Here is a 230,686-nt window from a genome sequence, read left to right on the forward strand (position 1 = left end):
AAACACAGATCCAAGGAATGCAAAATCAAATGGATCAAATAAAACAATTACTGCCCGTCTCTAGTGAACGTGTGCAGCATCTTAGAGAAGCAAGTGGACTGATCTCAGATTATACAAGTGCAAAACGTAAGCTGGAAAAACAGTTACAAAAACTCCTCGCTTTCCATGCCTTTTCTTCTACACTTTTTACAGAAGTCACAAGATTACAAGCTGCCGTTAATCAAGGGTTAGCCCAAGTGTCAGGAGGCAAAGGCTTCGATCCAAAGACCGGCACATTTTCTCCAAAGAACTTGAAAGATACCCGTTGGATGATTACAATAGGAAATGCATGGGATAAACGCGAGAAAGAAATCGCTGAGATCAATCGAAAAGCTAGAGTAGAAAGAGAAATTGCGGCGTTGAAAAGAGCGGCGGAAGTTGCTGGAGCCGATATAGCGATGAATTCCTTCATGATGAATGTTGGTTTGATGAATATGGGGCCTTCCATTTATGGGAATTTGAAAGATTACGGCTCGCAGAAGGCGTTGACAGCGTCGTTGAGACCGACTGGAACGATGAGTAGAAGTAATACGAAAGTTAGTGGAGTTGGTATTCCAAAGAGTTCAAAAAGTAGTTTACATTATCAAAACTATAAAAATGCTCTAATGAAAGGGGACATAATTGAAAAATCAAAACCTATCATATCTGGTTCTGATTTGAAAGATCCTAAAGTAATTTCTGAACTCACCAAAAATGGGAGCTCTATATTAGATTGGGCAAAAATGGAGTCGACATATAGTTATGAAACTTCAATGGGAAAAGGTAAGGTTCACTATTATAGAAATTTGAAAACTGGTGAAATTAGCTTTTATGATCTCAAAATGAAGGTTCCAATTCCTAAAGATTTGAAAGTTAGGGAGGGACTTACTGATGACTTTTGGATCATAGATTTAGATAATAATTTTAAACCAAAGGGGATTAGATAAAATGATTGTAAAAGCAATTTCTAATAAAGAAGCTAGAGATATTACTATTAGTAAGCTCTATCCAGTCCTTATAAAAAAAGAGAATGAAATTAGAATAGTTGATGATTTTGGAGGACTATCAATATACGAACTTAAAGATTTTCAAATTTTTACAGAAAATGTTAGTTCGTATATTAAAGATACAGATTCTTTAGTATATAAGCTAGTAGACTATTCAACTTTTTTAGAAGAATATTATAATGATGAAAAAGAAGCGAGGGAAAATGTAGTTAATAGCAAAAAAAACATATTTGATGAGGATTTAACTGCAGATGAATTGGTTGAATTGATTACATCAGAAAATTATTCAAATGATGAAAAGATTTCATTTATTGACGTTATAGGCAATGAAATGAGTGACAAGTTAGCTAGAGTGTTAAGTAAGTATTTTATGAATAGTTGCAATAGAGAATTAGAATTATTGTTACCCACATTTAAACTTTTGTCTAAATATCACAACCAAGAAGTTGATGATTTATTTTTAAAGTGGATTAGTGACGATACAATTGATAATACTTCTATGCAAAATATAATTATTGAGTATTTCAACGATTTTAATTAGAAGAAAAAGGAATGAAGCCAATTTTTGGTTTGAAAATTGTATTGTATTTAGTAAGCAGTATTTCAAAATATTTGACCATTCTTTTGTGAAAAAAACAGTCGAATATAATACGAAATGATGAAACGGTATCAGTGAGTGAATAATCACTGATACTGTTTTTGTGTATAAAATATTGAACGGTTGAAGAAAATACTTCAAACAAAAAATAACTGATCAAAGAAATCAATCATTAAGACATTTACCGTATCAAAGAGAAGTTGAGTGGTATTCTGAATCAGGATATACAGCTTTTTTCTCTCCACAAACTGTTGATTCTGCTCGAATTATGTTAAAATAAATAGACTTGTTTTAGAATAAAATCCTACTCAAGAATAAAGGTGTGAAATCATGGAGCCATCCATTACAGATAAAAAAATCAACGAAGAATTAATGAAATTACTCGCCTTGATCGGTGAAGATGAATTGATTCAACGCTACAAAAAAATAGAAGAAAAAGTTCAAAATAACGAAAAACTGACAGAGCTGGTCGAACAAATCAAAGCTGCTCAAAAAGATGCTGTCCAGTTTGCACATTATGACAAACCTGAGGCAGAAAAAGCAGCTATCCAAAGAGCAGATGAGCTGACGAAAGAATTTGATGAGCACCCATTAGTAGTGGCATATCGTGAACAACTGATGGAAGCGAATGACTTATTACAGCACGTGACGGATATGATCCAATATAGAATCAATGAAGAACTAGAGAAAGAAGGGTAACAATGCCGCAAAAGACCAAAAATACGCCAATGATGGAACAATACTTAGCAATCAAAGACCAGTATCAGGATGCATTTCTTTTTTATCGCTTAGGTGATTTTTACGAAATGTTTTATGAAGATGCGATCAATGCGTCGCAATTATTAGAGCTAACATTGACGAGCCGTAACCGTAATGCAGATGAGCCGATCCCAATGTGCGGTATTCCTCATCATGCAGCGCAAGGTTATATCGATACGCTGATCGAAAAGGGATATAAAGTAGCTATTTGTGAGCAAGTAGAAGATCCAAAGACGACCAAAGGAATGGTCAAACGTGAAGTTGTTCAACTGATCACACCTGGAACAGTCATGAACAGCAAAGGCTTAGAAGCAAAAGACAACAACTACTTGACCGCCGTAGTCGAAGCAGCTGGACAATTTGGATTAGCCTATGTTGATTTAAGTACAGGAGAACTAAAAACAGCAATCTTAAGTGATGAGGACGGATTGATCAATGAAGCATCTGCCCTGCAAACGAAAGAAATGGTTTTGGGCAGCCCTCTATCAGAAACACTTCAGGAAACTCTTAAAAGTCGGCTGAATATCATTTTTTCAGAGCAAAAAGAAGCAGAAGAAAATGCTGAATTTAATTTCCTAACAAGTGAATTGACGGAACCCTTAGAAGTAGAAGTCACAGGGAAATTACTGACTTATCTGACTACGACACAAAAACGCAGCCTAGCTCATATCCAAAAAGCAGTGGACTATCAACCAGATCATTTCTTAAAAATGGATCATTATTCAAAATTCAATTTGGAGCTGACGCAATCGATTCGAACCGGCTTGAAAAAAGGCACGTTGTTGTGGCTGCTGGATGAAACAAAAACGGCGATGGGCGGCCGTTTATTAAAACAATGGCTGGATCGTCCATTGATCCAAGAAAAACAAATTCGGACAAGGCAGGAAATGGTTCAGTCATTATTGAATGCTTATTTTGAACGTGTCGATTTACAAGCGACCTTGACCAAGGTCTATGATCTTGAACGTTTAGCTGGACGTGTCGCGTTTGGGAATGTGAATGGACGTGATTTGATTCAGCTGAAGACATCACTAGAGCAGGTACCGTTAGTCCGTGAATTGATCGTCGGCATCAATCAGGGAGAATGGAACGAATTACTTTTAGACTTGAATCCAGCAGAAGATATCGTTGAATTGATCAACAATGCGATCAATGAAGAGGCGCCATTAGCGATCACTGAAGGAAATGTCATCAAAGATCATTACAATGAAAAATTAGACGAATATCGTGATGCGATGCGACATGGAAAACAATGGCTGGCAGAATTGGAAGCAAAAGAACGTCAGGAAACAGGGATCAAAACCCTGAAAGTTGGCTTTAATCGTGTATTTGGCTACTACATTGAAGTAACCAAGTCGAACTTAGCTAATCTAGCAGAAGGCAAATACGAGCGCAAGCAAACATTGGCAAACGCTGAGCGTTTCATTACGCCGGAACTCAAAGAAATGGAGACTTTGATTTTAGAAGCAGAAGAAAAATCAGTCGATCTTGAATACCAGCTATTCTTAGAAGTTCGTGAAAAAGTCAAAGCGAATATCGAACGTCTACAAAAACTAGCCAAAACGATCAGTGCCGTGGATGTGCTGCAAGCTTTTGCCACAGTCAGTGAACGTTATCAATACGTCCGTCCAACACTAAAAAGCAATAGTAAAGAACTTCATATCGTTGAAGGGCGTCACCCCGTTGTTGAAAAGGTCTTAGGTCATCAAGAATATATCCCAAACAGTGTGCATATGGATAAAGAAAATATTATCCTTTTGATCACTGGTCCAAATATGTCCGGTAAAAGTACCTATATGCGTCAGCTTGCACTTACAGTAGTGATGGCGCAAATCGGCTGTTTTGTTCCTGCTGAATCAGCAGAATTACCGATATTCGATCAGATTTTTACTAGGATCGGTGCATCAGATGACTTGATTGCAGGACAAAGCACCTTCATGGTAGAAATGATGGAAGCCAATCAGGCACTTCGTCATGCGACACCGAATAGCTTGATTTTGTTTGATGAGCTTGGTCGTGGTACAGCTACATATGACGGTATGGCTTTGGCTCAGGCGATCATTGAGTATATCCACAGAGAAGTTAAAGCGAAAACCCTATTCTCTACCCACTATCATGAACTAACAGTGTTAGATGAAAATCTGAAGGGATTAAAAAATATTCATGTTGGTGCTGTGGAAAAAAATGGCGAAGTCGTTTTCCTTCATAAAATGATGGATGGTCCAGCTGATAAGAGCTACGGGATCCACGTAGCAAAAATTGCCGGTTTACCAAGTGATCTTTTGGAACGGGCAGCGACGATTCTATCTGCTCTGGAATCAGAAGAACAACCGGTGAAGACAGTCGAATATCAAGACGAAATCAATGAAGATACAGAACAGTTATCTTTATTTAAAGAAGTGTCGACAGATGAATTGAGCGTGATCGATACATTAAAAAAAATGAACCTATTAGAAATGACACCAATGGATGCATTAAATAAATTACATGAACTGCAAAAAAGAATCTAACGAACGTGAAGCAAGGAAAGGATGGGACAGATGGGAAAAATCCAAGAATTATCAGAACAACTTGCCAATCAGATCGCTGCTGGTGAAGTCGTTGAACGTCCTGCATCCGTTGTAAAAGAACTTGTCGAAAATGCAATTGATGCTGGCAGTTCTCAGATCGATATTTTCATCGAAGAGGCAGGGCTAAAAACGATCCAAGTGATCGATAATGGTGATGGAATCGCAAAAGATGATATCTTGAATGCCTTTAAGCGCCATGCAACAAGCAAAATCCATACGAGAGACGATTTATTCCGCATTCGTAGTTTAGGATTTCGTGGAGAAGCTCTTCCAAGTATTGCTTCTGTTTCGGAAATCATCGTAGAAACAGCTGTCTCAGAAGAAGGTGAAGGCAGTTTTATTCAAATGAAGGGCGGTAAAGTCGAAGAACATCGTCCGGCAGCCTTGAGAAAAGGTACGAAAATCACTGTTTCTAACCTGTTCTTCAATACGCCGGCACGCTTGAAATATGTCAAGACGATCCAGACTGAGCTAGCGAATATTGGGGATATCGTCAATCGTTTAGCCTTGAGCCACCCAAACATCGCTTTTCGTTTAGTCCATGATGGAAATAAAATGATGAACACGACAGGAAATGGTGATCTAAAACAGACGATCGCAGGCATTTACGGCATCAGTACCGCTAAAAAAATGTTGAAAATAGAAGCGGAAGATTTAGATTTTAAAATGACTGGGTATGTCTCTTTACCAGAAGTGACGAGAGCGAGCCGCAATTATTTATCTACGATCATCAATGGGCGCTATATCAAAAACTTTTCTTTGAATAAGGCAGTGGTTGATGGGTATGGCTCAAAACTGATGGTCGGCCGTTTTCCAATTGCTGTTTTAGAAATCGAGATGGATCCTTTGTTGGTGGATGTCAATGTTCATCCAACAAAGCAGGAAGTTCGCTTGAGTAAGGAAAAAGAATTGATGACACTCATCAGTGAAGCAATCCGTGAAGTTTTGAGTCAGGAACAGCTGATTCCAAATGCTGCAGATAATCTGCGTTTCAAAAAGAAGGTCGAGCAGCAGCCGAAAGTAGAGCAAATGGAAATCCCTTTGACAGAACAAGAGGAAACAGCAAAACCGATTCGAAAGCCGGGAAGTTTAGGTTACGATCCTACTAGCGGTAATTTCTTTGTCAAAGAAACAAAGGCAGACTTTTCAACACAACCATTACCTGAAAAGTCAAAAGCAGAAAGTTCTCCAACTGAACAAGAGAAAGAAGCATTGATGGCCCATGCATTTAGTTCGCCCTATGAAGAACGACCGATTGAAGAACCTACTGTTGAATCGATTGAGGTATCTATGGAGTCAGAAAGCGCAACAACAGTAGATGAACAAGTGTATGAAGAAGAATTGAGTCATCATCCAGAGTTTGATTTTTCAGCAAAGAATAATGAACGACAATTAGAGCAGGCACTTAATAAGTTATCATCTGAACGTCCGAAAGAACGTTTTCCAGAATTAGAATATTTTGGTCAAATGCATGGCACCTATCTTTTTGCCCAAAGTAAAGATGGACTATATATCATTGATCAACATGCTGCGCAAGAACGAATCAAATATGAGTATTTTAGAGAAAAAATCGGTGAAGTTTCTGATGATCTTCAAGAGCTTTTAGTACCAATCGTGATCGACTATCCGAACAATGATGCGTTGAAAATCAAAGAAGCGAAAGATACTCTGGCTGAAGTGGGCATCCATCTAGAAGACTTTGGTCAAAACAGCTTTATTGTGCGTGCCCATCCTACTTGGTATCCAGCAGGTGAAGAAGAGAGTATCATTCGAGAAATGATCGATATGTTTTTAACAACTGGAAAAGTCAGTGTGAAAAAATTCCGTGAAGCAACAGCGATCATGATGAGCTGTAAACGCTCGATCAAAGCAAATCATTATTTAAATGAACAACAGGCTAGAGTGTTGTTAAAAGATCTTGAAACATGCGAGAATCCGTTTAACTGTCCTCATGGCCGCCCAGTATTGATCCATTTTACAAATTCCGATATGGAGAAAATGTTTAAACGAATTCAAGACCCACACTAAAAATTGAAAAAGGTGACAGAAATGGCAGTAATTCTAGCTTCACAATCTCCGCGCAGACGGGAGTTGCTTGGACGAATCGTCTCGGATTTTGAGATCGTCCCGGCAGATATCAACGAAGAGGTAAAAAGCTATTTTACCCCAATGGACTATGTCTTAGAGATGGCTACACAAAAGGCAAAACACATTGCTAAGAAATACCCGAATGATTTAGTGATCGGTTGTGATACCATCGTTACGATCGATAATGAGATTTTAGGAAAACCGACATCACGAGAAGATGGTTTCCGCATGCTGAAGCAGCTTAGCGGTCGGACACATAAGGTTTATACAAGTATGGTTTTGATGAAAGACGATCAAGAATCCTCAGCGACTGTTCCGGCAACTGTGGAATTCTATGAATTGAGTGATGAAGAAATCAATCGCTATTTAGATACTGATGAATATAAAGACAAAGCAGGAGCATATGGGATCCAAGAACAAGGCGCTTTGTTCATAAAAAATATTCAAGGTGATTACTATTCGATCATGGGACTTCCCATAGCCACGCTGTATCGCATGCTGCCGGCGTTTGATTAAGAATAATAGAAAGAAGGACTATCGATGAAATGCTCAGAAACAAGAGCGATTCAAACTCATATTATTACGTATCCTTATCTAAATTTTCATAAGACATTATTTGGCGGTCAGTTGATGGCTTGGCTGGATGAAACCGCTGGGATCGCGGCTGTGCGTGTGTCAAGATCAGCCATTGTGACGGCTTCTGTGGATCATCTAGATTTTTTAGCGCCATTAAAAGCTAATCATTCTGTTTGTATCGATGCGTATGTATCTGGTGTTGGTACACGCTCAATGGAAATTTTTGCTAAAGTGATCGGTGAAGATTTATTTACGGGTGAACGTTATCTGGCGGGGACGTGTTTCATGACATTTGTTGTGCCTAAAGGTGCGGAGTTGCCGGAAATGATCGAACCTCAAACAGAAGAAGAACGCTTTATCTGCCAAGGGTATGAAACAAGAAAAGCAGCTCGACAAGCCAAGCGTCAAGAAAGTATCGATCTTGCAAAAAATGTCGATTTGGACATTCCTTGGAATCAATAAACGTTTAAACACTTATTTTCTAAACAGGAAATAAGTGTTTTTTTCTGAATAATGCTATTATTAAGATAATAAAACTAGTAAGGATGTGATTTGTCGTGGAAAAACCTTCAAAAGAAGAGCTGAAACAAAAATTGACCGATATTGAATATGCAGTAACCCAAGAAAACGCAACAGAACGCCCATTCTCAGGAAAGTATGATGATTTTTATCAAGATGGGATATACGTCGATATCGTCAGTGGTGAGCCACTCTTTAGTTCGACTGACAAATATGATGCGGGTTGCGGTTGGCCTTCATTTACTCACCCTATAGAAAAACGCGGTGTCAAAGAAAAAGCCGATTTTTCATTGGGAATGCATCGGGTCGAAGTGCGCAGTAAAGAAGCAGATTCACATTTAGGTCACGTGTTCACAGACGGTCCTCAAGATCAAGGCGGTCTCCGCTATTGTATCAATGCAGCGGCCTTAAGATTTGTTCCAGTAGAAAAGTTAGAAGAAGAAGGATATGGAGAGTATAAATCCTTATTTGAATGATCAATAAAGCATCTAGTGTTTACTCACACTAGATGTTTTTTTATTTTTGTATACCACTTGTTATTTTATGTGGGACTAAAACAGTTGCTATTCTGGATTCTTTTTAGTATTATAAGAATATTCAAAATATTAAAATTTGAAAAGAAAATTATTATTTATTAAGGAGAATAAAATGAAAAAATCGAAGATGACTAAATTGATCAGTGTTATGATGTTGTCGACACTTGCTTTAGCAGCATGTGGAGGCGGAGGAAAAACCGATTCGACAGGTAGCAGTACTGGAGGAAAAAAAGCTAGTGGGGAACAGCTTTTTAGAGTAGTTGTGCAACAAGAAATGCCAAGTGCTGATTTATCAGTCGCAACGAATACAATTAGCTTTTCGGCGTTAAACAACGTTTATGAAGGGTTATATCGTCTAGATGAGAACAGCAAACCTCAGCCGGCTGGTGCTATTGAAATGGCTGAAAAAAGTGAGGACGGACTGACATATAAATTCAAACTTAGAGAAGATGCTAAATGGTCTAATGGAGATCCTGTCGTGGCTGCAGACTATGTGTATGGCTGGCAACGTACAGCAGATCCTAAAACTGCAGCAGAATATGCCTACATGTTTGAATTAGTGAAGAACGGGGCAGATGTCTCAGCAGGCAAAAAAGGGCTTGATGAGCTTGGGATCAAAGCGAATGGCGATCATGAATTAGAAGTAACATTGGAGCAGACAACACCTTATTTCGATTACTTATTAGCATTTCCATCGTTCTTCCCGCAAAATAAAAAAGTAGTGGAAGAACAAGGGAAAGACTATGCAACGAAGAGTGAAGCTTCTGTTTACAATGGTCCATTCACATTGACTGATTTTGATGGTCCGGGAACAGATACAGAATGGTCATATACAAAAAATGATCAATATTGGGATAAAGACACTGTACAATTAGATAAAATCGAAGTGAAAGTGGTCAAAGAAGCACCAACTTCTCTAAACTTATTCCAAGATGGTCAGACAGATGACGTTATTTTAAGTGGTGAACTGGCTCAGCAAATGGCAGATGATCCACAATTAGTCATCCAAAAAGAAGCCCGTACTTCTTACTTGGAATTTAACCAAAGAGATGCAGATTCTCCTTACCATAATGAGAACTTAAGAAAAGCAATTTCTTACTCTATCGACCGTGATGCTGTTGTTGACCGAATTTTAGGTGATGGATCTATCGCTTCAACGGGATTAGTGCCGGAAGGAATGTCATTCTCGCCAAAAGACAATAAAGATTTCGCAGAAGAAAACAAAGGAATCTTGAAATCCGACAAAGAACAAGCGAAAAAATACTGGGAAGCAGCGAAAAAAGAACTGGGCATTGATTCATTCAAATTCGATATTGTCGGAGATGATACAGACTCGACGAAGAAAATCTTAGAATATATTCAGGGTGCTGTGAAAGAAAACCTTGACGGTGTAGATGTAACAGTGACCAATGTACCATTTACCGTTCGTTTAGATCGTGGTAAAAACGGTGATTTCGAAGTGATCATGGGCGGTTGGGGTGCTGATTATGCAGACCCAAGCAGTTTCACTGATTTATTTGTAACAGGTGGCGCGTATAATAGAGGCCGTTACTCAAATAAAGAATATGATACTTTAGTACAGGATTCTGGTAAAAAGAATGCCTCAGATCCTGAAAAACGTTGGGATGACATGGTTCAGGCTGAAAAGCTGATCCTTGATGAAATGGGTGTTGCTCCAGTTTATCAAAAAGCGGAAGCTCACCTACGGAACTCAAAAGTCAAAGGTGTCGTTGCACATGGTGCTGGCGCAACTTACGATTATAAATGGACGTATATTTCTGAATAATCATAGAAAAAATAGGCTAGCCTTAAGGTCAATCTTAAGGCTAGCCTATTTTGCTCAGAATAAGCCTGTTTTTGATGCTACTTCTTTTCTCTAACTTGTGTTAAAATGGAAACGTATGTGCGTGTCAGCACAAAAATATGCTGAATAAAATGTTGGAACAGCATCGCTCAGAAAGGTGAAATTATGTACGAATATATCCTTGGTAAAGTGACCTTTATCAGTCCTTATTATATTGTTGTAGAAACAAACGGCATCGGCTATCAAATCTCAGTAGGCAATCCTTACCGCTATTCAGGAAAGACAGAACAGGAGATCAAGATCTATGTTCATCAAGTCATTCGTGAAGATGCGCATACGTTATATGGCTTTAGTGATCTAGATGAGAAACAGCTCTTTTTGAAGTTGATCAGTGTTTCAGGGATCGGTCCTAAAAGTGCGTTGGCGATCATGGCTTCTGAAGACCATGGCGGCTTGATCAATGCGATCGAAAGTGAAGATGCGAAGTATTTGACGAAATTCCCAGGTGTAGGGAAAAAAACTGCTCAGCAAATGGTGCTGGATCTAAAAGGCAAACTCGGTGAATTAGAGACATCAGACGCAGCGGTTGAAGCGATGGCACAGACACCACAAGCATCTTCGAATAATCAGGCATTGACAGAAGCATTAGAAGCGCTTAGTGCTTTAGGCTACAGTGAAAAAGAAATCAAACGAATCACACCAAGTTTAGAAGGTTTAGGCGTTCAGCCAACAGATGAATATTTACGTAATGCATTGAAATTGATGATGAAGCGTTAAGGAGGAAGAGCTATGACTGAAGATGAGAGACTACTTTCAGCGCAAAGCAGCGAAGGTGAAGAGTCACTGGAAAAATCACTACGCCCGCAATTTCTCGAACAATATATCGGTCAGGATAAAGTAAAACAAGAGTTGACGATTTATATCGAAGCCGCTCGAACGCGTGAGGAAGCTTTGGATCATACCCTTTTATATGGTCCTCCTGGTTTGGGGAAGACCACAATGGCAATGGTCATCGCCAATGAAATGAATGTCAATATTCGTACGACTAGTGGGCCTGCGATCGAACGAGCAGGGGATTTAGTGGCTATCTTGAACGAGCTGGAGCCCGGAGATGTGTTATTTATTGATGAAATCCATCGACTGCCTCGTTTAGTAGAGGAAATGCTATATTCAGCGATGGAAGATTTTTATGTGGATATCATGGTTGGACAGGGAACGACTGCTCATCCCGTTCATTTTCCTTTACCTCCGTTTACATTGATTGGCGCGACAACTCGAGCAGGAATGCTCTCGGCACCACTTAGAGACCGTTTTGGGATCATTTCCCATATGGAGTATTACGAGACGAAAGATTTGAAAGAAATCGTTCAACGTTCAGCCGACATTTTTCAGACAGAAATCGTTGAAGAAGGCGCCTTTGAAATTGCTCGACGTTCTCGCGGCACGCCTAGAATTGCTAACCGCTTGTTGAAACGTGTTCGTGATTTTGCTCAGGTGCAGTCTAATGGTGTGATCGATCGAATGATTGCCGATCAAGCGCTGACCCTTTTGCAGGTGGATCATGAAGGGTTGGACTATGTCGATCAAAAGTTGCTGAAAACGATGATTGAATTGTATGGCGGCGGACCAGTGGGATTAAGTACGATCGCAGTCAATATCAGTGAAGAAACTGAAACAGTCGAAGATATGTACGAACCCTATCTGATACAAAAAGGATTTATCAAAAGAACGCCAAGAGGGCGTGTTGCGACAGCATTGGCGTATGAGCATTTTGGGTATGAGACTCTCTTATCATGATAGTTATTTTGGCGGCATTTGTGAGTCTGAATATCTTTATGATATGGAATGTAGTGCAATCTAATCAAAACTGTAAATTCAAAGTAATGAACTGTGAAAAGAAGCAATAGAGGGTTAAAAATTTGGATAGGAAAAACGGACAGAAAATCTTTTACGTGATTTCCTGCCCGTTTTTTTTATTGATTAAAGAAATTATAGTTCTGCTAAATATTTATAGTTGATTTCTAGAGGAGTACCGTCTTTTACTGCGATAAAATCTGCTTTATCGGCACCTTCATATGTGCTTTCAGTCCAAGAAAAATCAAGTTGGAAATCATCTACTGTTACTAAAGAACCAACTTCAACATAATGAATTTCTTCTTTGTATAATTCATAGTTGCCATTTAGTTCACTATCCACATAATGTCTAGTAACAACAGGAACGATATAGTGAGAAGATGTTCCTGAGAATACAACTTCATGTGTACCATTTTTCTTCAATTGTGTTACTTCGTTTTTACCTACAGCAGTTGCAGCGTTTGTCCGAGTACCAATAACAGTACCGTCTTTAAATGGTTTTGTTACGTCACCTAATAGTCCACCATTAGCTAAATAAACGCTTTCTGGTGTTGAAGACCAGTTGTAGTTAGCCATATTTGTCATGTTACGAGCCACTGTTGTATAGTTTTGAGTTAAATTCAGTGGATCTTCATCAGAAATTTTGAAATCTGGTTTTACGTATTCTTCACGAACAACAGCTCCATTATATGCGCGCAGCATTTGTTTGTCTGCATGTAAAGCAGATAAAGAACTATTGATATCGTGAGAAATACCTGTGATTGAGCTTCCTGCATCTTCTGCTTGGATATGTGCAATGATTGAACGAGCTCCGGCAACTTTCCCTTCACCGATAACTGTAGCACCTTTCCATGCATAGATATCACGGTACGCGTAAATTCCTGTACCATTGCTACTTACACCTTTAAGAACAGCATCATAGTAAGGTTTGATATCATTGTTACTGTAAACACCGTACTCTGAACCAGAGGCTTCAACAGAACCGCCTTCCATTTGGATTTCATTTTCTACTTTCAATCCAATTTTTGAAGCAGAGGCAGTAACTTTCCCTTTACCATATTTAGTTGTTTTGAAAGCTCTGAAATGCGTTCCTACATTGATAGCGACATCATCTGTCGTATCTACGTTCATTTCACCATTTCCACGCAATTCTAATGTGTGTTTTGCATTGATTGAATTCACGTTTACAGGCTTTGTATTGTTTAAAGTAATGATGATTGATGATGAACTGTAAATTTTCGCATTTTCATTTAACACGTATTCACCTTTTTTTGTCGTTAATATGTTTGTTCCATCATTTTGTGTAGTGATCGTTGCAGCGTATCCTTTTAAATCTGTACTCTCAGTCAAAATCGAAGCGGCATCAGCAGATTGACCAGCAAAAAGACCCAAACCTAAAGCGACAAGTGATCCACCTAATATTTTTTTGTAACTAATCATTTTACCCATCCTTATTATTTTTTTCTGCTAATTATATAAATAACACTAGCAGTACATTGAATATAACATGACGGAAGAGGTCATTTTTTCCTCTTATTTTCCAGTGGATAGAACTTTTTGATAAAAAAATGTCTTTTCGTTCTTTTAAAAATCATATATATTTTATAAATGGAATATATGTAGCGCTAAAGAACCATTAACAATTGTTAAAAGGGTACTGCAACTTTATATTTTTCTGTCATTCTTTGGTATGATGAGTGTATCTAAAAAAAAGTGAGGACAAAACGATGAGCGAAGCACAGATTACCAAAAAAGCGATTTCGTCTGCATTGATCGACTTATGCGGTAGAAAATTATTTAGCAAGATCAGTGTACAAGACATTACGAAAGAAGTCGGCTTAAACCGCCAAACATTTTATTATCATTTTACAGATAAAAACGACCTACTACGCTGGATTTACACCCATGATGCATTGATCTATTTGGATTCACCAGACACAAGTATCGACAATTGGGAAGAGCAAGCCTTAAAAATGCTTAAAGCGATCCAAGAAAAAAATGATTTTTACTATAATACAGTCAATTCTGATTCTGAAATTTTAAGAACTTGTTTTTCTGAGATCACAAACAAATTATTTATTCATTTATTTGAACAGATGGATAAAGAAAAGCAGCTGCTTCCAGAAGATAAAGTCTTTTATGCTCGTTTCTTTTCATATGGCTGTAGCGGAGTACTGATCGACTGGATCTTAGGTGGTTATAAAGAGTCCCCGTTAGAGATTGCAACACAGCTCTTTCGATTAGCAAAAGATACAGAATTTTTCTCTTACCGTCTTTATGCACAAGAAAACGAACTATTATGACAAATCGACTAGAGTGTCTAAAAAGCTGACGGAATGGAAAGGCTATCACAAGACTTTTCTAATGAATCATTGTACGCTAGGCTCATAAAATGAATCGGAGGGATTTTCATGAAGAAAAGACATATTGGATTAGTTACTGCGGGTGTGTTAGGTGCAGCCGTTCTTGCCAAAAAAGCATCCGTCGATAAAAAAACAGCAAAACTTTCAGAAGTGGAAGAAGAAATCAATAGCCGTTATTATGGTGATAAGCAAGTCTATCTCATCGGTGGCGGTATTGCGACGATGGCAGCAGCAGCTTACTTACTTCGTGATGCAAATTTTAACGGTAAAAATATCCATGTGATCGAAGGAATGAAAATTCTTGGTGGTAGCAATGATGGTATAGGTACAAATGAAAAAGGTTTTGTTGCTCGTGGTGGTCGCATGCTGAATGAAGAAACCTATGAAAATTTCTGGGAGCTATTTAGTACTATTCCTTCATTGGATTGGCCTAACCACAGTGTGACAGAAGAAATATTGAATTTTGACCACTTACACCCAACACATGCACAAGCACGTTTGGTTACAAAAGAGCAAGAAATTCTTGATGCCCATACTATGGGCTTTGACAATGAAGACCGTTTGGCTATGTCTAAATTATTGGCAACTCCTGAAGAAAAGTTGGATGGTGTGACGATTGAAGAATGGTTTGGCCCTCATTTCTTTGAAACGAATTTCTGGTATATGTGGCAAACAACCTTTGCATTCCAAAAATGGAGCAGTGCCTTTGAGTTGCGCCGCTATATGAATCGAATGATCTTAGAATTTTCTCGAATCGATACGTTGGAAGGTGTTACTCGTACACCGCTCAACCAATATGATAGCGTGATCCTACCTTTGAAAGCTTATCTAGAAAAACATGGGGTTGACTTTACACTAAATGAGGATGTTGTGGATCTAGAATTTAAACCAGGTTCCGATATTACCGTGACTGCATTAAAACTGGGCAATGGTGAAACGATCGAATTAAATGAAGAAGATGTGGTCATCATGACCAACGGTACAATGACAGACAGCTCTACCGAAGGAGACTGGAGTCATCCGGCGCCGGAAGTGACAGAAGAGTCACGTTCAGCAAGACTTTGGCGTAATATTGCGAAGAAAAAAGCTGGATTAGGAAATCCTGAACCGTTTTTCGGTAATGAAAAAGAAACCAATTGGGAAAGCTTTACCGTGACGTGTAAAGGTGACAAGTTATTAAAACGTATTGAAGAATTCTCCGGTAATATTCCAGGTTCGGGTGCATTGATGACCTTAAAAGATTCAAGCTGGTTGTTAAGTACTGTTGTGGCAGCTCAGCCGCACTTCAAAAATCAAAATCCGGATACCACGATTTTCTGGGGCTACGGCATCTATACGGATAAGATCGGTGATTATGTGAAAAAACCAATGCGTGACTGTACAGGAGAAGAAATCTTGTATGAATGGATCTGTCAAATGGGCTGGCAGTCAGATTGGGAAGAAATCAAACAAGACATCGTCAATGTGATTCCAGCATATATGCCTTATATTGATGCCCAATTCCAACCGCGAAAAATGAGTGATCGTCCAGCTGTCGTACCTGAAAACAGCACAAATTTTGCGATGGTCAGTCAATTTGTTGAGATACCAAAAGATATGGTCTTTACAGAAGAATACTCTGTTCGAGCAGCGCGAATTGCGGTATACACACTGTTTGATATTGATAAAGAGATCGTACCAGTGACACCTTATAACCGTGATCCTAAGGTTTTGGCAAAAGCGGCACAAACGATGTTTAGATAGTAATGAAAGTGACTGGGATACAACGCGTAAAGTTATATCCCAGTTATTTTAATATAGAAGACTAGCTATGTTACTATAATAAAATGAGGAGGGATAGGATGAAAAAAGTACTATTTGTCTGCTTAGGAAATATTTGCCGATCACCTATGGCAGAAGCTGTATTTAGAGAGAAAGTCAAAAAGCACAGGTTAGAAAATCAGGTACAGGTTTCTTCGGCTGCGACTAGTCGCTGGGAAGTAGGCAACCTACCACATCAAGGTACACAAGAAATCTTAAAAAGGCAGGGGATTTCTTTTAGTGGAATAAAAGCAACACAAATCAAAGAACTGGATTTTTTTGAGTTTGACCTTCTTATTGGAATGGATACAGAAAATGTAGCGGATTTAAAACGGGTCGCACCTTATGGAACAGAAGAGAAGATTCATTTATTTATGGAAGTTGTAGCCGGTAAAGAGAAGATGGATGTTCCAGATCCTTATTATACTGGTGATTTTGATCAAACCTATACATTAGTCGATCAAGGAACAGATGCTTGGTTAACTCATTTGGTTAAAGAATAAAAAATAGAAAAGAAATCAAAATCTCAGACTAAAGGTGGATGTATCTTTTTTATGAATATTTTACAATAGAAAAGTAGAGCAACAACGTAAAATGATCATTAAAAAGATTGGAGGAAATAGAAGATGAAAGGCTCATATAAAACAGTTGTATTTGAGACGAGCTTGTATTATATTTTATTGGCGATTGTACTGCCCTTGATTTACGCTGTTACGTATCATGTCGCTTTTTTATCTGTGTTTACTACAGAATGGCTGGCAGTGACACTATTTCTATATCCGATCGTTTTAGTTTTATCGACCATCCGTTATGGCTATATTCGAATCAGAAAGACAAGTCATTCATAAAAAGACTGAAACAAAAAATCGATCATTTTTTGTTTCAGTCTTTTTTTATTTTATAATGTCATTTGTTCCATTTGGAAAGCATCCGTCATTTCTTTCGTCGCTTTATCGATCGGAGTCACAGACTCCAGTTCACCTTGGACTGCGATTCGAGTTGTCGCATACATGTCACCGCAAGTAATCAGCGTGATCATTTTCTTGCCGGGAACATCATCGATCAACTCCACGCGTGAAGGATCGATCTTTTCTACATAATTGATTTTATACGTATATACGTTATTCAAGTCCGTAGTGTAGATCAGCTCACCTGGTTTTGAATATTCTAATGGTGAAAATAGCGAAACCATATCTTGCACACGATGACTGGCAAGCGCATAGTTGCCTTTACCCATCTCCTGATCCGGTTTCATTGTACCAGCACCGGTCAATAGCACAACATTGTCTAGTCCTCTGAAAATCGGTAAGTTGATTTTCACATCAGGAAGCGCTACTGCTCCGATCACAGGTAAATTTCGGTTTCCAAATTGAGCTTTGATGACAGCTTCTGTACTAAGCGATTCAACAGCTTCAAAGTCAAAGGAAACATCTTTTTTATTATTTTTTTCGATATCTTCAGGCGTTAGTTTTTCTACAGCATACGCTTTTCCATTTTGCTGGATCAGCAGATTTCTAATTTGTGTGTTGAAGACTAAAGCTAAACCAACGATCAACAATAGGAATAAAAATATATTGAGCAGCCAATTTCGTTTTCTGGATTTTTTCTTTTTAGGTACTTTTTTTCTTGAGGCCATAAGCTCCCTCCTTTTTTATAAGTGTATCATAAGTTGATTTGAAACCCTAGCTTAAAAACTTTATTTTTTTCTAAAAGTTCGTTTTTAAAAAGGGTCGTTAAAAAAATGAACGACTTTTAAGCAATGAGAAAAATAGCTTATATAGACTGCGCTAGATGGAACGTTTTTAACTCTTTGTAACTGAAACTTAAAATAAAAGACACAAGCTTTTATTACAGAAATATTGTAGAATGGAAGTAACGAAAAATGATAGGGGGATCGAACGAATGGTAGAATTGATTTATGTACATATCGACATGACCAGTAATGCAGTTTTATCAAAAGGAATCACACATGCAGATTTTACGCATTCGATCGTTCATCACCCGAAAAATCTTCTTTTGCTGAATCCATCTGCAGAAGAAGGAGAGTATGATATGCATAGTGGTTTGAAGATCATTCGCGGTGAAGAGAATGTAAATCAGTATTTTTCAACCACTCACCGCAGAAAAATGAACGAGGAAATCAAGTGGATCGATTTTTCAGATGTCACGATGCTGAAAGAGCTAACACCATTAGAAATCTCAGAACTGCTCTATTTTGGTCATATGAAGACAAGTCTTCATTCACCATTTTTTTATAAATTACAAAATAATTTTGTGTTTTTTGAATTTGTTGATCATATGACACGTATTTATTATCGCTATATCGATGAGTTTTATCGAATCTTAGCGGATAAAATCACTCGAGTGATTTTAGAAAAAGTCAATGATCGTAAAACATTCTTTAAGAGAGGGATTCCAGTTGAGAAATTGGATGTCGATATCCTAAAAGAAATGAAGACGATTCTACAAGAAGGTGTGGTCTTTTGCTTCGATCAAATGGACATCAAAGGTAAGGAGTATCACATTCCCATCCATGTTGTAGAAGATTCATTGTGGAAAACGAAAAACTTTGCTTACCGCAATGAACCTGTGATCGCTATTTTGATTTATAATACAGCCAAACGCTCGTGGCGTTTGATTCATGAAGATGATTTTGAATTTTCTGGATTCCCAAAACAAGCATAATTTAGAAACACTGATAAGAAAGCCGTAGTTGCTCTCTTATCAGTGTTTTTTTAGATGTTTTTTTGTAATCTCAGACGTTTAGCAATTTTTTCGATCAAGAAAAGGGCAGGTAATTGAGAAGTCAGCTCGATCGTTTTGTCATGGTTATCACTTGTTTTGTAGATCGTCTCCCGATTGATCGTATAAGGAATGTTCAAATCGGACATTCTACTGATCGTTGAGCTGTCGCTGTTGGTGATGGAAATGATCGGGCATTTTTTTGTATTCAGACGTTTGATGTAGTGGATGATTTCTTTCGTTTCACCTGTGACGGATAGGGCGATCACACATGTTCGTTCAAGGATATCATCAGGAAACCATTCAATTGGGTAGTTAGAAGGATCCTCGATTCGTAAGGCTGTTTGAGACAAATTAGTGAAATAAAGAGAACCATAAGCGGCAATCGGTTCAGATGAACCGGAACCGAGAAAAAGGACTAACCCTTTATCTGATAAAAGTGTGACAGCTTGTTCAATTTTATGATCAAGGAAAGGCTCATTGACACGTTCTAAGAAGTGGATATGCTGAGTTTCATCGACATCAGCAATTTGAGCCTGATTGATCGATTCATAATATAAATGTAGTTTGACTTTGAATTCAGAGAAACCATTACACTCAAATTTATGACAAAAGCGTAAAATACTTGCAGTACTGGTATGTGTTTCAGTAGCTAAATCTCTGATACGCATGTAAGTGACAGTCTTTAAATTGTTGGCGATATAGTGGTAAATTTCATATTCTAAAGGATTCAAATCAGGGATATAATCTAAAAAAAGCATAGTGGCCTCCTTGTAGTTACAGACTGTGACAAAATTGTGAGAAGTGACAAAAGCCGTCAATTATCACAAAGGAATGAAAGCGTATAACAAACATTATAATCAATGCTATACTCCAATTATAGATTGTGAAAGCGCAATCTGCAAGCAGAATAAAAAGCGTTTTAGCTAACAAAAAATCAATATTGGAGGATAAGGTGGATGAACATAGAATTTCCAAAAAGCTTCTTTTGGGGAGCTGCATCAAGTGCAACACAAGCGGAAGGCAGACAAGCAGGAGATGGAAAAGGAGAAAACATTTGGGATTATGCTTCTAAAAAGTATAATCATCGATTTTATGAAGGTGTAACGACAGAAAATACCTCGTATTTTTATCGGGATTATAGAGAAGACATTCAAAGAATGCAGGATATTTCTTTTAACTCTTTCCGGACCTCGATTTCCTGGTCACGTTTGATCCCAGATGGCATTGGAGACGTGAATCCTAAAGCAGTAGCATTTTACAATGATATGATCGATACACTGATTGAAAAAGGTGTTGAACCATTTATCAATTTGTACCACTTTGATATGCCGATGGAATTACAGAAAATCGGCGGATTTGAAAATAGAGAAGTGATCACCGCATATAAAAACTATGCGAAAACTTGTTTTGAATTATTTGGGGATCGAGTGAAATACTGGTTTACGTTTAATGAGCCAATGATTCCGGCTGAAGCAGGGTATCTTCATGATCGTCATTATCCATATGTTGTTGATTTCAAACGTGCGGCAACGGTTTTACACCATATTATCGTGGCTCATTGTGAAGCAGTTAACGTCTATCGTGAATCAAAACAGGAGGGGAAAATCGGTATCATCATGGATGTGATCCCAGTGTATCCAAGAAGCCAAAATCCGGCAGATCTGTATGCAGCAGAGATGGCAGACCTTTTCTATACGAAAAGTGTGAATGATGCGATTTTAAAAGGAAAGTACCCAGAGAAACTAAAAGAAGTGCTAGTAGAATATGATCAATTACCGGAAGTTACGGAGGAAGACATAGCGCTGATCAGTGAAACGAAAATCGACTTATTAGGCATCAATTACTATCGACCTCGTAGAGTCAAAGCCAAAGAATGTTTACCGAATCCGCAGGGTGTTTTTTCACCTGAATGGTTCTTTGACGAATATGTGATGCCGGGCAGACGAATGAATACGTCACGAGGGATCGAGATTTATCCAAAAGGAATTTATGATATTGCTAAAAAAATTCAGACAGAATATGACAACATCGATTGGTTTGTTTCTGAAAATGGGATCGGGATCGAAGGAGAAGAAGCATTCATCGCAGAAGGGATCGTTCAAGATCAATACCGTATCGATTTTTTGAAGGAACATTTGAGGTATTTGAACAAAGCGATGAAAGAAGGAAGCAATTGTCTTGGTTATCATATGTGGACGTTTGTGGATTGCTGGTCATGGGGCAATGCTTATAAAAATCGATATGGTTTTTATCGCTTGGATTTAGCGACAGGAGAAAAGACGGTGAAGAAATCTGGGTTGTGGTTTAAAGAAATGGTGAAGGAAAATGGGTTTGATTAAAGAAAGGAAGACAGATTTTTATGATGAAGATGTTTGATAGTTTAGCAATGAAGTTACTGCCGATCGCGAATGCGATCGGTAACCAGCGGCATCTACAGGCGATTCGAAATGGATTGATTTCGATTTTACCATTAACGATCGTTGGATCATTTTTTACAATACTGCTGAATTTACCGATTCCAGGCTATTCAGAATTGATCGCTCCGTATTTGACAGCGCTGGATATTCCATTTCGATTTACGGTGGGGTTGATGTCTTTGTATGCAGCGTTTACGATCGGCTCTTTTTTGGGCAATACGTACAATTTAGACAAGATCACTAGTGGATTTCTTTCCATGCTGGCTACATTACTGATGGTTGTGCCGATCAATCTTCAAGAAGGAGTGGATATTGCCGGCAATGCGGTTGCTGGCGGCCGTTATATTCCGATCACGCCATTAGGTTCGCAGGGACTGTTTGGAGCGATCGTTGCCGCACTGATCTCTGTTGAGATTTATCGCTTTACTAAAGAAAAGAACTTGGAAATAAAAATGCCGGAGGGAGTTCCACCAGTCGTTGGAGAGTCTTTTGCAGCCTTATTGCCTACACTATTAGTGATTCTGATTTTTTGGATTCCTAGACATTTCTTTGATTTTAATTTGAATGATCTGCTCAGTCTAGCAATTTCCCCCCTAAAGGTTTTCTTGACTGGAAATAATTTGTTTGGCGGGATCATCACTCAATTTATGATTTGTCTATTTTGGGTCTTAGGTATCCACGGGCATGCCGTTTTAGGACCAATTATCCGCCCATTTTGGGATCAGGCAATTTTAGAAAATGCTGAATTGTTTCAAAATGGGACCAGCGCCTTTCATCTACCTAATATTTTCACAGAGCAATTTTATCAATGGTACGCTCAAATGGGTGGAACAGGTGCAACACTAGCATTAGTATGTTTATTTCTATTTTCTAAATCAACCTATTTGAAGCAATTAGGCAAATTGTCGATTCTACCTGGAATCTTTAATATCAATGAACCAGTGATCTTCGGAACACCGATCGTGATGAATCCTTTGTTAGCGATCCCATTTATTTTAGTGCCAATCGTGAATACGATTTTAGTCTATATAGTGACCGCTTTAGGGTGGATGCCAAAAATGATGGTCAAGCCGCCATTTTCAATACCGGCCCCACTAGGAGCACTAATCACCTCTAACTGGAATTGGGTAGCTTGTGTAATGGTATTCGTTTGTTTTGCAGTATCGTTAGCGATTTACTATCCTTTCTTTAAAATGTTCGAAAAGATTCAAGTAGAACAAGAGTCGCAGGAAGCGGCAGTTGAAAGCGCTGATGCGTAAGCTAAAAAAGGAGTGGACAAGATGCTTTATATGATCTATGGTGGAATTATTTTTGCTACACATTATTGGCTAAAAGAAAATCAGTGGGTATTGCAAAAAAGATTACGCCATGTGATTTTTGTGACTCTTTTGACTATAGGTGCAGCGATAATAATCAGTACGTGGTTAGGTAGCTTGATTCCGGTTATTGTGATGACCTTAGTGGCAGCAACGATTTTACAAAGTAAGTACCTGAGCCAATTGGCTGTTCGAAAAATCAAAAAATAGTAAAAAAGTGAGTCGATCTTTTCGAACGATACTAGTCGTTCTACTCATTGACTCACTTTTTTGCTGATTCTATTTCTACTTCTTTATCTTTCAAGGCATCTTCGATTTCTTTATGCAGGAAGTAAGAAATCACTGTTCGAATGACGACTAAAATCGCCAATTTTAAAATATCTTGAAAGGTGGGCTTAATGATCGATTCGATGATATCTGCAGCAATCAGTATCTCCAAGCTTAATAAGATATAGCTGCCTAAAAAACTTTTGATGAAATTATTTTGGCGTGTCATGACGATTCGGTTTCTATTTGTGCGTTCACTTTTAACGAAGTCGATGCCGGCAACGATAACCCCCCACACTAAAATAGCGATCGAGAAGACATTCAACGCTAAAATAAACAGATCAAAAAAAGGGATCAAATCATTCATGATTGTTTGTGCTAAATCGTGCATTCAACGATCCTCCTTATTCTCACGTTATTTTTTGTGCAGAGACTAATAACATCATCGGTCTGCGTAGTTCATTTCTCATATCTGCACTGGCTTCCAGCATTTCAGGTGCTGGCATTGGCTCAACGACTCGAGTGATTCGAAAGCCATTTGTCAGTAAACCATCTAAATAGGTGGTCAATGTTTTATGGTATTTCATGACCGTTTCGCCTAAAAAAGTTGTTTCACGAATACTTTCATCAAAGTAACGGTCTACCGGCCAATAAATTGGCTGCCCATTTTGATCATAGATCCAGTCCTCTGCTCCTTGAGCAGTGAATATTGGGTGTTCAGCAGAAAAAATAAAGTTTCCATCTGGATTTAAACACTGATTCACTTTTTTTGCGATGTCATCAAAAGATCGAACATAATGGAGTGCTAATGAACTAATGATAATATCAAAGTGTTCATTCAATCCTTCGATTTCTTCCATCCCCATCAGCTGATAAGTGATTTTTGGAGAAGTTGTCATTTCTTTCGCTTTATTGATCATTTTTTCAGAAAGGTCGATCCCAATGACTTTTTCTGCCCCTTGGTCAACGGCATAGCGACAGTGCCAACCATACCCGCAGCCCAGATCTAAAACGGTTTTTCCAGAAAAATTAGGCAATAATTTTTTAAGTTCGTGCCATTCTCCTGCACCTTCCAGACCTTTCCTCGATCGATCCATTTGACTATAAGCTTCAAAAAAAGTCGGATTATCGTACTCATTTTTCATCACGAAGCCTCCTTTAGACCAGTGTTTTTTACTATACATTTTATTCTATCAGATTTTTAAGTGAATACCCATTAAAGAGCGTTAGCTAAAAGAATGACCACAAGTGCTTAAGACTTTGATCGCTTGCTCTTTGTCTTTATTTTTGATCAATAGATAATCTGTATTATAGGTTGATAAGGCGAAAATAGAGATGTTATTTTCTGCTAAAGGGTTGGCTAATTGTGTGAGAATACCCACTAAAGAAAAATCTAAAACGCCAGTGATTTGGATAATGAACCATCCGGGATCGATAGCTAATGCATTGGTTGTATCGATCAAATCCGTTGGTGCGATGATCGAGCATTCATCATCTGTATACGTGACGCTTTTAAAGGTTTGTAGCTCATGGAAAGATTTTGGATGTTATAAGTTGCTGGAAATTGAATGATCGAAAAATCGACTGAGTCTATTAGTGTAAGGTGCATGTATTTTCTCCTTTGAACTAAATTGATGTTTGGAAAGAAACCTGGCCATCACCGATTGGTATTGAGGGGTTTCCTGTATCTTCAAAGCCCGCATATTTACATAGGGAGCGTGTAAAATTTTTATCTTCAGTTATTAGCAGTATTAAGTGAGTAACTTCTGGGAAATGCTCTTTAACAAATTCAGGAAGTAATTGAAGCGCTCTGGTTGCGTGTCCTTTCTGTAGATGGCGGTAATCTGTTGAGATATCTTCTACGACCAAACAGTTTGTATCGTATGGCTCATCAGAACAGCGATGCAAAGTGAAAAAATTTACCAAAAGTCCATCTTCAAAGGCTAAAACAGAGAAGCGCTGCGAATCATTGACTGCTATTTGAGGTTCTCGGACATAGCGAAGTTTTCGTTCAGACAAACAGTAATTAGCAATGAGTGATTTGTGTGACTCATTATACAGGGTAAGGTACATGACTATTCCTCCTACTTCGTTAAGCGATAAGCGACAACTGATGAAAATGTATTCTATCTATAGTATAGCCTGTTTACTATTTTTTTGTAGTGATTTTCTGACGATTGTTTGAAAAAAATAAAACTGCTGGCAACGACTAGTGCTTTGCCAGCAGTTTACTTTATTTTATTTGGCGATTGTCATTTTTTGACAAGGTACTTACTTTTTTTATGTGGGCAACAGTGATCATCCGTATTTGCTGATTATCTTCTTGTAATCGTAACATGATTGAGTCTCCAATCGTTTTAGAGACGATCCATCCGGCAACTGTTTCGAATTTTTGGGAAGTCGGCACTTCTTTTAATTGTAAAACAACTAAGCTCTTTTGAGCAGAAGCAATTTGTAATTTCTTAAGAATTTCTTCACGCTCTTTATTTTTATGTTGTTTATCTTTAGCGTCGTCTAAAAATGCCGAAAAGAAACTTTGGGAAGATTGGCTGATCAATTTTGAAATGCTTTTCATTGTTGATTTGTGGTCATTATCCATTCTTCTTCCTCCTTTACGAATTTACTGCGTTTATCAGACACTGATCGTTCAGATAGTACTATTCTACCTAATAAATGTAAAAATTTCAAGAAAATATGTTCGCTTTCATTTTTCTAAAAAGGATTGCTACTTGATTTTTTCGTTAGATTCAGTAATATAAGGAGTACAGATCACTCTTTCGTGATCTGCTTTTGAAAGTACTTAGAAATGAGAAAGACTTTCAGCTTAAAAGAGGGAGATATCCATGAAACCAACTAAGAAGTCAAATACCTATATAATAGCATTACTTACCGTGACCGCTTTTGCGGGAGCACTTTTAGCAAAGGTAGCACCAATGGAAGAAGGACATGGCTTTTCAGCGGTGTTTAATGAGAAGCCGAAAGAAGAAGTGAAACCGACCGAAACAAGTGAAAGTAAAAAAGAGCCAAAAAAAGAAAAAAAATTGACTTATGTAGAACAAGTCAATGAAAATCTAACCCAAGGGAAATATGCTAACCGTATGCCGATCAAGCTGTTACTGCAAACCGATGATCGCTGGAAAGCGACACCCTACGGAATAGGTAATCCAGATGGCGATACGTTAGAAATCAATGGCTGCGCAATCTTATCTTTAGCAATGGTGGCTACTTATCTAGATCAAAAGGACCAGACACCGCAAGACATCCTGAACTGGTCAAAAAATGATTATTATTTAGAAGGTGAAGGAACGGCTTGGGCAGCTTTTTCTGATTTTGCTATGGTCAAAGGCTACCAGTTTCAAGACTTGGAAACAGATATAACAGCCGTCGAAGAACATCTAAAACAAAACCATCCAGTGATCATTTCAGTCAAACCCGGCTTATTTACAGAAACAGGCCATATCATGGTGCTCAGCGGAACGAATAATGGTAAGTTTTGGGTCAATGATCCTAACGATACAGAGGAAAAAGGACACTCTACAAAAGAATTCACTGCAGATGAGCTATTGAATGAGGCGTTGAATTTTTGGGTGATTTATAAATAATTTATAGCAGAACAGGGAATGTGATTGAAGTAATTCCCTGTTCTGCTTATTCCCAATGAAAAGAAAGCGTTTTTTTAATTTGTGGAAAATCATTGACATGGGATGGTTCCCACAAAGTACAATAAAGATATAAAAAGGAAACGGAGTGAACCGAATGAAAATTATTATTGAAAAAGACTTTGAAGCAATGAGTGAAACAACGAAAAATATTTTACTTGGCCATATGAGCCAGGATAAACGTGTCAATTTATCAATTACAGCAGGGAATACACCTGTTGGCGTATATAAAAGAATGGTGGAGATCGTGAAAAATTCACCAGATTATGCGAATGTTCACTACTATAATTTTGATGAAATTCCTGTACCTGATCAGGCGGAAGGTATCACTATTTCAGATTTGAGAAAATTATATTTCACACCTGCAAATATCAGTGAAGAAAACATTCATCCTTTGACAGTAGAAAATTATGCAGAACAAGACAAGCGTTTAGCATTAGATGGCGGTTTAGATGCGATGATGATCGGTTTAGGCGCAGATGGGCATTTCTGTGGCAATATGCCTACGACTACAAGCTTTGAGAATTTAACCTACAAAGTAAAAGTGACTGGTGATGAGCCGTGGTTTGTTCCAGGCGAAATGATTAAAGGTATGGAATTTGTCACAATGGGTCCTGTCAGTGTATTAAAAGTGAAGCATTTGATTTTGATCGTCAATGGCGCGAAAAAAGCAGAAATGGTCAAAAAAGTTCTTCAAGGGCCAGTAACAGAAGAATATCCGGCATCTGTATTACAGCTACATCCGAACTTGACAGTGATTCTTGATGAGGAAGCAGCAAGTCAATTAGATAAATAAATCCTAGAAAGAGAGCGAAAAGAACTAAGAACCAGTTTTATTTCGCTTTCTACACTTGAATAACTGGCGCGAAAAAAAGCAGTTACTACGCTACCATCCGATTACGTCGAATTCTAAGTGCTAAAGCACTAAGATTTGAGGGTTTTGGAAATAGACTGAACACTTTTTTTCACGCCTCTTTTTTTACGTCGTTCACAAACGTACGTTCCCGTGTTATTCTAGTATAAACGAAAAAAGGTGGGAAAGTCTATGGGAAAAAAGCGTTGTGACTGGGCAAATGGTAGTGAACTGGAAGAAAAATATCATGATGAAGAGTGGGGAACAGCAGAACATGACGATCGTAAGCTTTTTGAGATGTTAGTTTTAGAAAGTATGCAGGCAGGTTTGAGCTGGTCGACGATTTTGAAAAAGAGAGCGACGATGGCGCAAGCTTTCGATCAATTTGATTATGAAAAAATCGCTGAATACCAACAAGAGAAAATCGACTCCTTATTGCAGGATCCTGGGATCATCAGAAATAAGCTTAAAATTGCTGCGGCGATCAATAATGCACAAGCATTTATGCGCATTCAAAAAGACTATGGCAGCTTTGATCGATTTATTTGGTCATATGTGGAAGATCAACCGATTCGAAACAACTGGAAAGATATCAAGGATGTTCCGGCTACGACTGAATTGTCAGATAGAATCAGCAAAGATTTAAAGAAATTAGGATTCAAATTTTTAGGGACGACAACGGTCTATGCTTTTTTACAGGCTACAGGAATTGTAGATGATCATTTGCAGGGCTGTTTTAAGAATGTTAAACATTGATTTTATTTTCTGAAAATCGATTGGCGAGTTTCGATCCCATTTTTATAAAAACAATGCAAAAAATAGAAACGACCTCTTGTACTTTTTTTTAAATAAGATAAGCTTAAATGGATGGATTGTAGATAGTTATTATGTTAGGTCGCCTTTTTTGGTGTTGGTTGGTAGCGTCACTTAAAGAGCATTGTTTGAATAAGGAGGGATTTGGACAAGGTGACAGACATATACAAAGAGATTAATGCCAACTATGAAAAACTATCAGAGGCTGAACAAGAGGTTATTGACTTTATCCTAAAATTTGAAGACATCGGAAATCTGAAATTGAAAGATATCAAAGATAAACTGTATGTATCAAATGCAACAGTCATTCGGGCGTGTAAAAAGCTGAATTATGCGACTTTTAATGAATTAAAGTATGCATTTGTACGTTTAATGAAGGAAGAAAAAGATAAGCTTCCTATAGAGGCTGATTTTCTTCAAATTTTGGAAGGAATAAAGAAAGATATGCTAACAACATTAGAACTTGTCGATGAAAAAGAACTAGATTTGATTTGTGATTGCCTGCTTCAATCACGTAGAATCTTTTGTGTCGGAACAGGTTCCAGTTCACAAGTGGCTTCTGAGTTTAATCGTAAGTTAAAATTGATTGATTTGTGGACGAATGATTATTCAGATAAATTTTCAATTGAACGCATACCGCAAATTAGTACAGATCAGGATGTTGTTGTTGTTTTCTCACTGAGTGGAGAAGTAAGTGAGATCAATGAGATCATGATGCGAGCGGAAAGTAACGGAACTAAGGTTATTGCTGTGACCAATATATCCGCTAACCAGTTGAAATCATTAAGTACGTATTCAGTACCGATGTATAGCAGCCCTAACAACCGCAAGAAAATTCGATCTCGGTTGATGCTGTATGTAATGAGCACATTGATTTATGAAAAATTAGTCATAAAAATACCTATTGAATAAAAAATATTCAATAGGTATTTTTATTCGAGATGTTTTATTTAACAAGATTTTTCATCTTATAAGGCATATTATGGCCTTGATGATAGTAAAATCGGAAACGAGAGATGAAATTAAAAGTGGAGTAGTTTAGGAGAAATTTGTTATTACATATATCGATTTTACTGAGTGTGAGACCATTAAGAGAATCGGTGTTACTTTTATGAACGTTACGATTCTGGAAATGTGTTCATCTTTACAAAGTTAATTTTGCTTCAATCTTTTATTTTTATTAGGTAACCATTTAATTCTTTCTGTTTTTTTTATCATTCTTAGAGTAGAAATATTAATTTTTTATTGATATGATTGTTAATAGAGTTGTAAAGTGATTAGGGGGAGAAAACCATTGGAGATAGTAGATGTTTCAAATTGGTTAGAGGATGACACCGATGCTTCTGGGTCTAGAAAGAAGCAGTGGCTTAAGAGTGAGAATCACCTATATCTATTTAAAGAACCAAAAGATCGTGGAGAACTTTATGCTGAACATTTAGCTTACAAAATAGGAATTGAACTTTTTGATCTAAACATACCGGAAACTAATGTAGCAATTCGTAATGGAGTGGAAGGAATCTTGTCTAAAAATTTTGTTGATAGCGACAAAGTTCAATTTTCTGAGATAAGTGATTATTTTGAAAAGAGGAATCCGGAGTTTGATCCAGAAAATCTTTTTCATTATCAATTAGATTCTTGTATTGAGATTGTAGAGGAATTGAATTTGATGGAAGATTTTTTTAATATGTGCTTGTTTGATAGTATCATTGCTAACCAAGATAGGCATTGTGAAAATTGGGGAATATTACAAAGTAGTAGTCCTTTAGCGCCAGTTACTTTATTTGCACCTTTGTATGATAATAGTCCCTCTTTAGGTTGTTTACTACGGTACGATGATTTAGAAGAATATTTGAAGTTAGAAGAAAAATTTAAAAAATATACAACAAAAGCAAGAACGTTATTCTCAATTGGAACTAATAAAAAAGTGAAAATCAACGAGTTGATTTGTTATTTAAAGAAAATAGATGATTCTTTATTGAAGAAGAATTTTGACAGGTTTTCTGTAAAAAGTTATGATAAGATATATAATATAGTTGACTCTGTTGACGAAAACTATCTTTGCTCGAAGAGAAAAGAATTGGTTACACAATTAATTTTGCATAGAATAAATACTTTAGAAACCTGGATTTTAGAAAAGAGGTAGAAAAATATGAATAAAAAGTTATGTTTACTGTGGCAAAATACTTCTACTAGACAATGGTATCATGTGGGGAATTTAGAATTTACCGCAAATGATTATTTATTTTACTATGAAATAAGACAGCAAAGAAGAGGTGTGCAAGAGGCTTTAGATAATGGATATCAACTACACCCTGCTTTTCCTGATTTGAAAGAAAAATATCGAGCGAATCGTTTGTTTAATACATTTTCTAGAAGATTGCCTAATTTCAAAAGAGCTGATATTAAAGAGAAATATAGTCGTTTAGGATTCGAAAATTCAGATGACGCTTATGAACTTTTTGTACTAACAGGTGGAAAGCTAGCTGGAGATAATTATGAGTTTGTCAAACCGGTCGAACGAAGCAAGGATGGCAAACATCTGGCATTTGATTTTTATGTTCGTGGGCTGAGACATTATACTAATACAGACTTTGAGTTGCCGAAAGGAGCACGATTAAATTTTAGGGTAGATAAAAAAAACGAGTATGACGGTTGTGCTGTGGAAGTTATTTGTAACGACAAGCGAATTGGTTATGTTCCAGCATTTTACTCGCCATTTATTAAACAAGCACTAGAAAATAACGAAGAAATTGTGCTTGGAAAAGTTACTTTTGATAGTCAAGAGGCTTCTAGATTTAGAATGCTGATGGAAGTAACAATTGAGTTGAGTGAAAGCAATCATAAAGTAAATGTAGAACATTGTTTTACATGTCTATAAAAACGATATCAATAAAAGTTAATAGGTCTAAGAGAAAACCAAAAGTTATCTCTTAGACCTATTTTATTTTTTGACTTTTTGTTGCGCCCATGTCGCTGAATATTGTTCACCAGCAGTTAGGTCATATTGGATATAATTATAATCAGCTAAAATCTCTTTCTGTGCTTTGGTCAATTCATTTTCAGAAATCATCTTATTTTTATCAGTGACAAAAATTTGTTTGCCGTTATAGCGATTTGAAACACTTGATACAGGATCGATCGTTGCTGCTGGAAGATCGTTTGCAACTTGTGTTAGTAACGCATAAAACGGTGTGACTTTGATATTTGCTTGTTCGAATGCTAAAGCAGAGAAGTTATTTGGAGAAACAACTTTTTTATTTAGCTTCTGCATCTGTTCACGACTATAAGCATTACTGTAGATAAAGTAATCTGTTTCATGATGCTCCAAACCATATTTTTTCATGTCATTTCCACTGTATAGAGGAGGCAAATGATCGCCATAAAAGACAAATGTGATTGGTTTTTGAATTTTATCTAGTTCTTCTATAAATTCTTTGACAGCTTTATCTGTGTAATTCAGACCCTGCATGAATGTTACTAATTCGTGTTTTTTACTGTCAATTACAGCAGTTCCCTCAAAGCTGAAGTCATTTTGATCGTAAAAATCACCATAAGGCATATGATTTTGCATTGTTGAAAGCTGAATAAACTGAGTGGTTTCAGTATTACTTTGTAATGCTTTGAGTGTTTCTTTATAAGCAGACTCATCTGAAATATATCTATTTCTAGCGATTTTATCTGTATAAGTCAATTTGTCAGGACTGTCAACGTAGTAAAATTGTTCAAAACCAAATTTTTCAAATACTTCTTTTCGTTTATATAAAGAAGCGGTAAAAGGGTGGATCGCGATTTTTTCATCGAATAGATTTGTGATATTTGGACTGATCTGTTGGCTATCGACAAGCTGGGTATAAGGTGTAACTAATGTTGGCGATAAACTGCTTATGTCCAAACCGGTCAAGCCTTGCCATTCGATATTTGCTGTACCGCCGCCGTAGCCAGACGACAGCATCAGGCCACTCGTAGTGTCCTTTTTGATCTGTGAAATTTCAGGAATCGGATTACCTGAAACAGTGACATTAGGTAATCGTGAAGGATCACTGAAGCTCTCGCTCAAATTCAAAATCAGTGTTTGGTTGTTCAACCAGTCATGCCTTGTTTTGTTGATATTTTCTGCTTCTGCATCATATTTCTTCATGATCTCTTCGATTTTTTCTTTAGAATACCCTTCTGGCTCTGGCATGATCTCAATATCTATATTGTTCAAAAACTGAATGATCGGTCCGTTTTCTCTTACAGCATCTCCTTGGTTAAAGAATGTCTTATTCACTCTAAACAGGTTGAAAAGAAGATAAGAAGGTGAATTTTTGTGATTAATAAAAAAGACACCAGAAAGTAAAACAAGCAACGTCAGAATTCCAACGACTCTTTTCTTCCAATTAAATTTAAGGGCATAGCGATGTTGTAATTTTCGTTGGATAATAATGCTGGAAATGGTTAAGAAAATCACGATAATAATCCCAGCTACTATCAATATTGGACTGACCATCGCCAATAATTCAGAAATACTATTCAGCATTTTTAAGTCAGAAGGAAAAACAGGTTCTTCTCTAAGTGTGACTTTCAGTACGCTGGAAACGGTGAGTAGTAAATCGATAACTAATGTAATCGAAAAAACATACCAAAAACGGTTTGTAAGTAATAATAATAATAAGAAGAAAGCCATAATAATAAACGTAGTCAAAACTAAAATAGACTGACGCTGAGCAAATACCTTAAGCGCAACTTGGATGGTTTGCTTCCAGCCCTCTTTTTTCTCTAGTAAGAAGATCTGTATGAAGGTAAAGAAGTAAAAGAAAATACCGACATAGAAAATTGCTCTTTTTTTATAGATCCATTCTTTTACAGCATGGAGTTTTTGAGATAGTTCAGACAAGGAATTAAAGGCTAAATAATTATTTATTTTTTTGAAAGGCCATGTTTTCTGCAGCAAGAGACATACTAAAGTAAATAGAATAGCTGCGAGTATATAAATTCCTGCAAACTCAAAAATATTCAAAAGCCAAGCTTTGCCGGAAGTTGGGAATGATTTCTTTTCGTAAGTGGTTACTCGATAGCTGATCAATGGCCAATAGGCAAGAACGATCGTAGTAATCAAACTTGTGGAAAGAATAGGTCCTTTTACTCGTAAAGCCATTTTTTGTGACAGCCATTGCAAGAAGGTGAACAGACTGAGCGTATAGTACATAGAAAACAAAGAATACGGGACAGAAAAACGATTAGCAGTAGAGGCATCTCCTCTGACAATCAATGAAATTTGCGTCATCAGTAGAATCAATCCACCAAGGATTATTACACTCAAAACAAGATGCAAAAAGCTAAATTTTAATTTACTGATCCAGCTGAACTGTTTGATTATATAACCTAAAAAGAATAGGTAGAAAATCCAGATAATATTTTGCCCCTCTTGAAATCCCCATAAATCTTTACTAAATAAGGTTGGGAAAATGACGAGCAGCAATGTTAAAGCAAAAAAGAGGTTCTTCAATAACTTAGGTGAAACTTGTTCCAGCCATTTGACCAACCATGGGATGCTGCAAAACAATAGTACACAAGAAACAGCATAGATAAAGTAGTTTTGGCTGATCGGAAAGAGTCCTAACCAGTAATCATGCAGGTTCAATGCAGAAGAACGAATATAAAAAAAGACATTGCTGCATAATCCGATAAAGAGATAGAGTAGAAAGAATCGACTTAAATAGCTAAACACATTCTTTCGGTAAATTTTTTGGTAATGATACCCTATATATAAAGGGATCAGATTTAAGCCTGCTCCTGCAATGACTTTCATAAATGAATAAATATAAAAACGTCCAGGATTTGTTGCGTATTGAGGTATCTCAACTGCAGAGAGCAACACCCGCTGTAAGATAATCAAAAGACAAGCCGCTAAAATAGGTAAGACATCATAATTTCTAGATTTTGTTTCTGTCAAAATACACACCTGCCATATACATGTTTAATGATACAAGTTCCAAACGAAGAACTTGTATCATCGATCTCAATCTATAGTACCGTAGAATATGTGCTTTTACAATAAAATACACATATAAAAAGTATTGGAAAGATAGATAAAAGAGATCAACTATTTTTGAAATGTTCCTCATAGACCAGCATTAGTTTGTCAAAACTTTGGGCGTCAGGAATCAAAGGAATCATCACTATCGGTACGGTATCAGTATGAATTTCGGGAATGTTTGTAATGACACAATCATAGTCGGATAAAGATTTTTCAACATCCGCAAGTGTCGTCACACGAATTGGTGTGCAGGAGAAACGGCCTCTTAAATAATAGGTGATTCGCTCGGACAGCATCTGCATATACTCCATACTGATATCAAATAAAAGGCAGGCATTTAATGTTGGTGTCGAGGCTTCTAGTCGATCTAACAAATTTGGCCAATAAGTAAATAGCATCGAAATAGATTCATAAACCATGTATTCTTTGTAAGGATTTGAATAGAAGATTGCTTGCAGTGAATGGATAATTTCTGTCGATAAATGTCCATATAGATTTTTAACGCCTAGAAAGAACTCTTTATTACGATCGTATAGGATATATGTCCGTCCATGAGTCATGCAATCCAAATTATAAAGTTGTAGAAAAATAGCTTCGAAATTATGACACTCACAGTCCATCCTGCGTTCGATTTCACGAATTAAATGGATGATTTTTTGATATTTAAGCCGTTCTTGATGATCGCTTTTGATCAACTTCTTTGCAGATTCAAGAGAATCCACATAGTCATTACTAAAGAACAAGAAGAAAAATGTGTTCAGAGTTTTAGGAGTCAAAGATAATTGAAACTGGGCAAAAAATTCATTACAGGCATGTGTATCCTCGAGGATCGAAAACGCCTTTTTAGGAACATCATAGAACTGATTTTCGTTGTTGTATTTTAAAAGATTGATCACTGTATATGTATAAAGCCGCAAACGATTCAACAAAGAGAAGTACATTCTGTAAGATTTACGGTCGGGAAGAGCTTGTTTAACGATTTGTAAACCAACTTGGTCTAAAGAAGCAAGCTGAGTAGCCGTCAAAAGTTCTTCTGCTACACCGTATCGTTCTTGAAAGTAACAGTGCATAAAATTACATATGCTATGTGGGTCGCCAATTAACTGCATTTTCTTCAAATTGATCGTAAAGCCTTCTAATTGAAGCTGCTGGTTGACCCGTTGAACAATTCGTTTGATCGTCGAAATACTGATGTACAGGTCGTCAGCCAAATCGATAATAGTAGAAAAATTATGTAAAAAGATTTTTTCGATCAGTTGAAATTCAATACTGTTTTTTAAGAATTTCTGATAAATGCTTGATATACAGAAGTCAAGATTCGTCGCTAGACGTAGTCCGTATTTTTTTGAGGTTTCAATGGTTGTTGGTGTTAAGAGCGCTTCTAGTTCAATAATATCTGATTTGAGGGTTTTTACAGGAACATTCAAGATTTCGGAGGCTCTTGGAAAAGTGAGCCAATCCGCGTCTGCTAGGAGTTCTAATAGTTCTAATTGGCGTCTGGTTCGAGAGGAAAAAATAGCCTTCATGATATCATCACTTTCTTATTTTTTTGTTTTTTTATATTTGTTCATCATGCTTTGAACTAAATTTCATTATAATATTATTTTAACTCTAAATATACCAATTTGTCTAGATAGTATTTGGATTTAAACAACTTATTATTGAAATAATTGTTTAAATATTGGTTCATTTTTTTATTTTTAAGAGAAAAATATGATCCTTTTTTAAAATAAAAAACGTTATTTAATTTCTGATCTATGTGGAAAGCCATACTTGGATATAAAAAACTAAAAAAAGGTCAAATCTGTCTTTTTTTTTCCTTAAATGACCTTTTTGTTTGACTCAGAGTCTTTACACTAGGAATGAGCCAATTGATGGCAAAAAAATGAATGGAGGAAAATTATGAACAAGTTAACAAGATGGACAATGATAGCAGCAGTTGCTTTAGGTGGGGCGAGTGTGTTGTTTGCTGCTGAAGCAGATGCACATGGATATGTTGAAAGCCCGGTAAGTCGAGGTTATCAGGGGGTATTAGATCGTAATACATTGGGATGGACTGAGGCGTTTAATAAGTACGGGAACGTGATCACAAATCCACAATCGTTAGAAGCGCTTAAAGGATTTCCGCAACAAGGACCTGCTGATGGACGTATAGCATCAGCGGATGGAGGACTTGGTCAGATAGGAGATTATGTGCTAGATAGTACTGGTGTCGATCGTTGGAAAAAACAAGAAGCAAAAACAGGTGTAAATACATTTACTTGGAAATATACAGCACCACATTCTACATCAAAGTGGCATTACTATATCACTAAAAACGGTTGGAACCCAGAAAAACCATTAGCGAGAGAAGATATGGAGTTGATCGGTGAAATCAAGCATGACGGATCGACTGCAACAAATAACAAATCTCATCAAGTGATGATTCCAAGCGATCATACAGGATACCACGTTGTATTAGCTGTTTGGGATGTAGCGGATACTCCTAATGCATTTTATAATGTGATCGATTTAAACTTGAGCTCAGAGGGAACGACGCCACCTATAGAAGAAGCACCTGCGAAGCCAACGAATATAAAAACATCAGAAGTGACAGTTTCCACTGTGAAGCTAACGTGGGATACTGTATCCAATGTAAAAGAGTACAATGTTTACCGTGATGGTAAAAAAGTTGGTACAGTCGGCGGCACACAATTTAATGATTCAAATTTAGCGGAGAATACAACGTACTCGTATCAAGTGGAAGCTGTAGGTACAAATGGAAAAGTCTCTGAGAAAAGTGCAGCAGTGAAAGTAACTACGCAATCATCAGCAGTAGAAGATAAGGAAAAACCAACGGCACCGACAAATCTTCATTCAATGGGAACAACGGCAAATTCAGTCGATTTGATGTGGACAAAATCTGCACACTTTTTGGGTGTTAAAGAATATGATGTATATCGTGATGGCAAAAAAGTAGCGACAACAACAGCAACTCGTTTCAAAGATACAGGGTTGAAAGCTGAAACAACATACACATATACAGTTAAAGCAATCAGTCTTGGCGGGAATGTGTCAGAAGAAAGTGCAGCATTTTCTGTAACAACTAAAGAGGTTAGTGGTCAAATCACGACATGGGAAGCAGATAAAACCTATGATACTGGAGATCGCGTGTTTTATGAAGGTTTAGAATATGAAGCAAAATGGTGGACGAAAGGAAATCAGCCAGATCAATCAGATGTGTGGAAGCTCCTTCCGAACCAAGTTGCAGAATGGAATATAAATAAAGCTTATGATGGCGGTTCAAAAGTAACCTTCCAAGGGAAAACGTATCAAGCGAAACATTGGACAAAAGGTGACCAACCAGGAGCGTCTTCTGTGTGGGAACTTGTATAATCTAAATCATTGAGCATAATTAACTTAAAAGAGTCCAGACCAAAACTAGAAAATAGTTTTGGTCTGGACTCTACTTCTTAATAAACGGTAGGCAAAAGTCAGTTTCTTCGGAGATTTCGCAAAAGCCAAGTGGTACAAAAGCGTATTGTTTGGTTTTTGTATTACCCGAATTTAAACGACCTTTGTCTCATCCTTATTTTCGTGCGGCTACTCTTTTTTCGTCACTGGAAGCCAGACCTCAAACGTTGCATTATTTGGATTTGCATCCAGATAAAGCTCGATATCAGGACCATTTGCATACTCATATCCAGAGCTTGGCAGCCAGTCAGTCACGATCCGTTTCTCCAACTCCTGAATGGCATGCGGCATAGCTCCTTGTCCAGTAAAAATCGCCCAAGTAAATGATGGGACAATGTATTCAACGAGCTTGCCGGAAATTGCCTGATCGCTCGCAACAGCAATGTAGTATGACATTCCTTTACTTCCTTTTAGATCACTTTCTACACTCATATCTCCATCAAAACCTGCACTGATTCCTAAAACTCCCTTAGGTTCTTGGTTCATCATAGGCAGCATTGAATTGAGTGTGCCATCCATACTGATTTGCTGCCAAAACTTCGGTACCTCAGCAAAATTTTCCTCTATGTTTGCAGATAATTCTTTTTGTGCGCCGATCACACGAAAGGCTTCTTTTGTTTCGATCCGATATTCCATCTCTACATCTCCTTTGATCGTAATCTGGAATTTGATTCTAGGAAAAGAAGTCAAACGACTGCCTTCTTGCTGTGCCTCAGAAGGTGTGATGCCATGCTGTTTTTTGAAAGCTCGGGTAAATGAATTCGGTGACTCATAGCCATATTTAATGGCCACATCGATCACTTTTGCTCCTTGCTGCAATTCTACACCAGCCAATGATAATTTTCGCCGCCGAATATAGACTGCTAAAGGTACGCCTACCATGTAAGAAAATACGCGCTGGTAATGATAAGAAGAGCAATACGCGATTTTTCCTAACTCAGCCACATCTATTTCCTCTGTCAAATGATCTTCAATATACGTCAATGTCTGTTCCAGTCGAGTAACCCATTCCATATCTAATCAACTCCTACCTTTAGTCTAACGATTCTAGCTTTAGTTTACCTCACTTTCCCTGCCCAAAAAAGAGGGACTTCTTTTTTTACGATTGATTGGTTTATATAAGTCAGAACGTTTATACTATAATCAAAAGAACAAAGGAGAGAACCGATGAAATATGAATGGCGTAAACAAGAAAAAGAACTTTATTTACCAAAAGCAAAACCAACAGAAATCACAGTGCCAAAACAAAATTTTTATACGATCACAGGCAAAGGTGACCCGAATAGTGAGCGATTTAGTGAAGAAACAGCAGCGCTTTATGCAATGTCTTACGGTATCCGCATGATGCCGAAAAGAGGAGTCACACCGGAAGGTTATTTTGAATACACGGTGTACCCGTTGGAAGGGATTTGGACGATGTCGGATGAAGCAATCATAGAAGGTAGAGACTTTGACAAAGCAGATCTAGTCTATAAGATCATGATCCGTCAACCGGAATTTGTTACAGAAGAACTGGCATTAAAAAACCTAGCGGAAATCTCTGAGAAGAAACCGAATCCGAATAATCGACACGTGAAATTTGAAACGATCGAAGATGGCAGAGCCTTGCAAATGCTGCATGTCGGGCCTTACGATGATGAAGCAAAAACCTTTGAGATCATGACGAAGTATTGCGAGGAGCATCAGCTGAAAAAAAGAAGACTGGATCATCGGGAAATCTATTTATCTGATCCAAGAAAATCAGCACCAGAAAAAATGAAAACTGTTTTGCGGTATTTTTTAGAAGAATAAACGAATAGATATAAATGCAAATATAGGATTTTATAAGAAACTTAAAAAAATATCGTTACATAAATATTTCTTTTGTGTTACAATTTGGTTACAAACGAAAAGGAGTGTTTAGTATGAAAAAAGCATGGATCGTTGGTTTATCAGTATTATTTTTAGTAGGTTGTTCTGGAGAAAAGCAAAAGAAAACAGAAGTTAGCTCTTCTATCGTACAAAGTTCGCAAACTACACAACAAAAAAAGATAGAGGGAAAATCATCGAAATCATCAAGTATATCGTCACAAATGAATGAGGCTCTGCCTTTAGATCAGCATTCTGATTCAGTTGTGGCCAATGATTCAAACGAAAGTGTTACTATTGATAGTTCTGAGGTAAATGAAAATGCGGATGCGGTAACACCTGCACCGCTAAGAGGAACATGGGTGGGGAACAATGATGAAGTAGATATTGAATTCACGATAACAGAGAACACGATTATTTCAAATGGTCAAACGTATGCTGTCACTGATTTCTCTCAGAGTGGAAATACATATACCATTTATTGGGATATTGATAGTGTGGCAAACCCAGGTAATCCACAGCCCTTTGTTTATACTTATTCACCAGAGACTGATGAATTAAGTAATAGCGTCGTTTTTCATCGTAAATAAACCTGATACTCTTTGCTTGATAGACGATAAATTACAAGAATAAAAATAAACAGCTTGAGAGCTAATGAAGCTCTCAAGCTGTTTATTTTTATTTTATACTTTCCGGTAAACATGAGCTTCATAATCCGACAGAATCATCTTATGAGCGAGTGGTTTATACTCTGTATTCGTCAATACTTCCTCCCAACCAGCAGTTTCCCAAGAATCAGGAAATGCGACTGTTGTTTGACCTCGGTCCAGTTGAACTAAAATCAACCAGCTTTCCGTTTCTGTCGTACGAGTATAGCTAAAAACAGTTGGATGTTCTGGCAACAGTAAAGTAAATACACCGTAGATAAGTGCCTCTGTGCTTTTCCGTAAACGGATCAATTGTTGATAATAGTGGAACACACTGTTTGTTTCTACATCTTTTTGCGTTGCATTGATCAGTTGGTGGTTTTGGTTTACCTTCAGCCAAGGTGTCACCGTAGAAAAGCCGCCAAATAGTGACTCATCCCACTGGAAAGGTGTACGGCTATGATCTCTTGACCAATTGATTGCGATATTCAGTGCTTCTTTTGTCGTCTTTCCTTCCGTCAGCAACGTCTGATAAAAATGGATCGTATCAGCTGCATCGATTTCTTCGATAGAGCTGAAAGGGAAATTCGTCATTCCTAGTTCCTGTCCTTGGTAGATGAACGGTGTTCCCTTTAGCAGCAGTAAAACAGTCGCCAGTGCCTTCGCAGCTTCTGGTGAATCATCTCCATAAACGGAAACACTGCGCGGTGTGTCATGATTTTCTAAATACAAGGCATTCCAACCAACATCTGCTAAACTTGTTTGCCATTGATCCAGCGAATGCTTCAAATGAAAAATCGAACCTTTTTGACTGCCCAATTCACCTACGCGCTGACAGTGCTCCAATTCAAAAATCATATTGAAATAGCCATGATCTCCTGTCCATTCTGAAGCTTCAGAATGGGGCACTCCGCTAGCTTCACCAACAGTCATCACGTTGTACTCATTGAAAATCGCTCTAAGCTCAGCTAAATAGTTTTCGATACCAGCAACATTCATAAATGGCGCCCACTGGTTATCGGTAATCTTAAAGTCCCAAGGTTCTTTTTGGATGTGGCTGATGGCATCGATTCTAAAGCCATCGATCCCAAGCTCCAACCACCAGCGAATCATTTGGTAGATTTCGTGACGAACTTTAGGATTTGTCCAGTTGAGATCAGGCTGTTCTTTCGCAAATACATGAAAGTATGCTTGTTTAGTTGTCTCATCATATGTCCAAGTCGAACCGCCAAAAAAGGATTGCCAGTCATTCGGCAGCTGTTCCGGCGTTGCATCGACCCAGTGGTAGTAATCGCGATACGGATTATCCAGTGATTTTTTTGATTCAAGAAACCATGGATGCTGATCACTCGTATGGTTGACAACGAGATCCATGATGATTTTTATGTCTAACTCATGTGCTTCTTTTACTAACGATTGAAAATCTTCCATGGTACCGAAATCTTTATGAATAGCTTGATAATCTGAAATATCATAGCCATTATCTGCATTTGGGGAAGCGTAGATTGGATTGATCCAGATAAAATCGATCCCAAGCTCTTTTAAATAAGGTAATTTTTGGCGAATACCGTTCAAATCACCGATCCCATCGTGATTACTGTCTTTGAAACTGCGGGGATAAATTTGATAGCCGACGGCGTTTTTCCACCAAGTGCTTTTCTCAGTCAGTAGTTGACGCTGAATGTCGATCGCTGTGTTAGGCATCTAGGTTTCCTCCGAGCGTGACGACAAATGCTTCATAAGGATCAAGCGTTCTGTTTAAAAGACTGCGATACTCTTTGTCTGTATTTGCGATAATGGTTTGTTCTGCATTTATATCCAGTGAAAATGGTTGCTCTTGATCAGAAAAATTGCAGACGATCAGCCAACTTTCTCCTTTGTAATGACGATAATAAGCAAAAATCTCTTCCGTTGTATCTGTGAGCAATTCAAATGTTCCCCACACGATCAACGGATATTTTTTTCTCAAAGTGATCAATTGCTGATAGGTATAAAAAAGAGAGTTCGCATCTTCTAGGGCCTGTGCTACATTGATTTCAGGATAATTTTGGTTGACTGTAAGCCAAGGAGTTCCAGTAGTGAAACCGGCATGTTTACTTGAATCCCACTGCATCGGAGTACGAGCATTATCTCGTCCCTTAGCATTGATGGATAATAGAATGTCTTCTTTTGCGTAGCCTTTTTCCAATCGATCCGCATACATATTTTTACTTTCGATATCTGCTGCTTCTGAAATGTCAGTGATCACACGATTGGTCATGCCGATTTCTTCTCCCTGATAAATATAAGGTGTCCCTTTCAGCATATGGAGTAGAATCGCCAGCATTTTGCCGCTTTGAACGCGATAGTCTCGATCATTGCCCCATCTGGAAACGATACGAGGGAGATCGTGGTTATTCCAAAACAAAGAGTTCCATCCCTGGTTGCCGAGCTCGGTTTGCCATTTGCTGAACACATTTTTTAATTCTGAGATGACAAGCGGGCGCAAATCCCATTTGCTTTTGCCGGGCTGTTCATCTAAAGCGACATGCTCAAACTGGAAAACCATCGAGAGTTCATGTCGTTTAGGATCAGAATAAAGCTTAGCGATTTCGGGTGTTGCCCCCCAAGTTTCTCCGACAGTCAGCAAGTCTTTTCCGCCGAAGGTTGCGGCATTCATTTCTTGGAGGTAGTCATGTAGTTTAGGCCCATTTCCTGTGATTTTTTGATCAGGGATTTTTCCGACCAAATCGATGACATCCATGCGGAAACCACCGATTCCTTTATCGATCCAAAAATTCATCATATCATAAACTGCTTTGCGGGCAGCGGCGTTTTCCCAGTTTAGATCCGGCTGTTTTTTGCTGAAAAGGTGTAGATAATAGTCGCCGGTGTGTGTATCTAATTGCCAAGCGGAGCCTAAAAAAGTCGACTCCAGATCATTTGGCTCCTGTCCATCGATCCCTTCTCGCCAGATGTAAAAATCGCGGTAAGGATTGTCCTTAGAGGAACGAGATTCGATAAACCATGGATGTTCATCGCTCGTGTGGTTGACAACGAGATCCATAATGATTTTTATTCCTCGTTTGTCTGCTTCCTCGATCAGTTGCTCCATATCTGCCATTGTTCCAAACTCTGCCATGATTTGCTCATAATCACTGATGTCGTAGCCATTATCATCGTTTGGTGATTGGTATACTGGGCTAAGCCAGATAGCGCCGATCCCAAGCTTTTCTAAATAATCTAAACGTTGGATCAATCCTTGTAGATCACCGATTCCGTCACCGTTACTATCTTGGAAGCTGCGAGGATAAACCTGATAAACCACTGTTTCCTGCCACCAAGGAGCGTTTGTTTTGATGTATCCCATTTTTTTCATTCCTTTCTACTATTTCAAGTGATGAGGCAAAACCGAATGGTGCAAGTTCGATAGTATCTTGGTCTAGCCGTTGTGTTCGGTTGTAAAATAAAATATCTGATTTTTTTACATAAACAGGTTGTTCACCAGTATTGAAAATGCTGCGTAAACGTGTTCCTTCATATTCGTAAGCGAAGTCGATCGTTCCTGTTTGTTCGTCGACCTCAAACCAGCGAAGCTTGCCTTCGGATAGTAAAGTTTGGTGTTCCTTTCTAAATGCAATCAAATGTTTTACGAAGCTGTACATCTCCTGATCTTGTTGCTCTGGTTCCCACACCATGCATTTTCGACAATCGGGATCGGCTCCACCGTCCATTGCATATTCGTCTCCGTAATATAAACAAGGGACGCCTTTTTGTAGATAAGTGAATGCCATGACTTGTTTCATCAAGTTCTTATTGTGTTGAGCGATCGTCAATAAGCGGGGAGTGTCGTGTGAGTCTAATACATTGAACATGATTTGATTTGTCTGTTCTCTATATAGCATCAATTGATGATTCAACTCTGACACAAGCTTGCTTAGAGGGATCGTTTGGTAAACAAAATAAGAAAGAATAGCATCAGTAAAGGCATAATTCATCACAGCGTGGAATTCATCTCCTTGCAGCCAGCGCTGAGAGGAATGCCAAATTTCTCCTAAAATATAAATATCTTCTTTCGCTTCAGTACAAACATCGTGGAATTTTCTCCAGAAACGATGATCTACTTCGTTGGCGACATCTAAACGCCAGGCATCGATATCGAATTCTTCGATCCAGTAACGAGCGATTTTCAATAAATAGTCTTGCACATCTTTGTTTGCTGTATTTAATTTTGGCATATGTGGTGTGAAGGCGAATGTGTCGTAAGTGATATCATCCGAAAATTCAAAATCAGCAGTCGGTGTATATGTCACAGGGAACTTATGGATATGGAACCATTGTGCATAAGGTGAATCCTCGCCATTTTTGATCACATCTTGCCATTGCGGTGAAAAATCGCCCATATGATTGAACACTGCATCCAGCATCACACGAATGCCTCTTTTATGGCATTCTTCTACTAGTGTTTTGAATAATTTTTTGTCACCAAAAGCGGAATCGATTTCAAAATAATCGATCGTATCGTATTTATGATTGCTGCTTGCTTGAAAAATCGGGCAAAAATAAAGCCCGTTGATCCCAAGATCAACAAAATGGTCTAAATGATCTAAAACACCTTGCAGATCTCCGCCAAAAAAATCATCTCTACTAGGAGAAATAGAACTATCCCATGGCAGTGTCCCCTGAGGATCATTGCTGAGATCGCCGTTAGCAAAACGCTCTGGAAAAATTTGATACCAAATGGTTTCCTTGACCCATTGAGGTGCTTTGAAACGATCGGCTTCATGAAAATAAGGTAGTTTAAAATAGTTATTTGCTGTTTTTAATGTTGCTTCTTGATAAGGGAAAAAACCATGATCGCCGTAAAATAGAATGCTTCCATCCATTCCCTCGATTTTAAATGCGTAGCTAAGTCTACGGTGTAAAGCAGATGTTTCGACGATCCAATAATCGTGTGTTGTTGTTGATAAGTATTTTTCCATCGGGATCGTTTGGTTGAACCACTCATGATGGTCCAACTGATAAGGGTCTCCGTTGATCAAGGAGACGTGTTTAACATCTTCACGACCAGTTTTTAAACGGATGTGCATTTTATCTAAGGTATATAGATAGGCAAATTCACTTTCGGGTTGATGATGGATTGCGGCAGTATTCATTTTAGTTATTCCCTCCTACAGTTAACAAAATACATTTTTCAAAAATCACCCATATTATGCCATATAAGAAAAACGTTTTCAATATGTTTTTCGCAAACGATTGCATTTTATTCTTTTAAATTAGACTATACAAAGAGAAGAGCCTGATTTCGGTGATTTTAGTTAGAAAAAGCATTTTAACCTGATTTTAAGCCAGCTTATGAAAAAGCATTTCGTATCTTATAAATTATTTTTTCGAATTTTTGCACATTTCTACTTGACTTTTTACGCAAACGATTGCATAATGCGAATAGATCAATCATTTAAATAATTCCTGGGAGGAACAAAAAGATGAAAAGAAATACGAAAAAGCTTTTAGCATTAGGTGTGACAATGGCAGCGGCTGCGGTGATGTTGGCAGCATGTGGCGGAGGTTCGTCTGATAAAAAAACTTCTGCAGAAAATGAAAACGCTTCTATAAAGTTGTGGGTGGATGTAGCGTTTGTTGATACGTATAAACCTTTAGTTGAAGAATTTGAAAAAGAACATAAAGACTGGAAAGTGACGATCAAACCAAGCGAATCTGCATCGGCGCAAGAAAACTTGAAAAAAGATCCTAGTGCTGCAGCTGACGTATTTATGATGCCTCATGACCAACTTGGACAAATGGTAGACGCTGGAATTATTTATGCGAATACAAAATATGAGGACAGCGTGAAAGAAAATAGTACTGAAAGTGCAGTAGAAGCTGCAACCTATGATGGTAAATTATACGGATATCCATATGGTGTAGAATCACAAATTTTATATTATAACAAGGCGAAATTGACTGAAGATGATGTGAAAAGCTGGGAAACGCTGACTTCTAAAGGGAAGTTAGGAACCAACTTTGGTGAAGCTGGAGCGAACTACATTTTCACACCGCTGTTTATGTCAAACGGAGATGAATTGTATGGTGCGAACGGTGAAGACATCAATGGAACGAATTTCAACAATGATAAAGGTGTGCAGGTCTTAAAATGGATTCGTGCACAAAAAGATAATCCGGGAGTTGTTCAATCAAATGCAGATGCATTATCAAATATCGGTAATGGAAAAACAGATGCATTCTTGTCAGGTCCATGGTCTAAAAATGATGTAGAAAAAGCTTTAGGCGATAATTTTGCTGTTGCGCCTTACCCAACTGTTGATTTAGGGAATGGCGATGTGCAACAAAAAGCCTTCTTAGGTGTTAAATTATTCGGTGTGAATGCGTCAACTAAGAGCCCCGTTGCAGCAATGGCTTTAGCTGATTTCTTAACAAGTAAAGAAAATCAATTAACAGTATTTGAAAAAAATGGAACTGTGCCGGCGAATAAAGATGCACAGGAAGATGAAAAAGTAAAAGCAGATGATGTAGCAAACGCAGTTATGACGATGAGTGACGCTGATCATTCGGTTGTGATGCCTAAACTGCCTGCGATGGTTTCGTTCTGGGGACCAGTTGAAGCGGTCATCAATGATACGTATAATGACAAAATTTCTGAAGACCAATATTTACCTAAGTTAGACAAGCTTGTGAAAGATACAAGTAAATCAGATAAATAAAAACGATAATTGAGGTTTAGAGTATGGACCGAATATGCAAATGTTCGCTTCATACTCCTCCTCTTTTTAGCTCAAGTTTAGTGAAAAAGAACAGGATGTGAATCACGATGAAGTTAAAACCGAAAGCGGATGATCAGATTAGTTTTAGACAGTTGTTCAAAAAAGGAGATAAATCGATCAAACTCTCTTTTATTTTCATGGGAATGGCCAACTTGCTGAATGGTCAAATAGTCAAAGGGCTCCTTTTTTTAGCGTTACAGCTTGGTTTTATCGCTTGGTTGGTGCTGAATGGATTTCATGCGCTCTCAATGCTTCAAACCTTGGGGACAAAATCTCAAGGCTGGGTCATGGATGAGACGTTGGGGATCGAAGTGCAGCAACCAGGTGATAACTCGATGCTGCTTCTGTTATTTGGGATTGCAGCTATTATTCTTATTGTCCTTTTTATTTTTCTTTATTTTGTCAATCTTAGAAGTGCCCGTAAAATATTTGTGCTAAAAGAAGCAAATAAGCCGTTGCCGACGTTAAAAGAAGATTTAAGTAGTTTGCTGAATGAAAAATTTTATGTGACATTGATGAGTATTCCATTGTTAGGTGTGTTGGCATTCACGATTTTACCCTTGCTTTATATGATTTCGATCGCATTTACAAGCTATGATCATAATCATTTGCCACCGAAAAACCTTTTTAGCTGGGTCGGCTTTGCGAACTTCGGGAATGTGATCACAGGAGATATTGCGAGTACCTTCTTCCCAGTTCTGAGCTGGACGTTGATTTGGGCGGTACTGGCTACAGCTACGACTTTTTTCTTCGGGATTTTATTAGCTCTTTTGATCAATGCTAAAGGAGTTAAAGGAAAAAAAGTTTGGCGTACGATTTTTGTGATCACAATGGCTGTGCCTCAGTTTGTGAGTTTGTTACTGATGGCTAATCTATTCAACGGATCAGGACCGGTCAATGCGCTGTTGCAAAACTGGGGGTTGATCGATCAGCCGATTCCATTTCTAACAGATGGGCTATTAGCGAAAGTCACTGTCATTTTTGTAAATATGTGGGTTGGGATTCCAGTAACGATGCTAGTTGCGACAGGGATCATCACTAATTTGCCTGATGACCAAATCGAAGCTGCTGAAATTGATGGAGCTAATAAATTCCAGATTTTTAAAAACATTACGTTCCCTCAAATTTTATTTGTGATGGCACCGAGCTTGATCCAGCAGTTTATCGGAAATATTAATAACTTCAATGTGATTTTCCTGCTGACTGGCGGACAACCTGCTAATAGCAATTATCATTCAGCGGGGGAAACAGATTTGCTGGTTACGTGGTTGTATAAACTGACGGTCACTGCAGCGGATTATAATTTAGCTTCGGTTATTGGGATCATCATCTTCGTTCTATCGGCGGTCTTCTCCTTGATCGCTTATACACGAAGCAGCTCATTTAAAACAGAAGGGGCGTAACACATATGAAATCGAAAAAAAGAAAAACGTTGATCGTTCACTACACATTGTTGACGATACTATCGATCGTCTGGATTTTTCCGATCGTTTGGATCGTGTTGACAAGCTTTCGTAGCGAAGGTGGGGCATTTGTAACGTACTTTATTCCAAAGCAATTTACCTTTGAAAATTATAAGATGCTTCTGACGAGCTCGACGTATCCATTTGTACAATGGTTTTTAAATACACTGTTTGTTGCAGTTTGCAGTTGTATTTTGTCTACGCTGATCACGATTGCGATGGCGTATTCGCTTAGCCGTCTGAGATTTAAAGCGAGAAAACCGTTTTTGAAGCTAGCGCTTGTTTTGAATATGTTTCCAGGATTTATGAGTATGATCGCTGTCTACTATATTTTAAAAGCGATGAATTTGACTGGAAGTTTATTGGCGTTGATTTTAGTCTATTCCTCTGGTGCGGCATTGAGCTTTTATATAGCGAAAGGGTTCTTTGATACGATTCCAATGGCGTTGGATGAATCGGCGATGATCGATGGGGCGAGTAAGTTTGAGATTTTTACTAAGATCACACTTCCGTTAAGTAAACCGATCATTGTTTATACAGCGTTAATGGCGTTTATGGCACCGTGGATGGATTTCATTTTTGCAAAAATTATTTTGGGTGATAATGTTAATAAGTATACTGTTGCGATCGGCTTGTTTACGATGCAAACGAGAGACAAGATCGATCAGTACTTTATGACTTTTACTGCCGGCTGTGTGTTGATCGCTGTACCGATCACGTTACTGTTTATCTTTATGCAAAAGTACTATGTAGAGGGGATAACAAGTGGTTCTGTAAAAGGGTAGTGAGAGGCTGAGGCAAAAGTGTTTAGCTCCGAGAACCAAGTAGGTACTGTGCCACATCAACTCGTTCCTCGTTGTGTTTTACAGTAATTTCAGCTTATTTTCGAAGCCTTCAACTCTTAGTGCTTTAGCGCTTAGAAGTTGATGTGATCGAAGCGTAGCGTAGTAACTGCTTTTTTCTCGCCGTATATTCGGTTTTAGAGAGTGAAACAAAACTAATTTTTAGTTTTGTTTCACTCTTTTTTTTGTTACCGTCGTTCTGTTAAAAAAGATTGTCTGCCTTCAACTATATTAGTGATTTCCATCGCTAATTGTTCTCTAGTGATGGGATCATATTCTCTTACGAAGTACTTAAAGATAGGCAACTTCTTGAAGCATAAGATGGCTTTACCGCCAATGACAGAAGTTGGGCGTTGTTTATCCATGATTAGGCTAGGATAAACGATCGTATATGGAAAATGCTGCTCGTGAATCACCTGTTCAGCCTTGAGCTTTGCTGACATATATTTTTTTAGTGGAAATGGTGCAGCATTGGCAGATAGGAATAAAAATTTCGCTGGTTGCAGTTGCGCAGTTAAAAAAGTTGACATTCGCTGAACGGGTTCAACGATAAAGCGCTCGTAAGTAATGCCTTTATTTGGTTTTTCCGTAAGTATGCCGATAGCATCGATCACCCAGTCTGCATTGATGATCGCTGATTGCCACGCAGTGTCGTTTAAAATATCGGAATGTATCCAATGTACGTTATCTGCCCATTCCTCTGTAAGGGTGTCGGGGCGTCCGTGACGGGAAATGCTCGTTACAGTATGCTTGCGCTGGAGGAGTTCTTTGCATAAGGCAGTTCCGATGAAGCCACTGCCGCCGAAAATAACGATATTCATTAAAATCACCGCTTTCTTCTTTTTACAAGTGTAACGTACGAACGTATTTTTATACAAAAAAAGAGATCAGCATAAAACAAAAATATCGTTTTATGCTGATCTCAAAATGCTGGATACAGATGTTTTTAATTCTTTTGATCGGCTGTAACAGCTACGCCAAAATGATCACTGATGATCGGCGTTTGTTTACCATCGAATAAAATGTGATAATGGTCGATCGACAATTCTGGTGAAGTGAAAATGTAGTCGATCCTAAGTTTTTCTTGGTTTTCGCCCCAGCCGTCGATTGCTTTTTCTACGGTAAATTCACCTGTTCTTTTTTGGGCGGATAAAAAGCTATCCTGTAAGTGTAAACTACTATTGCATACAAGTTCATAACCAGTTTCTACTGCAGAAGCAGGATTGTTGAAGTCTCCCATGATTATCAATGGTGAAGGACAGTGCTTTAAAAGGGCTTCTGTTTGCTGCCATTCATAAGCGAAGCCGTCTGTTTCTGTCCACCAAGAATAGTGGCAGCTTGCTGCGGTGATCGGCAGTTCGCCAACGAATGTCTGACCGAGCAGCACAACTCTTCTACGATAATCAGCTGGATTTTGTTCTTTTGAGACAAGTGCTGCTTCCGGTTTGATCGGCTGCTTTGATAATAGTGCAACACCTTCATGGTAGAGATCGTAACCGATATGGTTGTAAGCCCAGCTCCAATGATAAATGGCGTGTTGTTCTGCTAATTGTTGAACCAGTAGATAAGCAAAATTATCTTCGTGGACTGCAAATTGATCATTCGTAGGGTGAAAATTAAGGGGTTCTATAACTGATCGGCTGTCGATTCGTTGGTTGACTTCTTGCAAAGCGATCAAATCATAGTCGTCTTCTAAAATTTGCTTTACGAGTTGTTGTAATTTTTCTAGAGGGTGTTCTTCCATCCAGCTGTGTGTGTTTAACGTCAATACTTTCATTGTCTACCTCTTTCTATAGAAAGAGACTGAGACATAACTCTACGAGTTACGATCCAGTCCCTTTAAAAACGAATAAACGGTGGAAACAGAAGTAACTCCTTCTTATTTCTCGGAGTTACTTCTGGTCCAACCTCTTGGTGATGTCATTAGATCTCTAATTTTCCAATGGTTGTTCTAGGTGCTTGTTTTCCTGTTTTGTCTAATGTGAACTGTTTGACTTTTTCTCCGTTCGTGAAGACAACGATCATCGTCGTTTGTTTGCCGGCTGCTTCGATTTTGGCTAAATCAGCAGTAGCGATAACATCTCCTGCAGTTACTTTTTGTCCTTCTGTGACAGAAATCGTAAAGGCAGAATCCTTCATTTCCACTGTATCTAATCCCATGTGAACTAGAACTTCGATCCCTTCGTTTGTTTGGATCCCTAAAGCGTGTTTTGATGGGAAAATACTGCTGATCACACCATCTATCGGTGCATAGATCGTGCTATTTTCCGGGATGACAGCAAAGCCGTCGCCCATCATTTTTTGTGAGAAAACAGGATCATCTACTTCGTCAATTGCGATCACCGTTCCGTCAGCGACTGGAACCAGTGTTTTAGTGATACCAAGATAATTTGTAGTATCTGCAGCATCCGTTGTTGTTTCGGTTTGTGTTTGTTGAATTGAAGGAATCACAGCACCGGAATCCAGTAAGTCTTGGATATCTGATTTTAGCACATCCGCTTTAGGTCCGTAAACTGCCTGTACGCCGTTATCTTTGACGATCAATCCCATAGCTCCCGCTTTTTTCCATGACTCTTCATTTCCGACCTTGTCTTTATCGTGTACGCTGACCCGTAAGCGAGTCATACAAGCATCGACATCGACGATGTTTTCTTTTCCGCCGAGTAGATGGATCACCTCGATGATTTGAGGGTCGATTCCATCGATCGTTGTTGCTCCGCTTGTAGCTGCTGAATCGCTTGAAGCATCGTTGCTATCATAGTTTCCGTTTCTACCAGGAGTAGCAAAGTTGAATTTTTTGATCATAAAGTTTGCGATGAAATAGGTCAATACACCAAATCCAATCGTGCAAAGAACGAAATTAAGTAAATCCATTCCGAGGCCAGCTTTGAGTGCAAGCGGTGTTCGTGTCAATAGTTCGATATTTCCGAAAGAGTGAACACGTAGCGAAACAATATCTGCCATCGCGAAAGCTGCCCCTTGGATAACTGCATATACAACATAAAGCGGTACGGCAGCAAACATGAACATAAACTCTAATGGCTCAGTTACACCTGTTAAAAAGACAGCCAATGCTGCAGAAAGATACATTGATTTGTAATTTGAGCGCTTGTCAGGATCGACATTACGATACATTGCGACAGTCATGCCCATTAAGATACCTGAAGCACCGATCATTTGTCCGACTTTGAAGCGGGCAGGAGTCCAGTTGTTTAGAACGAAATCATATTGAGACATATCGCCGGCGCCTTTTAAGTTGACCAAATCAGTTGCCCAAGCTAGCCATAATGGATCTTGTCCGAACACTTGCGTTCCTGCTTGTGCACCGGAAAGGATTTCATACGTTCCGCCTAATTGCGTATAGTTGATCGGGATCGTCAACATGTGATGAAGTCCAAATGGTAAAAGAAGACGCTCTAGTGTTCCGTATAAGAACGGTGCTAGGATCGGAGCAGTATCTTGTGATTGTGCGATCCATAAACCAAAGTTATTGATTCCAGCCTGGATAGATGGCCAAATAATTGCTAAAAGGATGGAAACGATCGTTGACCATAGGATAACAACGAATGGGACAAAGCGTTTTCCATTGAAAAATGACAAAGCATCAGGCAATTTCCGGAAGTTGTAGTATTTATTAAAGGCCATAGCACCAACAAAACCAGCAATGATCCCGACGAACACTCCCATATTCAAAGCAGGGGCCTCTAAGACACTAGTGAAGAACCCTTTGACCATGATCTTAGTACCAAATAAAGTATGAGTGAATGCTTTATCGTCCGTTAGCATCTCACTTGTGACACCGAAAATCGAACCAGTGATCCGATTGATCAAGATGAACGAAAGCCCGGCAGCAAATGCTCCACCAGCCCGTTCTTTTGCCCAACTTCCGCCGATCGCTAATGCGAACAGTAAATGAAGATTGCCGATAACAGCCCAACCGATATTTTCGATCACGCCTCCTGTTGTTGCTAAAGCAGTCCAGTCAGGATTGATCAGCGGGATCGTTTTACCGATACTGATCATCAAACCGGCGGCAGGCATCACAGCAATAACGACCATCAACGCTTTCCCGAATTTTTGCCAAAACTCAAAACTTAGTAACTTTTTCATTCTTTTTCTCCCCTTTGCAATTTTTACGCAATCGTTTTCGTTGATATTAGTATAAAATAGTTTTTTAATTTTGTAAACCCCGAAGTGGAATCTAAATTTTATGAACAAGTTACAATCAGTATAAATCAATAAAATTGGTGTAGTAAGGAGAAAATCAGATAAGTTTATGAATAAATAATTGACAATGCAATCGGTTGCGTTTATTATGGTGTTAAGAAATGAAACGAGTATAGGAGGAAATCAAAATGAATCATCTATTTGAAATAGATCCATGGAAAATTTCAACACACCAATTAGAACGTGACGAACGCCGTTTGCAGGAGTCTCTTACATCTATAGGAAACGGTTATATGGGGATGCGTGGAAACTTTGAAGAGCGCTATACGGGTGATCATCATCAAGGAACCTATCTAGCTGGTGTTTGGTATCCAGATAAAACAAGAGTCGGCTGGTGGAAAAATGGCTATCCAGATTACTTTGGTAAAGTGATCAATGCAATGAATTTCATTGCACTGGATATTTTTGTAAATGGGGAAGCTATAGATTTAGGTATACAAGAACCTAAGGATTTTTACTTAGAATTAGATATGCATAATGGTTTATTGACAAGAACATTTATTTTAGAGAGTGACAAGGCAACAGTGAAATTCCGTTTTGAGCGCTTTTTAAGTATCGTTCAACAAGAATTAGCTGTTATTCGAGTAACGGCTGAGGTTCTTAAAGGAAGTGCAGATATTCAGATCCTTTCAAAAATCGATGGTGATGTTCGTAATGAAGACAGCAACTATGATGAAATGTTTTGGGAAGCTCGTGGCACTGGATTCACTGATGAAGTCGGTTTTTTGACAACGCGCACGATTCCTAATGCTTTTGGCATTGAACAGTTTGCTGTGACAGGTGCTATGAAGCATAACACAACGATGAATACTGAAGGTTCAGAAGCAGAAACGTTGAAAATACAACGAATTTTCCAAAAGCAGCTATCAGAAAGCGAATCACTTGTGCTGGAAAAACAAGTCATTGTCCTGACAAGTCGTGATATTCCAGAAGAACAACAACAAGAAAAAGCAGTTCAGTTGTTACAAGAAAGTTCAAAACGATTTGAGGAGCTTCTTCAAGAACAAAATGAAGCGTGGCAAGAGCGTTGGGCTTTAGCGGATGTGACGATCGAAGGAGATGAAGCTGCACAACAAGGCATTCGGTTTAATTTATTCCAGTTATTTACGACATATTATGGTGAAGATGAACGCTTGAATATTGGACCAAAAGGCTTTACGGGAGAAAAATATGGCGGTGCTACTTATTGGGATACGGAAGCTTATGCTGTACCATTATACCTTGCATTGGCAAAACCAGAAGTAACAAAAAATCTGTTGAAATACCGCTATAATCAATTAGAACAAGCGAAGCATAACGCTCGCCAACAAGGGTTGGCAGGTGCTTTATATCCAATGGTGACTTTTACTGGAGTAGAGTGTCATAACGAGTGGGAAATCACATTTGAAGAGATCCACAGAAATGGTGCGATCGCCTATGCTATTTACAATTATGTGAACTATACAGGTGATAGTGACTATCTAAAAAATGAAGGCTTACAAGTTTTAACAGAAATCGCACGTTTCTGGGCAGATCGTGTACATTACTCAAAACGTAAAGGGAAATACATGATTCATGGTGTCACAGGACCAAATGAATATGAAAATAACGTCAACAATAATTGGTATACAAACACTATCGCAACTTGGGTATTGCAGTATACTTTAGAAAATTATCTTAACTATCAAACAGAAACAACCGTAGAAATATCAGCTGAAGAACAAGCTTCGTGGCAGGATATCATTGAGCATATGTATTATCCGTTTGATGAAGAATTGGGTGTTTTTGTCCAGCATGATACATTTTTAGATAAGGATTTGATGCCAAGCAGCGATCTTTCACCGGAAAATCTGCCGTTAAATCAAAAATGGTCTTGGGATCGAATTTTACGTTCTTGCTTCATTAAGCAAGCAGATGTATTGCAAGGCATCTATTTCTTTGGCGAACGCTTTACCCAAGCTGAGAAGGAACGTAATTTTTTATTCTATGAGCCGATGACTGTGCATGAATCATCATTGTCACCAAGTATTCATGCTGTTTTGGCAGCAGAGCTTGGGATGGAAGAAAAAGCGGTAGAAATGTATCAGCGAACAGCACGCTTAGATTTAGATAATTATAATAATGATACAGAAGATGGTTTGCACATTACGTCCATGACAGGCAGCTGGTTGGCGATCGTTCAAGGGTTTGCTCAAATGAAAACAGCGAATGAGGCATTGAGTTTCGCGCCGTTTTTACCACAGAGTTGGACAAGCTATGCGTTTCATGTAAATTATCGCGGACGCTTGTTATATGTAGCAGTTGATCAAAATGAGGTTCGTTTAACATTAGTTTCCGGAGATAAATTATCACTTAAACTATACGGAAACCAAGTAAGTTTAGAAGATGAAGTAGTTGTTAAGGTGGAAAAGGTGGCAGAACATGTTTAAAGGTGTGTTGTTTGATTTAGATGGAGTGTTGACGGATACAGCGGAGTATCATTATCAAGCTTGGAAACAGTTGGGCAAAGAGATCGGTATTACTATTGACCGCGCGTTCAATGAGGAGTTAAAAGGTGTCAGTCGAGAAGATTCTTTAAAATTGATGCTGGCTCACGGCGGACGGAATGACGCGTATACTCCAGAGCAGTTTGCTGAACTGGCGCAGCGGAAAAATGAATACTATGTAGAAATGATTCAAAATGTGAGTCCGACAGATGTTTATCCAGGCATTTTAGAGTTATTGAAACAATTGAAGGAGCAAAATTTTAAAATTTCTTTGGCTTCTGCTAGTAAAAATGGCCCCTTCTTGCTAGAAAAAATGGCATTACTTCCTTATTTTGATGGGATCGCTGATCCGGCTAAAGTAAAAAAAGGAAAGCCGGACCCCGAGATTTTTCAACTGGCTGCAAGTGAAGTTGGCTTAACTGCACAAGAATGTCTTGGGATCGAAGATGCCAAAGCGGGGATCCAAGCGATCGCGGCAAGTGGTGCGGTACCTGTTGGGGTAGGTCGTGAAGAAGATTTAGGACAGGATATTGCATTAGTTTCTTCAACAGAAGAGTTGACACTAGCGTATTTGACAAGTGTTTGGCAGACAGAAAGAAAAGAGAAGTAAGTCCTCAGGTCAAGGAATTTGTACAGTCGTAAAATGACGATAGCAACGAGCTGCTGATATGTGGTATTATTTTCTACGATGGCATGATTTGTTCTTAAAAACATGAACCTGGAAAGGAGTGAAGCCGATGACGATTACTGTGAAAGATGTTGCGAAGAAAGCTGGAGTAGCAACTTCCACTGTATCAAGGGTAATCAATGATCACCCCAGTATTTCTGACGCGACCAAGAAAAAGGTCTTTAAAGTGATGGAAGAAATGGGGTACGTTCCGAATATTGCTGCACGTAATCTTGGTAAAAGATCTTCGGGTGCAGTAGGTGTGATTTTGCCGCCCTTGGATTCGCGTGAACGGATGGGCAATCCATTTTATTTAGAAATCATTGAATCGATCAACGCTGAAGCCCGTAAACATGATATGACGACGGCGATTGCAACGGCTCAGTCTTTTGATACCTTGTTAGAAAATGTTCAGCTGATGCATCGTCAAAAGCAGGTAGATGGATTTATCTTGCTCTATTCAGATAAGGATGATCCAGTGATCGATTACTTAGTTGAAAATCACGTGCCATTCTCTTTGATCGGACAACCGTACACAAACGAAGAGAAAGTCATTTATGTAGATAATGATAATCAGCTTTTAGGAAAACATGCAACGGATTTTTTGATCGAAAATGGACATGAGAATATTCTGTTTATCACTAATACAACGCACGAAAATATTTATTATGAACGTTACTTTGGTTATCAAAAAGCAATGATGGTTGCAGGTTTGACCATGTTTCCTTCGGTGGATATGGAAAGTCCAGAAGCGTATGTTGCATTTGAGGACTTGCTAAAAGAAACGAAAGCAACAGCTGCAGTTGTGATCGATGATATTTTTGCAATGCGGATGATCCAGTTGGCTCAGATGTATGGGTATCGCGTCCCAGATGACTTTTCCGTGATCAGTTTCAATAACTCGATTTATTCGACATTGGTCCATCCTTATCTAACGAGTATCGATATCGATATTGCTGAGCTAGGCAAAATGGGTATGCAAAAGCTGATCGATACGCTGCAGCAAAAAGAACCGACAGGAGTACGATTAGTGATCCCTCATCAGTTGATCAAGCGGGAGACGGTGCTTGATTTGAATGGCATATAATATGAACTGCGAATGAACATTTTTTAGATGTTTGTTCGCAGTTTTTTTTGTATGGAACTCGATTGTGTATTTATGGATTGATAAAAAGTGATAAATGGGTTGACAAATATATTTTACTGTCTTAATATAAAGAAGAAATAACTCGACTACATTTATAGTCGTTTTGGAAAAATATGAAAAAGTACATACAGAAAGAAGGAGCGGGAAAAGTGGAAGCTAAAACATTTGATATAGAAGGGATGACGTGTGCGTCTTGTGCACAGACTGTTGAAAAGGCAACGGCCAAACTAGCGGGTGTATCAAAAGCGACGGTCAACTTGGCAACTGAAAAACTAAATGTGGAATATGATGAAACAGCATTATCAGAAAAAGATATTCAACAAGCGGTTGCTGATGCAGGCTATGAAGCATTGAGCAATACTCAGCAACGCACATTTGATATAGAAGGAATGACGTGTGCATCTTGTGCACAAGTGATCGAAAAGGCGGTCAATAAACTAAATGGTGTGCAGACCGCTGCCGTAAATCTAGCGACAGAAAAAATGACAGTCGATTTTGATCCAGCTGTTCTGAATGTGTCAGATATCACGAAAACAGTTGTTGATGCAGGCTATGGAGCTGTTGAACAAATCGATTCAGCGGATACGGTAGATAAAGATCGTGAGAAAAAACAGAAACACATCAAAGAGATGTGGCAACGCTTTTGGTTGTCTGCTGTTTTCACGGTGCCTCTATTTTACATTGCAATGGGACACATGGTTGGTTTGCCATTACCAGGATTCTTAGATCCGATGATGCATGCGACAACTTTTGCGACGGTCCAGCTGCTTTTGACGATTCCTGTGCTGTATTTTGGACGAAGCTTTTTCATCATTGGATTCAAAGCATTGTTCAAAGGTCATCCTAATATGGATTCTCTTGTAGCATTGGGAACGAGTGCGGCTGTCGCTTACAGCTTATATGGCACGATCATGATTTATACGGGTGACACTCATTTTGCAATGGCGCTTTACTATGAATCTGCTGGCGTGATTTTGACCTTGATCACACTAGGGAAATATTTTGAAGCTGTTTCAAAAGGAAAAACCTCAGAAGCGATCAAAAAATTGATGGGTTTAGCACCAAAAAATGCACGTGTTTTACGTAATGATGAAGAAATGGAAATTCCAGTAGATGCAGTACAATTGGATGATATCATTGTCGTTCGACCAGGAGAAAAAATTCCTGTTGACGGACTTGTTGTTGAAGGGTCAAGTGCAGTCGATGAATCGATGCTGACGGGTGAAAGTATACCAGTTGAGAAAAAAGCTGGTGATAATGTGATTGGTGCAAGTATCAACAAAAACGGCAGCTTCCGATTTAAAGCGACAAAGGTAGGAAAAGATACTGCTCTTTCACAAATCATTAAATTAGTCGAAGATGCGCAAGGATCAAAAGCACCGATCGCTAAAATGGCAGACAAAATTTCAGGTGTATTTGTGCCGATCGTCATTGTTTTAGCAGTGTTATCTGGTTTGGCTTGGTATTTCTTAGGACAGGAATCTTGGGTTTTTGCCTTGACGATCACGATCTCTGTTTTAGTGATTGCTTGTCCATGTGCTTTAGGGTTGGCAACACCTACTGCAATTATGGTCGGTACAGGAAAAGGTGCTGAAAATGGTGTGCTGATCAAAAGCGGTGACGCACTGGAAACAACGCATAAAATCCAAACGATCGTTTTTGATAAAACGGGTACGATAACAGAGGGAAAACCTAAAGTGACAGATATCGTTACAGCAAATGATTTAGCTGAAAATGACCTACTGCGTTTAGCAGCATCAGCTGAGAAAGGTTCTGAACACCCTCTAGGTGAAGCGATCGTCAATGATGCAGTGGAGAAAAATCTTACCTTTGCCCAAACAGAAAACTTTACAGCCATTCCTGGACATGGGATCGAAGTGACGATCGAAGGCAGCCGCTTTTTATTAGGGAACAAAAAATTGATGGATGATCGTCATATTTCGTTAGAGAATTTAGGTACGATCTCTGATCAATTAGCAGAACAAGGGAAAACACCGATGTATATTGCGAAAGATGATTTGATTGCAGGAATCATCGCTGTAGCAGACACGATCAAAGAAACCAGTATTCCGGCAATCAAAAAGCTGCATCAAATGGGCATCGAAGTAGCCATGATCACAGGGGATAACAAACGAACGGCACAAGCGATCGCGAAACAAGTTGGGATCGACCGTGTATTAAGTGAAGTTTTACCAGAAGATAAAGCGAATGAAGTCCAAAAGCTTCAAAAAGAAGGTAAGAAAGTTGCCATGGTCGGTGACGGAATCAATGATGCTCCTGCCTTAGCTCAAGCAGATATCGGCATTGCGATCGGTTCTGGTACAGACGTTGCAATGGAATCAGCAGATATCGTTTTGATGAGAAGTGATCTGATGGATGTACCAACAGCAGTAGAATTAAGCAAGGCAACGATCAAGAACATCAAAGAAAACCTATTTTGGGCGTTTGCCTATAATACGTTAGGGATTCCAGTGGCGATGGGTGTCTTGTATCTATTTGGCGGACCGCTATTGAATCCGATGATCGCAGGAGCTGCGATGAGTTTTAGCTCAGTTTCAGTGTTGCTGAATGCCTTACGTTTGAAAGGATTTAAACCATCGGCTTTGAAAAAATAGAAAATATAATAAGGGTGGAGGGGAAAATCATCGCTGAATGAGTTTCCCCTTTATTTTCCTTTTTCTGGGTTCGTAGTGTACATTGGAAAAAATAAGGATCTATGCTACTATGGTTGTGCAATCATTAAGTTGAATGAAAGATAGTAAAGGATGTGAGCGAGTAGATGGATACCTATAAATTAATATTGATCATGCTCCCGCCGCTTCCCGGAGAAAGATGTTTTTTTTCATCCCTTTAAACTAATTTTCTAGCTGAACAGGTCATTCTTGTAACAAGCTGGATCGACCTGTTCTGTTATAGATTCAGGAGGAATTTTTTTGAAAAAAAGCATCAAAACTCAAACACCATCTTTATTATTATTGATCGTTTTGGTAGGATTTCCGCAAATCAGTGAAACGATTTTCACCCCATCATTACCAGATATTGCGACGGACTTGCAAACGTCGATGGCGACAGTTCAGCTAACATTGAGTATCTATTTTCTGTCGTTTGCTCTCGGAGTCTTTTTTTGGGGCTGGCTGTCAGATCTAAGTGGTCGTCGAAAAGCAATGCTTTACGGCTTGTTTGTCTATGGTATCGGCAGTTTTCTATGTTTCAGGGCCTACTCGATCAATGGTCTGCTCTTTGCCCGCTTTATTCAAGCGTTCGGTGCTAGTACAGGTTCTGTTGTGACACAAACGATTTTAAGAGAAAGTTATGCAGGCAATCATCGGCATGCGCTGTTTGCTCAAATTTCAGCAGCTTTGGCATTTACGCCGGCGATAGGACCTTTGATCGGCGGGCTTGTTGATCAGTATTTAGGCTTTAGAGCTGTTTTTCTTGTATTAGTTTGTATGAGTATCGTCATTTTCTGCTATGCATTTTTATGTCTACCTGAAACGTATCAAGTAGAAAAACGAGTGCAAGTAAAGCTGTTACCTTTGATCAAGCGATTATTGACTGATCCCAAGGTGATGACCTATGGCTTCTTGATCGGTGCGATCAATGGGATACTATTCAGTTATTATGCGGAAGCTCCGTTTATCTTTATCGAACATTTTCATTTGTCTACAGCAGTTTATGGTTTTTTAGGCATTGGAGTAGCAGGTGCTTCGATTTTAGGCTCGTTGTTGTCTAAACGCTTATTACCGATTTATTGCCCGGAAAAAATCATTTATATGGGTATTTGCTGTTTGCTGCTGGGTAGTTCCTGTCTTTTGTTGACAGTATTGTCTGTATTTTTACCAAATACACTTCAGATGTGGCTTATTTTGCTCGGTGTTTTTGTTGTCTTGACGGGGACAGGAATGGCGCTGCCTAACTGCTTAAGTCTAGCTTTAGTTGAGTATCAAGAGGTGATAGGATCAGCAGGAGCGCTTTTTAGCCTAGGGTATTACTTATTAGTCAGCTTGTTTACCTATGGTATGAGCGTGATTCATAATGGGACACTGGTAGTGATGCCAATATATTTTCTTGTGATCGGACTGTCTATGTTGGTTTTTGTGCGTAGGTTTTTGTATCAGAAGAATTTGCGTTAGAAGAGTATAAAAAAGGAATGCACAGTGCTTATTTGAAGCAGTGTGCATTCCTTTTTTTAATGTTGGGTTGCTGAGAAAGGAAAAGGCAGCTGTCTTTGTTTGATGATGAGATATCCACCTAGAAATTGGAGTAATCCTAGGAGAAAGAAAATGAGATGAAGTGCAACGATAGACCATAGCATCAGACACTGGATCATGATCCAGATACATAGAACAAGACCGATCAAACACTCTAAGTAAGGAAATGTGTGTGTTTGTCTTAAGTTAGCCCAGCCGATAGCAAGGTTCCCGCAACCGATCATTACTAACAAAAATAATCCGGGAATCAAAAAAGTTGTAAACGGTGAGTATCGCAACATGTCTTCTGATAGCCCAAGAATGGAATGTGCATTGCTGGATAAAGCCATCACGCCACCTGCTATACCACCGAAACCGATAAATAAGTTACTGACCAACAAGAGTTTTTTTGTCATAAAAAAGAACCTTCCTCGTGATTTTCCCTAATTGTAGCACATATAAACAGGCAGACAATTGATTTAAATGAGTTGCACCTCCCTTTTTTTGTTATACTTTGTTTAAGATAGTCAAGTAAAGAGACGAGGGTGAAATGGTTGAAAGAGATTTTGTTACAGGCGGCTAGTTTTTGTTTTGTCATCATTTTGGGGTATTTGATGAAACGCTTTGGTTTATTGAGTAAAGCAGATGGTGGGACTTTATCTGTGATCATAGTCAATATTACATTACCAGCAACAGTTATTGTTAGTTTGGCAAATGTGGTTGTTTCAAGCACATTGTTTTTTTTATTAGCAATGGGGATTTTATTAAATTTGATCGTGATTTTAGCAGGAGGATTGTTGTCCAAAAAGCGTTCGACGTTGGAACGGACATTTCAAATGTATTCGATGTCAGGCTATAATATTGGCAATTTTACATTGCCGTTTATTCAGGGATTTTATCCGTTAGCGATTCCGTTTTTACTGATGTTTGATATAGGGAATAGTGTCATGCTGACAGGCGGCAGTACGCTGTTGATCGATAAAATAGTTGGTTCTAAAGAAGAAACGACGTTAAAAAAAATTCTATCGACATTGTTTAAGTCTGTTCCTTTTACGGCCTATATGATCATGCTGCTGTTGCGTGCAGTTCAAGTTGGTTTGCCAGTGGAATTGATTCAAATACTAGAGCTAGTTGCAAAAGCAAATGGCTTTTTATCGATGTTCATGATTGGATTATATCTTGAATTACGTTTGCCTAAACAAGCACTGAAACTAGTGAGAGAAGTGCTGTTTTGGCGATACGTGTGCGGGCTAGTCTTTGCATTGATATTTGCCTTCATTATTCCGTTGGAGCCATTATTGAGAATCGTATTAGTGGTACTGAGTTTAGCACCGATGCCGACATTTTCTGTGATCAATAGTGTGAAGGCTGGAGTAAAAGAAGAGACGGTTGGTTTTACTTCCTCTATGAGTATTTTGATCAGTTTATTACTGATGACGCTGGTGATGGTCTGGATGGTATGATTTTTGGTAAAATATGACAAACTGTTGTCATCTATTGGATGCTAAAGTAATAGCAGACGATAGAGGAGATGATACGATGGATTATCACATTCAACAAAAGCCGAAATTTAATCTAGTCGGCTATCAAAAAACACTAGGTATGATTGATCACTTTGAGGATTATCAAGGAATATCAGCATTTTGGGCTGATTTAACAGAGGCCAAGATCAATCAGCTATTATCTGAAACTAAAGAAAAGACAGGCGGGTTCTATGGCGTTTCTGACAGCAATCGACAGGTGGCAGAAACGTTTGATTACATGATCAGTGTAAGTGCTCAGGGAGAAAAAGAAATCGCTGAAGAATTGACGAGTATCCAAGTGGTCGAAACGTCTTGGGCAGTCTTCACTTGTCAAGGAGCGATCGCAAATGCTGTTTCTACTTTTGACGCAAACAAACCGAATCATTTGATGCAATTAAAAAATCAATTGACTGCTCCGTGGATAGCTGAGTCATTAGAAGAAAATCAGCAGCTGCCGCGGATAGAATATTATCCTATAGGGGACATGATGTCTGATGAGTATCGTTGTGAGCTATGGATCCCGCTCAAAAAATGAGGTGAGTTAAAATGAAAGAAATCAAAAATAAACAGGTTGCCGCTGTTTTTGAACAATATCCAGAGGTTATTCGCTTATCATTGCTGGAGCTTAGGGCGTTGATCTTTGAGGTTGGCGAAGCAACTTCTGGAGTTGGTGAAATCGAAGAAAGCTTAAAGTGGCATCAACCAACTTATTCTACTATTCAAACAAAATCTGGGACACCTATTCGACTTGATCGCTTTGGCGAAACCAAGGTCGCCCTTTTTTTCCATTGTCAAACGACCGTGATCGAAGAATTTCGGGCGTTGTTTTCCAAGGAACTGGAATTCTCTAAGAATCGCGCCATTGTTCTTGATCCTGCAAAGGAATTACCTCTAGACGAATTAGCTTTTTGTATCCAACGAGCACTGACCTATCATCAAAAGTAAATATAGGCTGGGATAGAAGTGTTTGATCCCAAGAAATAAGAGGACATTTGACCACGGTTTATTAAGAAGTAGAGTCCGGAACAAAACTAGAAAACAGTTTTGTTCCGGACTCTTGTTTTAGTTGTATATTCTAACGGTCGATCAAACGCTCTGCAATAGCAAAGTCACCTTCATAGGGGGTATCTATCCCATGGATCTTTTGATATAAATCTGCTCCTTTACCTGCTAAAATAACAGCATCTTTTGGACTGCTCAAGGAGAGTGCTTTTTCTATTGCGGCACTGCGATCGATAATCGTTTCGACTTGGATCGGTGCAGTTATATATTCTGCGATCTCTTTGCAAATGGTAGTAGGTTCTTCATCAGCAGGGTCATCTGTGGTTAAAATCGCGATATCTGCAAGTTCAGTTAACACCCTGCCGAAATCTTTACGTCGGGAAATTGCTTTGTTGCCCGTGCTGCCGATCACTACAATCAAACGGCCTTCTGGGTGTTCTTCTTTTATAAAAGTCAGAAGGTTTTTCAAGCTATCATAATTATGAGCATAATCAACATAAACTTTTGCCCCATTTGTGTTTGTTAAAAGCTCCATTCGTCCAGGAACCGTTGCTTCTTGAATTCCTTGGACACATGAATCGTGAGTAGCACCGACCAAAGAAGCAGCAATCATTGCACTGAGTGCATTTCCTTTATTAAAGTCTCCGCCTAAGCGTAAATGATAGTCACCAGCAAGTCCAAGTGTGTCCTTTTTGGCTGTAACAGAAAAGGCTAAGGAATCTTCTGGATCGGTTTGATAAGCATAATCTGTATCTGTCTGCTGACTGCCATAAATGATGTATGACGTGTGATGAAGCTCTGCTGTTTCCTTCAATAATTGGAAATAGTCAGAGTCGTGGTTTAAAATAACTGTCTTAGAATGTGAGATCAATTGTCTTTTACAATAAAAATAATCATCGAATGTCGGATGCTCGATCGGACTGATGTGGTCAGGTGTGATATTTAGAAAAATCCCTACATCAAAGAATAGACCATATACTCGATTCGTCTTATAAGCTTGTGAAGAGACCTCCATGATAAAATGGGTCATCTGGTTATCGACTGCTTCTGCCATCATACGATAAAGATCTGATGATTCAGGTGTTGTCAGCTGTGATTTGAAAAAAGTTTGCCCATCCAATGTCGAGTTCATAGTAGACAACATCGCCGTTTTATTGTTTGTAGCATGATCTAAAATGAATTTTGTGAAATAAGCGGCAGTTGTCTTTCCTTTTGTACCTGTAAAGCCAACTAATTTTAGTTTATTCTGTGGATAATCATAGAACGCCATGCTCAAAACAGCCATCGCTTTTTTGATATCTGTGACGATGATTCCTAGAGCCGCTTCAACCTCATAAGGCTGTTCTGCCACATAAACTTCAAGTCCAGCTGTAATGGCTGTTGTTAAATAGTCTTCTTTGAAATTCAAGCCTTTACAGAAAAAAAGTGTGTCGCTATTTACGGTGCGGGAATCATAAGAAAGAGCATCGAATTGTTTATTTTCTAATGAAATTGGTGATGTTAAGCTCCAGCCTTCAGCTGAAGTAAATTCTTTTAAAAGGTGTTCTTTAAGTAAACATTCCCGGATTTTTTCTAAAGAAATAGTCATTATTCGGCCTCCAAGCACCGGTTAAAATCTGAATGTCAGGTTTTATCGGTATAGCTATACTAGTTTAGGATTTCATCATACAATTTAAACAGTAAAACTTCAAGATGTGTGCTATTTTATTATATAAGCAGAATAAATAGTCGTGTGAATTTTTTTATAAATAGTATTATGAAATTTAGTTGTAGGTAAGAAGAATAATTGGTTAATTTTGGATAAAAAAACGATGTTTTTCTACTCTTTATTTCAGTTATTTTAGATTAATTTATATAAAAGTTGAAGAAGTGATAATTTGATCGATGATTATGAAAATAGCTTTTTAAGTGTTTTTCAATGATTTATATAGGGAAACGATAAATAAGTGAAATTATTCGAGAAATTCGTTGCATATACTTGATTTAACAATTAAAATAAAGAAAGCATGTTTGAAGAAAGTTGGAGGAGTTAAATGATCAATCAATCAAATCCTGCTGATCAACCAGTCTTGACGAACCAGGAAAAAATGGTCAAAGGTTCGGCCTGGATGACAGCTAGTAATATAATTTCTCGGTTGTTGGGTGCAGTATATATCATTCCTTGGTATGCATGGATGGGTGAACACGCCAATGAAGCGAATAGTTTGTCTTCAATGGGTTATACTGTTTACGCGCTTTTTTTATTAATTTCTACAGCAGGGATTCCTGCAGCGATCGCTAAACAAACCTCGTATTATAATTCTCTCAATGAGTATAAAGTGAGCAGACAGCTCTTTTATAAAGCTCTTCAGTTGATGGCTATTTTAGGGGCGATTTTTGCCATCGTCATGTATCTGGCTTCGCCTTTATTGGCTGAGTGGTCAGGCGGCGGTGAAGATTTGATCCCAACGATGCGGTCACTGAGCTTGGCAGTCTTGATCTTCCCTTGTATGAGTGTGGTTCGTGGCTACTTTCAAGGAAATCAGGATATGATGCCGTATGCGTTATCACAGATCGTTGAACAAGTTGCCCGTGTCTTCTATATGTTACTGACAGCGTTCATTATCATGAAAGTTTTCGATGGAAATTATGTAGATGCAGTGACACAATCTACCTTGGCAGCAGCGATCGGAATGTTAGCTAGCTTTGTTGTACTATTTTTCTATATTCGTAAACAAAAGCCGATGTTCGATTACTTGGAAGCACATAGTGCGAACGAGCACGAAGCATCTACTCGTGATTTACTGACAGAAACGTTAAAAGAAGCAATTCCATTTATCATTGTAGGTTCAGGTGTTACTGTATTCAAATTGGTCGATCAATTTACATTCTCAAATTTCATGAATACTTTTACCACATATTCAGGTAGTCAGTTGCGCACATTTTTCGCTATTTTTAATGCGAATCCTGATAAATTGACGATGGTCGTCATTGCTTTAGCAACATCGATTTCTGCAACAGGGTTGCCATTGATCACAGAAGCGATCACCTTGAAAAATTATCGTGATCTTTCAAAGCTGATCAGCAATAACTTGCAGTTGTTTATGTTTGTGATGCTGCCGGCCACGTTCGGGATGATCGTATTAGCGAAACCGCTATATACGATGTTTTATTCGCCGGATCATTTAGGTGTATCGGTTTTAGTTCAAGCGTGCTTTGCCGGGCTGTTCATGGGCCTATACATGTTGTCATCGACGATGTTGATGGGGATGTATGAAAATAAAGCAGCCATCAAGTACTTTGGTTTAGGGCTTGCGCTGAAGCTGATTGTTCAATATCCAGCTATTCGATTATTTGAAGTCTATGGGCCAGCGATTGCTACGATGATCGGTTTTGCTTTTGCCTGTACGTTGATTTTGAGAAAAATCAAAAAAGTCAGCCGTTTTAATTTTAGCTTGACCTTGCGCCGCGGATTATTGATCTTTTTGATCACGTTAGTGATGGTCGTTGCGACTGTTATCATGCGTCAATTCTTATATTTATTCTTAGACCCAACACGTAAGTTCCAGTCATTTATCATCATTATGCTTGTTGCAGCTTTTGGCGGAGCCGTATATGGTTACATTACGTTGAAACTGAGACTGGCAGATAAATTATTAGGGAGTAGCGTGAATAAAATTCGCCGCAAATTAAAAATAAGATAAGAGCATTTGCTCATGATGGATTTAAATTTAGAGTGTGCAGCAGGAGTAGGGATACTTTTGCTCACACTTATTTTCTTATAAAAGGAGATTTGATTGAATGCGTTTAGATAAATTTCTTGCCGAAGCAGGTGTTGGCAGTAGAAAAGAAGTCAAACTGTTGCTGAAAAAAAATCTCGTAACGGTAAACGAACAGCCTGTAAAAGATGGTAAGCTGCATATCGATGAATATCAGGACATCGTTTTATTTGCAGGAGAACGAGTGAGCTATCAAAAATTTTATTATTATCTATTACATAAACCACAAGGCGTTGTGTCCGCAACGGAAGATGCAAGGGATCAAACAGTGATCGATTTACTGAAAGAGGAAGATTATCGTACTGATTTGTTTCCTGTTGGTCGTTTGGACAAGGATACAGAAGGATTATTACTCTTAACGAATGATGGTCAATTGGCACATCGATTATTGTCGCCTAAAAAGCACGTGGATAAAGAATACTTTGCTGAAATCGAAGGGTTAGTCACAGAAGAAGATGTGCAGATCTTCGCTTCTGGCTTTGCTCTAACGAACGGTGAACAGGTAAAGCAGAGCAAGCTGTTGATCGACGAGATAAATGAAGCCAATCAAACATCAAAGATCCGGTTAGTCATTCAAGAGGGAAAGTTTCATCAAGTGAAACGAATGTTTGAAGCGGTCGATAAAAGAGTTGTTTATCTAAAACGTTTACGCATGGGCAGTTTAGTATTGGATGAACACCTGCCTTTGGGAGCATACCGCCCGTTGACAGAGACGGAGCTTCAAGAGCTGCAAGATAGCTAGGATTACTATGTAGAGGATAAAATAACTATGCTTTGATCATAGCTGTTTTATTCTCTTTTTTTGACGAACTGTTGCCTTAGGTATATACTTCAATTGACTGATGAGTCAATAAGGAGGAATGGTGAAATGAAGGCCATTGAGCTAGAGGGATTAACCAAGCTGTATAAAAAGAAACCTGTGATCAATCAAGTAGATCTAACTGTAGAAAAAGGAGAAATTTATGGCTTTATTGGGCCAAATGGTTCTGGAAAATCAACGACGATCAAATCAATGCTGAATTTTATTTATCCAGATCACGGGACTGCGACGATTCTTGGCTTGGACAGTGTCAAAAATGCTAAGGAGATTCGTAAACGTACAGGGTATGTCTCAAGTGATGTGCGTTTTTATCCAGCCATGACAACATTAGATATTCTAAAATATGTAGCAGAGTTTCACCAACTTAAAAACAGTAAAGAACAAATCGATTATTTTATGGAGCGATTCGATATTGACGGAAAGAAAAAAATGTCTGAACTGTCATTGGGAAATAAAAAGAAAATTGCGATCATCGCTGGAATTTTGCCAAATCCAGAATTGTTAATTTTAGATGAGCCTACGAATGGTTTAGACCCACTGATGCAGCATCGCTTATTTGAAGAACTGGAAAAATATAATAAAAATGGCATGACTATTTTTTTATCTAGCCATGATCTAAATGAAATCCAACAGCATGCACATCGAGCGGCATTTATTCGTCAAGGTGAAATTATTACGGTGCAGGATATTTCTAAAGAAAAATCATTAGGGAAAGTCATTACCTTGATCGGGGATCATATTCCGCTATCTTTATTTGAAAAAATCGGTGCAGCGATCTTAAAACATCAAGGTAATGAAACGCGTTTATTCTATGAAGGAAATTTGCAAGAAGTATTGCCATTATTGAGCGATCCATCGATCCAGGATTTTACCATCACAAATCCAGAACTCGAAGATCAATTTATGGCATTGTACGAAGGAGGGGAAACAAAATGATCACAGCAAAAATCGAAACGCGTTCATTGGTCAAAGGGATGCTGATCTGGATCATCTTATTTTCGGTCATCATTTTTGGATTCAGTGCTGTTTATCCGCAAATGCATAGCTCTGCAATGAAAGATCTGCTGGATGCCAAGTTGACAGGGCTTTCGCCTTCCCTACTCAAAACGTTCAATATCAGTGTAGAAGGACAAGCCAGCTTCTTAGTAGCAACAGGTTTTTTTGCTTACTATTTTCAGTATATGTTTTTAGCTTCCTCTATTTATGCGATGATGCTAGGCAGTCAGTCCTTGATCAAGGAAGAGACAGATGGGACAATAGAATTTCTTTATGCGCAACCAGTGACGCGCAAAGGAATCGTGACGAGTAAATTCGTAAGTAATATGTTTATTTTGGGTATTTTTTGGTTGATCTCCTATGGTGTTTCTTTAGGATCGACAATGCTTTATCGTCAATCAACAGATTCAACAGCGACGATCGTAAAGGAAATCAGTAAGATTTTTATTCAAGAAAGTTTGATTCTTTTATTTTTCCTAACGCTGGGATTTTTGATCTCAACCTTTTTAAAATCAAGTAAACAAAGCACTAGTATATCCTTAGGTGTCGTATTTGCTTTCTATTTGATCGGTATTTTTGCTGATTTAAATGACTCGTTTAGTTGGGCAAAAAATATATCGCCGACTCATATGGGCATTCCAAGCAATTTATTAGATAAAGGATTATCAGCTAGTCACACAGGATTTCTAGTAGTGTTGATCATATTGTTTTTAGCTGGGACTTATGTGCTTTACCAACGAAAGGATCTGAAGATTTAGTGGCAGAAATCAACATCGATCCAAAAAAATATGAACGGATAATACAAGCTGCCTTGAAGCAATTTGCTAAACAGGGCTATCAACGCGCAAACACAGAAGATATTGCTATAGCAGCGGGTGTTTCAAAAGGATTGGTTTTTCATTATTTTGGAAATAAGCCAAAGCTGTATGAACGCACGATCAGCTATGTGATCGACTGTTTAAATGAACAGTCAAAAGAATTGTTTGAAAAAGAGTATGCTGATCTAGTTGAAGTGGTAGTTGCTTCGACACAGCATAAGTTAAATTTAGAGCGGACTTTTCCTGACCATATCCATTTGCTGATTGCCTCGTATGCACAGAAAAAAATGCTTCCTGATAAAGTACAAGTAAAATTGAATCACTATATGACTGAAAATATGGCTATTGCACAGCAGCTTCTAACGAGGATCATCAACAAGCTTCCGCTCAAAGAAAACATCTCTAGAGAAGATGTGGTTCGTTTAGTACTAGGTGTTTTCAATCAGATTTATTTAGAGAGTCTGACTTTTTTAGAAGAAAACCAACAGGTAACAGAGATTCATCAAATGCAATTTTTAGTTGAACGTTCACAAAGCTATATGAACATTCTGCAGGCTGGTTTTTTAGAACAATGAATGAGGTTGGGACAGAAGTGTTTAATCCCGAGAAATAAGAAAGAATTCATGAAAATTGTTTTTCAAATTTTTGTGAATTCTGGCTTATTTTTGAAGGGATCACTTCTGCTCTCACCGTTTATCCGGATTCCAGGTGTCAGGAATTTGACTCGCAGAGTTTTGTCTCGCTCTCATTTTAAAATGTAATAAGTGATGGTCGAAAGTCAGATTTTTCAAAGGGGGAAAGACAAAAGCATTCGTTCGGGATTTTAAGTCCGAACCGTTTCCCTCATTGTTCAAAACGTTTCATATAATAAGGAATTTGCTTGCTGATTTCTGTTGGTAAGACGACATAATGATCTTGTCCGAGAAAATCGCCAATCAAGCTATGAAGGTAAACAGCAGCGCACAGGGCATCTTTTTTAGCATCAAATTGAGCTAAAAAACCAGCGATCATTCCAGCAAGTGTGTCTCCCATTCCGCCAGTCGCCATGCCTGGATTTCCAAGAGGATTGACAAAATAGTCGTTCAAAGTATAAATAGCCGTACGATGACTTTTCAATACTAAGTTGCTGCCTAATGTTTTTTGAGCAGTTTGATTATTTTTTATTGTTTGGTTTGGAATGGTCAGACCGCTTAAACGCTGCCATTCCATTTGATGAGGGGTAAAAACAGCTTGCTGAGGATAAGCTAGCTGATAGTGATATTGAGCAAACAAAGTAATGCCTGAACCATCAATAACTAGCCAGTGTTTTGCCTGCTGTTCCTGGATCACTAATTGTAATAACGTATGACTATGTTCGCTCAAACCAAGTCCGGGACCGATCAAAATAACATCAGCCTCTGCTAAAACAGCTTGAATATCTTGTATCTGAAGCCAATCGATGACCATTACCTCAGGCAAGCGAGCATGCAGCGGAGCGTGATTTTTTTCTGCTGTAACGACAGTAACTAACCCAGCGCCAGAGTTGACCGCAGCTTCAGCACTCATAATGATCGCACCGCCGTATCTTTCATTGCCGCCAATCAATACAACACGCCCGAAAGTCCCTTTGTGGGAAAGCTGAGGGCGTTTTTTGATCACGCTATGTAGTAGTTCTTCGGACAATTCGTTCATTTGAAGGCACTCCTTTCACTCTTACTATTAGTATAAAGCTGTTTAAGACGAAGGGCAAAATATTACAGAAAAAACTTGTCCCGCCTTTTTCTTTTAGCCAAGTTAGTGGTATGATGAGAAGGTAGAATAATGAATTGGAGTGACTAAAAAATGACAATTGATTGGCAAAAAGAAGTAGATGCCCGCAAAGAGGCACTATTAGAAGATTTACAGAATTTATTACGCATCAATAGTGAGCGTGATGATGCAAAAGCAACACCAGAAGCGCCTTTTGGCCCAGGACCTGTGGCTGGTTTGAAACATATGCTTTCTTACGGTGAACGTGATGGCTTTGTCGTAAAAAATGTGGATAACTATGCAGGGCATATCGAATATGGTGAAGGTGATGAAACGTTAGGTATCTTCGGCCATATGGACGTAGTTCCTGCAGGTGATGGCTGGGACACTGATCCATATGAACCAGTGATCAAAGACGGGAAAATTTTCGCCCGCGGCTCAAGCGATGATAAAGGACCAAGTATAGCTGCTTATTATGCATTGAAAATCATCAAAGATCTAGGTGTACCATTATCTAAGAAAGTTCGTTTTGTAGTCGGCAGTGACGAAGAGAGCGGCTGGGGCGATATGGAGTATTACTTCAAACATGAAGAAACACCTGATTTTGGTTTTTCTCCAGATGCTGAATTCCCGATCATCAATGGGGAGAAGGGGAATGTTTCATTATATGCACGCTTCAGCGGTTCAAGTGAAGGTGAATATGACTTAGAGAGCTTTAATGCTGGTTTACGTGAAAATATGGTTCCCGGTACAGCAACAGCGGTGGTCACTGTCCCTTCTGAAGAAGCTGCTGAAAAAATGCAAGGTGCATTTAGTGTATTTGTCGGTGAAGAACCAATTTCTGGTACTTTGGAGGCAAATGGAACAACTGTTACGATCAAAGTTGTCGGAAAAGGCGCTCACGGTGCTAGCCCGCAATCAGGGATCAATGCAGCGACATTCTTGGCTGTTTTCCTAAATAGCTATAGCTTTGGCGGCGCGGCAAAAGAATTTATCGAAGTGGCTGCAACATTAGTGCATGAAGATTTCTACGGTGAAAAATTAGGCGTAGCTTTTGAAGATGCTAAAATGGGCAAACTAACAATGAATGCGGGTCTGTTTGTATTCGAGAAAGGGCAAGAAGAAGGCAATTTTATGAGCTTGAACTTCCGCTACCCTAAAGGAACATCGGCAGAACAATTAGAAGCAGGTGTTAAAGCAACGGCTGGTAAGATCGGTGCAGAGATCGTTCAAGGCGGCCGCAATCAAGAACCGCATTATGTACCAGCAGATGATCCATTGGTAGAAACATTACTGCAAGTGTATGAAGATCACACTGGACAAAAAGGTCACGAACAAATCATTGGTGGCGGAACTTACGGACGTTTATTAAAACGCGGTGTAGCGTATGGCGCAATGTTCCCAGGCTATACAGATACAATGCATCAAGCGAATGAATTTATGGCATTGGATGATTTATTCCGTGCAACAGCTATTTATGCGGATGCGATTTATCGTTTGGCGAAATAAACATAAAAATAAATATCATCTCAATAAACCTGACAGACAGTTGTCAGGTTTATTTTTGTATAATGGAAACAAGTCGTTAGAAACAAATGACAATTTCCAGTATACTTAATAACATATCTTCCCAGCTTTAAATAAAAATGAGGTGAATACATGATTCGGTTTCAACAGGTTTCCAAAAAATATAATGATCAAGCAGTTTTAGAAGATTTTGATATAGCGATCGAAGATGGTGAGTTTTTTGTATTGGTCGGTCCCAGCGGCAGTGGAAAAACGACAACACTGAAAATGATCAATCGATTGATCGAGCCGACAGATGGGGATATCTATTTTAATGATCAACGTTTGATTGAATATGACTTAAAAGAGCTTCGACTAACGATCGGTTATGTTCTTCAACAAATTGCTCTCTTTCCTAATCTGACTGTGGCTGAAAATATCGAATTGATTCCAGAAATGAAACGCTGGAACAAAACGCAGCGAAGAGAAAGAACGGAGGAGCTATTACGAAAAGTCAATTTACCGCCAGAGGAGTATTTACATCGTAAACCGGCAGAATTATCAGGTGGTGAACAGCAGCGTATCGGTATCTTAAGAGCGATCGCAGCAAAACCGGATATCATTTTGATGGATGAACCCTTTAGTGCATTAGATCCGATTTCAAGAGGTCAGCTGCAATTATTGATCAAAGATTTGCATAAAGAAATGGCGAGTACAGTCGTATTCGTCACGCATGATATGAACGAAGCATTACTATTGGGCGATCGAATTTGTGTGATGAAAGAGGGAAGAATCATACAGACGGATACTCCAGAAGAAATCCGCAGCCATCCGGCTAATGAGTTCGTAGCGCAGTTTTTCCAACAAGATCATTCGAACTTGGAAAATTATTGTGCAGAAGATTTACTAAAAATAGATTCATTAGCTCCTGCTAAAATAACAGGAGAAGTGAACGTAGCGCTGGATACGACATTACCAGTGATCATTCGTGCGCTTATAGAAGGAAAGCGTGTCACATTGGTCGAAGAAGAAATAGTTCATGGAGAAATCACAGATCGGGCAATCCTAAGATTCTTAGAGACGAAGATGGAAAAAGGTGATCAATAATATGGGAAAACTGATAGAAACATTAGCTGCACGAAAAGAAGAGTTTATTCAGGCAGTGGTTGAGCATATCCAATTATCATTGTTATCTTTGTTGATTGCGATTCTTTTAGCGATTCCACTGGCGATTTTACTTACAAATTATAAGAAAGTAGCAGAAGCAGTATTGCAAATCACAGGGATTTTTCAAACGATCCCTTCATTAGCTTTATTAGGTTTACTGATACCGATCATCGGAATCGGAACACCACCGGCAGTTGTAGCGTTAGTGATTTATGCGTTATTTCCGATCTTGCAAAATACGTATACTGGACTGACGGAAATCGACCCCTCATTAGAAGAGGCAGCTGAAGCTTTTGGAATGTCCAAAAGAGAAAAGCTGATCAAATTTGAGTTACAATTAGCGTTGCCATATATTATTTCTGGTATTCGTACGGCAACGGTGATGATCATCGGTACAGCAACCTTAGCTGCTTTGATCGGTGCTGGCGGATTAGGTTCGTTTATCCTGCTTGGGATCGATCGAAATAATGTCTATTTGATTTTGATCGGTGCAATTTCCTCTGCTGTACTGGCTGTGCTGTTTAATTACGGGATCCATCTATTGGAAAAAGCGACAGTCAAACGAATCGTTACAGCCTTTATGGTATTACTAGCACTATTGATTGGGTCATTTGTTTATACACATCAAGAAGCAGAGCAAAAAGAAATCACGATTGCGGGAAAATTAGGTGCTGAACCAGATATCATTATCAATATGTATAAGGAATTGATTGAAAACAACAGTGACATCCATGTAAATTTAAAAACAAATTTTGGGAAAACCAGCTTCTTATTTAATGCTTTAAAATCAGGTGAGATCGATGTTTATCCAGAATTTACAGGGACAGTTCTTGAAACATTCCTAAAAGATAATAAGAACACATCTAACGATCCGCGGGAAGTTTACGAATATGCGCGTGACCAAATCAAGCAACAGGAAAATATGGATTATTTAGAGCCGATGCGTTATCAAAATACCTATGCAGTAGCAGTCAAACGTTCCTTTGCAGAAGAAAACGGACTGAAAACCATCGACGATTTGAAAAAGGTCGAAGGTCAGCTAAAAGCTGGATTTACGCTTGAATTTATCGATCGTGATGATGGCTACAGAGGCTTACAAAAATTATATGGACTCAATATAGAGGTCAAATCAATGGAACCGTCTTTACGCTACCAAGCAATCAATAATGGTGATGTGAATGTTGTAGATGCTTATTCGACAGATAGTGAGCTTAAGCAATATGATCTTGTTATTCTGAAAGACAATAAGCAACTATTCCCACCGTATCAGGGCGCACCATTATTGAAAGCAGAAACACTGAAAAAATATCCGGAACTGAAAGACTTATTAGAACCTCTAGTAGGAAAAATCACTGAAGAAGAAATGAGTGATATGAATTATCAGGTCAATGTGGAACAAAAAGATCCGGCGACGGTGGCTCATGATTATTTAGTGAAGCATAAGCTGTTGGAAGAATAAAGGATAGTAGGAGAAAAGACGATGATTATCAGTTGTCTTTTGCTTACTTTATAAGGTATAAGAAATGAGAAAGTAATCACGTGTAAGTGCAATTACAAAAAAGCCCGAAGGTGTATTATATCGCCACTATCTTACTTTAGCAGGTAAGATAGTGGCCTTTTTTTGTCTAGCACCGCGAACGAATGTCAATTTACTTAAGGATTAAATGAGTTTGTTCAGTTTCTATGTATCAAAAACTACATAAAATCCAGATTATAATTATTTCTTTCTTTAAGATTGTTTATGAAAACTTGAAAGTACAAATATTTAATGTTATTATTTTATTTGTACTTTTTGAAGATAATTTTTTGTTGTTCGGGTTTGTTGGTTATTTTTATAATTTAATATGGAGGAGCGAAATGAAAAAGAAAATTTTTTATATGTTGTTTGGTCTGTTGTTGTTACTTAGTTTTACTATGAAGTCGGAAGCTGCAAAACCACCTAGATTTAAAGGAGTCTTATCTCAAGGTGTTAGGAACATCAAGTATTATATTGCCCCCAGTGCATCCGGAGTAGCGGGGCACATTGACAATGCTAAACATAATTGGATGTATACTGGTTGGGCAAATCCAATCTATATGTATAAGCAAAATCATAATTGGTTATCCAATATTGACGCCCACGGTTACACAAGTTCTGGTAGCAAAACTGGAGGATATGTAGAGTTTTACGATAATACTGATAGAGCGATTGCCACTGGAGGAAATGCACCAAATAGAAACTACTTCTATGCAATCATTCGTTTCAATATGCATTATAAAAATAATAGTTATATGAGAGATCGAATTCCAAAACATGAAATGGGTCATGCCTTAGGTTTAGCTCATATAAATGATAAGACGAGTATCATGCATCCAAGTGTAGAAGGTGGTCCTCGTAAAGTGGATAGAGATGCAAGCAATAAAATTACAGATATTTACGGATGGTGATAAGAATGAAAAAACTAACAATAATAACTATTCTGTGCGTCAGTATTTTCTTAAAAGGTTGTAGCAACACTTCTTCCAAAACCGCTAAAGTGAAAGAAATACCTACAGAAAAAAGTAATTCAACCTCAACAACTAAAGAGCAAGTATCAGAGGTCAAAAAAGAAGACTACTACTCTTATCTCGACAACGTTGATCGTACGAATGTACAATCATCAACAGTCGAATCATTTTTGATGTACGATAATACTAATCCAAAAAGTCTTCAGGATAATACCAATAATATATTTCTAGCGCGTGTCATCTCTATAGATAAAGCAGATGTTGATGCCAATATTCCTGAAACAGATAGTAATAGTATTTTACCTGACACTTATGGAAGGTTAGAAGTATTGAAACAAATCGAAGGCACAACACCTGATCAAGTATCCTTTATCAGATCAGGTGGTATTATCAAAGAAAAAGATCGTTTTAGAAACGCAGAAAAAGAAGAGGTGGACAAACATAATCGCTTACGAACTGAAGCTGGACGTCCGCCGATCACACAAAGTGATGATTGGGTTGAAGTGAGAGAAGCTGGGGATATTGAACTTCAAGCAGGTGAAGTATATTTATTTTTTGCAACATACAGTGAAGAAAGAGATGCATATGTTTTAGAAGGCTATCAATATGGTGCTTTGCTACTAGAAGATGACGAACAACCAATTTCAAGAACTCGTTCGCTTCCAAATCAGATCGGAAAAACATGGAAAATTAAAAATGCTGCTTCTGGTGAGGAACAGGATTTAGGTGATTATCTAAAAAATGAGTTAGGAATCGAAATGCAAGAAAACTAAATGAATAAAATCGAAACTTCAAGTTCTTGTATCATCGAGCACTTGAAGTTTGTTTAGGATTCATCTACGTTTTTCTCATAATAAAGTACTTTCTACCAAAAAGAAATGCATTTTTTCTAGACTTTCGTTATAATAAAGAAAACAATAAAAACAGGAAGTGTAAACATGAAAAAAGCAGATCGTCAACGCTTGATCAAACAATTGATCACTGAAAAAGAAATAGAAACTCAGGATGAGTTGATCGCACTTCTTGAACAATCAGGAGTTAAAGCAACTCAGGCGACCGTTTCAAGAGATGTTCGTGAAATGAGTATCGTAAAAACGCATGGCTCAGATGGCCGTGTGAAATATGCGATTTTTTCTCAAAGCCAGCCATCCAGTAGCGAAGAAAAACTGAAGGAATCAGTCAAAGACTCTGTGATCCGTATGGAGCGTGTACAGTTTATGGTCATTGTTCACACGGACATGGGTGCGGCGGATGTTGTCACTAATTTTCTTGACGAAGTAAAGTATGATGAGATTGCAGGAACAGTCGCAGGTGTAGACACGATTATTATCATTGCACGTTCAGAAGCAGATGCTAAAGCAGTAGTTGAACGTTTTGAAAGCATGATGAATTAATATTGACCAATGAAAAATGAAGGGAGATTTGGTTACATGGGATTGAAAGCGTTACAAAATGGTTCAGACATTAGAGGGATTGCTGTCGATCATGAGGATAAGAAAGCGAATTTGACACCTGAACAGGTTGGGGAAATCGCTGTTGGAATCGTTCGATGGCTATGTGAAGAGAAGCGATTAGCTGAAAAGCATCAAGCAGGAGATTTAAAAATCGGGATCGGCCATGATAGTCGAATTTCAGCAGATAGCTTGAAGCAGGCACTGATCGATAGTTTTGTAAACCAGCAGGTGGATGTTTTGGACTTTGGTTTAGCGACGACACCAGCAATGTTTATGACGACACAATTTCCTCAGTATGATTGCGATGCTTCTATCATGATCACTGCGAGCCATCTACCTTATTATTTCAATGGATTAAAGTTGTTTACAAAATCAGGTGGAGCCGAAAAAACGGATATAGCGTATATCCTTTCACACACTGCCCCTTTAGAGACGACCGGAAAAGGAAATGTGATGAGCGCGGACATCATCGATGATTATTCTGCAGATTTAACTGAGAAGATTCGTAAGGGAATGAAAACAGAGGCTGAGAAACCATTGACTGGTTTTCGTATCATTGTAGATGCTGGAAATGGAGCAGGAGGTTTCTTTGCGGAAAAAGTACTTCAAGTGCTGGGAGCGGATACGACAGGTTCACAATTTCTAGAACCGGACGGCATGTTTCCAAATCACATCCCAAATCCTGATAATAAAGAAGCAATGGCAAGTATTCAGCAAGCAGTACTTCAAAATAAAGCTGACCTAGGCGTGATTTTTGATACAGATGTCGATCGTTCAGCGTTAGTAGATGCCTCTGGTGAGGTGATCAATCGAAATAATTTGATTGCTGTTTTGGCAACCATTGTATTGGATGAATACCCAGGAAGCAGTATTGTCACTAATTCACCTACCTCTAGTCATTTAAAAGATTTTATTGAAGCAAAGGGCGGCAAGCAAGTTCGTTATATTTCAGGCTATCGAAATGTGATCAATAAAATGATTGAACTGAATAATAAAGGGATTGAAACACCATTGGCGATAGAGACGAGTGGTCATGCGGCGTTCAAGGAAAATTATTTTCTTGATGATGGAGCCTATGTCATTGCCAAAATCTTGATGCTTTTGCCGAAATTAAAAGCTCAAAATGAAACATTGGGTGAGTTGATCGAATCATTAAAACAGCCTCTTGAAACACAAGAGCTGCGTTTTGAAATAATGGCAAACGATGTAAAAGGATACGGGAATCAAGTGATTCAAGAGTTGGAGGCTTTTGTGACTAGTCATGAGGGAATGACCATAGACCCAGAAAATGAAGAAGGCATCCGTGTCAATGTATTTGATGATTATGGCTCAGGCTGGTTATTATTGCGAATGAGTCTACACGAGCCTTTATTAGTGCTTCAAGTCGAAAATGACGAAAAAGAAAAGAATCAAAAAGTACTAGAGACACTAAATGAATTCTTTGGAAAATATACTGAATTGGATTTAACAAAGCTTACTCAGTTTTTGGGAGAATAATAAATAGTCGGGAAAAGAGCAGCCTCTTTTTCCGACTATTTTTAAATAAACGTAGTTAAAAAAATTATTTTGTGTTCTCTTTTTTCTTCCTGTAAACATAACCTAAGCCAAGACCAACGACCGCTGCCAAAATAAATAAAAGATCGCTCATATTTCTACCCCTCTCCTTTTGCAACCTTTAGTGTAACACAAAGAAGAGAAGGGGGCAGGTAAAGTTTAAGTAAAGATTACTCGATACCAGGTTCAGCTGTAGCAACTATTGTTTCACCACTAAACGGATGGACAAGATGAAGCTCATAAGCATGAAGCATCAAGCGGCCTTTCGGTTTGGGATGATAGAGTGGATCGCCAATGATAGGATGCCCGATACTCTGTAAATGAACTCTGATTTGATGTGTTCGACCGGTTTCTAATACGCAATAAATCAACGTTTGATTTTTTTCTTTTGAGTAGGAAACAGCTTCTACATGAGTGATCGCTACATCTCCTTTATGTTCATCGATCACTCGTTTGCGTCGATCGTGTCGATTTCGCCCAATTTTTTTACGAATAGTGAAGGATGTTTCTTTAAGAGCACCAGAAACGATTGCTTGATAGCGACGGTAAATCTCTTTTTTTTCCAGTAGCCGTCCTAAAATAGGCAGTACAAATGGGTTCTTTGCAAAGAGAATTGCCCCGCTGGTTTCTTTATCTAAACGATGAACAACATATGGCACTTGATTTTTGGGCGCTAGATAAGCTGCTAAATGATTTAAAAGTGTCTCTTGTTCATCTGGCTGATTAGGATGAGTTTTCATACCGGCGGGCTTATTTAAAATAATTAGGTGTTCATCTTCAAAAAGGACATGTACGTTAGCTGGATTGCCGAGTCGTAATTTTGGCATGGGATAGTCATCTGCTTCGAAGTTCAGCGTGATCTTGTCACCTGCTTTGGCTGTAAAATGAAATAATGCCGGCTTGTCATTGATCGACACATTTTTTCTGATACGTAGAAAATGGCGCACCTTGCGAGGAACTAGCCATTCTTGTTCAAGTAGTTCTCTGATGGTCTGTTCTTTGAATGTTTCAGGTAATAGGATGGATAATTCCATAATTTTTCCGCCTTTTCACTAGAGTCAATCCTAGTTTAACAAATGCCGGCAGAAGTTCAAGCGATTCTTTTATTTTTGGGTGAATGGGCAAAGTTAACTTAACCCAGTAGGTAGCGAAAATTGGGACAGAATCGATCGGTAAGGAAATTTTAAGGAAAAAAAGAACCCGCCCTTTGGGGAAGGACGGGAAAGGAGTTAAAAATGAAAAAGTGTTTTGTTAGGGTTGTTTGTTGGTATGTGTATATAATACAAAGCAATTATGAATTTTTTGTGTGCTAAATTATTTAAAACTGTAAACTTTTTCTAAAGTAGTCTTTAAATGTTGAACAGAATTAGTTTTTCATCGTATTGATCAAACGTTTGGTCCAGCTAAAATCAGTTTTTGTGATAGTATCATCGCCGAATAGTTTGCCATCACGGTCGATAGCATACACAAACATTCCGCCTTTTTGACCATCCTTAGGGTTCCAAACAGCATAAGAATAAGCACGGCTCGTTTCATAAGGATCGATCGTATCATTCCAGCGGTTTCGGTCTTGTTCCTCTGGGAAAGAAACGCCAGGCAGAAATTGTTTTGTATTGATGGATGTCTTATACGTATCCCAAGTACGGTCTAAAGAAGTAGTTGAACGACCATAGGCTTGAAGAAAGAGATAATCACAATAAGGAGCTACTTTTTTAAATAAAGAATGGTTATCTTTATTCGTATCATAAATCAATAGTTTTCCAGTGTTTGATAAGGGTCCTAATTTGTTTGAAAGAGCTTTGAATGTCCCATCTGCCATTTCTTCTTGCACAGCAGTCAAAGTCGATTCCATATCAACATCCAATCCATCCAAATCCCAAGGCGTAAGATAGGTATCGATCAATTGCTGCGCATAGGAATCATATTCAGCGAGCGTTGGTTTGGTTCCTGTATGAGGAACATTCCATAACTCTCGAATATCGATCGTGCGTATGACGCGTGTCCCTCTAGCATGAAGTGTAGGGACATATGTGTCCTTTAGTGTGTCCCAAAATTTTTGCTGATCTGTTCCAGGATTGACATAATGAAAAACGGAAACAATATCGACACCTTCAGGAATGTCCGTCATGGCAGTGACATTTTCATCGGGTAAATTAGAATTTGCATCATGCGGCATAGTTACGTCTCGCCATGTGCGGTAATAAGCCATCATGATAGGATCAGGTTGTGCCTGCGCATTAGCTGAATCGGGAAGTAAATTAGACCCTAATAAGAGCAACGTAGCAACAAATAAAACCTTGAATGATTTAGACATAAAGACATCTCCTCTTTCTTTCGTTAGTAAGCGCTTTCTTTTTTTGGTGCTTTAATACAAAAAAATTGTAGCATAAACAGTAAAGATACCATAGCAGGATGGTTTAAAATAAGTGAACTAGTAAGTATTTTCATTTAGGATAGGACTTTTTTGAAAAAAATACAAAAAAGACCTGCCTTTGGGGAAGGCAGGAAAAGGAGTTAAAAATGAAAAAAGTGTTTGTTAGGGTTGTTTGTTGGTATACTTATATAATAGACAGGAAATATGAATTTTTATTGCCTTAAGTGTTCAAAAAGTGAGAACTTTTCATGATAAACGATAGAAAAATGCGTAAATGAAGCAAAATAGGGATTTCTTGAGGTATTCTTAAGCTTTTCTACATAAATTCAAAAGAAAAGCATGTTAAAATAGGCAGAACAAAATTTGTATGCCTTTATTCATGCTAAAGCCGTATGAATAAGTGTATCTTTCTATGTTAAAATGGCTTAGAAACTTTTATATAAAGAGGGAGTACTATGGATTTTAAAACAATTATGGCAAAAATTGCGGCAGGGTTCAAACGTTTTTGGATATGGATCAAACCGTACCTCAGTCGTTTTCATCATTGGCGTAAACGAATTTGGAAAAAATACCAGATCAATAAAATTATTTTATTGTTAGGTTTGGTCGTTGTATTAGTGACCAGTATTTATTTGTTTACTCTAGCCAAATCAGCGAATGTCGGAGCCTTAAAAAAGGGGTTAGAAGAGTCCACCGTTATTTATGATAAGAATAATGACGAAGCCGGTAAGCTTTTCGGTCAAAAAGGAACCTTTGTCACGATCGATCAAATTTCTCCTTACGTCAAAGACGCCTTGATCTCAACAGAGGACCGTAATTTTGAAACGCACCATGGCTATGACATCAAGGGACTTTTGCGGGCGGTCGTAGGAAAATTGAGCTTTGGGAAAATCGGCGGAGGTGGCGGAGGAAGTACCATCACCCAGCAATTAGCCAAAAATGCTTACCTGACCCAAGAGCAAACGATGACTCGTAAAGCAAGAGAACTATTCTTAGCGATCGAAATCGAGAAAAAATATGATAAACAGCAAATTTTAGAAATGTATCTGAACAATTCTTACTTCGGAAACGGGGTATGGGGGATCGAAGATGCTTCTCATCGATATTTTGGTGTCAGCGCCAGTGAATTGAGTGTTGGTCAAGCAGCAACACTTGTTGGAATGCTGAAAGGACCAGGGATCTACAATCCGATCGACTATATGGAAAATGCTGTCAATCGTCGTAACACTGTTTTACAATTGATGGTCGATAACGGCAAATTATCCCAAGGTGAAGCAGATGCACAGGAAAATACGGAAATTGCATTGGCTGATAATTATTCTGATGTAAATTCAGACTATCGTTATCCGTACTATTTTGATGCGGTCATTGACGAAGCCGTTAATAAGTATGGGTTAAAAGAAGAAGATCTGTTGAATAGAGGCTACCAAATCTACACAGCGCTGGATCAAAACTATCAAACAGCGATGCAGCAAACGTATGAAAATGATGCATTATTTCCGCCAAATGCAGAGGATGGCGCAATGGTTCAAAGCGGATCAGTGGCATTAGATCCAAAAACAGGCGGCGTACAGGGCGTGGTTGGCGGACGCGGTGAGCATGTCTATCGCGGATTCAACTTTGCCACTCAAACAAAACGTTCACCAGGATCTTCATTGAAACCTATTTCAGTGTATACACCAGCACTAGAGTCTGGAATGAAGCCGAATGCGATTTTAGAGGATAAGCCGCAAGATTATTATCCAGCAGAAAACTACAGCCGGACATTTAGCGGTGAAGTACCGATGTATCAGGCTTTAGGAGAGAGTTTGAACTTACCTGCTGTTTGGACACTGCATAAAATCGGGTTAGATAAAGGATATGAAAAAACAGAAAAATTTGGGATTCCTTTAGCTAAAGAAGATAAGTATTACGGATTAGCATTAGGTGGATTGAAAACAGGAGTATCACCACTGACGATGGCTAATGCGTATAGTGCTTTTGCGAATGAAGGCGTTCAGCATGAAGCTCACTTGATTACAAAAATCATTGATTCTACGGGTGCAGTGATCGTAGACAACACAAGTACGAAATCAAAACAAATCATCACAAAAGATATCGCGAATCAAATGACGAGTATGCTTTTAGGTGTATTTAGCTCTGGAACAGGGATCAATGCCGATCCAGCAGGCTACGTAATGGCAGGGAAAACAGGAACGACTGAAACAAACTTCGATACGAATAAAACCAATGACCAATGGGTTGTCGGCTACACACCGGATGTTGTTCTTGCAACATGGCTAGGCTTTGAGCAAACGAGTGAAAATCACTATCTAGAAGGCAGCAGTGCCACTCACGCTTCGACAGTATTTAGTAGTCAGGCACAAGGCATCTTGCCTTATACAGCACAAACGCCGTTTACTATCGCGGATGCATATGCAACTGGCGGAGTCATGCAAGCAGCTGGAGAAGTCCCAGCTGTAAATCAAGACGATTGGCAGGATAGCATGAAAGAAATCGGCGGTCAGGTCAAAGAAGGAGCCAAAGATGTCGGCGGGAAAATCAAAGAAGGCTGGGAGAAAGCGAAGACTGGCTTAAAAGATTTATTTGGCGGTTTGACAGGAGAATAATCGGTTTCAAAACGAATCAAACAATGGTACAATCAAAGGGAAGAATTTTGTAGAAATGAGGGAACGTACATGAGCAATATTTATGATACAGCCAATCAAGTAGAACGCGAAATCCGTGAATTAGCAGAATTTAAAGCATTAGAAGGAGCCTATGATGCAGTAAAAGCAGATGAGGAAGCCTACAAGCTATTCAAAGAATTCCAAACTTTCCAACAAGGATTACAAGAAAAACAAATGCGTGGAGAAGAATTCACAGACGAAGATGCAGAAAAAGCACAAGCGTTAGCAACAGAAGTACAAAAAGCTGAAGTGATCAATGAATTGATGCAAAAAGAACAAGCTTTCAGCTTGATCGTCAATGATTTGAACCGCATCATCATGACACCGATTCGCGATTTATATAACGATTAATAGAGAATAAAATGAAACTTCAAAGAAGTAGTTTGTTACTTTCTTTGAAGTTTTTTTGTTTGTAAAGAAAATAGTTGTCAGAAAGAATCCTTTTAGTGAAAGGGATTCTTTTTTTTTGCAAAAATTAAGATAAATAAAAAATATTTGAAACAAATATAAAATATTATAATTAGTGAAGTTTTTCAATAATATCTTTTTGGAGTGAAAAACGAGAAATAAAAAAGAAACATAAAAGTATATCATTAGACTATAAATAGAAAGAAATGAGGTGAGGAAGTGAGATTGTTCTTGGACGAAATATATGATCGAAGATTAAAAGTGCTGAACGTCATCAATAACAGCGGAGAAATAAAAAGTATAAAAGAGATAGCAAAGGCTACGAATTTAGCAAATCGAACAGTCTCAATGATCATTAAGCAATTTGAACAAGAATTGGATGTTCCCGATACAGTATTTAAAGTCGAGTATGTAAATAAAACAATCAAAAGTGTCTCTGCAAACAATCTTGATTTAAGCAGTATTGGGAGAAGTTACTTGCTGCAATCAACGATGTATAAGGTGATCAAGCATATTTTTCTCTATGACAAACTGGATGTAAATAAATTTTGTGAAGCTGAATTTATTAGTGCCCCCACTTTTTCGAGACATAGGCAACGATTGAAAAAAATCTTACAAGAATGCGGATTAGATTTATCAAGAGAAAATCGGATCATTGGAGATGAATTTAGGATCAGAAACTTTTTTTTTCTCTTCTTTTCAAATGCGTCTAATGTTTGGGAGTTTGCAGCTCAAGATTACTTAGAAATCGAGCATTATTTCTCCACACGTCTTCCTCAATGGAAAGACATGAATAGTTTAAAACGATTGAAGTTTATTTTGATCATCTACATAAGTGTCACCCGATCAAGAAAAAAAAATTTTGCTAAAAACAAAGTCTTGATCGATTCCTTAGTAAAACATGAACACCTAGAAAGCACGTCTCTCATGCTGAATTATTTTTCATCTGGAAAAAGTAAAACGACTGAGCAGGTGAAAGGAGAAGTCACAGCGACTTTGTTCTTTTTATATAAGGAACAAATGATTCTTGAGAAGATGGAGCTGAAAAGTTATGAAGATTATTTTTTAGAAGAGCATTTTCTTTTTGTATCAGAAAGCAATAAGTTGACAGCGAAGCTTTTAGATGAGTTTTTTGAAGGAAATAAAAGTGATGACTTATTTTTAAGTGTAAGAAGGGAGATAGATCTATTTTTTTTAGTGCTAGAGATTTGTTTTATCGATTATAAGATTTTCTATTATGTATATGATGCAAAAAGGTTTTATTATGCAGATTCTGTTGAACAGAAGATGAAGGAGAAGCTTGCAATCCTATTTAATGAAATGGCTCTTTTTTCGAATAAGAGATTAAAAGGGTTCAAACAAGAAGATTTATTAGATTATATGTATTTAGCTATTTATTCATTGCAAGCGCAATTCAAAGTGACCTCCTACGAACCAGTTACAGTATTTATTCAAAATACCAAGAACTTTGTTCGGGAGATCATTCAGGAAAAAATAAGTCCGCTTTTTGGAGATCGAATCAAGTGTGTAGATTTATTGACACCACAAGTAGATATCGTTGTAACGGATGTCAAACTGACGAATGAAGAGCATAAAGCGCATCAAGTCTATGTTACGACATTTTCAGATCATGATGATATTTCATTTTTGATTGAGCAAATCCAAAACAAAGTGCTGGAAAAATACAATAAAAGAAAAATGCATTTACAAAAATTAGAAGTCTAATGTTGCAAATGCATCAAATTCAAGACAGTTTAGAACAGATTTGTTGGTTGATGAATTTCGTTAAACTTTGCCAGACAGCTTCATCATAAGGATATTCAAAATAAAAAATCATGGGCTCATTTGATTCTATGAGTTCTAGTGATTCATAAGAATCAGAGATAATGATATCTGCTTTGTCGATATCAAATGTAAATTCAAGAACAGTTGAATTGAAAATAGTAGAAAGCTTATTTTTTATCAAATCATAGCCGTAAGTTGTTTTGGAGTATTGAATAAATAAGTTCAATTTTGTTTGATTTCTAGCACTGCTCAAGGCCAAATAGAGAATCCTTGCAAGGTACTCAACGAGACTAGATTCCTTTTTTAATGTTGGAAAGAGCTGTTTACTAAGGTTGTCGTATACATAATCTGTCAGATCTTTTTTCTGCACATCAAACAGATCCGGAGTATCTTCTTTATAAGGAAAAACTTCATCAGTTACTTGTGTAAAAGGAACGTCCGTTCCAAAAAATTGCGTGTAAAGTAAGTTGAAAATAATTTGATAATAGAGTAAATCGTAATTCTTTTCAGATAAATTGATTTCAAATTGGAATAGAAATTGATCTAAAAATAGCATAGCAAAATCTGTGAGTGGCAATTTGGATCGTTTCAATTTTGCTACAATCAGTTGTTTATCTTCAGAAGAATCGATATTAGCAATGTAAAAGCGTGCAAGAAAGCCAAAATATCTTTCTTCATCGCGAATAACACTCTCTGGAACTTGATTTTTATAAAGTAAGTCTTGAATCGTCTCTGGAAAATGAACAGGAGAAACTTCCTCGAAAAAATCTAAATAGGCTGTAAATTCTGGCTGTAAAATGACGTAAGATTTTTTATAAATTATCTGCCAGTATGTAAATGTTTGAAAATAGATCAGTCTTTTTTTCTGAGAGGGAGAAAGTTGAGTGATCTTGATCGGTGCAGGTAATTCTGAAAAGTATTTAGGTGAGCGAAAAAAGGGCCATTCCAACCCTTTGTAGATCGCCCAATAGATATAAAACATCGTGATACGAATACTTTTTTCATCACCCACCATGTTTTTATTGATGTCACCTTCTGAAAAAACAATGGAGATATTAAAAGGCTCAAAGGACTTGTTCATTCTTTTTAAAATTTTGTATGTATGAGAAAGACTAAGATTGACTTCTTGAGCTAGCGCTTCAGCACTCGGAAAATTTTTATAAAAGAGAGCTTGTGAAAGGCCAAATTGCTGTGAAATTTGTATGTAGTATAACCCCATGGTGTCTATGACATAACTAATACTAAGTGATCTATCTATAAAAACTTTATAAATGTTATTTTCTTTGAATAATAAAACTTTATTTTCAGGAAAAGTTTGAGATAACCCATCGGATAATTGTTTTTCATAACGATAAGCAGCATGCAGAGAAATATGTAAGTAATCAGTAATTTCCAATGCGGTCATACCTTCCGGCTTACGTATCAATTGTTTCAATAATTCAAATTGTTGGCGCTCTGTTTTCTTCATTAAAAGTGTTTGCATATCATGCTCCTAAAGATAATTAATGGATAAGATCGATGAAATAGTATTTCAATAATCTCATTATACGGAGAGTTTTTCGAAAATCAAATAAATGGCTTTGTGTATATAATAAAAATGTAATTGTGAGGAGAAAAAAATGTTTAATATTGGAATTTTTCAATTTAACGAAAATGAACTATCTAGAAAATATGTAAATGAACTGAGAGAAAACTACAAGCTTTCTCTACTGGAAGAAGAAATGATCAAACAACAAACGATGAATGAATTACACGCAATTATCGCTTTTGAAAATGATTTAAAAGATATAACAAAATTGTGTGAATTGATTTTAGTAACGAAAGAATATCAAAACTGCTATTTGTTTGTCATTTCAACGAGTTCTTCCGATACAGGAAATATGGTTTATTTGCGCCTAGGATGTGATTATGTTTTCAATTTAAAAGAACAAACATCAGAAGAAATTCATTTAGTGATTCAAAATGCATTGATGCGGTCAAAAAATGGACAGGGGAACGCTTCGAAAGATGAAAAAATAACCGATGTCCCTCTATACCTGATTCATAATAATTTTAGTGTATTGGTCAATGGAGAAAAAGAAGTTTCTTTAACAAAATTGGAATATAAAGCACTGGACCTTCTTGCGAAAAAACCAAATGTAGCTTTTTCGTATGAAGAAATCTATGAAGAACTATATAAAAATGGAGAAACAGAGGAAGGAAAGGTCAAAAATTATAGAGTGGCCAACATTATTTTCCATCTAAGGAAAAAAATAGAAGAGATCACGTCAAATCCTAAATATATCAAAACAGTACGCACTAAAGGGTATATGTTGGATATACAGGAAAGAACGCAGTAAGCAAAGTGATAAAAAGGAGTTGAAAGGTTCCAGTGATGAAAAAAAAGAGTCTGAGAAGAGTTAGTATAGTTGGTTTGGTGTTAAGTATAGGCGTAATATTCGCAGGGAGTTGGTCTAGCCAACAGAGTAAAGTAAAGGCAATGCCGGATGACAATTCAGCTGCTGAAAAGAATGTTGCCAGTATAGAAAAAAGTGCTGAAAAAGCGAGTCAATCAACAGACAATACGCCAAGAGTTGGCTCGTTTAAAGATACAGCAGAATCTGTCGCTATTAATGATACGATCACGGTATATTATGATACCGTTTGGGTCAATACCAGCGAAATTGTAAGTAAATCTTCTGCAGAAATCATGAATGACATCAATGCCAATTTAACAGTTAGTAATCCTGTGACAGCAACAATCAAAGTGACAGACATCTCTGCAATCAAAGAAGAGAGTCTTGGAATGGTAGCGGTAGGTGCAGAAGTCAAAATTGGCGCTTCTGTATACAAGCCCCAAGTCAACATTTTGGTTGTTCCTAATGGAATGTTTAAAAGTGATGATGAAATGAACTGGAAGAATTTACCCTTAAACTCTGGTGAAGGAATCATTGAAAATAAAATCAATAACTCTAAACTTGGCTTTCCCGAACGAGGAGTAACACCAAAAGATTATATAACTGGGAGAGATCCAACTTACGATAAAATGCTTCCTACAGATATTGGTTTTCAAGTTGTTGATAAAACGTGGAGAGGTTATGCCTTTGGAACAGGTGATGGATATGGAACGGGACGAGCGATCACTATCCCGCTATATAATAATGAAACATTATACCCCAGAACTTTTAGTACAACTAGTAGACAAGAAAACTTACGTCTTGCTGGATTGGGAAGTCCTGGAATCGGTAGTTCTGGAGGATTAAATTCTTCAAGAAAAGATATGAAATATGGCTACGATTGGTATGGCAACAGAATGAGCGAGGATCGTATGTTTATCGATAGGAAATACTTTTTACGCAATGAAAATGGTAAACACTTAAAAGAAATTTTAGTCGATACGAAATCTCAAGTATATTACGTATATGATTTAACGATGTCGAAAAATTTGAACTTCTTAATTAGTTTTTCCATGTATAACATGTCGAATACGCCCAAAAAATTTGCTTTGATCGATCATACGGATACTGACTATCGAAGTGATAAAGTATCTATTTATCCATTAGCGAATAACGAAGGATTTTCTTTTTCGCCAGATAATATAAATCGTTTTACAGTGAAGTTGAAGAAAAATGGGGAATGGCTGTCTGATTATCAAAAATATAAAACGGCTGATTTCACTAGGTCATCTAATGTTCCTTTGTTTGGACTCGATGCCTCAGGAACAGGTCATGAAATAGAAAAGCATGACAATTTAGATATTCCCTTAGTATCGGGTGTAGATAGTATGTTCCAATTAGGAACACCTGCCAAAATGGTTGCTCCTGGAGAAGCTGTGGTAGGTGCCTATGAAATGTTTGTTGGAAATGAAATCCCCTATATGGGATTAGAAATAACAACTCAAAATAGCTATGACATTTATAATAACCATCCGACAAGAACATTGACTAACAATTATAAGTTGACGAAGATCCAAGCGAAACCTACTGGACCAAGTAAAGGAAATATTCATGTAAGTTATCCAAATGGAGAAGATACGACCGTTCCTTTTGTGGCAGATGCTGCTAAAGAGGCTGTAGGAAATTTTGATATTCAATTGGATAAGTTGCCTAATGATGATGTAGGTACGATCAAAGAGAACACGATCGGTGTCTTAGGGATCATCGAGGGAGAAGCGGACAATCCATATGATGGGTTACCTTCAAATGATGGCTTTGTAACAGTTAATGTTTACAATTTTGGCGGTACGGGTCAATTACAGCACGTGCTGCAAAATTCAGCTTGGACAAAAGATGCTAAAGAGTTGATCGTCGATCCAGTTGCTCTACCTAACCATACAATAAGCTATGAGTATGAAGAAGGTAAAGTTCCAGATACGTCAAAAATTGGGTTACAGTGGGTAGGCGTTCGAATGACAGATAACATGGATAAGACACAATCAAAAGTTATTCAGGTTCCTGTATTAGTAGAAAAAGGTCCATTAAGCAAAGGCCTTTGGTTAACTGCTGATGATATATACCTCGTACCAGAAGAGATCAGAGGACTGACAAGTGCACAGATCAAACAATTGATTCTTACTAAGTCTAAGGCCTATGGTGTCGATTTGTCTACCAAACTGTCTGATGGAGTCATACTGGATGTGACAAACACTGATCTAACAGGTCGACCAGCGGCAGAAAAATATGTATTTACAGCAACGATTCAAGCAAGTAAAGAAGGAAATATACCAATAACAAAAGATATTAAGATATATTTTGTTTCTGATCCAATGATCAATGATCCCATAATTTTCGCGAGTAAACAGGAAATAAAGCTAGGAGAGAGTAATCAATTTATCTCTATATTTCAGGATATACTAAGCCCTGCTACAAAATTACTGGATGTTCAGTATAAGTCAGCTGCGTTTCCGGAATATGTAACACCAAACAAAGAGTCTGTAAAGGTTGTAGTAGATGGAGCAACATTACCTATTCATTCATCAGGTATCGATTTTACTAGTGATAGAAAATTAAAAATTACGATTCCAGAAATTCCTGCAGGTGCTTTAGTAGAAGTTTATTATGATGTAACCACAGCGATCGGTGTAAAACCACCAGCTTACCCAACGACTGTATCACAATCCTATACTCTTACTGGAAAAAGAGCAGATGGAATTACTTTTGATGAAGTGGGGATCCAAATGCCGGCAAGTTTCAACATCAATAAGCCGACTTCGACGATCCAAATCAAGTATTTGATGGAAGGGACGAATACCCCCATTCCTAATAACTATCCTGCGACTATGTCAGGAAATATAGATGATGAGAGTGACTTAATAAATATTGATTTGGATAACTATGTTTTGTCGAAAGTACAATATGACGGAGTAGATCAGCCTATTCCTACAAAGGCATTTAAAGTGAAGTATGGTGCTGTTGAAATAATTACTTTCTATTATAAAGGGGTTTTAAAAATCAAATCTGCGCCAAATACGATTGATTTTGGAAGCAAGAAAGTAAGTGCAAGATCAGAGGAGTATGATGATTCAACGTATGATCAGCCTTTAGTTATTTGGGACAATCGTTTGTCCTTAACAGAATGGAAAGTCACTCTAAAACAGTCAGATGATATGAAGCTTTCTGGAGAAGCAGAACAGAGACTTGCTGGTGCTCTACGTTATAAGATGGCGGATGAAGAAAAAATTCTCTCCAAAGATTCACAAGAAGTATTCAGATCTGCTCACCAAACTTCTGGTGAATACGATGTAAGTAAAACCTGGGGGCCAAATAAGCAAGGCCTTCGTCTAAAAGTCCCTGTTGGAATGGTCAAACAGACAGGAACTTATGAAACAACACTGACTTGGCGGATCGAAGAAACTTATTAAGGAGATGAAAGCAAAATGAATAAAGTAAAAAAAATAAAATTTCTGCTATTTCCCTTAATGTTTCTATCGATCGTTCTGTTTTCTTCTGCCGTTCATAATGCCGCAGAAGAAGGTGGTCAAGTACAAACTGATGCAGGAATTGTTTTACACCCGGCAGAGACCTCAACGAGTGATTCAAGTAAGCCGGATGGCTCAAGCAAGATAGATGAACCAAGACAAAAGAAGCCTGTCGGACGATTGCCAAGTACAGGCGAACTGATTCAAATGAGTTTTGTTATTAGTGGTGCAATCGTTGTTCTTGTTTTTCTACTGCTTCTTGCTAGAAAAAAGAATCGTGGGAAAGGAGAACAAAGCTGATATGAGAAAGTATCTATTTATCTGTTTTGCTTCAACGATCCTATTAGCTAGTTCGGTTGTATTAACTGATATGGTGGCTAGAGCGGAAGCAAATGATTTTTCTGGAAGTGGTCACGTTCAATTTGAAGGGAAGCAACCAAAACAAATCAATGATCCGGAACGACCAGGTAAAGCTGTTGATCCAGGTGAAAGTCCAAGTACAGATCAAAATTTGCGTTTTGATTTTGTTCCAAAATTAAATTTTGGGGAAGCGAGCATTTCTAAAGAAGATCAAACATTCTATGGTAATGCGCAACTTTTTAAAGACGATACTGGTCCAAGAGGAAACTTCATTCAAGTGTCTGACTTTAGAGATAAAAGCACAGGCTGGCTATTACAGCTCAAGCAAGAAACACAGCTGCGGGATACGAAAGATCCAGCGAAAGAGTTGAAAGGAGCGGTCCTATCATTTGATCATTCTTGGACAAATTCCCTCAATGATCCGAAAACAAGCCCGACCGTCTCTAAAGAGGTCATTCGGATATTGAATGTAGGAGAGCTTTATAATCTTGCAGAAGCGAAGCCGAATAATGGAGAAGGAACATGGTCGATCAGTTTTGGTGCATCGATCGATAATGATAAACACCAACAAGATACACTACAGCCTAGGTTGAATCCAGAAGGAAATGTACTAACAGATCCTCAATTTAATGATCAACCTATCTATGAAAATAAAGCAGTATCCTTATTTATCCCGGGCAAAGCAAATGCTGAGCCGGGAAACTACCAAACGGTGTTAACTTGGATTTTATCCGAGCTACCATAAATCAAAAATCAAAGAAAACTTTAGGAGGAAACACAAATGAAATTAACACACAAATTATGTGGAGTTGCTTTGTTAGCAGCATTAAGCACAGGAGCAATTTTACCGACAGTAACACACGCAGCAGAAGAACCATTAGAATGGGCTGGAAAAGGTACGATCAAGTTTCAAGATGATGATGATACTGGTAAACCAATTGATCCTAAAGATCCAGATGGACCGGAAATTGTTAAGCCACCAGTAAATCCAGCTAAAGGTCCATTAAAAGTTATTGCTATCACAGATTTAGAATTTGGTACAAATAAAGTAACACCAGCTGCAGGTAATGGTTGGGAATACACAGCTTCAGCATCTGAAGTAGAGTATGTAGATGGTACAAAAAAAGTGATGCCAAACTTTGTCCAATTTAAAGATACACGTGCAGATAACTTAGCTAATAAACATAAATTAACAGCCAAAGCAACAACTTTTACAAATGAAGAAGGTCAAGAGTTAAAATCAGCTGAGTTGAAATTTAACAATGTGACATTAGTGAATCCAGCAGACCAAAACCAAGTAAATACAGCAGGCGTACCAGCAGCTCAAGTTCTTAAAACAGATGGTACGACACCTACAACATTTGTTACTCAAGATGCAGAAGATAAAGGATTCGGTCAATTTGTCTTGCAATTTGGGGATACAGATGATAATACGGCAGCAGATTCAGTTAAATTGTGGGTTCCTTCTGAAGGAAACAAATTATCAACAAGCAGCGGCTATTCATCAACGATCACTTGGACAATTGCCGACGCAAGATAATTCGATCAGTAGATAATTTATATAAAGAAAGAGTAAGAACAAGTTTGTCAGCTATTGGCATCTTGTTCCTCTTTTTCAAGAAAGGGTCATAAGCAGAATGAGAAAAAGAATAGTCGCATGGTTAACAATGATTTTATACATAAGTATCAGCTGTAATTCCTTTTCGATATCAGGAATGGCAGCAGAACAAGATGAAGGTGGATTTACTTATAAAGTGATCGTACCTGAAAATCAACATAATAAAGACGTAGGCTATTTTGATTTACGTGTAACACCAGGACAGGAACAGACAGTAGCAATCAAAATGAACAATAGCTCTGATAAAGAGATCACTGTTGAAGTATCATTGAATAGTGCAAAAACCAATACTAACGGTGTAATTGAATACGGTCCCTCAAAGCTGGAAAAAGATAAATCTCTAAAATATGATTTTATCGACTTAGTCAAAGGAGAAAAGACAGTAAAAATACCAGCTAAGCAAAGCATTGACTATAAACTGGGGATAAAAATGCCTGATTCTGAATTTGATGGCGTCATCTCTGGCGGAATCTATATGATTGAAAAAGGTCAAACGGACGATCAAAAAGCAATGATCAAGAATGAATATGGCTATTTAGTTGGTATGATTCTTTCAGAAAATGATACGAAAGTCGCACCGGAATTACAATTAAACAAAGTTTTTGCAGAGCAACAAAATTATCGCAATGCTATTTTTATCGATATGTCTAATGTGAAACCAGCATATATAGACGATATGACGATAGATGCACAAATCATGAAAAAAGGCTCAGAAGAAGTTTTGTATGATACAAAACAAAATAAAATGAGAATGGCGCCGAACTCTAAAATCAAGTTTCCAGTTTTGATGAATGGAGAAAAAATGGTTGCAGGAGAGTATCGAGCACAAATTTTAGTTACGACAGAAAATGATGGGAAATGGCAATGGGAACAAGAATTCACGATCACAGATGAAGAGGCAGATAAATTTAATAAAGAAGATGTTTCTTTACTGCAAGAAAGCAGGATCAATTGGCAGTTGATCGCAATGTTAGTCGCTGCTGCTGTAGGACTCATATTGCTTGTATTTTTTGTTGTTCGATATACTAGAATGCAGAAACAAAAGAAAAAGAAGAGGAAAAAGAAGAAAAGAAAAGGGAATTGATCAAAATATTTAAGAGCAGTAGAAGCGAAGTAAGAGAAATCGAGTTCTTACTTTGCTTCTTATAGTTATTATTTCTATGGAGGATAGATAGATGTCAATATTAGATTGGACGTTCATTGGGATACTTACAACAGCGATCCTCTTTGCTTTTTTTTCTAGTGTCTTTTTTGTGGTTCATTTTTTTACGAAGCAGAAATATCGAAAAATAAAACAAGTGCGGTCAAAAAATAGGAAAAAACGTAGAATATTAAAAAAGAAGGCTTTCTTTTTAAAGAAAAAAAGTAAACAGCAGCTTAAATTAGGGGTAGTCTTATTGGTGTGTGCACTCCTGTTAGGAGGAAGCGCTAGTTTTGCTCGTTATTATCAGGCAACTAATTTGGGAGATCGTGATTCAACAGCGATCGTTGAAGGATACTATTTATTAGAAAAGACGTCTCAGCAGCTAGGAGAAGTACCAACGGTATCAAACATTGAAAAAGCACGAAACAATTTAAGGGAGCTTGCTGCAAAGCTTTCTGGATTCGGTATTCGCTATGCTGACCCTAAGTTGACAGCTGACGGACAAAGAGTTTTGAATAGATATTATACACAAGTGAAAGAATTAGGATTGAACTTGAATAATCAGTCCATTGAAAATTTACAGGAAAAGTCAATAAACGATCAATATTTAGCTGATATTGAAAAGGTTCAAAAAAAGCAAAACGAAGTATTTTCCTATTTTAAAGTCAATGAATCTGCGTTACAACAAAAGAAATAGTGCAGTAAAGAAACGGTTGTGTGACAGATGAAAAAAGCTAGGACTGCAAGTGTCAAGAAAAAAATGAGGCGCAGAAAAAAAAGAAAAGAATTTTATAAGGAATTGTCCAAAGAATTGATCCTGACGTTGCTGGTTGTACTTTTCCTATTTTTTCTATGCTCCAAAGTCGTTTTTTCTTTGCCAGAAAACGAAGGATACGGGATGCTGAATACATTGACAGATGGAGATCGTGTCTATGTGAATCGATTTGGTGAACCAAAGCGTTTTTCACTGATTTATTTTAACCAGCCGGATGGTAATGGCACTTCTATTCGCAGGGTCATTGGTGTGGGTGGTGAGCACGTTCGATATGTCAATGATGAGCTATACATCGATGATCGATTGGTCATTGAGCGTTTTTTACTTAAGGAGTTGTCACAAGCAGAAATCGACGATGAAATAGTTACTAAAGATTTTGACTCTATCGATATCCAAGGCGTCGAAAATGGGTTGATCCCAAAAGGCAAGTATCTTGTGCTTGGAGATAACAGAAGATATGCAACAGATAGTCGTTATTATGGATTAGTTGATGAAAAAGAAATAATAGGAACGGTCGTCCTACCATAGAGTTGAGTGGGTGCTACTTATAATGGATGAAGCTCTGTTCTGTGTTGCTAAATAGAAGAAAACTAGGTAGAGTAGATAATATCAGAGAATATGCTGATTGATTTAATGATTATTTGAATAAATGATTATACAGAAACTGAGAGGAAGCAACTTGCTTCTTTTCAGTTTCTTTATTTATTGAAATGAAAAGTGAAAAACGAACAAATTTTCGTATGTTTTTACTGACCGAACCTTAATAAAATGATATGATGGAAGAAATGATTCTAGATGAAGGAGGAGGAGAAAATGAAAGTCTTACATGCTGCAGATTTGCATCTGGATCGATCCTTTGAAGGTTTAAGAAATATCCCTAGAGTACTCGCAGAAAGCTTACAGCAGGCAAATCAGAAGGCTGTGACAGCGATCATCGATATAGCAATCAAAAATCAAGTCGATTTAGTGATTTTTGCTGGAGATACATTTCATCAAAGTCGGACATCGATTCGGACACAGGCTTTTTTTATAGACGAAATGAAGCGGTTGGAGCAGGCACAGATTCCTGTAGTTCTGTCATTCGGCAATCATGATCATTACGTTCCTGAACGTTACTGGTTTGATTTTCCAGAGAATATGTTTCTTTTTCAGAAAGAGCAAGTAGAGACTCATTATGTAATGACGAAAAATCAAGAAAAAGTTGCGATTTCTGGTTTTAGTTATGAACATTCATGGATCAATGACCCAAAATTACCTGAATTTCCTATGAAAGATATAAATGCTGATCTTCATATCGGTATCTATCATGGCGACATACAAAGCAACGGACAACAGAATTATGCTCCCTTTTCATTTAGTGAAATGAAAGCCAAAGGGTATGATTACTGGGCATTAGGCCATATCCATCAACCGCAGGTAGTCAGTGCCGATCCGTTGATCGTCTACCCTGGAACACCACAAGGGCATACGAAAAAAGAGCGGAACTTACAAGGAGTTGCGATCGTTTCGATTGCTTCAGGGCATGCGACCGTCCGTTTTGAACCTGTTGCACAGGTGATTTGGCAAGTAGAACCTTATTCCTTGAAGCAGGTATCAAGTCTACAGGAGGCGTTGAGTGTTCTCACAAATCACCTTATAAGCAGTAAAAAGGAACGTGGACAGCTACTGTTGAAAGAGATTCGATTGACAGATACCGAGCATTTAGGAGATGAATTTCAGCGTTCTTACGAAACGGGTGAATTGCTCTCTTATCTGCAAACGACAGTAATGAGCCAAACCGATCAGGAAATATTTCTATTTCAAATCACGCTCGGTGCAAGTATTGGAGAGCAAAAAACATTGATCACAGCGGCTCCAGAGCTGTTGGAGCAACTTGAAAAAACATATTTTCAAGCGGATATATTTTCAAATACCCTACAAGAACTACTTCAAAATCCAGCCTTCACCTCGGTTGTTGCAATTGATAGTGAGTGGCGTGAACGTAGCGTTGAACAAGCCGATCAGCGGATTAAAGAAGACTTTGTCATTCAGGAGGATCAGTCATGAAACTCATTGCAATAGAAATAGTCGGCTTTGGCAAATGGCAGCAGCAAAAAATTGAGTTTTTACCCAATAATCAGCTGCTATTTGGTGCAAATGAAGCAGGCAAGTCAACGATCTATCAATTTATTCAAGCGATGCTGTTTGGTTTTCCGCCTAAAGGCAAGCGCAAAAAGGATTATCAGCCTAAAAATGGTGCAGCATATGGTGGTCGCTTATGGCTGTCTCATCCTGTTCATGGAGAAGTACAGATTGAACGTTTTAAAGGGCAAAATAAAGGACAGGCGAAGGTCTACTTCAATGATCAAATCGGAGACGAAGCAACCTTAAAAAACATGCTCCACCCGCTGACGAAAGAATTATTCCAATCTGTTTTTTCTATTCAGCAAGAGCAGTTAGGTCAATTGGATAAACTGACAGAAGTAGAGCTGCAGACGTCATTGCTGTCTTTAGGCTTATCAGGTAGCCAGCAACTTCTCGTTCGTCGAGAAGAATATTTTAAAGCAGCTCAAACGATCTATAAAGGAAAAGGCAGCCAACCGCCATTGAATCAAAAGCTTGCACAATATCAAGAGCTGCAGCAAAAAATCAATGATAAAGAACAGCAGGAACGACCGTTTCAAGAAATAGGCATATCATTAGCCAATACGGAAAAGCAAATCTCAGAACAGTATGCACTGATCCAGCAAATAAAAAATCAGCTGTCCCTAGTGGAAAAACAGGTCATGAACTTACCACTGTATGAAGAATTACAATCGATCGATCAGTTAAGTGAAGCGCTTGTTATTAAGAAAGAAGATCAAGACAAGCTGTTGTCACTTTATCAGCAGCATCGCTTCTTAAATGAAGAATTGATTCGTTTAAATCAAAGCCTAGCAGTTCAAAGTGAACATGGGGATCGGCAGGAAGAGTATCAGTTTTATCTTGAAGAAGAAGAAAATATCAAGCAGTTATTGAATCAACGTTATGCCATTGATAAACTGCTTTCTGAAATCCAGTGGATGAGTCAAAATTTGGAGCAAAACCAAAAAGAAATGCAACCGTTAGAAAAGCAATGGGGCTGGTCTAAACAAAATCCCCCTCAGTTTGCGATGGATGAACAGGAAGTCAATGAATTGCGTGAATCCATCGTTGAGCGAACAGTCAAGCTGCAGACCGCTCAAACTGATCTACACTTATTAGAAGAAGAAATTGCTACGCGGGAAGAAAATCTAAGCACGTTTGAAGCAATCAATAAAGATATGTTCCGTAAAGGTAGGCAAAATAAAGAAAAAAGCGTTAATCTTGTTTTTTGTATTCTTGCGGCAGTCATTCTGATTCTCAGTTTCTTTTTCTCTGCACCAATTAGATATATAGGTGTAGGAATCAGCATCATAGCTGTACTTATTGGCGTATCACCTCTTTTTTATCAGGCGAAAGAGCCTTATGCGAATGAAAAGCGCCAATGGCAAGAGAAGCTTTCTCAACTAGATTATTTAAATGATCAGCTTTTAAAAATCAAAGCTGATATTAAAAAAATACATGATGAAGAACGAGAAGTAGCTCGTTTTGTCGCAGAAAAAGTTCAGGAAAACCATTTAGGCCGAATGGATCAGGTAGAATTTTGGCTGAATCATCGGGGAGATATTACTAGGTACTTGATTTTGATCAATACAAATCAAGAACTGGAACAACAATTATTGGATGATCAAAAGCGGATGGCAGAGATCACCCAACAAACGGAACGATTTACGGCAAGGCTGCCGATTTCAGGTTTGCCTTTAGCAGAGCGTATCCAAATCATCAGTCAATTTGTTGATCAAATGGAAAAAATTCGTTTTGAACAAGAGTATCAAGCGGATGCATATACAAGGCAGACCATCCGTGAGGTCAAAGAAAAACAGCATCAAGTTGATGAGCAGCTTTCACCATTAGTGTATCGTTTTCAAATTGATTCGATCAATGAAATACCAAATAAGTTAAAGAGTTACCAAAATACAACGGCAAGCCAAAAAAGAAAACAAGAGCTGCAATCGATGTTGGCAGGGATATACAATGACACAACGATGATAGAAGAACTTCCGGCAAAAAGACAACATTTAGCTGAAAAGTTAAAAGAAGCAGAAGAGCAACTTTTGCACTCACAAAAAACAGAGCAACAATTACTTTATCAACAAAAACAAATGCTGTCAGATGGTACGTTAGACGAATTGTATCAAGAACAAGCTGCTTTGAAAGCAGAAGTTGAAGAACTAGCTTTAGAATGGTCAGGCTATCAATTAGCTGGTCAATTGTTGATGGATCTGCTCACGGAATTATCAGAGAAACAATTACCGAATTTACTGAAAAAAGCTACAGAGTATTTTCAGCTTTTGACGGAGCAGTCATACCAGTCGATTCAGTTAGAAGCTGAGCAGTTGATTGTGATTCGCCAAGATCATCAACGGTTTTTGCTCCATGAATTATCGACAGGAACAAAGGATCAGGTGATCATGGCTGTTCGCTTTGCTTTCTTATACTTACAAAAGCATCGGAATTTGTGCCCGATCATGATCGATGACGGCTGGCTGCATTATGACAGTCAACGGAAAAAACAGTTGGCGGAACTTTTTGCACTTTTTTCTGAACAGCAGCAGGTCATCTGTTTTTCTTCCGATAAAGAAATGGTAAGCTATTACCAAGAGCTAAAACAACCGATTATTGAATTAAAAGGAGTGTAAGTATGAAAAAAATTCGCGAATTAACTGTAGATGAAACATTTGAATTATTTCTGCTGATCAAAAATGCAGATGTCCGTGTAGCTAAGAATGGTAAAAAATTTATTGCGTTTACCTTCCAAGATACCTCAGGTACGATCGATGGAAAATATTGGGATGCTTCTGAGGAAGAAATCAGTCGCTATACTGCTGGTCATGTTGTTCTTTTGAACGGCAAAAGAGAGGTTTATCAAGGCAATCCTCAAGTCAAAATTATTCATATGCGCTTAGCGCGTCCGGAAGAACCAAATGAACCAACTTTATATATGGAAAGAGCTCCTTTAAAGCGTGAAGATATGGTAGAGGAGATCAATCAGACGATCTTTGAAATCACTAATGCCCATTGGCAGCGAATCGTTCGTTATTTGTTAACACAATATCAAAAAGAATTTTTTGATTTTCCAGCTGCTAAACGAAACCATCATGCATTTGCCAATGGTTTGGCTTATCACACAGTCTCTATGCTGCGATTAGGAAAAGCGATTTGTAAGGAGTATAATGAATTGAATGCCGCTTTACTTTATTCTGGGATCATCTTACATGACCTTGGTAAAGTAAAAGAATTATCTGGTGCGATGACGACTGAATACACGATTGCCGGTAATTTGATCGGACATTTGGTTTTGGTTGATGAAGAAATCACAAAGGCGTGTATTGCACTGAAGATCGATGAAAATGATGAAGATGTGATCGTGTTACGTCATATGGTTTTAGCACATCATGGTTTATTAGAGTATGGTTCACCAGTTAGACCGCGAATCATGGAAGCGGAAGTCCTGCATCAAATCGACAATATTGATGCATCGATTCAAATGATGTTAGGATCGATTCGTCAAACAGAACCTGGGGAATATACAGATCGTATTTTTGGTTTAGATAACCGTAGTTTCTACGTACCAAAAAATATATAGATAAAGTGAGTGAGAGGAATGAATCAATCGGCACTTGAGTTGTGGACACAATTTAAGCAAGATCAAGGGATTTCGCATGATCATTACGATGTTTGGGCATTTGGCAATTCTCCTCAGATGGCAGATGAATTGTTGGCACTTGTCATTCAAGGAAAAAAGACCGGAACGTCTTCTTTGAAGTTATTATATGAGTTGGAGCCAGAAGGAGAACAAATGCCGGAAATTGGTCATTACAGCGTGTTGCTTGATGGGAATGATCAAGCACAAGCGATCATTTGTACAAGAGTCGTTGATGTGCTTCCTTTTTCACAGATCACCGAGGTTCATGGGTATCTGGAAGGAGAAGGCGAACGAGACCTGAGCTATTGGCGCAAGGTTCATAGACCCTTTTTTGAGCAGGAACTAAATGAGCGTAATTTACCGTTTTCAGAAGACTTGTTGATTGTTTATGAGCTTTTTGAAGTTGTGTATAAGAGATAAACATGAATAGTTTACCGCTGCTTTTGGATTATAGATTAGGAAGGTAGGTATCTCATGGAAATAACGGTTTATGTTGTAAATGGGTTTAGTAAGGATCATAAAGGCGGGAACAAGGCTGGAGTAGTCTTGATGGAAAAGCCGTTGACTACTTATCAAAAAATGGCTATAGCCAAACAGCTGGGATATGCGGAAACTGCCTTTATATCCAGCTCTGATCAGGCTGATTATAAATTTGAATATTTTACACCAAAAGAAGAAGTTGATTTATGCGGGCATGCCACGATCGGTTCTTTTGCGCTATTGAAACATCTAAATAAAATTTTCAAAAATCGTTATACGATTGAGACGAATAGTGGCGTTCTTACCGTAACTATAGAGGATGATACCATATTTATGGAGCAAACCAATCCGGTATTTTATGAGACTCTATCATCAGAGGAACTCGCTGAGTGTTTTGATATCGAAAAAATAGATCAGGAGTATCCAATTCAAATTGTGTCTACGGGATTAAAAGATATTTTGATTGCTATCAGAAGTGAATCAGAATTGCATGCACTACAACCAAACTTTGAAAAGATCAAGGAACTTAGTGAGTCGTACCATGTTGTCGGGATGCATCTATATGCATTCAATGATGATCGAATAATATGTAGAAATTTTGCTCCATTATACGACATCAATGAAGAAGCTGCGACAGGAACTTCAAATGGAGCCTTGGCGTGCTATCTATACAAGCAACATGGTTTGCGAAAAGAAGTTTATGTATTTGAACAAGGTTATTCTTTACGTTTACCTTCTGAAATACTAGTTAAGTTAAAAACGAATAGTAACAATGAAATAGAAAAGGTGTATGTTGGCGGTAAAGGTGATTACTGCGAGACGAAGGTTTTAACTATAGAAAATGACTAATGAAAAAAGGAGCGGGATGTTTATCCGCTCCTTTTCTATTTTGATTATTTAGAAGAGTCTTCAGTTTTGCTTGATGATTCTTCTGTTTTTGAAGAATCACTTGATTTAGAATCTTTTTCTTTAGAAGAAGATTCTTTTGCTTTAGACTCTTTTGTAGAAGATTCGCTTGATTTAGAAGAATTTTCAGTTTGGATCAAACCAGCTAAAATATCTTTGAATGCGTCATCTTTGATTTTAACGTTAGCTTCTGTTAAAACATCAGACATCACTTTTTGCACGAATTCTTGATCGTTTTGTTTGTTTGTTTCAGCAATTTTCTTCAACTCTTTTTTGTAAGGAGCCATGTCGTTGCCTTTTTCTTTGTTTTTCACCATTTTAACAACATAATAAGTTGATTGGTAAGTTGTTGCATCTGTTGCTTGGATCGGTTCAGAAACGGTACCATCTTTTAATTTGAAGGCAGCTTCTTTTACTTGTTCTGGAACAGTTGCTGATTGTGAATCAAATTTCACTTTTCCGCCGTCTTCTTTAGTTGTTGTGTCTGTTGATTTTTCTTTAGCGATTTTAGCAAAGTCGCCGCCGTCATCTAATTGTTTTTTGATATCTTTTGCTTCATCTTCAGTAGCAACTTGAATCAATTGCGCTTCTACTTCTGGGTGGAAAGTTTCCCAAGCCGCTTTTAAATCTTCATCAGTGATTTTGATGTGTGCTTTGATCCCAGCTTGATAAGCTAAGTTTTGTCTGATGATTTGTTTGTAGCTTTTTTCTGTGTAACCAGCTTGTTTTAACTGATCTTCAAAATTTGCACCTTGTTCTTTAGCGCTTTTCTTAGCGTCATCATACGTTTTTTGTACTTCTTTATCAGAAACATCTTTACCATATTTTTCTTCAAATACTTTGTAGATGATCATGTTACGAACGTCTTGTTGACTTTGTTGGCTTGTTTTCACTTGGTTGTAGAAATCATCAACGGTGATAGTGCCACCTTTCATTGTAGCGATTTCTTTTGATCCGCTTGAGCATGCTGCTAGTGCAAAAACACTGAATAAGCCCGCTGCGGCTAAAATTAATTTTTTCTTCATTCTTCTAGCACTCCTAAGTTTATTTTATTTTTTATTATGTAGAAATTAATTCTCACGCTTATTACTATACCACACTATGTTTCAGAAAAGAAATATTGAATTAGTAGTTTCAAGAAATTTTCGAATTTAAGACACATTTTCCTCTATAAATAGGTTTATTTCGGACATTTTAGTGATTTAAATACACGAAAAGAGTGATTGTAAAAAAGTGTTGAATTATATAAATAGAAAATGAATTTAATTTAAACGATGATTAAATCAAAAAAATAGAGGATGAAAAAACATGAATCTGACGTTTTTCCATCCCCGTATAAACATGTGATCTATTTAGCTATTTCAGGTAATTCATCCTGAATTTTTTCAACTTGCTCTTGAATTTGCTCGATTCGTGGTTCTGTTTGAAATTTAAAATTCTCGATGTCTTGATTGATGCCTTCAATGAACGGCTCGATATAAATTTCTGCCGTTGCCTGTAAGGCTTGCGCAGATTCTTTAAACTGATCAAGTTTGTCAGAAAAGTCTTCTCTTAGATCTGACCATTCCTCTAATTCATCGACAAATTTTTGACGGGTCGCTTTTCCGCTTCGTGGCGCAAAAAGTAAACCGCTGGCAGCACCGACGATGGCGCCAAAGAACAATCCTTTAGAAAATTTACTCATTTATGCTTCCTCCTGTTGTCTGATCTTATCAGCGATTTCCTGCATTTCTTCGGCTGTATACTTTCCTTGATTATTACCAAAGTGGATCGAAAAGTCATCTGTTTCTTCATAACGCGGAATCAAGTGGATATGGGAATGGAAAACAGATTGATAGGCTAGTTCTTTATTATTATTGATGATGTTTAATCCTTGCATCTCAGGAAAAGCTTTTTCAAGCGCACGAGCAACTAGCGGCACTCGAGCAAAAACTTCTCCAGCAAGTGCAGGCTCATACTCGAAGATATCTGTCACATGCTCTTTAGGAACAAGCAAGGTATGTCCTTTAGTTACTTGGGTAATATCTAAAAAGGCATAGACTTTGTCATCCTCATATACTTTATAGCTAGGAATTTCCTGATCGATAATCTTGCAAAAAATACACTCTGTCATGATGTCCCTTCTTTCTTTAAACTCTTTCTTTTACTTTACCACATCTTGAATTTCAATTGGGAGTAAAAGTTCATGAAACCTTCAAAAAGTTCGTGGTATAATAGATTCACGATAAAATTTAGTTGGAGGTACCTCATGAGTTTAGTAATTGAACACTTAACAGGTGGATATGGACATATCCCTGTTTTAAAAGATATTAATTTTGAAGTAAAGTCTGGTGAGATGGTAGGTCTGATCGGTTTGAATGGTGCTGGTAAAAGTACAACGATCAAAAATGTGATCGGCTTACTAACGCCGCAGAAGGGAAAAATTTCGATCGATGGCGAAACGTTGAAACAACAGCCTGAAAGCTATCGTAAAAAAATTGGTTATATTCCAGAGACCCCTTCTTTATATGAAGAATTGACTTTAAGAGAACACATTGAAATCACTGCGATGGCCTATGATATCCCAATCGAAGAAGCATTTGAACGGGCAGATGGATTATTGAAAACTTTCCGACTTGAAAATAAGTTAGATTGGTTTCCAGCGAACTTTTCAAAAGGAATGAAGCAAAAAGTCATGGTATTATGTGCATTTTTGATTCAGCCCAGTCTATATATCATCGACGAACCATTTTTAGGACTTGACCCATTAGCCATTCATGCGTTGTTGGAGTTGATGGATAATATGCGTAAGCAAGGAGCAGGGATTTTGATGTCCACTCATATCCTTGCGACAGCAGAACGCTATTGTGATCGCTTTGTTGTTTTGCACGATGGTGAAGTCCGAGCAGTCGGCTCAATGGAAGAGTTACGAAAAGAGTTCGATTTACCTGATTCATCTTTGGATGATATTTATATTGCATTGACAAAAGAAGAAAAGGTGGGGTAGTATGTCTGGATTTTTTGGCATCCGTTTAGCGCGCCACTTGAAAAAAATGATGAAGTATATGCGTTATGTTTTTAATGATCACTTTATCTTGGTTTGTGTCTTTTTGTTAGGCGGATTAGGCTTTTATTACTCTCAGGTGCTGAAAACTTTGCCGGTAAATTTTGTTTGGGGCAGACCGATCATCTTGATTCTTTGGTTATCATTACTACAGATCGGTAGAATTGCTACGTTGGCTGAGGAGGCAGACAAAGTTTTTATATTACCTAAAGAGCCTGAAATGAACAGTTATTTGAATCGTGCGATGCGTTATTCTTTTTGGCTGCCGTTAGTCGTTTTAGGCTTGATGAGCGGTATGTCGATGCCGTTAGTTGTGGTATCAACTGGCTGGGCGTTTTCTACCTTCATCTATTTTTTTGTTATGTTAGGAATATTGAAAGCCAGTCACTTACGATTACAAAAATATGAATTGTATCAAATCTCTTCAAGTCAACACAACCAATGGTCTATGTTATGGTTGGCTACTTGTTTATTAGCCATTGGGCTTAGTCTTTATATAATGCCTTTGGTAGGGATACTTATCGCGCTTGTTCAATTTTTAAGTTTCTATTATATATTAGGTGAAAAAGAACAACAGGTATCATTAGACTGGGAGAAAATGATCAAATTAGAAAAAAATCGGATGCATCGGATTTATCAATTCATTCATCTGTTTACTGATGTACCGGAGATTTCCAGCAGTGTCAAACGTCGGAAATTCTTAGATCCATTTTTAGCTAAAATCAAGAAGACAACTCAAAATACCTATCTCTATTTATATGCTCGTAGTTTTTTAAGAGGCTCTGAGTATAGTGGTTTATTTATCCGACTGGTTTTAGTTTGTGGTGTGATTCTATTTTTCCTTAAAGAGTTTTGGATTTCTATGGGTGTTTCTGTACTATTCATCTATTTGATCGGTTTTCAGCTGATTCCGATTTATACGCAATTCGATTATATGGTGATGACGCAGTTATACCCTGTGCCAAATGAACAGAAAAAACAAGCAGTCAGTCGTCTAGTGTCACTATTACTTTTTGCTGCTGCAGTACTATTTAGCTTGTTTGTATTGATTGCACTGCCAGATGTGAAAGAAGGCTTAATGATTATTGCTGCCTTGGTAGTGGAAGTTGTATTATTTGCTAAGTTCTATGTTCCGTATCGTCTGAAGAAAATGGAGGCTTAACCATGCATATTTTGTGGAATGATCAAATTGTTGAACGTGATGAAGTAAAAATCGATATCGAAGACCGTGGCTATCAATATGGTGATGGACTTTATGAAGTTGTTCGAGTGTACAACGGGCATTTATTTATGTTAGAAGAGCATTTAAACCGTTTGTGGGATGGAGCAGAAAAGATTCGTATGACTTTGCCATTTACGAAGGATGAACTGGCAGCAAACTTACAAAAGCTGGTGGCTCTTGAAGGAATTCCAGAAGGAAAGCTTTATTTTCAAGTGACTCGCGGAATTGATTCACCTAGAAACCATGCTTTGCCAGATCCTAAAAAGGTCACAGGTGTGTTAACAGCGAATATCACTGCTTGTGAACGTCCAGTGAAAAAAATGCAAGAAGGAATTACGGTAGCGGTCGTTCCGGATACACGCTGGCTGCACTGTGATATCAAATCATTAAGTTTGATGGGCAATATTTTATCCCTGGATGAAGCAAGACGACAAGGCTTTGACGATGCGGTGCTTGTTCGTGATGATAAAGTCACAGAAGCGTCAGCAGCGAATTTTTGGGCGGTCAAAGATGGAACAGTTTATACTCATCCAGATGGAAATTTGATTTTACCTGGGATCACTAAACGGAAAATTTTAGAATTGGCCCGAGAGTTGAATATCCCTGTCAAAGAAGAGGCCATTTTAGAAGAAGAACTGTTCACGGCAGATGAATGCTTTGTTTCCGGATCAGTGACAGAAATCGTCCCAGTCGTAAAAATCAATGAGCATATCGTTGGTTCTGGAAAACCAGGGGAAATCACGCAACAACTGATAAACGCCTATATTGCTAGCGTAGACCAAGTTTGTGCTGTAGCAGAATAGAGAAAGAAGCTGAAAGAACAAGAGAGATGCTTGACGTGAGATGCTATGGAAGCTAAAATGATAAGTACTGTAAACAATGAACGATAGACATAGGGCGTGTGGATCATTTTTCTAGTCGAGACTAAGTTGGCTCATTCTGCTTTTGCTGAGAAACACAGTGAATGAAGTGAACTGATGTAGAACAGTACAAGACTTTCGAAGAAAGTGTTGATCATTTGTATTATCTAGCTGCACAAATCAATCCTTAGGAAAATAGATAAATTGCCAGTGAAACAAAAAGCATTTCAATGTCAATTTCCTAATTTTCTACAGGATTAAGCGATTTGTTCTGCTTTTATTGTTATCCAGCTACATGAGCCAGTCTCTCGAGAAAAAGATAAAACCTGAATGAGGCAAAAAGCGCCTCATTCATGTTTTCCTATTTTCTAGTCGAGACTAAGCGGGCTCATTCTGCTTTTGCTGAGAAACACAGTGAATGAAGTGAGCTGATGTAGAACAGTACAAGACTTTCGAAGAAAGTGTTGATCATTTGTATTATCTAGCTGCACAAATCAATCCTTAGGAAAATAGATAAATTGTCAGTGAAACAAAAAGCGTTTCAATGTCAATTTCCTAATTTTCTACAGGATTAAGCGATTTGTTCCGCTTTTATTTAAATCGTGTTAAGATAGGAGATAATTTCCATGGCATTTCAGTTGGATAAGGAGTGGCGCTTGCAGCCAATAAAAGGCGCAACCGGTCAAACTTTCATGGGCATACGTGCGGCTGAACGAGTATTCATCAAACGAAATACGTCTCCTCTTTTGGCCGCTTTATCTAAAGAAGGAATCGCACCGAAGCTAGTTTGGACTAAGCGGACAGTCACAGGAGATATTTTGACTGCACAAGAATGGTTAGATGGACAGGTGCTGCGTGCACAGGAGATCGGGCAAAGAAATGATGTGGTCGATGTGCTGTATCATTTGCATCATTCGCATATGCTGAAGAAAATGCTGGAAAAGATCGGCGGGAAAGTACAGACTCCTGCAATGCTGCTTCAAGCATATGAAGAAAAACTGCCGGCAGAACTTCGAAACAATTCGTATCTCGAACGTGTTTATAGCTATTTATTGCGTACGGTTCCTACTTACTCAGTTCATAACTATATGGTCGTTCATGGGGATGTGAATCATCGAAACTGGATCGTTTCTAAAAATTACTTATACTTAGTTGATTGGGATTCAGTGATGATTGCCGATCCAGCCTTAGATTTAGGTATGCTGCTGGGGCACTATGTGCCGCAAGAGAGCTGGAATAAATGGCTTCTGTCATATGGTATGCATCCAACAGAAGAAAATTTGACCAGAATCAAGTGGTATGCACTGTTCAATTTTCTTCAAGAAATCCTGCGGCATTATCAGTCAGGGGAAAAGCGGGAAATGAATGCAGAGATTTTAAAATTGAAACAAGCTTTTGGCTATTAAGAAATTGAGGTTCCAGTCGTTGCTTCATGTAAACGAGTGACTTAAAAATAACAGAGGGCGGTACAAAATCGGCAGGTTTTGTCCTACCCTCTTAAAATTTGTGATAAAGAAAGGGAAACTAAAATTATGCGCATGAGAAAAAGAGCAGGGGCTGCTGAGTTGTTAGCAAGTCATCCTGAATTAGTTGTAGAAGGGCCGGAAAAATGGCAAGGACGCTGGCAGGAACGATTTGGCAATGATCATCCAATCCATATCGAGATCGGTTCAGGCAAGGGCCAATTTATCGTAGGAATGGCAAAAGCTCATCCAGAAATCAATTATATCGGGATCGATATGCAGTTAAGTGTGTTGTCGATTGCTTTAGATAAGGCGTTGGAAGAAGCTCTCCCTAATCTCCAATTGCTGCATGTCGATGGAAGTGCACTGACTGAGTATTTTGCTGAAAATGAAATCGATCAAATTTATTTGAATTTTTCTGATCCGTGGCCAAAAACGCGTCATGAAAAGCGTCGATTAACGTTTAAAACCTTTTTAGAAACAGATGAAACGATTTTGAAACCAAACGGAGAAATCCATTTTAAAACAGATAATCGGGGATTATTTGAATATTCTCTAAGCAGCTTCTCAAAATACGGCATGATTTTAGAACAAGTTTGGCTTGATTTGCATGCAAGCAATTACGAAGGAAACATCATGACCGAGTATGAGGAAAAATTCTCTGCTAAAGGACAGCCTATTTATCGTGTAGAAGCGAGATTTCAGTCTAATCAATAAAAAACGTAAAAATAGCGTTTGACACCGGTTTCACACTGTGGTATATTTTAACCATAAAACACAGGGTGTAACTATTAAATTAGGCACGACCTAAGAAAAGTCATTTTTCTTAGGTCGTTTTTGCGTAAAAAAAGTTACGTTATTTTGTCTGTTTTTAACTCGAGTTTGTTAGAAATAAACGAAAAGGAGTGATTGGAAAAGTCAACAAAAGTACGTAGTAAAAAGTCACTTAGCCTTTTTGGAGAAGGGATTGTTAATGAAAATGCTTATCGTGAAAAAGATCAATCACAATGTTGTTTTGGTGGATGATCATGGGGTAGAAAAAATTGCTATGGGGAAGGGCATTGGTTTTTCAGCGGTCGTAAACGAGGTATTTGATGAGTCGTCAGCTGATAAAATTTTTGTTTTAGATTCGAAGGAAAAAACGAAGATGTTCAGTGAGATGGCAGCACAAATTCCATTGGAATTTATTGAGTTTTCAGAAGAAATCATTCACTTTATTCAATCAAAGATCCAAGTGCCCTTAGATTCAAATATTTATATCGCTTTAACAGATCACATTTATTTTGCGATTCAGCGAAAAAGAGAAGACAGTCAGGTGACAGCGATCATGCTGCCGGAAATGAAGCTGCTTTATCCTGAAGAATATTCAACGGCTGTTGAAGTGGTAAAGCTGATCAATCAACGCTATGAGACAGAGTTAGGCGCAAATGAAGTTGGATTTATCACGATGCATATTATCAATGCGGAATTAGGGGAGCGAAATAGTTTAAACAGCTTAAAGATTTTAGAAATGACAGCAGCTATTTTGCAGATGCTGGAAAAAGAGTATTTTGGTGTATTAGATAAAGAATCGCTTACGTATCATCGGCTGATGATCCATATAAAATTTTTAGTAAAACGTTTGATCTATCAAGAAGAGGTGTCTGATGAAGATTATTCATTCTTTAATCCGTCTTTTCAAGAAAGTCAGCCTTATAAAGTGGCGAAATTCATTACAACTAAGATCGAAGAAACATACCAAATGACTATTCAAGAAAATGAAACAGTGTATTTAGCAGTGCATTTGGCAAGAATTAAATAAAACAATGATTAGGGTGTTACTATTCGGTAGGCGTAACCTAATGAGAGAGTATTCAGTTTTATACTGGAGTTCTTTTATTAGGGTACGCCTTTTTTACTGTTTAGAAAGGAAGAGGAAAAATGGGAAAAGTAATTATCAACTCAGACGATTTTGGATACAGTCGCGGGGTGAATTATGGGATCATTGATGCTTATCGTGAAGGGATTTTGACTTCAACCACGCTAATGGCGAATATGCCGGGATTTGAACAGGCAGTCCAGTTGAAAAAAGAAAATCCAGATTTAGGTGTTGGCGTTCATTTGACATTGACTTGTGGACAACCACTTTTAAAAAATGTTGATACATTGATGGATGGAAAGGGTTCTTTTAAGAAATTAGCTTATTATGAACAACCTTTTGAAATCGATTTGGATGAGCTATTCCAAGAATGGAATAGTCAAATTCAAAAGGTTTATCGTTCAGGGATCGTACCTACTCATTTAGACAGTCATCATCATGCACACACTTTTGGACAAAATCAGGAAGTAGTTGTTGCTCTAGCAAAGAAATATGATTTGCCGGTTCGCGGGAATTTTGAAGAAAAAGAGCAGGTGCGTCATGTTGATTACTTTGAGCGATTCTTTGATGATGTAGGCGTAGATGAGCCAAAGGAACGTCAAATAGACAAAGGAATCCATGAATATTTAGCGGATCTACTGGAAAAATTAAGATCAGTAAAAACAACGGAGATCATGTGTCATACAGCTTATATCGATCAAGAGTTATACCAGGGATCAGGGTTTGTTTTTCCACGAATCAATCAGGTCGAGTTTTTGATTCATTCAGAGTTTGCGAAAACAGTGAAACAGGATAAGGAGATCGAACTGGTCACGTATCGGGAGATTTGCTGAGAATTATAACGAAAGTATTGGGTTGATGATGAGCAGTACAAGACTTTCGAAGAAAGTGTTGATCATTTGCTGAGAAACACAACGAAAATGATTGAGTTGATGTTGAACAGTACAAGACTTTCAAAGAAAGTGTTGATCATTTGTATTGTCCAGCTGCATGAGCCAGTCTCTCGGAAAAAAGATAAATTGCGAGTAAGACAAAAAGCGTCTCAAAGTCAATTTCCTAATTTTCTACAGGATTAGACGATTTGTTCCGCTTTTAATTTAAGGAGGAGTTATCATGTCGAGTTTTAAAGCGAATATTCAAAAATTGGGAAGAGCAATGTTGCTTCCTGTTGCTGCAATGCCGTTAGCGGGTTTGATCATGCGTTTATCTGCGGATGATATGCTGAATATTCCGGTGATCGGTGCTGCCGGGAATGCTGTTTTTGGGAATTTAGATATTCTGTTTGCGATTGGTGTAACGATCGGTTTTGCTAAGACGAAGGATAAAGGGATTCCAGCTTTGACTGGGTTTCTAGCAATTGCAACGTTGAAAAAAGGGTTGGAGATCATGAATCCGGCTGTAAGTATGGGGATTTTTGGCGGGATCATTTCTGGGCTGGTTGCTGCTTGGACCTATAATCGTTTCAAAAATCAAAAATTACCAATGGTATTTTCTTATTTTGCAGGCGAAAAATTTCCGTTGACGATGGTCATGATTTTACAAACGATCACAGCAGTTGTTTTTGGGGTTATTTGGCCGATCATCCAAACGGGGATCGATAGTTTCGCAAAATTATTAGTAGATATGGGTGCATTTGGAGTCGGTATTTTTATGTTCCTGAATCGACTGTTGATTCCATTTGGGCTGCATCATGTCTTGAATACCTATGTTTACTATGATCTAGGAAGCTATACATCGCCAAGTGGAGAAGTTTTCCGTGGTGAGATGACTCGCTTTATCAATGGAGATCCACAAGCAGGATTATTCTTATCTGGATTTTTCGTGGTAATGATGTTTGGTATACCAGCGATTTGTTTAGCGATTTATCGTGCAGCGTTCAAAGAAAATAAAGAAATGGTCAAAGGGATCATGGGGAGTGGTGCGGCAACGTCATTTATCGCAAATATCACAGAACCTGTTGAATTCAGCTTTATGTTCATTTCGCCAATGCTTTATGTCGTTCATGCATTCTTTGCAGGTTTGGCAGGATTTGTCTGCTACCTATTCAATATTCGAATCGGGTTTACCTTCGGTGCTTGTATCGTAGATTATCTAATCAACTTTAGGATCGCAACGAATGCTATCTTGATTCTGCCGATCGGTTTAGTGTTCTTTGCTCTCTATTATTTCACATTCTATTATCTGATCAAAAAACGTAATATTCCAACTTTAGGAAGAGAAGTAGCAACAGAATTTGGAACAGAAACAATAGAAGAAGAGGAAAAAGAATTAACATTAGCAAGTAAAAACTATGAATATATGGCGAAAAAATTATTGGATGCTTTCGGTGGTGCAAAAAATATTGCGGATGCTTATAGCTGTAATACACGATTGAGAGTAGAGGTTTTGGACAGTTCTGAAGTGAATGAGCAACGAATCAAGCAGTTAGGTGTTAGCGGAATCATCAAACCGACAGAGAAAAATTATCAAGTGATCGTTGGTTTGGAAGTAACGTATATCATGGCTGAATTTGATAAATTATTAGAAAATCAAGGATAGGTGAAAAAAATGACAAAAAAACAAATCATTACAATCGCAGGCGGCGGAAGCACATATACGCCAGGAATCATTCAAGCTGTTTTAAATAATGCGGATCGTTTACCAGTTGCGGAAATTCGTTTATACGATATCGATAAAAAAAGAAATGATGATATGTATCTAATCATTGATTTTATGCTGAAAAAAGATGGCTACGATGAGGTGAAACTATCATCAACAGAAGATCCTAAAACAGCATTTACGGGCTGTGATTTCATTTTCTCACAAATTCGTGTAGGCGGAATGAAAATGCGGGAGCAAGATGAAAAGATCGCTTTGAAGTATGATTTAGTTGGTCAAGAAACCTGTGGCTTAGGCGGTTTTGCTTATGGGATGCGTTCAATGGGCGGTTTACTTGAAATCGTTGGGTATGTTCAAGAATTTGCTCCAGATGCTTGGATTTTGAATTATACGAATCCTGAATCGATCGTTTCAGAAGCCGTTCGCCGGACGTATCCGACAGCGAAAATGATCAATGCGTGTGACATGACGATCTCAATTGAAGAAACGATCGCTATCAACTATGGCTATGATCGAAAAAACTGGATACCTAGCTACTATGGGTTGAATCATTTTGGCTGGTATACCTCTATCTACGATAAATCTCTAGGTCGCGATGTGATGCCGGAAATCATCGAGAAACTGACGACTCAGGAAATGGCAGTAGCTGATTTCAACGCTGGAGATAAGAACTGGCAAGAGGCATTCAGTATGATGTCTGTGATCACTAAGAATTTCCCAACACACATTCCAAATAACTATTTAGAATATTACTTATACCCAGATATGGTCGTTGAGCATGCGGATAAGAATTATACACGAGCAAATATGGTCATGGATGGGCGAGAAAAAAATACACGGGAAATGGCGCAAAAAATTCGTGATGGTTTGACAGAAGACGTCTTAAATTTCAATTTTGGCGAGCACGGTCAATACATCGTTGATATGGCAACTTCATTGTTGAATGACGAACGTCGTCGTTTCATGCTGATCGTACCAAATCAAGGGGCGATCCCGAATCTTAGGGCAGATGCAGTAGTAGAAGTACCAGCTTATGTGGGTGCTACAGGTGTTGAACCGATTTCCTTGAGACAACCGATCAATGATTTCCATAAAGGCTTGATGGAAGCACAAGTTGCCGCAGAAAAATTATTAGTGGATGCATACTTTGAAGGATCTTATCAAAAAGCACTACAAGCCTTCACGTTAAATCAAACAGTACCAAATGCCAGAGTTGCAAAATTAGTTTTAGACGACATGATCGAGGCAAATAAAGAGTACTGGCCAACATTGGCATAAAGGTTAGGTGAAAAATGAGATTCTTTAAAAAGAAAAAGTCATTAAAAGCTGTAGCAGAAGGCCGATTGATCCCTTTAGAAGACGTGGATGACGCTGTTTTTTCCAAGAAAATGATGGGGCCTGGCTTTGCGATCACCGAACATACAGGGCAAGTGTATGCACCAGTCTCTGGAAAAATCTTAAATATTTTTCCAACACTTCATGCGATCACGTTAGAAAGTCGATCGGGAGAGACGATCTTGATCCATATGGGATTAGATACAGTAGATCTAAAAGGAGCCCCTTTTTCATTACTTGTAGCAGAAAATGAAACAATTAGCTGTGGGCAAAAGCTAGCGGAAATGAATCTTGCACTGCTGAAGAACGAAGCAAAAGATCCGGTGATAATCGTTGTGTTACCAGAGACTGACAAAGGGGAGATCATCAAAGGAAAAGAGCATGTTTCTATCGAAGATGATGTGTTTAAACTTTGAGCAAATAAAATTCAGTAGAGAAAACAGCGGAACGCTCTGCTGTTTTCTCTCTTTGTAATTAGAAGGAGATATCGATGTATTTACTTTATTTTTTACCTGCACTTGGCTGGGGCTTGATGCCAGTGATCGCTTCTTTAACAAAGGCCAAACCGATCAATCAGTTGATAGGAACTACGATGGTTGCTTTGCTGTGCGGAATCGCTGTCTTATTTTGTTTGAAGCCGCAGCTGACTGTCTCGCTGTTTATTGTCACCTTTTTGTCAGGTTGTCTGTGGGCGATAGGACAGTATTTACAGTTTCACTCATTTCAATTGATGCCCGTTTCTGAGGCAATGCCGATTTCTAACGGGACTCAATTGATAGGAACAACGTTAGTTGCGGTATTCTTTTTTCGAGAGTGGCAAGGTATCCAAGCGTTTATCATTGGAGGGACAGGTATTTTGTTGGTCATTTTTGGAATCGTCTGTACGTCATTTTCTAAAGAGCAGGAGCAACAGAAGCTTACAGCAGATTTTAAGCAGGGACTTCTTTTTTTACTGTTTTCTTCAAGTGCCTTAGTATTTTATGTGACATTGCCGCAATTTTTTTCGATCTCTGGAACAGCTGTTATTTTTCCTCAATCAGTAGGGATGTTTATGAGTTCATTATTACTTGCTTGGGCTGAAAAATCAAAAGTCGATCCTGTAGCAATCATGAAAAATTGGACGACGGGATTGGCATGGAGTGTTGCTAATCTAAGCTTATTTTTAATTATTCCATTGATCGGTGTTGCGAAAAGCTTTACCTTTTCACAGCTAGCGGTACTAGTTTCAATCTTTGGTGGACTTTGCTTTTTAAGCGTTCAAAAAACAAAGAAAGAATTAAGGCAAATTATTTTAGGAGCCTTTTTGATCACAGCGGGAATTTTACTCGTTGGACTAATCAAGCAATAAGAAGAGAGAAAATGGGATAAAAGTGTTTATTCCCGAAGCTTCCACTGTTTATTCATTTTAAAGAGGACTGGGTCGTAACTCGTAGAGTTATGTCCCGGTTTCTCTTTTTTTGTAGGTACCTACATATTTTTGTTGACATTTAAAACAGGTACCTTTATAATTCTTCTTTGTAAGGTACCTGTTTTAAATTTGTATAATCGATTAAATGAATAAAAGCATAGGAGATGATGAGATGATTGCTTGTTTATTTTTATTTTATGATTTTTGTAAGACACATCAATTGAGAATCAAAAGAGATATGACTGTATATGCATAAATAATAAGTAGTAGATGAAAGAAGGGAAATACATGAAAAAAATAATCAAACGTCTTCCAAAGGCGACAACAGCAATTGCAGTTTTATTTTTATTAGTACAAACATTTAGTGATTTGTATTTACCCACGTTGACAGCTCAATTGATCAATCAAGGAGTTGTTCCAAATGATCAAACGATTATTTGGCAAAAAGGATTTTTAATGTTAGGGTTTGCGATTATTAGTTTTGGTGGAGCATTGATCAACATTTATTTTGCGGCTAAGGTATCGTATGGCTTAGGCGGTGAATTAAGAGAAGCATTGTTCAAAAAAGTTACTTCATTTTCGCAAAAAGAAATGGATCGATTTGGCTCCTCTTCATTGATCACCAGAAATACAAACGATGTGACTCAAGTACAAAATCTAGTTGAAATGGGCTTGAAATTTTTGATTTTAGCACCTCTTTATCTAGTCGGCGGAATCTATTTTGCCTATCGGTTAAGTCCATCATTAACTATGGCATTTGTTTCTGTAACACCGATTATTTTGATCGTCTGTTGGTTGATTTTCCGTTATACCAATCCTTTATTTGATAAAATGCAGCGAAAGATCGATCAGCTGAACCTAATTTTTAAAGAAGGATTGACAGGGATAAAAGTGATCCATGCGTTCAATAAAGAACAGGAAGAGTATCAACGTTACCAAAAAGAAAATGAATTGTATACCAAATTAGCGATTCGCTCAAATACAGCCTTTAGTTTCTTGATGCCTTTCATTACGTTGATGATGAGCTTAGCAACGATCGCAATCACTTGGTTAGGTGCAGGACTGATCGATACAGGGCAGATGGAGATTGGAACGATGATGGGTGTTGTGTCTTATGCAGCACAAATTTTAATGGGTGTCGCTATTTTAACAATGGTTCTTTCTTCGATTCCACGTGGACAAATTTCTGCGAAACGAATCAATGGTGTGTTGGAGACAGAAAATGTGATTCAAGATGGTTCAAGTGTTTTCGCTGAGCATGAATCTAAAACCAATAGTTTGATCCTAGACCAAGTTTCATTCAGCTATGATGGTGCGGAGGAAGATGCCTTAGAAAGAATCTCTCTTTCTGTTCGATCAGGAGAAACCTTGGCAATTATCGGAAGTACAGGTTCAGGAAAAACGACGTTAGTCAATTTACTAGACCGCTTATATGATCCACGTAAAGGATCGATTCGTTTTAATGAGCAGGAAATCAGTCAAATATCTCAAAGCAATTGGCATGAACAAGTTAGTTTAGTACCTCAAGTAAATCAGTTATTTTTTGGAACGATCCGTGAAAATTTATTGGTTGGAAATCAATGGGCGACAGATGATGAGCTTTGGGATGCTCTAGCATTAGCACAGGCCACAGATTTCGTCCAAGCACAAGGTGGTTTAGATGGCGCGGTAGAAAAAAATGGCGGCAATTTTTCCGGCGGTCAAAAACAACGACTCTGTTTGGCGAGAGCATTTGTAAAAAATGCTGCGATCTATCTTTTTGATGATTCATTTTCGGCACTTGATTTCAAAACAGATGCAACGATCCAAAAAAAGATGAAGGCTCATTTAAATCAAGCAATCAAAATTATTGTGGCACAAAGAATCACCACTGTGAAAAATGCTACAAAAATTCTTGTATTGAATGAAGGTCAAATGGTTGGTTGGGGAACACACGAGGAATTGGCCGAAACAAACGCGGTCTATCAAGAAATCATTCTTTCACAAGAAGACAAGGAGGCAGCCTGATGAGTAAAGGAACACCGATGAATAGAGGCGTCAAAGCGACACCAAAAGATTTAAGCGGAACATTTAAGCGATTGATGAGCTACATGAAAGAAAGTCTTTGGCTGATCGTGTTAGTCGCAGTCATTGCAATCGCAGGTACACTGCTTCAAGTGCTAAGCCCTAAATTATTAGGATCAGCAACGACATTGATTTTTGCAGGAGTCAAAGCAAAAACAGGAATTGATTTCACAAAGCTGGCCATGATATTGGGGATCGTCGGAGCAATGTATGTTGGTAAAGCAATCGCGGACTTTGTACAACAGTGGTTGATGACAGTTGTTTCACAAAATACAACCAAAACCTTACGAAACGAGTTAAAGGCAAAGATCAATGAGTTACCAAGTGATTATTTTGACAAGCATTCAAATGGAAACCTGATGTCGATCGCGATCAATGACATGGACAATATCGCAACGATGCTGCAGCAAAGTTTGACTCAATTACTTTCTAGCGTGATTTTAGTCATCGGTGTGATCTGGTTGATGCTGACGATCAGTTGGAAATTGACTTTGGTCGCTGCATTGATTTTACCCTGCAGTTTTTTGATAACGAAACTGTTTACACCAAAAGCACAGGAAAATTTCAAGAAATATTTACATGTGCAAGGCAGCTTAAATGGTCAGATCGAAGAGGCTTTCAATGGTCATACGGTAATCAAAAGCTTTAATTATGAAGAAAAATCTGAGCAGCAATTTGAAGCGTTCAATAAAGAAATGTATGAAGCCGGTTGGAAATCAAAATTTTTCGGCGGTTCAATGATGCCGGCGATGATTTTATTGAAAAATCTAGTTTATGTCGTGATTTGTACTGTCGGTGCTGTTGAAGTGGCTGCAGGCGCGATCTTGATCGGAAATTTACAGGCATTTCTTCAATATTCAACGCAATTTTCTCAACCAATTAGTCAATTCTCTCAAATATGGAGCGGGATTTTATCGATCGTTGCTTCTGCGGAACGGGTCTTTGAAGTATTGGATGAAGAAGAAAGAAAACATTATGAACAGACATTTCCTGATCAGTTGGATGACTCGGCTAAAGTTCGTTTCGATCATGTTCAATTTGGCTACGGAGAAGAATTATTGATGAAGGACTTTTCTTTAGCGGTTGCACCCAAAGAAACGATTGCGATTGTTGGACACACAGGTGCAGGTAAGACAACCTTAGTTCATTTATTACAACGGTTTTATGAAATTTCTGGCGGTAGTATTAAAATCGATGGAATCGATAGCCGAAACTTTACACATGAACAGCTGCATCAAAAGATCGGTATGGTCTTACAGGATACTTGGCTTTTTTCAGGAACGATTTACGACAATATCAAGTACGGTAATCCTGATGCAACGAAAGAGCAGGTCTATGCTGCAGCTAAAGCGGCTTTTGTGGATGAGTTTGTTCGAAAATTACCGGAAGGTTATGAAACGGTTTTGAATGAAGAAACAAATAATATCTCACAAGGACAAAGACAGCTGATTACGATCGCCCGAGCCTTTTTAGCGAATCCGGAAATCTTGATTTTAGACGAAGCAACATCGAATGTCGATACTAGGACAGAGATGCTGATCCAAAAAGCAATGAAACAATTGTTGGTTGGTCGTACAAGTTTTGTTGTAGCTCATCGTTTGTCTACGATTTATGATGCCGATAAAATCATCGTGATGGATCAAGGAGATGTTGTAGAATCAGGGAATCATCAAGAATTGTTAGAAGCTGAAGGTGTTTATTCGGATATCTATAATAGTCAATTCTTAAGTGATGTTGCCTGAGTGCAGTGACAACAGGAGGAATGATGATGGAAATAGCGGGAAAAAAATTAAGGATCGAGCTATTCAGTGATGCAGTGATCGCTATTGTGATCACGATTGCAGCACTGGAAATACCAATTCCCAACAGTGGTGACTATACTGGATTTCTTGAAAGCTTGCTGACATTTGCAATCAGTTTTTTCATCATAGCGGGCTATTGGAACGATCATCGGAAATTGTTTGAGCAGATCAAAAAAATCAATGAACCATTCGTTATTAGAAATACATGTTTTCTTTTCTCTTTAGTTTTGATTCCATTTTTTACAAGCTGGTCTATGGAAGCCGCGGATAAACAGCTACCTACACTTGCTTATGGTTTATTACTGATTGCTGTCAATGGAACATTTAGTCGTTTGTTTAAAGCAGGGATCCCGTTGGCAGTGGAAGAAGAGAGCAGACAAAAACAGTTGAAACAATTATATGCAGCAAGAGATCGTTTATACTATGGAGCCATCTTATCAGTCATGCTCATTGGCTGGTATGTGCCTTCATTAGCGCTGGTATTGTTTATTGGTGTTCCGATCGTTAGTTATTTTTTGAAAACAAATGTGGAAGAATCTTTTGGGCGTAATGGGAAACGCGCACGAGGAAGATTTGACCAAAATAGAAAGAATCAGAGAAAAACGAGTCATTAGTTTTTCTCTGATTCTTTCTATTCTTTGATTCTCTTGACATCGATCACTGTACCAGTGAGCGCATCTGCTGTGAATTCATATTGGACCATAACGCCGTCTTCTAAACGAGAAATACCGCCATTATAGGTTTTTGAATGAATCGCAAATTTCCGAAGTGGCTTTTTCTCAAATTCGATCCATGATCCTTCTATCGGGCCTTCTTTTAAAAATGCTTCTTTGACATTTTCTAAAACTAGGTCAGCATCTACGGTTCGTTGTTTTTGATACCATAATGTAGAAGCAATCCCACTTATGATACCCAGACTCACACCGATCGCTAAGCCGCCTTTGAAATAGCTTAATTCATTTTCTTCATTCATGGGAATAACCTCCGAGTATAGTCAATGTTTGCCGAAAAAATCGACCTTTCTTTTATTTTACCATACATGAAGGAAATATCGAAAAACAAAAAACGTGGGCAATTAAAAAAATTTGCGTTATAATAAATGATGAAAATAGATGAAAGGAGTATCTGCCGTTTCTGTTTGAATGACGTGTTATTTTTACAGAAAAGAAAGGTTCATCCTTGAAACTTAAAAGGGTAGCTGGCAGATAATATAATGATGGAAGAAAAAACATTTCAACGCATCAAAGAATTGACTGAATTGCAAGGAACCAGCGGATTTGAAGACGATATTCGTGCGTATATGAAAAAGCATATGACGCCATTAGTGGATGAGATCCAATATGATGGTTTAGGCGGTATCTTTGGTCTTAAAAGAGCAAAAGAACAAGATGCACCACGTGTGATGGTTGCGGCTCACATGGATGAGGTCGGTTTTATGTTGACTCAAATCAAAGATAATGGTCTATTTCAAGTCGTACCTTTAGGTGGCTGGAATCCCTATGTTGTTTCAGCACAACGCTTTACTTTAAAAACAAGCAAAGGGAATTATCCTTGTATTTCTTCTTCCGTTCCTCCGCATTTATTGCGTGGAACAAGTGGCCAAAAGCAGCTTGAAGTAACCGATGTGTTATTTGATGCAGGCTTTGAATCAAAAGAAGAAGCGGAAAGCTACGGCGTACGTCCAGGAGATTCGATCGTACCTCAAACTGAAACGATCAAAACGGCGAATGGTAAAAATATCATCAGTAAAGCTTGGGATAATCGTTACGGCTGTACTTTGGTTTTAGAAGCATTGGAAGAATTGCAAAATGAACAATTAGGTCATACATTGATCGCTGGTGCGAATGTTCAGGAAGAAGTTGGGTTGCGTGGTTCTAAACCATCTGTTCACAAGTTTAAACCAGATTTATTCTTTGCAGTAGACTGTTCAGCTGCTGATGATCTACAAACGAAAAAAGGGACGTATGGACATTTAGGTGAAGGAACGCTATTACGTATTTATGATCCTGGTTTGATCACGTTACCTCGTGTCCGTGAATATTTACTGGATACTGCAGCGACGCACAATATTCCATATCAATACTTTGTTTCTAAAGGCGGTACAGATGCAGGTGCGGCTCATACAACGAATAACGGGGTTCCAAGTACAGTGATCGGTGTTTGCGGACGTTACATTCATACGCATCAAACGATGTTCAATATCAAAGACTATGAAGCAGCTCGCGAAATGCTGATCCAGGTCTTAAAAGGCTTAGACAAGACAACAGTCAATACGATCATTTACGGAAAGTAGAGGGGCAATATGATTATTCCAACATCTTATGAAGAATTAGCGGATTATGTAGGAAAAGATAAGAGTGTCTTTTTCTTCACTGCAGATTGGTGCGGCGATTGCCGATATATCAAGCCGGTCATGCCTGAGATCGAAGCCGAATTCTCAGATTTTCAGTTTATTGAAGTTGATCGGGATAAATTTATCGATCTGGCCTCTAAGTGGAATATTTTCGGGATCCCAAGTTTTGTCGTAACAGATAATGGCAAAGAGCTGGGCCGTTTAGTCAATAAAGATCGTAAGACCAAAGAAGAAATCACCACCTTTTTAAACGGTCTTCGTTAGTAGTAGTCAGTAAAAGATCCAGTGTCAGAATCAAATGAATTTGATTGGGAGATGGGTATCATGTTAACACAAACGTATAAAAATATTTTAGTCGGTGTCGATGGTAGTGAGCAAGGGAATTTAGCTTTTGAACAGGCGGTTGAGGTGGCTAGAAGAAATAACGGTCGTGTGATCGTCGTTCATGTCATAGAAAATCAGGTGTACACTATGATGGGCTATTCATCCTTGAATGATAATCTGTTGGATCAAGAAACAGAAACAGCAAAAGAATTACTGGCAGATTGTGAAACGTATGCTAAGAGTGTTGATTTTACTCAAGTAGAAACCGTTGTAACCTATGGGTCTGCTAAAGATGTGATGTGTAATGATCTACCGAAAAAATACGAGATCGATTTGATCATGGTAGGACAATCTGGTCTAAATGCAGTCGAACGTTTTATGATCGGCAGCGTCAGCAGTTACATTATTCGGAATGCGCCTTGTGATGTGCTGATTGTTCGTCCGGATAAAAAGAAGAAATAAATGTCGGTATAGATAAAAAACGGGTGAAGCAAAGCGCAATCGTTTTGTTTCACTTATTTTTGTTTTGCCGATCAAAAGTGGCATCATTCGTCATTTTTTGTTAAGATAGGACGGTAGTAAAAGAGCACACTTCTCAGAAAAAAACTCGTGGTAAGGAGCACCACGTTCAATTTTCCCTATTTTTCATTCGAGACAAATCAGCTCTTTCAGCTTTTAAAATTAGGAGGAAAAAAATGATTTTTGCATATAATAAAGAACATGTTGGTGATGTATTGTTCGTTATCGCAGCAGATGATAAAGGACAAGAAAATCACGTTGAACGTAAAGGAAATATTGCCCGTGTTAGCGCCGATGAGCAAGTCGTTGCGTGGAATATTTTCGAAGCATCGACGATTTTGGGGACGATCGATGGCTCAGGTCAAGTTGAATTGACTGATGAACAATTGGCTAAACTAAATCAAGAACTGACAGCAGCTGGTTTTTCAGAAACGCTAGCTGTAGATCATGAACCAAAAATCGTTGTTGGTTTTGTCAAATCATGCAAGAAACATCCTGATTCAGATCATTTATCGATCACACAAACAGAAGTAGATAATGGAGAAGTCCTTCAAATCGTTTGTGGAGCGCCAAATATCAAAGCCGGTCAAAAAGTCGTTGTTGCTAAACCTGGTGCAATGATGCCAGATGGTTTGATGATTTGGCCAGGTGTGTTACGTGGTGTGGAAAGCTTTGGTATGATCTGTTCAGCAAGTGAACTGCGTTTACCAGATGCACCGGCAAAAAAAGGAATTTTAGAATTACCATTTGATGCAGTAGTTGGCGAAAAATTTGCTGTAGGAAAATAAGTAGCATTTTGAATCGTAAACTGACATAGAATTTTTAAAGTTAAAACGAGTGAGCAAGATTTCTTTGTGACTTGTTTTAACTTTATTTGTTCCTTACATATAAATAAATTTAGGAACTAAGTACTAAAAGTTGAAGGCGGTGAAAATAAGAAGGAGGAGTTCTTGCTAAAGACTCGCTAGAGAAAAATAATGGGGCCTAGTACATGTCTGGTTCCTAGCGTTCAGCCCTTCTGTCCCAACCTTGCTTCTGTTATACTTAGACTAAACATATATTTATTTTGGAGGGCGATAGCATGGAGAAAGCGAGTATTGTAGGCAGACTTCAGGATCTTGTGATTTCAACAACAGAAGGAAATATCAACACAACGATTGCACGTACCTTGTTGAAAAAAGTTGGGCATGATGCTGCTGATATTTCGATCGAATCTTTAGCAGAAGAATGTTATACCTCTACAGCCAGTATCAGCCGTTTCTCTAAAAAGCTAGGGTATTCAAAATTCTCTGATATGCAGCAAGCCTTCGTTGAATACCAATCTGATACAAAAAGATTTATCAATAAAAACAATTTTGAATTAACAATCAATCAACTCAACAGCAGCCATTCTTTAAACGAATACATCAAACAAATAACACAATCATTTCAATCATTAGAAAAGAATCTTGATTTAGAGCAAGTGGATCTTTTATGTGAGCGTATACATAGTACCGAAGATGTGTATTTTTTTGGCACTCACAGCTCGGGCTTATTATTAGAGCAATTGCAGTATTTACTTTTTTCATGTGGGAAATACGTTACTTATTTTAAGGGACGAATGAGTCAGCGAAAAGCATTTCAGCAAATTTCTAAGAATAGCTTAGTCATTATTCTGTCTACTGAAGGCAATTATTTTTTAAAATTCAGTGATCTATTATTTGATATGTCTTCTAATGATAATTACACTGTATTGATCACTCAAAATGATCAAATGAAAATTGCAAATATTTTTGATGAAGTCTTTTTTTTAGGAAATAGTGCAATCAAAAAAGCCGCACCTTATCAGGCACAGCTTTTTATCGATATTTTGTATTCTCGTTATTATCAATTGTACTCACAAGACTAAAAAGGCTATTGATGGACTAAACGATGCTACAATGACATTCTTTGTTTCTAAGTATAGCTGATTCGTTTATAAGCTTTCGCCATTTGTTTCGATGACTTTTTGGTACCAACTAAAGCTATCCTTTTTATACCGTTTTCTTGTCCCTTTTCCTTCGTCGTCTAAGTCTACGTATATAAATCCATATCGTTTACTCATTTCACCAGTTCCTGCACTGATCAGATCGATGCAGCCCCATGTCGTATAGCCAATTAAGTCTACTCCGTCTTTTACAGCTTCTGACATTTGTTCGATATGACTACGAAAATAATCGATCCGGTATTTATCATGGATATGTTCACCAGTTCGCTCATCTTTTGCACCTAAGCCATTTTCTACAACGAATAAGGGACGCTGATAGCGCTGATAGATCTCGTTGATGGTGATCCTAAACCCTAAGGGATCGATTTGTCTGCCCCAGCCTGCATCTTTCAAATAGGGATTTCGAACGCTGGCCATTGCATTTCCTTCAATAATATTCTTTCTTAACTCTTCGTTGACGGTTTCTAAACGACTTGTATAATAACTAAAAGCAATAAAATCAACAGTATAATCTGCCAGCAGCGCCAGTTCATCCTTTGAACGATTCAGTTTTATGCTATGATCTTCAAAATATCGTTGGGCAAAATACGGATAAGTACCATTTACTTGAACATCGATAAAGAAATATTGGTCGCGGCTGCGTTCTACAGCTGCCTGAATATCTTTTGGATTACAGGTATATGGATAGACACTTCCAGCTGCTAGCATACAGCCGATTTGGATCGTAGGATCAATATGTTTTGCCAGTTTTGTCACTTCTGCTGAAGCAACGAGCTGATGGTGGGCCGCTTGGAAAACCACGCTTTTTTCATTGGTGACGAGTCCGCCAGCTAAAAAGGGATTTCTTAAAATCATGTTGATTTCATTAAAGGTGATCCAATAGGTTACTTTTTTATGGTACCGTTTAAATAAAGTTTCACAATATCTTTTATAAAAGGTGATCAACTGTTGATTTTCCCAGCCTCTATATTTTTGTGAAAGGTAGAGGGGGGTATCAAAATGATTGATGGTCACGATCGGTTCAATATTGTATTTTAGCAATTCATCAAACAAGGCATCGTAAAATTTGAGCCCTGCTTCATTAGGTTCAAGCTCGTCTCCTTTTGGAAATATTCTAGACCAGCTAATGGAGGTTCGTAAACATTTTATTCCTAACTCAGCTAGTAACTTGATATCTTCTTTATACCGATGATAAAAATCGATTGATTGATGGCTTGGATAGTAATCAAAAGTCTGTTCAAAGGCATAGTTTGGATCTTTTAAGCTATGTTTGCGTTTTTCTCCCACAGGTAAAATATCGATGATCGACTGACCTTTTCCGCCTTCTAGATAAGCACCCTCAGACTGATTAGCTGCCAGGGCTCCTCCCCATAAAAAACCTTCTTTAAATGTGCTCAACGGATTCACCTGCTTCATTCTTTTCTTTACGAATCTCTTCAGCTAGCTGTGCTTCTTCTAAAATGGCTTGCCGATCTGCTGCTTTAAAAAATGGCAACCAGATAACAACTTGGATCACGATCAAGACCGCTTGAACGATCAGCACAGGAGTTCCACCTTCTAACCAACCATAAACTAAGGCAGGTGTCCCTAAAGGTAGTTGAATGCCTCTTAGGGTCTCAATGATCTGAAATACTTGTAGCAAATAAGGGATGACAAACATTAAAATCGGACCGATTAGAAAAGGAATAAAGAATATTGTATTTAAAACCATTGGTACTCCAAAAATAACCGGTTCATTGATTCCAAAGAAAGTAGCTGGCAGGGCCATTCTCCCCAATTTTTTATAACGATCACTTTTAGCTGTAAAAGACATTAAAAGTGCCAACCCCAACAAAGCCCCAGAACCACCTAAATTGGCATACGTTCCGTAATGTTGATACGTAATGGCATTCGGTAATTGCTCTCCAGCTTCAAAAGCCGCTAAGTTCATCAAGCTTAATGGAATGAAAACAGTCTGTAGAATTGGACGAATAATCATATAGCCGTGTATTCCGAAGAACCAAAGCAGCTGAGCAAAAACGATCAAAAGGATAAATGAAATTGGGCTATTCCCTAAGTTTTGTAGCGGGCAGCCTAAAATAGTATAAATGAAATTATTGGCATCTCCATAAGAAGTCATTTCAAAACCAAACCGAATAAGAGAAAAGATACCGGTTAAAATAAACGCAGGTGCAATAGCTGCAAATGATTTTGCAATAGTTGGAGGAACACTTGCCGGCATTTTGATCACGATTCCTCGTTTAATAATTGCACAATAGATGATGGGGATGATCATTCCTAAAATAATTCCCATAAACATGCCTTTTGCACCTAGATACTCTGTTGATAACGCATTTGGAATCGTAATGACTTCACCTGATTCCAATTGATGCTCCATCCCGCTAGGCAACAATATAAAGAACAGTACTAAGGAGAGCAGTGCAGAAAAGAAAGCATCCTTTTCAAATCCTAGTTTTATCGTTAAATTATAGGCAATGGCGCAAACGACATATAAAGCGATCATATCGGTCGTTACTTTAGAGGCATAACTTAAAATAGTAGCTAAATGAGTGATTTTTAAAAAATTCTGATAAAGTTCAAATTGCATACTGGATAACAATGTAAAAATTGCCCCCAGCATTGTGATAGGCAAAATCATTGAAAAACCATCTGAAATGGCACTCATATATTTATTATTCTGAAATTTTATAGCGATAGGCATCAACCGAGTATTGATTATTTCCTCAATTTTATTCATTCATTTTTTCTCCTAATTTTATTGTAATCGATTACAATGAAATCATATCATAAGGCGTTTAGAGAAATGATGCCAAGATTTGTAAGACTTACAAAATCTGTATTTTTTACAAATTTTGTAAATGTTGAAGATTCTTTTGGCGAAAAATTTGCTTTAGGAAAATAAAAAATAGCGGGATATCATCAAAAATGATGTCCCGCTATTTTTATGTTATTCATTTGTTTGAGCGTTTGTTTTTAAAGCAGATTGATCGATCGTCAATTCTACATCGACACTTTGTTCTTTCCCATCGCGGTAGAATGTAACTTTCATTTTATCTCCGACTTTTTTCTTGTACAGTGCACTTTGTAATTCGGTCACTGAGCTGATATCTTCATCATCGATTTTTGTGATAACATCGTATCGTTCAAGCCCAGCTTTATCTGCTGGAGTAGCAGTTTGGACAGTACGGACAAGGACACCTGTTTGAACATCTTCAGGTAAGTTCAGAATTTCTTTTCTTTGTTGTGTTGAGACATTCGTCAATTCTTCCATTGAAATTCCTAATGCTGGACGAGTCACTTTGCCATCTTTTTCTAGTTGATTGATGATATTGACTACATCGTTACTAGGAATTGCAAAGCCCATACCTTCAACACTTACTTGGCTTTCAGATTGAACGATCTTAACGGAGTTGATTCCGATGACTTGACCTTCGATGTTGACTAAAGGACCGCCGGAATTCCCTGGATTGATCGCTGCATCTGTTTGGATCGCATTGATGTTGATTGCTTGTCCATTGTTTTCATTTTGGATATTTCTATTAACAGAAGAGATGATCCCTTGTGTTACAGAGTTAGCATAAGCAGAACCTAATGGAGAACCGATCGCTAAGGCTGGTTCACCGATTTTTAATTTATCTGAATTTCCGAATTCTGCAATTGAATCAACTTTATCAGAAGAAATCTTGATCACTGCAAGGTCAGTATATGAATCTGTCCCAACTAATTCACCTTGTACTTTTGTCCCGTCATGCATGACAACTTCAAGCCCTTTTGCTTGGTCTACTACGTGATTATTCGTAACGACATACGCTGTTTTGCCATCTTTTTTATAGATGACGCCGCTCCCTTCGCTAGCTGCTTCAAGGTCACTTCCATTTGATTCATCACCGTTTGCTTCATTCCCATTTTGACCACCAAACAGGCTGCCAAAATCAGAATTTTGACTAGTACTTTGTAAATTGATCACAGAGACAACAGAGTTTTGGACCTTTTCTACGGCCTTAGTGACATCACTGTTGACATCCAAGCTGACATTAGTGACTTTGGTATCTCCTTTTGTATCTTTTACAGTTGTGTTTGTCGTTGTATTATTATTTGAAGAATTATTTTGCCCCGTAATTGCGTAAGCTCCACCAAAAGCCAAAGCACCACCAAGTAATCCTCCGACTAAACCGATCCCAAATTTTTTGAATACGCCATTTTGTTTTTTATCTGAATCAGGTGTAACATCTTTTCTTTGCATATAAGCAACCTCCTAATTATCTATCATTATTTATTATATTTAGTATAGTCTTTCAAGACAACTTTAGTCTACCGAACAGCTTTGAATTTTTTATGAACAAGTTAGGGAGAAAAACAGATATAAACAATGAAAAAAAGTTTTTGGTGCCACACTTATACACATGAATTTGTGAAAAACTATTAAAAAAGTGAGGAAAAATCCAGTGCAAAAGTTATCCACAAAATGTGGATAATGTGGAAAAGTAAACGGGAATATGTGTTTGTATTTAAAAATACTATAAAATAAAGGATAAACAGCTATAGTTCTGTGGATAAGTCTGTGCATATGTGCATAACTTTGTGGGAAAGTATGTGGAAGAGTAAAATCATTCATGATAAAATTGTTAACAACTGAAAGAATCAAATATAGGAAGAGACGTGAATCTATTGAAAATAAAAATCATTACCGTAGGAAAGCTAAAAGAGAAATATTTGGTTCAAGGTATCAATGAATATTTAAAACGACTGCAAAGCTATGCGAAGGTTGAGATCATCGAAGTCGCAGACGAGAAAGCACCAGAGAATCTAAGTGAAGCAGAAATGCTGCAGGTCAAAGGCAAAGAAGGCGAACGGATCTTGGCGAAAATTTCTGATCAGGATCATGTATTTGTTTTAGCGATCAATGGCAAGCAGTATAGCAGTGAGGAATTTTCAAAAGAGATTGAACAGTTAGGGATCGATGGAAAAAGTCAATTAGCCTTTGTTATCGGCGGATCACTTGGTTTGAGTGATGAGGTGATGAAGAGAAGCCAAAAGCAGATGTCGTTTGGCAAGCTGACTTATCCACATCAGCTGATGCGGTTGGTATTGGTGGAGCAGATTTATCGCGGGTTCCGGATTATGCGGGGGGAACCGTATCATAAGTAGGGATGATCATTTTAGTTTATATGTTGTTAACTAAGAATTTTTATAAAATAAAGAGAGAGTATTGAGTAAGGAGATATAGGCAGGAGGAGAAAAAAATGGAACAAACGAACTTTAAAGAATACATTGAAGAAACGTTTATTAATGTAAAAAAGGAAAACAAAGAATTAAAAAAGGTCAATCTATTAATTGCTGGAAAAAGCGGTGTTGGGAAGTCGACTTTGATTAACGCTATATTTGGTGAGGAACTGGTTAAAACTGGAGTAGGTAAGCCAGTTACAGATGATATTAATTTGATTGAGCAAAAAAATTTTCCAGTCCGAATTTATGATACAGTTGGTTTTGAAATCAGTTCTATGGGATTTGATATAAAAAGTGTGATGAAATCTTTAAAACGTAACCCAATTCAGCAGCTGATCAAAAAAGTTCAAGCTACTGAAACAACGGAAGATGATATCCATGTTGTGTGGTATGTTATTTCTGGTTCCGGTTCACGAATAGAAGATGCTGAAATTGCGTTTATTAAATGGATAGTCGAACAAAAATTACCAGTTATCATTGTATTGACAAAATCTTTTGATGTGACTGAAGCGAATCTACTGAAAGATGAAATAGAAAAACTAATGAATTTTCAACAGAATGTCGTCTTGGTACTAGCAAAAGAAACTGAAAACCAAGCCCTTTTTGGCATTGAAGAATTGATTGATCTAACCATCAAAGTTTTACCGGAAGGATTACAAGCCTCCTTTATCCATTCTCAAGAAGCATCTATCAAAGTCAAACATAATGAAGCAGTAAAAGTTGTAACAGCAACTATGGCAGCAAACTTTGGCACAGGATTTACCCCAATTCCAGGAACAGATGCTCCTATTATGATGGCAGCACAAACAGCAATGATGACAAAAATCACATCAATCTATGGGATTGATATAGATAAACAAAAGATCGAAACGGCATTAACTAGTATGTTGGGCGTGTACACGGCAATGGTTTCGGGAAAATCATTATCAGGAAATATTGCTAAATTGGTACCAGGTATTGGAACAGTTGGTGGAGGATTAATATCTGGTGGTGTGGGTATGATCATTACTGGAGCATTAGGATACGCTTATATGGAATTAATGGAATTGGTTATAAAAGGAAATGTCGATTTGAGCACAATGACACCGTCAGCAATAACAGAGTTACTATTAGAGCTTCTACCAAATTATTTACCTAAGTAGGTAATATAACGGAGGGAAAAATGTTAACGAATGAATATCGCAAGTTATTAGGGCTTGAGGAAATCACAGAGGGGGATGAGGTAATAGATCTTTCGGTTCCTTCAGTTGAGAAAAGCAAAGCCTATATTCGAAATAATCAAGTTATCAAGCTAGTGCAAATCAGAGATCATCTTTATAAAGAAATCGATTATGAAATAGACTTAGATGACGAAAAGAAACTTATTAGCAGGAAAGGTTCGAAACCAAAAACACTGACTTTAAAAAATATTAGAAGTTGTAAAACGAAGAAAATGAGGCTGACTGTGGATAAGAGATATGGAAAGTATGAACTGAAAATAGGAATCGCTCATTTTCCAGTGATGTACTTTGAGCAATCAACTCCAACTATTGAAGAGCTTCAAAAACAATTAATTGAGTTGTATGGTGATCTTAGCGAATGGGAACAGCAGAAGACAAATCAGATAAAGAAAACCAAGAGTAGGTATCTGCCAAAAGAAGGAGATATTTTCTCCTATCCGGTTTGTGGAAATAAATATGGTTTTGCAATAATAATTGGCAGCTTTACCAGATTTCGGAAAAATAAGCAGATGCCTACTGATACCAAGCACTATCTAAATTTAATGATGGGTGTACCATTGATTATTCGTTCGTTTGATTTTTTAAGTGACCAAAATCAAGTTGATCCATCGATGTTAAGAAATTCTAAACTTTTAAATCCCGAGATTATCATGGATGACAATGTATTAAGAGGAACCTACCCTGTGATTGGAAATATAGCGTTACGCGTGGAAGATATAGTTTTACCAATGAGTTTTTCCTTTAATGGACCTCATACAACATATGCAGGATACCATGCCTATACAGGAACATATTGGGAAACGTTAAACAGGTTGCAAGAGGAAATAGCTATTCGATTTGATTGGGGATTTGGTAGTAAAACTATGAGAGCTACTGAATTTTTAAAAAAATCTTTTATCAAAGAGCCTGTTTTCAAGCCTCTTAGCGGATTAGGGCTTTCTCCGTGTTCAGAAAACAAAGAGGAGCTGATTTCCCCTGCTACTATATTCTCTGAAAAAGAGCTTAGCTATATATTTGATTTGCTTGATATAGAATCAGAACTTGACTTTGATCAATTTAATGAAAAATATGGTGGAATAACTAGAGCAGAATATTTAAATCAGTTAGATATTCAAAGAAAAAGCTAGATAATTGCTTTATTTTTAAGTGAGATGAAAATTTAAGATGAGTTGAGGTCTGAAAAAATGCTGCAGTTACTCAATTAATGGCAGTTTGATCTTTAGTCAGTAGATTAAAGAAGAACTTGAAAAAAGAAAGTTTATTGTTCCTAAAATATAGGGAATAAAAGAGCATAGTAATATCTATACTGGCGCTCCTAGTCCAGAAGCTGTAAATGATAGAATTACTAAAAAACTTGCAAAGGTTCGTAAAAAATTAAAATAAATTTTTTGAACTACTAAGAATCACGCATAGAAATTTTCAAGTTGTTATCTGCTAAAGGATTCTCCAAATATCATTCACTTACGATACGCAGCACCGTATCATAAATAGGGGGATTTTTAAGACATATAGTAGTAGGAGCCAAACGAAAGAATGTCCTGCAAAGGGGAGCAAACTTTTGTTAAAATAAATGTATTGCATATTTTATTAATGATGTAAATGGAGGAGAAAGATGAAGAAAAAAGGTTTGGTTATAGGTATAGTTCTTTTTTTAGGTATTTTTGTTAGTGGTTGTACGAATGAGGAAGAAGCAGAACAGTCTACAAATAAAGAAAAACTGATCAAAAAAGCGGAAAAATCAATAGCTGAGCGTCCAATTATTTATATGTCCAACAATTTTATGGGATTAATGGATGCTGATGGAGCTATTTTAATGGATGGAGAAAAAGAACGAATAAAAGAAATTGATGCATTTTCTAATAGTACATTATTACAATATACTACAACTATGCACGATGTGTTTTATTTTAATACAGAGAGTTATCAAATTTTTCCTGAAAATCCAGAACTTAGAATTCACAATCGGACATTTGAAAATAGTAAGTATGGTAGGTATGAAGATCCGAAGCTGAAAAAATATGGTCTTATTTTGAGTGATGGAACACTTGTAAAAGAAGCTAAAGATATGCCAGATGATATATCAGAATTTATTTTTAGAAATGATAATTTCGCTGATGTTCATTTCAAAGATGATACCGAGGGGTTGATGAATAATGAAGGTAAGATGCTATTAAAAGGTATTGAAAGCTTTGATTATCTGGAAGAAGAAGGAATAGACACGGCATTAGCTGTTGTTAAAATCGATGGAGGTTATGGCGTTGTTCATGATAAAAAAGGATTGATTTTTTCGCCAGAAGAAGCAAAGAAAATGGAAATAACGGAGATTTTTCCGTATGGACAACGTTCAGTAGCCATTTATAAAACAGAAGAAGGTAAGTATGGTTTAATCAATCAAGAGGGTAAAGTAATCTATAAGGATGAAGAGCCGTTATTGTTTGAACATATTTCATCTTTTTCCGAAAAAGGTCTTGCTTTGGCTACATCATACGGGGATGATCTTGTCATTAATGAAGCTGGTGAAGTTGTGACCGAAGTTGCTGATGAAGCAGAAGAGGGAATTTCTGTTGTTGACGGCTTTTTGAAAGATGATACTATTTTAGTTAGAATTGGAAAACTGCATGATGAAAAATACGGATTGATGAATGAGAAATTCGAAGTGGTCAAAAAGTTTCCAGATAGTTACGAAAGGCCCCCTTTTTATCTTGGTAATGGGTTGTTTTCTACTCAAAGACTGGGAGAAAATGCTTTCCCAGCCATTATAAATAGCTCTGGAAAGAAAGTTTTTTCTGAAACAGAAAGCCAGACAAAAGAGATTTATACGTTTAGTAAATTTACAGATTCTGGATTGTCTATTTTCAACACAAAAAATCACGATCAAGGGTTAGTGAACCAAAAGGGGAAGATTCTTATTGAAGCAAGTAACGGTTCTGAAATTGAGATAGAGAAGAAGCAAAATGTCTATCAAGTATCTAAAAGTTTACCTAGTAAAATGTCCACGAAGTATTACTATGATAAAGATGGAGAGTTATTTTACCAATTAAAAGAAAATGAGCAGTTATTTTTATCCAAAGGGTTGATTATGATTGTAAAACCAGATGGAAAGACTAGTGTCCATGATGAAAATGGCTATTTAATTAAAACAATCGAGGTCAAAAAAGAAAAATGATAGGAAATTCAAAGTAAATTGTTAATTGAGTGTACTATACGCAAAAAGTGGTTGATTCCTGGGATAGGAAGTACGAGAATACGCCCGAAAAAAGAAGGACGGAGTTTCATGTCATTAAGGAAACACCAATGTAAATCAGTTACAAGGAATGTATCTAGTTCAAAAATCATTATATATTATATCTATGAAGATCAATCATCTTAAATGGTGGTTGGTCTATTTTTGTGTTTTAAGGGGGAATAAAATGTTTAATAACAAAGAAAATCGTAACATCTCGAGAGGAGTGAACGAAAAAGTATCAAAAGAAATACAACTCTATTGCTGGCAATTTGATCTCTTTACACTAAAAAACCATTTTTTTCTTTTTCCGAGAAAAAAATGGTTATTCTTTGCCTATAATTCTATTCTGAAAGTTATAATCAAAAACATCCTCAATGATTATAATGTTTCAGTTTGTGAAAAAAGAATTCAAAAACCAAATGCGTCCTAGACGATTCCTTTTTTGACTCATTTCTATCATTTAAAAAATATAAAATAAACACATAGAAAATTGTTTGTCTGCTAGTTGAAAAACAGCTATTTATTTTTTGCACGAACATCCGCAGATTGTCAGAAAAAAGATAAACAATTTCTATGAATAAAATATAGAAGGGAAAGAAAGTAAATGAAAAAAAGTTTTAGTCGTTTAGCCGTAGGATCAGCAGTATTATTTGTAGGCGCTGGATTGTTAGGAAGTCAAAAAGTTGACGCACATGGATATATCAAAGAACCAATCAGTCGTGCCTACCAAGGCTCCCTTGAGGCTAGCCAAAACCACAGCCAAGCGTTAAGTAAGTATGGCCCAATCATTTATGAACCACAATCATTGGAAGCACCAAAAGGCTTCCCAGCTAGAGGTCCGCAAGATGGGAAATTAGCATCAGCTAATGGTGTCAGAGGCTTCCAGTTGGATGCGACAGGAGCGGATACGTGGAAAAAGCAGCCAATTGAAACTGGTGTGAATAATTTTGAATGGTATTACACACAGAATCACAGAACAACGAAATGGCATTATTACATGACAAAACAAGGCTGGAATCCTGATGAGCCGCTAAAAAGAGCCAATCTTGAGCTGATCACAGAGATCCCTCATGATGGTTCGCAATCAAAAAATGGTGTGATCCACAAAGTAAATATCCCAGCAAATCGTTCAGGCTATCATGTGATCTATGCTGCATGGGATGTGGCAGATACAGGAAATGCTTTTTACCAAGCAGTCGATGTAGATGTGTCTGGCGGATCGATCGTTAATCCGCCGATCGAAGTAGCTCCATCTGCTCCAACTGAAGTAAAAGCAACCGAAGTAACAAATTCTTCGGCTAAGTTAAGCTGGAAAACAGACAGTAGAGTAAAAGAATACAACGTTTATCGAAACAATCAAAAAATAGCAACAGTAGACGGCAGCCAATTTGTGGATACAAAATTAGCAGAAAACACAACATACTCGTATCAAATCGAAGCAGTTGGAACGAATGGAAAAGTCTCTGAAAAGAGTCAGGTGATTCGTGTCATAACGCAAAAGACAGATGATGCCAACAATCAATTGCCGACAGCACCTAAATACTTGCATACAATGGGCGTAACTTCTACAACTGCGAGTTTGATGTGGGCAGATTCTACACATGCTTCTGGTATCAGAGGTTATGAGATCTATCGTAACGATCGTCGGATTGGGGTTTCTTTAAATAATGAATTTGAAGATATCTTCATTCAACCAGGAACGACCTATACGTATAAAGTAAAAGCATTGGCTAATAACAATACTTTATCTGAGTTCAGTCAACCATTAAATGTAACAACTCCAAATAAATAAACATAAAAATAACCTCTATTTTATCTTCTAATATAATAAGGTGCAGAATATAGCTTTATAGCTGAATTCTGCACCTTTTTTAGCCACCTTCTCATCTATGAACGGACGATTTATTTTTTTATTTTTACTTCATAATGAGGATCTTCAAGAAGGAGTGAGATGAGTTTATCGAGTTGGCTGTTCTTCTTTTCATCTGCGAATAGCCATTGCAAATAGAAAGGTCTATTTAAAGGTAAGGGAGAATGGATGAAATCTTGTGAACTCAGATCTTTCGTGGCATATTTCGGAAGAAAGGCAGTCTCGTTTCCAGAGGATAGTAACTTTTTTATATCCTCAGGATTCGCCAATTCCAACGCAATCGAAATGTTCATAGCTGAATGATATTGTTCAAGAAAGGCTTTGCGATAGCTGCATTTGTTATCGGTCAAAATCATTTCGTAAGATTCTGGATGATCGACCACATTCTTTTTATGGGTGACCAATTCAAAGGTTTCTTCAGCATATAAATGAACGTAATTCATCGTATTCGTTGTCATCTCATCAAATATAAAAATCAAGTCCAATTCATCTTTTGCTAGCAATTCAAAAAGTGTTTGCTCGTCTTCTACACTCACTCGAAATTTCATTTCAGGATAAAGTTGCCGAAGTTTTGACAAATAGGTGACCATCAGGCTGGAAGAAAGACTTTCGATCGTTCCGATTCTAAGAACTTCGTTTTCTTGTTCTAGTTGGTTGAGAAGTTTATGGTGTTCTTTCATCAATGATTGAGCAAATGTGAAGACTAATTCGCCAGCCTTCGTCAGAACAATTTTTTCTTTTCTCTTGAATAATAATTCCCGTCCATATTGCTCTTCTAGTTTATGGATATGATAGCTGATATTACTTTGAGAATAGCCTAGCTGATCGGCTGTTTTTGAGTAGGAATTCGTTGATACGACATGGTAAAAAGATTGAAGATAGATGAAATTCATAAGCTCCTCCTATCAATAATTTTGATCAAAAGTATCTATTTTTTAAGCAACTATTTTAGCTTTTTATCGATTATACTAAATCTTAACAGAAAGGGAAGGTGAAGCAAATGAAAAAGTATATTTCTCAAGTATTTAATGATAATGTAAAATCGATCGAAGGGAATCATTTCTCTGAAAAATTGATGTATGAAACGGATATTGCCGATTTGGCGTTTGATTTTTACCACCAGCTGATTGATTACACGATTTTAGATGTTCGCAGCCAAAAAGATTTTCAGGAGTGTCATATACCGGGGGCTATTTCCTGTCCAGAAGGAAATTTACCTCAGGATACGCTGGAAGTCGGCGCTAAAATCGTTGTTTATTGCTGGGGCCCTTCCTGTAATGGCGCAACTAAAGCCGCTATGAAGTTAATGGTAAGAGGTTATCAGGTGAAAGAATTATTGGGAGGCATCGAATACTGGGCAAAAGAAAACTGTCCGTTAGAAGGGAAAAATACGTCTAGAGCACTTTTTTGGGATTATGCTTCATTGAGCTAGACGTTTATTTTTATGCTGATGCACAATCTATCTATCATTTATAATAGAAGCTAAAGTGAAGAATGATTCGCTTTAGCTTCTATTTTGCTTTGAAATCAAAAATAAAAAAATTTAGATAATACAATTATTCTTGTCCACTTTTTTAGGAGTTCAAACGTTGTATAAATGAAAGGAGAAACTAAAAATGAAGAAGGATGTGACAGTTGAAGAAGCACTACTTTCATTAGGACAAGAAGTGATCCAAGTACTAATAAAAAAGGGGAGTACATTAGAAGATGCAGAGGACGCAGTTTCTAAAACATATGATACGCTATTTTCTACGTTTATTACTCTCAAACAGGAAAATTTGCGGCCCTGGTTTTTTAGAGTCTCGTTCAATAATTATATTGATCTATTTAGAAAAAGGAAACGTGAGAAGGAGTATATCGCTCAATATAGTGAGTTTCGATCGAATCTGATACATGAACCACAAGATTTTTGGTTGATTATTGATTCTTTAAAAAATGAAGAACAAGAACTATTATGGCTTAAATATTACTATCAGCTCTCCTATGAGGAGATTGCTGTTATCTTGGATACGAAAGTAGAAACGGTAAAAAAACGCTTATATAGAACTCGAAAAAAATTAAAAGCAGATTGGGAGGAAGAAGGATGGATTTAAATAAAAGTATCAAAAAAGCAAAACGAAAACAGCTAGTGATGTTTAGTTGTATCTCAATGATCATTTTTTTGATTATGTCGATTTTGTTGGTCATTACTGTAGATAAAGTCTCAACAAGGAATTATCATAAATTAGATAAAGCACTGTTTGCCTATCAAACGATTGCTTCTCCGAATACACAAATAGATTCACAAGTGATTTCCGACAGCTCGATTTTTGGCGGAGAGGTCGTTACGAATCAATCGAAAAATATAGATGGTTATATTGTACCTTGGAGTAGTCTACGTAGTAAGTATAGTTTGTTCAAACAATCGATCGACTACAATGAACTGATGCCTTCTTGGTACCATTCATCAAAAAATTCATATGAGTACAATCGTCAAACGAAACAAAAAGTTGCTACGTTTTATAATCCAAAGATCGACGATTATTATGATGGCGTAAAAAATGAATTGGATGACATTCAGGCTATGGAAGATTCTGTCGCCGAGGTAGCGATCTCTTTTGATCGGCCATATACCTATAATGAAGTGAAGAAAATGTTTCCGAGCAATGTCAATGTTGTATGGTTATACCTGTTTTCTGAAGAAAGAGATGAGCGCCAAGGACCTTCTGGTATGCCTGTATATGGTTTTCAATTAAATGTAGATGAAAAAAATCGCGTGGTTGATGCGGAAGCAGATAAAGCTGATTTTTTCCATTCATTTAAAACCTATTCTGCTGCAATGAACAACCAAGAAATAACAACATTTATTCAGGATAATCAAGAGAAAGACATGGGGGATATCGAGGTTTTAGGTGTGATGGTCACAGGAGAAGTAAAACATTTGGCAGGATTAAAAGATCAATCATTTGTTAGAGGAAGTTCTATGGGGGTAACGGTGCCGATCGTTCCGTACATTACACCAGAAAAATAAACAGAAATTTTTTTATATAATCGAAAAGACAAGGCTAAAATTCAGAATTTTTACCTTGTCTTATTTTTCCCAAACGATCTGTACTTAGCGATTATATCTGTTCTTCTGCAATTTTGTCTGATGTTCTAGCGTCATCGCTGAAATATTTTGCATATGTTGATAAATGTCTGCCAAAAGTGCTTGTGAAAGTTGAGCTAGTTTCTCGTATTCCTCAGAAGTTAGCATGTTCTTTTTTTGTTTTTCGATCAGATCTTGTTTGGTTTGGAGTAAATAAGCATTGTCACTAAATAAAAGGCTGATTTCGATCGATTTATAAATACCGTGAAGTTCTTTGAAGATATCTAACGGGATAAACTTTAAATAAATGGCATAAAAATCAGTGATTTCGGATCTCATATAGTTCCCGATTTCGGTAGAAAGTTCAAGCGCAGAAAGTTGGGCAGTATCTTTGCCTCTAAATACTGGATTGTATTTTTGGGTAGAAGGTGCCAAATGTTCGGCAAGCAAGGTGGTTTCCCAAAATTCAGCAGAAAGGGCATGTGCTCGTTGAGTGTATAAGTTGTAGAAGGCTGCATCAACATCTTCGTGAGCTTCTGTGGAAAAATTTTCCAGCAAGCAATATTTGATTGTCCAAATCAACTGTAGTTGGTCTTCTTTGGCAATCGAAAAATAGTCTGTATCTTCCCTTAATTCCTCGATCCTTGCTTCTCGTTTTCGTAAAAAATTCTCCAGAAAAAAGACAGTAGCATAGACCTCTACAGGGGTGAAAGCTAGACCAGAAATTAGATTTAGTAAGATTCCACGAGGGGATTCACCTAAAATAAGCAGTAAACAATTGGTCAATGCAAATAAAGCAAACAATAAAAAGATAAAGAATAGTTGTTGGCGGTCTCTCTTCAAAAGCATTCATCTCCCTTCGATTTATGCACGGAAAACAGTACATTGTTAGGAATTTTATATTCTATATCTTAAGTGTACCATGGCTAGAGTAGAAGGTCTGTTTAGAGCGTTTACGAAAAATGAGCATCTATTTTTTTCAACGAACTCACCGTTCCTTTTTATACTAAAAAGGAAAAAAATCCTTAAACACGTGTGATACAATGTGCTTAAGCAACGAACTTTTGCATCTAAAATAAATAATAAAGGATGTTATGTGATGTATGTAGGATTTGATATAGGTGGAACGACGGTCAAATATGGTGTGCTAGATGAAAATGGGGCGATTTTAGAAAAAGGAAGTATCAAGACGGAATATGAACCTGATTCTTTTTATGCCAGTCTTTTAGCGATTGTCAAGGATGCACAGACACGGTTTCAAATTAAAGGAATCGGTATGAGTGCGCCGGGAATCGTACAGCAAGACGGACTTATGTTGACAGCTGGGGCAATCAGACCGTTATATGGAGAAAATTTTAAAGAAAAATTGACAGCGCTGACAGGTCTGCCGGTAACGGTCGAAAATGATGCAAACGCAGTAGCGATCGCAGAAAAATGGATCGGAAATGCTATTGGCATGGAGAATTATTTATGTTTAGTGTTGGGAACGGGTGTTGGTGGAGGAATTGTGATCAATGGAAAGGTTTATCGCGGAGCACATGGTATGGCTGGTGAATTTGGCTGGATGATGATCGATAAGTTGCCGGAAAAAGGTGATCTTGAAGCGGTTTCGATCAATAAACGAAGTGCGATCGTCGGCGGATTGATCCCACTTTATAATGAAGCGCAGAAACAAAGACAAAAAAATGTTAGTCCAATCAGTGATGCGAGAGAAATTTTTGCTTTAGCTGAAGAAGGAGATGCTCTTGCTATAGAGATCACTAAGCAATTTTATGTCGACTTGTCTGTTGGATTAGTCAATCTAATTAGCTGCTTTGATCCGGAAGCTATTTTAATTGGCGGAGGTGTCAGTGCAAACAAAACGTTCCATAGAGAACTTCAGAAAACACTAGTAGAAGTCGAAACAAGACATGCGTCGATCAATTATTTGAGAGGAAAAACGATCGCACCCGTGATTCCGGCAAAATTAGAAAATGATGCTGGACTGATTGGTGCAGTCTATCAGATCCATCAAGCGGTCACTAAATAATTTATGGTATAATCTTTTTATCGAACTAAAGGAGATTGACCGAAATGGCGATATTTGATTACCTAAAATTAAATGACCTATCCTCTGTAGAACAAGAAATTTACCGATTTATTGTGAATAATCTAGAGAAAATCCCTTATATGCGTGTTCGTGACATTGCAGATGGCGCACATGTTTCCTCAACATCTGTTTTTCGCTTTGTTCAAAAAATTGGTTTTCATTCTTTTCCGGAGTTTCGCTTTTATATCGGCACTCATTTAGAGAATGTCCGTCAAGATGAAACTAAAAAGCACATTGGGATCGAAGAACGAGTGAACTCTTTGAATATGGGCATCTTTCATCCTGATGTTGAGTATCAAATAAAGAATATGGCATATGCCTTGCGTGATAGTGACTGCATTTTATTCATGGGAATGGGGGCATCAGGGGCCATTGCCCAGTATAGCGCAAGAAAACTCGCAAGTTTAGGCTATTTATCGATTGCGTTGGATGATTTGACCTATCCTATTCGAAGTTTTTTACGCAAAGATCAAAAAAATGTGATTATTTTTCTAAGTGTTTCTGGTGAAACGAAAGAATTGATCGAAGTGATCGCAGGATTAGAAGATAAGAATATCGTAAAAAAATATTGTATTACCTTAAATAAAAAAAGTACGTTGGCTCAACAATGTGACTACTCTATTGAGTATGAAATTAAAGAAGAGCGTAAGGATATCTACCTAGATCTGACAAGTCAGTTACCTTCGATCGCTATTTTGGAAACGCTTATTAGTTATTTGAAGGATTTTCGCAAGGATCAGTGAGCAACGAAAACGAAAAGAATAAAGCACTGAAAAACAGGTTGTAGCAGCGTGTTTTTCAGTGCTTTATTCTTTTTTACAGAGGATCATAAGGAGTAGTGCTGAAGTTTCAACAAGTCTTTCTTCTCGCTGGAACAGGTTGTTTCATGCATGGAATTTATTTTGTTTTCTCGGAATTTTTTTCTAAAGGGAGGCGCTTACTTATTTAGTGATTGAGGATATGTCATAATGGATTCATAAAATGAAAGGGGTTTTATCTATGCAAAAATTTAATGAGATCATCGATCGCTCACTAGTGCCGATTGCGACGAAGCTAAATAACCAACGGCATATTGCAGCAGTCAGAGATGCCTTTATGCTGATTTTTCCATTGACGATTTCGGCTTCGCTCGTTATTTTAGTCAACAATATTTTGTTTTCAAACGACAGCTTTATTGTGCAATTATTACGATTATCGAGTATTTTTCCAAATTTAGAAAGTGCTCAGCAAGTGCTATCTTCTGTAGCTAATGGAACGATCAACATCATGAGTATTTTTATTACGTACTTGGTTGCTCAAATTTTGGCGAAGCATTTCGAAGCAGATTCGACTTTGGTTGGTCTAACAAGTATTGCTTGTTTTATGATCTTGTACCCAAAACCTTTTAACGCTGACGACTTGAATGTGATCAGCACACAATATTTAGGGGCGCAAGGTTTATTTGTTGCAATGATCGTTGGCTGTTTGGTCGGAGAATTTTTACCAAAACTTTTTAAAGTCAAACGCATGCAAATCAAGATGCCGGAAATGGTTCCACCGGCTGTATCTCGTTCTTTCTCAAGTATGATCCCGATTGTGATCGTTGTGGGAGTAGCTGCGATTATCAACTTTTTAGTTCTGATGATTGCACCAGAAGGAATCAATGAATTGATTTATAAAGGAATCCAAAGTCCGTTGCGTGATCTTGGCGGAAATGTAGTAGGTGTTTTATTACTGGCTTTTATCCAAACCTTGCTATTTTCAATCGGGATTCACGGACCAAATACTTTGAATGCGGTTCGTTCTGCTATTTTTACGGAACAAGATTTAGCGAACCTTGATTTTGTCAATCAAGGAGGATCACTTTGGGATGTACCGTATAAAGAAACTTGGGGCATTTTAAATGATATGTTCGCAAATATGGGCGGAACTGGTATGACAATGGGACTGATCATTGCGATTTTTATTGCTTCAAAACGTCCGGAACAAAGAGAAATTGCCAAAATGTCGTTAGTTCCCGGTATATTCCAAATCAATGAGCCAATCATTTTTGGTCTGCCGATCGTTTTAAATCCATTATTGATCATTCCGTTTATCTTAGTTCCGATGGTCAACATTTTGATCGGTTACTTTGCGACAGTCGTTTGGCAGATCATGCCTTCGCCGGCAATAGGCGTGCCGTGGACGACGCCTGGGATCATCAATCTGTTCTTAGGAACCGGTGGGAATATCGTTGCAGTAGTAGTAGGGATCGTCTGTTTGGCTGTATCTACAGTCATTTACCTTCCTTTCGTCATTGCATCGAACCGAGCACAAAAAATCGAGTTATAAGAGATACTTTCATTAAAGGAGCGTAATCATGACGAATAAAATAGGAGAAAATTTTTTATGGGGCGGCGCGATTGCAGCTCATCAAGCAGAAGGTGCTTGGAATATAGAGGGGAAAGGGCCGAGCATCGCTGATGTAATGACTGCTGGTGGAAATGGGATTCCCCGAAAAATAACGCAAGGAATCATTGAGGGAGAATATTACCCCAACCATGAAGCAATTGACTTTTATCATCATTACAAAGAGGATATTCAATTGTTTAAAGAATTAGGTTTAAAATGTTTTCGAACCTCTATCGCATGGAGTCGGATTTTTCCTAAAGGAGTAGAAGAGGAGCCTAATGAGGCTGGATTATTATATTATGATCGTTTATTTGATACATTGATCGAGCATGGGATCGAGCCAGTGATCACGTTGTCTCATTTTGAAATGCCGTACTATATTTACGAGAAGTTTGGTGGCTTTTCAAACAAAGAAGTCATTCCTTTATTCGTAAAATTTGCTACTTGTGTTTTCGAACGCTACAAAGACAAAGTAACCTATTGGATGACATTCAATGAAATCAATAATCAGGCCGATGGACAAGATCCGCTACACGTTTGGACAAATTCAGCGATGATCATAGAAGATGAGACGAAAAAAGAAGAACTTGTTTTTCAGGCGGGGATCAATGAACTGATCGCCAGTGCAGCGGCTGTGATTGAAGGGAAAAAAATTAATCCTGATTTTCAAATCGGCTGTATGATGGCGTATGTTCCTGTGTATCCGTACTCATGTAATCCTGAGGATATGATGGTTTCAGTCAAAGCAAATGAACGCAGATTTTTCTATAATGACATTCATGCCCGCGGAAAAGTACCAACCTATGCACTAAAATATTGGGCGGAAAAAAACTATCAGATAGACATTAGTAAAGAAGAGTTAGCTATTTTGAAAGAAGGAACCGTTGATTATATCGGATTTAGCTATTATATGTCTGGTACGATATCAACGCTTGAAGAGATCGAAGGACAGGCGACCGAAGATATTCCACGGGCAAAAATAGTCAAAAATCCGTATATCGAGGTCTCTGACTGGGGCTGGCCTATCGATGAAGTTGGATTGCGTTATGTGTTGAATACTGTTTATCAACGCTATGATTTGCCAATGTTTATTGTGGAAAATGGATTTGGTGCTTATGATCAACTGACTGAAGACAATACCGTTCATGATGATTACCGTGTGGAATATTTAAAAAAGCACATCGAGCAAATGAAAAAAGCAATCGTAGAAGATGGTGTACCAGTCATTGGCTACACTCCTTGGGGTGTGATCGACATCGTAAGTTTCGGCAGCGGTGAGATGGAAAAACGCTATGGGATGATCTACGTGGATAAGGATAATGAAGGCAATGGAACACTTCAACGCTTAAAGAAAGACTCCTTTTCTTGGTATCAAAAAGTGATTGAAACGAATGGCGAGAAACTCTAAGTAGAAGAAAAAGAAATGTGTAACGATTTTATTAACCATAAATGAACATAAATATGTAAAATATAAAAAGGCTGCTATAGTGTTCCGTCAAGGAGCATTATAGTACCCTTTTTTGGCTGGAAGGTAATCGATCAGTCAACTGAAAGTTATTCATAGCTTTTACAAGAATTTGGATCAAAGCTTTAATGTTTTGGCTATTTTTTTGATATATCGTTTCAACTGGTAAATCATCAATAAACGCTTATAAAAATAGACCTGATTTTGAACGTATACTTCAAAATCAGGTCTATTTTCTTGTATCATCATCGATTTAAAGCTGCTCTGTTTGTTTCATTTTTTTCCACGTCAATTCAGACAATTTTTTTGCAATCACTCTATAATCGGAGACGGAAACAGTTGGTTGAACGTAAATGGTCGGTTGTGTAGCTCCAATAGTAGAAAGCGTTTGGGCTGACAAAATCATGTCGCTTATGATCAAGTCGACTTGCGAAGTCAATTCATAAGTGGAGTCAAAATTGTATAAAGCTTTAAAACTACTGGTGACCATATTTTCTAATTTATTGCTGCTGTATTTTGAAAGAAATAGCACGCGAATGTTTGGCTTATGCTTATCCCAATCTAACGTATGCAATAAAATATTGTGGTATTCAAAAAGTAAATAGCTTTTGTAATCTGCGAATTTTGACATGATCGGACGTGTAAGCTCTTGTTCTAGGGCTTGAGTAAACAAAGCTGTACGTTGTCTATTGTATGTTAAGAGATCGTCGTTGGGGTCCACCCAAACAGGTAAATTCACAAACGATTTATTGCCAAACAATAAAACACGATAATGTGTCAAACAAAGTTTATTGAAGATGTTATTGTATTCGTCATTTGTAATGGGAGAAAGCGCATAACTTTCCAGCTGATTCATCAAATAGATCACGCTATTTAAAAAGTTTTGCTCCTGCAGTTCTTTATTTAGATAAAAGAAATTGGACGCTCTAGATATGCCAGGATAACTGCCAAAGGCTAAGACACAACTCAGCAATGTCCGAATTTCAATTAGTCGCTGATCTTCATTTACTAGAGGAAGCATTTTCTTGAAAATCAAACTTAATTCATCAACTGACAGCTGATAAGACTCATGCTGAGAATCAAATAAGGGAACATCGATTGTTGTTGGATCGATTACATGCCCATTTTTAGCCCTAACAAGTGAATTGGCTGTAAAAATACTAAGTAAGATTTTTTTTGAGGCAACCGCAGGATTATAAATTTCTGATGGAAACAGAGTACAGATGTGATTGATCTCATGCTGATGAATATAAGGGAAAGGCCAAGATTGCCCTCCGTAAGAATCTAAGTGCAGCACGGTATAAAACAAACGAATATGCAGTTCATTCCCTTGAATTTTAATTCTTTTTTTCGTATCGATCGTTAATCCATACTTTGTAAGTTCCTTTTTTAAGTATAAAAGTTCTCTCCTCAATGAAGAATATGTCAAATAAAACTGGTCTGCAACTTCAGACATGTCCCCTAAAGTATCCGAGAACATCCCTTCGATCAATTTAAAGCGAATAGACTCCTTCAAATAAAATAGAAGAACAAACTGCAATGAAAAATCTTCAACGATGTTTAAATAATAGGTTTTATTATTTTCATTGTAGGTCAATTGAATTTTATCCTCACATTCAAACACTCTGAAATCCTCTTCGATCAATTTTATAGAGCGTTTCAGAGTTCCTAGTGAGATATCCAATTCTTCCAAAATTTTGTCTTGTGCAGCGCAATAATCCGCGGAATTGTTGAGTAACTCAAGAATACGATATTTTTTTTGTAATGCATTATCAAGGAATTGATTCATAAATACACACGTAAATCCTTTCTTTATTAGTATATTAGTTATAACTGATAAAAGTATAGATTTTTTCTAAAAAATAACACGTGCAATGCAAAAAACGAAAAAAAACGATTATGTAAGCGATAATATTTAATTTCCAAAAAAATAATAAACTATTTTTTAAGGTCGTTTTACTAAAAAAAATATTTATTTATAGAAAATGGTACTGTTTTAAATACTATATTACCGCTGTTTTTTCAAAAAAACAAATGTTGTTTATATAAAAATGAAAAAATATACCCTTGAAAGTCGCTATACTAGTTTTTGCAGCAAGTTGGAAGTTCTTGCTGCAGATACTTTTCTAAAGTTTAAAGAGAACAGCATCTGACATGTTGTTCTCTGCTTTTCAAAAGTAATTGATAAAACTTTCAAATAAAATCTCAAAGGAGCAACAAAGAAATGAAATTAAACAAACTACACCTAGTTAGCGGTGTCGCTTTAGCTGCGATCGCAGTATCAGCCGTAACACCAGCATTTGCAGCAGAAGAAGTAGGCGGACAAACAAATTCTCAAGGAACGATCACTTTCAGCGAAGATGGCGATGGTGGAGAAGAAGGCGGCGGCGGTGGAATCATTGACCCGGTTGATCCAGAAAATCCAGACATTGAAGAGCCAGGCGGCGGCGGAAATGGTGGAGGAGACATGGAAGGCCCTCTAACGATCGATTTTGTATCAGGTATTGATTTTGGTAACCGTAAAATCTCAGGTAGTACTCAAAAGTACTATGCAAAATACAATGGATCAGTAAACTCTGATGGAGACACTGTCTACCTACCAACATTTGTTCAAGTAACAGATAACCGTGGTAAAAATGACGGATGGAAATTAGAAGTTTCAAATACACAATTTGTAGATGCTGACACAAACGAAGAATTAGCAGGAGCTGTTTTGACTCTTGGATCAGATAACCAAGTATTTACACAAAACGACAATGGCGCTTCTTCAAAAGTAGCTGCAAAAGGGAACATCAAATTAGATGGTCAAGGACAAGATCAAACGATCGTAACACCAGCAACAGATAAAGGTATGGGTGTGAACAGTATTGCATTCGGTACTGAAGAATATGGTACAGCTACTGACACAAACAGCGCTGTAACATTAGAAGTTCCTGGTAAAGCTAAGAAAAATGAAGATGCAACATATGTATCAGAATTAACTTGGACATTATCTCAAACAGAAGTATAAAAATAAAAAATATATTTTAATAGTAGAAAGAGGCAATCAAATTGAAAATGACTAAACAAAAATTAATCAGCAGCCTTGCACTAAGTGCATTAGTATTAGGTATTGCAACTCCTGCATTAGCAGATGAAGCTACATCAAACGCAACTGTAACATTCGTTGAAGATGAAGGGCCAACAGATCCAGGTAACCCAGGTGAGCCAGATCCAGATCCAGATCCAGGTGAACCAGATCCAGAACCAGGTGGAGGTGGCGGTGAAAACGGCCCGTTGAGAATCGACTATGTTTCTCACATGCAATTCGGAGAACAAAAAATTTCAGGTAGCACAAAAGCTTACCACCCACTATTAGCAAAATGGAACTACGAAGAAGGATCTGTATACATCCCTCAATTTATCCAAATCACTGATAACCGTGGAACAAATGATGGTTGGGATCTGCAAGTAGAACGTACTGAATTCCATACAGCTGATGATGATATCCTAGCAGGAGCAGAACTTAAAATCACAAATGGTGAAGTCGTAAATATGGGCGATGCGCCATCATCTGCAACACCAGCAACAGTAAATAAAACAGTAACAATTCCAGTAGGTAGTGCAGCGAAAGTAATGGCTGCAAACGAAGATCAAGGGATGGCTACATGGTCGTATTCTTTTGGTGAACCTAAAGATAGAAATGAAGCTTCAACAGATCCAAAAGAAGAAAACCAAGATGTTACTTTATCAGTACCAGGAACATCTAAGAAAATTGCAAATGCAGAGTACTCTTCTGAGTTAACTTGGACTTTAGTAGCCAGCGAAGCTTAATTGTCATATTTGCGAAGATATGGCAGAGTGGGAAACTTTGAACGGTATTTACTTGAAGGTCTCATATTGAAGAAAACGTTAAGTAATCTGATATAACCAAGTAAGCACTTGATACTGTGACAGCTCTTTCAGTGGTAGACAGAATGAATGCTATATTCATAGTATTCATTCTGTGTCTATCGCGTATTCATAATTTTAGAAAAAAGAGACACGACTGTCATAGCCTTATGCAAATACAAGAAAAGAGGAAAGAAACAAAATGAAAAGTATCATGATCAAACAAAAACTGCTTAGATTAATAACAGTAACTTCCATTATAATTGTAGTCAGCTGCCAATTTTTATTTGGCGCAACTAGTGCGTTAGCAGAAAATATGAGTTTTGCTGTCACACCTGAAATTCCCCAAAATCAGAAAGATAGAAGTAAAACATATTTTGACTTAGAGATGAAACCAGATCAAAAACAAACGCTCGATGTAACCTTAAAAAACAATACAGATAAAGAACTGACCGTTGAAGTCAATGCGAATACAGCTTTTACAAACGACAACGGTGTAGCAGACTATAGTCAGTCTGACCGGGCAGATTATGATAGTACATTGAAAACACCATTTTCTACTATTGTAAAACCGCAGCAAAAAGAGATCAAATTGCCTGCGAATGGACAAGCGGTTTCTAAAATCGATATCACTATGCCTAAAGAAGAATATGATGGATTGATCTTAGGTGGATTACATTTTAGCGAAAAACAAGAAGAAACAGAAGACACCAGCGAAGGCGGTGTCCAAATTAAAAATAAATTTGCGTATGTCGTCGGTGTATCTTTACGAGAAACCAGTAATGAAGTAAAGACACATTTAGAATTGAATGACATTGAACCAACTCAAGTAAACTATCGTAATTTTGTACAGGCTAATTTGCAAAATACAGAAGCAGAAATCGTAAAAGATTTAAACGTGGATGCTCGTGTATATACTGAAAAAGGCAAAGAAGTACTGCATGAAACGAAAAAAGAAGATATGAGAATGGTCCCTAACTCTAATTTTAATTTTCCTATTTCATGGGACAATAAAGAATTCAAGGCAGGAACCTATCGACTTGAAATGGATGCAACAGGTGATGGAGAAGACTATCACTGGGTAAAATATTTTACTATTGATAATAAAGAAGCGAAAAAACTAAACGAAGCTGCAGTTGAATTGGATAAAGAGTCTAAACTTTGGTTGTACATTCTTATAGCTGCGATCGTTATTATTCTTCTTTTGATACTTTTGATTATATTTGTTTTACATAAAAAGAAAAAAGAAGAAAAAGAGCCCAGCAAAAAGGGAAATGGAACAAAAAACAAAAGCAAGAAAACCAATAAAAAAAGTGCAACACCTAACAAGAAAAAAAGCAAATCCCAAAAAGGATCTAACGATACTAAATAATGAGGAAATAAGTAAATAGTCTGATGGACTATTGGAAAAGCGAGGCGGCGGATAAATGAAGAAAAGACTTTTAGTAAAAGTTAGCTGTGCAGTATTAGTTTCAGCGGCTTTAATGCCAATGTCACAGGTGTTAGCAAAAACTGACACGTTCACATCCGATGAAATAACTGAACACTATAAAAGTAAAAATCTTACAACCTCCGAAGAACAAGAAGATGATGTACTTGAATCCTCAGAAACAGAAAATGAAGAAACACAAGCAACGACAGATGCTGAATTAGATGAGGAAACAAATTTAGATGATAATTCTACACGACTGTTAACAGATTTTGGTGAAGAATATACACGAGATAAATTTAATATAGATAGTTCATTTGAAACATTGACACCAGGAACAACCAAAGATGGGTTTATTACAGCGGAAAGCGGCGTTATGTTTGGGTTCCGTGGGATGATGGATCGTTCAAGAGCTGGGGTAAATACTTCAGGTACCTATTCACATGGTTATTTAGAGCCAATCATCTTAAAAAAGGGTTCTACGGTAGGTGCTGATAGATCTTATGTATACAATAACAGCTATTACTTTACAGCTCAGAGTATCAACCCATATGTGAATGGTACGCGGATCAATAAAGGCTCAAATAATTCGATCATTGGTTTAGGAAATAGCGGGATCACTCGTTATTCTTATCAAAAAGATAAAGAGATCCACTTTTTCAAAAAAGACAGTGAAGACAGTAATGTCGGTGAGTTGAGAGCTGTTATGTATACGGAAGATGGTTTTGATATCGAGTTTTCTTTGGTACTAGATAAAGCTAAAGGTGTATCTAGTCAAAGATGGGAATTCATCAACAATCGTGATGAAGATATCGATTTCGGTGTAATGGAGTATGTGGATACCTTCGTAGATAGTGACTCTGTACCGATCTATTCACTAGGTGGGGATAAAGGGTTCTATATGCAAGTTAAAGGGAAAGAACAATTCAATGTTATCCTGCAAGATAAGAACAATGAATGGATCAGTGACTATACGCACTACATTCCAGGGATGATCACAGGGTCTACTTCTGGTGGTTACACAAGTGTTCGTTACAATAACGCATTTGGAGATGACTTTTCAATACCTGGATATGAAGGTAGAGATTGGACTAGAAATCAACAAATGATTCCTGGTCGAGATTCAGGGTATCAGTTAGGAACAGATGTTAAGACCTTGAAACCTGGAGAGTCTATGACAACAGGTGCTGACTATTATTATGGTGATGCGAAAACTGAACCAGAGCTTGATGCAGATACAGATGAGCATATCTTCTATGATACAGCTAGCACTGTGGCTGACATCCACTATGAATTAGACGATACAGAAGGTGATCATGACAAGATTTATATCAAATATAATGATGAGGAAGCTGAATTGGTTGAAGAAGTCGATTTAGATGAGACACATCACACTTCAGGCAATATCAAATTAGATCAGTCACGTCTACATTTGGGAGACAATACTGTAGAGTTATATTCTGAAAATAACCTTGAAGTTAAGTCAAATGTAGTCTCCTTAGATGAAGAGATTCGTCACTTAGAAGCAACCCCTGAAATTACGAAAGTAAAACAGAATGAAGAACTTGATTTGACGTCGTTTGGTGAAATCATCAAAGAGCATAATACGATCCATGATCCTGTATTAAGTCATGGTGCTGATGGCCCGGCAGATACATCAAATATTGGCTTTAAATGGTCGGATGTCATTCTAGCAGATTCTAAAACACCAGATATCGATAAGATCGATTTAAAAGTTCCAACGAATATCTACAACAAGAATACAGAGTTTTTCGATCTTGAACTGGTTGCGATCGATGCAATCGATGTGGAATTGACTGCAACAGAAGTAAGAGCTTGTGAAAACGAAGCGGCATTATTGAAGCTGATCCAAGAAAAAGCAGAATTAAAAGCTTGGAATATGGATGATGGGACAGATCCTTCAGCTGCTGTAACGAGTACAACAACAAAAGCAGAAGAAGGCACTTATAAAGCTGTCATTACAGCAAAAAGTAAAGAAAATAAAGAAGTGAAACGTGAAATAAATGTTCATGTGACTGAGGATGTAGTACAGGAACTTGCTATCGTAGATGTACCTGAAAACATCGTATTTGAAAAGAGTGCGATCAATTCTTCTACTATGTATGTAAATAAAGAAGATAATGTAGACATTTTACTGAATACTTCTTTAGAAGTTGACTGGCTATTGACTGTAAATGCAGAGAATTTCAAAAATTCTGATGGTGAAGAAGTAAAAGATATCTTGATTAATAAACGAAATGGATTAGAAGAAATTGTTTCTCCAACAAACAGCTCGATCGTTATGGAGGGCTCAGCGGCAGATGCATCCTCAAACTATGAAATAATGATGTCTAAAGATGACGGGTTATTATTGAAAGTCAGACCTGGGCAAGTAAAATCAAAAAATTATACATCTGTTGTAACGTGGACATTGACAAGTGATCCTACAAGATAAGGAGGAAGTTTAAATGTATAAGTACAAAAAAAGAGTTATTTCGTTTTTGTTGTGTTTAGGCATGATTGCTTGTTTCAACAGCTTTAATCAGCCCGTTTATGCTTCCAACTATACAACGAACGGTGTGGTAGAATTCACGAAGACAACGGAAACGACAGATACAACAGACACAACAGATACAAGTGAAAATGAAAACGGCAAAAAGCCTTCTGAAAGCAAAGAATCAGAAGTAGATGGAACTTCTTCCAGTAAAAAGCCAGTAGGTAAACTACCTTCAACAGGTGAAATCATTTCTAAGCTGTCTACCGTAGGAATCGGTCTGCTTATCGTTCTATTTTGTTTATTCCTTCTAGGACAAACAAGGAGGAAAAAGCATGAAAAATAAACAACGAATTATTTTAGGAGCAGCATTGATTGCTGTCGCTACATTGATCAGTAGCAATGTTTGGGCTGAAGACGGAGGCCAAACCAATTCGGATGCATTTTTACGCTATGAAAAAAATCTTTCTGTCGTTGAACCAGTAGATCCTATTGATCCCCCCAATGTCATAGATCCAGGTGAAGAAAAACCAGGGACAGAAGGACCTCTAAGCATCGATTATGCATCTGATTGGAATTTTTCTAGTCATGAGTCAAGCGATAAAAGTGAACATTATTACGCAATGAAAGATAACGTCCGTCTGGTAGATGGAGAAGAAAAAGAAGTACCGAACTTTTTCCAAGTAACTGATAACAGCGGTAAAAATGCGGGCTGGACATTATACATTCAGCAAAACGGCCAATTTAAAACAGAAAATAGCTCTTTAAAAGGTGCTCAAATCGTTTTACAAACGCCGGAAATTTTTACGATCGGTGATGGGGAAGAGCCTGCAACAAAAGGAACGATTCAATTGGATCCTAGCGGTCAGTTAAGTCCATTGCTTGTGGCATCGGAAAATGAGGGAACCGGCACGTGGATCGGCATGTTTGGCAATGAAGAAACTGCTGATACTGCGATCCAACTAAAAGTTCCTGGAAAAGCAGCCAAAGAAGAAGGGAAATATACGACCTCTTTTACATGGACACTAGCAACTGGTGAAATATAAAAAATATTAAATTTTATAAAATAGTAATAACAACAGGTTAGCAAAGTCAAAGAAAAGTATTGTTCATTCTTTTAGAAAAAGACTCGTTTCAAGCATCCTATTCGTCGTATGAAGTGTTAAGATAGCAAGTATTTTCTTTGATCATAAGCTTCAACCAGAAGGATTACTATTTGTACTGAAATTGCAGAGGTCAGCTTCTGACCTTATCAAGTATCTTGATAAAAAAGGAGATAGTTACCTCTGCCTTCACCACTGATTCGTTTTTAAAGGGACCTGCACCTAACATATACGTTAGGTGCAGGTCCCTTTAAAAATTTACTGAAACACCTGATTTATTCCCAAGTTATCGCTTCATTTCAATTCTTTTGACATTCCAAAGCGCTATACTCAAGAAAAAAATACTTGATACAAGTAAAATACTGATCGGAACCAACACCTCGTGAGAATAGTTCATGATGATTCCTAACTCCTCTTTAACAGCCTGTGTGACTTCAGAAGAATCAGCTGCAAAGGCATTTTCAGTCAAAATACGTCGAATCAAAACGATTCCGCTGGTCAAAGGAAAATATTGAATCACCGTTCTTGTTGCTTCCGGCAGACTTCCGATCGGGACATAACAACCGGTTAAAAAGCCGAGCAAGGGACCTATTATTGAGGTCATCGTGGAAAAGGTATCGATTCGTTTGAAAAAGCTAGCAACAAAAAACATAAATGCAGATGAACATAAAACAGTTAAGAAACCAGCTAAGATCAGCAAGATAAATTGTGGTAGAGACAACCAAGTGCCGTTTGAAATAAAAACGATATAACACTCAGCCACGATGATCACTGCCAGTGTAATGATCGTAGAGATCAAGAAGGTGCTAAGGAAATAGCCGAGCATGATTTTACTTTTAGCGATTGGCGAGATCATGAAGTCGGTATAAACATTTCGTTCTTTATCTCGAATCAGCTGACTGACAGAGCCTAATGTAGAGCTAGCAGAAGCAATTCCGATCACACCAGCTAACATCCAGGTATCGATCACTAATTGCGGATCAGATAACATCGATAATTGTTTGACGATACTGTCACCAAGCAAAAAGACATATAAACCGATCATGATCAAGGCGCCGATAAATGACCCTACTACTGCTTGTTTATTTTTAAAAAATAAGGCTAATCCTCTATACACTAATGCGTTCATAAATCTTTCGCTCCTTTTTGATGATCGATAGAAAAACATCTTCCAATGTATTGCATCGATAAGTCATTTTCAAATTTTCTGGTGTATCATAGGCCACGGACTGTCCTTGTGCCAGCATTAAAATCATATTTGAATCTCTGGCTTCTTCCATATAATGTGTGGTCAATACAACGGTCATTTGGTATTTTTCTTTCAACTGATGGATCAATGTCCACTTATCTGCACGTGAGATGATATCTAATCCGGTTGTCGGTTCATCTAGAAACAATAACTTCGGGGTGTTTAGCAATGCTCTAGCGATATCCACTTTCCGTCGTTCTCCTCCTGATAATACCCCGTAGCGTTTACTTAACAAATGGGTGCCTTGGACATCCTGAAGTTTTTCTTCTGCTAATTTTTTTGCTTCCTTCCAATTTTGAGTATAAAAATAAGCTCTCATCACCAAATTTTCTTTTACAGATAATTCTGCATCTAAGATGCTATTTTGAAAAACAACAGAAATCAGCGATTTGTGTTCGAGTGAGTCTGTCGTTAGCTCTTTTCCGTCAAGAGTTATTTCTCCAGTATCTGCTTTTATCAGACCTAAAATCAATGAGATCAATGTTGATTTTCCAGCTCCGTTTGGTCCAAGGATTGAAAATAATTCCCCCTTTTTAATAGAAAACGAGAGAGATTTCAATACTTCATGCTGCTCATATTTTTTTCCGAGGTTTGTTACTTTAACTAAGTCATCCATTGTTTCGCTCCTTTTTACTTTTGTTGATAAATCAACTATAACGATTTATTTTTAGGAGAACAATCGTATTTGACTAAGTGGTCTGAAATCGAAACTAAGTGGTAAAAAAACAAGATAAGTCTCATTTAAGACTTATCTCGTTTCCGTTTTTGGATAAATTGATTGATCTCATCTGCCTGTTTCCGATCATTACTATACATAATAAATCGAATAAAGAAATAGATCAGAAAAACGATCATGAAATTCAATAACAAACCAACTGTTCCAAGTTGCCAATGTAATAGCATATTTGCAAGCGCTATTTGCAGACAGATGATCAGTAAGTAAAGACTTTGATGGAAAAGAATACGACGACTGGAATATTTTTCATTATCTTCAATTAGAAAGTGTAATAAACCTGAAATTGCTGAAATCAGCAGCATATATGCAAGAGAATGAGTTAAAGCCTCTGTCTGAAGAAATAAATTGATGATCACCAAAGTCGTAAAAATCAATGAAGTCAAGCGAAAACTTTCTTTTAAATATTCTTTTATACGCATCTCAACGCTCCATTCCTAAGCCTTTTTTTAATTCTGGGACATATTTTCTTGATATAGCGACTTTTTCACCATTTACCAATAACGCTTCAAAACGTCCGCTGAGTAGTGGGGCGATCGCTTTGATCGATTCAATATTCAAAAGCATCGATTTAGAAACGCGAATAAAATCAAAGTAAGTCAGCTTCTCCTCAAGCTGATATAGCTTATCTGCGTTTTGATAGACTTGTTTTTCAGTATAAAGAAAACTTTTTTTGTCGACGACTTCAATATAAAAAATATCTGCAAAAGGAATTTTATAGATCGTATTTTCAACTTCACCGATCAAAAATTGTTCGTCTTCTTTTAATATACCAATGACTTTTTCTATAGTGGGAGATAATTGGTGTATTTTAAATGCAGCCTGTTCCTCGGTGTGTAGTTCAATGATTTCGATGGTCGTTTTCACACTAATATCCTTTCCTACATATTATTTAGGACTATTATAGCATAGGAATCAAGAGGTGCTAAAAAGAGAAAGAGATCATTTGATACAGTACAAATGCCGTAGTAAACTATAAGTAGAAAGAAGGGATCAATGTATGAAGATCACACAATTATCTATCGACACGTTAGAACGAGCGCAGGAAAGGTTTGAAGAAACCTTGGATCAAATGAATGTAAATGAAGCCAATACGATGCCTCGACCATTGATCAAATCAGTCACTTGGCTTATCTGGCATACCGCACGTGAGCTGGATTATCAGATTTCTGAGTTAAATAAAACAGACCCTTTATGGCTGAGCGCTGGCTGGAGTGAACGGTTTGCTCTAGACTTACCTGATGATACAGAAGATTGGTGCCATACCCCTGAGGAGGCAGCGAAAGTAATCGTAAAAGATAAACAGCTGTTGATCGACTATTTGCATGCAAGTATTGCTTTGACCAATAAATATTTAGACACATTGGAAGAAGATAAGCTGAGTGAGATCATTGATGAAAACTGGACTCCGCCAGTAACACGTCAAGTACGAATAGTTTCTGCAATCGACGATGCGGTCATGCACTCAGGTCAAGCTGTCTACACAAGAAGATTAGTGATTGGAAAATAGAGAAAAGCGAAGCATTAAGAGATATGCTCGTTTTTGATCGATAGTCAAATTTAGAAGAGGTTGAGACAGAAGTGTTTAATCCCAAGAAATAAGCTAGAATTCACGAAAATTGTTTTGCAAATTTTTGTGAATTCTAGCTTATTTCCGACCTTCAAAGCTTAGGGCTTTAGCCCTTAGCATTTGATGAGATCGGAGTGCAACGTAGTGGGACTGCTTCTGCTCTCACCGTTTATCCGGAGTACGGGTGTCCGGGATTTGACTCGCAGAGTTTTGTCCCAGTCACCCTCTTTTTTTTTTGGAGAATCACATAAAGCTTTGTTAGTAGAATCAAGTTTTACATAGATTTTCAGAAAATCAGCTTGACCTTCACTAGGAGTTTATCGTAGAATAGTTAGGCAGCGAACTATTAAGGCGGTGAAGAAATCATGAGCAGGAAAACGGCGCTTAAAGTAAAAATCGTATCAAATGAGCTGAATAGAAAAGTTGCTGAAATTCTGAAAGAAGACGGTGAGCCTTCATCCGGGATCCAAATGCGGATTCTGAATTTTATTCATCGGAAAAATTGTGAATCAGCAGCAGTCTATCAAAAAGATGTTGAGCAGGAATTCGATATTCGCAGATCGACAGTGAGCGGGATCTTACAAAGATTGGAAAAAAGAGGAATGATCGAACGTCAATCCTGTAAAGAAGATAATCGTTTGAAGGCGATTTTTCTGACAGCGGCTGGTGAGCAGAAAGTCAGGGAGAATATTGATAAATTGGAAAATTTTGATGCTCACTTGATCAACGATATTCCAACAGAAGAATTGGATGTATTTTTTCATGTATTGGAAAAACTGTCAGAAAACAGTAAAAATATCAAAATAGATAAGGGAGGCAATTGACTGTATGATAAAAAAATTACTTGCTAATGTTGGTGAGTACAAAAAAGAAAGTATCATCACGCCGATCTATGTGACTGGAGAAGTTGCATTAGATATTATTATTCCATTGATCATGGCCATGATGATCGATAATGGCATCGAAAAAGGCGACACAAAAGCCATTTTGATGTATGGTGGATTATTATTTATTTGTGCGATCATTGCGTTATTCTTTGGTGCAATGTCCGGTCGCTATGCGGCGGTCGCTTCTGCTGGGTTTGCAAAAAATTTGCGGGATAATTTATTCTCTAAAGTTCAGGCATTTTCATTCTCAAATATTGATCGTTTTTCAACGTCAAGTTTGATCACACGAATGACGACAGATGTGACAAATATTCAAAATGCCTATCAAATGATCATCCGTTTGCTTGTGCGCAGTCCACTGATTTTCTTTTTCTCTTTATTGATGGCATTTAAAATCAATGGTGATTTGTCAGTGATCTATTTGGCAGTCGTACCATTTTTAATGATCGGATTAGGACTTGTGATCTATTTTGCCCATCCGATTTTTGAAAAAGTTTTTCGGATCTATGATCGGTTAAATAATGTTGTACAAGAAAATCTTCAAGGGATCAGAGTCGTCAAGTCCTATGTTAGAGAAGATTTTGAAGATGAAAAATTTAAAACAGTTTCAAAAGATATTTATAAAAATTTCTCACGTGCACAAAGTATCGTGGCATTCAATAATCCGATATTACAGTCAGCAGTCTATACGTGTATGCTGCTTATTTCTTGGCTGGGCGCAAAGTTTGTCGTTGGCGGAACATTGACGACGGGTGAATTAGTTAGTATGTTTACCTATACGATGCAGATTTTGATGAGCTTAAACATGCTTTCTATGGTTTTTGTCATGGTCATCATTGCGCGAACATCCGCAGAGCGTGTCACTGAAGTTCTATCTGAGGAAAGCGATCTGAAAAATAACGAGCATCCATTATACGACGTGCCAAACGGAAGTGTGACCTTTAAGGATGTTTGTTTTAGTTATGCCAATGATCCTGAAAAGCTTGCACTGAAGCATGCAGATATGTCGATCAAATCAGGCGAGGTGATTGGTATTGTCGGCGGAACAGGAAGCTCTAAATCAACCTTGGTCCAGCTGATCCCAAGGCTTTATGATGTGACAGAAGGACTAGTCGAAGTCGGAGGTCATGACGTTCGCGATTATGATTTGAAGACACTTCGAGATCAGGTTAGTATGGTGCTGCAAAATAATGTGTTGTTTACAGGGACTATCAAGGAAAATCTGCGTTGGGGGAATGAAGACGCAACGGATGAAGATTTGATCCGTGTGTGTAAGATTGCTCAGGCGGATAGTTTCATTCAAGAATTTCCGGATAAATACGATACGATGATTTCTCAAGGCGGAAATAACGTTTCTGGCGGTCAAAAACAACGGCTGTGTATTGCAAGAGCGCTGCTGAAGCAGCCTAAAATTTTGATCATGGACGATTCTACTAGTGCAGTCGATACCAAAACGGATCGTTTGATTCGTGAAGGGATGAGACAGGAGATTCCTGGAACAACGACCTTTATTATTGGTCAAAGAGTTTCTTCCGTTCAAGATTCAGACCGGATCATCGTGATGGATAAGGGTCTTATCGATGCAATCGGTACACATGAAGAGTTGCTAGAATCGAATCCGATCTATCAGGAAGTCTATGAATCGCAACAGAAAGGATTTGGTGAAGACGATGAGTAATGAGCCTAAAAAAGGTGCCCGCGGGCCCCAAAATCCTTTGAAAACCTTGAATCGTTTATTTTCTTATATGCTACAGAAATATAAAGGGTTATTAGTTTTAGTTATCTTCTTTATTTTGTTGAGTACGTATGCGAATGTTCGTGGCTCGCTCTTCCTTCAAGTCGTGATCGATGATCATATTACGCCGTTGTTAGGACAAAGCGATCCTAATTTTTCGGGACTATTGAAAGCAATCACAACGATGGCTTTGATTTATGGCATGGGGATTTTAAGTAATCTGTTTTACAATTTGATCATGGTGCGGATCAGCGAGGGGACACAAAAAGAAATTCGTGACCAAATGTTTACTCATATGGAAACCCTGCCGATCGGTTATTTTGATTCAAATTCTGATGGGGATATCATGAGTCATTATACAAATGATACAGATACACTGCGTCAAATGATCTCTCAAAGTATCCCTAATTTGTTAGCAGCAGCAGTCAGCTTTGTCAGTGTATTTATTGCTATGTTTACGATCAGTGTACCATTGACGTTGATCGTGATTGTTTCTGTAGGCATCATGATTTTTACGATTCGGATGATTGCAGGGAAAAGCGGGAAGTATTTTGGCAAGCAGCAAAAAGATTTAGGATCAGTCAACGGTTACATCGAAGAAATGATGCATGGACAAAAAGTGGTTAAAATTTTTAATCATGAACCAAAAGTGATCAAAGAATTTACAGCACTGAACGAATCACTTCGCCAAAGTGCAACACAAGCGAATAAATACGCCAACAGCTTGATGCCGATCATGATGAATCTGTTGAACATCCAGTATGTGTTGTTAGCGATCATCGGTGGATTATTTTCTGTTTACGGCATTTCAGGTCTAACGATCGGTATGATCGCTTCTTTCTTGCAATTGAGCCGTTCGCTAAATATGCCGATCAGTCAGGTGTCACAGCAAATCAACTTTGTGATCATGGCATTAGCGGGTGCGGATCGGATTTTCCGATTGATCGATGAGAAACCAGAAGTAGACGAAGGGTATGTCACGCTAGTCAATGTGACGAAAGAAAATGGTCAGCTAGTAGAAAATGAGCAACGGACAGGGATCTGGGCTTGGAAACATCCGCACGAAGATGATTCTGTGACCTATACTGAGCTAACAGGTGATGTTCGTTTTGAAGATGTTTCGTTTGGCTATACCGAAAATAAGAAGGTACTAAAAGATATCCAATTATATGCTGAACCTGGCCAAAAAGTTGCTTTTGTTGGTGCAACAGGAGCTGGTAAAACAACCATCACAAATTTGATCAATCGTTTTTATGATATTCAAGAAGGTAAGATTCGCTATGATGGTATCAATGTGAAGAAAATCAAAAAACATTCGTTAAGAAGATCATTGGGCATTGTATTACAGGATACGCATCTATTTACAGGGACGATCATGGAAAATATTCGTTATGGTAATTTAGGTGCATCGGATGAAGAAGTCATTCAAGCAGCACAGTTAGCGAATGCAGAAGCGTTTATCAATAATTTGCCAGATAAATACAATACAGTGATCACAGGAGACGGAGAAGGGCTATCTCAAGGTCAACGTCAACTGTTAGCGATTGCCAGAGCCGCCATTGCTGATCCGCCGGTCATGATTATGGATGAAGCAACATCTAGTATCGATACGAGAACGGAAAAGCATGTTCAAGCGGGGATGGATCGATTGATGGAAGGCAGAACAGTTTTCGTCATCGCTCACAGATTATCAACGATTCAAAACTCAGATGTGATCATGGTCATGGATCATGGACGAATCATTGAAAGAGGAAATCATGAGGATCTCTTAGCTGAAAAAGGTGTTTATTATCAGTTGTATACAGGCAAAGTTGAATTAGATTAATAGTAAGAAGAGGCTGAGACAAAAGTGTTTAGCTCCGAGAAATAAGAAGGAATTCACGAAAATGACAAGAAACACGAAAGTGTACCTTTCGATGTTGAATGATTCCTACTTGGTGTTTTTCAAATTTTTATGAATTTCAGCTTATTTCCGATGGAGCTGCTTTTTTCTCGCCGTTTATTCGGGTTTAGAGAGCGAAACAAAACTGTTTTTTAGTTTTGTCCCGCTCTCGTTCTTTTTTTGAAATATACGACTAGCTGTTGTTTTCTAAAATAGACTATGCTACCGTAATGAAAGGGTATTCATTTTGAGATTTACTCTAATAAAGAAAAAGGGGGAGTCGTTTGGTACAGTACTGAACGCATAAAAAATGAAAAAGTATTTAAGCATGGGGATAACTGTTTTACTTGGGATGGGATTTTTAGCTGGCTGTTCTTCAGAAAATAAGGATACTGCAAGTAGTGGAGAAAAACAAGAGACCAATGAAAAAACAGTAACGATTTTAGGAACGTCTGATATCCATGGGCGCTATATGGCTTGGGATTATGCGACAGACGTTGAAAATAAAATCGGAAGTTTTGCCCAAATTGGAACGATCGTAAAGGAAATCAGAGCGAAAAACGACAATGTATTATTAGTTGATGCTGGTGACTTGATTCAGGATAATTCAGCAGAGCTATATAAAGACGATGAGCCGCATCCAGCAACAGAGGTCTTGAAGGCATTAGATTATGATGTTTGGACAATGGGCAATCATGAGTTTGACTACGGGTTTGGTGTATTGGATAAAATCACTGATCAATTCGAAGGTGGTGTCTTAGCTGGGAATGTCGCATTAGAGGATGGAACGCCCTATTATGACGCATATAAAATCGTGGAACAAGACGGTGTCAAGATCGGATTTATCGGTATGACAACTCCGATGGTCGCAGAATTTAAAAAAGATACGGATATTTTTGACGGGAAAAAATTGACAGATCCAGTAGAAGAAACGAAAAAAGCTGTAAAAGATCTGAAAAAGAAGGTCGATGTTCTTGTCGGTGTTGTTCATATGGGTATCGATAATGAAAATGATGTGCACAATACAGGAGTTGCTGATATGGCAGAAGCGGTACCAGAATTGGATGTTGTTTTTGCAGGACATATGCACACGTTGGTTGAAGAAGAGTTTATCAATGATGTTTTGATCGTTGAACCGGATAAATACGGACGCTATGTTTCTCGGGTGGATATCGACTTAGTAAAAAAAGGTGACAGCTATGAAGTGAAGAAAAAAGCTGGTTCAGCGATCGAAGTAGCCAGCTATGAAGAAGATCAGGAGATCAATGATCTTTTACAAGCTTCTCATGAAAAAGCCAGAAAAGATGCTAATACAGTGCTGGGTGAACTAACTGGAATGGATTTAGTGCCAAAAGATGAGATCAAAGGTATTTCTTCTGCACAAATTCAAGAAACGCCATTGGTCAATTTCTTTGGCGAAGTCATGCTTCATTATAGTCAAAATGCGGATGTTGTTGCATTTCAGATCGATACAGATACGCCTTCTCTAGATATGGGGGAGATCAAGAAAAAAGATATTGCCAGAAATTATCAATTTACAGATGGTGAAGTGACTGTCTACGATATTACAGGGAAAGATTTAAAGGATTATATGGAGTGGGGGGCAGATTATTACAATCAAACAAAACCAGGAGATGTAACGGTCAGCTATAATATTGAACGCCGTTCCAGCAAATATAATACAAATGATCGTTTCTACAATGTAAAATACGATATCGATCTATCCAAAAAAGCGGGCGAACGTATTACTAATTTGCGAAGACTCGATGAAACGCCGATCACAGATGGAGAAAACTTAAAAATTGGCATGAATCAATACCGAATGAACTTTTTAGTTTCAGAGGATGGACCTTTGGCTGGACGTAAATTCAAAGAAGGCTACTCCACATTTTCGCAAGAGGCATTTGGTGAAAAAGAAGGACGAATTCGTGAACTGGCTGCTCGTTATATCAAAGAAGAAAAAAATGGCGTGTATGAAGGTAAACTTTTAAATAATTGGCGCATTGTTGGTGTGGATACAGAAGCGCCTGAAAGAAAAGCAGTCGTAGAGTTGATCAATGCTGAAATAGTAGAATTGCCTAGCGAAGAGGGTGTGACGAATATTGCGTCGATCAATATATCTGAACCGGTGACGGATAAAGAGATCCAAGAGCTGACGAAAAAAACTGGTCTGGATACCAAAGATACTGAAGGGATCAAAACAACAGGGGAGCTTTATCAAAAAATCAATGAACTACGAAAAAAATAGGTAGCTAAAAAGATGAGACGAACATCGTTTAGGTTCGAGCTGGAAGTTTTTTATATTACTCGGTACTTGCGAAATTTCCGAAGTGTCTATCTGGTTATCGTTTTTTAGTAAAAATTAGTGTCCGAGACAAAGCTTTTTTTCGTTTTGTTTCGGATACTTTTTTGTCTCTTAGTTCAAATTGTTTCAGTATTTGTTCTGTGATAGTATAAGTTGATACTTCTGATGAAGAGCAGATTGAGTAAGGAGAGCGAAATACAATGATGAGAAATATAAAATTAACGATCGAATATGATGGTGCTAGGTATCTTGGCTGGCAACGTCTCGGGAATTCTGATAAAACGATTCAAGGCAAGATCGAACACGTATTAAAACAGATGACAGGAGAAGAAATAGAGATCATCGGCTCGGGTCGAACCGATGCAGGAACGCATGCACATGGACAGGTAGCCAATTTTAAATCAAACACTGCAATGGATCCAAAGGAGATCATAGAGTTCGTAAATCGTTATCTTCCTAGAGATATCGTTGTGAAAATGGTAGAGGATGTGCCTGAGCGATTTCATGCTCGATATAATGCGGTTGGGAAAAAATACAGCTATTATGTATGGAATGATTCTATTCCAACAGCATTTGAACGGAACTATAGTTTTCAATTTCCACAACAACTAGACATTGATTTAATGAATGAAGCTTGCCAAAAATTGATTGGAAAACATGATTTTATCGGTTTTTCAGCTCTAAAGAAAACAAAAAAATCTACTGTTCGAACAATCGATGAGCTATCGATCGAACGTGAAGGACAGCTGCTTCATTTTACATTTGTCGGCGATGGATTTCTGTATAAGATGGTTCGGATCATCATGGGAACACTTTTGGAGATCGGCAATGGAAAGAGGTCTATCACAACGATCGACGACATATTTGAGCAAAAAGTTCGAAGCGAAGCAGGCGAAACGGTGCCGGCGCAAGGACTTTTTCTTGATGAGGTGTATTATTAAGAAAATTTCAATGTTAATATCAGGCGTCGATATGGATGTAACAATCGATGTATTATATTACTCAACAAAGAGATATAGTGTATTTAAATAGAGTTGGGATCCATTTGAATCCTGACTCTTTTTTATGAGTTGCTAGATTGAACTGTGGAGTGTGAAAAGGAAAAGACAAATACAAATCTATTTCAGCTGTCTACACATTTTTTTCAGGAAGCCCTGAAATTATCGACCGTTATAAGTAACTCCTCTACGTATAATAAAAGTATCAAGAAAAGCAGGAGGAGTAATTGATGAACTGGTACAAACAAACAACACAGCAGATAATGACACAAACAGAAACGACTCGCAACGGCCTTTCACAACTAGAAAGAAAGAGACGTCTGTCAACGGATGGTTATAATAAAATAGAAGAAACACAAACAGTAAAACCATGGCAAAAATTTTTAAAACATTATACAGATCTATTGATGCTTGTGTTGACAGCAGCCGCTATCTTGAAATTTATGACGGGTGATTTTGTTGAAGGAACGATCATTTTCCTCGTCGTATTGATCAATGGCTTTGTTAGCTACTGGCAAGAGCGTAAAGCAGAAGAATCACTGGATGGACTGAAGCAAATGATGGGACAAGACGCCGTCATCCTTTCAGAAGGAACAAAAACTCAGATTTCAGCAGAAGAACTAGTCCAAGGAGATATTGTTGCTTTAAAAGCAGGAGATGTCGTACCGGCAGATATAAGACTATTTGAAGTGCATGATCTTTTGATCGAAGAATCGATTTTGACAGGTGAATCAGAAGCAGCAGAGAAGAATACAGAAGTTTTAGCAAAAGAAGCACCAGCAGGAGATCAAAAAAATATGGCTTTTTCCGGAACGTTGGTTCAATCCGGTTCAGCCTTAGGAATCGTTGTCGCAACTGGCGATGCAACTGAAATTGGTAAAATCAACCATGCGCTGCAATCAGTCAAGCAGCAAACAACACCCTTAGTGAAAAAAATGCACCAGCTAAACAAGCAGATTTTTAAAGGAATCATGCTCCTGATCGTTTTCCTTCTATTCTTCACGACCTTCCGTCATGGAATGGAGTGGAATCTGATATTTTCAGCAATGATCGCTTTGATCGTTGCGATGATTCCAGAAGGATTGCCAGCAGTTTTGACAATGATCTTATCAATGGGCGTAAAAGAACTGGCTGATGAAAATGCTATTATCAAAAATATGCCCTCTGTTGAAACACTAGGTGCGATGACTGTCATCTGTTCTGATAAAACAGGAACGTTGACAGAAAATAAAATGACCGTTGTAGACTTAGCAACAGATGAGCCGCAAATGATCGAAGAAATCATGAACAACTGTCAGGAATTAAAATTAAAAGATCATCAGTCCGCAAGCGAGCTGCAGGGGAATCCAACTGAATTAGCGCTGCTTCATTACGTGGAAGATGCTGATTTAAAACTAAAACCAGTTATTGGGAAAATTCCATTTAGTTCCAGCTATAAATATATGGCAACTTTACATCCGGAAGCACAAGGAGCAGTTATCTTTGTAAAGGGAGCTCCGGAAGTTCTGATGGCAAAATCAAATTTATCTGAAACACAGCAAATCAGTTGGCAAAGACAAGCTTCCGCACTGGCCAAAAAAGGTCAAAGAGTGCTTGGGTTTGCTTATAAGCAAGTAGCGTCACAACAGGAACTGACACATGAGATGCTGTCAGAGTTGACGTTTGCAGGCTTAGCCGGCATCATCGATCCACCGAAAAAGAGCGCGATTCAAGCAGTCAAAGAATCACAAGAAGCAGGGATCGCGGTAAAAATGATCACAGGAGATCATAAAGAAACAGCTAAAGCGATCGGCGAGCAAATTGGCTTGAAGCACACTGCAAAGGTATTAGAAGGTGTCGATATCGACCAGTTGACAGAGGAAGAGCTAGCAGTTCAAGTACAACAAGTCGATGTCTTTGCCAGAACAACACCAGAGCACAAATTAAGAATCGTAACAGCTTTACAAAATAATGGAGAAATTGTCGGGATGACAGGAGATGGTGTCAACGATGCTCCTGCATTGAAAAAAGCGGATATCGGTATTGCCATGGGAATCAAAGGCAGTGAAGTGAGTAAGCAAGCGGCAGATATGGTTTTAGCAGATGATAATTTCCATACGATCGCTAAGGCGGTAAAAGAAGGTAGACGGATTTTTGATAATCTAAAGAAAACGATCAATTTCTTTTTACCTACAGCGTTGGCGCAAGGCTTGATCGTTGTATGGGCACTTATGGCGAATCAGCCATTGCCATTGACTCCTGTTCAAATTTTATGGGTCAACATGGTAACGACGATCACTTTGTCTTATGCTCTAGGCTTTGAAAAAGCAAGTGCAGATACAATGAAAAGACCGCCAAGAGAGACGAATGAGGGGATTTTATCCGGCTATAGTATGTTTAGGATCGTCTATGTTTCATTGCTCATCATGATCCCTGCGTACTTGTTAGCAATGAGCTTTGATGGACAAGCGTTACAGCAAACAATGCTTTTACAAAACATTGTCTTAGCGCAAGCAGCATATATGATCAATTGTAGAGAGTTGGTAAATCCATCGTTAAACAAAGGATTACTGCAAAATAGAGCATTATTTGTATCATTAGGGATTTTACTTTTGCTACAAACAGCAGTCGTCTTTTTACCTGTCGCACAACAATTGATCGGAACAGTTGGACTTAGTATGGCGCAACAAATCGTTATTTTAGGAAATGTGTTCTTGTTGTTCTTAGCAGTAGAGGTTGAAAAAAGAATCACTAGACATTTAAGAAGTAAAAAAGAAAAAGCAACTAGCGACATTTGCCGCTAGTCACTACTTTAAAGATACGGATCTAAAGTGAGCTCCTTCAATTGATGGAGCTCATTTTTTGTTGGGATCGAAGAGATATAGAAAATAGGATGAGCGACCTGTTCCAACGGGAAATTAGAAACAAGAAGATCCGTCTCATTTAATTGGATTTGCGCCAACTCAGTCCATTCAATTGCCTTTAATATTACGCGGTTACCAAGATAATCGGCCAATTCCTGCTTCAAAAAAGCTTTCCAGGCTGGCTCGCCTTGGTAAATAAAATAAATAGTCAGCATATGAGGCTGCAAAGAAAAAATCGCTTGCTGCTCCAGTAAACTTGCTAAATTGAAAAAATAATCTGGGTAATGGATCGCCGCTTCTGAACCTAGAATAGCTAACAATTGTTGATTTCTCGTATTAAAATCCAGCCATTGATTCTGTCTGCTCATAATCAATTCTTGATATTCCAGTTGAAACATTTCAGATAAAACAGGAGATTCAATATATTTGATCAGTAACAAAACTAAATTAGATGCTAATGGTGTGGCAGTTAATCTTGGCAGCTCGATTTCTTCAGCTAAATGGGCAACAAATGATTGTACAGCTGTTTCGAGTGAACCATACTGTTGATTAAAAACATTCTTTAATTGCGTACCGTAGTGATTATCATAGTTCCAGCTTTCTAAAAAGCAGAAAAAGGCAAAAAATATTTCTTCTCCTTGTAAATAAATCCCTTCTTTAGCATACAAATCCTCTAAGTGGGGAGCATACAAAGCGAACAGTGCATCTGATTGCTCAAATGGAAATGTTTCGATACGGCAATTCGCTTTGATACGAATCGTATTGATAAAAAACCAGCAGGCACCAAAAATTTGTTCAGTATCGACAGAAACCGACGAGCGGTTGATTTTTTTTAGAAACTGGAAATAATGCTCTTCATGAATCGCATAATCTGTGAAAAAATAATTATTGTGGGTAAAAGGAACGAGCAGCCGATGATAAAAAATCCGTATGGCACTTTCTTCACCCAATAGCTGGGCGCTGGAAGCAGTCAATTTGATTTCGATATGATAGGATTTTAGCTGCTTGTTGATTTTTTTTGTATGGCGTTTCAAGGTTTCCAACGAAACACCACTATTTTGCAGAAACACAGGAGTTACTAATTCTTTGGTGAAAAATAGTTCTTTGACTAGTTGGACACTGACAGACTGGTCTAAAAATAGTTCCCATATATCATTCGTCAGTGCATTGCTGGCGTTCACCAAACGAATACCAGAGCTGTCCGTTTCGATCGACCAACCCAATGGAAGCTGCTCACGGATCAATTGTAAATCTGAAAAAATCGTTCGTTCTGTTGTGCCTATAGTAGCTGACAGATTTTTTGCGGTAATGGTTTGCTGATTCAACAACTGCTCCAATAATAGGATCTGCCGTTGAATATCTTTTTCTGTAATGATTTTTTTTAGCATTGAATACATAGTGAGACCCTCCAGAATTCAAGTATCTTTGATCCGAGGTGACATCAAATCAACGACCAATACGTTATTATAATACGGAAGTTAACCAGTTGTCTAAATGTTTAAGTACCTTTTGTACCTGACTGTCCTGTGAAAGCTTAAGAAAATCATGCTCCAGATAGTAAACAGGTTCAAATCTGCTATTAGGAATCGTTTTTCCAAGTAGCTTGCTGTAGCGAAACGGGATTTCTTCATCAGAACTACTGGCGCTGCTGAAACAAGGAGGAAATGTCTGCAGCATTTCTTTTGTGATGGCGAACGCATGGATAGTTTCCTCATTTATGCCATAAAATTTACTGATCATTTGTTGTTGAACAGCATAGTGATAAAGAAGGTATCTATTCAAAAAAGGATCATCCCAGACATTCTCCTTTTGCTCCACTTGTTGGATTTCTTTTTCAGAAATGGTTTGCTCGATTAAATGACGTGGTGTATCAATAAATGATAGGTCTGTATATCCGTAAAAATTGATCAAAAAATCAGGTCTAGGTAATAGTCCCCGCTTAACTAATTGCAACATTAAAAAACTGCCTGCCGAACATCCGCAAAAACCAAAGGGACGAGACTGGATCACTTCGTCTTTCAATAGTCCAATGGTTTCTTCAAGTGCAGTCAAGATATTTGGCAAGCTTGTATTTGGTGCAAGTAAATAATCAACGGCGATCACTTGAAAGCCGTTTTTTAAAAAGACTTGTTTTAACTCTTCTGTTAGATCAGCTTTCGTACCGTAGATGAGGCCACCGCCGTGAAAGTAAATGATCGCTTTTTTTGGTTCGATGCTTTCTGGCAGATAAATGTCTACAGCTGCGCCATTAGCTAATGGGCGTGTTTTTTTCATGGGCTTTTCTCCTCATTTTGATAATATATGTGCCGATCTCATAATTCAATAGCTGCAAGGGATTAGAAAAATCGATCGCCAGCAGTTGCTCGGCTTTATTTAACCGGTAACGGATCGTTTTCGAATGTAAAAACATCGCTTCGGCTGTTTGTTTGTAGTTACGTTCATTTCTTAGAAATTGGTAAAAGGTCTCAAAAAGATCGTAATTGCTATTCGCTAGCTGCTGCAAGGATTCAGGAACAAACGTATCTATTTCATTTAGCTGTTCATTTTGGATAAAGTAACGGAAAATGCCGATATCCGCTAAACTAACGATCGCATCGCTGTAAAATTCTTCGTTGAACCGTAAAATATCTAAGCATTCCATCAAAATTTCTTTGATTTCATGTTTGGGTTTTACATTACTGATTGCCAAAGAAAGATCAGGATTTGACTCTAGTGTTTTCGCTAAAAGATGTTCGACTTGTTCCTTAGTGATGCTGCCGTTTGCTCCATCAAAATTAAAAAGGACGACGGAATAACTATGCTGATCGAAAAAAATAGAGCGGACTTTCAGCGAGCGTAATAAGGAAAGGACTTTTTCTTTGATCAGCTGGATCGTTGTTGAGCGAGTTGAAAAAGCAACAGCCTGATAGGAGGGAAATAAACTCATATTGGCTTCCAACAGTAAGCTTTCCAATTCATCTGGGTTAGCAGGTGTATTTTGTAGAATCGCATCCGCTAAATTATTTAAACGAGTATACCGTTCTTTTTTCAATAAACGTTCTGTATTGAATTTTTCCTGCAGCACATCGATCGTATTTTCGATAATTACAAGGTCAGTTTCTTTGATCTCAGGTTCATTTAAATAAACCAATAATAAACAATTGGATGAATAGCTGTTAAAAATACTGACTTCAAGTGCTTGCTGTGTTTTGACACTTGATTGCGAATAAAGCTGTAAAAGAGAGTAATCATTTTTAGTGAACTCACCATTTGTGACAGCTTCACGCGATAAGACGATCCCGTCTTTTGCTTGTTCCCCGAAATTGATTTCGATATGCTTATCGATCAATTTCAAGCTGCAGGGACTACCGATGATCTGATAAAATTCCTGCATGATCGCTTCAAGTGAGGGAAAGCTTTTTTCCAGCTTCGTGAACCGCTGCCGTACTTCGTAATACGTGCGCAAAATATGCGTCTGATGATTAAGTAAAGGTTCATAAATGGTCAATAAGATTTTTTCATAACTAACTTCCTGAGAGATCTTGATCAATGGGATTTGATATTTGAAACATAAATCAATAAACCAAACAGGGATCATTGTAATGAAACGATCCATTTTGACGACTAAACCACTCACACCTATGACTTGCATCTTTGAAAAAAATTCTTCTAATAATTCATTTGATTGTCCGTTGAATGCGTAAAAAGAAGTTAGGATCAGCTGATTTTTCTTACTCCACTGCTCGATATCGATAGCTTCAAGAACCATCGCTGACTCCACTTCATTTTCCAAACCGATCTCTTTCGTTAAAATTTTACTCGTTTTTAAGTCTCCGATCGACAAAAGTTCCTTCAATTTCATTAAAATCACCTTTTTCCCCTATATGGATAAAAATTATATCATTTTTTTAGAATATTGTCCGATGAAAACACATTCATTTTTGGATTACAATAAAAATGTATTAAGGAGATAGGAGGATACATATGTTAAACACAGTAATTTTAAAAAATAATTACCAAGATTCCATTAACTTGATGTTGTTGACCAACCAAATTAATGCGCTTTCTGCTGTCAAAATGAGTCAACTGATGATGGGGACAGATGCCAATAAAGACATTTTACTAAACACAGCACTTCTGACAGATGAAGCAAAGGCTGCTTCACCAAATGATCTGATGATCGTTGTCGATAGTGATGAACCGACGATCATGGATCAAGTATTGCCTGAGGTCGATAAATTTTTAAGTGATCTATCCTCAAAGGGGGCAGATGAAAAAGACCATGCATCAACCTCATGGAAAGAAGCACTGGAAGAATTACCGGATGCTAATATGGCATTATTCAGTATTCCAGGAGAATATGGTGCAGCTGAGATGGAAACCGCTTTAAAAAACGGACTGCATGTCTTTTCATTTACGGACAACATCCCAGTTGAAGATGAAGTGAAATTAAAAAAATTAGCACATGAAAAAGGCCTGTTGATGATGGGACCAGATTGTGGCACTGGAATCATTTCAAGTATTCCGATCGCGTTCACAAATGTTATCACGCCAGGAAATATTGGTGTAGTTGGCGCTTCCGGAACAGGGATCCAAGAAGTAACAACGATCATCGATCGTTTAGGCGGCGGTGTTGTACATGCTATCGGTACTGGCGGACGTGATCTGAGCGATAAAGTCGGGGCAGTGACAATGAAAGACGCCATTGTTGCATTAGAAAATCACGAACCAACAGATGTGATCTGTGTTATCTCTAAACCACCTGCAAAAGAAGTACGTGACGAAGTTGTTCAACTATTACAAAGCATATCAAAACCAGTTGTAGCGATCTTCTTAGGTGAAAAACCAACAGCCCATGAAGGCAAAGTTTATTTAGCTCATACATTAGAAGAAACAGCCCAAATCGCTGTTGATCTAGCTAATGATACAGCGATCAAAGCCAATTACTTTGAAGAAATCGAAATGCCGAAAGTTCGTGCATTAAGTGAAGAGAAAGTCATCACTGGTTTATATTCTGGCGGTACCTTAGCGACTGAAGCTGGTATGTTGATCTCAGAAGCATTAGGTTTAGACGGCTTAGTGAAAAAAGAAGGCTATGTCTTAAAATCACATGGGTACGATGTGATCGATCTAGGCGATGATATTTATACACAAGGCAAACCACATCCAATGATCGACCCGGAAGTCCGCATCAAAAAAATCCGTGAGTATGCAGAAGACCAAAAAACTGGCGTGATCTTACTTGATTTCGTTCTTGGCTATGGCGCTCACGAAGATATGGTCGGCGCTTTACTTCCTGTCATCAAAGAAGAACAAGCAAAAGCTGTTGCAAATGGACGTGAACTGTACTTTGTTGCGACTGTTGTAGGCACAAACAATGATCCTCAAAACTATGCACAAGCAGTGAATCAACTAAAAGAAAACAATGTCTTAGTTGCACCAAGTAACGCTAAAGCTGTTCGTCTTGCTTTAGGCTTAAAAGGCATCTCATTGTCAGAAGCAGACAAAGCAGTTGTTTCTTATCAAGGTGAAACGATCACTGTTCCAGCTGTAAGTGAAAAAGTCATGGAACTATTGAATACAAAACCAAGGATCATCAACGTTGGCTTACAAAGTTTCAATGAATCGATTCAAAAATTCGACGGTAAATCTGAGCAATTCAACTGGAAACCAAGAGCTAACGGCAATAAGAAAATGATCAAAATTTTAAATGCTTTAGAAGATCATGCAGAAGAAATCGATCGTGAAAACCAAAAAGTGATCGAAAAAATCAAAAATGCTCAACCATTCCTGACAGATGTTGTTTTAGCGAAAACAGTGATTCCAGAACTGAATGAATCACAAAAAACGATCTTACATGCTGGACCGCCGATCAAGTGGCAAGCAATGACGGGGCCTATGAAAGGTGCTGTGGTCGGTGCAGCGATTTTTGAAGGCTGGGCAGCGAATGAAGCCGAAGTTAGTCAAATGATCAAAAACAATGAGATCCGCTTTATCCCTTGTCATCATGTGAATGCCGTAGGACCAATGGGCGGGATCACATCAGCAAATATGCCGGTCTTTGTCGTGGAAAACCGCTTAGATGGCACACGCGGCTACTGTACAATGAATGAAGGTATCGGAAAAGTCTTGCGTTTTGGCGCCTTCTCAGAAGAAGTGATCACACGTTTGAACTGGCTGCGTGATGTTTTAGGACCAACACTTTCAAAAGCGTTGAATAAAAGTGAAGATGGCATCAACCTAAGCGTGTTGATCGCTCGTTCGATCACGATGGGAGATGAATTCCATCAACGGAACTTTGCAGCATCATTGAATTTCTTACGTGAAATCGCTCCTTATATCATTTTGGTCGATATGGATGTTCAAGATCGCTTTGATGTCATGAAATTCTTGGCAGATACAGATCAATTCTTCTTGAATATCATGATGGCAGCAGGTAAAACGATCGTTGATACAGCAAGAAAAGAAGCTAAAGGTACGATCGTAACGACACTTGCTAGAAATGGTGTGGATTTTGGAGTTCGTATTGCTGAAACAAATGATGAATGGTTTACTGCACCGGTGAATTTACCAAAAGGTTTATATTTCACTGGATTTACAGAAGAAGATGGCAACCCTGATATGGGTGACAGTGCGATCACAGAAACAGTCGGAGTTGGTGGTATGGCAATGGTTGCAGCGCCTGGTGTTACTCGTTTCGTTGGTGCAGGAGGTTTCCAAGATGCGCTTGAGACATCAAATGAAATGGCAAAAATCAGCGATACACACAATCCAACCTGGACGATTCCAACCTGGGATTTCCAAGGAACTTGCTTAGGGATCGATATTCGTAAAGTCGTTGAAACAGGGATCACACCAGTGATCAATACAGGGATCGCACATAAAGATGCCGGTGTTGGCCAAATCGGTGCAGGAACTGTTCGCGCACCTCTCGCTTGTTTTGAAAAAGCATTAGAAGCGTATGCAAAAGAGTTAGGTATCACAGTCGACTGATAAGGAGGAAGAAAACGTGCTGAACGTGATTGCATTAGGCGGAAACGCCATTTTAGATAAAATTCCGACAGATGAAGGACAACGTGAGGTTGTTAGAAACGTAGCGGCTGAGATCGCTTCATTCATCAAACAAGGAGAAAAAGTTGTCTTGTGTCACGGAAATGGACCGCAAGTGGGGAACTTGCTGATCCAGCAAAAAATGGGTGATTCTGAAAAAACACCGATGATGAAACTAGATACAAATGTTGCGATGACCGAAGGCAGTATTGGCTATTGGATCCAACAAGAGCTTCAAAATGAATTAAAGAAACAAGGGGTAGAAAAAAGTGTTGTCAGTGTTGTGACGCAAGTAGAAGTGGATAAAAACGACCCGTCATTTACGACACCAACAAAACCGATCGGGCCTTTTTATACAAAAGAAGAAGCAGATGAAAAAGTGAAGAAAGGAGAAGGCATTTACGCAGAAGATTCTGGGCGCGGCTACCGTAAGGTAATCGCGTCTCCAGAACCAAAACGAATCATCGAAAAAGAAGCGATCCAGTCATTGATCGCAGCAGATGTTATTACCGTTTGTGTCGGCGGCGGCGGTGTTCCCGTTGTTTCTGATGAAAAAGGAATGTTGGCTGGAGCAGAGGCCGTGATCGACAAAGATTTGTCTGCTCAAAAATTAGCTGAGGAAATTGGAGCAGAGCGTTTGATTGTTTTGACAGGTGTTGATAACATCTATGTGAACTTCAATCAACCAGATCAAAAGAAATTGGAAACACTGACGGTTTCAGAAGCACAGCAGTACATTTCAGAAGGCCAGTTTCCAGCTGGAAGTATGTTGCCGAAAGTAGAGTCAGCGATTGGCTTTGTCAAAGATCGAAAAGACAGAGAAGTCGTCATCACCTCTATCGAAAACCTTGGAAACATTCCAAAAGGCTACGGAACAAAAATCGTTTGTTAACTAGAAAGAACAAGAAGGAGTAGAACGATGAATATACGAAAGAAAATGATGTTTCTTTTATTCTCGATTTTTATTGGGGGATTATCGGGAATCAGTGCGTACGCGGCAGAAATGGATAAAGTCGTAGCACCAACTGGATTTAAAGCTATTTTAGTATTGATACCATTGATTTTAGTGCTAGTATTATTGTTCAAAAAAGTGGATATGATCATTGCCGGTTTAGTTGCTGGGATTTTAGCCATGATCATTGGCGGGATCAGTCTGGCAGACGCCAATACTCAATTGCTGGAGACGATTCCATCTATGTTGAGTATCACTGTACCGATCATCAACTCAGCTGTTGCGATGGCTGTATTTAAAGCCGGCAGTTATTCAGCGGCCTTGACCTTAGCAAAACGCGGAACAAAAGGAAAAGTAGAATATGTTTCAGCGTTTATCGTTATTCTATTAGCAGCAGCAACCTATATGTCAGGGATCGGCGGCGGAAGTGCAATGGTCATTGCGCCATTAGCCTTTGCAGCAGTGGGTGTTGTACCTGAGCTGATTGCAGCGATGTCATTAGCTGCGGCAGTATCGTTTACAACTTCGCCAGCTTCTCTAGAATCAAGTATTGTGTCAAAATTAGGGGATGTCAGCGTGGCTTCTTATGTGTCACAAATGCGTCCATTCTGGTTATTATTTGTTGTTTTAGCGATCATTTTAGCCTTTTGGGGTACGAAACATCGTAATATCGGCTTTAAAGAGTCAGAAGATGATGAGTATGAACAAAAAAGTAATGGTGAGTTGTTCAAAATCACCTTACCGGCTATTTTCTTACTATTCGCTGTAATTTTTGGCCCTGTTGTGAATGACTTGATCGGCTTTGCTTTCTTTACACCGCTTGTCTATATGGTGTTGACATTGGCCTTGGTTTACTTATGTACAAACTTTACGATGAATCAATCTGTCGAAGCCATGGTCGATGGTTCAACGTATATTTTGACTCGTTTATTCCAAGTTGGGATTTTCTTAGCCTTCATCAATGTGATCGCTCAAACAGGAACTTTTGCTGTCATTGCAGGAGTTGCTCAAAATGCACCTGAGTTTATCGTAGTGCCGGTAGCGATCTTGACAGGTATCTTGATCGGAATTCCGGCAGGAGCTTATGTTGGTTCGGTATTGACATTAGTTTTACCTGTTGCTGTGTCATTAGGCTTCCCGCCATTGGCGCTAGGTTTTGTGACGGTAGGTGTCGGTTTAGGCAGTCAAATGAGTTTCGTAAACATTACGATGCAGGCATTGTCTTCTGGTTTCCAAATCCCGATTTTAGATGTGGTAAAAGGAAATGTGAAATGGTTGAGTCTTGCATCAGTTATTCTATTAGTTATTGGTTTTATTTTTGGATAAACAAAATAAGGAGTGGAAAAAATGGATTTATTGATCAAACAAGCACGTATTAAAGATGGCGAAGCGTTACAAGATGTAGCGATCGACAATGGAAAAATCGTTGAAATTGCCCCTGAAATCACTGGAGATGCCAAAGAAGTGATCGAAGCAGATGGTCGAGTGTTGATTCCTGGTTTAGTGGAAAGTCATATACATTTGGACAAAGCTTTGATCGCAGATAGAGAACCAAACAAATCTGGTACCTTACAGGAAGCCATTCAAGTAACGGCTAAATTGAAACCGACCTTTACAGAAGAAGATATTTACAGCCGTGCCAAACAAGCATTAGAAATGATCATCAGCCATGGGGCAACAGCAGTTAGAACCCATGCAGAATTTGATCCGGCACAAGGCTTTACAGGTTTTAATACGATCATGAAATTGAAAGAAGAATACAAAGACTTGATCGATATGCAAGTAGTCGCATTCCCGCAAGAAGGGATTTTCAAAGCACCAGGAACTGAAAAAATGATGTATGAAGCAATGGAAATGGGTGCAGACGTTGTTGGAGGAATCCCTTATAACGATGCACCAGCGAATGAACATATCGACTTGATTTTTGAGATCGCTAAGAAGTATGATAAAGACATCGATCTACACCAAGATTTTGCAGATGAAGCAGATAATACGTCAATCGAATATCTATGTGAAAAAACTATCAAAGAGGGCTACGAAGGGCGTGTATCAGTTGGACATTTGACTGCTCTTCATGCGATGGAGCCAGAACAATTAGCTAAAGTGATCGATCTAATGGTCAAAGCGCAAATCAACGTGATGCCATTACCTGCTACAGACCTGCACTTAGGTGCACGAAATGATCAATACAATGTTCGTCGTGCAGTCACACCGATTCGTAAATTACGTGATGCAGGTGTGAACGTAGCTTTAGCAACCAACAATATCCGCAACGGCTTTACACCATACGGCAATGGCGACTTGATCCAAATCGCTATGTTGGCTGTTCCAGTTGGACACCTTGGCGGAGCAGATGACCTGCCAACCGTTTTACCGATGATCACTGAAAACCCTGCAAAAGCATTAGGCTTGAAAGATTATGGTTTAGCTGTCGGCAAAAAAGCAGATTTAGTATTATTAGATACACAAGCAGTAGCAACTGCATTGATCGATTTCCCAGAACGTTCTTACGTGATCAAAAACGGTAAGGTGACAGTGAAAGTCGATAAAAAAGTCAATATTTTAAGATAAAAGTTGAAAGAAAGAGGCTAAGAGTAAGACAAAACTAAAAATCAGTTTTGTTTCGCTCTCTAAACCCGAATCAACGGCGAGAAAAAAGTAGCTCCCTCGGAAATAAGCTGGAATTCACAAAAATTTGTAGAACAATTTTCGTGAATTCCTTCTTATTTCTCGGAGCTAAACACTTTTGTCTCAGCCTCTAGGCTCACTCTTTCTTTTTTTTAAGAAGGTGAAGTAAATGCAAGAACAAACAAGTATCAGTACATATTTAGCTACATTGAATGTATTTGGAAAAATGGGCAAGATCCATAGTGTTTTTGACCGTTCATTCAATATAGCTGTAAATGATCGTTTGATCAATATAAATGCTGCGAAAGATTTTTTATCTAGCTTTGGCATGAAAATTTCAGCGTTTCAGTTTGAGCAGCTTCAGCCGTATTGTCAACAAGGAAACTTAGTCAAATTGACACGTGATTCATTGACTGTTTATAGTAAATTTGGCATTCAGACGATTCAGTTAACACCAATGAATAAAGAAGAGTTAAAAATCCAAACGATTCCCTATCATGAAGAAAAGCTCCAGTCGTTGGCAGGATTACTGAAAGAAAAACACTTAGAATCAGCTATTGGTTTGCCTATAGGAAATAAAGAGATCGATTATTTTGCGCAGTTAGCTGAAAATAAAGGAATCAATCCAGAGCCGATTGTAACGTATTTGATTGGACGAGGTAAAGGATTGACGCCAAGCGGAGATGACATCTTATTAGGATATTTATTTATGCTGAAAACCTATCAGCATAAAGCCGCTCCAATTGTGTCAGAACAAATTAAAAAGCATATAAAAGCTACAACGAGTATTAGTGAAAACTATTTTTATGCGCTACTTGATGGGTATGTTAGCTCAGTCGTGATGGATGTTTGGAGAGAATTAGAAGGAAACATATCAGAGAGTGGATTGGAAGAAAAAATCGATCGACTTTTAGAAATCGGTCATACGTCAGGGTATGATATGTGTTACGGGATTTTATTAGGGACAAAGGCAGTAATAAAAGAGCAAGTTCAGTAAGAGAAGGAAGGTCTTTTCGTTTACTGGCTTGTTTTTTATTTTCGATTAAGTAAGCGACAAATTAATCATAAATATAGAACGATCAATAGTATATATATCATTTTTATATCTAAATAATTATAAAATATATTTTAAAATAATTTCTTTGTGATATAATTAGGTTATATTATGTGAGGAGTTGGTATGTTTATGAAAAAAATGAATAAGTATATTTGTCTTGGAGGTTTGTTGTTTGTTGCATGTACATCATTTATTCCAGTTATTGCTGTTGCTGAAAATGAAAGCGTTTCACATTTGCAAGTACCTGCTGAACTGAGTACACAGCAATCTTCATTAGTAAAACCAGATTCGTTTAGACTTGGATTGGATGACTATGTAACAGGGATCATTGACAGTTCAATCAAGAAAGTTGTTTTATACGTCAATGATCAAATGATTAGAAATGGTGCAGTCTATTCAGATGGGACCTTTGATGTTGAAGCTAGTGATGTGATCACTAAAATGAGTGATAAGGTAGAGATCGTAGGGTTAGATAGAAAGAATGTTGAACTTGATAGGCAAACGGTTTCTATTGAGCAATCAAAGATTAATTTTTACGTAGATTATTTCACTCTCTTTGATAAAAAAATTCAGGGTAGTGCAGATAGCCAAGTTGGGGTTGTCAGTCTCCTTGTGAACGATGAACTGATTCGCTCGGTTGCTGTAAATGCAGACGATACTTTTGAAATACCTGTGGAAGTTGGCGAAATCATTGAAACAGAGGATATCGTTGAAGTTGTGGGTTCAAATAGTGGGAAAGAATTGGTCAGAGTAACTGTACCGGTAAACCCATTATATCTAGATGCTGAGATCACTGATTTTATTTTAGGTCAGGATAGTAATATAGCGGGTTATGCATACGAAGATAGCTCATATCCCAAAGCTAGACAAGTTCAGTTATATGTGAATAGAAAACGTTACGGTAAAGCAACTATCGCTAAAGACGGCAGTTTTTCTATCAATACCGAAAGAAACATTACAGATCCAAATGACACTGTTGTGATTGCAGTATTGGATGAAGACGGTCAGGAGCTTGGTCGGTTCCCAGTGAAGATTCTAGGCTATTTTGGTGATGTTAAGTGGTCATGGAATGAAGAAGAGCAATCTGTTACTTTTGAGGGAGGTACGTTCCCAGCGACGAATCAAGAATTTAATATTTCCAGAGAAATTGGTTCGAGTAACCGGATCACAGAAATCAAGAAACTTATTTTTACTGATACTGTTGAAGCAGATAGAGAATCCTCTTATCTATTTTATGGGATAGATCGTTTAGAGACATTTGAAGGTCTAGATTATCTTGATGTGTCTAGTGTTGAAAATATGGCCTATATGTTTAGCTATGTAACTGTTTCAGAGCTAGATCTTAGTAATTGGGACACGCGAAATGTTCAATCGATGGAAAGAATGTTTAGTCCTTCTCGTTCGATCACACATCTAGAATTGGGGGATTTTAATACAAGTAATGTGACAAACATGAGTGGAATGTTTTCAACACTTAACAAGATCACTGATTTAGATCTTTCATTCTTTGATACAAGTCAGGTGACAGATATGTCTTACATGTTTCAGGATATGAGCTCTTTGACGAATTTGAATTTGGCTGGATTTGATACAAGTCAGGTGACAAATATGAATGGAATGTTTGGAGGAATGATTCGTATTTCTAAACTGGAGGTCAATCATTTTGATACTAGTAATGTCACAGATATGTCTTATATGTTTCATCGGACAGCGCCTCTAAAAGAATTAAATTTAAGTAACTTTGATACAAGTCAAGTAACGAAAATGGATTATATGTTTGCATGCAAAAATAATAACCATCAGATTTTGGATAGTCAAATGACGTCTCTTGACATCAGTAACTTTGATACGAGTAATGTTAAAACGATGAATTCAATGTTTGCCAAACTTCCGAAGTTGGAGAAATTGGACGTCGGTAGTTTTAATACTAGCAATGTCACAGATATGGCTTATATGTTCTATGAGTTGGATAACCTGAAAGAACTGGATGTTAGTAATTTTGATACAAGTAAAGTGACTGATATGACAGGGATGTTTTTGAGTCCTTTCCAAAATAGTATTACAAAAAAGAATGCGATAGAAACATTAAACATCTCGGGATTCAATACGAGTAATGTGACAAAAATGGGAGGGGTATTCTCTGGTTTGACCTCTTTGAAGGAATTGGATATTCGCCACTTTGATACTAGTCAAGTGACTATGATGAACAGTATGTTTTATAACTTGAAAGACTTGAAAACGATTGATTTGAGTAATTTTGATACAAGAAATGCTACCAATATGACTAGTATGTTTGAATACACCACTAATTTAGATACAATGATCTTAGGCCCGAATGCTATTTTTCAAAATACGGTAAAATTACCTGAGAAAACAACCTCTCCATATACTGGGAAATGGACGGGGCCAAGTATCAGCGGAACACATTTGGTTGAATACGATTCTTCCTTGACTCTTGTAAACGAGTATGATGGGTCACTTCCTGGCAAATATACTAGAGAAATACAATAATTAAAAAACTCCTCTGAACCTGTTTGGATTCAGGGGAGTTTTTTGTTTGTATAAGCTAACAGAATGTAGCACTGAAGTAAAAAAAGTTCAAGAGCAGGTTACAACTTATAGGATCAAATTATTCAGAGAAGACATATTCAAAGTTTTAACTTAAAATAGATACTACTTCTTTAGACTAAATTTAAATAAAACTAACAAAGGAAAAGGAGTTTCAATATGTTGGGAAAACAGAGATTTGTCAATAAAAAACTTCAATAGACAACAAAACCAAGAATTAAAACATCAAGGCGTAAAATTATAAGGATTCGTCTTCGTCGTACTGATATTATCTCTGATTTTTTTGATTGATTCAATATTCTGATCGTAATTATGATGCATAACATTGGTATATAAAATATCCATCACTGTCAAATAGCTGATCCGCGAGGCGAGTGATTCTGTTCTAAATAAGGTTTCCTCTGTTAAAACAATGATTGCTTGGTTCGCTAAAGTAACTAGCTCGGAACCGCTATTCCCTGTTAAAACAATGATCTTTGCTGAGGTCTTTTTGATTTGTCGAGCGAGATTGACGGATTCTTTGGTTTGGCCGGAATGAGAAAAAATAAACACACAATCTTCACTGGTTAGCTTAGTAACGAAACTGAGCTGCATGTGGTAGTCGAAAATATAATTACAGCGGTATTTTGTTCGGATAAATTTGTGGAAGCTGTCAAAGGCGACAATCGATGAGCCTCCCAGACCAAAAAAATGTAAGGTTTTAGCGGAATAAATAATCGTCAATACACGGTCTAAAAGCTCTTCTGTCAAAAAATGAGTAGAATTGCTTAATGAGTAGATATTAGACTGGACAACTTTTTTTGCGATATCGATGCTGGAATCTTCAGGTAGGATATCATCTGCACCGGTATTGATATTTAAATTTTGAAAAGCAGGCTGATAATTCGAATTGCGGGCAATATCGATTTTAAAATCTTGAAAGCCATTGTAGCCAATTTTTTTTACGAATTGATAAATAGATGACTGTGAAACTTCAATATCATTTGCCATATCTTCTAATGTTTTCCTCGAAAGCATTTCGTCAGAATGGACAAAATAGTGAGCAATTTTCTGTTCCGTTTCACTTAGATTGCCTTTTTTTAACCGTATTCTCTGATCTAGATAATGATTTTTCATAATAACCTCCATCTATAGTTCGATCTAATGATATATAATAATCAAGTTTGAGCAAAAGAAATGACTAATTAAGCGCTTTCTGTTTATTTTAGCTCATTTCGACGAAAAAAGGGTGACTAATTCTTAGACATCATTATAGAGAATAAAAATGTAAAAAACAATTTTTATTTTTTTAGAAAATTATTATAGAAAAACGCGATGTTATCTGGATTCTTTGGCGCTTCTTTTCTGATAATGAAGAAGAGAAATTTCCAATAATTATTTTAGTTCAGAGAGTCAAATGTGATATCTAATGTGCTTTGAATGAAGAGAAAAATCATTCATTAATTAGAATGAAGATTCATTTTCATAAGGTTTACACAAATGGATGAATGCGCTTTCAAAACCTTTTAGATGAAAGGTTTTATCATTAAAATAAAAAATATTTTTTATTTGTTGCAAACCTTTACATAATTTTTTTTAAGAAGTACTATTTAGGTGTTCAGTACGGAAAACAAAAACGTTTAACTGAATACGCTTTGTTTCAAAAACTATCGATAGTAAAAAGCGTGCTTATTTTTCCAAAAGAAAGCAGTTGATACAGTACAGTGAATACTGTAGAAGCCGTAAAAGGAGTGAGAGCATGTCAAAGTTTACGATTGCAATTGTTAATTCCAGTAGTTTTGGAAAAGTTTTTCCAGATCATATCAAGCGTTTAGAAGCAATTGGCAAGGTTGAATATGTAACAGTCGATTCTGAAATTTCTGGTCGTGAATTAGCAAAGGTTCTTCAAGGATTCAACGTTATTATTGCTAGTGTTACCCCGTTTTTTACAGAGGAATTTTTTGAACATAAAGATGAGCTATTATTGATTTCCAGACATGGCATCGGCTATAACAACATAGATATTGTTGCGGCAGAAAAGCATCATACGATTGTTTCGATCATTCCTGCATTAGTCGAACGTGATGCAGTAGCCGAAAATAATGTGACGAATTTGATGACGATTTTACGACGAACGGTGGAAGCGGATCTAAGCGTTAGGGAAGATCTATGGGAGAATCGGGCACGATTTGTCGGACGGACATTGTTTAACAAAACGGTCGGTGTGATCGGAGTTGGGAATACGGGCAGTGCAGTGGTTGAAATCGTCAGGAATGGTTTTCGTTGTGAAGTGCTAGCATATGATCCATACAAATCAGAGCGACATATTCAAAGCTATGGCGCTAAAAAAGTTGAACTTGAAGAGCTTTTGACATCTGCAGATATCATTTGTTTATGCGCGAACCTCACGGAGGATAATTATCATATGATTTCGTATAAAGAAATCGAAAAAATGAAAGACAATGTATATATATCAAATAGCGCAAGAGGAGCTTTAGTTGATGAAGATGCGATTGTAAACGGTTTAAAAAGCGGGAAGATCGCCGGCTTTGCCACAGATGTTTTAGAAGAAGAACCAGGGCGTAAAGATCATCCCTATTTAATGTTGGAAAATGTTGTCATGACGCCGCATACCTCTGCGTATACGATGGAATGTCTTGAAGCGATGGGCGAAAAATGTGTACGGGATGTTGAAGATGTTGCAGCAGGCAGATTACCGGAACGAACTGTTCAAGCACACAGCCATGTGACTGTTTAATGAATAGGAGTGAATAAGATGTTAAATGATCTAAAGGTAAAAGTTGGTCCGCAGTTTTACGAATATCATGAAGATGCAATTGAAAAAGTACCAGATGTGTTGGAAGAATATGAGGCTAAAAAAATTTTGATCGTTCACGGAACGGTTTCATGGGAAAAAGCGAAAACCTATCTGAGCTTTGTTGAGCGTGCGAAGTATGCATTTACCTATCATCAATATTCAGGAGAATGCAGCTATTATAGCGCCGATAGGATCGTAGAGTTGTCGAAAGCTGCTGATATCGATTTTATCATTGGAGTAGGCGGGGGAAAGTTGGCAGATTTAGTAGGGTATGCAGCACATCTGCTCGATCTTGATTTTGGCTTGATCCCTACGTTGGCAAGTAATTGCGCGCCGTGGACACCGTTATCTGTTATGTATAAAGAATCTGGAGAAGCAGAGGGAAAAACAGAACACTATTTAAGACAAGCGGCATTTTTGATTACTGATCCAAGACTAGTGATCGATGCTCCTGTCGATTATTTTATCGCAGGATTAGCAGATACGTTAGCCAAGTGGTATGAATCAGACGCGATTTTACAACAGGAGCATTTGAGAAATGAGCCTTTTTTACAGCTTGCAGCTTTCACAGCAAAATTGTGTAAAGAGGCTATCATGCAGGATTCGGTCAAGGCGATCGAAGATATGAAGCAAGGAGTTCTTTCAGAAGAATTTGTTCACTTATCAGAAATCATTTTTGCAGTAGCTGGAATGGTTGGCGGGTTAGGTGATAAATATGCTAGAAATGCAGCGGCGCATGCAATGCATGACGGTATGAGCAAATATATTCCTGAAAGTCATCCGTTTTTACATGGTGAAAAAGTCGCCTATGGGATCTTTTATCAATTGGCATTAGAAGAGAAATGGCACCTGATCGATCAACTGCTGCCGTTTTATCAAGCATTGGAACTACCAGTATCTTTACAGCAAATGGGCATTCATCCTGAGGAAAGTGTGATCGATGAGATTATTGAATTTATTGATTCTAAGGAAAAGGTTCATCTGATTCCTGTAACGACCACTCGATCTTCATTGAAAAATGCATTGCTGTCGCTGGAAGAATATATAAAAGAAAAAAGGGAATAGAAGGAGGACATATGGAAACATTAAGTGTGATGCAAAGTTTCTTGATCGCATTGTGGACAGCGGCGGTCATGTCAAGATGGTTAGGGGGAGGAGCGACTCTTACCTTACGGTTCTCGCCTTTGATGACAGGGCTGATCGTTGGGTTAGTGATGGGAGATGTTGCGCAGGCAATGATCGTAACAGCGGCTTTGCAAATGATTTATATGGGTGTTTTCTCACCAGGAGGGTCAATGCCGGCAGAGCCGTCTATTGCAGCGGCAATCGCTGTTCCAGTCGCATTGTTAGGAAATTTAACACCTGAAGCAGCGATTGCTGTGGCAGTTCCTGTTGGTTTGTTGGGCAGTTATTTGTATCAATTCAGATTCTTTATTAATACATTTTTAGGGAAATATACGGATAAAGCAGTAGAAGACTTAAATCCTAAAGCCATTTCCCGCTCAGTAATCATGTATCCGACGATTGCGTCATTCATTCTATTCGTACCATTAGTTTTTGTTGCACTTTACTTTGGCGCTCCTGTGATCGCTGATGTGATCACTGCACTTGAAGGTACTGTCGTGATCCACGTATTAGAAGTTGTCGGCGGCGGTTTAGCGGCTATTGGTATTGCGACGACGATTTATGTCATTGGACGCAAAGATTATATGGTCTTTTTCTTTCTGGCTTATTTCATCAGCATCGTATTCAAATCCTTGGAAGTTACAATGGTGACTTATGCGATTTTCGGCGTATTGATCGCACTGATTTTTGTTCAATCTCAAAAAGGTAAGAATGCACCAGTTGCTCAAAGCAGTAATGGAGAAGCAGCAACTTTTTCAGATGACGATGATGACGATTACGATGATGGATTCTAATGGAAATAGGAGGGAATAAAATGACAGAGATCAACAAAAGTACAAATCTTGCGCCTGAGGAAATCACGAAAAAGGATGTAACGAAAGCGTATCTTAGATGGCACTTTGCCAACGAAATTCCCCATTCTTTTGAACGCTATCTGGCACCTTCGCTGCTTTATGCGATGATGCCGATTTTACGAAAGCTTTATAAAGATGAGGATAAATTAAAAGCAGCCTATAAAAGACAACTGCTCTTTTTCAATACACAATTAAGCTGGGGCGGCGGTGTCATTACAGGACTGATGTCTTCCATGGAGCAACAGCGTGCACAAGAAGAGCATGAGGGCACGGAAATTTTGATGCAGGACGATTTGATGTATAACACGAAAGCAGGGCTGATGGGAGCACTTGCTGGGATCGGGGATGCCATTGATTCAGGAACAGTGCAATACATTTTTATTGCTATAGCGGTGCCGTGGGCTGAACAAGGGAGTGCACTTGGCGCATTGTTTCCATTTGTAGCATTTGCTTTGTATCAAGCGATCCTAGGTGTTTTCTTTGCACGTCAGGCCTTCAGTATGGGACGTAATGCAACAGGTTTGATGCAAAGTTCTGGCGTTCAAAATGCAATCGAAACCTTATCAGTACTGGGACTATTTATGATGGGAATCCTAGCTGGAAATTATGTCAAAGTATCCTCTGCACTGCAATTTAAGATTTCAGGACGAGAATTTGTCATACAGGATATCTTAGATCAGATCGTTCCGGGAATCTTGCCGCTTGCAGTGGTGATGGGTGTTTACTGGTTCTACACGAAAAAAGGATTGAAAGTGACACAAGCCCTGCTGTGGCTGACAGGAATCCTGATCGTGTTGGCTGCTATTGGAATCTTATAAAACAAGAAGAGGATGTGAATAGAGATGGGTGTTATCAATTTAGCTCGTGTAGATGAGCGCTTGATCCATGGACAAGTTATGATGACGTTATCACAAAAGAGCGGTGTAAATTCGATTTTTGTGGTGGATGATGTGGTTGCAAAAGATAAATTTATGCGTGAATTATATAAAAGTGCTGGGGGACGAACTGGACAAAAAACGATCGTCATTACACCAGATAAAGCCAAATTTTATTGGGATGAGTATAATTTTAAAGAATATAACTGCATTTTGATCACGAAAACGATCAGTGTGATTTATGATCTAGTCACACATGGCGTACCGATGAAGGAACTGAATATCGGTGGGATTGCTCAAAAAGATCCAGAGAAAGATTTATTAGTCACCAAATCCGTGTATTTGAATCGATCGGATGCAGAAAAATTAAAAGACTTAAATGAAAATTACGGTGTGGAAGATATCTATTTTCAAGCTACACCTTCAGCACCTAAATCAATGCTGAAGGAAGTTTTGGCAAAATTTAATTTATAAAAAAAGATCAACGAGTCAAGATAGGATGGGAAGTGAATCATAAGATGGAACGAAACGATCAGCTGGAAGACTGGATTTTTCACTATCAGCACCTTAATAAAGTTAGACGGACAAAAAAGCAAAAGCAACGTTTTTTAGCTACATTAGTCACAGATATCGCTAAGCTGCGTGAAGATATTCAGGTGATCGAATATCAGCAAAAAAAACAGTATATTTCCAGCAATGTTTACGTCGGAAATATTGAAACAGCCGATCGGATCATTTGTACCTATTATGATACCCCTCTCAGAAGTTTTGGCTCTTATCAGCTATTTGATCGAACCAAACAAAGACAGGCAACCGTTCGTTTCATTCTAGTCAGCTTGTCTTTGTTTTTACTTCTTGGGCTGGTTACGACAGTCGTTTATATGAATAGCATGACAGAAGCGTTTCATTTAGGAAAACTTTCTACATGGGTGGCGATCCTGTGTTATGGCCTTTACTTTTTTCTGTTTAGTAAACTTGCCAAAGGACTCTCTAGTCGAAAAAACGCGGTTCGAAATACATCTTCTATTTTGGCATTAGTAAGTCTGATTGCTGCACACACGAATTCTAAAACGGCATTCGCTTTTTTAGATGAAGGTTGTTTTGGTGATCAAGGATTAACTTTGCTGAAAGAAACGTGTCGATCGTCAGCGCAGATTTATTATTTAGATTGTGTCGGCAGTCAGGAAGAGCTTCATTTTATTGGTCAGCGAATCACTGAAAAAGCAGAGCAGTCATTTATCACTCACCAAGGCAGTGATCCTAAAATCAATTACATTTTCGGAGCCAAAGTAAGTGAAACAGGGCAAGGAAAAAGGTATTTTCTTGAGAAAGCTACATTGAATCAAAAGGAAATCGATCGAAATAAACTAAAACAACTCAAGGATTTTTTTACGAACTAAAGCCAAAAATCCTTTTTGAAAGGAGTCAAAAGAATGCTTGGAATCGTTATTGCGACACATGGTGCGCTAAGCACTGGTTTAAAAGATGCGGCTGAAGTAATCATGGGAGCTACTGAAAATATTGCTACAGTCAGTTTGAATCAAGGAGAAGACATTCAAAAACTTGGAGAAAAAATCGAACAGGCGATACAGCTTGTTGATCAAGGAAATGGCGTTGTTGTCTTCGTTGATTTAGTGAGTGCGAGCCCATACAATCAGGCATTGCTTACGATCAGAGAATTAGAAAAGAAAATGCAGGAAAAAGTCTATATCATCAGCGGGGCTAATTTGCCGATGCTGCTTGAAACCATCAATCATCAGTTACTAGAGACGCCAATCGAACAGATTCCGGAAACAGTCATTGCACAAGGTGAAAATGGCTTAGGGATTTGGCATGTTTCGATGATTGAAACAAAAGCCGATGATGATGACGATGAGTTTTGATCAAATAAAAAGTCAAAAGAGTGGGAGATGAGGCACCATGAAGTGGGGATTTAGATGGTATGGTGAAAAAAAAGACACGATACCACTACAACATGTGACGCAAATTCCAGGAATCAACGGAATTGTAGGGACACTGTTAAATAAACTGCCGGGAGATGTGTGGGCAGTCGATGAGATTCAGGAGTTGAAAAATTCTGTAGAAACAGGCGGATTAGAGTTACTAGGCATCGAAAGTGTTGCGATCCATGATTCGATCAAGGCTGGCACGGCTGATCGAGATCAGTATATCGAAAATTATATCGAGACGATTCGTAATCTTTCTAAATGCGGCATAAAAATGGTTTGCTACAGTTTTAAACCGATTTTTGGCTGGGCAAAAACCTCTTTAGCCTATGAAAATAGCGATGGCAGTTTTTCTCTTGTTTATGATCAGGCTGTGGTCGATGGAATGGAGCCAAGTGAGATGTATAAGCTCATCCATAGCCAGTCAAAGGGCTTTAGTTTACCTGGCTGGGAAGAAGAACGGCTAAAGAAATTTGATGGACTGGTCAAAATTTATGAGGGTGTGACAGAAGAAGATTTATTTGAAAATCTAAAATACTTCCTGTTGAAAGTGATCCCTGTTTGTGAAGAGGCAGATGTCAGGTTAGCGATCCATCCGGACGATCCACCTTGGGAGATTTTTGGGTTTCCGCGTATTACCAAGAATTTATCAGATCTAAAAAGAATTATGGATATCATAGATTCTCCGTACAATGGAATCACGTTTTGCACGGGTTCTTTAGGCGCGGATCCAAATAATGATTTGGTTGAGATGATCCGTCAAGTTGGGCATCGAATCAATTTTGTTCATTTTCGTAATGTTGGCTTTATGGGTGAAAAGAAATTCAAAGAAACCGCACATTTAAGTACAGAAGGATCGCTGGATATGTATGCAATCATGAAGGCACTAGTAGAGGTTGGTTTTGATGGTGTCATTCGACCGGATCATGGACGAACCATATGGGGTGAAATTGCAATGCCGGGATATGGCTTATATGATCGGGCATTAGGCATCAGCTATTTACAAGGATTGCATGAGGCGATCATCAAAAATGAGCGTAATTAAGACAATGAAAGGGGCGGGCAAGTGGATAAAAGCATAACACAAGAGGTGTATCAACAATTAGCGATAACGAAACTGCTGCCGCTGTATACGGCAACAGACAGTCGTTATTTGACAAAACTGGAAGAGATTTTACTTCAAAATGATATTCGTCTGATTGAAGTTACGTTTCGAAGTCAGCTGGCATCAGAAGCAATCCAAACTTTAGCAGCATCTGGAAAGTTGATTGTGGGAGCGGGAACCGTTCGAACGCTCGAGCAAGCCAAAATAGCAGTTGCAAGTGGAGCAAAGTTCATTGTTTCACCCGCTATCGTTCCAGAGGTGATCGAGTATTGTTTACAAGAAGACATTCCTGTATTTCCGGGAACGGCTACTCCAGGAGATATTCAAAAAGCCTCAGAGTATGGTCTTAAGACCGTTAAATTTTTCCCAGCGGATGTTTATGGCGGTCTTCAGGCGATCAAGGCGTTGAGTGGCCCGTTTTATGATATGACCTTTTTACCAACGGGCGGTATAGACAAGCACAATGTTCTCGAATATGTCGCAAATGAGCATATCGTGGCTGTGGGTGGTTCATTTATTATCTCTGAACAATGCATAAAACAAGATGATGGTGTGACAGCGAATAATGAACTAAAGGCTCTAGTACAGAAAATAGCTGCAACTAAAAAATAAAAACCTGATTAAAATAAGACATAGAAAAGAGTTTGGGAGCAAAGTGTTTATCTCCTTTTGAAATAAGCTAGTCGTTAATTCTTAGAGTGCGAAACAAAACTGATTTTTAGGTTTGTCCGCACTCTTTTTTTGTCTGTGATTAAGCGTTACTTTCATTGGAAGTTTGGGTATAATTGTCAGTAAGATCAGACAGAAATATGGGGTAAAGGAAAAGGAGTAGAGCAAATGAAAAAGATTGCTTTGGGCGTTGTACTGCTGTTATTGGTTACGGGCTGTTCCGGCGGTAATGAGTCAAGTAAAGGAAAAACAAACGAAACAACGAGCAGCGTGAAAGCGTCAGCCTACGATTCAGCACTTGCGAAAGGAAAAGAAGCCTTGATCGAAAAGGATATGTCCAAGGCGCAAGCATCATTTCAATTAGCACTGGAGTATAAAAAGGAAAAGGAAGCACAAGCCTTACTGAAACAGGTGAGTCTCTATAAAGAAGCAACTGAATCAAAAGAGAAAAAAGAATACGCAGCATCCTTAGAAAAATTAGCAGAGTTAAGTGAGATAAAAGGCGGATCAACGCTGTTCAAATCTTATATTCAGGAAATGATCAAAGAGCTAGCTAAAGAAAATACATACCCGATAGAATACAAGAAAAAAGAAGAAACAAAAGAAACAACTGAAAAAGTACAGGAGTCATCAAGCGTAGAAGAGACACCGAAAGTAGAGGCAAAGTCTGAACCCAATGTACCTTGGAATCAAGAGAAGCGGACAGAATTAGTTCAGTTCATGGCTGGTTGGGGTCAAAGTATGGATCAGTCTTATATAGAATATTCACCTAATATGCAGGTAAATTGGTATGGAATCAATTTTCCAAGTACATTTGCTAACAACAATATTGCGGTCAATGGCAGTCGAGTAGCTGTTCAATGGTCGGATAGCGGTCTCACAGATAATGTATACAATGTTGTAGCGATATACTCAGATATGGGAACAACAGGAGCGACGATGAATAACCATCTGTATCTATTTACGATTTTCAACGGTCAGGCGATAGTCTTGATTACACAACAAAATCAAGGGAATGCTGAGAATCTAGTTTATTTTACCACGACCCAAAATGCAGACTTGAATAGTGGGTTTGCTCAGATCGTCGGTGGATGAGTTTCTTTTAACAGGTGAGTGACAAAAGGAAGATGGGGGATAATAATGAGTCTTTTAAAAAAATATGGCTGGTATTTTCTGCTATTGGGCGTGATCAGTGATTTCTTAACACCCTATATTTTAGGTTTATTTTATCCAAAAATGAATCAGCTAACGATGGTGATCAGTGTTTTTGGCGATGTGAATAGTCCAGTTCGCCAAGCGTTTTTAGTTTGGTCAGTGATTTCCGGGATGTTTTTTGTTTTGGCATTGCCGGCAATCTATCAGAGATTTTCTGAGATCTCTCAGCCATTAGCACTTATAGTGACTGGTGCAGTAGGATTTTATGGAGTAGGCGATTGTATTTTTACTGGGTTGTTTAGTATAGATACGGGAAAAAGCGCTTGGACGTTTTCAACGTGGGTTCATAATATAGGTTCTGGGTTGGGGTATGCTGGGTTCTTATTGTTTCCTCTTTTTTTGATTCTTGTTTATAGAAAGCAAGGCAACAGAAAACTTGTTCATTATTATTCATTTTTACTTGTACTCAGTTTACTCAGTGCAGGGATCTACGGCCTTGCACGAATACCTGCTATCAATGAATTACCATTGTTGAATAAAATTGGTTTGTGCCAGCGAATTAGTTTCATTTTCAATTATCTACCATTAGCTATTTTGTCTATTCAGCAAATAAGAGACACTAAAGAAAAAGGAGAGTAAGAAAAGATGTCAGAGCGTCAATTAAAGAACACATGGAACAAGCGTTGGGGAATTATTAGCGTACTCAGTATCGCTATACTTGGGATAGCTGCTGGGTGTCAGAATCAAAAAGTGGATCAAGTAACGAAAGAAACAGCAAGTAGTGAAAATAGTACAGTTAGCTCTCAAAGCACTGCTCAAACATCCAGCAGTTTATCTAGTACCTCTGCGGAATCTACCTCTACATTGGAAAGCTCAGAGCAGACAAGTGAAACAACGATGGCAGCTTCTGAAACGTCTGCACCAGTAGAGTCGCAGGCAAGTCAACCAGAGATCATAGAGAATCCTGTTACAGAAGAAGAGGTGACTGCATTTTATTCGAAATACAATCGATCAGATTATGCCCGCGCATTAGAGTTGGTTACAAGACTTTATGGATTCGATCCGGAAAGTGTGGAGGATCAACAATATATCCATGGAAATCTAATGACAATAGGACAACCAGTGCCAAACGGAGAATTTCCAGAAACTTCGACGGGAAGCGTGATGGGCGGAATGGCAGGAAGCTTAGTCTATAAAGGAAGTCCAGAATATGACGACCAGATGGGGACTAATTTTAGCGGTCAATATCCAGAAAATATTTTTGCAAAGGCGTATTAAAAGTACAAGTAGCTACTTTTTAAATCTATTAATTATCTTTTTTTTATAATTATGTTTTATTTTAAGATACGGTTTGATATAATGAAGTCTGGAATTAAAATTTAAGGAGGAACAAATGAAAAAAATTCTAGGGGTTATATCAGTATTTGTAATGTTGTTGGTTTTAGTAGCATGTGGAGGAAAAGCGGAAACGACGACGTTCACGCAATCACCTGTAGCTGGAACAGAAGTATCGATCATTGTTGAGCACAAAGGCGACAAGATCACTGGAGCATCAGCAAAAGCTGTCTTTGACAATGAAAAGCTGATGATCACAGATGAAGCCGCTTCTGAACAAGTGGTAGAAGCGTTTAAATCTTCTTCAAACTTAGAAGATGTGAAAGTGAAATACTCTAAAAAAGAGACAGTGATCACCTACGATGCACCTGCTGGCAGCGTAAAATCAGGATCTAGCTTCAAAGCTGGTGAAAAAGAATTAACTGACATGGGCTTTGAGAAAAAATAGTCCTAAAATTGGTCAAAATATCGAAGAACTAGAGAGCTGTTTAGGCTATCTGGTTCTTTTTTTGAGGATGACATCGGGAAAAATAAATCTTATACTATCGTTCTAATGTTCGTCTTTCTTTTATTCTATACTTTTATATTTACTTATTCTTTCGTTTATTATATGATTAAACACGTTGTGTAATTCATAAAATGCATTTTTTACGAACATTTTATTGTTCAGATTTTTTAGGAGGATACGAATGAAAGAAAAAATTGTTTCCTATTTTGAGATTGAAAAATTAAATACAAGTGTTAAGCGTGAAGTATTGGCTGGGTTTACGACATTTATTTCAATGGCTTATATCTTGTTTGTCAATCCGACCGTTTTAGGCGCTTCTGGTATGGATGAAGGAGCAGTATTTACTGCAACAGCTTTAGCTAGTGCTTTGGGGTGTATCTTGATGGGGATAGTAGCACGTTATCCAATAGCAACAGCTCCAGCACTTGGAATCAATGCGTTCTTTTCTTATTCTGTTTGTGTAGGAATGGGGATTCCTTGGGAAACAGCTTTAGCTGGTGTTTTTGTGGCATCACTGATTTTTATTTTGATTACAGTATTTAAATTACGCGAGCTGATCATTGATGCGATACCAGCAGATTTAAAATATGCCATTTCTGGTGGTATCGGCTTATTCATTGCGTTTCTTGGACTAAGTGAAGGCGGAATCATCGTGTCGAACGAATCGACGCTAGTTGCGTTAGGACCATTGAATATAGGAACGACTTGGCTGACGATTTTTGGTTTAGTTGTAACGGCGGTATTATTAGTTCGCCGTGTACCTGGCGGTATTTTTATCGGAATGGCAGCAACAACGATTTTAGGACTAATAACAGGTTTGATCCAAATGCCTGATAAACTGGTTTCAGGCGCACCTAGCTTAAAACCAACATTTTTAGTAGCTTTAAAGCATGTAGGTGATATTAATTCGATTCAATTGTGGGTCGTTGTTTTGACGTTTTTACTGGTTACTTTTTTTGATACAGCAGGTACACTTGTTGGATTGGCTAATCAGGCTGGTTTTATGAAAGACAACAAAATGCCTAGAGTAGGGAAAGCCTTAGCTGCAGATTCTACTGCGATGCTGGCAGGTTCGCTTTTGGGGACTTCTCCAGTAGGGGCTTATGTTGAGTCCTCTGCTGGTATTGCTGTAGGCGGTCGTTCAGGACTGACAGCAGTAACAACAGGGCTATTATTTATCGTTGGGCTATTTTTCTCACCATTGCTTTCAGTCGTGACCTCACAAGTAACTGCTCCGGCGCTGATCGTAGTAGGTGTTTTGATGGCTCAATCACTAAGTCAAATCAAATGGAAAGAAATGGAAATAGCGATTCCTTCCTTCTTGATCTTGTTGGGAATGCCCCTGACTTATAGCATTTCAGACGGGATCGCATTAGGGTTCATTTTTTACCCGATCACAATGATCGCTGCAAAACGCGGGAAAGAAGTTTCTCCGATCATGTATGCGTTGTTCTTTGTTTTTATTGGATTTATGTGGATTTTGAATGTGAAATAATAGTAAAAAGTCTGAGGCGAGACTGGGACCTAACTCTACGAGTTATTCCCAGTCTCTTTCAACCTCACTTAGGTTTTTAATCTTTGACTTTTTAGACAAAAACAAGCAGAATAGGTTGTATTGAAAACTTTGAGTAAGGAGGGAGTACATGGAGACATCATTGATTTCTCAATGGTTGGATGAACGAGAGAAACAGTCTATAGCTGAAAAGCAGTTAGAGGAATTGTTAAAAAGGACCAATCATCTAACGCTTAGTGAATATTACGCGTTATATCAGCTAAATCGACATGGTAGTCGTATGCGCCAAAATGATTTAGGGAATTATTTATGTTTAAGTCAAAGTGCCTTGTCTCGCCTGATCGATCGGCTGGAGCAAAAAGAACCACAATTGATTGGAAAGAAGACCTGTACAGATGATAAACGTGGGGTATACATAGGAATAACAACTGCTGGGAAAAAACTTCTAACGTCGATCGAAAAGGATGTAGATGTTATTTTGAAGGAGTATTTCAGTTAGGAGACAAAACACTTGCATTTTAGTCTCCGTTCTTTTATTATAAATACATGCATGTGCATACAACTTTTTAAGAGGAGAGAGAACAATGAATCATTTAGACGAAAAATTAACATTTAAACGAGGATTAACTTTAAAAAATAGAATCGTTATCGCCCCTATGACAACGAAAATGTCTTTTTTCGATGGAGTCGTTACAAATGATGAAATCGACTATTACGCATTACGTTCGGGTGAAGCCGGTGCGTTTATAACAGCAGCAGCTAATGTTCATGAAGGTGGTAAAGGCTGGGATGGTGAATTAGGCGTATATGATGATCGCTTTATTCCTGGTTTATCAAAATTAGCGGCAGCAATCAAAAAGAATGGAACCAAAGCTATTTTACAAATTTTTCATGGCGGTCGTATGACCGATTCTAAAGTACTACAAGGTGTTCAACCGGTGGCGCCAAGTGCAATCCCAGCAGAAAGACCAAATGCTGAAACACCAAGAGCTTTGGAAGAAGCGGAAATCTATGACATTTTAGAGGGATTTAAAAAAGCAACTGAGCGGGCTATCAAAGCAGGCTTTGATGGCGTGGAGATCCATGGAGCGAATACGTATTTGATTCAACAATTCTTTTCTCCTCATTCTAATCGACGGACAGATGATTGGGGCGGTTCATTAGAAAAACGGTTCAAATTTATCAATGAATTAGTCGATGGTGTGACTTCTGTTGTAGATCAATCAGGTGTGAACAATTTTATTGTGGGTTATCGTTTTTCACCGGAAGAATATGAAGAGCCTGGTATTCGTTTAAGTGATACACTTTATTTAGTTGATCGATTAGCTGATAAACCGCTAGATTATTTGCATATGTCAAGTAATGACTATAAAAAAGTTTCTGTTAGTGAAGAGTTCAAGGAAAAGACGATTCTGACTTATATCAAAGAAACAGTCGGAGACCGAGTACCATTGATCGTAGCAGGTGATATTCGGACAAGAAAAGATGTTGAAACGGTATTAGAAACAACAGACTTAGTTGCTGTTGGTCGTGCTATTTTGATCGATCCGCATTGGACACAAAAAATATTGGACGACAAAGAATCATTGATTCGAACAGAATTATCTCACTATGATCGAGAAGAATTACGAATCAGCAATGGTGTCTGGGGCTTTTTACAAATGATGATGCCAGAACGATTGAAATAACAAGAAGATAAGACAAAGACGTTTAGGTTTGAGCGATCAGAATAAAGTAATTGCCGAAGAACCTGATTTTATGCCAACATTTATTAAGAGCCAGTGTCCGAACAAAACTGTTTTCTAGTTTTGTTCGGATACTTTTTTATAGAAAAAATAGATGAATCTATCAAGTTGAAGCAAAAATCAGTTGAGTATTTAAGCGTTTTCTAGTACAATTTATATATAAAGAAAAATATTTTTGTTGACTAAAAAAATATTAGGAGGTACGGTAAAATGAGCAAAAACTATTTAAATTATGTCGGTGAAATCATTACAGATGTTGAATATCATGGCTTAGGAGAGCCAAAAGACTTTTTGGAAGTCCATATGGATGTTGAATTACCCTTTAGATTGTACTGTAGAACAGACGAGAAAGATTGGGAAGAAGTGACAGAAGCGCAACGGCTTGAGTTGATCAGCCAATTAGAGGATACGAAATCCAAGTATTCTAAAAGTGATTATCGTTACTATACAATGGATTTTTATTTAGCAAGTTTAGGCGGATTGTGATAGGATTTTAATGAAAGCGTTTTATAATTTGTCTGTAATAAAAAAAACTGTGTTGTTGATTCATGGAATCAGCTGCGCAGTTTTTTTACTTCGTAAGGGATTTATTTATCCGTAATTTTTTTAGTACTTGATTTAGCGTGAAAAAATCGTCAACAGAAAGGGTCGAATCAATATAGAGCACTTCTTTTTCCTCTAAGTCGATATTTTGAATCCTCGGCATCGAGCTGGTAATAATAACTAAATCACTTGGTTGATCACTTTGTGTATTAAATGAAATATTATACCAATTCGTAAACATATTACTGATCGTATCTTTTATAATCTTTTCTGAAAAATCAGGTAGATCACTTTCGAAGTAAATACGAATCACGGGTTCAAAAACAGTCAAAGATTCAAAGGTTGAAAAGAGCAGTATATACCGCATATGCAATGTATCTCTTTCTTGGAACAAGGGCAGGTCAGCTGTTTTAGCCAGCTCCTCAATGAATGCGTAAAGTTTTTTGGAAAGTGTTGGAAAGCTTTCTTTAGCCTCCTGATTGATATCGACACCGCTGATACCTAATTTAAAACTCTTGAATATATCTGCAAATAGATGACTGGACAAAAGAAAGCCATACGTTTTTTGTTTTGTACGTTCATCTAATGTGAAACCAAAGTATTCTTGCACTCTAGAGAAAAAAAGCTCCGTGGCTAAAAATGCTTGAGTCTGATTGTTTTGATGTGCGGTGATGATTTGTGAACCGATCTCATTGAAATCGTAGGTTTTCACGAAAGTTTGAAGAATCAAATAAAAGAAATTGAGCTCATCCTTCGGCAAAAAATAATCTTGTAGAACTTTTCCTGAATCAAAAGGAGCATTCGTTGGAATATAAGGATCCCAACTTTTTTGCCAAGTTATCGAGTTTCCCAAGTGATAACGGATGATTGTGATCGTAAAAATATAGGTCAGCAGTCGTTTATCTGTTTCATTGATCGAAGCTCCGCTTATTCCGTGATGCGTCAAAAATGCATCGATCGTCTTTACGATCTTCTTTTCATCAATAGTTGGGAATGGCCAAGTATTTCCTTTGTACGTGATCCAAAAAGCCATCAGTGAATACATCCGTATTTGAGCTTCATCACCTGTTAGTACATAGTTATTATTCTTATAAGCAATCGAAATATCATGCTCAGCGACAATAGATTTAAAGGTTCGAATTTTTCTGCGGATCGTTGATTCGCTAATAAAAAGCTCTTGTTCTAATTGGGCCAAACTACAAGGCTGATTAAAAAATAGGCGTTTCATTAATTTGACTGCCAAAGTGTTTTCTATAATAAATAATTTGAATTTCACTAAAGAAAGTTCATCTTTCTTTTCTAAAAAAATGCCTTTGCTTTTATTGATATGGATAGTGATGCCGTCATTAAAGCTGATTGCATCTGAATCAAGTTCTTTACAATATTTTAAAATGGTTTTTTTTTCGATCGAAATCATCATAGAGAGATTTTCAGAACTAAACCAGGTCGAGGCGTTACCGATAATTGTTAAAAGTTCCAGTTTGATTCGTGTTCCGTTATCAAAAATAGGTGAATGATTCAAAGGTATTTCCTCTTTTCAGTTAATTATGTTTGGTAATGCTACAGTATAATGAAATTTTTTATTTTAGCAAGTAAAACAGGTTAAGATCAAAATGTTCGTTTAATCAACTGTCATTTTTGACCTCCATTGTACGATGCTATCTCCTATAATGAGTTTGTGAAAATGAGAGAAGTGGAGGAGCAGAAATGAGTAAAAAAAGACGTTTCTATACAAAAGTATTTAGCAAACAAACATGCTTGATGATTGCAGTTATAGGTTCTTTATTTTATAGTACGCATCATTTAGCAAAAGAAATGGAAAGTTCACAAACAAACGAAAAAAAATTAAATGAGACAGCAAAAGAGCAAAACGATTTTCAACCAACAGCTACATCCATTCTAGAAAAACAAGATGATTCGATTCCTTATGCAAATTTGAATACAGGTTTCAGAGATTCATTTCAAGAACTGAGTGCTAATGAAGATGTATTACATATTCAAACAAAAGGAAAATCTTCATTCAGTGCAGGTGTCAGCGCGCAATACAAGCAAGAGATCTTTTTGGACAAAGAAATCACCGCTGAGTTTTTTAGCACGCCTGGATTTGAAAAATATATTCGTGGAACGGTCACGCGTCCCAGTGGTTTAGGAAGTGCAAAAAAATCTATCGAAAAGGATGTCTGGGGGAAAAAAGTATCATTATTTAATTCTGAGACGATGAATTACGAAGAAGACGGAAAGAAAATCGTGTATAAAACACCGAATTATACAACAAGCTTAAGCTCTGTAACGATCGAAACAGATCTATTCATCGATTTAGGAAAATGGCGTAAAGAGACAGGCCGTCTAGTAGAAAGAGAAAATGATTATGTCATTCGCTCACGTACCAGTTCTGCTGACTGGTTGACGATTGGCGGCAAAGGCTCGATCGTTTCTGTAGTCAACGGAGAAAGCATTCTTGATTCATGGATCGAAAATCCTGTCGAAGAGACAACTTTATATCGATTGGAAGAAGAGCCTGCTTATTTTTATGGGAATGGACTACAAGATGAGCGCAATGAGCATCCTACAACCTATTCTGTCGAATTGCTAGTAAATGGCGAAGTATATAAAGAGCTAACGATGAAAGAAGATGGTAGCTGGGAATTCGATTTTGGCGACTATCTAGCAGATAACGATGTGGTTTCTGCTAAAGTCAAAGGAGTAGAAAAAAATACGAATGGCAATGGCATCATCAATGTAAAATACTCAGATGAGCGATTTGCTGTGAATGAAACAGACATCATTTCATGGGAAGATTGGGAAGTGGCTGCACCAGTAATCAATCAAGCGCATGAAGATGAGTTTATTATTCAAGGCTCAACACCAAGCCAAAATCATCAATTGAATCGGTCGTACAAATTGCTTGTAACCCTTAATGGAAAAACAATTTACGAAAAAGAAAACCTCAAAGATGACACAGATATTTTGATTCCTTATATAAAAGGATTATCGAAAGGAGACAAGGTCGAAGCAACGATCATCGGCTTTGAAGAAGGGAAAGCAGATAAAACAAGTACTGTAACAGAAATGATCGTAGGGTCAGAAAATGAGGACGACTATGATGAGTGGGAAGTTTTTGCTCCAGTGCTAGCAAACGCAACACTTCATGAAAATGCAACGAAGATCAAAGGGCAGGTGCCGGTACAAAATCGTACAGCTCAGCGTTATTATGATTTATTGATCTATGTGAATGATGAACTAGTTTCTGAACAGTCCGCAATCGATGTTTCTTTAAAACCATATGTATTTGAGACAAGTGTACGATCATTGAATGTAGATGATAAAGTAATCGCTAAAGTGGTTGGACATCAAGATGATAAAGACGACAAATCAGCCGAAACAGAGGCAATTATAGTTGATAGTACGGATTACCAAAAATGGCAGGTCAATGCACCGATTTTAAATGAGGTAACAGATACTGACCGTGCGCTGACAGGCGAAATTGGTGAACAAGATAGAAGCTATGAACGTACCTATAAACTTGAAACCAAGATCAATGGTGAAAGGTTATCCGAAATCGACGTCGAGCCTGGACAAAAGTTTGAAGTAGAATTACCAGCAGATGTAAAGCTTGCAGCCGGGGATAAAATTACAGCTACCATGATAGGTAAACAGCCGCAAAGAGCGGATAAGTCTAGTGATACAACTACTCAGATCGTTGAAGATGCGACGCATTATGAGGAATGGGTCGTAAATGAAGCCACGCTTGAAACAATATATGAACATGAGCATCAATTAAAAGGCCATATTTCTCTACAAGACACAGAATTTGGTCGGACCTATGATTTACTGGCAAGAGTCAATGGAATAGAAGTAGGATCAAGTACTGTCTTTTCTGACACAGATTATTCATTGACACTGGCAGACGAGGTCGATCTACAAGAAAATGATGTTGTGACGGTTCAAATCATCGGACATCAAAAAGATATGGCAGATAAGACAAGTGAGCAGACAGAGTTGACTGTAGCAAAAAAAGAGTATCCGACAACATCAAAATTTGAACGAGGATATTGGGAAGATTATGGACTAGTCTACGAAGGACTTGTTGAAAATGACGGATGGGATCTATCAGATTCTACACGTATCACTAAGACTGTCAGCTTAGTCGAAGCTGATTCAGGAAATAGAATCGAAGGTATTACTGCCCAAAATACAGATTGGTATCAATCTGGTAGATACAATGGATATCAATTCATTATCGATAACGATATTCTTGGCCAAATATCACAAGGTAGATATACCCTTTATATGACAGTAATGCTGGACGGTATAACACTTGATGAAACAGAATTAACGTTAGACCAAAAGATTTCACGGATGGGTGCGATTCATGATGATTATGCTGAGTTGGAACAAGTTGTGATCAAAGGAAATATCGTAAAACCAGAAGTTTGGAATCAGCGACCAAGTATTTCGATCATCAAAAATGAGAACACAGATATCGAACTACTCAATAAGTATTGGAATAAACAAAATCAGCTGGTATTTGAAGGGTATTTCAAAACGGAACTGGATTTCAGTAAGACTGAAAAACAGCTAGAAATCATGGATAAATCAGGAACAGTCGTGTATAAAAAAGAAGCACTTTCCGCAGCTCCGACTTCATGGGGCTTACCAACAGGCGTTTCCGATGATGTATCATTCCAAGCGATCATCCCTCAGGAATTCACTGATCAAGCAAGTTATTCTTATAGAGTGATCGTTGAGGATCAAGAAGGCAACCGATTACTTCATTCAGCGATCGGTTAAAAGAACAAAGCTCATGTTGTTAGCACTGGTCTATTCAATTGAACGTGAATCAGGTCAGCTTTTTCAAAGACATTGCACTAATGCAGTGAAAGAAGCTGTCCCAATTCACGTTCATAGTGATCAGTAAACAATCGAACCATCGATTGATAGTAAGCTGTCAAACGAGTTTAAAACAGAAAGGAGCAACCATGTTTACTTTACCCAATTACCTATTTTTACCGTTAAAATGGGTGTGTCTCGTTTTAGTGTTCATTGTTTTTATGAACTTGATTTACTTTACCTGCTTGTCCTTTTTTGGATTAAGAAAACCTAAAAGAGATTATCCGATCGTATCAGATCAGAAAAAATTTGTTTTTGTTGTTCCTGCCCATAATGAAGAAGCTGTGATCGCGCAAACGATCGAAAGTATGTTGCAGCAAAATTACGCCAAAGAATTATTTGATATTGTGATCATCGCTGACAATTGTACAGATCAAACGGCGGATATCGTCAAAGCTTACGGCAATGTAGGACTTCTCGAAAATCAATCCGCAGCAGATGAGCCGAGAGGGAAGCCGCATGCAATTGCAAAATACATTGAGACAGGTCATTGGAGAAAGTATGATCATATGGCTTTCATCGATGCAGACAATATTGTCAGTAGAAATTTTTTAAGAGAAATGAACAGCCAATTAACGGCACATCCAGAGTTTTCCGTGATCCAAGGATATCTTGGCATCAAAAATGTAGCCACTTCATTGACCGCATCGGGCTATGCTGCTGTTTACTTTATAACCAATAGAGCAGTGCAGTATGCGAATTATCGTTTAGGCTGGAATGCAGCGATCGGCGGGACTGGTTTTGTTTTGGACACAGACTATCTAGCAGAAAGAGGCTGGAATCCTCGAAGTTATACAGAAGATTTTGAATTACAGGTAGAATTGTCGATGGCTGGCAGACGCAGCGGTTGGAATCATTTTGCCGTTGTTTATGATGAAAAACCTAATTCGTTTAAGGCAAGCCACACTCAGCGTACACGTTGGGCGCAAGGTCATTGGTTTGTAGCTTTTTCGACAACACTGAAGCAACTTGGAACGATCGTAAAATCGGCTTCCCTGACAGAGTTATTGAGCAAAATAGAAACACTGTTTTATTCATACTCCATGGTTCGGCCAGTTGCCTTCTTGTTTATAGGATTAGCAGTATGTATCGATCACCGTTTGATCGGCTATCTTCCCCATTTGTTATCACTGCTTTATTTCTGGTTGACGATCGAATGTTTTAATTTTTTGATCATTCCATGTACCTATTTTTTTCAAGAAGCTAAACCTTATTTCAAACAGAAAAAGACGTTACTGGCTAAATGTCAGCTTCTTTTCAGATTAGTTGTCGGTTTCATTTGGAATTCTGTAACCTATATGCTTGCACAAGTTGTCGGCTTTTGTACATGGTTCAGACCACAGAATAATTGGAAAAAAACTGTACACACAATGAATGTAGATGAGTCATTAGAAAAGGAGTGGTAATTATGAGAGCTATTTCTTCCCCAAAGAATAAGTTGAACGTACTTTTTATCGGTACGATCACAGTCGTTTTAGTCTTTTTCTTTTTGACGGTATGAAGGTAAAGTAACTAGTATTTTTGAATGATGTACAAAGCGTTTTGAATAGAGAGAGGAAAAATGAGTGCTTTTACTATTTATGGTCGTTGGATTAAGTATATTATTCTATAAAAATAAATCAATTTTTTATAGAATCCTCAAAGATATCATATTCGCAACAATTTTGAGTCTACTATTCATTTGTTTACTTGACTATCAAGCAGATTTACTTCATTTTTCAAAGAATGGCGACTCTTTATCTGCTGTCATTGATTCTTTACAAGCACAGCATGTGATTGATGAAAGAATAAGCCTTGATCATTTTTTCAGATCAGTCAAGCTATGAAAGCTATAGAGAAAAAATTATTTCTAATAAACATAAAAGATGGATACAATCATAAAACAAAAAGACAGCCGTTTTCAGATCGGCTGTCTTTTTGTATCTAAGATCTAGTATGAAAGCAACATGTGATTAACATGCTAAGGTGATTATAACGAATATAATGCACTTATTTTTACCATTTTTGATGAATGTGACTGGGCTGAATTTGATAGAATTTAAGTGATAATTACTTTGCTGATTTAGAATTTTTCTTTTTATAGACGATATCCAGTCTACTTGTTTTGTGCTAAACAGAAAATGCTGTAGGAACGTCGATAGTCATTCATGTAAAAACATTCAAAAGGAGAATGATAATAGATGATTTTAATGAAGCGGATTCTACGTTCTATCATCACTTTTTTCAAAAGAAACCGATTTGTTGATCAGATGGTGAAAAGTCTAGTATTTACTGCTTTATTAATGATTTTATTGGGTGGGCTAATGTATTTTCAAATAAGTCTGTTTATTCAACCCTGCAAGTTTAATAAACAGACTGAAGAGGAAAATATTCTATTCCAATCGCTTGATTTTACTTTAGTTGACCGACAATTGTTATTTGAGGCGAAGGAAGTTCAGGGTGGAAAAACGAAGCTAAGCAAATCTTTGAAGCAGCTAGAAAAATGTATCAATAACATGGAAGTTTTTTTCCACGGTCATGCTCCGCCAAATAAAAAGTGAAAAAGTAATGCATTTCTGTTTCTTTGTAGAATAGAAAGTCTAGAGGAGAGAGTAGGATGGTAAAATTAAAAGTAATGGTTGCTTTCAGTACAAAAGCAGAAGCACTAAAACTGCTGCCTATAGTCAGCGAGATGAAAAAATACCCAGAAGACTTTTTATCTGTTGTTATTACAGCTAGTTCGCCAAAAGAAGAGTTGAAACAGATAATGGACTATTTTTCTGTAGTTCCTAAGTATGAGCTATTGATCGAAGATGATGAAACACGTATGCAAAATGTTTCAACTGTTTTGTCCAAGTTCGCGCCGATTTTGATAAAAGAGCAACCGGATGTCCTGTTGATCAACGGTGAAACGACAACAACGATGGCCATGAGTTTAGCAACTTTCTATCATAAGATCAGAGTAGGACATGTTGGCGCCGGCCTTAGAACTTGGCAAAAGTATATGCCGTTTCCAGAAGAAATCAATCGCCAGTTGACAGATGTTTTGGCCGATTTTTATTTTGTGTCAACGGACATGAATCGCTACAATTTACTTTTAGAAAATCATGAAGATTCAGCGATTTTTATTACGGGCAATACTGCCGCTGCTTTAGCAGAACAACAGAGTCCAACTGACTTTCATCATCCGATCGTAGAAAATATAAAAATCAAGGGAAAAAAAATTCTTCTATTCACAATGGATGAAAAAGAAAATTTAGGAAAGCCTATGGAACGGACATTTAAAGGAATCAGACAGATTGCAGAACAATATAGTGAACTGCTGGAAGTCATTTTTCCACTGCCTCTTGATTCCTTTGCACAAGAAAGAGCCAAGTATTATTTTGCAACTATAGACAATGTTCATTTATTTACTCCGCTGGAAGTTAAGTTTCATTATTATTTGATGGCCAATGCGTATATCATTATCACAGATTCCGGTACCATTCAGGAGGTTGCCCCTACACTTGGCGTACCAGTTCTTGTTTTACGAGATATAACAGAACGGCCGGAAGGTATTAAATTAGGCGCTTCAAAACTGATTGGAACAAGTACTGCAGATGTCAGAAGGGAATTACAATTTTTGCTTGATCATCCGTTTGAATATCAAAAAATGACGGAAGTGCTCAATCCTTATGGGGATAAGCGGGGAGCAGAGAGGATCATCAATATTTTAAAGCGTAAAATTTAGCTCAGATAAAAAATGGAATGAGAGCAGTATAAAAGTTTCACAGTCTAGCATTCATTTTGATTGCTTTTATCCTTGAGGACACTATAATAATGATGAAACCTATTATAGTGTGATTGATGGAGGAAACAGCATGGAAGAAGAACGATTTAGTATTACTTTACCTGAAAAAGTAGTCAAAGAATTTCAATTACAAGAAGAGTCAGATGTAACATTGAGAATCGACGAACAAAAAATTTTGATCGAGCCGACGGTAAAAGCGGCAGGAAATCAAACGATTTCGCTTCGTTGGTTTTTGATCCCAACGCTAATTACAAGTCTGCTCTTTTTTATTTATTTCTTTATTTCAAATACGACTCAAATTGCATTAGTTGGCCCTTATTCTATTGCAAACTTTATTCTTTCCCTAGGTGTAGCAAGTGGTGTGATCAGCTTTTTAGTATTTTTTATAAAAGGTAAACGGAATCAGGTCGCGACAAAATCTAAGAATATCTATTGGCGTAATTTTCCAGCAATTTTATTATCTTTTATTGTTATTCTAGTATTTTCATTATTGGTTTTTTTCAAAGTGATCGGACTGGTTTTTATTGGTGCTACCTTTGATAAATATACGGCAACGATGATTTTTCTAGTTTTTGTCGGGATGGTCAACTACTTTATGATCTATTCCGCTTTGTCTATTACTCTTTCTAAACTAACCAATCTGCTGATTTTTGTAATTGTTGGCGGGGTGCTGCTTGCGATGATCACGAATCGTGATCATCAATGGTGGCAGTATAATTTTAGCTTTTTAGGAACAATGGAAGCAACAAAGCGTTGGCAGTTTAATGTTACCTTGATGTTTTCAGCGCTATTGATGGTCGCTTTGATCGATACATTATTTGTTGAACTACAAAAAGCGATTCCCCATAGCAAGCGTCTAACTATTTTACGAATTCTTTTGACATTGACTGCTTTGGATCTTGGCGCAGTAGGATTATTTCCGTATACTGAAACAGGTCCTTTCCAAGGGGTTCATAATCAGGTAGCGGGCTATCTTGTGTATTTGATCATCATTTTGATTATCGGTATCAAGTGGCTGCTGCCAAGCGTCTCAAAAGAATTTCTTACATTTTCTTATTTGATCGTAGCTGTCTTAGTAGTTGTCTGTGTATTGTTTCAAGGGATGCATTATCTATCACTTACGGCTTTTGAGTTATTAGCATTTATGATCGCATTCAGTTGGATCGTATTGCTCCTTCAAAATCTACAGAAAATGGTCAGAAATAGCAACAATATCTTTACTATCAAAATCAAGCGGCAAACAGAAAAGTTATCTGAGGATTCTACTTCTTAATAAGCGGTGCCCAAAAGTCAGAGCCTTCAACAATTTAGCCAAAAAAAGAACCATACAAAAAAGTGTATGGTTCTTTTTTTGTTAATCGCTCATTTTTAAGCAGCTTTTATCTCAGACTCTTTCCAAGTAGCGGGACATCAGCTCCATATGGTGCATCACCGCTGCTTTCCGCATAACGCCCATTCCAGGAAATTTTTCTGCAGAAAAAGCGTCAAGAAGCAGTGTGAATCCCAACGTTGTCTCTCCGCCGCATAATTGTTCTTTCCAACAAAGCAGTTGCTCCATGAGGTCAAAAAATTGTTCTTTTTGAGAAAGCTCTTCATTAGTCGATAGAAAGTGGTGAATCCTCAGCACTTCTTTTTCAAAATAAACCAAATGCAAACTTAAATATTTTGACGGATAACTTTGTTCATAGTAAATTCGACTGTCGATTGAAAAGTCACTAAAACCGTCAAATCCTCTTTTACGGAAGGTCAAGTGAGTGGTCGAAAATAATTCATCTGGGCATTCTTGGTAAAATTCTGATCGAGGTAGACGGGTATAAACATCTTGAGAAAGAATCTTGGGTCCCTGAATTTTTTGCAGCAGCCGGAATTCTTCTGGAATCAAGACGGGAATCTGATTATTTTGCCAGTCACTTTCAAGGATAGGCGCTGCTCGCTCGGCGATGAACAACTCAGAACTATGTTGAAATGTCTCGATTGGCTGGTCGATAATTGAAGCTTTAGGTGCAGAAAGGGTATCCAAATACTCCGCACCTGTTAGTGTTAAAAAATCACCAGCTTGAGGATTCTGAACGATAAAAAACGGATGCTTCTTTTTTTGGATTTCTACCAAAAATTTTTTTAAAGTTGCCGAATTTTTGACTGGATCGATGATCGGCACAATTTTTTTTGAGAGTCGTTGATCGATCAAAAGAGTTGTCAGAGCAAGTAGATCAAATTGTTTGCCACGAAAATAAGGATAATACATCATCGTTCCTCCAGTAGACGCTGCTCTAATTGAAAATAAGCCGCTCGAGTTGCCTCTAATTCTTCTTTTAATGCTTCAATTGCCTGATTAGAAATATCCTCTGAAAAACGATCATAAAAATTTATTCTCCCGCCAAAAAGATCATAATCGGGTTGCCTTTTTTTCAGCTCTTTGTATAATTGATCAGTTGAGAAAACGCGAAGCCCTCTAGCGGTCTGTTTCGCTTTGCCGACTTCTCTCGCCTGTGCTGTGATCAGACGGAAGAGTAGTTCTTGTTCGGTCACAAGAAGTTCTTGTCTTTGCGGCTTTTTTTCAATTGTAAAATATCCTGGAAGTACCTGTTCTTCAGCGGAACTATATGGATGATAAACCATTGCTCCGATCGATTTTGGAATCTCTGTTTTGACTTTTTCAAAAAGTGCTTCTGGCAAGACGAAATAGTTGTAGTGACCGATAAAGGACAGCTTTGCTTTTGAACGAAAGTCTGCCTTGCTTGCTTTTAACTCGTAGCAACGCCATTCGAATTGTTTATCTGATGAAAGGCGGCAGCTAAGGGTATCGACGATTCCTTGATCATCAGGCATAGTCACCTCTTCTACGACGACATCACCGTTTTCCCGGCAATAATAATATAAGGTTTCCTCCATTTGAATGGTTAAAGATGTTTTCATGGGTGCTCCTTTAGTACTTTTCTACTACTATAAAACATATGTTCGTTTATTTAAAGTGTTTTATTCACTTTTTTGAAAATCAAGATTGATTTTTATTTTTGATATTTTAAATAAAATAACGATTTTTTTTATATAAAAATAAGAGGGGTACAATTGGTAGCTATGTTTTATCGCTTGTACACTAGTTTTTTGCTATAAATGTGATTTTATGTGTTTTTTATTTTCGTTAAAATATAAAAAAATAATCATAAAAAAAGATAGGAGAGGATATGATAAGTATATATCCATTTAAGAGAAGGAGTATTTATCAATGAAAAAACGTACACTGCACCTATTTATGCTTGTTCTATTATTCACACAAAGTGTTGGACCTGCACTGCCGGTTTTAGCCGTAACAAAAGAGCAAACGGAAATATCTGTTCAAAACGATCAGTCAGATGATACAACTGAGTCTAGTGATCTCGATGGACTTACTGAGAAAAACACAGAACAGTCTTTAACAGAGACTGTAGATGGTACAAATCCTGTTGAGCCGAAACCAATCTTACCAGAAGAGAAGCCTTCGGCAACAACTCTAGAAACAGAACAGCCAGAAGATATCGTAAATAAAAGTAGAGTTGCTGAAACTTATGAAGCAAAACAAATTGAAGATGAGATTTTGACTGGGATGACTGTGACAGATATGGACGGGAATGAATATAGCCAAACTCAGCCAAATCGAGTATTGAATACAACTCCTGTCACTGCCAAATTGAATTTTGTCGTTGAAGATAAAGATTACGCACCAGGATCTATTTATAAAGTCGGCTTGCCGGAAGGACTAGGATATTCGGATGTTAGTGGTGAAGTCGCAAATGTAGGGGCTAAATGGTCAGTAGACGCGCAAAATAAAACGTTATCGATCACATTTGAACAAAGAGTTACGGATACACAATTCAATTTAGATTTAAAAAGCTATGTTTTCTCAGCACAAAATCCGTTAGTCACAGTAGAAACACCTGGACAGATAAAGAATCATTATGTTTTTGACTTATATGAAAACGTTTCGCCGATTAGTTATGAACAAAGTCATAACAACTATGGATTAGCCGGGACTGTTTATTATAACTTAGACCGAACGCTATCCGGCAGTCAAACACTAGAATTATCAATGACAGATACACCGGGCGCCGTTTTTACAAATTCTTCACAAGAACCGCTGCAGGTTTATTCTTATGATGTGGCAGTCGACGGAACGGTCCTTCCAGAAACGAAACAATTACTGCAAAAAGATATAGAGTATACAATTGGGGCAGATGATCTATACCAAACGAGCGTTACGATCTCGAATATGGATCAGCAAAAAGCGTATGCTTTAGTTATTGTACGTGACCTAGCATTGGAAAGTGTGTCGAATTACAGTTATAGTTTTTACAACCAGTATCCAACCACCAAATTAGGCTCCGTTCGCTTACAGCAAACGAATGCAGTCAGAGGTGGCTTTGAATTTACTGCAAAATCAAGTACAAGCCAAAAGATGGTCAAAGAAGGCACTTTAGGTCAGCTACAGGGAGCTAATTTTTATGCGAAAGAAGATTACTATGTTTATATCTACAACTTACCTACGAAAACAAAGGTAGGTCAACAAATCGTCTTAGAAAGTAAAAATGGGCAAAATATTGGGGAGTACAAGATTTCAGCCAGAACAGCTGATTATCAGCCGGTATCGATCAATGATTTTTTTGATGTACGCAAAGAAAACAATCGCTTAGTTTTGACCGCAACCAAGGAAAGTGTCTTGACGATTGAGGCAAGCACACTAAAAATTCCTTTTGAACAAAAGGATATCGACTTAGCGATCAGTACGCCTGTTGTAGCAGCGAATAAAGAAATCATGCTGATGTCAGATCAGTTTGTTCAACCCTTATCGATTATCAATCCTAATAATGCTGAAACAGCTTGGGGAAATTTTGATGGAAATGGCGCCTATATGAGTGGTACGACTGTGGGCATTCAAGGCAGTCAAAGTGAACCGATCGAAAATTTAGTTATCGATGTTGAACATCCGGAGTATTTGCAATTAAGAGCACCTAAGGAAATCTTTCCTTATTATCATTTAAATATCGATTATACAGTGGAGAAAACAGCAACTGGTTCAGTAGTCAAATTTACAACACCGATCACGCGTGTCCTCAATTTTGATTTGGGTTTTAATTATGTTCCAGACAGCTTAGCCAAAAATGTTGCGATCCCGATAGATACGATTCCAGTAAGTTTAGGTGCAACTGGGCTTGAAACAGTACACACGACAGTTAAGACCAATCGGAAAATCTATTCAGAGCGAACGCTTCAAGCAAGTAAAAATCAATTTTTGGTCAATGCTAGAAATGATTCCTTTGACTCTTTGATCGTCACAACTAAAGTTCCTGTTGGAGCAGATGTTGTCTATTCCATTTATGATGTATCGAATGATCAAGTAGAGTCGATCTATCCACAGTACTGGGATCGCGGGCAATATTCAGATCGACCTTTATCTACGAAGGATGAGGCTTATCCAGAAATCGAATTTGATGAAAGCAATAACACGTATACATTTGATTTCGGTAAGACCTCCAAACGCTATATCATCGACTATCAATATGCGAATGGTTGGATCGACACAAACACGATCAATGTGACAGGCAGCACAATTGAGCCTTTATACAATAATCAACTGATGTCTGCGACGGTGTCTGTGAAAAATGAAGGAACAGAAATTTTATCCGCAACGCAAACAAGTCATGATACATTGAAAAATGTTACAAAAAATGAAGTGAAAACAAAAAATATTGATGATCAGACAAGGAAAGTCAAAAACCCAACCTTTGATATTACCACCAAAGGAACAACAAATGCAGCGATCGATCTACATTCGATTTCGGTAGAGGGTGTACCGAGCGATGCATACAAGGTTGAATCAACAAATACTGGTGTCCAACTTATTTTTACTGATTATACTTTGACGAAAGATATCACGATCACATTCAATACGATCTCGAAAAACGCTGGACAAATCTCCACTCAAACAATCATAAAATCGGATAACTTGCAGCAAATGGCTGAAACACGCAGAACCGTTGAGACTGCTCCTGTAGTGTTGAAATTTTCTGATGGTGATGCAGAAGGCGTTGTCTTTTTAACGAAAGCAAGTTTCCATACATTCAAAGAAATGCAGCCAGATGAAAATGTTCCTGATGTTCAATTTGAATTAACAGACAATGTTACTGGCAATCAATCAGAGTTTCGTACTGATGAAAATGCTATGTACACTTTTGATGGTATTATGTCAGGCGACTATACACTAAAAGCGACAAAGGTTCCAGAAGGTTATACGATTGCTGAAGAGTACCTTAATGGGAAAACGATCAAATTACTAAAAGAGTCGAACCGATTTGATATTCCGCTAAAAGAGAAAATCGATCAAACAGACATAGAAGTCAAAGACTCAACGATTTCAGTAGGAGCTTCGTGGGAGCCAATCGATAATTTTGTTAGTGCGGTAGATAGTAATGGCTCACCCGTCGACTTTGAACAAATTGTCGTTACAGGAACAGTTGATACTAGTACAGTTGGAAAGTATGAAGTAACGTATAAAAATAAAGGAAAAGAAGCAGTCGCTATTATTTCAGTGATTGCAGAACAAGCAACATTAAAGGTGAAAGATTCAACGATCTATGTGGGCGATTCATGGCAGGCAGCCGATAACTTCATCTCAGCAACAGATGAAGCAGGGAAAGAAATACCATTTCAAGAAATAGAGGTATCCGGAATGGTGGATACGAATAAAGCAGGTGTCTATGATGTTACTTACAGCACACCAAGCTTAACCCAAACGGCAAAAATCACTGTTCTAGCAGATCAAACAAGTATTGATGCTAAAAACTCAACGATTTATGTCGGTACGTCTTGGCAAGCTGCTGATAACTTTTTAAGTGCTACCGATCGGACAGGAAAAGCACTAAGCATCGATCAAATAACGACTAAAGGAACGGTTGATACGACAACACCAGGTGCCTATGATGTAACGTATCAAAATGGTGCAAAGGAAACAACTATTACCGTTTTTGTGGTAACAGATCAGGCGACATTAGCAGTGAAAGATTCGACGATTTATGTGGGGGATTCATGGCAGGCAGCTGATAACTTTATCTCAGCGACAAATGGAAAAGGCGTGACGATTCCGTTGCAGGAGATGGATGTTCTTGGAGCCGTTGATACAACAAAAGCGGGTATTTACGAAGTGACATATAGCTTTGAAACACAAAAAGCAATCGCAAAAATCACTGTGAAAGAAGACCTGTCTACTTTAGTTGTGAAAGATTCAACGATTTATGTAGGTGATTCGTGGCAGGCAAGTGATAATTTTGTATCAGCAACAGATAGAGAAGGTAGAGCGATTTCCTTTGATAAAGTCAACGTTATTGGAACAGTCGATACCAAAAAGAAAGGTGAAACAACTGTAACGTACACAACAAAGGCCGATTCAAAAACAGAAACGCAAACAAGTGAAAGGTCAGTTTCAAATGCTGATGACGCAACTGATAAACAGTTGATAGCAAAAGCAAAAATCACCGTACGAGAAAAAACGCCGGTCAAACAAGAAAAATCAAAACAAAATCAAACGCAAAATCGTCAAAACACCTATCCTAAAACAGGTGAAACACTTAATCGATCATTCTATCCATTAGGACTCAGTATGATTCTTTTTGCTGGTATACTGGGAACAATCATCTTCAAAAGAAAAAGACCAGATTGACTGTAAAATGCGAACTAAAAGAGGAATCAAGATTTTTTCACGCAATCGATAATTAGCGTATAGTAAGCTTTAAGGAGGCTGTGCCATAAGTGAAAAATAGAACACTCATACTTGGAACAGCCTTACTTGTTTCGGCAGCACTATTAGCGAAGGTTGAGACTTTTTATGGTGCTGAAGCCACCACTTCAGGCAAATATAAAATGAGCTATGAAGTGGATGGACAAATCAAAACAGTAACGATCGAAGTCAAACCAAATCAAACAGAACTAAACGTAAAAGATGTTGTTGTGACACTAGGTGGTAAATGGTCGCCTGAAGATAATATCGTTTTTTTGAAGGATAAAGCGGGTGAACCTTTAGCGCTTGAAAAAGTTACGATCAAAAATAACGTGGATCTGCAGCGTGCTGGTGTTTATTTTGTAAAATTCTCATACGGCACGTATCATTCGATAGCAAAGGTAGTTGTCCAAGAGCTGCCTGACTTTTCACACCAAGAGAAAATGATGATCGATCATTCCCCAAATGATGATAAAGTAAAAATAATGCTCAACGATGAGCTGTTAAAAAAAGAATCGTCCCCGAAAAAGGTTAGTATTTCAGGTGGAGCAGACTTGTCAGTCTTTACAAGTTTTGGAAGCATGCTAAGCTTTTTATCGGGTACACTTTTGTATGGAACAAGGAGAGAGTAAATGGATTTCTTGTTATTAGATGATCGCGCAAATTTAAAGCTGGCAATTCTTCGCCTGTTAGAACAACAATATTCCTTTTCAGAACGAAAGGATCGTTTATGTGAACGACTGGGTATTTCTCAGTATCTTCTAGAACGCAGCATGCTGGAGATCAATGAAGATCTGAAAAGATTTGGATTAATAGAAGCGATGGAAGTCATCGAGCAAAACAATGAAATCATACTTTTCCAAAGTGTCAAAATATCGTCAAGTATTGTTGAAGAATACTATTTGAAACATTCGCTAGAGTTTACACTTTTAAAAACGATCTTTTTTCACCAGTTCACTTCTATCAAAAAATACGGTGAAGAGCACGGGATGAGCCGAACGCTCGTCTATAAGATCGTGGATCGTATTAGAAAAGAACTTGAGCAATATGATATAAAGCTATCAAAAAATTTTCAGCTAGTTGGAAATGAACTGCACATACGTCAGTATTTTACGATGCTTTATTATAGAATTTATAAGGATTCAGACGAGTTATATAGTCAGTTGGATATCTTAGCGGTCAATGATCTTTTTGCAAAGCTTAAAACGACCTGTGAGGAAATCAATTCATTTTATTTGTTTCGACATTATTTATTGATCATGTTAGAACGGATCAAGAGAAAGCGACGTTATTTTTTATCAACGAATGATTTGGAACCGCTAGCTAGTCAAAAAAATCAGAGTTGCCAAATCATCGATCATTGGACAAAGCAAACGATCAGTGGAACGAAAAAAGAGCTTGAGATCGAAGTGACGGGCATCTTGAGCAACTTGTCTATTTATCGAAAAGAATTTTGTGACTTAGATCAGCCCGCAGTAAAAACATATCTCGTCCAGTTGAAAAAAGTATTTCAAGGGTTTCCGATGTTGAAGGGTTTAGAGCCAAACTTCTGTGCAGAAGTGAACCGTATTCTTTATCGACATCTGCTGATCACTCCTTTGATCGATATTACTTTACGTGTAATGGATCTTGATTTTTTTCATGAGCGTTACCCAGTGATTTTTGAACGATGTCGCCAGTTTATTTGCCAACTACCTGAAAAGGAATTTCGATTCAGCAAAAAATCTTTGTTCTTCAATTTGCTGCTTGTGGTTTCTCAGCAATACGATAAAGAAAATGAAAAACATCCAATCAATGTACATGTGAATTTTACGCAAGGAGAAAAATACAACCAGTTTATCAAAGAGCAAATCAAAATATTCGATTCATTCAACATTCAATTCCATTCAACAGTCCGTCCTGATACGGATTTGATCGTTTCCGATTATTTGCTTAATACAGCTTTTTCGGCAAGAAAACTGATTTGGCTGGCTCCGCCAAGAGCTAGTGACTGGCGGAATTTTGGCAATGAGATCGTAGCGATCAATAAGAACTTGCAAGTAATGAAACGAAGGAATGAGTAAGCGGAAATAAAGGACTGGGACATAACTCTACGAGTTACGTCCCAGTCCTTTTTTAAACGAATAAACAGTGGAAGCAGAAGTAACTACTACACTACACTTCGTTTCGATCTCATTAACTTCTACGCATGAAACATGCTAGAGTTAAAGGCCTTCGCTTCGATCACATCAGCTAACGCATACAGTTTCACTATTGTTGCAAGAACAAAGTGAAGCTAGCAAAATTCTAAGTGCTAAAGCATTAAGAGTTGAAGACTTCGGAAATAAGCTGACATTGCTGTAAAACACAACGAGGAACGAGTTGATATCACACAGTACCTACTTGGTTCTCGGAGTTGAACACTTCTGTCCCTTTTAGCTCTGTATTTTATATGTGCTTGAATATGTGTTAATTGATCTTACCACTGAAATATCTGTAAAAGGTATCTATTTTTTTGCGAAGAACTGTTCATTATGAGTAGGCTTTTAATGATAGTACAAGCATCGATACCTAGACGGTTCCTGATGTGTTGGGAAGTAGGCACTACTTTTCAACAGATGGCTTCGTTGTATATGATTATTTTTGAAAAAATTATCTGATAAAGTAAGCAATGGTTTGAGTGATAAGCGCCTTTTTTTGATTACTGCTAAAGAGAACCATTACAGCAAAATAAATTTTTTGGTTGTTTTTTGTCGAGAGCACACCATGAGCAGCGCCTTCTTTTCCGTGAGTTACGATAGATTGGATTTCAAGTGTGCGAATGGGTTCATGTCTTTTTTGAGTGTAGTCAATAAAGGACTCAATGCCAGTCAACGTTATACTCCCAGGTAAAACAAAGCAAAACTGTTGATCGAGGAGTAAAGAGAGAGTTTTTGGCTTTTCAGCAACAGCAGCGATCAAGAAATCTCGGATCATCCGCCTTTTTGGTGAATTATCACAATTTAGCTGGCACAGTACGGTAATATCTTTCGACTGATCTGTATCGACTGTTATTGGTGCAAATGCTAATCCATGTTCAGCTAAGGCTTTTTCTAAAAGTGTGATGGCTTTAGGTCCAACACCATGCATGCTTAAAAGCGACTTTTTATCGAATTGACTAAGTTGTTCTAAACGGGTGATGCCGGCAGAAGAAAGTGCATTCGTGGCTGGTTTTCCGATTTTTGGCAGTATTGTCAAAGTTATGACCTCCCTTTTTCTTTAGTTTAGATTGATTGCTTGTGAAATGCAATCGTATCAAATCAAACAGCTCCCAACGCCAGTTGACTATTTTTTTTCAAAATGGTAGAGTATCTTCTGAGGAAGGTGTTACACATGTACGTTTTATATATATCAACTCTTTGCTCCCTACAACTTATTTTGATGAAGTGTTGTATGGAGCTTAATCGAAAAGCAAGCAGTGCTTTTCATATTCATCAGTAAATTTTGTATAGCTATAAATTGTTTGCCGCGGCCTTTTTTTGAAAAAATGGTTCAGTTGTCATTCTATTTTTAGTGTACACATTTACTGAAGAATATATAGATTAAAAGACCCAGGACATTTCTGTCTTTGGGTCTTTTTTGTATGTTCTTTAGTAAAAATGACAAGAAAGAGGAAAAAATAATGGAATTATTACAAGTAACAGATTTAACCTATGCTGTACCAGATAAACAATTATATGAAAATAGCTCATTTACCTTGCAAAGCGGTGAACATATGGGAATCGTTGGAAAAAATGGTGCTGGGAAAAGTACCTTATTGAAGATTCTTTTGGGCAGTGTTTTACCTGACGAAGGGACCGTTTTATGGAATCCCAATGCGACTCTAGGCTATCTTGATCAATATGCGAATATGGACGAAACCTTGACGATCCACGAATTTTTAAGTTCTGCCTATCAGGAGCTTTATAAAACGGAAAAAGAAATGCTTAAATTATATGAGACATACGGAGAAACTGGAGAGGATCAATTACTGGAACGCGCGGCAGCTTATCAGGAAAGACTGGAAACCAGTGGTTTTTACGAAGTTGAAAATGAGATCAGTAAAGCGATCACAGGACTTGGAATCAGTAATGGAGAAGCTGCAAAGCAGTTAGCTGCATTAAGTCGCGGAGATAAAATCAAAGTAATACTTGCTAAACTTCTTTTGGAAAAACCATCTGTTTTGATTTTAGACGAACCGACTAACTATTTGGATCAGGAACACATCGATTGGCTGACAGACTATATGAAAGCTTTTGAAAATGCGTTTATCATCGTTTCTCATGATACAGAATTTCTTAGCAAAATAGCTACATGCATTTGTGATATTGATTTTGGAGAAATCAAAAAATATCATAGTGATTATACTGGTTTTTTAAAACAAAAAGCTCATTTTACAGAGGCCTATCAAAGTCAATTTGATGCCCAACAAAGAAAAATCAAGGAGACGGAAGCCTTTATCCAAAAAAATATTGCTGGGATCAAAACTAAAATGGCTCAGGGCAGAAGAAAGCATTTAGAGCGGATGGATCGATTGAAAGAGCCTGAAAAAACAATACCAGCTAATTTCACCTTTAAAAGTGCACCGCAAAGCTCTCCGAATGCTTTAACTATTGAAGGACTAGTTATCGGATATGATAAACAATTGCTTTCAGCGTTTGACCTACAGGTGAAAAAAGGAGAAAAACTTGTGATCACAGGGGCTGATGGATTAGGGAAAACAGCGTTGCTTAAAACTCTATTAGGTCAACTCCCTGCACTAGCTGGTCAAAGTCATTTTTCTCCTCAAATAAAAGTTGGGTATCATTCACAGGAAATCGAATGGGAAAATACGGAATGGACACCGATCGAAACGTTGGCGAATAAATATACTAGACTCACTTATGAGGATGTCCGCAGAGAACTTGCAAAGTGCGGGATCAAACGCGAGCTTGCGGATAAAAATCTTTACATGTTGAGCGGTGGTGAACAGTCTAAAGTAAAACTGTGTGATCTAACAATGCAGCCAAGCAATTTTCTGATACTAGATGAGCCGACAAATCATTTAGATGTGGATTCAAGAAAAGCACTTCAAACAGCACTGAAGAATTTTAAAGGCAGCGTTCTATTCGTTTCAAATGATGAACAATTCTATACACCGATCGTTGATAAGATTTTTGTATTGGAGGATCAAAAGCTGCTGCAGCAATAACTCATATACAAGAATCAAGACTAAACGAAGTAAAACCGGCATGAAACCCGTGTGCAATGTTCCGTTGCACACGGGTTTATTATATACTGGAAACAAGCAACGAAAGGGTGCATCAGATTTTATAGACAAAAGAAAGGAGGGCGCTTATAGTGAGCTTAGCCGTAGGTAAACAAATCAAAAAATTTCGTCAAAAACGTCATTTATCTCAACAAGATTTAGCCGATCATTTAATGATTTCACGTCAGACGATTTCAAAATGGGAGTTAGGGAAAAGTTTACCTGACTTAGAAAATGTGATCCGATTAGCTGAATATTTTGATGTGAGCGTAGATGTTTTGATCGGCTATAAAAAATCGGGATTCTTAACGTCATTGTTTCAAGGACGAAAAGGAAAGGAACTGACCAAAATGGCAAAAGATATCGAACAAAACAAAACTGCTTTTTACAGTGCATATGCTAAGGAAATCGATTCTTTATTCACAGAAGGAAAACGAGTCAACACCTTCCTAAAATTGGATGAAGCGATGTATCCTGAGGTGACCTTTTCAAGATGGATGGGGAATGCTAATTGTCTTTGCAGTGTGAGCAAAGGCGAAGTTACGATCGACCAAATCGGACGCTTTAAAGGACTAGTCAATCTACCTGTTGAAAAACGAATCGCTGAGTTTCCTATAACGGACATTAAAGAAATCACTATCCACTTTGCGAAATATTATCGCCATCTCGGCGGTGACTTCATGACATTGATCGATTTAGTAACAGAGGAAAACGTTTATTTTTTCTGGGTAAATTCATTGAAAGCAGCGCATGCTATCTATCATTACCCACCATTTTCTTCAACAAAGATTCAAGTGATGGAAGACTTTGAAGCGGCTCTAGCACTTGCGGATGAACAAGCAGCGTTTGAAGCATTACGCGAACAAGAAGCACTCATTCCACTATTTTACGGACAACAGCAGTGAAAGGCTATTATCAGATGAAAAAAAATACACCTTAGAAAAGATGGAATTCCTTATATAACCGCAACTCATGACGTTGATAATCCCCGCAGTGGTGAAGTGATGAAACGGTTGGGAATGACCTATCAGTATTCCTATGAAGAACCATGGCAGCCAAAAAATCGACTAGTAACATTCAAAATGTATCAGCTTAATCTTGATGAATATCAGGAACGCGTATACCAAAAGTAATGGAATTGCTCATCTGTCCATTTTGTTGAGGAAAATCTGTAAAACGGAAAAAATCAAAAAACGTAGGAATGCTTTATACGCATCTCTACGTTTTTTTCTAATATAGGACTTTTTATACAGAGAAAATTCAGACTTTGTACTGATAAAATGTAAATAATGCTTTGCTATACTTAAGGAAAGAAGCGAAAAAAAGGATGTGGGGGTGAAAAAGATCGAACAGACAATCAAAAAAACACGGGAAATGACTGCTGGAATCGATGTGATCAAATATGCTGCGGCGGTCTTAGTGATTTGTTTTCATTGTGAACGTGTATTTCAAGAGCCAGAACTGAATTTTTTATTCAAGAATGTGTTATGTCGAATTGCTGTTCCTTTCTTTTTGATCTCTACCAGCTACTTTGTGCGTAGAGGACAAACAAGCTCAAAGGGATATACGAAGCGTTATGTGAGGTCCCTGATAAAATCTTATTTATTTTGGAGCTTGATTTATTTGCCGATCGGCTTTATATGGATTCAGCAAAGCTATTCTCTTAGCCCTAGTTTATATCCAGTCGCTTTGATCGTTGGACTTTTTTATACAGGAACGTACTACCATCTCTGGTATATTCCAGCAGCTATTTTTGCCATTATTATGGTTCAATGGTTAGTGAAACGAGTAGGTTATCCATTTTTGTTAGCTCTAGCAGGGTTATTATATAGTTTTGGTTCATTGGAAACGTATTATGGCTATATTGGAAACGGGCAGCTTAAAGCCTTTTTTGATCGGTATTTACAACTATTTATCACAACAAGAAATGGCTTGTTCTTCGCATTGATTTTTGTTACGATCGGCTTTTTTATCTGGGATTATAAAGAGAAGCTTGTGAAGTATGAGAAATTTAGTGATCGCTTACTTTTGATCGCCGCTTGTCTTTTACTGACAGAAGGAGTAGTCGTTTATCAAAATATTGGGATCGATAAGAACTTTTTGTTTAGCCTGATACCATTTACTGGACTGCTTTTTTGGAAGAGTTTATCCATTGAAGTGAGCAAGCAGTTAAATGTCAGACGCTTGCGGGAGTTGGGAAAATTTTATTTCTTTATCCATCCTCTATGTATTTTATGGGCGGGAAGTCTTGTAAAGAATCATGAATTTTTTAACAATAATTGGGCGCAGTTGATCACTGTGCTTGTGATGACGCATATTTTAAGTTCTGTGATCATTTCGATGATCGAATATCCGCCGATGGCTTATGTTGAATTATGGCGCAGAATAAAATTAACACACTTTACTCTAGTAGCATAAAAGAAAGAGAGCAGAGAAATCACTTGTTGAGTGGTATTCTGTGCTCTTTTTCCATGTAAGAGCGAAGAAGCAGTGAGAAAAATTAAGTGAGGTGAACGCCCTTATCAACGTAAATAATATCGCCTACGATACCAGCGGCAAGTTCACTGACTAGAAAAGCACACGTATTTCCTACTTCTTCGATCGTTACGCCGGCTTTATCAGGTGTGCGGTCTTCTGATAGCTTGATCAACTGATCATAATCTTTGACACCTGTTACAGCTAGCGTCTTGATTGCTCCAGCGGAAATCCCATTGACACGAATTTTATCTGCGGCAAATTCATAAGCTAAATATTTTACAGCAGTCTCTAAAGAAGCTTTAGCGATACCCATCATATTATAATTTGGGATCGCTCTTTCAGAGCCTAAATAAGTCATTGTTACGATGCCAGAGCCTGGATTTAGCATAGGTTTTGCATAGTGAGCCACCGCTAATAATGAATAGCTGCTGATATCTTGTGCCAATAAATACCCGGAACGACTGATGTCACTGACGTTTCCATCTAGTTCTTCTTTGTTGGCAAAAGCGATAGCATGAACTAAACCGTCGATTTTATCGTATTTTTCTTGGATCGTTTTGAATGCTTGCGCAATCGATTCATCAGAAGCAACATCACATTCTACAAGTAAATCAGTTGGCTCTGCTAATTTTAGTAGTTGTTTTTTCATGCGCTCGTTTTGATAAGTATAGATAACGTCGGCGCCTTGCTCTTTTAATGCTTTCGCACAGCCCCAAGCAATACTTTTTTTGTTTGCGACACCCATTACGACGACTTTCTTATCTTTTAGAAACATATTGTTTTTTCCCCTTTAATAATTATTTTAGTGTGTGAAAAATAGTTTAACAACTTAATAAAATCTCAACATCTGATTTTATTTAGGTTGACGGATAAAAATGCAACTGGTATTATCTGTGTGAGAATGATAATATAATTCTCTAATTGATAATCACAACCAAACAGACATTTTATCGATGTCTGAATTATTAACTAAAATACTTTGAAAGTCAAACTATTTTACTTAATTTTAAACAAAAAAGTATTGGTTAAGCAAGTTTTTTTTAATTTGAACATCAAAATATCGATGGAGGTGCAAGATGAAGCGCGTAGTTATAACAGGGATGGGAGCAGTGACTCCTTTAGGAAATACGGTCAAAGAATATTGGCAAAATCTAGTCAACGGCAAGTTAGGGATCGGAAAAATCACTAAATTTGATTCAGAGGATACCGGTGTTGCTTTAGCTGGAGAAGTGAAAGAGTTTGATCCAAGTAACGTGCTCGATCGCAAGGAGCAAAAACGAATGGACCTATTCTCTCAATATGGATTGGTTGCAGCTTTGGAAGCATGGGAAATGAGTGGCTTGACTTACGATTCAATCGATCCTAAGCGGTTTGGCGTAATCGTCGGCAGCGGGATCGGCGGGATGACGACCTTGCAGGATCAGGTTCGAGTAATGGACAAAAAAGGAGCAAAGAGAGTAACACCGTTTTTCGTTCCAATGGTCATCGCTAATATGGCTTCAGGAAATATTTCGATCAAATTAGGGGCAAAAGGCCCCTCACAAACGATCGTAACGGCTTGTGCATCTGCAACAAATGCAATCGGTGAAGCATTCCGTACGATCAAATATGGCCTAGCTGATGTCATGATCACAGGTGGAACTGAAGCGACGATTTGTGAAATCGGTATTGCTGGTTTTGCGGCGTTGAGTGCGTTGAATACAACAGATGATCCAGCGCGGGCTTCGATCCCGTTTGATAAAGAAAGACATGGTTTTGTCATGGGTGAAGGTGCGGGTATGTTGATGCTGGAAGAGCTGGAGCATGCAAAAAAACGGGGAGCAGTGATTTTAGGTGAAGTTGTCGGCTATGGCAGTAATTGTGATGCCAGCCATATGACAGCACCATTGAAAGATGGTAGTGGCGCTGCTGATGCTATTGAACTAGCACTGGCAGAAGCTCAAATCGATGCGTCATCTGTAGGCTATATCAACGCACATGGAACATCGACACCGGCAAATGATGCAGCAGAAACGGCTGCTATCAAACGTGTCTTTGGCGATAAAGCGTATCATATTCCAATTTCCAGCACAAAAAGTATGACAGGACACTTATTAGGAGCTGCTGGCGGAATCGAAGCAATCGCTTGTGTGAAAACTTTGCAGGAAGGCATCGCTCATCCGACAACAGGATACAAAACAGCTGATCCGGAATGTGATTTAGATTACCTAACAGATGGTTCACGCGCTGTTCAAGCAGAATATGCTATCAGTAATTCATTTGGCTTTGGTGGACATAATGGCGTTATTTGTATGAAGAAATGGGAGGAAGACGAACAATGACAAGAATCATGAATGCAACTGAAATTATGGAAATGATCCCAAATCGCTACCCGATTTGTTTTATCGATTATGTGGATGAAATTATTCCAGAGAAAAAAATCATCGCAACGAAAAATGTGACGATCAATGAAGAATTTTTCCAAGGACATTTCCCTGGTAACCCAACAATGCCAGGTGTTTTGATCATCGAAGCATTAGCACAAGTAGGATCGATCTTAATTCTAAAAATGGAACAATTCCAAGGTGAAACAGCGTACATCGGTGGAATCAATAAAGCAAAATTCCGTCAAAAAGTTGTGCCGGGCGATGTGTTGAAGCTGCACTTTGAAATCGTGAAAATCAGAGATTATGTAGGAATCGGAAAAGCGACCGCATATGTAGAGGACAAAAAAGTTTGTGAATGTGAATTGACATTCATCGTAGGTAGATAATTAGCGAAGTAGTAGAAAAAGATACTCGTTTTTAAAAGGACTGAGTCGTAACTCGTAGAGTTATGTCTCAGTCCTTTTTTCAGCGATGAAGCTCGTATAATTTTAAAGCTAGCTGTAAAGCAAAGGTATTTTTTTCTTGCTCCAAATCGACAGGTAAAAGACTTTTGATCTTATCGATTCGATATAAGAGTGTATTTCGATGAATAAACAATGCTCTAGAAGTCGTTGCGATATTTAAATGATGAGCCAAATAAGCTTTTAGAGTTGGTGTGAAGCTTGTATTATTTTTTTGATCATAAGCTAATAAAGGCTGCAGATAATGGGTATAGAATTTTTTTCCCTGTTCTTTTGAAATAGAATCCACTAAAAAAGAATCAAAATAGAAATCGTTGAAAAAATAGATTTTCTCTTCTTTTTCGTCATCCTCAAGTAAGTGGATGACTTTTTTTGCTTCCTCAAAACTTTGAGAAAGTTCTAAAATCGGCAAAGTTGAACCGATAGTACAAAAAATGGTTTGCTCTGTTTTGCCCAGTTGCTCCAAATATATTCGAATTCTTTCTGCTGTATCAGAGACTTCATTATACGTTTTGACAGTGCTAAGGATCGGTTCTGTTCCTAAAAGCATGACAAGCTGATTTTTTCGGCTGAAAACATGCAGGTTTGGAAAACGATTGGCTATATAAGTGGTAAGAGAAGAAAGCACGCTTTTCATTAGTCGATCTTCTGTCTGCTTTTTCTGGATCAATGAGGTTCCTTGATTCTCAATCGTTTGGATCGAAAAGATCAAAACAGTGTAGTTTAAAGCTGGATCAAGCGTTGAATCGTAGGCTGCTAATGTATCCAAATCTTTGATTTGACCAGATAATAGCTGATCGAAAAAGTCTCGTCGAATTCTATTTTCTGTCCGTTCGATTTCAAATAGCCGCATTTGCTCTAATGCAAAAGCCATCGACCCATTTTCTAAAGCAACATAATCAAGATCGGTCAGTGCTTCATCAATTTGACAAACAAGAATAAATCCATAGTGGATCGTATCAAAATAGACAGGCATGATCACCCAAGCATATTCTGTCTCGTTAAACAGTGTTGACCGTGTAAAGGGTTTTTGAATTCGTTCAAAATTAGTTGGTAAATCGGAGAAGATCGTGATAGGAAAGCTAAAGCTGTCACCTGTTTTTCTAAGCGTTTCTTTGATAATGGGTACTTTTTGATCGCTGACAGCTATAACAGTCCAATCTATATCGACCAAAACGGTTGGGTTATGAACCATTTGAGCCAGTCCAGCAGCAATTTTTTTCATCCCTCCGCCATGCAAAGAAATTTCAAAAAACTGTGAGTGAATATCCAGAGAAGCTTGATTTAATTCGTTCACGCGTCCGGAAATTTCTGCCATGACGATATTCATGATTTTTGAAAACGCGATCCCATAAGGAATTTCAATAAGAGGCAAAGATAATTCATCAGCAAGCGCTCGCATTGATTCAGGGATCCCTTTTAAATAAATATGAGGTTTAATGCAAATTGCCGAACAGTTGATTTCCTTGAAGCGCTGAATAAATCTACGCTGTGCCTCTATATTTTCACTAAAAAAGTAACCAGAGGTAATCAAGAGTTCGCCAGCAGATAACCAGTCAGAAGCATCTGGATTGTCTAAAATGTTGACACCGGTGATTTTATTTTCAAGTCCTTT

195 protein-coding genes and 1 pseudogene (1 of these 196 cut by a window edge) are annotated in these 230,686 nt (G+C 37.9%); 148 read left to right on the forward strand and 48 right to left on the reverse strand.

Features of this window, described 5'->3' with window-relative positions:
- The 11 genes and pseudogenes from H3T55_RS03055 to ruvB all read left to right on the forward strand — a co-directional run.
- Window positions 1-965, forward strand: a pseudogene (locus H3T55_RS03055) (hypothetical protein); the annotation flags it as partial.
- Between the two features lies 1 nt (window position 966).
- Window positions 967-1,566, forward strand: coding sequence for a hypothetical protein (locus H3T55_RS03060; RefSeq protein ID WP_225533232.1), 600 nt, complete (start codon window positions 967-969; stop codon window positions 1,564-1,566).
- Between the two features lie 387 nt (window positions 1,567-1,953).
- The gene (locus H3T55_RS03065) at window positions 1,954-2,322 is read left to right on the forward strand and encodes a RicAFT regulatory complex protein RicA family protein (RefSeq protein ID WP_225533233.1); all 369 of its coding nucleotides are present in this window, start codon (window positions 1,954-1,956) and stop codon (window positions 2,320-2,322) included.
- Between the two features lie 2 nt (window positions 2,323-2,324).
- Window positions 2,325-4,892 (forward strand): DNA mismatch repair protein MutS, encoded by a 2,568-nt coding sequence (gene mutS, locus H3T55_RS03070; protein ID WP_087640570.1) that lies wholly within the window; start codon window positions 2,325-2,327, stop codon window positions 4,890-4,892.
- Window positions 4,893-4,922: 30 nt separating this feature from the next.
- Window positions 4,923-6,980: a DNA mismatch repair endonuclease MutL gene (gene mutL, locus H3T55_RS03075; RefSeq protein ID WP_225533234.1), complete on the forward strand. Its 2,058-nt coding sequence runs from the start codon at window positions 4,923-4,925 to the stop codon at window positions 6,978-6,980.
- A gap of 21 nt (window positions 6,981-7,001) precedes the next feature.
- Complete coding sequence (locus H3T55_RS03080; RefSeq protein WP_225533235.1) at window positions 7,002-7,556, forward strand: Maf family protein; 555 nt, start codon at window positions 7,002-7,004, stop codon at window positions 7,554-7,556.
- A gap of 24 nt (window positions 7,557-7,580) precedes the next feature.
- Window positions 7,581-8,078 (forward strand): acyl-CoA thioesterase, encoded by a 498-nt coding sequence (locus H3T55_RS03085; protein WP_225533236.1) that lies wholly within the window; start codon window positions 7,581-7,583, stop codon window positions 8,076-8,078.
- Window positions 8,079-8,173: 95 nt separating this feature from the next.
- Complete coding sequence (msrB, locus tag H3T55_RS03090) at window positions 8,174-8,611, forward strand: peptide-methionine (R)-S-oxide reductase MsrB (RefSeq protein WP_087640574.1); 438 nt, start codon at window positions 8,174-8,176, stop codon at window positions 8,609-8,611.
- Window positions 8,612-8,783: 172 nt separating this feature from the next.
- Window positions 8,784-10,457: a peptide ABC transporter substrate-binding protein gene (locus H3T55_RS03095; protein WP_225533237.1), complete on the forward strand. Its 1,674-nt coding sequence runs from the start codon at window positions 8,784-8,786 to the stop codon at window positions 10,455-10,457.
- Between the two features lie 183 nt (window positions 10,458-10,640).
- Complete coding sequence (gene ruvA, locus H3T55_RS03100; protein WP_225533238.1) at window positions 10,641-11,252, forward strand: Holliday junction branch migration protein RuvA; 612 nt, start codon at window positions 10,641-10,643, stop codon at window positions 11,250-11,252.
- Window positions 11,253-11,264: 12 nt separating this feature from the next.
- A complete protein-coding gene (gene ruvB / locus H3T55_RS03105) occupies window positions 11,265-12,272 on the forward strand; it encodes a Holliday junction branch migration DNA helicase RuvB (RefSeq protein ID WP_225533239.1) in 1,008 nt (335 codons plus the stop codon).
- Window positions 12,273-12,464: 192 nt separating this feature from the next.
- Here ruvB and H3T55_RS03110 read toward each other — a convergent pair whose 3' ends face one another.
- Window positions 12,465-13,769, reverse strand: a complete 1,305-nt coding sequence (locus H3T55_RS03110) for a hypothetical protein (protein WP_225533240.1) — start codon at window positions 13,767-13,769, stop codon at window positions 12,465-12,467.
- Window positions 13,770-14,056: 287 nt separating this feature from the next.
- On the opposite strand from H3T55_RS03110, the gene H3T55_RS03115 reads away from it, so the two are divergent.
- From H3T55_RS03115 to H3T55_RS03130, 4 genes are all read left to right on the forward strand, one after another.
- Window positions 14,057-14,632, forward strand: coding sequence for a TetR/AcrR family transcriptional regulator (locus tag H3T55_RS03115; protein ID WP_087640579.1), 576 nt, complete (start codon window positions 14,057-14,059; stop codon window positions 14,630-14,632).
- Window positions 14,633-14,740: 108 nt separating this feature from the next.
- Entirely contained in the window at window positions 14,741-16,435 is a 1,695-nt protein-coding gene (locus tag H3T55_RS03120) for an oleate hydratase (protein ID WP_225533241.1), read from the forward strand.
- Between the two features lie 98 nt (window positions 16,436-16,533).
- A complete protein-coding gene (locus tag H3T55_RS03125) occupies window positions 16,534-16,995 on the forward strand; it encodes a low molecular weight protein-tyrosine-phosphatase (RefSeq protein ID WP_225533242.1) in 462 nt (153 codons plus the stop codon).
- A 123-nt stretch (window positions 16,996-17,118) separates the two neighbouring features.
- Window positions 17,119-17,340, forward strand: a complete 222-nt coding sequence (locus H3T55_RS03130; protein ID WP_225533243.1) for a hypothetical protein — start codon at window positions 17,119-17,121, stop codon at window positions 17,338-17,340.
- 50 nt (window positions 17,341-17,390) lie between these two features.
- Here H3T55_RS03130 and H3T55_RS03135 read toward each other — a convergent pair whose 3' ends face one another.
- Window positions 17,391-18,128 carry a class A sortase gene (locus H3T55_RS03135; RefSeq protein ID WP_225533244.1) on the reverse strand — a complete coding sequence of 246 codons (738 nt, stop codon included), beginning with the start codon at window positions 18,126-18,128 and terminating at the stop codon, window positions 17,391-17,393.
- A gap of 266 nt (window positions 18,129-18,394) precedes the next feature.
- On the opposite strand from H3T55_RS03135, the gene H3T55_RS03140 reads away from it, so the two are divergent.
- Window positions 18,395-19,177 carry a hypothetical protein gene (locus tag H3T55_RS03140; protein ID WP_087640584.1) on the forward strand — a complete coding sequence of 261 codons (783 nt, stop codon included), beginning with the start codon at window positions 18,395-18,397 and terminating at the stop codon, window positions 19,175-19,177.
- Between the two features lie 50 nt (window positions 19,178-19,227).
- Here H3T55_RS03140 and H3T55_RS03145 read toward each other — a convergent pair whose 3' ends face one another.
- Window positions 19,228-19,995: a MurR/RpiR family transcriptional regulator gene (locus H3T55_RS03145; protein ID WP_225533245.1), complete on the reverse strand. Its 768-nt coding sequence runs from the start codon at window positions 19,993-19,995 to the stop codon at window positions 19,228-19,230.
- 198 nt (window positions 19,996-20,193) lie between these two features.
- Here H3T55_RS03145 and H3T55_RS03150 point away from each other — a divergent pair, with 198 nt between their 5' ends.
- Genes H3T55_RS03150 through H3T55_RS03160 form a run of 3 tightly spaced genes read left to right on the forward strand, consistent with a single transcriptional unit; the run spans window position 20,194 to window position 23,180 of the window.
- Window positions 20,194-21,576 (forward strand): glycoside hydrolase family 1 protein, encoded by a 1,383-nt coding sequence (locus H3T55_RS03150; protein ID WP_225533246.1) that lies wholly within the window; start codon window positions 20,194-20,196, stop codon window positions 21,574-21,576.
- 23 nt (window positions 21,577-21,599) lie between these two features.
- On the forward strand, window positions 21,600-22,913 hold the full coding sequence (locus H3T55_RS03155) for a PTS sugar transporter subunit IIC (RefSeq protein ID WP_225533703.1): 1,314 nt from the start codon (window positions 21,600-21,602) through the stop codon (window positions 22,911-22,913).
- Window positions 22,914-22,934: 21 nt separating this feature from the next.
- Window positions 22,935-23,180: a hypothetical protein gene (locus tag H3T55_RS03160; protein ID WP_225533247.1), complete on the forward strand. Its 246-nt coding sequence runs from the start codon at window positions 22,935-22,937 to the stop codon at window positions 23,178-23,180.
- A 52-nt stretch (window positions 23,181-23,232) separates the two neighbouring features.
- Here the strand turns inward: H3T55_RS03160 and H3T55_RS03165 are convergent, their stop codons facing one another.
- The 6 genes from H3T55_RS03165 to H3T55_RS03190 all read right to left on the reverse strand — a co-directional run bounded on the left by H3T55_RS03165 (window position 23,233) and on the right by H3T55_RS03190 (window position 25,836).
- On the reverse strand, window positions 23,233-23,628 hold the full coding sequence (locus tag H3T55_RS03165; protein WP_087640588.1) for a DUF1622 domain-containing protein: 396 nt from the start codon (window positions 23,626-23,628) through the stop codon (window positions 23,233-23,235).
- 19 nt (window positions 23,629-23,647) lie between these two features.
- Entirely contained in the window at window positions 23,648-24,382 is a 735-nt protein-coding gene (locus tag H3T55_RS03170) for a class I SAM-dependent methyltransferase (RefSeq protein ID WP_225533248.1), read from the reverse strand.
- Between the two features lie 81 nt (window positions 24,383-24,463).
- Window positions 24,464-24,700 carry an ACT domain-containing protein gene (locus tag H3T55_RS03175; protein WP_225533249.1) on the reverse strand — a complete coding sequence of 79 codons (237 nt, stop codon included), beginning with the start codon at window positions 24,698-24,700 and terminating at the stop codon, window positions 24,464-24,466.
- Entirely contained in the window at window positions 24,697-24,846 is a 150-nt protein-coding gene (locus tag H3T55_RS03180; RefSeq protein WP_225533250.1) for a hypothetical protein, read from the reverse strand. Before H3T55_RS03180 ends, H3T55_RS03175 begins: the two co-directional genes overlap by 4 nt.
- A gap of 17 nt (window positions 24,847-24,863) precedes the next feature.
- Window positions 24,864-25,310 (reverse strand): GNAT family N-acetyltransferase, encoded by a 447-nt coding sequence (locus H3T55_RS03185; RefSeq protein ID WP_225533251.1) that lies wholly within the window; start codon window positions 25,308-25,310, stop codon window positions 24,864-24,866.
- 160 nt (window positions 25,311-25,470) lie between these two features.
- Window positions 25,471-25,836: a hypothetical protein gene (locus H3T55_RS03190; protein WP_087640592.1), complete on the reverse strand. Its 366-nt coding sequence runs from the start codon at window positions 25,834-25,836 to the stop codon at window positions 25,471-25,473.
- A 244-nt stretch (window positions 25,837-26,080) separates the two neighbouring features.
- On the opposite strand from H3T55_RS03190, the gene H3T55_RS03195 reads away from it, so the two are divergent.
- The 6 genes from H3T55_RS03195 to H3T55_RS03220 all read left to right on the forward strand — a co-directional run bounded on the left by H3T55_RS03195 (window position 26,081) and on the right by H3T55_RS03220 (window position 31,440).
- The gene (locus tag H3T55_RS03195; RefSeq protein WP_087640593.1) at window positions 26,081-26,839 is read left to right on the forward strand and encodes a C39 family peptidase; all 759 of its coding nucleotides are present in this window, start codon (window positions 26,081-26,083) and stop codon (window positions 26,837-26,839) included.
- Window positions 26,840-26,993: 154 nt separating this feature from the next.
- Complete coding sequence (locus tag H3T55_RS03200) at window positions 26,994-27,692, forward strand: glucosamine-6-phosphate deaminase (protein WP_225533252.1); 699 nt, start codon at window positions 26,994-26,996, stop codon at window positions 27,690-27,692.
- A gap of 249 nt (window positions 27,693-27,941) precedes the next feature.
- Window positions 27,942-28,505, forward strand: coding sequence for a DNA-3-methyladenine glycosylase I (locus H3T55_RS03205; RefSeq protein ID WP_225533253.1), 564 nt, complete (start codon window positions 27,942-27,944; stop codon window positions 28,503-28,505).
- Window positions 28,506-28,715: 210 nt separating this feature from the next.
- The gene (locus H3T55_RS03210) at window positions 28,716-29,474 is read left to right on the forward strand and encodes a MurR/RpiR family transcriptional regulator (RefSeq protein WP_225533254.1); all 759 of its coding nucleotides are present in this window, start codon (window positions 28,716-28,718) and stop codon (window positions 29,472-29,474) included.
- Window positions 29,475-29,856: 382 nt separating this feature from the next.
- Complete coding sequence (locus tag H3T55_RS03215; RefSeq protein ID WP_225533255.1) at window positions 29,857-30,705, forward strand: HipA domain-containing protein; 849 nt, start codon at window positions 29,857-29,859, stop codon at window positions 30,703-30,705.
- A 6-nt stretch (window positions 30,706-30,711) separates the two neighbouring features.
- A complete protein-coding gene (locus H3T55_RS03220; protein WP_225533256.1) occupies window positions 30,712-31,440 on the forward strand; it encodes an HIRAN domain-containing protein in 729 nt (242 codons plus the stop codon).
- A 63-nt stretch (window positions 31,441-31,503) separates the two neighbouring features.
- Here the strand turns inward: H3T55_RS03220 and H3T55_RS03225 are convergent, their stop codons facing one another.
- Entirely contained in the window at window positions 31,504-34,497 is a 2,994-nt protein-coding gene (locus H3T55_RS03225; protein WP_318652960.1) for a sulfatase-like hydrolase/transferase, read from the reverse strand.
- A gap of 146 nt (window positions 34,498-34,643) precedes the next feature.
- On the reverse strand, window positions 34,644-36,107 hold the full coding sequence (locus H3T55_RS03230) for a helix-turn-helix domain-containing protein (RefSeq protein WP_225533257.1): 1,464 nt from the start codon (window positions 36,105-36,107) through the stop codon (window positions 34,644-34,646).
- Between the two features lie 376 nt (window positions 36,108-36,483).
- Here H3T55_RS03230 and H3T55_RS03235 point away from each other — a divergent pair, with 376 nt between their 5' ends.
- Window positions 36,484-37,956 carry a lytic polysaccharide monooxygenase gene (locus H3T55_RS03235; RefSeq protein ID WP_225533258.1) on the forward strand — a complete coding sequence of 491 codons (1,473 nt, stop codon included), beginning with the start codon at window positions 36,484-36,486 and terminating at the stop codon, window positions 37,954-37,956.
- A gap of 207 nt (window positions 37,957-38,163) precedes the next feature.
- On the opposite strand, the gene H3T55_RS03240 is transcribed toward H3T55_RS03235, so the two are convergent.
- Complete coding sequence (locus H3T55_RS03240; protein WP_225533259.1) at window positions 38,164-39,048, reverse strand: AraC family transcriptional regulator; 885 nt, start codon at window positions 39,046-39,048, stop codon at window positions 38,164-38,166.
- 153 nt (window positions 39,049-39,201) lie between these two features.
- On the opposite strand from H3T55_RS03240, the gene H3T55_RS03245 reads away from it, so the two are divergent.
- Together H3T55_RS03245 and H3T55_RS03250 are read left to right on the forward strand one after the other, a co-directional pair.
- The gene (locus tag H3T55_RS03245; protein ID WP_225533260.1) at window positions 39,202-39,825 is read left to right on the forward strand and encodes a GyrI-like domain-containing protein; all 624 of its coding nucleotides are present in this window, start codon (window positions 39,202-39,204) and stop codon (window positions 39,823-39,825) included.
- A 113-nt stretch (window positions 39,826-39,938) separates the two neighbouring features.
- Complete coding sequence (locus H3T55_RS03250; protein ID WP_225533261.1) at window positions 39,939-40,472, forward strand: hypothetical protein; 534 nt, start codon at window positions 39,939-39,941, stop codon at window positions 40,470-40,472.
- Window positions 40,473-40,565: 93 nt separating this feature from the next.
- On the opposite strand, the gene H3T55_RS03255 is transcribed toward H3T55_RS03250, so the two are convergent.
- From H3T55_RS03255 to H3T55_RS03265, 3 genes are read right to left on the reverse strand one after another with little or no spacing between them, the layout of a single operon-like run.
- The gene (locus H3T55_RS03255) at window positions 40,566-42,233 is read right to left on the reverse strand and encodes an alpha-glucosidase (protein ID WP_225533262.1); all 1,668 of its coding nucleotides are present in this window, start codon (window positions 42,231-42,233) and stop codon (window positions 40,566-40,568) included.
- The gene (locus tag H3T55_RS03260; RefSeq protein WP_225533263.1) at window positions 42,226-43,878 is read right to left on the reverse strand and encodes a glycoside hydrolase family 13 protein; all 1,653 of its coding nucleotides are present in this window, start codon (window positions 43,876-43,878) and stop codon (window positions 42,226-42,228) included. Before H3T55_RS03260 ends, H3T55_RS03255 begins: the two co-directional genes overlap by 8 nt.
- A complete protein-coding gene (locus H3T55_RS03265; RefSeq protein ID WP_225533264.1) occupies window positions 43,799-45,664 on the reverse strand; it encodes a glycoside hydrolase family 13 protein in 1,866 nt (621 codons plus the stop codon). The genes H3T55_RS03260 and H3T55_RS03265 overlap by 80 nt, the downstream gene beginning before the upstream one ends.
- A 330-nt stretch (window positions 45,665-45,994) precedes the next feature.
- Here H3T55_RS03265 and H3T55_RS03270 point away from each other — a divergent pair, with 330 nt between their 5' ends.
- From H3T55_RS03270 to H3T55_RS03280, 3 genes are all read left to right on the forward strand, one after another.
- Complete coding sequence (locus H3T55_RS03270) at window positions 45,995-47,230, forward strand: extracellular solute-binding protein (RefSeq protein WP_225533265.1); 1,236 nt, start codon at window positions 45,995-45,997, stop codon at window positions 47,228-47,230.
- A 107-nt stretch (window positions 47,231-47,337) separates the two neighbouring features.
- The gene (locus H3T55_RS03275; RefSeq protein WP_088270830.1) at window positions 47,338-48,693 is read left to right on the forward strand and encodes a carbohydrate ABC transporter permease; all 1,356 of its coding nucleotides are present in this window, start codon (window positions 47,338-47,340) and stop codon (window positions 48,691-48,693) included.
- A gap of 5 nt (window positions 48,694-48,698) precedes the next feature.
- Entirely contained in the window at window positions 48,699-49,538 is an 840-nt protein-coding gene (locus H3T55_RS03280; RefSeq protein ID WP_087640611.1) for a sugar ABC transporter permease, read from the forward strand.
- Between the two features lie 245 nt (window positions 49,539-49,783).
- Here H3T55_RS03280 and H3T55_RS03285 read toward each other — a convergent pair whose 3' ends face one another.
- The 3 genes from H3T55_RS03285 to H3T55_RS03295 form a co-directional block, all read right to left on the reverse strand.
- Complete coding sequence (locus tag H3T55_RS03285; RefSeq protein WP_225533266.1) at window positions 49,784-50,416, reverse strand: NAD(P)-dependent oxidoreductase; 633 nt, start codon at window positions 50,414-50,416, stop codon at window positions 49,784-49,786.
- Between the two features lie 125 nt (window positions 50,417-50,541).
- Window positions 50,542-51,372: an endonuclease/exonuclease/phosphatase family protein gene (locus H3T55_RS03290; protein ID WP_225533267.1), complete on the reverse strand. Its 831-nt coding sequence runs from the start codon at window positions 51,370-51,372 to the stop codon at window positions 50,542-50,544.
- A 146-nt stretch (window positions 51,373-51,518) separates the two neighbouring features.
- Window positions 51,519-53,705: a PTS transporter subunit IIBC gene (locus H3T55_RS03295; RefSeq protein WP_225533268.1), complete on the reverse strand. Its 2,187-nt coding sequence runs from the start codon at window positions 53,703-53,705 to the stop codon at window positions 51,519-51,521.
- A 245-nt stretch (window positions 53,706-53,950) separates the two neighbouring features.
- Between H3T55_RS03295 and H3T55_RS03300 the strand changes: the two genes are divergently transcribed.
- The 5 genes from H3T55_RS03300 to H3T55_RS03320 all read left to right on the forward strand — a co-directional run bounded on the left by H3T55_RS03300 (window position 53,951) and on the right by H3T55_RS03320 (window position 62,234).
- Window positions 53,951-56,230 (forward strand): glycoside hydrolase family 65 protein, encoded by a 2,280-nt coding sequence (locus H3T55_RS03300; RefSeq protein ID WP_225533269.1) that lies wholly within the window; start codon window positions 53,951-53,953, stop codon window positions 56,228-56,230.
- The gene (pgmB, locus tag H3T55_RS03305) at window positions 56,223-56,897 is read left to right on the forward strand and encodes a beta-phosphoglucomutase (RefSeq protein ID WP_225533270.1); all 675 of its coding nucleotides are present in this window, start codon (window positions 56,223-56,225) and stop codon (window positions 56,895-56,897) included. The genes H3T55_RS03300 and pgmB overlap by 8 nt, the downstream gene beginning before the upstream one ends.
- A 127-nt stretch (window positions 56,898-57,024) precedes the next feature.
- The gene (locus tag H3T55_RS03310) at window positions 57,025-58,041 is read left to right on the forward strand and encodes a LacI family DNA-binding transcriptional regulator (RefSeq protein WP_225533271.1); all 1,017 of its coding nucleotides are present in this window, start codon (window positions 57,025-57,027) and stop codon (window positions 58,039-58,041) included.
- A gap of 209 nt (window positions 58,042-58,250) precedes the next feature.
- Window positions 58,251-60,716 (forward strand): heavy metal translocating P-type ATPase, encoded by a 2,466-nt coding sequence (locus H3T55_RS03315; protein ID WP_225533272.1) that lies wholly within the window; start codon window positions 58,251-58,253, stop codon window positions 60,714-60,716.
- A gap of 318 nt (window positions 60,717-61,034) precedes the next feature.
- Window positions 61,035-62,234: a multidrug effflux MFS transporter gene (locus H3T55_RS03320; protein WP_225533273.1), complete on the forward strand. Its 1,200-nt coding sequence runs from the start codon at window positions 61,035-61,037 to the stop codon at window positions 62,232-62,234.
- A 56-nt stretch (window positions 62,235-62,290) separates the two neighbouring features.
- Here the strand turns inward: H3T55_RS03320 and H3T55_RS03325 are convergent, their stop codons facing one another.
- Window positions 62,291-62,707, reverse strand: coding sequence for a hypothetical protein (locus H3T55_RS03325; protein ID WP_225533274.1), 417 nt, complete (start codon window positions 62,705-62,707; stop codon window positions 62,291-62,293).
- A 138-nt stretch (window positions 62,708-62,845) separates the two neighbouring features.
- Between H3T55_RS03325 and H3T55_RS03330 the strand changes: the two genes are divergently transcribed.
- From H3T55_RS03330 to H3T55_RS03340, 3 genes are all read left to right on the forward strand, one after another.
- The gene (locus H3T55_RS03330; protein WP_225533275.1) at window positions 62,846-63,754 is read left to right on the forward strand and encodes an AEC family transporter; all 909 of its coding nucleotides are present in this window, start codon (window positions 62,846-62,848) and stop codon (window positions 63,752-63,754) included.
- A 76-nt stretch (window positions 63,755-63,830) separates the two neighbouring features.
- The gene (locus tag H3T55_RS03335) at window positions 63,831-64,349 is read left to right on the forward strand and encodes a GyrI-like domain-containing protein (protein ID WP_225533276.1); all 519 of its coding nucleotides are present in this window, start codon (window positions 63,831-63,833) and stop codon (window positions 64,347-64,349) included.
- Window positions 64,350-64,360: 11 nt separating this feature from the next.
- Entirely contained in the window at window positions 64,361-64,759 is a 399-nt protein-coding gene (locus H3T55_RS03340; RefSeq protein WP_225533277.1) for a DUF1801 domain-containing protein, read from the forward strand.
- Window positions 64,760-64,889: 130 nt separating this feature from the next.
- Here H3T55_RS03340 and H3T55_RS03345 read toward each other — a convergent pair whose 3' ends face one another.
- The gene (locus H3T55_RS03345) at window positions 64,890-66,404 is read right to left on the reverse strand and encodes a UDP-N-acetylmuramoyl-L-alanyl-D-glutamate--L-lysine ligase (protein ID WP_225533278.1); all 1,515 of its coding nucleotides are present in this window, start codon (window positions 66,402-66,404) and stop codon (window positions 64,890-64,892) included.
- A 445-nt stretch (window positions 66,405-66,849) separates the two neighbouring features.
- On the opposite strand from H3T55_RS03345, the gene H3T55_RS03350 reads away from it, so the two are divergent.
- The 5 genes from H3T55_RS03350 to H3T55_RS03370 all read left to right on the forward strand — a co-directional run bounded on the left by H3T55_RS03350 (window position 66,850) and on the right by H3T55_RS03370 (window position 71,783).
- Entirely contained in the window at window positions 66,850-68,499 is a 1,650-nt protein-coding gene (locus tag H3T55_RS03350) for a polysaccharide biosynthesis protein (protein WP_087640623.1), read from the forward strand.
- A 97-nt stretch (window positions 68,500-68,596) separates the two neighbouring features.
- The gene (locus H3T55_RS03355) at window positions 68,597-69,316 is read left to right on the forward strand and encodes a pseudouridine synthase (protein WP_225533279.1); all 720 of its coding nucleotides are present in this window, start codon (window positions 68,597-68,599) and stop codon (window positions 69,314-69,316) included.
- A gap of 126 nt (window positions 69,317-69,442) precedes the next feature.
- On the forward strand, window positions 69,443-70,330 hold the full coding sequence (locus H3T55_RS03360) for an ABC transporter ATP-binding protein (RefSeq protein ID WP_225533280.1): 888 nt from the start codon (window positions 69,443-69,445) through the stop codon (window positions 70,328-70,330).
- On the forward strand, window positions 70,327-71,148 hold the full coding sequence (locus H3T55_RS03365) for an ABC transporter permease subunit (protein WP_225533281.1): 822 nt from the start codon (window positions 70,327-70,329) through the stop codon (window positions 71,146-71,148). Before H3T55_RS03360 ends, H3T55_RS03365 begins: the two co-directional genes overlap by 4 nt.
- Window positions 71,148-71,783, forward strand: a complete 636-nt coding sequence (locus H3T55_RS03370) for a TetR/AcrR family transcriptional regulator (protein ID WP_225533283.1) — start codon at window positions 71,148-71,150, stop codon at window positions 71,781-71,783. The genes H3T55_RS03365 and H3T55_RS03370 overlap by 1 nt, the downstream gene beginning before the upstream one ends.
- A gap of 268 nt (window positions 71,784-72,051) precedes the next feature.
- On the opposite strand, the gene H3T55_RS03375 is transcribed toward H3T55_RS03370, so the two are convergent.
- Window positions 72,052-72,879 (reverse strand): NAD(P)H-hydrate dehydratase, encoded by an 828-nt coding sequence (locus H3T55_RS03375; protein WP_225533285.1) that lies wholly within the window; start codon window positions 72,877-72,879, stop codon window positions 72,052-72,054.
- Window positions 72,880-73,029: 150 nt separating this feature from the next.
- Between H3T55_RS03375 and pepV the strand changes: the two genes are divergently transcribed.
- The 7 genes from pepV to H3T55_RS03410 all read left to right on the forward strand — a co-directional run bounded on the left by pepV (window position 73,030) and on the right by H3T55_RS03410 (window position 81,047).
- Entirely contained in the window at window positions 73,030-74,445 is a 1,416-nt protein-coding gene (gene pepV / locus H3T55_RS03380; RefSeq protein ID WP_225533287.1) for a dipeptidase PepV, read from the forward strand.
- Between the two features lie 150 nt (window positions 74,446-74,595).
- Complete coding sequence (locus tag H3T55_RS03385) at window positions 74,596-75,549, forward strand: ABC transporter ATP-binding protein (RefSeq protein WP_225533288.1); 954 nt, start codon at window positions 74,596-74,598, stop codon at window positions 75,547-75,549.
- Between the two features lies 1 nt (window position 75,550).
- On the forward strand, window positions 75,551-77,068 hold the full coding sequence (locus tag H3T55_RS03390) for an ABC transporter permease/substrate-binding protein (protein ID WP_225533290.1): 1,518 nt from the start codon (window positions 75,551-75,553) through the stop codon (window positions 77,066-77,068).
- Window positions 77,069-77,466: 398 nt separating this feature from the next.
- Window positions 77,467-78,036, forward strand: coding sequence for a matrixin family metalloprotease (locus H3T55_RS03395; RefSeq protein WP_225533292.1), 570 nt, complete (start codon window positions 77,467-77,469; stop codon window positions 78,034-78,036).
- An 89-nt stretch (window positions 78,037-78,125) separates the two neighbouring features.
- Complete coding sequence (locus tag H3T55_RS03400; protein ID WP_225550094.1) at window positions 78,126-78,869, forward strand: hypothetical protein; 744 nt, start codon at window positions 78,126-78,128, stop codon at window positions 78,867-78,869.
- A gap of 165 nt (window positions 78,870-79,034) precedes the next feature.
- On the forward strand, window positions 79,035-79,490 hold the full coding sequence (argR, locus tag H3T55_RS03405; protein WP_087640635.1) for an arginine repressor: 456 nt from the start codon (window positions 79,035-79,037) through the stop codon (window positions 79,488-79,490).
- A 36-nt stretch (window positions 79,491-79,526) separates the two neighbouring features.
- A complete protein-coding gene (locus tag H3T55_RS03410) occupies window positions 79,527-81,047 on the forward strand; it encodes a phosphomannomutase/phosphoglucomutase (protein WP_225533296.1) in 1,521 nt (506 codons plus the stop codon).
- 227 nt (window positions 81,048-81,274) lie between these two features.
- Here H3T55_RS03410 and H3T55_RS03415 read toward each other — a convergent pair whose 3' ends face one another.
- Together H3T55_RS03415 and H3T55_RS03420 are read right to left on the reverse strand one after the other, a co-directional pair.
- Window positions 81,275-82,138 (reverse strand): RluA family pseudouridine synthase, encoded by an 864-nt coding sequence (locus tag H3T55_RS03415; protein ID WP_225533298.1) that lies wholly within the window; start codon window positions 82,136-82,138, stop codon window positions 81,275-81,277.
- 332 nt (window positions 82,139-82,470) lie between these two features.
- Window positions 82,471-83,418, reverse strand: coding sequence for an endo-beta-N-acetylglucosaminidase family protein (locus H3T55_RS03420; RefSeq protein WP_225533299.1), 948 nt, complete (start codon window positions 83,416-83,418; stop codon window positions 82,471-82,473).
- Window positions 83,419-83,933: 515 nt separating this feature from the next.
- Here H3T55_RS03420 and H3T55_RS03425 point away from each other — a divergent pair.
- The 3 genes from H3T55_RS03425 (at window position 83,934) to H3T55_RS03435 (ending at window position 88,280) form a co-directional block, all read left to right on the forward strand.
- A complete protein-coding gene (locus tag H3T55_RS03425) occupies window positions 83,934-86,087 on the forward strand; it encodes a PBP1A family penicillin-binding protein (protein ID WP_225533301.1) in 2,154 nt (717 codons plus the stop codon).
- 69 nt (window positions 86,088-86,156) lie between these two features.
- Complete coding sequence (locus tag H3T55_RS03430; RefSeq protein ID WP_087640640.1) at window positions 86,157-86,498, forward strand: YlbF family regulator; 342 nt, start codon at window positions 86,157-86,159, stop codon at window positions 86,496-86,498.
- Window positions 86,499-86,786: 288 nt separating this feature from the next.
- Entirely contained in the window at window positions 86,787-88,280 is a 1,494-nt protein-coding gene (locus H3T55_RS03435; RefSeq protein ID WP_225533302.1) for a helix-turn-helix domain-containing protein, read from the forward strand.
- Between the two features lie 19 nt (window positions 88,281-88,299).
- Here H3T55_RS03435 and H3T55_RS03440 read toward each other — a convergent pair whose 3' ends face one another.
- Window positions 88,300-89,823, reverse strand: coding sequence for a helix-turn-helix domain-containing protein (locus H3T55_RS03440; RefSeq protein ID WP_225533304.1), 1,524 nt, complete (start codon window positions 89,821-89,823; stop codon window positions 88,300-88,302).
- A 136-nt stretch (window positions 89,824-89,959) separates the two neighbouring features.
- On the opposite strand from H3T55_RS03440, the gene H3T55_RS03445 reads away from it, so the two are divergent.
- From H3T55_RS03445 to H3T55_RS03505, 13 genes are all read left to right on the forward strand, one after another.
- Window positions 89,960-90,679: a winged helix-turn-helix domain-containing protein gene (locus tag H3T55_RS03445; protein WP_225533306.1), complete on the forward strand. Its 720-nt coding sequence runs from the start codon at window positions 89,960-89,962 to the stop codon at window positions 90,677-90,679.
- Between the two features lie 35 nt (window positions 90,680-90,714).
- Complete coding sequence (locus H3T55_RS03450) at window positions 90,715-94,179, forward strand: WxL domain-containing protein (RefSeq protein WP_225533307.1); 3,465 nt, start codon at window positions 90,715-90,717, stop codon at window positions 94,177-94,179.
- Window positions 94,180-94,194: 15 nt separating this feature from the next.
- Entirely contained in the window at window positions 94,195-94,536 is a 342-nt protein-coding gene (locus H3T55_RS03455) for an LPXTG cell wall anchor domain-containing protein (protein WP_225533308.1), read from the forward strand.
- 1 nt (window position 94,537) lies between these two features.
- Window positions 94,538-95,341 (forward strand): WxL domain-containing protein, encoded by an 804-nt coding sequence (locus tag H3T55_RS03460; protein WP_225533310.1) that lies wholly within the window; start codon window positions 94,538-94,540, stop codon window positions 95,339-95,341.
- Window positions 95,342-95,377: 36 nt separating this feature from the next.
- Entirely contained in the window at window positions 95,378-96,136 is a 759-nt protein-coding gene (locus H3T55_RS03465; protein ID WP_225533314.1) for a WxL domain-containing protein, read from the forward strand.
- A 97-nt stretch (window positions 96,137-96,233) separates the two neighbouring features.
- Window positions 96,234-97,298, forward strand: coding sequence for a DUF916 and DUF3324 domain-containing protein (locus H3T55_RS03470; RefSeq protein WP_225533315.1), 1,065 nt, complete (start codon window positions 96,234-96,236; stop codon window positions 97,296-97,298).
- Window positions 97,299-97,389: 91 nt separating this feature from the next.
- A complete protein-coding gene (locus H3T55_RS03475; protein ID WP_225533316.1) occupies window positions 97,390-98,055 on the forward strand; it encodes a hypothetical protein in 666 nt (221 codons plus the stop codon).
- Between the two features lie 27 nt (window positions 98,056-98,082).
- Window positions 98,083-98,661 (forward strand): signal peptidase I, encoded by a 579-nt coding sequence (gene lepB, locus H3T55_RS03480; RefSeq protein WP_225533318.1) that lies wholly within the window; start codon window positions 98,083-98,085, stop codon window positions 98,659-98,661.
- Between the two features lie 285 nt (window positions 98,662-98,946).
- Entirely contained in the window at window positions 98,947-100,179 is a 1,233-nt protein-coding gene (locus H3T55_RS03485; protein ID WP_225533319.1) for a metallophosphoesterase family protein, read from the forward strand.
- Entirely contained in the window at window positions 100,176-102,872 is a 2,697-nt protein-coding gene (locus H3T55_RS03490) for an ATP-binding protein (RefSeq protein ID WP_225533325.1), read from the forward strand. The genes H3T55_RS03485 and H3T55_RS03490 overlap by 4 nt, the downstream gene beginning before the upstream one ends.
- A gap of 2 nt (window positions 102,873-102,874) precedes the next feature.
- A complete protein-coding gene (locus H3T55_RS03495; RefSeq protein ID WP_087640643.1) occupies window positions 102,875-103,819 on the forward strand; it encodes a 3'-5' exoribonuclease YhaM family protein in 945 nt (314 codons plus the stop codon).
- 18 nt (window positions 103,820-103,837) lie between these two features.
- Window positions 103,838-104,299 carry an ASCH domain-containing protein gene (locus H3T55_RS03500; RefSeq protein WP_225533327.1) on the forward strand — a complete coding sequence of 154 codons (462 nt, stop codon included), beginning with the start codon at window positions 103,838-103,840 and terminating at the stop codon, window positions 104,297-104,299.
- Between the two features lie 54 nt (window positions 104,300-104,353).
- On the forward strand, window positions 104,354-105,208 hold the full coding sequence (locus H3T55_RS03505; RefSeq protein ID WP_225533329.1) for a PhzF family phenazine biosynthesis protein: 855 nt from the start codon (window positions 104,354-104,356) through the stop codon (window positions 105,206-105,208).
- Between the two features lie 44 nt (window positions 105,209-105,252).
- Here H3T55_RS03505 and H3T55_RS03510 read toward each other — a convergent pair whose 3' ends face one another.
- The 3 genes from H3T55_RS03510 to H3T55_RS03520 all read right to left on the reverse strand — a co-directional run bounded on the left by H3T55_RS03510 (window position 105,253) and on the right by H3T55_RS03520 (window position 107,378).
- Window positions 105,253-106,290, reverse strand: coding sequence for a peptidylprolyl isomerase (locus tag H3T55_RS03510; RefSeq protein WP_225533331.1), 1,038 nt, complete (start codon window positions 106,288-106,290; stop codon window positions 105,253-105,255).
- A 323-nt stretch (window positions 106,291-106,613) separates the two neighbouring features.
- Window positions 106,614-106,949 (reverse strand): YtxH domain-containing protein, encoded by a 336-nt coding sequence (locus tag H3T55_RS03515; RefSeq protein WP_225533332.1) that lies wholly within the window; start codon window positions 106,947-106,949, stop codon window positions 106,614-106,616.
- The gene (locus H3T55_RS03520; protein ID WP_087640648.1) at window positions 106,950-107,378 is read right to left on the reverse strand and encodes an HIT family protein; all 429 of its coding nucleotides are present in this window, start codon (window positions 107,376-107,378) and stop codon (window positions 106,950-106,952) included. It abuts the gene before it with no gap.
- A gap of 135 nt (window positions 107,379-107,513) precedes the next feature.
- Between H3T55_RS03520 and H3T55_RS03525 the strand changes: the two genes are divergently transcribed.
- The 14 genes from H3T55_RS03525 to H3T55_RS03590 all read left to right on the forward strand — a co-directional run bounded on the left by H3T55_RS03525 (window position 107,514) and on the right by H3T55_RS03590 (window position 123,532).
- On the forward strand, window positions 107,514-108,251 hold the full coding sequence (locus tag H3T55_RS03525; RefSeq protein WP_087640649.1) for an ABC transporter ATP-binding protein: 738 nt from the start codon (window positions 107,514-107,516) through the stop codon (window positions 108,249-108,251).
- A gap of 1 nt (window position 108,252) precedes the next feature.
- Window positions 108,253-109,470, forward strand: coding sequence for an ABC transporter permease (locus H3T55_RS03530; protein WP_225533333.1), 1,218 nt, complete (start codon window positions 108,253-108,255; stop codon window positions 109,468-109,470).
- Between the two features lie 2 nt (window positions 109,471-109,472).
- A complete protein-coding gene (gene dat / locus H3T55_RS03535) occupies window positions 109,473-110,333 on the forward strand; it encodes a D-amino-acid transaminase (protein WP_225533335.1) in 861 nt (286 codons plus the stop codon).
- 683 nt (window positions 110,334-111,016) lie between these two features.
- Entirely contained in the window at window positions 111,017-111,796 is a 780-nt protein-coding gene (locus tag H3T55_RS03540) for a phosphotransferase family protein (protein ID WP_087640652.1), read from the forward strand.
- A gap of 126 nt (window positions 111,797-111,922) precedes the next feature.
- Complete coding sequence (trmB, locus tag H3T55_RS03545) at window positions 111,923-112,570, forward strand: tRNA (guanosine(46)-N7)-methyltransferase TrmB (protein WP_087640653.1); 648 nt, start codon at window positions 111,923-111,925, stop codon at window positions 112,568-112,570.
- Between the two features lie 262 nt (window positions 112,571-112,832).
- Window positions 112,833-113,654 carry a PRD domain-containing protein gene (locus H3T55_RS03550; protein ID WP_318652963.1) on the forward strand — a complete coding sequence of 274 codons (822 nt, stop codon included), beginning with the start codon at window positions 112,833-112,835 and terminating at the stop codon, window positions 113,652-113,654.
- A gap of 119 nt (window positions 113,655-113,773) precedes the next feature.
- Window positions 113,774-114,544 carry a chitin disaccharide deacetylase gene (gene chbG, locus H3T55_RS03555; protein WP_225533338.1) on the forward strand — a complete coding sequence of 257 codons (771 nt, stop codon included), beginning with the start codon at window positions 113,774-113,776 and terminating at the stop codon, window positions 114,542-114,544.
- Window positions 114,545-114,824: 280 nt separating this feature from the next.
- Window positions 114,825-116,249 (forward strand): PTS transporter subunit EIIC, encoded by a 1,425-nt coding sequence (locus H3T55_RS03560; protein ID WP_225533339.1) that lies wholly within the window; start codon window positions 114,825-114,827, stop codon window positions 116,247-116,249.
- 9 nt (window positions 116,250-116,258) lie between these two features.
- Window positions 116,259-117,587: a maltose-6'-phosphate glucosidase gene (locus H3T55_RS03565; protein ID WP_225533342.1), complete on the forward strand. Its 1,329-nt coding sequence runs from the start codon at window positions 116,259-116,261 to the stop codon at window positions 117,585-117,587.
- A 14-nt stretch (window positions 117,588-117,601) separates the two neighbouring features.
- On the forward strand, window positions 117,602-118,060 hold the full coding sequence (locus tag H3T55_RS03570; protein ID WP_225533343.1) for a PTS glucose transporter subunit IIA: 459 nt from the start codon (window positions 117,602-117,604) through the stop codon (window positions 118,058-118,060).
- A gap of 74 nt (window positions 118,061-118,134) precedes the next feature.
- Window positions 118,135-118,992 carry a GRP family sugar transporter gene (locus tag H3T55_RS03575; RefSeq protein WP_225533345.1) on the forward strand — a complete coding sequence of 286 codons (858 nt, stop codon included), beginning with the start codon at window positions 118,135-118,137 and terminating at the stop codon, window positions 118,990-118,992.
- A gap of 348 nt (window positions 118,993-119,340) precedes the next feature.
- Window positions 119,341-121,059, forward strand: a complete 1,719-nt coding sequence (locus H3T55_RS03580) for an ABC transporter ATP-binding protein (RefSeq protein WP_225533346.1) — start codon at window positions 119,341-119,343, stop codon at window positions 121,057-121,059.
- Entirely contained in the window at window positions 121,059-122,858 is a 1,800-nt protein-coding gene (locus tag H3T55_RS03585) for an ABC transporter ATP-binding protein (RefSeq protein WP_225533348.1), read from the forward strand. The genes H3T55_RS03580 and H3T55_RS03585 overlap by 1 nt, the downstream gene beginning before the upstream one ends.
- Before the next feature lie 26 nt (window positions 122,859-122,884).
- Window positions 122,885-123,532 (forward strand): TMEM175 family protein, encoded by a 648-nt coding sequence (locus H3T55_RS03590; RefSeq protein ID WP_225533350.1) that lies wholly within the window; start codon window positions 122,885-122,887, stop codon window positions 123,530-123,532.
- Between the two features lie 17 nt (window positions 123,533-123,549).
- Here the strand turns inward: H3T55_RS03590 and H3T55_RS03595 are convergent, their stop codons facing one another.
- Window positions 123,550-123,891 (reverse strand): peptidase, encoded by a 342-nt coding sequence (locus H3T55_RS03595; protein WP_087640663.1) that lies wholly within the window; start codon window positions 123,889-123,891, stop codon window positions 123,550-123,552.
- A gap of 243 nt (window positions 123,892-124,134) precedes the next feature.
- Here H3T55_RS03595 and pepA point away from each other — a divergent pair, with 243 nt between their 5' ends.
- The 5 genes from pepA (at window position 124,135) to H3T55_RS03620 (ending at window position 128,002) form a co-directional block, all read left to right on the forward strand.
- Window positions 124,135-125,211, forward strand: a complete 1,077-nt coding sequence (pepA, locus tag H3T55_RS03600) for a glutamyl aminopeptidase (RefSeq protein WP_225533705.1) — start codon at window positions 124,135-124,137, stop codon at window positions 125,209-125,211.
- Window positions 125,212-125,220: 9 nt separating this feature from the next.
- Complete coding sequence (locus H3T55_RS03605; protein ID WP_225533351.1) at window positions 125,221-125,535, forward strand: thioredoxin family protein; 315 nt, start codon at window positions 125,221-125,223, stop codon at window positions 125,533-125,535.
- Window positions 125,536-125,595: 60 nt separating this feature from the next.
- Entirely contained in the window at window positions 125,596-126,057 is a 462-nt protein-coding gene (locus tag H3T55_RS03610) for a universal stress protein (protein ID WP_225533354.1), read from the forward strand.
- A 233-nt stretch (window positions 126,058-126,290) separates the two neighbouring features.
- Window positions 126,291-126,902 (forward strand): YtpR family tRNA-binding protein, encoded by a 612-nt coding sequence (gene ytpR / locus H3T55_RS03615; RefSeq protein ID WP_225533355.1) that lies wholly within the window; start codon window positions 126,291-126,293, stop codon window positions 126,900-126,902.
- A 293-nt stretch (window positions 126,903-127,195) separates the two neighbouring features.
- Window positions 127,196-128,002 carry a MurR/RpiR family transcriptional regulator gene (locus H3T55_RS03620; RefSeq protein WP_225533357.1) on the forward strand — a complete coding sequence of 269 codons (807 nt, stop codon included), beginning with the start codon at window positions 127,196-127,198 and terminating at the stop codon, window positions 128,000-128,002.
- A gap of 66 nt (window positions 128,003-128,068) precedes the next feature.
- Here H3T55_RS03620 and H3T55_RS03625 read toward each other — a convergent pair whose 3' ends face one another.
- The 3 genes from H3T55_RS03625 to H3T55_RS03635 all read right to left on the reverse strand — a co-directional run bounded on the left by H3T55_RS03625 (window position 128,069) and on the right by H3T55_RS03635 (window position 132,323).
- Window positions 128,069-129,487 (reverse strand): 6-phospho-beta-glucosidase, encoded by a 1,419-nt coding sequence (locus H3T55_RS03625; protein ID WP_412523559.1) that lies wholly within the window; start codon window positions 129,485-129,487, stop codon window positions 128,069-128,071.
- Window positions 129,465-130,817, reverse strand: coding sequence for a PTS sugar transporter subunit IIC (locus tag H3T55_RS03630; protein ID WP_225533361.1), 1,353 nt, complete (start codon window positions 130,815-130,817; stop codon window positions 129,465-129,467). The genes H3T55_RS03625 and H3T55_RS03630 overlap by 23 nt, the downstream gene beginning before the upstream one ends.
- A 210-nt stretch (window positions 130,818-131,027) precedes the next feature.
- Window positions 131,028-132,323 (reverse strand): S1C family serine protease, encoded by a 1,296-nt coding sequence (locus H3T55_RS03635; protein ID WP_225533362.1) that lies wholly within the window; start codon window positions 132,321-132,323, stop codon window positions 131,028-131,030.
- A gap of 425 nt (window positions 132,324-132,748) precedes the next feature.
- Here H3T55_RS03635 and rlmH point away from each other — a divergent pair, with 425 nt between their 5' ends.
- From rlmH to H3T55_RS03660, 5 genes are all read left to right on the forward strand, one after another.
- The gene (gene rlmH / locus H3T55_RS03640; RefSeq protein WP_088271737.1) at window positions 132,749-133,228 is read left to right on the forward strand and encodes a 23S rRNA (pseudouridine(1915)-N(3))-methyltransferase RlmH; all 480 of its coding nucleotides are present in this window, start codon (window positions 132,749-132,751) and stop codon (window positions 133,226-133,228) included.
- 95 nt (window positions 133,229-133,323) lie between these two features.
- Window positions 133,324-134,448 (forward strand): GTPase, encoded by a 1,125-nt coding sequence (locus tag H3T55_RS03645; protein ID WP_225533364.1) that lies wholly within the window; start codon window positions 133,324-133,326, stop codon window positions 134,446-134,448.
- Between the two features lie 20 nt (window positions 134,449-134,468).
- Window positions 134,469-135,653, forward strand: coding sequence for an immunity 26/phosphotriesterase HocA family protein (locus H3T55_RS03650; protein WP_225533366.1), 1,185 nt, complete (start codon window positions 134,469-134,471; stop codon window positions 135,651-135,653).
- 485 nt (window positions 135,654-136,138) lie between these two features.
- On the forward strand, window positions 136,139-137,692 hold the full coding sequence (locus tag H3T55_RS03655; protein ID WP_225533368.1) for a hypothetical protein: 1,554 nt from the start codon (window positions 136,139-136,141) through the stop codon (window positions 137,690-137,692).
- 664 nt (window positions 137,693-138,356) lie between these two features.
- On the forward strand, window positions 138,357-139,544 hold the full coding sequence (locus H3T55_RS03660; protein ID WP_225533369.1) for a lytic polysaccharide monooxygenase: 1,188 nt from the start codon (window positions 138,357-138,359) through the stop codon (window positions 139,542-139,544).
- A gap of 110 nt (window positions 139,545-139,654) precedes the next feature.
- Here H3T55_RS03660 and H3T55_RS03665 read toward each other — a convergent pair whose 3' ends face one another.
- Entirely contained in the window at window positions 139,655-140,515 is an 861-nt protein-coding gene (locus H3T55_RS03665; protein WP_225533371.1) for a LysR family transcriptional regulator, read from the reverse strand.
- Between the two features lie 107 nt (window positions 140,516-140,622).
- Here H3T55_RS03665 and H3T55_RS03670 point away from each other — a divergent pair, with 107 nt between their 5' ends.
- The 3 genes from H3T55_RS03670 (at window position 140,623) to H3T55_RS03680 (ending at window position 142,632) form a co-directional block, all read left to right on the forward strand.
- Window positions 140,623-141,054, forward strand: coding sequence for a rhodanese-like domain-containing protein (locus H3T55_RS03670; RefSeq protein WP_225533372.1), 432 nt, complete (start codon window positions 140,623-140,625; stop codon window positions 141,052-141,054).
- A 184-nt stretch (window positions 141,055-141,238) separates the two neighbouring features.
- Entirely contained in the window at window positions 141,239-141,715 is a 477-nt protein-coding gene (locus tag H3T55_RS03675; protein ID WP_225533374.1) for an RNA polymerase sigma factor, read from the forward strand.
- Window positions 141,706-142,632, forward strand: a complete 927-nt coding sequence (locus H3T55_RS03680; protein ID WP_225533376.1) for an anti sigma factor C-terminal domain-containing protein — start codon at window positions 141,706-141,708, stop codon at window positions 142,630-142,632. Before H3T55_RS03675 ends, H3T55_RS03680 begins: the two co-directional genes overlap by 10 nt.
- Window positions 142,633-142,716: 84 nt before the next feature.
- Here the strand turns inward: H3T55_RS03680 and H3T55_RS03685 are convergent, their stop codons facing one another.
- Window positions 142,717-143,538 (reverse strand): hypothetical protein, encoded by an 822-nt coding sequence (locus H3T55_RS03685; RefSeq protein WP_225533377.1) that lies wholly within the window; start codon window positions 143,536-143,538, stop codon window positions 142,717-142,719.
- Window positions 143,539-143,788: 250 nt separating this feature from the next.
- Here H3T55_RS03685 and H3T55_RS03690 point away from each other — a divergent pair, with 250 nt between their 5' ends.
- From H3T55_RS03690 to H3T55_RS03705, 4 genes are all read left to right on the forward strand, one after another.
- Window positions 143,789-144,718, forward strand: a complete 930-nt coding sequence (locus tag H3T55_RS03690) for an ROK family protein (protein WP_225533379.1) — start codon at window positions 143,789-143,791, stop codon at window positions 144,716-144,718.
- A 44-nt stretch (window positions 144,719-144,762) separates the two neighbouring features.
- Window positions 144,763-145,521 carry a MurR/RpiR family transcriptional regulator gene (locus H3T55_RS03695; protein ID WP_225533381.1) on the forward strand — a complete coding sequence of 253 codons (759 nt, stop codon included), beginning with the start codon at window positions 144,763-144,765 and terminating at the stop codon, window positions 145,519-145,521.
- Window positions 145,522-145,777: 256 nt separating this feature from the next.
- Window positions 145,778-147,088: a PTS sugar transporter subunit IIC gene (locus H3T55_RS03700; RefSeq protein WP_225533383.1), complete on the forward strand. Its 1,311-nt coding sequence runs from the start codon at window positions 145,778-145,780 to the stop codon at window positions 147,086-147,088.
- 28 nt (window positions 147,089-147,116) lie between these two features.
- Window positions 147,117-148,556 (forward strand): 6-phospho-beta-glucosidase, encoded by a 1,440-nt coding sequence (locus H3T55_RS03705; RefSeq protein ID WP_225533384.1) that lies wholly within the window; start codon window positions 147,117-147,119, stop codon window positions 148,554-148,556.
- Between the two features lie 310 nt (window positions 148,557-148,866).
- On the opposite strand, the gene H3T55_RS03710 is transcribed toward H3T55_RS03705, so the two are convergent.
- Window positions 148,867-150,402 carry a helix-turn-helix domain-containing protein gene (locus H3T55_RS03710; protein ID WP_225550096.1) on the reverse strand — a complete coding sequence of 512 codons (1,536 nt, stop codon included), beginning with the start codon at window positions 150,400-150,402 and terminating at the stop codon, window positions 148,867-148,869.
- A 435-nt stretch (window positions 150,403-150,837) separates the two neighbouring features.
- Between H3T55_RS03710 and H3T55_RS03715 the strand changes: the two genes are divergently transcribed.
- The 6 genes from H3T55_RS03715 to H3T55_RS03740 all read left to right on the forward strand — a co-directional run bounded on the left by H3T55_RS03715 (window position 150,838) and on the right by H3T55_RS03740 (window position 157,452).
- On the forward strand, window positions 150,838-151,623 hold the full coding sequence (locus tag H3T55_RS03715; RefSeq protein WP_225533388.1) for a WxL domain-containing protein: 786 nt from the start codon (window positions 150,838-150,840) through the stop codon (window positions 151,621-151,623).
- A gap of 47 nt (window positions 151,624-151,670) precedes the next feature.
- Window positions 151,671-152,426 (forward strand): WxL domain-containing protein, encoded by a 756-nt coding sequence (locus tag H3T55_RS03720; RefSeq protein WP_225533706.1) that lies wholly within the window; start codon window positions 151,671-151,673, stop codon window positions 152,424-152,426.
- 259 nt (window positions 152,427-152,685) lie between these two features.
- Entirely contained in the window at window positions 152,686-153,855 is a 1,170-nt protein-coding gene (locus H3T55_RS03725; RefSeq protein WP_225533390.1) for a DUF916 and DUF3324 domain-containing protein, read from the forward strand.
- A gap of 55 nt (window positions 153,856-153,910) precedes the next feature.
- Window positions 153,911-156,367 carry a hypothetical protein gene (locus H3T55_RS03730; protein WP_225533392.1) on the forward strand — a complete coding sequence of 819 codons (2,457 nt, stop codon included), beginning with the start codon at window positions 153,911-153,913 and terminating at the stop codon, window positions 156,365-156,367.
- A gap of 13 nt (window positions 156,368-156,380) precedes the next feature.
- Complete coding sequence (locus H3T55_RS03735) at window positions 156,381-156,752, forward strand: LPXTG cell wall anchor domain-containing protein (RefSeq protein WP_225533394.1); 372 nt, start codon at window positions 156,381-156,383, stop codon at window positions 156,750-156,752.
- Window positions 156,742-157,452 (forward strand): WxL domain-containing protein, encoded by a 711-nt coding sequence (locus H3T55_RS03740; RefSeq protein ID WP_225533396.1) that lies wholly within the window; start codon window positions 156,742-156,744, stop codon window positions 157,450-157,452. The genes H3T55_RS03735 and H3T55_RS03740 overlap by 11 nt, the downstream gene beginning before the upstream one ends.
- Before the next feature lie 343 nt (window positions 157,453-157,795).
- On the opposite strand, the gene H3T55_RS03745 is transcribed toward H3T55_RS03740, so the two are convergent.
- From H3T55_RS03745 to H3T55_RS03760, 4 genes are all read right to left on the reverse strand, one after another.
- Entirely contained in the window at window positions 157,796-158,638 is an 843-nt protein-coding gene (locus tag H3T55_RS03745) for an ABC transporter permease (RefSeq protein ID WP_225533398.1), read from the reverse strand.
- Window positions 158,619-159,374, reverse strand: coding sequence for an ABC transporter ATP-binding protein (locus tag H3T55_RS03750; RefSeq protein ID WP_225533400.1), 756 nt, complete (start codon window positions 159,372-159,374; stop codon window positions 158,619-158,621). Before H3T55_RS03750 ends, H3T55_RS03745 begins: the two co-directional genes overlap by 20 nt.
- Window positions 159,375-159,499: 125 nt before the next feature.
- Window positions 159,500-159,913: a DUF3021 family protein gene (locus H3T55_RS03755; RefSeq protein ID WP_225533401.1), complete on the reverse strand. Its 414-nt coding sequence runs from the start codon at window positions 159,911-159,913 to the stop codon at window positions 159,500-159,502.
- Window position 159,914: 1 nt separating this feature from the next.
- Window positions 159,915-160,358 (reverse strand): LytTR family DNA-binding domain-containing protein, encoded by a 444-nt coding sequence (locus H3T55_RS03760; RefSeq protein WP_225533402.1) that lies wholly within the window; start codon window positions 160,356-160,358, stop codon window positions 159,915-159,917.
- 133 nt (window positions 160,359-160,491) lie between these two features.
- Here H3T55_RS03760 and H3T55_RS03765 point away from each other — a divergent pair, with 133 nt between their 5' ends.
- From H3T55_RS03765 to H3T55_RS03795, 7 genes are all read left to right on the forward strand, one after another.
- The gene (locus H3T55_RS03765) at window positions 160,492-161,001 is read left to right on the forward strand and encodes a DinB family protein (protein WP_225533403.1); all 510 of its coding nucleotides are present in this window, start codon (window positions 160,492-160,494) and stop codon (window positions 160,999-161,001) included.
- A 425-nt stretch (window positions 161,002-161,426) separates the two neighbouring features.
- The gene (locus H3T55_RS03770) at window positions 161,427-161,885 is read left to right on the forward strand and encodes a MarR family winged helix-turn-helix transcriptional regulator (RefSeq protein WP_225533404.1); all 459 of its coding nucleotides are present in this window, start codon (window positions 161,427-161,429) and stop codon (window positions 161,883-161,885) included.
- 4 nt (window positions 161,886-161,889) lie between these two features.
- Entirely contained in the window at window positions 161,890-163,626 is a 1,737-nt protein-coding gene (locus tag H3T55_RS03775) for an ABC transporter ATP-binding protein (protein WP_087640700.1), read from the forward strand.
- On the forward strand, window positions 163,619-165,508 hold the full coding sequence (locus H3T55_RS03780; RefSeq protein ID WP_225533405.1) for an ABC transporter ATP-binding protein: 1,890 nt from the start codon (window positions 163,619-163,621) through the stop codon (window positions 165,506-165,508). Before H3T55_RS03775 ends, H3T55_RS03780 begins: the two co-directional genes overlap by 8 nt.
- Window positions 165,509-165,875: 367 nt before the next feature.
- On the forward strand, window positions 165,876-167,813 hold the full coding sequence (locus H3T55_RS03785; protein ID WP_225533406.1) for a bifunctional metallophosphatase/5'-nucleotidase: 1,938 nt from the start codon (window positions 165,876-165,878) through the stop codon (window positions 167,811-167,813).
- Window positions 167,814-168,073: 260 nt separating this feature from the next.
- Window positions 168,074-168,811: a tRNA pseudouridine(38-40) synthase TruA gene (gene truA / locus H3T55_RS03790; protein WP_225533707.1), complete on the forward strand. Its 738-nt coding sequence runs from the start codon at window positions 168,074-168,076 to the stop codon at window positions 168,809-168,811.
- Between the two features lie 287 nt (window positions 168,812-169,098).
- Window positions 169,099-171,651, forward strand: a complete 2,553-nt coding sequence (locus tag H3T55_RS03795; RefSeq protein WP_225533407.1) for an HAD-IC family P-type ATPase — start codon at window positions 169,099-169,101, stop codon at window positions 171,649-171,651.
- 8 nt (window positions 171,652-171,659) lie between these two features.
- On the opposite strand, the gene H3T55_RS03800 is transcribed toward H3T55_RS03795, so the two are convergent.
- From H3T55_RS03800 to H3T55_RS03810, 3 genes are all read right to left on the reverse strand, one after another.
- A complete protein-coding gene (locus H3T55_RS03800; RefSeq protein WP_225533708.1) occupies window positions 171,660-173,099 on the reverse strand; it encodes a helix-turn-helix domain-containing protein in 1,440 nt (479 codons plus the stop codon).
- A 76-nt stretch (window positions 173,100-173,175) separates the two neighbouring features.
- Window positions 173,176-173,985 (reverse strand): alpha/beta hydrolase, encoded by an 810-nt coding sequence (locus H3T55_RS03805; protein WP_225533408.1) that lies wholly within the window; start codon window positions 173,983-173,985, stop codon window positions 173,176-173,178.
- A complete protein-coding gene (locus H3T55_RS03810) occupies window positions 173,960-175,552 on the reverse strand; it encodes a PucR family transcriptional regulator (RefSeq protein ID WP_225533409.1) in 1,593 nt (530 codons plus the stop codon). Before H3T55_RS03810 ends, H3T55_RS03805 begins: the two co-directional genes overlap by 26 nt.
- A gap of 122 nt (window positions 175,553-175,674) precedes the next feature.
- On the opposite strand from H3T55_RS03810, the gene fdrA reads away from it, so the two are divergent.
- From fdrA to H3T55_RS03840, 6 genes are all read left to right on the forward strand, one after another.
- Window positions 175,675-178,683: a DUF1116 domain-containing protein gene (gene fdrA / locus H3T55_RS03815; RefSeq protein ID WP_225533410.1), complete on the forward strand. Its 3,009-nt coding sequence runs from the start codon at window positions 175,675-175,677 to the stop codon at window positions 178,681-178,683.
- A gap of 16 nt (window positions 178,684-178,699) precedes the next feature.
- On the forward strand, window positions 178,700-179,632 hold the full coding sequence (gene arcC / locus H3T55_RS03820) for a carbamate kinase (protein ID WP_225533411.1): 933 nt from the start codon (window positions 178,700-178,702) through the stop codon (window positions 179,630-179,632).
- A 48-nt stretch (window positions 179,633-179,680) separates the two neighbouring features.
- Window positions 179,681-181,018, forward strand: coding sequence for a citrate transporter (locus H3T55_RS03825; RefSeq protein ID WP_412523560.1), 1,338 nt, complete (start codon window positions 179,681-179,683; stop codon window positions 181,016-181,018).
- A gap of 21 nt (window positions 181,019-181,039) precedes the next feature.
- Entirely contained in the window at window positions 181,040-182,263 is a 1,224-nt protein-coding gene (locus H3T55_RS03830; RefSeq protein ID WP_225533412.1) for an amidohydrolase family protein, read from the forward strand.
- Between the two features lie 226 nt (window positions 182,264-182,489).
- Complete coding sequence (locus tag H3T55_RS03835) at window positions 182,490-183,317, forward strand: DUF2877 domain-containing protein (RefSeq protein WP_225533413.1); 828 nt, start codon at window positions 182,490-182,492, stop codon at window positions 183,315-183,317.
- Between the two features lie 189 nt (window positions 183,318-183,506).
- A complete protein-coding gene (locus tag H3T55_RS03840; RefSeq protein ID WP_225533414.1) occupies window positions 183,507-185,888 on the forward strand; it encodes a BspA family leucine-rich repeat surface protein in 2,382 nt (793 codons plus the stop codon).
- Between the two features lie 282 nt (window positions 185,889-186,170).
- On the opposite strand, the gene H3T55_RS03845 is transcribed toward H3T55_RS03840, so the two are convergent.
- On the reverse strand, window positions 186,171-187,061 hold the full coding sequence (locus H3T55_RS03845; protein WP_225533415.1) for a MurR/RpiR family transcriptional regulator: 891 nt from the start codon (window positions 187,059-187,061) through the stop codon (window positions 186,171-186,173).
- Window positions 187,062-187,683: 622 nt separating this feature from the next.
- Here H3T55_RS03845 and H3T55_RS03850 point away from each other — a divergent pair.
- The 17 genes from H3T55_RS03850 (at window position 187,684) to H3T55_RS03930 (ending at window position 202,058) form a co-directional block, all read left to right on the forward strand.
- The gene (locus H3T55_RS03850; protein WP_225533416.1) at window positions 187,684-188,682 is read left to right on the forward strand and encodes a D-isomer specific 2-hydroxyacid dehydrogenase family protein; all 999 of its coding nucleotides are present in this window, start codon (window positions 187,684-187,686) and stop codon (window positions 188,680-188,682) included.
- A gap of 18 nt (window positions 188,683-188,700) precedes the next feature.
- On the forward strand, window positions 188,701-189,807 hold the full coding sequence (locus H3T55_RS03855) for an iron-containing alcohol dehydrogenase family protein (protein ID WP_225533417.1): 1,107 nt from the start codon (window positions 188,701-188,703) through the stop codon (window positions 189,805-189,807).
- A gap of 11 nt (window positions 189,808-189,818) precedes the next feature.
- The gene (locus H3T55_RS03860) at window positions 189,819-190,661 is read left to right on the forward strand and encodes a PTS mannose/fructose/sorbose/N-acetylgalactosamine transporter subunit IIC (RefSeq protein WP_225533418.1); all 843 of its coding nucleotides are present in this window, start codon (window positions 189,819-189,821) and stop codon (window positions 190,659-190,661) included.
- A gap of 20 nt (window positions 190,662-190,681) precedes the next feature.
- Window positions 190,682-191,539: a PTS system mannose/fructose/sorbose family transporter subunit IID gene (locus H3T55_RS03865; RefSeq protein ID WP_087640722.1), complete on the forward strand. Its 858-nt coding sequence runs from the start codon at window positions 190,682-190,684 to the stop codon at window positions 191,537-191,539.
- A gap of 24 nt (window positions 191,540-191,563) precedes the next feature.
- On the forward strand, window positions 191,564-192,070 hold the full coding sequence (locus H3T55_RS03870; RefSeq protein ID WP_087640723.1) for a PTS system mannose/fructose/N-acetylgalactosamine-transporter subunit IIB: 507 nt from the start codon (window positions 191,564-191,566) through the stop codon (window positions 192,068-192,070).
- Window positions 192,071-192,102: 32 nt separating this feature from the next.
- On the forward strand, window positions 192,103-192,996 hold the full coding sequence (locus tag H3T55_RS03875) for a hypothetical protein (protein ID WP_225550097.1): 894 nt from the start codon (window positions 192,103-192,105) through the stop codon (window positions 192,994-192,996).
- A gap of 33 nt (window positions 192,997-193,029) precedes the next feature.
- Window positions 193,030-193,479 carry a PTS sugar transporter subunit IIA gene (locus H3T55_RS03880; protein WP_225533420.1) on the forward strand — a complete coding sequence of 150 codons (450 nt, stop codon included), beginning with the start codon at window positions 193,030-193,032 and terminating at the stop codon, window positions 193,477-193,479.
- Window positions 193,480-193,516: 37 nt separating this feature from the next.
- Entirely contained in the window at window positions 193,517-194,587 is a 1,071-nt protein-coding gene (gene uxuA, locus H3T55_RS03885) for a mannonate dehydratase (protein WP_225533421.1), read from the forward strand.
- A 21-nt stretch (window positions 194,588-194,608) separates the two neighbouring features.
- Entirely contained in the window at window positions 194,609-195,259 is a 651-nt protein-coding gene (locus H3T55_RS03890) for a bifunctional 4-hydroxy-2-oxoglutarate aldolase/2-dehydro-3-deoxy-phosphogluconate aldolase (protein ID WP_225533422.1), read from the forward strand.
- Between the two features lie 225 nt (window positions 195,260-195,484).
- Window positions 195,485-196,411 carry a DUF4767 domain-containing protein gene (locus H3T55_RS03895; protein WP_225533423.1) on the forward strand — a complete coding sequence of 309 codons (927 nt, stop codon included), beginning with the start codon at window positions 195,485-195,487 and terminating at the stop codon, window positions 196,409-196,411.
- Window positions 196,412-196,456: 45 nt separating this feature from the next.
- Entirely contained in the window at window positions 196,457-197,110 is a 654-nt protein-coding gene (locus H3T55_RS03900) for a DUF998 domain-containing protein (RefSeq protein WP_225533424.1), read from the forward strand.
- 6 nt (window positions 197,111-197,116) lie between these two features.
- On the forward strand, window positions 197,117-197,749 hold the full coding sequence (locus H3T55_RS03905; protein ID WP_225533425.1) for a hypothetical protein: 633 nt from the start codon (window positions 197,117-197,119) through the stop codon (window positions 197,747-197,749).
- Window positions 197,750-197,864: 115 nt separating this feature from the next.
- The gene (locus H3T55_RS03910) at window positions 197,865-198,254 is read left to right on the forward strand and encodes a hypothetical protein (protein ID WP_225533426.1); all 390 of its coding nucleotides are present in this window, start codon (window positions 197,865-197,867) and stop codon (window positions 198,252-198,254) included.
- Window positions 198,255-198,495: 241 nt separating this feature from the next.
- Entirely contained in the window at window positions 198,496-199,809 is a 1,314-nt protein-coding gene (locus H3T55_RS03915; RefSeq protein ID WP_225533427.1) for an NCS2 family permease, read from the forward strand.
- A 148-nt stretch (window positions 199,810-199,957) separates the two neighbouring features.
- On the forward strand, window positions 199,958-200,326 hold the full coding sequence (locus H3T55_RS03920) for a MarR family winged helix-turn-helix transcriptional regulator (RefSeq protein WP_087640733.1): 369 nt from the start codon (window positions 199,958-199,960) through the stop codon (window positions 200,324-200,326).
- A gap of 85 nt (window positions 200,327-200,411) precedes the next feature.
- Complete coding sequence (locus H3T55_RS03925) at window positions 200,412-201,515, forward strand: NADH-dependent flavin oxidoreductase (RefSeq protein WP_225533428.1); 1,104 nt, start codon at window positions 200,412-200,414, stop codon at window positions 201,513-201,515.
- 267 nt (window positions 201,516-201,782) lie between these two features.
- The gene (locus H3T55_RS03930) at window positions 201,783-202,058 is read left to right on the forward strand and encodes a hypothetical protein (RefSeq protein ID WP_087640735.1); all 276 of its coding nucleotides are present in this window, start codon (window positions 201,783-201,785) and stop codon (window positions 202,056-202,058) included.
- Between the two features lie 85 nt (window positions 202,059-202,143).
- Here H3T55_RS03930 and H3T55_RS03935 read toward each other — a convergent pair whose 3' ends face one another.
- Entirely contained in the window at window positions 202,144-203,637 is a 1,494-nt protein-coding gene (locus H3T55_RS03935; protein ID WP_225533429.1) for a helix-turn-helix domain-containing protein, read from the reverse strand.
- Between the two features lie 185 nt (window positions 203,638-203,822).
- On the opposite strand from H3T55_RS03935, the gene H3T55_RS03940 reads away from it, so the two are divergent.
- From H3T55_RS03940 to H3T55_RS03960, 5 genes are all read left to right on the forward strand, one after another.
- On the forward strand, window positions 203,823-206,906 hold the full coding sequence (locus H3T55_RS03940) for a hypothetical protein (protein ID WP_225533430.1): 3,084 nt from the start codon (window positions 203,823-203,825) through the stop codon (window positions 206,904-206,906).
- A 260-nt stretch (window positions 206,907-207,166) separates the two neighbouring features.
- Entirely contained in the window at window positions 207,167-208,411 is a 1,245-nt protein-coding gene (locus H3T55_RS03945) for a glycosyltransferase family 2 protein (protein WP_225550100.1), read from the forward strand.
- Between the two features lie 774 nt (window positions 208,412-209,185).
- Window positions 209,186-209,545: a hypothetical protein gene (locus H3T55_RS03950; RefSeq protein ID WP_225533432.1), complete on the forward strand. Its 360-nt coding sequence runs from the start codon at window positions 209,186-209,188 to the stop codon at window positions 209,543-209,545.
- A gap of 56 nt (window positions 209,546-209,601) precedes the next feature.
- A complete protein-coding gene (gene wecB / locus H3T55_RS03955) occupies window positions 209,602-210,714 on the forward strand; it encodes a non-hydrolyzing UDP-N-acetylglucosamine 2-epimerase (RefSeq protein WP_225533433.1) in 1,113 nt (370 codons plus the stop codon).
- A gap of 130 nt (window positions 210,715-210,844) precedes the next feature.
- Window positions 210,845-212,047: a DUF998 domain-containing protein gene (locus H3T55_RS03960; RefSeq protein ID WP_225533434.1), complete on the forward strand. Its 1,203-nt coding sequence runs from the start codon at window positions 210,845-210,847 to the stop codon at window positions 212,045-212,047.
- 111 nt (window positions 212,048-212,158) lie between these two features.
- Here the strand turns inward: H3T55_RS03960 and H3T55_RS03965 are convergent, their stop codons facing one another.
- Window positions 212,159-213,019, reverse strand: coding sequence for a sce7725 family protein (locus H3T55_RS03965; protein WP_225533435.1), 861 nt, complete (start codon window positions 213,017-213,019; stop codon window positions 212,159-212,161).
- Window positions 213,019-213,690 carry a hypothetical protein gene (locus H3T55_RS03970; RefSeq protein WP_225533436.1) on the reverse strand — a complete coding sequence of 224 codons (672 nt, stop codon included), beginning with the start codon at window positions 213,688-213,690 and terminating at the stop codon, window positions 213,019-213,021. Before H3T55_RS03970 ends, H3T55_RS03965 begins: the two co-directional genes overlap by 1 nt.
- A 310-nt stretch (window positions 213,691-214,000) precedes the next feature.
- On the opposite strand from H3T55_RS03970, the gene H3T55_RS03975 reads away from it, so the two are divergent.
- The 3 genes from H3T55_RS03975 to H3T55_RS03985 all read left to right on the forward strand — a co-directional run bounded on the left by H3T55_RS03975 (window position 214,001) and on the right by H3T55_RS03985 (window position 220,584).
- Window positions 214,001-218,464 (forward strand): bacterial Ig-like domain-containing protein, encoded by a 4,464-nt coding sequence (locus H3T55_RS03975; RefSeq protein ID WP_225533437.1) that lies wholly within the window; start codon window positions 214,001-214,003, stop codon window positions 218,462-218,464.
- An 89-nt stretch (window positions 218,465-218,553) separates the two neighbouring features.
- The gene (locus H3T55_RS03980) at window positions 218,554-219,153 is read left to right on the forward strand and encodes a bacterial Ig-like domain-containing protein (RefSeq protein WP_225533438.1); all 600 of its coding nucleotides are present in this window, start codon (window positions 218,554-218,556) and stop codon (window positions 219,151-219,153) included.
- Window positions 219,154-220,584, forward strand: a complete 1,431-nt coding sequence (locus H3T55_RS03985; protein WP_225533439.1) for a helix-turn-helix domain-containing protein — start codon at window positions 219,154-219,156, stop codon at window positions 220,582-220,584.
- A gap of 568 nt (window positions 220,585-221,152) precedes the next feature.
- On the opposite strand, the gene H3T55_RS03990 is transcribed toward H3T55_RS03985, so the two are convergent.
- Window positions 221,153-221,737, reverse strand: a complete 585-nt coding sequence (locus tag H3T55_RS03990) for a DNA-binding protein (protein WP_225533440.1) — start codon at window positions 221,735-221,737, stop codon at window positions 221,153-221,155.
- A gap of 424 nt (window positions 221,738-222,161) precedes the next feature.
- Between H3T55_RS03990 and H3T55_RS03995 the strand changes: the two genes are divergently transcribed.
- From H3T55_RS03995 to H3T55_RS04005, 4 genes are all read left to right on the forward strand, one after another.
- Window positions 222,162-223,709 carry an ABC-F family ATP-binding cassette domain-containing protein gene (locus tag H3T55_RS03995; RefSeq protein ID WP_225533441.1) on the forward strand — a complete coding sequence of 516 codons (1,548 nt, stop codon included), beginning with the start codon at window positions 222,162-222,164 and terminating at the stop codon, window positions 223,707-223,709.
- A gap of 149 nt (window positions 223,710-223,858) precedes the next feature.
- Window positions 223,859-224,671 (forward strand): helix-turn-helix transcriptional regulator, encoded by an 813-nt coding sequence (locus tag H3T55_RS04000; RefSeq protein ID WP_225533442.1) that lies wholly within the window; start codon window positions 223,859-223,861, stop codon window positions 224,669-224,671.
- Between the two features lie 99 nt (window positions 224,672-224,770).
- Window positions 224,771-224,899, forward strand: coding sequence for a hypothetical protein (locus tag H3T55_RS16600; RefSeq protein WP_263864643.1), 129 nt, complete (start codon window positions 224,771-224,773; stop codon window positions 224,897-224,899).
- Window positions 224,900-225,101: 202 nt separating this feature from the next.
- Complete coding sequence (locus H3T55_RS04005) at window positions 225,102-226,184, forward strand: acyltransferase family protein (RefSeq protein ID WP_225533443.1); 1,083 nt, start codon at window positions 225,102-225,104, stop codon at window positions 226,182-226,184.
- A gap of 82 nt (window positions 226,185-226,266) precedes the next feature.
- Here H3T55_RS04005 and fabI read toward each other — a convergent pair whose 3' ends face one another.
- Window positions 226,267-227,019, reverse strand: coding sequence for an enoyl-ACP reductase FabI (fabI, locus tag H3T55_RS04010; protein ID WP_087640752.1), 753 nt, complete (start codon window positions 227,017-227,019; stop codon window positions 226,267-226,269).
- Window positions 227,020-227,320: 301 nt separating this feature from the next.
- Between fabI and fabF the strand changes: the two genes are divergently transcribed.
- Together fabF and fabZ are read left to right on the forward strand one after the other, a co-directional pair.
- Window positions 227,321-228,565, forward strand: coding sequence for a beta-ketoacyl-ACP synthase II (gene fabF / locus H3T55_RS04015; protein ID WP_087640753.1), 1,245 nt, complete (start codon window positions 227,321-227,323; stop codon window positions 228,563-228,565).
- Entirely contained in the window at window positions 228,562-228,996 is a 435-nt protein-coding gene (gene fabZ, locus H3T55_RS04020; RefSeq protein WP_087640754.1) for a 3-hydroxyacyl-ACP dehydratase FabZ, read from the forward strand. The genes fabF and fabZ overlap by 4 nt, the downstream gene beginning before the upstream one ends.
- Before the next feature lie 79 nt (window positions 228,997-229,075).
- Here the strand turns inward: fabZ and H3T55_RS04025 are convergent, their stop codons facing one another.
- A protein-coding gene (locus H3T55_RS04025; protein ID WP_225533444.1) for a PucR family transcriptional regulator crosses the window boundary here: on the reverse strand, window positions 229,076-230,686 show its 3' portion. Its footprint extends 66 nt past the window's final position; the window shows 1,611 of its 1,677 coding nt (coding positions 67-1,677); its start codon lies beyond the right edge, outside the window — the gene reads right to left on this strand; it ends in the stop codon at window positions 229,076-229,078.

It is taken from the genome of Enterococcus sp. S22(2020), assembly GCF_020295385.1.
Lineage (GTDB): Bacteria > Bacillota > Bacilli > Lactobacillales > Enterococcaceae > Enterococcus_L > Enterococcus_L dunnyi.

Excerpts from the sequence above, each read along its gene's own strand:
- H3T55_RS03985 (WP_225533439.1), top strand. The coding sequence starts at position 219,154 with ATGGATTTCTTGTTATTAGATGATCGCGCAAATTTAAAGCTGGCAATT.
- fabI (WP_087640752.1), bottom strand. The coding sequence starts at position 227,019 with ATGTTTCTAAAAGATAAGAAAGTCGTCGTAATGGGTGTCGCAAACAAA.
- H3T55_RS03960 (WP_225533434.1), top strand. The coding sequence starts at position 210,845 with ATGGAAGAAGAACGATTTAGTATTACTTTACCTGAAAAAGTAGTCAAA.
- H3T55_RS03280 (WP_087640611.1), top strand. The coding sequence starts at position 48,699 with ATGAAATCGAAAAAAAGAAAAACGTTGATCGTTCACTACACATTGTTG.
- H3T55_RS03665 (WP_225533371.1), bottom strand. The coding sequence starts at position 140,515 with ATGAATTTCATCTATCTTCAATCTTTTTACCATGTCGTATCAACGAAT.
- H3T55_RS03595 (WP_087640663.1), bottom strand. The coding sequence starts at position 123,891 with ATGAATGAAGAAAATGAATTAAGCTATTTCAAAGGCGGCTTAGCGATC.
- H3T55_RS03965 (WP_225533435.1), bottom strand. The coding sequence starts at position 213,019 with ATGTATTATCCTTATTTTCGTGGCAAACAATTTGATCTACTTGCTCTG.
- H3T55_RS03825 (WP_412523560.1), top strand. The coding sequence starts at position 179,681 with ATGTTTCTTTTATTCTCGATTTTTATTGGGGGATTATCGGGAATCAGT.
- H3T55_RS03440 (WP_225533304.1), bottom strand. The coding sequence starts at position 89,823 with ATGCAAACACTTTTAATGAAGAAAACAGAGCGCCAACAATTTGAATTA.
- chbG (WP_225533338.1), top strand. The coding sequence starts at position 113,774 with ATGGGAAAAGTAATTATCAACTCAGACGATTTTGGATACAGTCGCGGG.
- H3T55_RS03365 (WP_225533281.1), top strand. The coding sequence starts at position 70,327 with ATGATCACAGCAAAAATCGAAACGCGTTCATTGGTCAAAGGGATGCTG.
- H3T55_RS03340 (WP_225533277.1), top strand. The coding sequence starts at position 64,361 with ATGAAAGAAATCAAAAATAAACAGGTTGCCGCTGTTTTTGAACAATAT.
- H3T55_RS03495 (WP_087640643.1), top strand. The coding sequence starts at position 102,875 with ATGAAAAAAATTCGCGAATTAACTGTAGATGAAACATTTGAATTATTT.
- H3T55_RS03635 (WP_225533362.1), bottom strand. The coding sequence starts at position 132,323 with ATGCAAAGAAAAGATGTTACACCTGATTCAGATAAAAAACAAAATGGC.
- fabF (WP_087640753.1), top strand. The coding sequence starts at position 227,321 with ATGAAGCGCGTAGTTATAACAGGGATGGGAGCAGTGACTCCTTTAGGA.
- H3T55_RS03485 (WP_225533319.1), top strand. The coding sequence starts at position 98,947 with ATGAAAGTCTTACATGCTGCAGATTTGCATCTGGATCGATCCTTTGAA.
- H3T55_RS03740 (WP_225533396.1), top strand. The coding sequence starts at position 156,742 with ATGAAAAATAAACAACGAATTATTTTAGGAGCAGCATTGATTGCTGTC.
- truA (WP_225533707.1), top strand. The coding sequence starts at position 168,074 with ATGAGAAATATAAAATTAACGATCGAATATGATGGTGCTAGGTATCTT.
- H3T55_RS03525 (WP_087640649.1), top strand. The coding sequence starts at position 107,514 with ATGAGTTTAGTAATTGAACACTTAACAGGTGGATATGGACATATCCCT.
- fdrA (WP_225533410.1), top strand. The coding sequence starts at position 175,675 with ATGTTAAACACAGTAATTTTAAAAAATAATTACCAAGATTCCATTAAC.
- ruvB (WP_225533239.1), top strand. The coding sequence starts at position 11,265 with ATGACTGAAGATGAGAGACTACTTTCAGCGCAAAGCAGCGAAGGTGAA.
- H3T55_RS03945 (WP_225550100.1), top strand. The coding sequence starts at position 207,167 with ATGAACTTGATTTACTTTACCTGCTTGTCCTTTTTTGGATTAAGAAAA.
- H3T55_RS03860 (WP_225533418.1), top strand. The coding sequence starts at position 189,819 with ATGGAAACATTAAGTGTGATGCAAAGTTTCTTGATCGCATTGTGGACA.
- H3T55_RS03550 (WP_318652963.1), top strand. The coding sequence starts at position 112,833 with ATGCTTATCGTGAAAAAGATCAATCACAATGTTGTTTTGGTGGATGAT.
- H3T55_RS03710 (WP_225550096.1), bottom strand. The coding sequence starts at position 150,402 with ATGAATCAATTCCTTGATAATGCATTACAAAAAAAATATCGTATTCTT.
- H3T55_RS03240 (WP_225533259.1), bottom strand. The coding sequence starts at position 39,048 with ATGGAATGGGTTACTCGACTGGAACAGACATTGACGTATATTGAAGAT.
- H3T55_RS03940 (WP_225533430.1), top strand. The coding sequence starts at position 203,823 with ATGAGTAAAAAAAGACGTTTCTATACAAAAGTATTTAGCAAACAAACA.
- H3T55_RS03360 (WP_225533280.1), top strand. The coding sequence starts at position 69,443 with ATGAAGGCCATTGAGCTAGAGGGATTAACCAAGCTGTATAAAAAGAAA.
- H3T55_RS03880 (WP_225533420.1), top strand. The coding sequence starts at position 193,030 with ATGCTTGGAATCGTTATTGCGACACATGGTGCGCTAAGCACTGGTTTA.
- H3T55_RS03085 (WP_225533236.1), top strand. The coding sequence starts at position 7,581 with ATGAAATGCTCAGAAACAAGAGCGATTCAAACTCATATTATTACGTAT.
- H3T55_RS03505 (WP_225533329.1), top strand. The coding sequence starts at position 104,354 with ATGGAAATAACGGTTTATGTTGTAAATGGGTTTAGTAAGGATCATAAA.
- H3T55_RS03205 (WP_225533253.1), top strand. The coding sequence starts at position 27,942 with ATGGGAAAAAAGCGTTGTGACTGGGCAAATGGTAGTGAACTGGAAGAA.
- H3T55_RS03750 (WP_225533400.1), bottom strand. The coding sequence starts at position 159,374 with ATGGATGACTTAGTTAAAGTAACAAACCTCGGAAAAAAATATGAGCAG.
- H3T55_RS03865 (WP_087640722.1), top strand. The coding sequence starts at position 190,682 with ATGACAGAGATCAACAAAAGTACAAATCTTGCGCCTGAGGAAATCACG.
- H3T55_RS03675 (WP_225533374.1), top strand. The coding sequence starts at position 141,239 with ATGAAGAAGGATGTGACAGTTGAAGAAGCACTACTTTCATTAGGACAA.
- H3T55_RS03290 (WP_225533267.1), bottom strand. The coding sequence starts at position 51,372 with ATGAAAGTATTGACGTTAAACACACACAGCTGGATGGAAGAACACCCT.
- H3T55_RS03670 (WP_225533372.1), top strand. The coding sequence starts at position 140,623 with ATGAAAAAGTATATTTCTCAAGTATTTAATGATAATGTAAAATCGATC.
- H3T55_RS03700 (WP_225533383.1), top strand. The coding sequence starts at position 145,778 with ATGCAAAAATTTAATGAGATCATCGATCGCTCACTAGTGCCGATTGCG.
- H3T55_RS03410 (WP_225533296.1), top strand. The coding sequence starts at position 79,527 with ATGGGATTGAAAGCGTTACAAAATGGTTCAGACATTAGAGGGATTGCT.
- H3T55_RS03390 (WP_225533290.1), top strand. The coding sequence starts at position 75,551 with ATGGGAAAACTGATAGAAACATTAGCTGCACGAAAAGAAGAGTTTATT.
- H3T55_RS03770 (WP_225533404.1), top strand. The coding sequence starts at position 161,427 with ATGAGCAGGAAAACGGCGCTTAAAGTAAAAATCGTATCAAATGAGCTG.
- H3T55_RS03255 (WP_225533262.1), bottom strand. The coding sequence starts at position 42,233 with ATGCCTAACACAGCGATCGACATTCAGCGTCAACTACTGACTGAGAAA.
- pepV (WP_225533287.1), top strand. The coding sequence starts at position 73,030 with ATGACAATTGATTGGCAAAAAGAAGTAGATGCCCGCAAAGAGGCACTA.
- H3T55_RS03430 (WP_087640640.1), top strand. The coding sequence starts at position 86,157 with ATGAGCAATATTTATGATACAGCCAATCAAGTAGAACGCGAAATCCGT.
- H3T55_RS03830 (WP_225533412.1), top strand. The coding sequence starts at position 181,040 with ATGGATTTATTGATCAAACAAGCACGTATTAAAGATGGCGAAGCGTTA.
- H3T55_RS03120 (WP_225533241.1), top strand. The coding sequence starts at position 14,741 with ATGAAGAAAAGACATATTGGATTAGTTACTGCGGGTGTGTTAGGTGCA.
- H3T55_RS03080 (WP_225533235.1), top strand. The coding sequence starts at position 7,002 with ATGGCAGTAATTCTAGCTTCACAATCTCCGCGCAGACGGGAGTTGCTT.
- H3T55_RS03510 (WP_225533331.1), bottom strand. The coding sequence starts at position 106,290 with ATGAAGAAAAAATTAATTTTAGCCGCAGCGGGCTTATTCAGTGTTTTT.
- H3T55_RS03355 (WP_225533279.1), top strand. The coding sequence starts at position 68,597 with ATGCGTTTAGATAAATTTCTTGCCGAAGCAGGTGTTGGCAGTAGAAAA.
- H3T55_RS03605 (WP_225533351.1), top strand. The coding sequence starts at position 125,221 with ATGATTATTCCAACATCTTATGAAGAATTAGCGGATTATGTAGGAAAA.
- H3T55_RS03850 (WP_225533416.1), top strand. The coding sequence starts at position 187,684 with ATGTCAAAGTTTACGATTGCAATTGTTAATTCCAGTAGTTTTGGAAAA.
- H3T55_RS03125 (WP_225533242.1), top strand. The coding sequence starts at position 16,534 with ATGAAAAAAGTACTATTTGTCTGCTTAGGAAATATTTGCCGATCACCT.
- H3T55_RS03200 (WP_225533252.1), top strand. The coding sequence starts at position 26,994 with ATGAAAATTATTATTGAAAAAGACTTTGAAGCAATGAGTGAAACAACG.
- H3T55_RS03800 (WP_225533708.1), bottom strand. The coding sequence starts at position 173,099 with ATGCTAAAAAAAATCATTACAGAAAAAGATATTCAACGGCAGATCCTA.
- H3T55_RS03250 (WP_225533261.1), top strand. The coding sequence starts at position 39,939 with ATGAAAAAAGCATGGATCGTTGGTTTATCAGTATTATTTTTAGTAGGT.
- H3T55_RS03840 (WP_225533414.1), top strand. The coding sequence starts at position 183,507 with ATGAAAAAAATGAATAAGTATATTTGTCTTGGAGGTTTGTTGTTTGTT.
- trmB (WP_087640653.1), top strand. The coding sequence starts at position 111,923 with ATGCGCATGAGAAAAAGAGCAGGGGCTGCTGAGTTGTTAGCAAGTCAT.
- H3T55_RS03065 (WP_225533233.1), top strand. The coding sequence starts at position 1,954 with ATGGAGCCATCCATTACAGATAAAAAAATCAACGAAGAATTAATGAAA.
- H3T55_RS03645 (WP_225533364.1), top strand. The coding sequence starts at position 133,324 with ATGGAACAAACGAACTTTAAAGAATACATTGAAGAAACGTTTATTAAT.
- H3T55_RS03575 (WP_225533345.1), top strand. The coding sequence starts at position 118,135 with ATGTATTTACTTTATTTTTTACCTGCACTTGGCTGGGGCTTGATGCCA.
- H3T55_RS03570 (WP_225533343.1), top strand. The coding sequence starts at position 117,602 with ATGAGATTCTTTAAAAAGAAAAAGTCATTAAAAGCTGTAGCAGAAGGC.
- H3T55_RS03930 (WP_087640735.1), top strand. The coding sequence starts at position 201,783 with ATGAGCAAAAACTATTTAAATTATGTCGGTGAAATCATTACAGATGTT.
- H3T55_RS03190 (WP_087640592.1), bottom strand. The coding sequence starts at position 25,836 with ATGGATAATGACCACAAATCAACAATGAAAAGCATTTCAAAATTGATC.
- H3T55_RS03565 (WP_225533342.1), top strand. The coding sequence starts at position 116,259 with ATGACAAAAAAACAAATCATTACAATCGCAGGCGGCGGAAGCACATAT.
- H3T55_RS03855 (WP_225533417.1), top strand. The coding sequence starts at position 188,701 with ATGTTAAATGATCTAAAGGTAAAAGTTGGTCCGCAGTTTTACGAATAT.
- H3T55_RS03685 (WP_225533377.1), bottom strand. The coding sequence starts at position 143,538 with ATGCTTTTGAAGAGAGACCGCCAACAACTATTCTTTATCTTTTTATTG.
- H3T55_RS03180 (WP_225533250.1), bottom strand. The coding sequence starts at position 24,846 with ATGCACCTTACACTAATAGACTCAGTCGATTTTTCGATCATTCAATTT.
- H3T55_RS03805 (WP_225533408.1), bottom strand. The coding sequence starts at position 173,985 with ATGAAAAAAACACGCCCATTAGCTAATGGCGCAGCTGTAGACATTTAT.
- H3T55_RS03925 (WP_225533428.1), top strand. The coding sequence starts at position 200,412 with ATGAATCATTTAGACGAAAAATTAACATTTAAACGAGGATTAACTTTA.
- H3T55_RS03720 (WP_225533706.1), top strand. The coding sequence starts at position 151,671 with ATGACTAAACAAAAATTAATCAGCAGCCTTGCACTAAGTGCATTAGTA.
- H3T55_RS03920 (WP_087640733.1), top strand. The coding sequence starts at position 199,958 with ATGGAGACATCATTGATTTCTCAATGGTTGGATGAACGAGAGAAACAG.
- fabZ (WP_087640754.1), top strand. The coding sequence starts at position 228,562 with ATGACAAGAATCATGAATGCAACTGAAATTATGGAAATGATCCCAAAT.
- H3T55_RS03350 (WP_087640623.1), top strand. The coding sequence starts at position 66,850 with ATGATCAATCAATCAAATCCTGCTGATCAACCAGTCTTGACGAACCAG.
- H3T55_RS03375 (WP_225533285.1), bottom strand. The coding sequence starts at position 72,879 with ATGAACGAATTGTCCGAAGAACTACTACATAGCGTGATCAAAAAACGC.
- H3T55_RS03975 (WP_225533437.1), top strand. The coding sequence starts at position 214,001 with ATGAAAAAACGTACACTGCACCTATTTATGCTTGTTCTATTATTCACA.
- H3T55_RS03295 (WP_225533268.1), bottom strand. The coding sequence starts at position 53,705 with ATGAAAAAGTTACTAAGTTTTGAGTTTTGGCAAAAATTCGGGAAAGCG.
- H3T55_RS03270 (WP_225533265.1), top strand. The coding sequence starts at position 45,995 with ATGAAAAGAAATACGAAAAAGCTTTTAGCATTAGGTGTGACAATGGCA.
- H3T55_RS03650 (WP_225533366.1), top strand. The coding sequence starts at position 134,469 with ATGTTAACGAATGAATATCGCAAGTTATTAGGGCTTGAGGAAATCACA.
- H3T55_RS03580 (WP_225533346.1), top strand. The coding sequence starts at position 119,341 with ATGAAAAAAATAATCAAACGTCTTCCAAAGGCGACAACAGCAATTGCA.
- H3T55_RS03500 (WP_225533327.1), top strand. The coding sequence starts at position 103,838 with ATGAATCAATCGGCACTTGAGTTGTGGACACAATTTAAGCAAGATCAA.
- pepA (WP_225533705.1), top strand. The coding sequence starts at position 124,135 with ATGGAAGAAAAAACATTTCAACGCATCAAAGAATTGACTGAATTGCAA.
- H3T55_RS03130 (WP_225533243.1), top strand. The coding sequence starts at position 17,119 with ATGAAAGGCTCATATAAAACAGTTGTATTTGAGACGAGCTTGTATTAT.
- H3T55_RS03530 (WP_225533333.1), top strand. The coding sequence starts at position 108,253 with ATGTCTGGATTTTTTGGCATCCGTTTAGCGCGCCACTTGAAAAAAATG.
- dat (WP_225533335.1), top strand. The coding sequence starts at position 109,473 with ATGCATATTTTGTGGAATGATCAAATTGTTGAACGTGATGAAGTAAAA.
- H3T55_RS03095 (WP_225533237.1), top strand. The coding sequence starts at position 8,784 with ATGAAAAAATCGAAGATGACTAAATTGATCAGTGTTATGATGTTGTCG.
- H3T55_RS03610 (WP_225533354.1), top strand. The coding sequence starts at position 125,596 with ATGTTAACACAAACGTATAAAAATATTTTAGTCGGTGTCGATGGTAGT.
- H3T55_RS03895 (WP_225533423.1), top strand. The coding sequence starts at position 195,485 with ATGAAAAAGATTGCTTTGGGCGTTGTACTGCTGTTATTGGTTACGGGC.
- H3T55_RS03730 (WP_225533392.1), top strand. The coding sequence starts at position 153,911 with ATGAAGAAAAGACTTTTAGTAAAAGTTAGCTGTGCAGTATTAGTTTCA.
- H3T55_RS03680 (WP_225533376.1), top strand. The coding sequence starts at position 141,706 with ATGGATTTAAATAAAAGTATCAAAAAAGCAAAACGAAAACAGCTAGTG.
- H3T55_RS03585 (WP_225533348.1), top strand. The coding sequence starts at position 121,059 with ATGAGTAAAGGAACACCGATGAATAGAGGCGTCAAAGCGACACCAAAA.
- H3T55_RS03910 (WP_225533426.1), top strand. The coding sequence starts at position 197,865 with ATGAAAAAAATTCTAGGGGTTATATCAGTATTTGTAATGTTGTTGGTT.
- H3T55_RS03450 (WP_225533307.1), top strand. The coding sequence starts at position 90,715 with ATGAAAAAAAAGAGTCTGAGAAGAGTTAGTATAGTTGGTTTGGTGTTA.
- H3T55_RS03970 (WP_225533436.1), bottom strand. The coding sequence starts at position 213,690 with ATGAAAACATCTTTAACCATTCAAATGGAGGAAACCTTATATTATTAT.
- H3T55_RS03445 (WP_225533306.1), top strand. The coding sequence starts at position 89,960 with ATGTTTAATATTGGAATTTTTCAATTTAACGAAAATGAACTATCTAGA.
- H3T55_RS03695 (WP_225533381.1), top strand. The coding sequence starts at position 144,763 with ATGGCGATATTTGATTACCTAAAATTAAATGACCTATCCTCTGTAGAA.
- H3T55_RS03515 (WP_225533332.1), bottom strand. The coding sequence starts at position 106,949 with ATGAGTAAATTTTCTAAAGGATTGTTCTTTGGCGCCATCGTCGGTGCT.
- H3T55_RS03630 (WP_225533361.1), bottom strand. The coding sequence starts at position 130,817 with ATGAATAAAATTGAGGAAATAATCAATACTCGGTTGATGCCTATCGCT.
- H3T55_RS03795 (WP_225533407.1), top strand. The coding sequence starts at position 169,099 with ATGAACTGGTACAAACAAACAACACAGCAGATAATGACACAAACAGAA.
- pgmB (WP_225533270.1), top strand. The coding sequence starts at position 56,223 with ATGTTTAAAGGTGTGTTGTTTGATTTAGATGGAGTGTTGACGGATACA.
- H3T55_RS03835 (WP_225533413.1), top strand. The coding sequence starts at position 182,490 with ATGCAAGAACAAACAAGTATCAGTACATATTTAGCTACATTGAATGTA.
- H3T55_RS03195 (WP_087640593.1), top strand. The coding sequence starts at position 26,081 with ATGAAACCAACTAAGAAGTCAAATACCTATATAATAGCATTACTTACC.
- H3T55_RS03765 (WP_225533403.1), top strand. The coding sequence starts at position 160,492 with ATGAAGATCACACAATTATCTATCGACACGTTAGAACGAGCGCAGGAA.
- H3T55_RS03780 (WP_225533405.1), top strand. The coding sequence starts at position 163,619 with ATGAGTAATGAGCCTAAAAAAGGTGCCCGCGGGCCCCAAAATCCTTTG.
- H3T55_RS03465 (WP_225533314.1), top strand. The coding sequence starts at position 95,378 with ATGAAATTAACACACAAATTATGTGGAGTTGCTTTGTTAGCAGCATTA.
- uxuA (WP_225533421.1), top strand. The coding sequence starts at position 193,517 with ATGAAGTGGGGATTTAGATGGTATGGTGAAAAAAAAGACACGATACCA.
- wecB (WP_225533433.1), top strand. The coding sequence starts at position 209,602 with ATGGTAAAATTAAAAGTAATGGTTGCTTTCAGTACAAAAGCAGAAGCA.
- H3T55_RS03425 (WP_225533301.1), top strand. The coding sequence starts at position 83,934 with ATGGATTTTAAAACAATTATGGCAAAAATTGCGGCAGGGTTCAAACGT.
- H3T55_RS03155 (WP_225533703.1), top strand. The coding sequence starts at position 21,600 with ATGAAGATGTTTGATAGTTTAGCAATGAAGTTACTGCCGATCGCGAAT.
- H3T55_RS03905 (WP_225533425.1), top strand. The coding sequence starts at position 197,117 with ATGTCAGAGCGTCAATTAAAGAACACATGGAACAAGCGTTGGGGAATT.
- H3T55_RS03165 (WP_087640588.1), bottom strand. The coding sequence starts at position 23,628 with ATGCACGATTTAGCACAAACAATCATGAATGATTTGATCCCTTTTTTT.
- H3T55_RS03735 (WP_225533394.1), top strand. The coding sequence starts at position 156,381 with ATGTATAAGTACAAAAAAAGAGTTATTTCGTTTTTGTTGTGTTTAGGC.
- H3T55_RS03475 (WP_225533316.1), top strand. The coding sequence starts at position 97,390 with ATGTCAATATTAGATTGGACGTTCATTGGGATACTTACAACAGCGATC.
- H3T55_RS03660 (WP_225533369.1), top strand. The coding sequence starts at position 138,357 with ATGAAAAAAAGTTTTAGTCGTTTAGCCGTAGGATCAGCAGTATTATTT.
- H3T55_RS03845 (WP_225533415.1), bottom strand. The coding sequence starts at position 187,061 with ATGAAAAATCATTATCTAGATCAGAGAATACGGTTAAAAAAAGGCAAT.
- H3T55_RS03620 (WP_225533357.1), top strand. The coding sequence starts at position 127,196 with ATGGAGAAAGCGAGTATTGTAGGCAGACTTCAGGATCTTGTGATTTCA.
- H3T55_RS03395 (WP_225533292.1), top strand. The coding sequence starts at position 77,467 with ATGAAAAAGAAAATTTTTTATATGTTGTTTGGTCTGTTGTTGTTACTT.
- H3T55_RS03140 (WP_087640584.1), top strand. The coding sequence starts at position 18,395 with ATGGTAGAATTGATTTATGTACATATCGACATGACCAGTAATGCAGTT.
- H3T55_RS03245 (WP_225533260.1), top strand. The coding sequence starts at position 39,202 with ATGAAATATGAATGGCGTAAACAAGAAAAAGAACTTTATTTACCAAAA.
- H3T55_RS03150 (WP_225533246.1), top strand. The coding sequence starts at position 20,194 with ATGAACATAGAATTTCCAAAAAGCTTCTTTTGGGGAGCTGCATCAAGT.
- H3T55_RS03300 (WP_225533269.1), top strand. The coding sequence starts at position 53,951 with ATGAATCATCTATTTGAAATAGATCCATGGAAAATTTCAACACACCAA.
- H3T55_RS03275 (WP_088270830.1), top strand. The coding sequence starts at position 47,338 with ATGAAGTTAAAACCGAAAGCGGATGATCAGATTAGTTTTAGACAGTTG.
- H3T55_RS03915 (WP_225533427.1), top strand. The coding sequence starts at position 198,496 with ATGAAAGAAAAAATTGTTTCCTATTTTGAGATTGAAAAATTAAATACA.
- H3T55_RS16600 (WP_263864643.1), top strand. The coding sequence starts at position 224,771 with ATGAAACGGTTGGGAATGACCTATCAGTATTCCTATGAAGAACCATGG.
- H3T55_RS03655 (WP_225533368.1), top strand. The coding sequence starts at position 136,139 with ATGAAGAAAAAAGGTTTGGTTATAGGTATAGTTCTTTTTTTAGGTATT.
- H3T55_RS03285 (WP_225533266.1), bottom strand. The coding sequence starts at position 50,416 with ATGAATATCGTTATTTTCGGCGGCAGTGGCTTCATCGGAACTGCCTTA.
- H3T55_RS03490 (WP_225533325.1), top strand. The coding sequence starts at position 100,176 with ATGAAACTCATTGCAATAGAAATAGTCGGCTTTGGCAAATGGCAGCAG.
- H3T55_RS03870 (WP_087640723.1), top strand. The coding sequence starts at position 191,564 with ATGGGTGTTATCAATTTAGCTCGTGTAGATGAGCGCTTGATCCATGGA.
- H3T55_RS03325 (WP_225533274.1), bottom strand. The coding sequence starts at position 62,707 with ATGACAAAAAAACTCTTGTTGGTCAGTAACTTATTTATCGGTTTCGGT.
- H3T55_RS03540 (WP_087640652.1), top strand. The coding sequence starts at position 111,017 with ATGGCATTTCAGTTGGATAAGGAGTGGCGCTTGCAGCCAATAAAAGGC.
- H3T55_RS03775 (WP_087640700.1), top strand. The coding sequence starts at position 161,890 with ATGATAAAAAAATTACTTGCTAATGTTGGTGAGTACAAAAAAGAAAGT.
- H3T55_RS03810 (WP_225533409.1), bottom strand. The coding sequence starts at position 175,552 with ATGAAATTGAAGGAACTTTTGTCGATCGGAGACTTAAAAACGAGTAAA.
- H3T55_RS03185 (WP_225533251.1), bottom strand. The coding sequence starts at position 25,310 with ATGTACCTTACCCTGTATAATGAGTCACACAAATCACTCATTGCTAAT.
- mutS (WP_087640570.1), top strand. The coding sequence starts at position 2,325 with ATGCCGCAAAAGACCAAAAATACGCCAATGATGGAACAATACTTAGCA.
- H3T55_RS03725 (WP_225533390.1), top strand. The coding sequence starts at position 152,686 with ATGAAAAGTATCATGATCAAACAAAAACTGCTTAGATTAATAACAGTA.
- H3T55_RS03060 (WP_225533232.1), top strand. The coding sequence starts at position 967 with ATGATTGTAAAAGCAATTTCTAATAAAGAAGCTAGAGATATTACTATT.
- argR (WP_087640635.1), top strand. The coding sequence starts at position 79,035 with ATGAAAAAAGCAGATCGTCAACGCTTGATCAAACAATTGATCACTGAA.
- H3T55_RS03995 (WP_225533441.1), top strand. The coding sequence starts at position 222,162 with ATGGAATTATTACAAGTAACAGATTTAACCTATGCTGTACCAGATAAA.
- H3T55_RS03135 (WP_225533244.1), bottom strand. The coding sequence starts at position 18,128 with ATGGCCTCAAGAAAAAAAGTACCTAAAAAGAAAAAATCCAGAAAACGA.
- H3T55_RS03470 (WP_225533315.1), top strand. The coding sequence starts at position 96,234 with ATGAGAAAAAGAATAGTCGCATGGTTAACAATGATTTTATACATAAGT.
- H3T55_RS03145 (WP_225533245.1), bottom strand. The coding sequence starts at position 19,995 with ATGCTTTTTTTAGATTATATCCCTGATTTGAATCCTTTAGAATATGAA.
- H3T55_RS03455 (WP_225533308.1), top strand. The coding sequence starts at position 94,195 with ATGAATAAAGTAAAAAAAATAAAATTTCTGCTATTTCCCTTAATGTTT.
- H3T55_RS03230 (WP_225533257.1), bottom strand. The coding sequence starts at position 36,107 with ATGAAGGCTATTTTTTCCTCTCGAACCAGACGCCAATTAGAACTATTA.
- H3T55_RS03715 (WP_225533388.1), top strand. The coding sequence starts at position 150,838 with ATGAAATTAAACAAACTACACCTAGTTAGCGGTGTCGCTTTAGCTGCG.
- H3T55_RS03345 (WP_225533278.1), bottom strand. The coding sequence starts at position 66,404 with ATGACTATTTCTTTAGAAAAAATCCGGGAATGTTTACTTAAAGAACAC.
- H3T55_RS03170 (WP_225533248.1), bottom strand. The coding sequence starts at position 24,382 with ATGAAAAATGAGTACGATAATCCGACTTTTTTTGAAGCTTATAGTCAA.
- H3T55_RS03560 (WP_225533339.1), top strand. The coding sequence starts at position 114,825 with ATGTCGAGTTTTAAAGCGAATATTCAAAAATTGGGAAGAGCAATGTTG.
- H3T55_RS03335 (WP_225533276.1), top strand. The coding sequence starts at position 63,831 with ATGGATTATCACATTCAACAAAAGCCGAAATTTAATCTAGTCGGCTAT.
- H3T55_RS03520 (WP_087640648.1), bottom strand. The coding sequence starts at position 107,378 with ATGACAGAGTGTATTTTTTGCAAGATTATCGATCAGGAAATTCCTAGC.
- H3T55_RS03900 (WP_225533424.1), top strand. The coding sequence starts at position 196,457 with ATGAGTCTTTTAAAAAAATATGGCTGGTATTTTCTGCTATTGGGCGTG.
- H3T55_RS03235 (WP_225533258.1), top strand. The coding sequence starts at position 36,484 with ATGAACAAGTTAACAAGATGGACAATGATAGCAGCAGTTGCTTTAGGT.
- H3T55_RS03460 (WP_225533310.1), top strand. The coding sequence starts at position 94,538 with ATGAGAAAGTATCTATTTATCTGTTTTGCTTCAACGATCCTATTAGCT.
- ruvA (WP_225533238.1), top strand. The coding sequence starts at position 10,641 with ATGTACGAATATATCCTTGGTAAAGTGACCTTTATCAGTCCTTATTAT.
- mutL (WP_225533234.1), top strand. The coding sequence starts at position 4,923 with ATGGGAAAAATCCAAGAATTATCAGAACAACTTGCCAATCAGATCGCT.
- H3T55_RS03110 (WP_225533240.1), bottom strand. The coding sequence starts at position 13,769 with ATGATTAGTTACAAAAAAATATTAGGTGGATCACTTGTCGCTTTAGGT.
- H3T55_RS03420 (WP_225533299.1), bottom strand. The coding sequence starts at position 83,418 with ATGTCTAAATCATTCAAGGTTTTATTTGTTGCTACGTTGCTCTTATTA.
- H3T55_RS03220 (WP_225533256.1), top strand. The coding sequence starts at position 30,712 with ATGAATAAAAAGTTATGTTTACTGTGGCAAAATACTTCTACTAGACAA.
- H3T55_RS03415 (WP_225533298.1), bottom strand. The coding sequence starts at position 82,138 with ATGGAATTATCCATCCTATTACCTGAAACATTCAAAGAACAGACCATC.
- ytpR (WP_225533355.1), top strand. The coding sequence starts at position 126,291 with ATGATTTTTGCATATAATAAAGAACATGTTGGTGATGTATTGTTCGTT.
- H3T55_RS03385 (WP_225533288.1), top strand. The coding sequence starts at position 74,596 with ATGATTCGGTTTCAACAGGTTTCCAAAAAATATAATGATCAAGCAGTT.
- H3T55_RS03160 (WP_225533247.1), top strand. The coding sequence starts at position 22,935 with ATGCTTTATATGATCTATGGTGGAATTATTTTTGCTACACATTATTGG.
- H3T55_RS03785 (WP_225533406.1), top strand. The coding sequence starts at position 165,876 with ATGAAAAAGTATTTAAGCATGGGGATAACTGTTTTACTTGGGATGGGA.
- H3T55_RS03755 (WP_225533401.1), bottom strand. The coding sequence starts at position 159,913 with ATGCGTATAAAAGAATATTTAAAAGAAAGTTTTCGCTTGACTTCATTG.
- H3T55_RS03690 (WP_225533379.1), top strand. The coding sequence starts at position 143,789 with ATGTATGTAGGATTTGATATAGGTGGAACGACGGTCAAATATGGTGTG.
- H3T55_RS03265 (WP_225533264.1), bottom strand. The coding sequence starts at position 45,664 with ATGAATACTGCCGCAATCCATCATCAACCCGAAAGTGAATTTGCCTAT.
- H3T55_RS03310 (WP_225533271.1), top strand. The coding sequence starts at position 57,025 with ATGACGATTACTGTGAAAGATGTTGCGAAGAAAGCTGGAGTAGCAACT.
- H3T55_RS03590 (WP_225533350.1), top strand. The coding sequence starts at position 122,885 with ATGGAAATAGCGGGAAAAAAATTAAGGATCGAGCTATTCAGTGATGCA.
- H3T55_RS03950 (WP_225533432.1), top strand. The coding sequence starts at position 209,186 with ATGATTTTAATGAAGCGGATTCTACGTTCTATCATCACTTTTTTCAAA.
- H3T55_RS03745 (WP_225533398.1), bottom strand. The coding sequence starts at position 158,638 with ATGAACGCATTAGTGTATAGAGGATTAGCCTTATTTTTTAAAAATAAA.
- H3T55_RS03260 (WP_225533263.1), bottom strand. The coding sequence starts at position 43,878 with ATGGGATACATCAAAACAAACGCTCCTTGGTGGCAGGAAACAGTGGTT.
- lepB (WP_225533318.1), top strand. The coding sequence starts at position 98,083 with ATGAAAAAAGCTAGGACTGCAAGTGTCAAGAAAAAAATGAGGCGCAGA.
- H3T55_RS03115 (WP_087640579.1), top strand. The coding sequence starts at position 14,057 with ATGAGCGAAGCACAGATTACCAAAAAAGCGATTTCGTCTGCATTGATC.
- H3T55_RS03705 (WP_225533384.1), top strand. The coding sequence starts at position 147,117 with ATGACGAATAAAATAGGAGAAAATTTTTTATGGGGCGGCGCGATTGCA.